The following is a 230,686-nucleotide window of genomic DNA, read 5'->3' as shown; positions in this document are numbered from 1 at the left end:
CGAACAGTGAAGAAGGTAAAAATGCACAAGTTATTCTGACTGAACAAATTCCTTTTTTAGAAAAAATGGAGTTTAATACAGTGGAGACCAATAATTGGAAAATTCTATATACAGTAGGTAAAAAGGAAGATAATGATACAAAAGCTTTGGAAGAAAAAATAAAGAAGTTTATTAAAGAAAATAAATTTCAGGAGCTATCGCACTCTTATGATTTTTATAATGAGAAAGAAAGTTTTATTACCATTCATGGTTTAAATTCAGCAGCTTTTGCAAATAATATTGTTGCAAAGATTCAAGCTGATAAGTCTCTTGAAAGTAATCAGACCTCAATTGTGGTTTCTAATCAAAACTATAAAGTAATTCAGATCAAGAAAAGCCTTGACGCATATATAGCACTAAAAAGATAATAATTATGTTTGACAAAAAACAAAAATCCTACACTGATCTTTTGGGAAAAACCAATCGAATCGTGGAAGGAACTACCATAAAAGGCGATATCATTTCGCAAGCTGATTTTAGATTGGACGGAAATTTAATAGGTAACTTTCAGTCGGCCGGGAAAATTGTCATTGGTCCAGCGGGAAGTGTCACTGGTGATATTGTCTGTAAAAATGCGGATATCGAAGGAAAATTTGACGGAAAAATTCAAGTTGAGGAGCTTTTAAGCATTAAAGCAACAGCACATATTAATGGTGAAGTATCCGTAGGAAAATTATCAGTGGAACCAGGTGCTGATTTCACCGCTTCTTGTACAATGAAAACCAGTAACAAAATTCAGAACTTGAATGATGGACAGCAAAACACCAAATAAAAACAATTCGAATAAATGGTTGGTATTTTTGGGAATTCCGTTTCAAATGGGAGTTGTCATTTTCGCATTCACTTATTTTGGGATGTGGCTGGATGAAAAATATTCAGATGAATCGTCATCCTTTTACACTATTATATTGTCATTATTATCTGTTTTTATTGCACTCTATAACGTAATTCGCCAAGTCAAAAATATTAATAAAAACAACGAATGATCAATTTTTTCTCGTTTCTGAAGTATTTAGTGCCCTTCACACTACTCTTATTTTTTGCTCAATATTATGGTTCATCGGCCTTCGGTCAAGATCATGATTTCTTTTACGCTACTTGGAGTATCTATCTTTTCCTGTTTGTAACCACACTTTTAATATATGTATTGTTGCTTTTTGTAAATGCTAATTTTCCGGATTTCACCGGTTTTGCGTTTCTGGGCACCACTTTCGTAAAAATGATGGCGGCTGTTGTTTTTTTGATTCCATTGATTCAATCAGAAGGGCGAGAAACTAATTTGGATATAGCGGCTTTTTTCATCCCTTATTTCCTATTTTTGCTTTTTGAAACCGTTTTTGCAGTACGATTAATAAATAAAAGATAAGTTGCTTGAAAATAATGCAATATGATTGTAAAATTCATTTTTTAAAATCATCATTATAATTTTCAATTTTGAATTAAATATGTACCTTTGCAAAAAATTTTAAAAACGTAAAATCAGATACACAATTAATAATGGTAATTTCTAAAAAATCACTTCAATTCCTGTTAGTTACTTTTCTAGCGTGTATGCCGTTGGTCACTTTCGCAAATCCAACAGCGGATAGTCTTCAAAATCACACTGAAAACGCTGCTCCTACCGCAGAAGCACACGGAGAAACAGGTCATTCTGCTGAAAAAGAATTCAATGCTACGGAACTGATTAATGATCACATTGGAGATTCTCATGAATTTCACATTGCGGATTATGATGGTCATCCTATTACGTTTTACCTTCCTGTAATATTGTGGACAAACAACGGATTGGAAATTTTCTCTTCTGAACAATTTCACCATGATAATGAAGGTCACCATGTTGTTGATGTGAATGGTCAAAAATTAGTTCGTTTCAACGAAGTTATTTTTTACGAAGACAAATTTGAAACCCTAACGGAAGATGAAAGAAAAAACGGTGCTTTTGCGTTTGACGCCAGACCACTTGATTTTTCAATCACTAAGAATGTTTTCTCGATGTTGATGTCAGCTCTTGTATTGTTCTTTTTGTTTCTTGCAGTAGCTCGTTCTTATAACAAAAACAAATTAGCGCCAAAAGGAATCGCTGGATTTCTAGAGCCATTAGTGATTTTCGTTAGAGATGAAATCGCGATACCTAATATTGGAACCAAAAAATACGCGAAATATATGCCGTATTTATTGACTATATTTTTCTTTATTTGGATTAACAACCTTATTGGATTGATTCCTTTTTTCCCTTTCAGTTCAAACCTTACCGGAAATATCTTCTTTACATTTGTATTAGCATTGATTACTTTTATTGTAACTTCTTTCAGTGCCAACAAAGAGTATTGGAAACATATTTTTATGCCTCCAGTTCCTAAAGCATTATATCCTATTATGATTCCTGTAGAAATTATCGGAATGTTGACAAAACCTTTTGCATTAATGATTCGTTTATTCGCAAACATTACTGCAGGACATATTATCATCTTGAGTTTAGTCTCATTGATTTTTATATTCAAAACAGTAGCCGTTGCGCCTATTTCTGGAGCTTTCGTATTGTTCATGAGTGTACTTGAAATGTTGGTTGCGGCGTTGCAGGCTTATGTCTTCACGTTGTTGACAGCGTTGTTTATTGGTCAGGCCGTAGCAGAGCATGATCATCATTAAAATGTGTTTTATTAATTATTAACTATATTAAATTTAGTATTATGGTATTAGCTGGAATCGGAGCTGGATTAGCTGTTATTGGTGCAGGTCTAGGTATTGGAAAAATTGGTGGTTCTGCAATGGACGCTATTGCTCGTCAACCTGAGGCTGCTGGAAAAATCCAGACTGCTATGATTATTGCTGCTGCACTTATTGAAGGTGTTGCACTTTTCGCAGTAGTTGTTGCGTTGATCGCACAATAATTAAAATCTAAAACTTCCTGATACGGTTGGTATCAGGGAGTTTTTATTTCTAAAACAAACTTTTTAAATATAAAAATATGAATTTAACAGCACCAGAGAGTTTAATTTTTTGGACCTCGATCATCTTTATAGTTTTCTTTATCCTTTTAAGAAAATTTGCTTGGAAACCAATTCTTGGCGCAGTAAAAGGTAGAGAAGATTCAATCAATGACGCTTTATCTTCAGCAGAAACTGCTCGCAGAGAAATGCAAAATCTTACTGCAGAAAACGAACGTATTCTTCAGGAAGCAAGATTAGAGCGTGACTCTTTATTGAAAGAAGCGCGTGAAATGAGAGAAAAAATGATCGCTGATTCTAAAGCTGATGCACAAGCAGAAGGCGCAAGAATGATCGAACAAGCTAAAACAGCTATCTTAGCAGAAAAAAATGCGGCTATGGCTGAATTGAAATCACAAGTTTCATCATTGTCATTGAGTATTGCTGAAAAAGTATTAAAAGATGAATTATCTAACAAAGAAGCTCAAACAAAATTGATTGAGAATATGTTAGGTGACGTTAAATTGAACTAATTATGGCAAGTACAAGAGCAGCAATTCGTTATGCAAAAGCAATTTTGGACTTAGCAAACTCAAAAAATGTTGCCGAAGCAGTAAGCAGCGATATGAATACTATTGCTACCACTATTAATGGGAATTTAGAATTGAGCACTTTTATTCAAAACCCTACTATTAAAGTTGCGGTGAAAGAAAATGCATTGTTAGAGGTTTTTGCAGGTATCAATGGTGTGACTCAAGGGTTGTTTCATTTGTTATTTGAAAACAAAAGATTCGAAATATTAGGAGCTATTGCTACTGAATATGGTAAGTTATCTGACTTAGAAAATGGTATTGAGCTTGCACAAGTGACTACTGCTATTCCTATGGATGCAGCTTTAGAAGCACAAGTTTTAGCGAAAGTGGCAACACTTTCAGATAAGAAAATAACAATTGAAAACATAGTAGATCCTGCAATTATTGGAGGTTTTATTTTGAGAATAGGTGATAAGCAATACAACGCTTCAGTTGCCAACAGATTACAAGTATTAAAAAGAGAGTTAAGTAATTAGTTTTATTGCACATTTAAGTGTTTAAATTATAAATTAAGATGGCGGAAATCAAACCTGCTGAAATTTCAGCAATATTAAGAAAGCAAGTAGAAGGTTTTGAATCTGGTGCTACACTAGAAGAAGTAGGAACCGTACTTCAGGTTGGAGATGGTATTGCTCGTATTTACGGGCTTTCTAATGTTCAATATGGAGAATTAGTTGAATTTGACAATGGATTAGAAGCTATTGTTTTGAATCTTGAAGAAGACAATGTAGGTGTGGTACTTTTAGGACCATCTACAGGAATCAAAGAAGGTTCAACTGCAAAAAGAACACAACGTATTGCTTCTCTTAAAGTAGGAGAACAAATGGTAGGTCGTGTAGTAAACACTCTTGGTTTTCCAATCGATGGAAAAGGACCAATCGGTGGAGATTTATACGAGATGCCTTTAGAAAGAAAAGCTCCTGGAGTTATCTTCCGTCAGCCCGTTACTGAACCATTACAAACAGGTATCAAAGCAGTAGATGCAATGATTCCAGTAGGTCGTGGACAACGTGAGCTAGTTATTGGTGACCGTCAAACAGGTAAATCAACTGTTTGTATCGATACTATCTTAAACCAAAAAGAATTTTACGATGCAGGAAAACCTGTATTTTGTATCTATGTAGCTATTGGACAAAAGGCTTCTACTGTAGCAGGAATTGCTAAAATGTTAGAAGAAAAAGGTGCAATGGCGTATACTGTAATCGTTGCTGCAAACGCATCTGATCCAGCTCCTATGCAAGTATATGCTCCTTTCGCAGGTGCTGCAATTGGAGAATATTTTAGAGATTCAGGTCGTCCAGCTTTAATTGTTTATGATGATTTATCTAAACAAGCTGTTGCATACCGTGAGGTTTCTCTTTTATTAAGAAGGCCACCGGGACGTGAAGCATATCCTGGAGATGTTTTTTACTTACACAGTCGTTTATTAGAACGTGCTTGTAAAGTTATTGCAGATGATGGAATTGCTAGAAATATGAACGATTTACCAGATTCATTGAAATCAATTGTAAAAGGTGGTGGTTCATTGACTGCTTTGCCAATTATTGAAACTCAAGCTGGTGACGTTTCTGCTTACATCCCAACAAACGTAATTTCGATTACAGATGGTCAAATTTTCTTGGATGGAGATTTGTTTAACTCTGGGGTTCGTCCTGCAATTAACGTAGGTATCTCGGTATCTCGTGTTGGAGGAAATGCACAAATTAAATCAATGAAAAAAGTTGCAGGTACATTAAAACTAGATCAAGCACAATTCCGTGAATTGGAAGCGTTTGCTAAATTTGGTTCTGATTTAGATGCAGTTACTTTAAACGTAATTGAAAAAGGAAAAAGAAATGTTGAAATCTTGAAACAAGGTTTGAATGATCCATATACTGTTGAAGACCAAGTAGCAATTATCTATGCTGGTTCTAAAAACTTATTGAGAAATGTTCCTGTGAACAAAGTAAGAGAATTTGAGAAAGATTTCTTGGAATTCTTGAACAACAAACACAGAGCAACTCTTGATGCGTTGAAAGCAGGAAAATTAACAGACGAAATTACAGATGTAATCGAAACTGTAGCAAAAGAATTATCAGCAAAATATAACTAATATAAGTGAATAGTGAATAGTGATTAGTGAAGAGCTAATTACTATTTACTTATTACTAATTACTAGAAAACAATGGCAAATTTAAAGGAAATCCGTAATAGAATTACTTCCGTTTCATCTACGATGCAAATTACATCAGCAATGAAAATGGTTTCTGCAGCAAAGCTAAAGAAAGCACAAGATGCAATCACAGCGATGCGCCCTTATGCCGAAAAATTAACGGAATTATTGCAAAATCTTTCTGCCACACTTGAAGGTGATGCTGGTGGAGCGTTTACAACGCAGCGCGAAATCAAGAAAGTATTACTTGTTGTAGTAACCTCTAACAGAGGTTTGGCAGGTGCTTTTAACACAAATGCAATCAAAGCGGCTAAAAGCCGTGCTGAATTTTATGCAGGTAAACAAGTTGATGTTTTTGCCATTGGTAAAAAAGGAAATGATGTTTTAAGCAAAACATTATCGGTTGTAGACAATCAAAGTACTGTTTTTGATGATTTGACTTTTGATAACGTGGCTAAAATTGCAGATTCACTAATGGAGAAATTCGTTGCCGGTGAGTACGATAAAATTGAGTTGATTTACAATCAATTTAAAAATGCAGCTACACAAATCGTTCAAACCGAACAATTTTTGCCTTTAGCACCTATAAAATCTGATCTTACAGTAACACCTGGTGATTATATTTTTGAGCCATCTAAAGAAGAAATCGTGTTAACATTGATTCCAAAATCTTTGAAAACACAGTTGTATAAAGGGATTCGTGATTCATTCGCTTCAGAGCACGGAGCGCGTATGACTGCTATGCACAAAGCAACTGATAATGCTACAGAATTGAGAAATCAATTGAAATTGACTTATAACAAAGCGCGTCAGGCTTCTATTACTAACGAAATCCTAGAGATTGTTGGTGGTGCTGAAGCATTGAATGGGTAATGTAGTATTGATTCAAAATATATTCTAAGAGCCAACAGCTGTTGGCTCTTTTTTTGTTTTAAATAAATTGTTCTTAAGGGATTTTTTTTAACTACTGTAATCCTTGTTTACCCCATAAATCAGAATATTTTCCTTTTTGTTCTAATAGTGCATTATGATTTCCGGACTCTACAATATTTCCATTTTCCATTACCAAAATAGTATCTGCGTTAGCTATAGTACTCAATCGATGGGCAATGACAATAACTGTTTTCCCCTGAGATTTAAAATTATCAATCACTTCTTTTACAATGCGCTCCGAATTAGTGTCTAATGAAGAAGTGGCTTCATCCATTAATAATACTTCTGGGTTTTTATACAAGGCTCTTGCTATAGCAATACGTTGTTTTTGTCCTCCAGAGAGCATGGCTCCATTTTCCCCAATTTGGGTTTCAAAACCATTGGGTAATTTCTCCACAAACTCTGTAATTCCCAATTGTTTGGATAAATCTAAAATACGTTGAATATTAGGAAAAGAATCTCCTAAAGCTATGTTTTCGATAATATTTCCCGAAAATAGATTGAGCTGTTGCGGAATGACACCAATACAATTGCGTAGACTCTGATAATGAATAAATTGAGAGTCGTACTCTCCAATATAAATTTTTCCTTCTTTTATGGGATATAAGTTTTGCAATAGTGAAATCAGTGTCGTTTTACCACTTCCGCTTTCGCCAACGATAGCCGTGGTTTCATTTTTCTTGAAAACAGCATTAAAATTTTTGAAAACTTCTGTTCGAGAGCCATAACGAAATGTTACATTTTCGAATTTTATATCTCCCATGTTTTCTCTTTGTAATTCGACTTTATTTTCTGTTTCTTCTCGTTCTAAATCCATTATCTCAAAAAGTCTGTCGGCTGCTATCAGTGCATTTTGCGCCGTTTTATTCATCCCAATCAAGGAAGCAACAGGCGAAGTGAAGTACCCGATCAAAGCGTAAAATGAAAATAATTCTCCTGGAGTAATGGCTCTGTCAATAACATAACCCGAACCAATCCACATAAGAATAACGGTAAAAATAGAAGCCAAAAACTGTGTAGAAGTCCCCGCGAAAACACTGTTTAAACCTGATTTATAGGTGGTAAATAACAGTTTTACAAACTTGTTTTCTGTTTTTAGATTAGAAAATTCTTCTATTCCAAATTCTTTTACCGTTCTGATATGCGTGACACTTTCAACCAATTGCGTTTGCAATTCGGCAGCATTCTCCATGATAATGCGTTCCACTTTTTTATTAAACTTATTTTAAATAAAATAAATAGCTCCATAAAAAGGAATCACCAACAAAATTACCAGCGCTAATTTCCAATAATACGTAAACATCAGCGTGAAGGAAAAAATTACAATGAAGATATTGACAATCATATCAATTGCCACTTCATTGATGAAGGATCTAATTTTTACAGCATCGCCAATCCGGGATGTGATTTCTCCCACTTGCATCGTGTCAAAAAAACGTTGTGGCAGATGAAGCAAATGTTTATAGTATCCCAAAATTAATTTAGCATCAATTAATTGCCCCGTTTTCATAACAAAAACACTCTTTTTAGAACCGATGTAGGCTTGCAGTATAATAATACCAATCATAGAAACACTCAGCAGATTCAGTAAATTTCTGTTGCCTTCCATCAAAACATAATCGGTAATTTTTTGGATATAAATGGACATGGCTAATCCTAAAACGGTAAAAAGTATGGCACCTACCAAAGCCTGAATTAAAATGGTTTTATGTGGCTGTACCAAATCCCAAAAGCGTTTTAATGGAGTAACTTTTTCGTTGTATTCCTTGAAATCATCATTCGGTGCAAAAAGAATTAATACACCAGTCCAGATTTTTTGAAATTCTTCATACGTATAGGTTTCCATTTTGCCATAGGCAGGATCCATTGCTTCAATTTTGGTCTTGTTAACGGAATAGATAACAATGTAATGATGCAATTGTTCTTTTACTATAACGTGAGCAATAGCAGGCAGCGGAATTTTATCAATAGCATCTATGCCTCCTTTTACACCCTTGGTAGAAAAACCCATTTTTTCGGCAGCTTCAATTATCCCCAGCACATTGGTACCTCGTTTATCTGTATTGGCAAATTGACGAATTCGGGCTATGGGCAGATTAACTTTGTAATGATTGCCAATAGAAGCGAGACAAGCAGCACCACAATCTTTGATATCATGTTGTTTTATTTTTATTGAGGCCATTATTTAATTAGAAATTAGTAGTTAGAAATTAGTAATTTTGATTTTCTATAAATTAATTTCTTTATGAAAAACGATAATCTTATTCATGTAAAGTCAAAAAAATTTGCAATTAGAATCATCAATACTTTTAAGTATTTACAAACAGAGAAAAAAGAATTTGTTTTGTCTAAACAAATGCTTCGAAGCGGAACAGCAATTGGTGCTTTAATTAAAGAAAGTGAATTTGCCCAAAGCAGAAAAGATTTTCTGAACAAATTGTACATCGCTTTAAAGGAAGCAAACGAAACCCACTATTGGATTGAACTATTGTTTGAAACGGAATACATTACAAAAATAGAATTTGATTCATTGTCTAATGATTGTCTTGAAATAATAAAACTATTGGTGGCCATAACTAAAAAATTGAAAGAAAGTTTAGGTAATTAAAAATTAGCAAGTAGAAATTAGCAATTTTCGCCAATTACTAATTTCTAACTCCTAATTTCTAATTGTTTTGGGTTGAGCCAATCATCTACTTTGTCAAACAATAAATCAAATAAACTTCTTCTCGTAATGATGTACCGCGTAGTGAGTGTCATTCCTTTTGTAATTTGGGTTTTGTAACCGGATTGCAATTGCATTGCGGTAGTTTTCAGCCCACAGCGCACTTTAAAAAAAGCTTGTTCTCCTTGAATAGTAATGTTACGGTCAATATCGATCACTTTTCCTTCAAGCAGTCCCCATTGATTGTAATTGAAAGCATCTAATTGGAATTTTACTTTTTGGTTTTTCTGTATCAATCCAATATCGTTAGGTGAAACGGTACTTTCTACAATCAATTGATCTACTGCCGAAATAGCGGCAATGGGTTGCGAGGCATTCAGGAAAGAACCGGTTTGAATCCCTGAGAAATTTTCTATAGTGCCCGATAGAGGGGCAGTAATAACATAATTCTTGGATTCAACGGTTATTTTTTGGAGTGTTCCATTTAGGTTTTTGAGTTGCTCTTCGAGTTCTCTTTTTTTGTTTTGCCACACACTGCGTTGGTTTTTCTCGAATCCAGAAAGTGCTTGTTGGGCATACGTATAATCGAAACTGTATTTTTCGAATTCCGCTCTGGCAATCACGCCTTTGTCATACAATTGCTTGTTGCGATCATAGCCTATTTTGGCTTGTCCAATTTTACTTTGCAATTCACTTTGTTTGCCCGCATAGCTGTACCATTCTTGTTGTATTGCAGGTGTTTTCAGCGTATTGCTTTTGCTTAAAATGACAAGCGATAAATCATCAACCTGATCTTGAACAGTTGAAGAAACTTCCTGATTGGTGGCTTTCTCCGTATCAAGGTTTTCTTGTGTTAGTTGTAGCAGCGTATCGCCTTTTTGCACGATACTATTGTTTTTGAGATTGACAAATGTCACTTTACCATTCACCAAGCTGGTTACCGGAACATTATCTGTAGTACTACGTACTATGCCACGGCTTTGGCTACTGATATCGATTTTGATAACAGGCAATAGTGCCAGAAAAATAAGTATAGCCAGGACCAACACCAAGTATATGGAAATACTCTTGGTTTTGTTTTTGGCAATAAGATTTTCTAGGGTGTTTATGGGGTCTTGACTGAAGTTCATCAGGATTTTTTTATAAATAATGAAAATTATTTTAACGATTATACAGAAAAGAGGTTTAGAATATGGACTGTGAAATTCAGCCCAAGTGTGCACAAATTAGGAAACATTAGCTAGACATATTTTCTTATTATAGGTATATATAAAAGTAAATTAAATCTCTAAAAGTAGACTATTTAGAGATTAAGACATAAAATAAACTGTCCAAATATATTTTGAAAGATTTAATTTATTCTTCTTCTGAAAAAGATAAAATACTTAAAACATTATTTTTTAGGTTTTAATAATTTTAGTTTCAAAGTAATTGCAATAATTATTAGCAAAAAAAATAAAGGATAAAAAAAAGGAAAATCTAAATGAAAAAAAAATCTTAGAAGTGCAATTATGATAATGGAACTGTAAATAAATATTTGAGCTGTTTTCATATTGAAAAAAAATATATAATTAAAATTTAGTTGGCCAATAAAAAAAGATTAATAAAATTGAAAAAATAGCGTTTTTTTAGTTGACTGTTTGCAGGTTGTATGAGATTAAATTATAAGTTTTACTCTAAAAAGGATTCTTTAATAAAAATGAAATAGAAATTTTTTAAAAAACCGATTTGTATACTTGAGTAAAATTTAGGTACACAAATCGGAATTTAACACTCTAATTTTTTTTATTCTTTATGCCCACAGACCACCTGGGCCAGCCTCTCGTCCATAACCTATCCCTCTACATTTATAACAATCCTGCTCATGAATCATCAGTGCAGCAGTTGCTAAAATTGCTAAGCCCTCTAGCACTGGAACAATCCAGCCACCATCAACTTCTTTAACTTCTTGAGCATTAAGCTCTAATAACTTAAAATTATCTAAATTCATTTTTTTACGTTTTTAAAATTACACTTTTATTATTAATAAAAAGTTTCTCGAGAACTTTTACGCTTGATTTTTTTGGAGACCATAGCTTTATCTTACTCCTTGCTCTGTTTTTTATAGGGTTACACAACAGCTGTATTATTCCCTTATACTTTGTTTTTTTGAGTAACAAATAGCTTTACCTAAAACCTCATGCTTTGTTTTTTATAGGGTTACAAAACAGCTGTATTATTCCCTTACAATCGGCCCGATTATAATTTAGAAAATGATTCGGTTTTTACAGTAACGTCTTACTAAGAAACTTTGTCATTTTTCTGAAGCCAAAACTAGAATATGAAGAAGTTCTACGCAAACAGTTGTTGTCGGAATTCCGTGAATTCCGATATTGTTTTTCCTGAATTTAGTGCTTTTAAACTTGAAATTTAATGATTACAATCATCGTAAAAGAACTCTGAAAAATAGCATTATGTATTTGATTAATATTGTCCGCCATTTTCAGCGTAATGCTTTTGGCTTAAACTACAAGCGACAAATCATGAACTTGATCTTGAACAGTTGATGAAACCTCCTGATTGGTGGCTTTCTCCGTATCCAGATTTTCTTGTGTAAGTTGTACCAGTGTATCGCCTTTTTGCACGATACCATTGTTCCTGAGATTGACAAATGTCACTTTTCCATTCACCAAGCTGGTTACCGGAACATTATCTGTGGTAGAGCGCACTATGCCACGACTCTGGCTGCTGATATCAATTTTAATAACAGGCAATAGTGCCAGAAAAATAAGTATAGCCAGAATCAATACCAAGTAAATAGAAATACTCTTGGTTTTGTTTTTGGCGATAAGATTTTCGAGAGTGTTGATGGGGTCTTGACTGAAGTTCATTAGGCATTTTATTGGGGTTGCTTAGAGCAGTTGACTATTTATTAATTAACATTTATTGTTGCGAAGTTAGGAGACTTCGTACAGCTGACTAAGCCAATTAGCGGAACATTATATGTGGTAGAGCGATATTTATGGGGTCTTGACTAAATGTGATCTGCTATTACTGTGTATTAGAAAATTAATTTTACTATAAGAAATAAAACAAATACTATGTTATTTAAAATACTTTTGTGCAACAGAAAATATTTATTCGCATAAGTTACTTAAAACTATAAAAAAGTCTTTTAATTTTTATAAATTATTCGCTTAAAAATAGTCATTCGTATGAAGCAAAAGTTATGAAATGGTTTTTAAAATAAAAACTATTAGATTATATAGAGAATGTGTAACAGCGACCAAAATAAAACCATAATTTCTTTTTTTGCCAATTACATATAGATAAGCAAAAATCAAACCTACAAATAAAGTCAAAACAAAATAGAATAAATTATACATATGTTGGAGCGCAAAGATTAAAGAAGATATTACACAAGCATAAAAAGATTTTGTTTTATTTAAAAAAAAATTAATTATTAAATACTGAAAAATTAATGTTTCTAAAATAGGAGCTACAATAACTACTAAGATAAATTCTTCTTTACAATTTAAAAATCCTTTCACTCCATTATTTAACGGATTACCCGTCAGTAAATTAGAAGTAAAAGAAGCTATAGAAGAAAATAGCAAATTGCAAAATACAGTAACAATCATTAAATTAAAAAAATTTAATTTATTCAAAACATCATCTATTTTTTTAATCATGGATATGAAATTAGTTTATAAAAATTCCAGAATCAATATTGTTTCAAATTGATTCTGGAGTATTATTAATTCTATTTATAAATCATTGCATTACCATGTCTAGAATCACTTTTTAGTAATTGTGCGATTTCGTATGCGCTGTGTAAAGTGTAAGCTATTCCATAAGCTAAATCACCCCAAAAACCTTCTCCTCCGCTAATATTTAATAATTCATTCTCGTTAAGTTCTTTCAAATTTTTCATAAAATTAAGTTTTAATTGTTTATTTATTTCCACCATCGGCCCATCCTTCTCTCCAACCAGCTTTTATTTCTTCCCAGTCATCAATAATTTCGCTTACGAAATAAGCTAAACCGATTTTTTTGATAGGACCACCACCATCAACTAGACTTGACTCTTGATAATTAAGTTCTACTAAATTCAAATTTTGTAAATTCATATTTTTATTTTTTAAAATTAATGATTTAAAATAAATGTTAATTGGTTATCTAATAAGTTTAAAGCAACAAATTGTATCGTCTAAGGTTTTGGAAATTTAATATAAAGGTCCGGGATGCATCCTTGACCTGACCCATCATCATAATAGCTACCATTTCCCCCAGTTACTAAAATAGGGTCATCCCCACCTGTAATAACAAACAACTCTTCTGTGGTTAAATTTTCTAAATTCATTTTTTTAAGTTTTAAAATTGTTAATTAATGATTTCTAACAAAAGAGTTTCTCGAGAACTTTCTTTTTTATTTACATTCTTTATTCCGGCAGCTGTACATTCCGTTTGCTTTGTTTTTTTTAGGATAACAAATTAGCTTTAACAAAATCCAATGCTTAGTTTTTTATAGGGTTACTTAACAGCTGTATTATTCCCTCACAATCGGCCTGATTATAATTTAGAAAATGATTCCGTTTTATAGTAACGTCTTACTAAGAAACTTTGTCAATTTTCTGAAGTCAAAACTAGAGTAAGAAGGAGCTCTAAGCAAACTGTTGTTATCGGAATTCCATGAATTTCGATATTTTTTTGCTGAATTCCTTGCTTTTTAAACAATAAAACACTTATAATCAATAGATTGTGATTTGTGTTAAAAACTCAGAAAAACCAGTAATGTGTTTGATTCTCGATGTTTCCCGTAGTTTTGTAAAAAACAAAAAACAATGCGTTACTTTCTTTGGAATAAAAATCTATTTTTATTTCTATTACCGATTATTTTATTGGCACAAGTAAAAAAAACAGATCTAACAAAACTTCCTTACGATCAGTTGAAAGAGTTATTTATAAAAAGCGCTAAAAATCAAAAGAAACAATTAGAATATGCAAATGCATTTTTAATAAAAGCTAAAATTGACAATAGTCCTATAAATAAGGCAAGAGCTTTTTATTTATTATCATTGTTACACAAAGGCGATAAGGCTATTTATTATTTGGATAATGCAATTAGTTTCTCAAAAAACACAAATGATTTAAAATTCCCTGCTTATGCTTATTCAAGAAAGGCCTATGAGCTAAAAGAGCAATCGCGGTTCAGAGAGACTATAGATAATTTTATTTTGGCTGAAAATAGTGCTCGATTAAACAATACTGATTTTTATTTTGATGCCAAATTCTCAATAGCCTTATTAAGATCCGAAGAATTGGGTGAGGTGGAAGAAGCACTAGTTTTATATAAGGAATGCTTTAACTATTACAAAGACAAAGAGGTAAGGTCTCCAAAATATTCATTTGCTTATCAGGATGTTATTTTTGCACTAGCAGATGCACACAAGGCACTGGAACAAGCAGATTCAACTACCTATTACAATAAATTAGGGTATAAAGAGGCAACAATTACCAAGAATGAAAATTACAAATACTTATTTATTCTTAATGAAGGTGCTAACCACGTTTTAAAGAAAAATTACCGCGTGGCTTTAGACAGTATTTACAAAGCTTTACCTAAAATGATTGTCTTTAAAAATCAAGGGAACACGTTAGCATCATATTTTTATTTAGGCAAAGCATACGAAGGTTTAGGCAATCCAGAAGCAGCGGTTCAAAATTTCAGAAAAGTAGACTCAATCTATACTATTTCTAAAAAAATCATTCCTGAGTTTATGGGTGGTTATTCGTTTTTGATTAATCATTATAAGGTAAGAGGTGATAAAGAAAACCAATTGAAATACATAAATATTTATATGACTATTGATAGTACTTTACAAAAAAAATATAAATTACTGACAAAAAAATTGAATAAAGAATATGACACACCATATTTACTAAAAGAAAAGGCAACACTAATTGAATCTTTACAAAAAGAAAAAATAGTTTCGTACACGGGAATCCTCATATTATTAGTTTTGGTAGCAGCAATTGGTGGCTTTGCCTTGTATCAATACCAACTCAAAAAACAATACCGTTTTCGATTTGAAAAAATCATGCAGCAAACTACAGTTGTTGTTAAGCCTGAAATACTACATTCTCAACTTATTGAAGGTAGTATAAGCAATAATAGATACCAATCGATTGGTATCGCTGAAGAAGTAGTACAGCAAATTCTGGAAAAACTACAAGTTTTTGAAAGTGAAAGTGGATTTATGGATTCTACGATTACGATTCAAAAAGTAGCTACAGTTTTAAATACAAATAGTAAATATTTGTCTAAAATTATAAATGAGTTCAAAGGCAAATCTTTTGTTCAATATAGTAATGATTTACGAATAGAGTATTCCATAATCCAGTTGAAGAAGGATCCTAAATTGCGAAATTATACCATACAAGCCTTGGCTATTGAGTTTGGTTTTAATAATGCTGAATCGTTTTCAACTGCTTTTTTTAAAAACACGGGGATAAAACCTACTTATTTCATAAAGGAGTTAGTTCTTATTGAAGACTATTAAACAACTCATATTCATTATTTTATACAATTAATCAATATCGGAATTCACGGAATTTCGATAAGCAAATGAAACTTTGATTAGTATAAAATGGGAAAGTTGTATACATTCGAAAATATAAACCATAAAAAAATAAAAATGAAAACAAAAAAAACAAAACAGCTAAATAACAAGTTTGATTTAGAAAAAATGAAAGTAGCAAAATTAAAAAATATTCATTCAATCAATGGTGGTTATAATATATTAGGATTTGATGGTGATATAGGAACAGTAACTCAAAGTGGACAAAATAAGACCAAGGAAACTATTAGTTATTAAATTTACTATTGTATTTAAAAACTCCTAATTAACAATTCATGAAGTCATTTTGTATTTTTATTTTCTTGTTTATTTTTATTATAAGTTGTAATTCTATCAAGGAAGCTAAAATTAGTTCTACCATTTCATCTGATGAGATTAACGCTTCAAAGTTGGCTTTACAAAATTGGTTTCAGAAAGATTATCAGCAAGATGCTGTACCCGGAATTTCCTTGGATAAATACTATACACAAAATAAAAAAAAGCCAAAAAGTAAAAGTGTAATAGTAGCTGTCATCGACACTCAAATCGATATTCACCATGAAGAACTACAAGGTCAATTATGGATTAACACTAAAGAAATTCCTAATAATGGTATCGATGATGACCATAATGGATATGTCGATGATGTCAATGGTTGGAATTTTTTGGGTACTCCAAGTGGAGGTTATGTAGTTTGGGCTAATTTTGAGTATACCCGATTAGTAAGAGATTGGGCTCCTCTTTTTAAGGATAAAACGGAATCACAAATTCCAGTTCAAGAGCTCTCCAACTTAAAGGAGTACCATAGGGCTTTAACGAAACTTGAAGAAGAAGCGATCTATTACAAGAACTGGCTTAAATCTTTAAATTATAGTGTAGTTACTTATCCTGCAGCCAAAGACAGTTTAAAGCATTACTTTCCAAAAGAAGAATACACCTATCAGCAATTAGACAGTATGTATCAAAAATACAAAATTAATGATAAAACATTTCGAAAAAGACGCGAAGATGGTGATATGGATATTGGGACTATGATTGGTTTTATGAAAGCAAGATTCGATTTCAATGAAAAATCTTTGGAGGATGTCAAAGAAAATGAAACTCAAATAGATTCTATTGTAAATAAAAATCTAAACCTTAATTTTAATGAAAGAACAGCAATAGGTGATGATCCTAGTGTTTTAGAGAAAGGTTATGGCAACAATAATATTAGTAATATTAAAGTTGGATATAGACCTATTCAGGATCATGCCACAAAAGTATCGGGTATTATTGTTGCCAATAGAACAAATAGTATTGGAATTAAAGGTATTGCCGAAAACGTGAAAATTATGCCTTTGAATATCTCTGCTTCTGGAGATGAACACGATAAAGATATTGCCATGGCAATACGTTATGCAGTTGATAACGGGGCAAAAGTAATCAATATGTCGTTTGGAAAAGAATTCTCTTTGAAAAAAGAATGGGTTTTTAATGCTTTTAAATATGCCGAAAAACATAATGTCTTGCTCGTACATTGTTCAGGAAATAACAGTTTTAATGTTGATGAAAACCCTTATTACCCTAGTGATATTGCCTATGACGGCTCAAAAGAAGTATGTGGAAACTTCATCAATGTAGGCTCCATATCCTCTAAACTAGACAGTAGCTTTGTATCCTCTTTTTCCAACTATGGTAAGCAAAACGTAGATTTATTTGCTCCTGGCGAAGAAATCTACACGACAACTTACCCCAACACCTACGCTACAGATTCTGGCACTTCCCTTGCTGGACCAATGGTATCAGGAACAGCCGCTTTGATTTGGTCGTATTATCCTAAACTTTCAGTTCAGGAGATAAAACAAATTATTTTAGAATCAGGAACGGCTTACGATATGGAGGTTTTGATCCCTGGTGGTGAGGGTAAAAAAGCTAAATTTTCTGAACTCTCTAAATCAGGGAAAGTTTTGAATGTCTATGATGCGATGGAACTCGCTAAAAAAGTGAGTAAAAAGAAACGATAATGCACCACTACCAAGTTCGTCCTTTCTCACACTATGTTCTAAGAACCCCTTTATTACCAATTTCTTTTTACAGGAATGTATTGGAAAATTATTCAGAAGAGGCCTTATTGCTGCAGTTTGATAACCCTTATATTAGAGAAGCTATTCGAATGGCTTCGCCAGGACTGCTAACGGCTTTAGACAAATGGAAAGCTGAGCCTTTCAGTTTATCCCATAAAAAAAGGGATAGTTTGCAGCTCAGCCTACTGAAATATAGTGCTCGAATATCAGCTCGTTGTACTCCTTTCGGGCTATTTGCTGGTTGTACAGTGGGAAAAATAGCTTCTGAAACGAACATTACACTCCATTCACCTGAAAATTTCAGCCGTTTTACACAATTTGACATGCAATTTTGGGTGGCACTATTACAAGATTTTGCTAAACGAGAAGAAGTTACATCCCATCTTAAATATTATCCAAATAATTCCATCTATGCTCTTGGGGATTTTTACCGATACGTAGAATACAAGTATGTAAAAACAAAAAGAGAGCATAGCATTTCAGCATTGCGAAAAACAACACTTTTAAATGATTTAGTGCTCCAAGCAACATCAGGGTTGACGCTCGATGAAATGATGCTGCTTCTTGCAGATAATGCATCTGAAACCGTAGAAGCTTTGAAATTTATAGATCAACTTATCAATTTTCAGTTTCTTATAAGTGAATTGGATGCAACTGTAACGGGTAGTGATGAATGGGGACGCGTTTTTTCAATCATCGATAAAATTCCGAATTTAAAAGAAGAGACTAGACTTTTACAAAGGATAAAAAAGCAACTTGTAGTATTAGACCAAACGCTTGTTCCTTATGAAAAAAACTATAAAGCTATAAAGGATTTAATTCAGAAAACAGGTGTGGATTATGATGAAAAATATCTTTTTCAAACTGATTTAAATACGGCTGCTTCCGTAAATACTTTGAGTAGTAGTTCTCAAAAAAAAGTCTTCCAAGCGATTCGTTTTTTAAACGGAATTCAAAAGCAAAAAAAGTCTGAAAACCATACGAGTTTTATAAAAGCATTCACTCAAAGGTATGAATCAAGAGAAATGCCTTTGGCAAATGTTTTGGATACTGAAACGGGAATTGGATATCTTCAAAATTCTGAAATGAATGATACGCATGAGATTTTGGAGCAGTTTTCTTTTAAAAGTAAAGCTCAAGAATCAGTCATTGAGTCGTGGTCCTCTAATGATTTTATACTGGAGAAAAAACTACGGGAATGTATCCTGAAAAACGAAAAAGCCGTATCGCTTTCTGAAAAGGATTTTCCGGATTTTGATCCTAGTTGGAATAATGCACCGGCTACTTTCTCGGTAATGATTGAAATTGCATTGCACGAAGAAAAAGAAATCATATCAATTGAATCTTCGGGGGATGTTAGTGCCGCCAAACTATTAGGGCGTTTTTGTAATGGAAATGATGCTATTTTCAATTTAACCAATGAAGTTGTAGCAAAAGAAGCTGCTTATCATTCTGATAAAATCTTAGCAGAAATCGTTCATATTCCAGAATCAAGAACCGGTAATATATTGAGAAGACCTGTTTTAAGAGCATTTGAAATTGCTTATTTGGCTAATTCGACAGTAACTCAAGACTACACGATTGATTTAAATGATTTAATGATTTCGATACGCAACAACAAAATTATTTTGCGATCCAAAAAACATAATAAAGAAGTTGTTCCTTGTTTGTCAAATGCCCATAATTATTCTACTAAATCGCTGCCTATTTATCATTTTTTATGTGATTTACAATCTCAGGATATAAAGCCTATTCATAGTTTCAGTTGGGGTATTTTAGAAACGCATTACGATTTTTTTCCAAGGGTTGATTATAACGGAGTACTACTTTCGAAATCAAAATGGATGGTACTTAAAACTGAAATTACCCCTTTTTATAAAATGGAAGGCATTCCATTATTTGAAGCTTTTTCGAGTTGGAGAAAAGAACGAAACATTCCTCGTTTTGTAAATTGGGCGTATTTTGACAACACATTATTAATTGATTTTGAACAAGAAATTGGGATTCAATTATTTTTAAAATCAGTTGTAAATCATGCTAAAATCACTTTAGAAGAATTTCTATTTACAGAAGAATCTGTTGTGAAAAATACGAATGGTGAAAATTTTGCCAATCAGTTCATATTGTCATTTTATAAAGACCAATTGTAAAGTATGAAAAGGGATTTTTGCATAGGAAGTGAATGGTTGTATTATAAAATATACACTGGAGTAAAAACAGCAGATCTTGTGTTGCTTGAAAAATTATATCCGGTTATTTTAGATTTAATAGAGAAAAGAATAATTGACAAATGGTTTTTTATTAGGTATAAAGATCCTGAAGAACACCTGAGAATTCGTTTTTATTGTAAAACCCCAGAAAAAACCTCAACTGTAATCGCCAGAATGTATCCGGTTTTAACTAATTTGCTGGAAGAAAATAGCCTTTGGAAAGTACAAACGGATACCTATCAAAGAGAAATCGAACGATATGGTGAAAAAACGATGATTGATTCAGAAACATTGTTTTGTTATGATAGCGAAATGATCCTGCATTATTTAACTTTAAGGTCTTCTTTTGAACACAATGAAACACCCCTGTTATTTAGCTGCACTGCAATTGACACCTTTCTAAATTCATTTGGACTAAGTAATTCCGATAAATTATCTTTAATGGATAAATTACAATTGGCTTTTAAAAAGGAATTTGATGCAGATAAAAGTTTGAAAAAAGAATTAGATAAACATTATAGAGAATTGTTTCAAGAAATGCAGCAGTTTTTACTAGGAAAAGCAGCTGAAGATCAGACGGAAATTTTCAATATTATAAAAGCCAAGGATGACAAAAGTAAAGACCTGATTGATTCCATTAAAGGGAAATTACAAATTCCCTTATCCGATTTCTTAATGAGCCATATTCATATGATGATAAACCGACAATACACTTCAAAACAAAGAATGTATGAGTTGATCATCTACGATCATTTATATCGCTATTATAAAACTCAGGAATTAAAAATGATTAAGCGGCTTTATGTTTGATAGGAGTTTTTATTTAAAATCGGAGTTCCATTTTTAACAAAACGTATCTTGGCATTAATCGGTATTCGGTTTGTGATATGTTTATGTCCGAAATACTATAATTTTTAAATTTTTCTGTGTTAAAAAGATTATTTCCTGATAAGAAAAATGTTATCTTGTTTTCTTTAACTACATAACGAGCTTCTAAATCCAAGAAATAATATTTGTTGTTGTTTTTATCTAAATTACCGAAAAAATAACGTTCTGATTGAACTTGTATGTTAAATTTATCACTAAACATAAATGACAAATCTAAAAAACTCATATTGTCTGTGAAACTATTTTTAATAGTTGTTTGAACTTCGTTGTAATTCCATTTTGAGCCAATATGATAATTAAAAACTCCTCTAAAACCCGAACGCATTTCAAAGCCATAATCCGCATTGAAATTTTTAACTTCTCTTAAATTTGAATTGTTTACAATGTTTTTGAAATTGATTTTTGTTGCTCCTAAATTGATTTTTAAGTTCGATTTTATGGGTTTAAAGTACCTATCAATACTTGATGAAATAGATAAAAACTCACGGTCTTTGATAATGATTTTTTCAGATTGTGAAAAGTTTTGAGCAATAATGGAATTAGTGCTAAAAAAATCATTGTTTCTGGAATACATGATAAAAGTATTGGCAAAAAACTTGTCGCCCCAGCTTCCATAAGTATAATTTAAAATGGCACTTGATGAATTGAGTTGATTAAATTCTTCTAATCCTTTTGAAAACGAACGAAATCCTGTTTGCACAAAACCCGAATAAACATCTAAAACGCCTGCGTTTGTTGTACTATATGAATATGAAGTAAGGAGTTTATTTTTCTCGTTAATTTTCCAATCTAAACCAATTTTTGGCATTATAAAAAACGGATTTTGATTAGATTTTACATCGAAATTTTCTAATTGATTGAATAATTGATGTGCGTCTGCTTGGGTTAACAACGTAACATTCTTAAATTTAAAACGATATTTTGCGGATAAATATAAATCGTTTGTAGTATAAGTTAGTTGGTTTTGATAACCATTTGGAAAAGAAAGATTGTTGTCGTTTTGTAACAACTCAAAACGAGTATTTAAATCATCTATTCGTAATTGATTACCCATTTTTATTTCAAACAAATCGCCGTTTTTCTTTTTGTCTAATAAGTGTGCTTCAATACCTGTAAATTGCATTTTGTTTTCACTGAATTGTTTGGTATTATTAGCGTTTTCTGCAAACAAATCGCTAAAAATAAACTGATTTACAGAATAATTTTGTGGTGTTTTTTCATTGATGTAACGACTTGAAAATAAAAAAACTTTGTTGTCTTTGAATTTGTTTGTGTAAACTAATTTTTGATCAAAAAGTTGATTGTTTGCATTTAATCGTTCGTTTAGTAAATCGTTATTGAATAACAAATCACTTCTGTTTTTTTCGTTTGTTTTATTAAACTTTCCTGTATATTCAAAAGTTTTAGTTTTTGAAATGTCGTAGGTTAAATCTATTTTTCCAAAACCAGTTAATTGCGTTTTTCTACCTACAAAATTTTCGGTATTTGTAAATGTTGTATTGCCAACGGAAAATTGTTGTAAACTATTTCTAAAAAAATCTATTTCATCTGTATTTAAAAAGCCGAGTGTTTTTAGTTTTACTTTTTCAGATAAAGTGAAAATACTGTTTAAAGATAGCATTTCGGCATTATTGAGATTTACCCTTCGTTTTTTTAGATTAGGTAATTCATAGTTTAGTGTTAATAATGAATTTGCAGTCTGATTATCACCTAAACTTGCAGGTTCATCATAGCGAAATGGTCTTATTAGGTGGTTTATATCACCAACTGCATCAATCCCAGTGTTATTAAGATTGGTTAAGAAATAATGTTTACTTTTTTTTCCAAAGTTCATTAAGTTGGCTCTAAATTCATACCTATTTTCAGAAACTATACCATAACCACCAAAAGCATTCCCAAACCATATTCGTTTGGCATCTTCTTTAAGCGTAAGATTTAAAGCCACTTTTTCGCTATTTTCAATACCTTTTAAATGTTTGTTATTAGAATAATTTTGATAAACTTCTACTTTGTCAATTGGGTTCACAGGCATATTTTTAGTAACAATTTTATAGCCTTTTTCAAAAAAATCATCCCCATCAATCATCACTTTTTCCACTTCTTGATTGCCAATTTTTATTGTACCATCGGTTAAAACATTTAAACCAGGGATTTTTTTTAACAAATCTTCAACCACTTGTTCGTTGCCTTGTAAAAAGGATTTTGCATCAAAAATAATAGTATCTTTTTTTACTGTTATTGGTCGTTTCGATTGCACCATAACTTCCTTAAGTTCTGTTGTTTTTGATGTTAGAATAAAGTTTTCTTTAATTTTTGCACTATTTATTATTTCAATTTTTTTAGATTTAGCTTCATAAGATAATGAAGACACATTCAAATTAAAAACACCTTTTATTGCTGTTTTTAATTCAAAATATCCTTCAATTTTTGTATTCGTATAAGTTATAATTTTGCCGTTTTCATCTTTTAATACAACACTTGCAAAAACTCCTTTTGAAGTTGCTGCATCAGTTACATAACCCTCAATTATTGTTTGAGCATAGCAAATTGTATGTACACTAAGGAAAATACAGAAAAAGGTAAATAATTTTATTTTTCCCATTCAAAAATCTTTTCAACTTTATAAGTTGTTTTCGTGTCTTTTTTACTTGTCATTTTTGTTAAACTAGAAGCCATTTCCCTTGGTAATTTAGATTTTAATTTTTCTAAAAGTAAATCTTCATAATTATCCATGGCATAAACGTATTCTTTTAACGTTTTTGTTTCTTTTTCGATAGGCTTTTTTAATTCAAAAAGTTCACTAGTTGGGTATTCAATACTTCTAAAATTGACCGTGAACATTTTTTCTGTATCTTCGGCTTGAAGAATTAGTCCTGGCAAACCATACAATTTCCAAGGCCCATAAGGCAATGGTATTTCTTCTGTGAACCAAACTATAAAAGTTCTACCTCGAAAGGTACCAATTGCTTTTTTACAGTTAAAAATACCAATTTTCATTTTATCTTCTTGAATTTTCCAATCAATTTTTAACCAAGTATCTTCTACTGTAAATTCATTAAACGCGGTGGCATTTGGAAATCTTAAAACGATACTTTCAGATTTAAAGTTACGGTAGATTATTTCTCCTTTTTCGTCTCCATATTTAAAATTTACTCTTACTCCTTCACCGTCTTGCTCTATGCCTTCTTTTGTCTTCTTATAAAATTTTGTAGAAAAAGCAGTAGATATACTTAATGTATCATTAGAATACATCCTAGTTTCAACCCAATTACTATTTTTATTTTCATTAGGGTATTTAATATCATAGGTTATTTAACCCGATTTGTTTTGAGAAAAACAAAAGGTGTAAATAATTAAAGTGTTAAATAATAAAATTATTCTTCCCATTCAAATATTTTTTCATCACGATATTTCCTGCCAAATGTTGGTTTTGGTCCTTGTTGCATAGAGTTTGCCAAATGTCGAGGAAGTCTTGATTGCATTTTTTTAAAAACATAATCATTATAGTTATCCCTAAATTCTACATATTCTTTTAATGTTTTGGTCTCAACTGCTGATGGTTTTTCTAAATCACTATTTTCACATTCTATTGGATAATTAACACTTTTAAAAGTAGCTTTAAACATTTTTTCAGTATCTTCTGCTTGAAGAATAAGACCAGGTAAACCATACAACTTCCAAGGGCCATAGGGTAAAGGTATTTCTTCTGTAAACCATGCAATGTAAGTTCGCCCTCTAAAAGTACCAATTGCTTTTTTACAATTAAAATTTCCAATTTTCATTGTGTCTTCTTGTATTTTCCAATCTATTTTTATCCAAGTATCTTCATATATATAGGATTCAAATAACTTTTCTGTTTTGGATTTTCTTATTACTATTTTTTCGGAGTTAAAATTTCTATATACATTTGAACCTTGAGCATCAGTTGAACTAAAACTTAAACTAATAGAAGTACCATCCGATTCAACCTTTGACTCTGAATTTTGTTTATTATCAATTTTATCATAGACAAACTTTGATATAGAATCATTAAAAAAAAGCGTCGACTCTTTTATGATTATGCTTTCGGCTGGCAGAGTATACTCGTAATTCACATTACCACATTTTTTTTGGGAATAAGAGTATAAAGTGAATAAAGTAAATATAAATAATAGAATATTTTTCATTTTATTAAGAGTTAAGTTGAAATACCCCAAGCGTTAGCTTGGGGTAAAATAGAATTAGAAAAATAATGCAAGCAATACACTTAAAATATCACCCATTGTTGCTCCTCCGCTACAATCAAAGTAAAAACTACCATTTCCCTCAGCAGTAAAAAAACTAACAGGAAAACCGCAAACGGCATCATTATTTAATGCGTTTTCAGGAATTGAAATTGATAATTTACCCATAATTGGATTATCAATTTCATAAGTAACTAGTTTTTCAGAAACAACATCAATTGTTTCTGCTTTTGGAGTTACAACTGCATTTGTTTTTGCAAAAGCAAACGAACTAGGATAAAAGTCAAACTAAAAAATAAATTTTTCATAATAAATAAATATTTTGCTTGAATCGTTGCAAGAGCTTCTGGCTCCCTTTTAGGCAGTTAAAGATTTTCCGCTGTTGTTTTCCCTTATGGGTTGCTGCCTGTTAACTTAGGTTTGTTGAAAAACTCCAAAATAGTTGTTATTGGTTTTTGGTCAGCATCAAGTACTCTGGTTTTCAAATTTTCATTATTAAAAAGTTTCTCGAGAACTTAGGCTTGGTTTTTTGGAGACCATAGCTTTATTTTACTCCTTGCTTTGTTTTTTATAGGGTTACAGTACAGCTGAAGCAATCCCTCATAGTAGCTACTATAGTTTTTGAAAAGCAACGAGCTTTGTGTAACGTCTTACAACAAAACTGTTTAACTTTCCTGAAGTAAAACTAGGGGACTAATTGTTGTTGTGCAAACAGTTGTTGTCGTAATTCCGTGAATTCCGAGAATATTTTTTTAAATACCGGAACATCAATAATTTGAAAACATGATTTTTTCTATGAATTTAAGCTATAAGCTCTAATTATAGGTGTTGCGCGATAAATGACACTTATTAAACTTCAAAATTTTCAATTAGATTTCTCAAAAATTCACCCCATCATAACTTTCAATCTTATTCCTTTTTCTCTAATTTTACAGCGTAAAATAACAATAATGAATTTAGAAATTAGAGAGCTGACCACAATACAGGAAATGCTGGCTCAATATGAAGTTATGCTACATTTATACACCAATTTCACTTTAGAAAAATACGATTCCTATCTTACAGAAATGATTCCTCATAATTACAAACAAGTAGCCGTTTTTGAAGGGGATGTTTGTGTAGGACTTTCAGGTTTGTGGTCTGGAACCAAGCTTTGGTCAGGCAAGTACCTCGAAATTGATAATTTTATCGTTCACCCTGATCACCGCAAAAAAGGGATTGGCAAAATGATGACAGATTATGTCGATGCTAAAGCAAAAGAACTAGGTTGTACGATGATAGTGTTAGATGCTTTTACCGGAAATTATACTGCGCATCGCTTTTATTACAATCAAGGGTATATCCCAAAAGGATTTCATTTTCTTAAGATTTTAAACGAAGAAGGATTAAGCTAAATAGAAAATTATGAAAGGATATAAAATAATTTTTTTCTCTGTGATTACCGCTATCAGTCTTACTTTTTGTGCTATGAAACAAGAATTTCAAACGGAATTTCCTCAAGAAATACAATCAGTATTCTACCAAAAAGTCAAAAAAGGTACGGAGAGCAGCGGAATCAATTTTTATATCGAATTCAAAAATCCGTTGCCAGATAATATAAAACTGGAGAAAATCTACTTTCACAATCAAGAATCTGTGATAAAAGAAATCACTAAAAATACTTTTGTAGCACGTTTTTCTCAAGACAATACAAAAGAAGATTTGATTATGGATAGTAATCCTACCAAGGAATACGGCAATAAAGCGCCGGTCATTCAAAAATCTAAATTCGATTTAAAGCCCAATGAAGCAATTTTGGAATATACGAAAGAGAGTAAAACCCTTTTTTATAAAATATCGAATGTTCCAGAAAAGCCAATACGATAATTGCGCATTAGAAAAGTTTTTGTAATTGATATTTCTCTTTCAAAACAAACAGTCACATCAGCAGATTACACCAAAGAATTAGTTATTTTTGCTTCCTTAATTTTAATAAAGACACCATTTTGGGATTATATAAAAATCTTTTTAAACAGACTGCCATTTACGGATTAGCAACGGTTTTGCCGAGAATAATAAGTTTTTTATTAAATCCACTGTTTGTTATTTATTTGCCAAACAAAAGTGAAATGGGAGAAATTTCTGTAATTTTCTCGTATTTAGTTTTTTTTAATGTCATTTTATCATATGGAATGGAAACCGCTTTTTTTAGGTTTTTTAATTCCGAAGAAAACAAGAAAAATGTAATATCTACTTCTACTGTTACACTTTTTTGGTCTTCTATAGGGTTTTTAGTTATCTCATTGTTGTATAGAAAAACGCTTTCTGACTGGGCAAATATCAATGTAGAATACATTACTTATACTATTTGGATTTTGGCTCTTGATGCGTTAGCAATTATTCCCTTTTCAAAATTAAGAGCAGAAAAAAAACCTTTAAAATATGCAGCAATAAAGATTGGGAATGTTTCCGTAAATTTTTTGTTGACATTATTTTTTCTTGCCTTTTTACCAAAACTAGTTCATCAAAATCCTGACGGATTTTTAAAAACCATTTATATTGAAAACTTCCAGATAGGTTATATATTCATTTCAAGTCTTGCTGCCAGTTTACTTACGTTTATTGTTTTAATTCCCAACTACTTAAATATTTCGTGGAAATTCGATTACTCATTATGGAAAAAAATGATGAAGTATGGTTTTCCAATTTTAATAGCAGGAATTGCATTTGCAATTAATGAACATTTTGATAAAATACTTTTGGATTGGCTTCATGTTTCCAAATCTGATATTGGTGCCTATTCAGCTTGTTATAAAATAGGAATGTTTATGGTGTTATTTAGAACGGCTTTTACTTTAGGAATCGAACCATTTTTTTTCAGTCATGCCAATAATGAAAATGCACAACAGACCTATGCAACCATCACCAAATATTTTGTGATTTTTGGCTCTTTTATTTGTCTTTTTGTTATTGCTTTCATCGATTTGCTAAAACTACCACTTGTACCAAATCCAGAATATTGGGATGCAATAAAAGTGGTTCCATTAATTGTGTTAGCCAATTTTTTTCTGGGCATTTACACCAACCTTTCGGTTTGGTATAAAATTATAGATAAGACTAAAATTGGTGCATATATTTCTATTGTTGGGGCACTTATAACTTTGCTTTTAAATTATATATTAATTCCTACAATGAGTTATTATGGTTCAGCAATTGCAACTATTGCTGCTTATGGAAGTATGATGATTATCTCCTATAAAATGGGACAAAAAAGTTATCCTATTCCGTATGAAATAAATAAAATTTTCAGCTATTTAGCAATTACAATATTATTTTCAGCTATTTCATTTTATATTCCGGAGTTAAGAGAAAATTATTTTTTAAAAATAGGACTACTATTGTTATTTTTATATTTCATATATTATAATGAAAAAGAGACACTTACGAAAATATTAAAAATAAAAACAAAACAATGACAATAAACATAATCAATAAATCACAGCATGCGTTGCCCAACTATGAAACCATAGCCTCGGCAGGAATGGACTTACGTGCCAACTTATCGGAATCCATAACACTAAAACCACTGGAAAGAGCCATCGTCAAAACAGGTCTTTTTATCGAATTACCTATAGGTTACGAAGCGCAAGTGCGTCCAAGAAGCGGTCTCGCTGCCAAAAATGGAATTACGGTTCTCAATGCTCCCGGAACAGTTGATGCTGATTATCGTGGGGAAATTGGAGTTATTTTAGTAAATTTATCCAATGAAGATTTCGTTATCCAGAACGGTGAACGCATCGCCCAGCTAATCATCGCTAAACACGAACGCGCGGAGTGGATTCAAGTTCAAGAACTGACAGAAACCTCCAGAGGTGAAGGCGGTTTTGGAAGTACCGGAGTAAAATAAATTAATTTAATAATTCAAAGATTAAATAATTGAAAGATTTGTGATAATTTTTAAATTTTTCAATCGTTTAATCTTTCAATAAAACAAAACATGAAAATAATTGTCCCAATGGCCGGCCGTGGATCACGCCTTCGCCCGCATACGTTAACTATTCCTAAACCGTTAATTCCTGTTGCAGGAAAACCAATCGTTCACCGTTTGGTTGAAGATATTGCAGGAGTACTGAATCAAGATATCGAAGAAGTAGCCTTTATCATTCATGAAAGTTTTGGTAAAAAAGTAGAAGAAGAACTACTTGCTATTGCACAAAAATTAGGTGCCAAAGGAACTATTTATTACCAAAACGAAGCTTTAGGAACCGGTCACGCCATTATGTGTGCCAAAGATTCTTTGAGCGGACCAGCAGTTATCGCTTATGCAGATACGTTAATTCGTGCTGATTTCGATTTAGATAAAAATGCAGATAGCGTAATTTGGGTAAAACAAGTAGACGAACCAGAAGCTTTTGGTGTTGTAAAACTGAATGAAGCGAATGAAATAGTAGAATTAGTAGAGAAACCAGCAACTTTTGTATCCGATCTTGCCGTAATTGGAATCTACTATTTTAAAGATGTTGCGGTTCTAAAAGACGAATTACAATTAGTATTAGACAACAACATTATCCACGGTGGCGAATATCAAATAAATGACGGTATCAAACAAATGATGGCCAAAGGAATGACTTTCGTTCCCGGTAAAGTGGACGAATGGATGGATTGTGGCAACAAGAATGTAACTGTGGAAACCAATTCTAGAATGTTAGGATTCTTGCATAATGATGGGGAACATTTAGTGGATTTTGATGTCAAATTAGAGAATTCGACTATAATTCCGCCTTGTTATATCGGTAAAGATGTGGTGTTAATTAACGCAACTGTTGGTCCTAATGTATCTTTAGGAGATGGCTGTCATGTCCTAGATAGTACGATACAAAACAGTTTGGTGCAAACCCACTCTCACATTAAAAATGCGAATTTAGACAATGCAATGATCGGAAATCACGCGAGTTTCGATGGGAATTTCACCAGCATAAGTATCGGAGATTATTCGGTATTGGAGTAAAAGGATTCAATTAATCCACTAAGCAATAAGAATAAAACAATGTTGCATTTTTTACCATATAAGTCATGTAAGTTTAAGTTTCAATTGTGTTAGCCTTATGTAACTTAAACAATCATAAGGTCATTTAAGGTTTAATTCTTATATGACTTATATATTAAATAGTATTTCACTCATTTGTTAGTATGACATTAAATAGGTCCAACTACTTCAATGCTATAATCAAAAATAAAAGTATTTAATTTTAAACATACGAGTCTTGTAAGGCTATGTGGCTTCGCTTAAATGAACTATTGGTTTTAACTGAATTAATTCAAAACTTATATGACTCATATGTTTAAACAAGTATGCGACGAAATGTTATTATTTGTAATGTTAAGTGGTATTATATGATAAAGATTCAGGATTAAAAATACAGCATGAAAAAAAGCGATTTCATAATTTTATTTCTCGTTTTGCAATGCAATTCGGCTTTGCTGTGGGCACAAACGGAACCAGAGGAAATCAAGCTTGACACGGATCAGTTTCAGGAACTTTTTTATGAATCGTTGCTTCAAAAAGGGATTGAAAACTATGATAAGGCGATAGTAGCTTTGGATAAAGCCAATAAATTAAAACCCAATGATGCAGCCGTTTATTATGAATTAGGGAAGAATTATTTAGCATTAAAAGAGTATAAAAATGCCTATAATTACTTTGAAAACGCGACCAAGATTGATCCTAAAAACAAATGGTTTTGGATAGGAATGTATGATGTGAGTTATGAAACTAAAAATTTCACACAAGGAATTACCGTCATCAATAAGTTGATTGAATTTGATCCAAAATACAAAGAAGATTTGACCTCATTGTATATGGGGACCAATCAGTATGAAAAGGCTTTAGCGCTTATTCAGGAACTTAACGAAACCTATGGAAAAACAGACCGTAGAGAATTATACAAAAGTCAGATTTTATCTGTCGGGAAATTTCAAAATATGGAAATTACCAATTTGGAAGAACTGATTGCTAAAAATCCACAGGATGAGTTCAATTATATCAGTTTAATCTTTTTGTATTCTAAAAATAATGAAGAAACAAAAGCTTTTGAAACGGTTCAAAAACTAGAAAAAGCAATCCCGGATTCAGAGTGGGCGCAAGTGAGTTTATTCAAGAATTATTTGGATGCGAATGACGTAGCAAAAGCGATAAAAGCAATGAATATTGTATTGGCTAGTGCCAAAATAGATTCAAAAATTAAACATCGGATTCTAAATGAGTTTCTGATTTTTACCGATAAAAATCCGCAATATTCGCCTGATTTAGAGAAAGCTGTTGGTTATTTCGAAAATGACAAATCTGTTGATGTTGCGAAAGAAATTGGAAAATTTTATCAAGTAAAGAAACAATGGGAAAAAGCCATTATGTATTATGAAAAATCCGTTAGTAATGGAGTTGGTGATGTTGTAGAAACGCATTTACTTTTGCTTCAAGCGTATACGGAGATGAAGCAATTTGATGCAGTAGCCAAGAAAGCTATGGAGCTGGTAGAGACTTTTCCAACGCAGCCTCAGTTTTATTATTATGCCGGTTTGGCTAACAATCAGCTGCAGCAATTTAAAAAAGCTAAGGATTTATTAGAAATGGGCATGGATTATGTAGTGGAGAATAAGGAATTGGAAATAAATTTCAATATCCAGCTTGGAGAAGCCTACAATGGTTTAGGAGATTTCAAGAAAAAAGACTTATTTTTTGCTAAAGCCAATCAATTATTAAAAGAAAAAAAATGATCAAAAAAATTTCAATAGTAGTACTACTTACTATTTTTATGGTTTCTTGTAAATCGAAAGCCATTGGTATTGCAGCCGGTAATGAGCCAGTTGCAGCGGCAGAAAAAATGTCGGCCAAAAAAATAATAGAAAATCATTACAACAATAAAAACGAATTTTCTACATTATATATTAAGTCAAGTGCCCGTTATGCCGATGATAAGCTAACTCAAAATGTTACCGCTGAAATAAAAATCAAAAAGGACGAACAGATTTTGGTAAGCATTCGTTTTCTAGGAATAACAATGGCAAAAGCATTAATTACTCCTAATACTGTGAGCTATTATGAAAAGATAAATGGGAAGTATTTTGAAGGTGATTTCAGTAGCTTAAGCCAATGGTTAGGAACAGATTTGGATTATAATAAAATTCAAAATATGTTATTAGGACAGGCAATTGATGACTTGACAAAAGGGAAATATTTAGAAACGTTATTGGAACAAACGTATCGATTGGATGACACATCGAATAAAAATACAAAAAAATCATTCTTTTTAGATGCTGATAAATTCTTGGTTCAAAAACAAGAAATTACGCAAACAGCCGAAGAACGAATGATCAAAGTAGCTTATACAGATAACAAAGTATATAACGAGGCAGTATTGCCTACGAGCGTTTTAATCAATACGTTTCAGAAGAAAGGAAACACCGAAATTAATCTGGAATACAACTCGGTAACTTTCAATGAAGAACTTTCTTTTCCTTATAGTGTTCCAAATGGGTACAAAAGAATTATAATTAAGTAAATTAGCAAAAATATTTTTTCGATATGCCAAAATTTCTCCTAAGCCTAATTTTTATCTGTATGACTTCATTACTGTGGAGTCAGGAATCACAACAAGAAAAATTAGAAGAACGTAAAGCTCAAATTCAAAAAGAAATTAGAGAAAATGAAAAGTTATTACAATCTGTAAAGAAAAAAGAAAAATCGGTTGTTAACGTAATTGTCATTCAAAGCACTAAAATTAAGCTGAAAGAAAAATTAATAAATACTACTGAAAAGCAAACCAAATTACTAAATAATGACATGTATATTAATCAGGTTCAGATTAATAAATTAAAAAAAGAATTAGCTGAACTTAAGGAAGATTATGCGGAGATGATTGTGAAATCTTATAAAAGTCGTTCATCGGAAAGCAGAGCGATGTTTTTGTTATCATCTGAAAACTTTTTGCAGGCATACAAAAGAGCGCAGTATATGAAACAATATACCAGCTACCGAAAAATGCAGGGAGAAGAAATAAAAACGAAGTCTAATAAGCTTACTGATTTCAATCAAAAACTGAATGTACAAAAAACAGCAAAACAAAAACTGATTGCTGAAAATGAAAAAGAGCGCTTATCACTCGAAAAAGAGAAAAAGGAGCAATTGAAATTAGTAAACGTTATCCAAAAAGACAAAAAGAAGATTGCCCAAGAAATTAAGAAAAAACAACAGGAATATAGAACAATTGACAGACAAATCAATAAACTGATTCGTGAAGCTATTGCTGCAGCCAATAGGAAAGCGGCTTTAGAAAAAGCGAAAGCTAATCCAAGTGCTCCAGTTTCAAAAGCTGCAGTTTCATCATCCAAAATTGAGTTGACGCCTGAAGCCAAAATTATTGCAGATAATTTCAGAGCCAACAGAGGAAGATTGCCTTATCCGGTTGAAAAAGGATATGTGTCATTAGGATACGGAAATCAAACGCATCCATTGTTTAATACGATAACCGTGCACAATAGCGGTGTAGAAATCACTACTGACAAAGGCGCAAGTGCGAGAGCCGTATTTGGCGGAGAAGTAACCAGCGTTATTGTATTGTCACCAGTAAACAAAGCGGTAATGATACAACACGGGGATTATTTCACAGTGTATCAAAATTTAAGTTCTGTAAATGTTAGCAAAGGTGATAAAGTAAGTATCAAGCAAAGTTTGGGGAAAGTAAGAACCAATGGGGAAACGGGTAAAACAATCATTAAATTCTTAATCCTCCAGAATACGACTTATAACAATCCTGAGGGTTGGTTGTCTCCGAGATAACGAAAGTTACATTATAAATAAAAAAACACTATTATATTCCTTGGAATACGATAGTGCTTTTTTTATGGCTGTAATTTGTGGTTAACAAACTCATTAGAACTAAAATAATCGAAGGTTTCATAAAAACCTTTTCATCGGTTGTATCGCTAATTAGTAGTTCGTTCAATTGATTTTATTGGATAAAATAATCAAAATTAGAAGCTGTTTTAATGTGCTATTCGGTTTTAGTGAAAGAAGAATTTATCGATTTCATCATCCCTTCAGTAGACCAAGTTCCCGAAACAATAATACGCCTAATGGTATATAATGGATCTACAGGATCTCTTTTGGTCGCTAAAATATAAGCCATTTCATAACCACTTTTCTTAATTTCAGGAATTGCGGCTGTATTCCATAAACCAAATGGATAGGCAAAATCGGTTACTGGTTTTCCTATGATTTCTTCCAATTTTGCTTTTGGTTTTACCAATTGGGTATTCCAGTCATCTCCGGTATATTTTGTGACCATATGATGATCCCAAGTATGTGCGCCTACAACATGTCCGTCGTCAGATAAGCTTTTGATTTGCTCTTTGCTCATATATCCGGGACGGTTAATAGAAACTGTCATTATAAAAAACACTCCTTTAAAACCGTATTTTTTCATCTCGGCAGCGCCAATGCTGAATTGTTCTTCCCGCGTATCATCAAAGGTAATCATTACTGGATTTGGGGGTAACGGAACATCATATACGAGATAGTCGTTCAATTGATTAGGTAAAATACTATGGTAACCGGCATCAGATAAGGCCTTCATTTGCTGTGCAAAATTTGCTGGTGAAACTGTATATGTTTTTGTCATTTCACCATCTCCCGCCTTCAATTCTTTAATATTATGATAACATAAAATAGGAACTTCTTTTTTCGAAAGAATGGTCGCGGCATCAGCAGCTACTTTTTTTGGAGCTACAACTTTTGCGGGAGCAACTACAAGCGGAACTTCAGGAACTATTTTACGGGGTTCTGATTGGCAGCTCACCAATAAAAAAAGTCCAACGAAAACGGAATAAAAAATATTTTTCATGAATTCAATGGTAAATTATTGGTACTGAATGTAAATTGGTTTCGGAGTAAACTTCACTAATTCTTCTGGGCTATACATTTTCCAGTCGTTTTTATTGTCATTTTTATAAAACAATTTAAAACCAGTAAACTGAACGGGTTCTCTATATATGTAAGCCTTATAAGAATCTTTTTTTAGTACTTTACTTCCAAAACCATCCATATCCATTACGATTTGCACCTCAGGAACTTTTTTGATTTCTTTATAGTTTTTTACCATTCCTTGCGTAAAACGGTGTATTACTAACACTTTTGGAGTCAGTTTATTTTTGCGTACAATATCTGCCAAAATGGTAATCGCGTCGTTAATATCCGCTGCCGTAAAATGCCCGATTTTAGAACCTGGACGTTCTCCGTTTTTCATCGAAAATTCAGGGTCAATTCCAAGATGTACATTTGGCATAGAAAGGTATTTTTCTAATTCCGCCACTTCAGCTTTCACCGTACTGTGACCAACTTGAATATCTAAAAACACTAAGGCGTTGATGGGTTTTGCCCAACTTATTATAGTGTCAATTTGTTTAAAAGGCATGCGTAGGCGGTGCATATTATTTTTTCCCGGAGCGCCTTGAGCCGTAACAGCAATGTAGTGCAAAGCAGGAATTGTTTTTACTGTAGAATCCGCAGCCTGCCATTTTGCTACTTCACCTTGTAGTTTTGCTATCATTTCTTTTCTAGGGATTTCACCTAAAATTCCCATTCTTGTGGAATATAAATTTCCGTAATACGCAATAATTCTATTGTATGGTAATAACGCTCCCGGCAAAGGGTAGGGCGCTTTTACAGGCCATCTTCCCGTGGTATCATTATTGCTTAATGCGATCATTCTTTTGTTAAAATCAACAGTGTCAATTGTCAGAGTTGGCGTTTTTTCTTTCGTATCCGTTTTTACAGTATCTGATTTTTCTGTAGCGGTTACACCATCTGCCGCTTTTCCTTTTTCACAGGAAATGGTCATAAGCAGTAATGGAAGTGCAAGTAATGCAATAGCTGATTTTTTCATATATTAATTCTAATTTTTTTAATGTAAAGATAAAGTATTTTAGAAGCGAGAAATCATTTAGAATTGTGTTTCAACCCCTATTTATTACATAATTTACGGGTTGTAGTTTCAAATTTCTTCTAATTCAATATTCAAACGAAATCTATTTCAGATAATTGTAAGGTCGTGATTATAATTAAAAAAAAGTGTGCTTTGGTCACAATTTCAGAATAACTTTTGGAAATAAAAAGAAAAGGCTAACTTTATAAACGTTTTAACTCATTCAAATACGCAAACAATTGTTCAAAATTTCCCTTACTTTTCTTTTTTTTATAGGTTGTGCGACTGCCGTTTTTGGACAAATAAAAAAAGACACTATTGCTCTTTCAGAAGTCACGTTGAAAGGTTCACCAATCAAAAATGCACTTCAAAATGTTGCGGCATCCGTTTCAGTGATTACTACTGCCGATATTAATAAAAGTGACGGAATTATTCTGACTCCAGTTTTAAACAAAATCCCCGGCGTGACCATGCAACAAGGTGCTTTGAACACCAACAGGATTACAATTCGTGGCATTGGCGCGCGATCTCAATATGGAACCAATAAGATAAAAGCCTATTTTGACGGGATTCCTCTAACTTCTGGTGAAGGCGAAACTACGATTGACGACATTGATTTGGCAGCAATTGAAAAAATAGAAATCATAAAAGGACCAAATTCCACTAGTTTTGGATCCGGTTTGGGCGGAGTGATTCAGCTGTTTTCAAGAGAAACTCCAGTATTGGAATCGTTTGGGAAATCAACAGTCACTTTCGGGAGTTTTGGGTTGTTGCAGCAACGACTTTCGGCAGGATACAGCGATTCCAAAACGAATGTATTTACCAGTTATACGGATTTACAAAGTGACGGATTTAGAGCCAATAGTTCTTACAATAGAAAATCATTTAACCTGCACGGCAAACAAAAAATGAATTCCAAAGGCAGTTTGTCATTTTTGGGGACGTTCACTCGATTGAAAGCTTATATCCCAAGTTCTATCAATGAGACGGATTTAAAAAATAATCCGGATAAGGCAGCCGCTACTTGGGCAGCCGCACAAGGTTTTGAGTCGTATGATAAATTCATGCTGGGTTTAGGATACGATCATCAATTTTCTGAAAAATGGTCTATACAAAGCAGTGTTTTTTCTAATTTTAAAGACGCTTACGAACCCAGACCGTTTGATATTTTGGATGAAAATATAAGTTCAGCGGGTTTACGTTCCAATGTAAATTATAAAGACCGATTGTTTTCTTTGCCCTTTGAATTGAGTTTTGGTACCGAATTATTAACGGAAAAATACGATTATACTTTGTATCGAAATTTATACCAATCACAACCGGGTCAAGGAAGTATTCAAGGTGACGAATTCAGCGCCATCAAACAAAACCGAAAGTACAGCAACTACTTTTTACAAATGGAACTTTGGATTTCAGAAAAGCTGCATCTGGAAACTGGTCTGGCATTAAACACAACCAAATATTCGTTAGAAGATGTTTTCGAAAATAATTCTGACGGCCAAAAAATGCCATTCACTTTTGGAAATGTTTGGTCGCCAAGAGTTGGTTTGTCCTATAAAGTAAGGAATGGAAAAAATATATTTGCATCAGTTAGCAAAGGATTTTCGGTTCCATCAGTCGCGGAAACATTGACTCCCGAAGGTCAAATAAACACAGATCTAAAACCAGAAGTGGGTTGGAATTATGAATTGGGTTTCAAAGGAAATTGGCTTAAAAATAAAGTCTATACCGAAGTAACTTTTTACACCACACAAATTAAAAATTTATTGGTAGCAAGACGTACCGCTGAGGATCAATTTGTTGGGATTAATGCCGGAAGTAGTTCGCATTCGGGTGTTGAATTCTTGGTTAATTACAAACTTTTGGAACTAACCCAATTTCAAATTACACCCTATTTTTCAGGAGCGGTGAATAACTTTAAATTCAAAGAATTCTTGGATGGTGATGCTGATTATTCGGGAAACCAATTGACTGGCGTTCCCGAAAAGCAATTCAATTTTGGAGTAGATTTAACCACAAAAAACGGATTTAGTGTCAACACTTCTTTCCGAACGATGGGTAAAATCCCATTAAACGATTCCAATGCAAAATACAGTGCACGGTATTCGTTGCTAGATATTAAAACGACCTATGTTTTTACCATTCTTAAAATCCTAAAAACAGAGTTGAATGCCGGAATTAATAACGTTTTGGACACTAAATATGCAGCTAACATTTTACCTAACGCTGTTGGTTTTGGCACAGCAGCTCCACGCTATTTTTATCCCGGAAATCCCATCAATTATTACGGAGGCTTTTCGGTAGCGTATGTTTTTTAGATAGAAATCCTAAGTCCACATTTTATTTCTTAATAGCAGCGACTTCTTTCTCGGTTACAACTTTCGTTTGTTTATTGCTCCAGGAAGTCATAATGTAATTCATCACATCAGCCACTTCCCGATCTGTGAGTCCCATGGCAGGCATGCTGCTATTGTACTTTATTTTATTGACAACTATTTCGCCACTTTGTCCAAATTTTACCGCAGCAATACTTTCCTTTCTCTTGTTTTTCAACCAGTCAGAACCATCAAGAGGAGGGAAGTTCTTAGTGTCTCCTTTACCAGTTGCACCATGACATTGCATGCAAAAATCAGTATATATTTCTTTTCCTGGTGACTGAAGTTTTGAAACAACTGCGGCTTCAGTATTCAAGTCAATATAGTTGTTTGCGGAAAATGGGTTTTCGAAAGAGAAGCTTCCCAATACAAACACTCCAAATCCTAAAAATATTTTCGTTGTCAACATTGCTTAATTCGGTATAATTTTTACGATTCCTTTTCCTTCAACGCCCATATAAATATAGCCATCCGGGCCTTGCACAACATTACGTACGCGACCAATATCAGTAGCAATTTTTTGTCTGCCAATAACTTCATTGCCTTTCAACTTTAGTAATTCAAGGTATTGGAATTTTAAAGAACCTACCAGTAAATGTCCTTTCCAGTCTGGATATTTATCGCTGGTTACAAAAGTCATTCCGCTTGGAGCGATAGAAGGCAGCCAGTAATAAATAGGTTTTTCAATGCCCGGTTTTTCGTTTTGTTTACTGATGGTTGTTCCGTCGTAATCGATACCATAAGTAACAACAGGCCATCCATAATTTGCTCCTTTTTTTATGATATTGATTTCATCTCCACCTTGAGGACCGTGTTCATGTGCCCAAATTTCCCCTGTTGCAGGGTTTTTAGCCATTCCTTGCGGATTGCGATTCCCGTAGGTATAAATCGCTTCTTTTGCTCCGTTTTGACCTACGAAAGGGTTGTCTTTAGGAATTGTTCCATCATCATTTAATCGGTATATTTTCCCGCCGTCGCGTTTAGTATCTTGTGGATTTACAAAATGTTCCCCGCGTTCACCAACAGAAAAATACAAATAGCCGTCGTTGTCAAATACTATTCGGGAACCAAAATGCTGTCCTTTCGTAGTGTTCGGAGTCGCTTTGTAAAGTGATTCAATTTGTATGAGACTTCCGTCCAATAATTTTGCTCTAATGAGTTTAGTGTTGCCACCAGTTCCTTCGCCTTCATCGGAAGCATACGTCATATAAATCCAGCCATTTTTAGCATAATTAGGATGTAAAACGATATCTAACAATCCACCTTGTCCTCGAGAATATACTTTGGGGACGTTTTTGATTTCGGTTTTTGCTCCGTTTTTGACATGATATAAAACACCGCTTTTTTCGGTAACTAACATGCTGCCGTCTGGCAACCAAGTCATACCCCATGGAATAGCAATATCTGAAGCTACGGTTTCGAGCGTATAGTTTTTTACTTCATCTTTAATAGGAATGTCATTGGATTTTACCTGCGCCTCACAACTGAAAGAAAGAAAGGATATAATTGAAAGAGAAACTAATGCGATTTTTTTCATGAGTATGATTTTTTAGTCTTTGTAAGATATAAATCTTTTTAAAGGTAGTAAAAGAGGTTTTATAAATTCATTTTAGTATGCAATTTTGCTTAGAATTAACAAAATGAAAGGATGGAATCCTTCTTTTTAGAATCGTATTTTAAATTATAATTTTATAATTAGACATAAAAAAACCCCCAAATAGTGTCTAACTTTTTGGGGGCAGTCTATTTCAAGGTGGTTTAATTGTAATTTAGTTATTTCTTAACGCTGTACTTTGTAGTTCTGGCGTCTTTGATAACCCCTTTCCAATTTAATCCAAAACCAAAATCATACACATTTCCATCAGCATCCTTATACGGAATCATGTCATGAGGAATATCTTCTAATTGTTTTTCAACAGTGGTCATGTTCAATGGCATTTGTAAAGGCAACAATCCGGAAGGTTCTGTTTTTCCAGAAACAATATCCAATAAAGCTTCTAATTGAACGCCAAATTCTCCCACGATGGCATCAACCTCTTTTTCAAATTCACCGAAAACCATTGGATTAGAAATATTCACAGATACTAGTACTGGTTTTCCATTCATTGCTTTCTTCGTTTCCAGAATGGTGTTTAAATCTGGATAAGAATTTGATTTTGAAGTTTTATTCAAATACGAACGGTTGGTAATCGACGGGTCAATTACAGGGTCTCCAGCTGCAATACTTTGCGCTCTGGCATCGACTGCGGTATAATCTTTTAATTGCAAACTGATTGGCACATATCCGTTTCCGCCGGCTTCTCTGTCGGCTCTGCTGTATCCGCCACTTATCGGGCTTTTGATAAATACAATCGCAAAATCCGCTTTATCAGGATCTTCCGTTACGGTATAATATTTTTTAATTAACTCTAAATTAACCGGATATTCAATTTTTTCAGGAGATGGCTGACCAAAAAAGTTGATTCCTGCCGGAGTAACTCTCTTTGGAATATAAACCGTCTTTCCTTTTGCAATTGGCAACGTTTTATTTTGGTTTTTAATCATTACAACCGACTTCAACTGCGCATCGTATCCAGCTTTCATAAACTCTGGTTTTCCTACAATAGCTTTGGTCTCATTAGGATCTAAATAGGAATTTTCGAATAAACCCACTCGGAATATATTTAAAAGCAAACGAACTGCTGATTGCTCAAAACGCTTGCGCATAAATGGTTCACCGTGTTCTTTTATTCCCATTTGGTACGCTTCAAGGACTGGATTAATGTCGTTATTCCCACCAAATTGATCGACTCCTGCCATCAGAACTTTATAATGTCTTTCGGCTACACTTAATTTTTCAACACCCCAAGGTTTTCCCGAAAAAACATCCGGTTTAGCTCCTTCATCTGCAGTAATCAACCAATCGGTACAAATTACTCCATCATACTCGTATTGGTCTCTTAATAAATCCGTAATAATGTATTTACTGAATCCGTTACCCACATTCTCTCCGTATTTTTTATCCTGACCATATGAAATTGTATAATACGGCATCACCGCAGACGCTTTTTTAGTAGCGCCTTTTAATTGAAAAGCGCCTTCAGTAAAGGGTTTCAGATGGGTTTCGAAATTATTTCCAGGATACACAGCAAATTTACCATACGCAAAATGTCCATCACGACCTCCTTCTTCCGGACCACCACTTGGCCAGTGTTTAATCATTGCATTGACACTTTGATTTCCCCATCCTTCATACGCATTAATCGATTTTAGAGATGTTTGAAACCCGTCTACATAAGCTCTTGCCATATCAGTGGCGAGTTTTGGGTCTTCGCCAAAAGTACCCACAAAACGATTCCATCTTGGTTCTGTCGCCAAATCAATTTGTGGCGATAGCGCTGTCGTGATTCCCATCGCTCTATATTCTTTGGCAGCAATTGCGCCAAATTGTTCCGTGATAGCAGCATCAAAAGTAGCGGCTAGTCCTAATTCTTCCGGCCATTGTGAGATAGCGCCACCGGAACCGGCATTGTATTCAGCATCTTTATTGGCACCGTTTCGTGGATCAGAACTGTTGTTAGACGGAATTCCCATTCCAATACCTTCGACTAAAGCTTGTATATTGTTGTTCCAAGTTGCTGCAACCATTGGACTTTCAACAGAAGTCATCAACACATGACGTAAATTATCTTTGGTTAAAAATGCAATTTGCTGGTCAGACAAATCAGATGACTTTACACCACTTTTTGAAAATGGTTTTCCGTTGTAAGTTCCCGTAAACATTCCTGCTTCTTGAGCGGGAATAGCTTGATGCCTGCTGTACAACATTAAACCAGCAATTTGCTCGACTGTCATTTTAGCGGCAAGATCTTTGGCACGTTCCGCTACTGGTTTTCTCCAATCTTCATAAATATCTAACTTGCCGTTTTTGTTTAAATCTTTAAAAGCCAAACCGTCTACTTGGATGATTTTAATTCCTGATTTTGGCGAGTAGCCTAAAGTTTGACCTCCATTATTTTGGATAATAGTGTGAGAGTCTTTAGTGGTTTCAGTCCATTTTGATTGTGCCTTCAATGATACAGCTAGTAACAATAAAGACGGTAGGATAAAGATTTTTGATTTCATGATGGTTTATTTATCAGTGTAATAGCATTTTATAGTTTCCAAATGTAAAAAATAAATGTGTTATTTCGACACATTGAAAAATTATTTTTTGGTTGTTCCAATATGATGCAAAAATTAAATTAATTATTGTTTTCTGAGAGTCGAATTGTGTTGAGTATTTATGTTTTTTTGTTTAACTTTGCGTAAAAATATTTAAACAAAATATTCGTTTTTTAAAATTTGTAAACCGGCTTTTGCTTAGAGCAAAATTTGGTAACCAAAGAATACTTTTGAACAGATAAATATTTTGAATTCGTTTTGAAAAAATCATAGATAAAACAAATAGGTATTAATTACTAGTGGTTAATTATATCTTGAAATAAAAGAAAAAGTAAATGGAAGATAAAAAACCAGATAATGTTGTATACACAGTCGAAGCAGGATATAACGCTAATGTTTTGCCTTACGCAACTGGAGTTGGAGCACCCGTAATTAGAGTTGACGATGTAGTTTCTTGGAAAAGTAGAGGAATTGACAATGTAAATAAAGAGCTAGGGAATAAATTTAATGAACTCAAGCTTCAATATGAAAAGTTGATGCAAGAATACGAATGGAACGAATTAGTATACAGTGCTAAATTTTCATTTGAACCCGTTATTGGCGAAATTTATCATTTGTACAGAGATGCTGAAGGCGTAAACTTTCTTTCGTTGATAGGTCCGAACGAATGGAATAAAGAACATATTGGTACTTTTAAACTCAACAGTGATAAAAAATGGATTCTCCTGAATGTAGTTGATTCGCATTTTTATTAAGTTGAGAACGATTTAAAATTAAGAGAAATTTATTGTTGGATAAGGAAGTAGATTAAATCAAAAAAAGGGATTCCCAAATTATATTTTGGAATCCCTTTTTTTCATGCAACTCTGAATAGTAGAAATAACAAAATCTACAGTTTTTAGCAAAACATCAGGAAGTATTTAATACCAAAAACTTTAGATTCTTTAATTTTTTCAATGTCAAATTGTTGTATCATTTGATCTTTGCAATCAGTGCCAATATTTTTTTTCTCTAAGTCTGAGATATAGTTCTCTTTAACATCTTCAATGGAAATACCCATGTTATTCGCCATCCTCATCATGCTTTCATTTTTTTCTTGTAGATTAGTTTTTCTTTGTTTTTTTTCTTGCTCTTTATTTAACGTATCAAAATGGTTTTTAAAAGAATCGCTTTTAATATACTTTTCCTGCTTTTTTTTATCCCAATTATAGATGCAAATTCCTATTACTGTTATAATTATTAATGTAATTATCATATTTTTTTATTTTAAAAAGGCATTATGCCTAAACAGATTAGATTGTTGTTTTCTTTAACTACGATTGAAAGGAGGGGATATTTATGGGTATTGTCATAAAAGTTATAATTAACTACTTGTTTATCTGAGTCCAAAGTTGGCTGTTCTATTTTTAAAGTCAGTTCTCCTTCCGAACTCTCATGAGCTTGATTTAGCATTCCTTTAAAAAACTGATAGAAATCCTCCTTGTTAGGTGCTTCTGTTTCTACCTCCGCTGACATTAGAAAAGGTAAAAATGATTCGGGGTTATTATTGGCACATGATAAAATCAATTCAGCCTTAATTTTTTCTATTGATGTTTGTTGCCAAATCACTTTTACCTTTATTTAAGTTATTCTTTAATTTAAAATTAATTTGTGTAAACGTATGTGTATTTATAAGTTTTACTATTGGTGTAATCATACGCAACTACAGACATAGGCTGATTCTCATCGTTGTATTGATAAATAAAACTGTAACGTAAAACCCCGTTTTTATAAACTTCTTTGATGTTGTTTGGAGATAAAAAATGATAAATGTGATTTTGACCTAATAACGGGCAAATGTAATCGTCTAGTAACCCGAATTTTGTATACAGAACATTGAAGGGATTTATTTTATCATCATAAGTAAATGTATATTCGTATGGGGGATTGTCGAATTGTTTTTGTTTTGTAATCTGAGTAGTATTGTATACAAATTCGACGCTTAATTCGTTGTTTTCTACAATACTAGTAATTTGTTTTTGATTGTTTAAATTGTAGGTATAATCTCTGTAAATTGATTTGTAAAAAATACTGCTAGTCATGTACGATATTGTTTCTACAGGATAACTACTTAAATTGTAGTTGTATGAAAAATCTTCCGGATGTACTGCATCGCCTGTAGCATAGTCTTTATCGTGTGCAATTTTAATTAGTCTGTTGTTTTCATAACCTAGTTGTTGAACTTGCATGTAATTGTTCAATTCTCCATAATTAACTTTAGTGAGAATATTGTTCTCATAATGGTAGGAACTAAAACTTCCGTATGTTTCCCCTGTTTCTGTTACTGATTTTAATAATTTGACATTTGAATTACTAGGTTGATTGTCTTCGGGTTTTGAACAAGAAAACAAAAATGCGAATGATAAAATAAAAATTAGATTCTTCATAATTTATTTAAAATATTGCCTACTCTATACAGTTTTCAGCATCCCTGTTGTTGTTTTATGTTTCAAATATAGGCAAATATGCCTACTGAATAATAACTTAATTCCTCGAATTTTATTTCGTGGATAATCAAGAAAAAATAAGGATATTAATTAGGTTTGGTGGAAAAGTTCGAGAACTTCGTTTAGAAAAAGGCTTCACTCAAGAACAGCTTGCAAATGAACTAGGTGTCGAGATTTCCCAAATTAGCAGAATTGAACGAGGTATAATCAATACTTCTGTTACGACCTTATATGCAATTGCCAAAACCTTAAAAATTGATATTTCTCAATTATTCCTTTTTGACGCTCTTTAAATTTTAAAACCAAAACAAACCTAAACTAGTTTAACGAGATTATTTTACGGTTTGCCGTAAACACAAGTTTTTATTGTTATAAATCTTTATTGTGTGACTTAAAAGAAGTGATCCTTTACTCACAAAGAAACATCTATTACTTTCCTCTTGCAATACCCACTTTTAGTGATATCTACTGGATTGTTAAGATTTTTGGATTTCGTCAATTCTCAATTTTAATGTTTTCATTGCCTCACTCACTTTCTTCTGTACTACCTTCCCGTAACTTTCCTGTGTAATAACCATGTTAGAATGACCCAGTAGTTCAGATACAATTTCCATTGGGACATCATTGTACAATAGGACAGTTGAGGCAAATGTTTTTCTTGCAATGTGGTGCGTTAATCTTTTTTCAATTCCTGCTATAGCTGAAATTTCCTTGAGATAAGAATTGAATTTTTGATTGCTTATTGGAGGGAAGATGCGATTACTATCGGTTGAGTATTTCTCGATAATTTCTTGTGCTTTTGGCAGAATTGGAATTGAGATTTGACGCTGTGTTTTCTCTCTCTTCATCTGAATCCAGTTAATGTTATCAAACCCTATTTGGATGTTCTGCTTCTCAAGATTTGCCATTTCATTATAGGCTAGTCCTGTGTAGCAACAAAAAATAAATAAGTCTTGAATGGTGCTTAATCTCTTTTGTTGTAAAACTGCTTCTTCAAGGGTTTTGAGTTCCTCAGTAGTAAGGAAGATAACGGTTTTACGGACTGTTTTAGACTTGTGAAGTATAAATGGATCTCTATCCAAATAGCCTTCTGAAATGGCCTGTTTTATTGGTGTTCTTAGCCTTTGAATGGTTTTGTTGATAGTAATTTGTCCTTGCTTCTTTTCTGTTTTTAAATAGTAGTCAAAATCACTTAGAAACTGTAGACTTAATTCTTTTAGGGGGTAATCTGTTTTTTTATATTTCCATTTTAGGAAAGCTTCTAAATGGTTGCCTACATAAATGAACTTGTTATAGGTATTGTCTTTGATTTCTAGTCCTACTAGTTTTTCGATTTTGGAGAGATACTGTTTGTAATAGGATAGAATAAATTCACTTTTCTTTAGTTCTTTGCCTAAGTATTTATCGTGAATGTCCTCAACAGAAAAAGGGCTTTCCTGTAATCTTAAAATCATGTAGATGCTATTGACCTTTGATTTTATCTTGTCCAATTGAGAGTTGTATAAAATTGCAGATTTGTGGGATTTTAGAATTACTTGGTTTTTGGTATCCCAATGCTCGGACTCAATATTAATGCCTGTGCTAAGCTGTTTTCTATTCCCATTTAGGGTTAGTCGGCAAAATAATGGAGATTGATTCTTCTTGTTTTTTCTATTCTTTCCTTCAATAAATAGAATTTTGAAATTGTCTGTTGTCATAACTTTTTGTTTTAGTCAGACATGCAAATGGTTACGATAAAAAAAGTGATGCCTTTTAGAAAAAGAGATGATGCCTAATATGTTGCCTTTTTTTGCAAAATAAGTTGGCAAGTTGGCAGAAGTCAAAAAATATCTCTTCGCTACTGAATCGCCGTGAAGTCCCGCTTTCAGTACCGCCTTAAAACAAAAAAGACCTTACATTGCTGTAAAGTCTTTTTAAAAAGCTCCCTCTCTTGGGCTCGAACCAAGGACCCTCTGATTAACAGTCAGATGCTCTAACCAACTGAGCTAAGAAGGAAACTGTATATTTTTATTCTGGTGTGAATGAACGTTTTTAATTGCTTTATTGTGATGTTCGTTTCAGTTGTAAAGCGGTGCAAAGATAGGCTATCATTTGGTTTGTGCAAGCAAAAATTAAATTTTTTTTAATTTTTTTTACTTCCCTACAATTGCCTTGTAAATATCATTTCCGTTAGCAAATAGTAACAGTGTTATAAGTAATACGAAACCAACCATTTGCGCATTCTCTAGGAATTTATCACTTGGTTTTTTACCACTGATAATTTCATATAATAAAAACATTACGTGTCCACCATCAAGTGCCGGAATAGGTAATAAGTTCATTACACCAAGCATTATCGATAATAATGCGGTGATGTTCCAGAAAACTTGCCAACTCCAAGTATTAGGAAAAATGTCGAATATGGCCTTAAAACCACCCACTGATTTATATGCACCCGTACTTGGACTGAAAATCATTTTCAATTGTTTTCCGTATCCTACTAACTGATCTTTTCCTCTTGTAATCCCAACCGGAATAGATTCTAAGAAACCAAATTCCTGTTTGCTTACTTTGTAATAGCCCAGTTTTTCTAATGAAGCCATGCTCAAACCTCCTCGATTTATATTTAGTTTTCCATCATTACCAACCATAATGGGGACTTTTATTTCTTTCTCGTCTCTTAAAATAGTTGCCTCAATCGTTTTGTTTTTGTTGCTTTCCAGAACCGCTTTAGCTTGGTCAAAATATTTTGTTGGTTGCCCGTTAAGTGCAAGGATAATGTCTTTTGGTTGCAACGCAGTGTTTTTAGATTCAGGGGCAACAGCTCCCACTACAAATGGCATTCTGATATCTAACAACACACTTTTTTTATGTTTTGATAATTGATCCACAAAATCATTTGGCATTTTGATAGCTTGTTCTTTTCCATTTCTTACAATAAGCACTTCTTTTGCCATGATAACTTTCATCGTAAGATCATTATCAAATTTGACGATTTTTTCACCATCAACGGAAACTATATGGTCTCCAGTTTGGAAACCCACTTTTTGCATCGCCTTGTTTTCTACTAATAAACCGTCTTTCAAATCAGCATTAGCAATATAAGTATCGCCGTATGCAAATGCCATTCCGATATATATAATGAAAGCCAAAATAAAATTCACGGTAACACCACCTAACATAATAATTAAACGTTGCCAAGCCGGTTTTGAACGGAATTCCCATGGTTGAGGTGGTAACGCCATTTGCTCCTTGTCCATACTTTCGTCAATCATTCCGGAAATTTTCACATAACCACCCAAAGGCAACCAACCGATACCATATTCAGTTTCGCCAATTTTCTTTTTGATAAGGGAATATTTAACATCAAAAAATAAGTAGAATTTTTCGACTCTGGTTTTAAACAATTTTGCAGGAATGAAATGTCCTAATTCGTGAAGTATAATCAGTAATGATAAGCTCAATAAAAATTGAGAAAGCTTGATAAATATATCCATTTTTTAATTTTAGTTCTTTTACAACTGACAAAAGTAAGGTTTTCTATTTGTTTATTTTACAATAATTGTTCCATACCATTTTAAAAGTTTGTTAATTAATAGAAATTCAATTTTTACTTTGGTCTGTGAATCTTAACTTTACTTTTTTGAAATGAGTATTTCTTGTTTCTTTCACTTTTAAAATTAAAATATGTCTTCAAAATTATTTTCTCCTCTTCCAATAAAAAGTATCACGTTAAAAAACAGAATTGCTATTTCACCAATGTGCCAGTATTCGGCTCAAGATGGCTTTGCCAATGATTGGCATCTCGTACATCTTGGCAGTCGTGCCAGTGGTGGTGCGGGATTAATCATTCAGGAAGCGACTTCAGTTTCTCCCGAAGGCCGAATTTCTCCAGGTGATTTGGGACTTTGGAAAGACGAGCAAATTGAAAAAATGCAGCAGATTAATCAATTTATTATTGGTCAGAAATCGGTTCCCGGAATCCAATTGGCTCATGCCGGAAGAAAAGCAAGTGCTGCATCACCGTGGAACGGAGGCCGAAAACTAGACGCAACACAAGGCGGCTGGGATACCGTGGCGCCAAGTGCAGTTGCGTATCATCATACTGAAAACGCTCCTGTTGCATTAGATGATGCGGGAATTCAAAAAGTAGTTTCCGACTTTAAATCAGCTACAAAAAGAGCCTTTCAATCAGGTTTTCAGGTAATGGAAATTCATGCGGCGCACGGGTATTTGTTGCATCAGTTTCTTTCTCCTTTGTCTAATTTCAGATCAGATGCATACGGAGGAAGTTTCGAAAACCGAATCCGTTTAACACTCGAAGTAGTGGATGCAGTTCAATCAGAATGGCCGGAAAACCTGCCTTTATTTGTTAGAATTTCGGCTACAGACTGGGCAGAAGGAGGTTGGAATGCTGAAGAATCTGTACAGCTTTCGAAAATATTAAAAGAAAAAGGCGTGGATTTAATCGATGTTTCTTCAGGGGGATTAGTGTCTCACCAACAAATTCCGTTGGGACCAAATTATCAAGTTCCTTTTGCGGACCAAATTAAAAGAGAAACTGGAATCCTGACTGGAGCAGTTGGTTTAATTACCGAAGCTGCTCAAGCCGAGGAAATAGTAGCTTCAGGAAAAGCGGATTTAGTACTTTTTGCCAGAGAATCCCTTAGGAATCCGAATCTGGGATTGACATTTGCCCATGATTTAAATGCGGAAATCGAATGGCCTAGACAATATGAAAGAGCTAAAAAGTAAATAATAAACGTATTATTTTTGTCATTCCGACGAAGGAGGAATCTCATCAAGTAACTCACATAACGTAGATTCCTCCTTCGTCGGAATGACAATTTTCAGAATAAATCGTATAAAATATACAACCATGCAAAAAATAAAAACTGCTTTACTTTCCTACGGCATGTCTGGGAAAGTATTTCATGCTCCTTTTTTAAATTTTCACCCGGGATTTGAACTTCTTGGTGCTTGGGAACGAACTAAAAAATTAATCCACCAGGATTTTCCTGCTGTAAAAAGTTATGCCACGCTAGAAGAGTTGTTGGAAGATGATGTAGATTTAGTCATCGTAAATACTCCGGTGGAAACGCATTATGAATATGCAAAACAAGTGCTTCTTGCCGGAAAACACGCTATTGTCGAAAAAGCTTTTACTACAACCGTTGCCCAAGCGCAGGAATTAGCGGCTATCGCCAAAGAAAAAGGATTGAAACTGGCCGTTTTCCAAAACAGAAGATGGGACAGCGATTTTAAAACCGTCCAGAAAATTATTTCAGAGAAAGTATTAGGTGATATCGTGGAAGCCGAATTCCACTTTGATCGCTACAATCCTATTTTAAGTCCGAAACAACACAAAGAAACCGTTAATTCTGGTGCAGGAATTCTAAAGGATTTGGGACCGCATTTAATCGATCAGGCGTTGTGTTTATTTGGATTGCCACAATCCGTTTTCGCGGATATTCGCATCACACGAGAACATTCTTTGGTAGATGATTACATTGATATTTTAATGTATTATTCTAATTTCCGTGTCCGACTCAAAGCTGGATTTTTTGTTCGGGAAGCAATTCCGTCTTTTGTGGTTCATGGTAAGAAAGGGTCTTTCCTAAAACCGCGTGGTGATGTACAGGAAGACGAATTAAAATTAGGAAATAAACCAAATTTAGACACTTGGGGAACAGAATCCATCGAAAAAAGAGGACTATTGCACACTGAAATTAATGGTGAAATTGTTCAAGAAATTATCCCCACACTTCAAGGGAATTACTACGACTTTTTTGACGGAGTTTATCATTCGATTATAAATGACGTTATAGAACCGGTGACGGCTCAAGAAGGTGTTCAGGTCATGCAAATTATTGAAGCGGCAATCCAAAGCAGCGCGCAGAAAAAAGCAATTGACCTATAGAATCTACCGCGAATTAGCTTATTTCTATACTTTTTAAAAATTAGCAAATTAGCGGCAATCACTTTTTATAAACAATAACGTTGTATTTTTCCTCAAATATGTTGTTTTGACACAATCAATCACTGCTTTTTGTAATTTTGAGCCATTAAATGCTAAATTAATCACTTTGATAGATTTAAACTTTTTAGGAAGGTTAAAAACGAAAGCCAAACTCAAGAAAACATACACACAAGCTAAGGTTTCTTATTTAAACCGAATCCGTTGGGCTGTTTCGATGTTCTACTTTGGGATGGGCTTGTGTTTCGCCACTTGGGCCAGCCGAATCCCGGATATTAAAACCGCTTTGCACCTCAGCGAAGGCGATTTAGGAAGTATTCTATTCGCTTTGCCGTTAGGACAATTAGTGATAATGCCTTTTTCCGGAAAATTAGTCACTCGTTTTGGAAGCCACAGAATCTTGATATTCGCCCTTTCACTATATGTTTTTAGCATGACAAATTTAGGATTGGCCAATCAGGCTTGGCAATTGTCATTGGGATTATTCGTGTTTGGAATCTTTGGAAATCTATCTAATATCGCCGTAAACACACAAGGCGTTTACACCGAAGTATTGTTCAAAAAAACCATCATGTCCTCTTTTCACGGGATGTGGAGTTTTGCCGGATTCATGGGAGCATTAGTAGGATTAGGAATGCTAGCTTTTGAATTATCACCTTACATTCATTTTCTGATTGTGGCCGGAATCGTATTTTTGATGATGGCTTTCAATTATAAATTTTTAATAAAAGCCAAAGAAACCATTCGAACCGAGAAGAAAAAAATGTTCTCAAAACCGGATAGCGCCCTGATTTGGCTGGGAATAATCGGGTTTTGTTGCATGGCTAGCGAAGGCGTAATGTTCGATTGGAGCGGCGTTTTTTTCAAAGAAGTCATCAAAGCTCCCGGACCATTAGTCATTCTGGGGTACACTTCCTTTATGATTATGATGGCCGGCGGACGTTTCTTAGGAGACGGTCTAATCCGTAAATTTGGGAGAAAAACCGTCTTGCAAATCAGCGGAATCATGATATCAGCAGGGCTTTTTACAGCCGTAATCTTCCCTTTCGTCATCCCCGCAACCATCGCATTTATGTTCGTTGGTTTGGGAGTTTCCACCATAGTTCCTACAGTTTACAGTGTGGCGGGAAAAACCCCAAATGTATCGCCCAGCGTAGCCTTAACAACCGTTTCCAGCGTCAGTTTTCTGGGTTTTCTTATGGGTCCGCCAATCATCGGCTACATAGCGGAGTTGTCAAGTCTTAGATTTTCATTCGCATTTATCGGCGTATTTGGGATTCTTATCGCCATAATGGTTTCCCGAATCAAAGCAATAGAATAATTATAAATTTTTAGTAGCACAACATTTCGTTTCCATAAAACAAACTCTCCCGCTGTTCGCAGTATCCACGCCCAAAAGCATGGGATACTTGCTGCCATCGGGGCTACTGAATTCGTTTTAATTATCTAAGAACTTTCCCCGAAAACAGATTTGATAAAAATATTTTCATTGAAAATCAATATGTTAGTATTTTTTTTATACATTTAACATTATAATTCTTTCATAGATTATTTTCGTTTGATACTGCATGCAAAATACCACTTAGTCAGCAGTATCGTATTTAAAGTTTATAGCACCTTTTCCAAAATTCACTTTTAATTATTTAACGTTATCCCATTTCGGATGACGTTTTCAATTTTTGTAGTTCAACCGTTGCAATTCATTGTAGCGGTTGAACTTATTATTGCAATTCCCGCTTTTATACTGTAACCTCATCATCTGAATTTATGAATAAATTTTACTTTGCGTTCTTTTTTATGGTTCATATTGGATGTAGTATTGCACAAAACAGTACGGGTTTTTTTGGAAAAATCGTAGACTCAAAAACCCAAAATCCACTAGGATTTGTCGTCGTCACTGTTCAAAATACGACTTTAATGCAACTCACTAAAGAGGATGGTAATTTTAGTTTTGATTCCGTTCCCACAGGAAACATACTGCTTCTGGTGCACAGTCAGGGTTTCAAAGACGGCCTGTATCCGGTTGAAATTACCGAAGGACAAATGCTGGATTTAGGAACCATAACTTTAGAAGAAGATCAATCCGCAGAACAACAAAACAGTATAATAACACTTATCGAAAGTGATTTTGGTGAAGACAGCAGCAGTTCCGAAAGTACTTCCGGACTCCTTCAATCCTCCCGAGATGCTTTTTTGCAAGCCGCTGCTTTCAATTGGGGGCAAGCCCGTTTTAGAGTTCGCGGATTAGACAGTGAACATTCCACGATGATGATTAATGGCGTTTCCATGAATAAAATTTATGATGGAAGACCGCAATGGGGCGAATGGGGCGGACTGAATGATGCGCTCCGCAATCAGGAATTTACACTGGGAACTGCTCCGTCGGATTATACGTTTGGTGGGATTTTAGGAACGCAGGAAATCAATACGCGGGCTTCTATATACAGACCCGGTTCCCGAATCACATTTTCATCAACGAATACCAATTACAGTTGGCGCACGATGGCAACGCATGCTTCCGGCATGAATTCCTCTGGCTGGGCTTTTGTCGTATCGGCAGGAAAACGCTGGGCACAAGAAGGCTATTTTGAAGGGACAAGTTATGATGCGAATTCCTTTTTTATAAGTCTCGAAAAAAAGTTAAGTGAGAAACATTCGTTAAATCTGACGGCCCTGTACACGCCCAATTCCAGAGCAAAAAATTCTCCAAACACATCCGAGGTTACGCAGCTGACAAACGTAAAATACAATTCGTATTGGGGTTTTCAAGACGGTAAAAAGAGAAATGCCCGTATTAAAACCATTGAAGAACCCACGATTATGCTGAATCACTATTTTAAAATCAACGATAAAATCAACTTGAATTCGAGTGTGATGTATCAATTTGGAACAATTGCCAATAGCAACATCGATTATCAAAATGCCAATAGTCCGGACCCAACGTATTATAGAAAAATGCCCAGTTATTACAGCTCGCTTTATGCACCGGATAACGGAGAATTTTCGGGAGCATTTACTCCAGATTATGAAAATGCCGAGAAAAGCAAAGCGGAATTTTTAGCGAATCCTCAAATTGATTGGACGGCATTATACCAAGCCAATCAAAATCCAGTTTTGGATGCTAATGGAACAATTTCGGGCTACGAACCTACAAAAAGCAAGTATGTTTTGTATGAAGATCAAGTGGAAGATGAAACGGCGGTGGCTACAACAAATTTGACTGCGCAACTGTCAGAAAATATTTTTCTAAATGCCGGAGCATCGTTCAAAAAACTAAAATCGCATAATTCACAAAAATTATTGGACTTGCTTGGCGGTTCTTATTTTGACGATATCGATGCTTTTTACAGCGGAAATCAATCACAATCTGATTTGAATAATCCATACCGTCAAGTAGTTGTTGGCGATATGTACGGCTACAACTATAATTATTTTGCCAATGCGTTAGAAGCGTTTACCCAATTTAAATTTACCTATAATAAAGTAGATTTTTATCTGGCGCAAAATTTTTCCAGAGCTGATTATCAACGGGAAGGTTTGTACAAAAACGGAATCTATGAAACTAATTCCTTCGGGAAAAGCGAGAAAGTGGTGTTTGAAAATTTTGGCTTTAAAGCCGGATTCAATTTGAAAATCTCCGGAAAGCAGTTGGTGACTTTCAATGCGGCGCATTTGACCAAAGCACCTTCTTTGAAAAATACTTTTGCAAATTCACGATTGAATAATGCAATTGTAAACGGAATAGAAAGTGAGAACATCAGCAGTTTGGATGCGAGTTATGTGTATCGGTCTCCAAAACTCAAAGCCCGACTGACAGCTTATTACTCCCTAATTAAAAATGCGACTCAAATTTCCTTCTTTTATGCCGAAGGGATTTTTGATGATGGCGCGGGCTATTTAAATACCGATGCTTTTGTGAGCCAAACTTTGACAAAATTGAACAAGAAGAATATGGGTGCCGAATTTAGTTTGGAATATCAATTGACACAAACATTTAAAACCACTTTTTCGGCAGCTTTTGGAGAATTTACCTATGACAGTAATCCAAAAGTGACTTTGACAAATGATGCCGAAGCAGCTCCAGAGAACACCAGTCCGGTTTTTGATTTTGGAATCGCCTCCCTCAAAAATTACAAGCAAGCGGGTATGCCACAGCGCGCCTATTCCGTGGGAATTGAATACAGAGATCCAAAATATTGGTGGATTAGCGCCAATGTAAATTACCTCACCAACAGTTATATTGATATTTCACCCATTTCCAGAACCGAAATTTTTTACAAAAATCCAGCCAGCGGTTTCAATTTTCCAGAAGCAACCGAAGAACGAGCAGCCATTCTAATCAAACAAGAAAAATTGGATCCAACCATGTTGCTCAACCTCGTTGGTGGAAAATCATGGAGAATTTATGGAAAGAATGTTGGGTTTTTTGCCAGCATTAATAACGTGCTTAATGTAACTTATAAAACAGGTGGTTACGAACAAGCCCGAAATGCTAATTTCAGACAAATTAATCAGGATGTTTCCAGCGGTACGCCTTCTTTTGGACCAAAATATTTCTACGGATACGGCAGAACGTATTTCGTGAACCTTTTTATCAATCTATAAATTAAAGTATATGAAATCAACATTTTACAAATCGGTTCTATTGTTGTTATTGACAATCACACTCACAAGTTGCGTAACAGATGAAGTTATGGCTCCAAAACTCATTTGTACACAGCCGGATTTAGTCACAAACAAATCAGTTAGCGAGATTCATGCTGCTGCAAATGCTATTGTAACGCAATACAAATACGATGATATCATCGAGGCGTATGTAGTTTCCAGCGATGAATCGGGGAATTTTTTCAAGTCGATTTCTTTTCAGACTTTGGCAACAGCCACAAAGCCAGCCACAGGATTTAGTGTTCCTGTAGACGCTACTAACTTGTATATTGACTATAGATTGGGCAATAAAGTATACATAAAATTGAAAGACCAATACACGGATATTTCGTTCGGAGGCATGCGTATCGGGAGTATTTTCGTGAATTCCTATAATGAAGGCGGAGTAGGGCGACTTTCGCAAAATGAGTACAAAAAGGTGTTGAATGCGTCTTGTACGAATGTCAAAGAGGATGTTTTGGTACGGTCTTTAACCATGTCGGAACTGCTGAATGATTCTAATTTGAATACATTGGTCGAACTGTCTGATGTTCAGTTTTCAGCTGCTGCAGTAGGACGCAATTATTTTGAAGAAACCAATAATGTGGGCGGTGCGACGAATTGGGGTTTGATGGATAAATTAGGGAATCAAATCTATTTTAGAACGAGTAGTTTTTCTGATTTTGCAACTAAATTAGTTCCCAATGGAAGCGGAAAAGTAAGGGGGATTTTGACGAAATACGGAAGTGATTACCAATTATTACCTCGTTCTGAAAAAGATGTGTTGATGACCGGACCGAGAGCGATTCCATTTTTCGCAGAAGATTTTGAAAAAGTAGTCGATAGGTCGAAATTGAGTCTTCCGGGATGGGCAAATATGGTTCAAAAAGGATCACTTTTCTGGAAAGGCACAGTGTATTCAGGAAACGGGTATGCAGAGTTTGCTATTAGTGGAACCAAAGTCGTTTCGAATATTGCTTGGTTGATTTCGCCAAAAATTGACATGGATGTTCATACGAAAGAAGTCCTGACTTTTAGAAGCGCTCAGCATCATTTAGATGTCGATTCACCATTAAATTCTCTTGAAGTTTATGTTTCCAGTAATTTTGATGGGTTGAATTTTGCTACAGCAAATTGGACTCCATTGGTTGTTAATTTGCCTAAACAAGCAACGCCTTGGTATCAATTTGTGGGAAGTGGCGCAGTGGATTTATCATCGTACAAAGGTAAAATCAATATTGCTTTTAAATATACCGGTTCCGGGAAAAACCTGGCTTTGGATGGTGCTTTTCAAGTGGATGATGTTCAGGTTTATGGTGATAAATGATTTTTATAAAAGGTTTTGCTTGAATTGCTATATTTGCAGTCTTAACCTTTAAATTAAATTATGAAATCTACTTTATTAGCATTAGTTTCTTTATTATTAGTTTCTTGTTTATCAGATAACGAAACCTCTAAACCTGTTGATTACACAGTTCAAAACGAAAAAGAAATCGTGGATTACATTGCCAAAAATAAATTGACGGCCACAAAAACCGATTCAGGTTTGCATTACGTTATTAATGAAGCGGGAACTGGCGCACAACCCACAGCTTCATCTAATGTAACAGTTGCGTACAAAGGGTATTTTACTAATGGAAATATTTTTGATGAAAGTAAAGCAGAAGGAATTTCTTTTGGGTTGAACCAAGTAATAAAAGGCTGGACTGAAGGGATTCCTTATTTTAAAGAAGGCGGAAGCGGAGTTCTTTTGATTCCTTCTCATTTAGGGTATGGAAGCAATGGTAGCGGGCCGATTCCAGGAGGATCTGTACTTATTTTCGATGTCAAACTGATTAAAGTAAATTAAGATTTATTGCGCAGTTATCATTAAAAATTTTAAAGTCTGTCCTATCAGAAACAGGAGTTATCTATTTTTTTAGATTGCTCCTGTTTTTTTGATAATAAATACACCTAAACGGATTGTATTCAAATTGAAGAATATATATTTGGAATAAAAATTTTATACTTTGATTGGTTTTTGTATTTTGGCAATTCCAAAAAGATATAGATACCGAATGAAAACCTACTTTATTGCCCTATTTATTATCACCTTTCCGTTTTTGACACAAAGCCAAATTCCAGAAAAATCAGTCAAGTTAAAGCAAATTAATATTGTAAAGACAAATTTTCGTAATTTAAAAAGTGGTGAGATTATAAATAAAACCATCTTATTTACGGACGGAAAATTACAGTCCATTAAAACGTCTGACGTTATTCAAAGTTTTTTTTATAATCCAAAAGAATTATTGGATATGACTGTTAAAGAAAGACAAGGAAGTAACTGGAAAGAGGTTGTGAATTACACTTATAATAAAGAGGACCAATTGGTAAAGTTTGCCAAAAAACACGAGGAAGGTGGAGAACTGGTCACTAAAACAGTTACGATAACTTATGAAGGATCAAGAGTAAAAGCAGTAACTAAAAAAAGTAACAGTCATCAAACCCTGATTGAAGATATTGAATATGTTGTTGAAAATGGACTTGTAGCCAGACGTTCTTCCAGAGATCGAAATCAACAAATAGTTAATAAAATCGAGTATGTGTATTTCAAAGACAATATTATAAGACATAAAGGATTGATTGGTGATAAATCAATAAAGAACTATACTTTTGATGATAAAAACTCTGCTGATTTATTAATAGTGAAAAACATTTTTGGTCAAAATTATAAAACGATTGTGCCACTAGTTTCTTTTCATGAAGATGAATTTGATTTTGAATCAATATCTAATAATAATGAATTAAGTTTTGTCTCTACTGCAGTAAATGCTATTGGTAAAAGCAGAAAATACAAATACAATAATTTAAACTATCCAGTATCCTGTTCCCTTGTAGAAGAAAATGGGATAGTAAAAACAGAGTTTAATTATTTATACGAATAATAGAAAGTCAATGTAAAATCCTGTTTTTCTTTAAGTATTTTTTTATGATATAATGTAATTTTTGATTTTTAAGAAAATAAAATGGCTGTCTATTTAGACAGCCATTTATAGTTAGTTACTTTTTGATTTCAACGATGCTTATCGCGTAACCTCCACCCGGAGCACTAAGTTGTGCCAGTTTTGATTTGTTAGTTATCGTCATTTTACGAATTGTGTACGCTTGTGGATTGGTTTTATAATGAGCATCTTTTGCATCAGCATAAATCGTAGCCACATATTTTTTTCCTTTTTCTAAGAAATCAAATTTGATCGTTGAGGTACGAGAAGTATCGCCATTTACATTACCGATAAACCAATTGTTAGTCACTTTTGCTTTACGTGCAACGGTAACATATTGACCCGGTTCTGCTTCAAGGTATTTACTGTCTGACCAATCTATCGCGACATCTTTGATAAACTGGAAAGCATCCGGAAAGCGGTCATAATTTTCTGGAGTATCAGCTGCCATTTGCAACGGGCTGTACATGGTTACGTACAATGCCAATTGATTCGCAATTGTACTGTTTACATGGGAGTTATTGTCCTTATTCATTTTACTCAAATCCATTTCAAAAATTCCAGGAGTATAATCCATCGGTCCGCCCACTAAACGTGTAAAAGGCAACACCGTCACATGATTTGGTTTAGAACCGCCAAAAGACTGATATTCGGTTCCGCGTGCCGCTTCATTACCTATTAAGTTAGGATACGTTCTTGCAATTCCTGTTGGGCGAACTGCCTCGTGCGCGTTCACCATAATTTTATAATCTGCTGCTTTTTCTATCGCGTATTGATAGTGGTTAATCATGAATTGGTTATAATGATTTCCACCGTTTTCAATGATAGAACCAACATAACCACTTTTGACAGAATTGTATCCATTGTCGTTCATAAATTGATACGCTTTATCCATGTGACGCTCGTAGTTACGTACTGATCCCGAAGTTTCATGATGCATCATCATTTTAACTCCTTTTGATTTGGCATATTCATGTAAACCTTTGACATCAAAATCCGGGTAAGGAGTCAGAAAATCAAAAACATAATCTTTAGAATGACCAAACCAATCTTCCCATCCTTCATTCCAGCCTTCGACTAAGACAGCATCAAAACCGTGTTTAGCTGCAAAATCAATGTATTTTTTCACATTGGCGTTATTGGCGCCGTGTTTTCCATTTGGTTTTGCTTTTGAAAAATCAGTTACGCCAAGTTGAACCGTAGGAAATTCATCCGTATACGCCCAAGAACTTTTTCCGGTAATCATTTCCCACCAAACACCTACGTATTTAACCGGTTTTATCCATGATGTATCTTCAATTTTGTTAGGGTCATTTAAGTTTAAGGTCATTTTTGAAGCTAGAATTTCTCTTGCGTCATCACTGACAATTATGGTACGCCAAGGCGAATGATTAGGTGCCTGCATATTTCCTTTATCTCCTTTGGCATCAGGTGTTAACCAAGATTCGAAAACCATGGTTGCATCGTCCAGATTCAAATGCATGCAAGAATAGTCAATTAATGCCGCTTCGTGCAAATTGATATACAATCCGTCCGCTGTTTTTAGCATTAGCGAAGTTTGAACTCCTGTTGTAGAAAAGGAAGTTTGCGATACATTTGCCGTTTTTGCTTTTTCAGATAATCCTCTGATTTCAGATAATTTTGAGGTAGTGTAATCATATTCTTGCGTGTCGTAATCACCCGGAATCCAAAACGCGGTATGATCGCCTGTCATGGCAAACTGGGTTCTTTCTTCTTTGATTACAAAATAAGTAAGGTTTTTTTGCGAAGGGAATTCATAACGAAATCCTAGACCATCGTCAAACAAACGGAAACGAATCACAATTTGTCGGTCGGTTTCTTTTTGATTTAAGGTAACTGCCAATTCGTTATAATGATTGCGAATGGAAGCTACTTCTCCCCAAACTGGTTTCCAGTTTTCGTCAAAAGCTGCTGTTTTCGTGTCAATAACAGTGAAATCATTTAACAACGATTTTTTGTCATTTTTCAATTCAAGACCCAATTTACTTGGTTTTACAACAGCTTTGTTTTTGTAATTTAAACTGTAACTTGGAGTTCCGTCAGTTTGTAAGGAGAATTCCATTACAAATTTTCCATTTGGGGATTTTAACTGCTGTGATTTTGCAGAGCTAAAAAAAGCGAGCGAAAGTAAGGCTGTAAAAAGAAATTGCTTCATTTTTTAAATAGAATTTGATAAATTAATTTTTCAGGTTTGGTAATAGATTCTGATTTTCACGAAATCGATTTATAGAAAAACCCAAAGTTTTCCATATTTCGAAAAGGTAAAAGTAAACGCTTTACACACTACATATTTTTGTCATCATAAAAAAGTAGATTGCGTTTCTCTTTTTTAAATGCAAGATACTGAATAACTGTTTATTATGTAAATTTAGTGTTTAAAAAAAGTGGTGGATTTATACTAAAAAAGAGGTCGTCAAGATTGTTTTAATCCCAAAGACCTTCTTGAAAAACAGCATTTTTCTATTTTAGATTGGTTCCAATCCGCATTACTTTAGCTTCAAAATCTTCTCGTGGACCTGCTGCTTTGTTTTTGAGTTGCGAACGATAATTGTAAATTGTGGATACCGAATACCTTAGGAAAGTAGAAATTTTTGCACTGTCTTTGATACCCAAACGAATCAGTGCAAAAATCCGTAGTTCCGTATTCAGCAGTTCGCCTTCCTTCAATTGTATCGCTTCATCATCAACCAATAAAGCGCTGAATTCCGGTATGAAATTAGGAAAGAGTTGTAGGAATGTCTTGTCGAAATTTGTGAGAAATGCAGCCAGTTCATTTTCGACAAATTGTTTCGATTTTACGGCACTAATCAGGTCATTCATTTTTCCTGTTGTAGCCATGACATTCAATTTTCGGCGGTATTCGTCAAATTTTCCTATATAGTCTGAACATTGGTCCATGTAACGGCCAATGTATATTTCTTTCAAAAGATTGGCTTCGGTCAGCGTATAATTGGAATCATTCAGTTTTTCATTGAAAATATTTAATTCGGCATTCAACTCCGAAAGTTGGTTGTATGCTACACTTAAATCTTGCTTTGCTCTAGACAATTTTTTCATTTGCTTAAAAAGTAAAAAAAGCACCGCCAAAAGGAATACAGATAATATACTCACACTTATTAAAAATAGTACCAATTGAAATCGATTGGTTTCATTTTGTTTTTGATACGCCTCGTTGATAATGGGTAACATCTTTGATATTTCATAAGTTCGTAAGCGCGCATTGCAAAAAAGAGCATCTTCAAGTGAGCGTTTTATGTATGTATAAGCGCGGTCAATATCCCCGTTTTCATACATTAGAAAAGCCAAGGAACGCAACGAAATGTATTCTTTCTTCGCCAATTGCAAATCGGAAATAGCCGAAATAGTCAGCCATTTTTTCTCCTGATCAGCCTCTTTTTTTTGGTGATACGCCTGCGAAATAATGTAAGCAATAACCGCTCGATCATCATTGTTATGAGCAATATTCGGGAAATAATTCATCAATAAAGCCAGTGTTTCCTTGTGTTTTCCAGCATCAAGAAGTGTACTGGACTTCGCCATAATATAAGCACTAGATTGTGGTTTGTAATACTTTAAAGAAGAATCACGATACTTTTTTGTTAAAAGAATATACTTCTTCTTTTCCTGAAGTGAAGCTGCATAATCAGACATATAACCATAAACCACGCTATTTACGGTAAAATAATAACTTTTTAATTCGGGTGAAGTATTGATGTTGATTTTATTAAGAATATCTGTTGCTTCCTTATATACTCCTAATGTTCCCATGATGGAAGCTAGATTTAATCGGGCATGATTTAACTTTTGAATGTCATTTAGTTTTTCGGCTATTTGAAAACTCTTTCGAGCGTAAATCAACGCTGAATCCGATTGATACGATTTATATTCCGCATACAATTTTCCGTAAACATCATATTTTTGAATATCGGAAGAAGTATAAAGCAGCAGTTTTTTGAGTTTGTTAATTTGAATCTCTTTTTTATTGGAATAAAGAGCATAATCACCTACCGTTTGATCCAATTCCTGCAATAATTGTTCAGAATTATTTTGGGCAAAAAGAAAAATAGGAGACAAAAATGCAAGAAGTACTGTCAAAAAGCGATTCATTCAAATGGTATTAAATTGCTGTAAAAATAATTAAAAATCCAATGGAACTTCAAAAGTAAGGTTTGCAAAAGCAAGAGTTTTTAAAATAACCGCAAATTCGCTAATTTCTTTTCGATAAACTTTTTAGCTACTAATTATCCGAACATTGACTAATTTTTTTAAAAGTAAAGATTAAATCGTGGAAAAATCTTTCTTTGGTCTAATATCTCGTTCGACCAAAATACTATCATTATTCACACGTTATGATTTTTTTATAAACCCAGAACTCAATAAGTCCCTTACAAATCATTAAATTTGTAACTTATTCAAAAATATGTTAGAAAAAGAAGTAATAAATTTCGAAAAAACGGCTATTGTTGGTATTGTAACTCAAAACCAAAGTGAAGAGAAACTACGCGAATATCTTGACGAATTGGAGTTTTTGACTTTTACCGCAGGCGGCCAGGTGGTGAAACGTTTTTCGCAAAAAATGGAACGTCCAAATCCTAAGACCTTTGTTGGTACCGGAAAAATTGAAGAGATTCATCATTTTGTAAAAGAAAATGATATCTCAACTTTGGTATTTGATGATGAATTATCGCCTTCACAGCAAAAAAATATATCTAAAATCATTACGGAATGTAAAATCCTGGATAGAACGCACCTTATCCTTGATATTTTTGCACAGCGTGCAGAAACTTCGTATGCGAGAACGCAAGTAGAATTGGCGCAATGTATCTATATGTTACCTCGATTATCGGGACTGTGGACACACCTTGAGCGTCAAAAAGGGGGAATTGGAATGCGTGGACCTGGAGAGACAGAGATTGAAACAGACAGACGTATTGTTCGTGACCGAATCGCTTTATTGAAAGATAAAATCAAAGCAATCGACAAACAAATGGGAACGCAAAGAGGCAATCGTGGTTCCATGGTACGCGTGGCTTTGGTTGGGTATACTAATGTTGGGAAATCAACCTTGATGAATGCTGTTGGGAAAAGTGACGTTTTTGTAGAAAACAAACTTTTTGCGACATTGGATACAACTGTTCGTAAAGTAGTTATTAAAAATCTGCCTTTCCTGCTTTCTGATACCGTAGGATTTATCAGGAAATTGCCAACACAACTGGTTGATTCTTTCAAAAGTACGCTGGATGAGGTTCGCGAAGCGGATTTGTTATTGCACGTTGTTGATATTTCGCATCCTGAATTTGAAGATCATATTGCATCCGTAAACCAAACGTTATTGGACATCAAGGCAAATGACAAACCCGTTATTATGGTTTTCAACAAAATCGATGCGTATAAGCATTTGACTATTGATGAAGATGATTTAATGACCGAAAAAACGCCAAGACATTACACGCTGGAAGAATGGAAATCGACTTGGATGAGTCGAGTAGGCGAGCAAAATGCGTTGTTTATTTCGGCTACTAACAAAGAAAATTTCGAGGAATTCAGAGAACGCGTGTACGAAGCCGTAAGACATATTCATATCACCCGTTTTCCTTACAACAAGTTTTTATATCCGGATTATAAAGACGCTGTGGAGAAAGAAGACAAAGACGTAGAAGAAAGCGAATAATTATCAATTTATAGTTTACACAGCTGTCAGTTCGAGCGCAGTCGAGGACAGCTCTAGTGGAGCAACAGAATCCCTTTTGATATTTTCAAGAGGGATTTTTTTGGGCATGTCCCAGCCTCCTCTGCGGTACAGCTGTGTCAGGATCCCGAGACTTCGGGACGCTATAATCTCCCGAAGAAAAATCGGGAGGATTTCCGCTGCCATCCTTCATGCGGAGTAACGATAACGATAATTTACAAATAAAAAGTCCATATGATAATTTGTAAGATAATTATTAAAGTGTATATTTGAAAGGGATACGCTATGTAGTAGTGCCTATCCACCCAAAATAAGAAGTACATGCGCTACTTTGTAGCGCCGATATATAAGTTGTGCCTCATGCAGTAAACAACGGAATAAATAAAATCAAATGGTGATAGAATCAAAATTTAGAAAATTGTTTTACATCAGAATAGGAGTTGGACTTTTCCTGTTTTTATTAATTTTATCTTTTTGCGTAAATGGATTGAGAAATCCTGACGAAACCATAAAGCAATCTTTAATTCTAGCATTTGTTGTGTTGTTGTTTATAACATATCTTTCAATAGATTTATTTAAAGATTTTACTTTGAAAATTATGGAAAATGGTATTGAAAAAACTTCTTTAATATTCCGAACAAAACAATTTATTGCTTTCGATTCTATTTCAAGCATAGCCAGACAAAAAACAAGATTAAGAAGTACACGCGGAATCAATATATCTGATGGATATCATTATAATATTTTGCAACTTAAAAATGGTAATACTTTAATTATTTCTCCAGATAATTTTGAAAATTATACTGAAATTATAGAAGTTATAAAAAGTAGGATCGAATAGATGCACGTTGCATAACAGCTAATACAACGGATTTGGGCAATCGGCTTAATAGAAAGTTGGTTTTGTATTTGGGTTGATTTAGCAAATCCCAAGAATGGGCTTAATTTAGTCCCAAACGCGCTGTAGTAAAGGGACGTTATCAAATATTTGACAAATAAACTATGAAAGAAACTTTATTGATAATCTCATTATTTTTAATTTTTGGTTGTTCAACATCTCAAAAAATAGTTGATAAAGCTATATGTTCACAATACTTCGAGAATAAGTATACAGAAATATTAGATAAAAAATATGAAACTATTTATAACAAAGATACAATCACATTTAATGAAGTAAGATTTGAATGTGTTTATTCCCAACTAGCGCTCGTTTGTCACCATTCTCTGGTGCTCGTTTGCAACGAGTACCTACTTAAATTAAGAAACAAATTATAGCGTTTGCAACGCGGATCGCTAAAACCGGAGTTTCTTTAAAGAAGTATACTACTGTTTTATAGTAGCGTTTTTTAAAATCAATATTTGAAAAAAATGTCTGATAATTACAAAGTTATCGATAGTATAGTACCTACTTTTATTACGATAACAGTGGTAGAATAAATAGGAAACAAAGATTTTGAACATTAATATTTCGTAAAAAAAATAATTTTTAAAATACAATATGAATAATCGTAAAACTGCTTTAATAATTTTATTCGCCCTGATTACTATCCTTTTCATAACAAATCCTAGTGAAGATAAACATATTCAAGAAGTAAAAACAAAATTAAAAAGTGCTTTCAAGAAAGAAATGTCTAAAAACTTAATGAACGAAACAAGTTCTGATAAATCCTTTGGAAGTGGACTTGGTTTACTTTTCGGAGATATATTTATAGATAAACTTACTGATGGTTTCGTTTCAAGGGATAATTTTTTCTTATTTTCCTTGACAAAAGCAGAATATAAAGGCGAAACAAAAACTATTGGATTTGGTGTTTTAGGAAATGTTTTTGTGACAGATAAAATTAGAGATATTTTCAATCAGAATAAAGAAACTGAAAACACAGAAAAAACGGAAAGTCAAAATAATTACCAATCGGAAACAGAAATCATAAATAATGAAGTTGAAATAGAGAAATCTAAAGTAAGAACAATTAGCGGTATAATAAAAACTGAATTACATTATGGTGCACCAAATTTTGGCGAGGATACAATTAATGACAAAAAAGTTTATCCATATATTTTGTTTTTAGATAAACAAATTTCTGTTTTTGCAGAAGACGGATTTGAGAGCACCTATAATCACATTGAAAAAATACAATTAACATCTACACATAATATTAAATTTGAAGCCTTGAAAGGTAGGAAGGTAGTATTAACAGGTGAATTATTTGAAAGTGACAATGGAAATCATTTTACCGACATTTTACTGGACATTACGGAAGTAAAAACGGAATAAAAAGAAAAAACCACAGCCAACCGCGCTGATATGTAGTAATCGTTAGCACATTTTTACAAACTGTGTCCACAGCAGTGAACAAATAATAAAATAACACAAAAGTCCTATTGGTACTCTTTTGCCTCTCGCCTTCTTAAATTGAAACATAAATTATAGCGTTTGCATCGCCAATCTTCTCTAAGATAGATTTATTTCAAGTCACTACAGCGCGTAAAAAAAACAGCCTTTTGGAAATTTCCAAAAGGCTGTTTTTATGTAGCGGGTTTAATTACAATCCGTAGTTTACTCCTAAACCAAATAATTGTCCCACTTGCATGCCTCTTATAGCATTGTCGTCATAAATGGCTTGTACTGCAATATTTGCAGATAAGTACTTGTTGATTTTCATTACAACATTTAATTGGTAATCAAAATCAACATTTTGTGGATCATCAAGATAATTTGAATATAGATTCAAACGGTTTTCAATAGATACATTGGTCATGATGTTTACTTTGTAATAAGCAGAAATACTAGCTCCAAGCTCAAAACGTGAATTATCTCCTTGAAGTACACCAAATGAAGGTCCAAATTCTGTAAAATGATCGTGTACAAATATGGCTTTTGCTGCAGCTGGTGCAAAATTTACGCTTAAATTTTCGTTCTTTTTCCAGAGCATACCTGGACCTATCTGGAAATAAGCCGGAGAAAAGAAATGCGATATTCTGAGGCCATTTTTGTTATCTAAACCAGTGTCCATTTGGGTTTTAAAATTAAAGAAAGCCGAATAGAACCAGTTTCCAGAAGCTTTTTTACCCCATAAAGAGTTAATTTCTAAACGGTCATCTGTTTTAGCGGTACGCTCGTTACCTTTTATTTTACTTAATCCGTATGCCAATATGAATTTGTTATCCCAAACGATATCGTTTTTTTTATAATTGAAATCGTAGTTCAAACCAAAATTTCCAGCAATGTTTGAGGTTCCTCCACCCAGCCATTCTTTATTGTATGAAGATTGACTAAAAAGTAAAGAAACATTCCCTTTTTTAGTCCAAGCTTTAGTGGAATCTTTAGGAGTTTCTTGAGCGTTTACAACGGATAACGCAAAAATAAATACAAGTGTAAGTAGTGTTTTTTTCATATTATTTAGTTTATATTCACAAATATATATATAAAAAATAATACCACTATTATACTTAAATCCCTGGAAACAAGTTTGGTGTGTTGTGATTAGATTGTAAAAAATGCTGATGTATTAAGAATAAATAAGATTAGAATAATGATTGTTAATATTTAGTTATCATTAAGTAATTTACTGTAATTCAAAATGTTACATCGTATAAATAGATTTCTTTATCTTTAAACTTGAAGTTAAAATAGTAATTTATGTCCCAAAAAAGGGTAGTAAATTTTAACCAAAAAAGTACATTTTATTTTTTAGATAAAATACTCATATTTCCGATAAGGAACATAAAAACTCTTTTTTAAACGTACAGAAAGGAGTAAATTATTTTGGCAAAAAAGGTTTTGTATTGTTAAAATAGATTTATTTTTTACTGGTTTTATACAAAGGCACGGCAGAACATGCTTCGCCATACATTATACTTCGGGCAAAAGGTTGCAAGTAATGCGCTGCTAATACATAAGCCCGCATCGGAACCGGTTTTCTGGAGCATCCTTTTATAATAACAGGCTTATTTTCATAAACCGAAAAGTCAATTTTAGGCAATAATTCTTCATAGAGTGAAGCGTCTAAATCTTCTAAAGTTCCATTGATGATTTTCTTGGCAAATGGCGCTAATTGAATCGCAACCAAAATGGAAGCCCAAGCCGGAACAATAGCATCGGTACTGCAATGAATCGCTACATATTGATCTTGGTATTGGGACCAATCTTGATTTTTCAACTCCTCTCTAAAGTCTTTTTCTTTCAATAAAAAACCTTCCAACAGCCATTGCGAAATATCAATTTGTGTGCGAATCCCCTTTGGATAATAATCTTCGAGATCGAAAACTTCCAAAACACTATTCGCAACTTTATTTATAATTTCATCTTCCATACCATTTTTTTATAGATAGCCTTCAGCCTGCAGTGTGAACAGTTGGGCATATAATTTTTTATTTTCCATTAACTCATTATGCGTTCCTGATTCTAAGATCTTACCTTCTTGTAAGACTAAAATACGGTCTGCCTGTCTCACAGTGCTAAATCTATGAGAGATTATTACACTGGTTTTATCTTTTATTAACCCTATAAATCGTTCAAAAACTTCGCTTTCAGCTTTGGCATCCAGGGCCGATGTGGGCTCGTCTAGAATCATAACTTCAGCGTTTTTCATGTAAGCCCGCGCCAATGCAATTTTTTGCCATTGTCCTCCGGATAGTTCCTGACCTTTGGCAAATCGTTTTCCTAGTTGTTGATCGTAGCCATACTTTAATTCAGAGACAACTTCGTTGGCCAAACTCAATTCAGCCGCTTTTTGTATTCGTTCGTAATCATTAATTTCATCAATTTTGCCGATGGCGATATTTTCTTTCACTGAAAATTCATACTTGAAAAAATCCTGAAAAAGGACTCCAAAATATTCCTGGTAATTGGCCTTATTATATCGATTTATATTGATGCCGTCAAGCAAAATTTCACCCGATGTTGGCTCGTAAAACCGAAGCAGTAATTTAGTAAGTGTTGTTTTTCCAGCACCATTCTGCCCAACGAATGCTATTTTTTCTCCAGCTTTTATAACAAAACTAATGTCTTTTACTATTTGATTATCAGATTCCGGATAAGCAAAATAGACGTTTTTAAATTCAAATCCGATTTTGATTTTTTCTGGCAACGGAACCTCCTTTTCATTTTTATATTCGGACGGAATGTCAAGAAAATCAAAATAATCTTTCAGATATAAAGAGCTTTCGGATATGCGAGTAAATTTGGAAAAAAAATCTCGCAGACTAGTCATTAAACGATTGAAACTCCCGGATAAAAAAGTTAATTCACCAAGTGTAATTCCGCCCGAAAGAACTCTGTAAATTATAAAAACATATGCTGCATAATAACTAATTGATCCTAAAACATTAAATAAAAACCCATAACTGGAACGTTTTACAACGAGCGATTTATTTAATTTAAAATAGCGCGTTGCAAGGGTTTCAAATCTTTCGACCAGAAAGCTAGTTAATCCAAAAAGCTTAATTTCCTTTGCCGTTTTATCATTGGCGCCAATAAATCTAAGGTAATCCAATTCCCTTCTTTCGGAAGTCCAGCTTCTAGCCAGCGAATATTGTTGTTGACTGAAACGTACTTCGTTAATAAAAGACGGAAAAATGCTTAAAACTAATAAGACAATTAAATAAGGTTCAAAATAAATCAATCCTATTACAAGCGAAAAGATAGAAATAGTAGTTTGCGCTTGACCTAAAACATTCGACATTAAATCGACACGACCTGCCGTTTGCGTTCTTGCTCGGTCAAGCTTGTCGTAAAATTCAGAATTTTCCAGCAGACTAATATCGATTTCATTAGTCTTTTTGATAATTTTAATCGAACTATTGATATTGTACTGATCTCCAAGAATTCCATCGGTAAGTGAAATTGCCCGACCTACCAAATCAGATAACACGACGAGTATAAACTCTATTGCTACAAAATGCCATAGCGCAGAATAATCCTTTTCGCCGTGTGTTGTAATTTGGATGATGGCATCAAAAATGAGTTTTCCAACCCATAAAATTGCAACGGGCAACAAAGCCGCAACGATTCTGCAAAAAGCTGATGTCAAGAATAACGTTTTGTTAGTACGCCAAATTTCTTTGAAAAAGCGGGGTATAAAAAAAAGCGAATCAAAAGAAGATTTTAGTCCGATTTTTTGATCGTTTAAAGATTTGGGTTGAGTCCGCGCCATTTTAAAGCATTCCCAATTCTAATTTTGCTTCCTCGCTCATTAAATCTTTGCTCCAAGGCGGATCAAAAGTGATTTCTACTTCAGCATCTTTTACATTCTCTAATGATTTTACTTTTTCTTCCACTTCTCTTGGTAAGCTTTCTGCAACTGGACAGTTTGGAGAGGTAAGTGTCATCAAGATTTTTACTTCATAATCGGTATTGACCATTACGTCATAAATCAATCCTAATTCGTAAATATCTACAGGAATCTCTGGATCGTAAATAGTCTTTAATATTTTTACGATTGATTCTCCTAACTCGGTGGTATCTATTTCTTGTTCCATTGTTTGAGTGTTTTAACCATATAAGACATTGAAGGTCATTTAAGGTTTTTGTTTTGAATATTATATTTGTACTTTTTTTTATTATTTAGCTTGATTAAATCTTATTTAAAGTCTGCTATTTTTGTTTTTATTCATCCAGATATCTATATCTTTCGTTGACATATGTTTTTTGTCCTTCTTTAAAAATATGTGTTACATTGAAATTTATTATTAATCCTATAGGAATTTCTAAAAGGTTCATATAGGTTAAAATTTGGGCTTCATGTATTGGTAAAACTTTTTCTATTGCTTTCAGTTCAACAACCAAACTTTTTTCAACCAATAAGTCACATCTTAATCCTGTTTCAAGTTCTAAACCTTTATAATAAACAGGAATTGTAAGTTCAGTTTGGAATTCCAAACCTCTTATTGTCAATTCTTTTTTTAAACATGTATGATAAACACTTTCTAAAAGACCGGGACCAAGATGTTTATGTACTTCTATAGCACAACCATTAACCTGATAAATTAAATCTTTTAAATATGTTTTGGTCATAAATTTTCCGTTTTTTATTCTGACTTATATGACCTTAAATGTCTTATATGGTTAAACGAATTAGTTTGAAATCAATTCTGTGCATTGAACGCTAAAGCATACATTTTTATATTTTTTATCATCGATACCAATCCGTTGGCGCGTGTGGGTGATAAATGTTCTTTCAAACCTATTTCGTCAATAAAATTCATGTCGGCTTCCAGGATATCAGATGCTTTTTGGTTGGAAAAAGTCCGAATTAATATCGCAATAATTCCTTTTGTCAAAATAGCATCGCTATCGGCAGTGAAAACAATTTTGTCATCCGTTTGCTCTCCTTGCAACCACACTTTTGACTGGCAGCCTTTGATCAGATTGTTTTCTGTTTTGAATTCTTCTTTTATCAAAGGAAGTTTTTTTCCCAATTCGATGATGTATTCATAACGCTCCATCCAGTCGTCAAACATGGAGAACTCATCAACAATTTCCTCTTGTATCTCTTTAATTTTCATACTATGCTGAATTTATTTCAGTTTTATTCTTTAGCTAATGACGTTATCCTATTCACTAATTTCTTAATTTCTTTTGGTGGAAAACCATGATCAAAACTATCCGTTTCATAGGTTTTATCTTTGAAGGTGATTTTCAAATTGGCAATAGCCGCACCATCATAAAAACGTTTTTCGCTAGGAGCTTGTAATGTGGATAAACTATGTAATTCCACCTTTTTAAAACAATCCACTAATTCTTTCCAGTCCGCATCCGAAATTTTTGTTGGTACCGGTTTATCGTTTCCGTCTCTGTCTTTTGAAACCGTCAGCATCTGATTTTTCACTGTTATTTTTTGATAAAAACCCCTTGTGTTGGCCGTGTATTCAATAACAGCGATTTCAATATCTTGCGCTTTGGCGCTATCGCAACCATTGCCCAGAAAAATAGTCAGAAATAATAAGGATAGGAATTTCATGTGTAGATATTTTAATTTTATTTAAGACAACATGAGTTGCGCTTTTTTAATAGCTTCAACCATGACATCAATTTCTTCTTTGGTATTATAAAAAGCAAATGATGCTCGTATAGTTCCCGGAATATTAAAGAAATTCATAATCGGTTGTGCGCAATGATGGCCTGTTCGTACTGCTATTCCTAATTTGTCAATTATGGTGCCAATATCGTAGGGATGAATTCCTTCAATGTTAAACGAAATTACGGAAGTTTTTTCTTTGGCGGTGCCAAAAATCTTTAAACCTTCAATTTCAAGTAATCTTTTAGTCCCGTATTCTAATAATTCCTTTTCTTGCTGTTGAATGTTGTCAAAGCCAACTTCATTCATATAATCCACAGCAGTTCCCAAAACAATTCCACCAGCAATATTTGGTGTTCCGGCTTCAAATTTATGGGGTAATTCCGCATAAGTAGTTTTCTCGAAAGTCACTTCTTTGATCATTTCACCTCCACCTTGATACGGAGGTAATTTATTCAACCACGCTTCTTTTCCGTATAAAATTCCGGTTCCTGTTGGCCCACATATTTTATGTCCTGAAAAAACATAAAAATCACAGTCTAATTCTTGAACATCTGGTTTCAAGTGTGGAACAGCTTGCGCTCCGTCAATCAAAATCGCCGCTCCAACTTCATGTGCTTTGTCAATCATGTATTTTATTGGATTGACCGTTCCTAGAGCATTCGAAATGTGATTTACGGTTACAATCTTCGTTTTATCCGAAAGTAATTTGTCATACTCTGACATAATCAGTTCGCCATCAAGATTCATTGGAATCACGCGCAAAATCGCTCCGGTTTTCTCGCATAACATCTGCCAAGGCACAATATTACTGTGGTGTTCCAATGCCGAAACTAAAACTTCATCGCCTGGTTTCAAAATCGAAGCAAATCCATTAGTAACTAAATTGATTCCATGTGTTGTTCCCGAAGTAAAAAGTACCTCATGAGCAAATTTTGCATTGATATGATTTTGAAGTTTACTGCGTGAAATCTCATACGCATCAGTTGCTAATTGACTTAACGTGTGAACACCTCGATGAATATTAGCATTGATCTCCTGATAGTATTTTGAAATCGCATCAATTACAATTTGTGGTTTTTGCGAAGTGGCTCCGTTGTCAAAATAAACCAATGGTTTTCCGTTTACTTTTTGAGAAAGGATAGGGAAGTCGGCTCTAATTTTATTTATGTCTAACATTTTGTCGGCTTGTTTTTTTAATGTTTTTATTGGTCCGAAATAAAGCCAACAGTCAACATTTTTTTAGAGAAACTAATTTGAAATTAGCCTTGCATTATTTAGAATTTTTCTAAATACAAAAGTAGTGAAATTGGAATTAAATTTTGGCAAACACTTGTTAATAAAACTTGATTTTCTCAATTCGGTATCGGTTCAAAAATGTGGTTCTTTTTTATTAAATTGCTTGAAATTAGTTTTCTATGAAAAAATTCTTCAAGCTCGTTGGTTTTGCTTCTTTTATCGGAATCTTTTATGTTGGGTTCACTACTTATCCAAAACTGGATTTAATTTCTGGCTTTTCAGCCAAAAGTATCGCCTCGGGACATTTTATTGATAATCGTTCCCAGCAAATGATTGAGAAGGGCGACAATGATATCGACATGATTGATTTGGCCAAAAATAATATTGAAGATGCCGGAAAGTTTGCCGTTGCTTCGGTTTATGGTTTGAAAGAACGAAAAGCGATTTACCGGGAAGGGTTAGGTGCTACTTTAATCAACGATGATTTTGATGTTTCAAAACCATATTTAGTTCCCAAAAGAACAAAATTGAATAACAATTTACCTTTTCCGTATGGAAATAAGGAACCTAAAGATACCGTTTTTGGTACCGTTGATTATACTAAATTGAATGTGGCTGTCGCCAATGCTTTTGATGCAAAAGGAGAATTGAAAAAGAGAACGCGTTCCCTTTTAGTAATTTATAAAGACAAAATCATTGCCGAAAAATACGATACTGGTTTTGATAAAAACAGTAGAATATTAGGCTGGTCCATGACCAAAAGCATTACCAGTGCTATGTTTGGAATTTTGGAGAAACAAAGAAAATTTGACATTGATGCTCCTGCTCCAATTCCGGAATGGGCAAACGACGAACGAAAATTAATAACCACAAGTGATTTGCTCCACATGAATTCTGGTTTACAGTGGGTGGAGAATTACAGCAGAATCTGCGATGCTACAAAAATGCTTTTTCAAGCCGAGGATATGACGCGTTCCCAACTTGAGAAACCAGCGGAGCATAAACCCAACACGAGATGGAATTACTCCTCAGGAACGACGAATTTACTTTCTGGAATTTTGCGAAAGCAGTTCAAAACACATCAAGAATATTTAGATTTTTGGTACACAGATTTAATAGATAAAATAGGAATGAACTCGATGGTTATCGAAACGGATATGGCAGGGAATTACGTAGGTTCTTCCTACGGGTGGGCTACAACGAGAGATTGGTCAAAATTTGGGTTGTTGTATTTGCACAAAGGCAATTGGAATGGAGAACAAATTTTCAACGAAAGTTGGGCAAAATATACCGCAACTCCTACGAATAGATCTGAGGGAAGATATGGCGGACATTTTTGGCTTAATGCCGGCGGATCATTCCGTGATGTCCCAAGAGATATGTATTATTGCAGCGGTTTTCAGGGGCAAATGGTGGCTATTATTCCGTCACTTGATTTAGTAATTGTAAGAATGGGGTTGAAAGAAGATCCTGAATTCGACTTTAATGGAATGTTGAAAGGGATTATTGGGAGTTTAAAGTATTAGATTGACTTATTTGTCATATATTAGCTATATAAATTAATAGATTATGATAACTGAATGTACTTCAATGAAGGAATTTGCTCAAGGAGGTCAAAAGAGAGTTTATCTAGCTGAACATCCAACACTAGGGAAAGTAGTAATTAAAAAGGGGATTATAAAAAGTTTTACTTCTTTAGAAAGAATTAAACGAGAAGTTAAATTACTTGATGAATTAGTTTCAGAATATTATCCTAAGCAATATCACTTCAACATAGATTTTAAAACTAATGAGTTTGAAATAGTTGAAGAGTACATTGAGGGATTAACTTTGAGAGAAAATTTTCATCAATTCATAAATCCTGAAAGTATTTTCGTTCTATTAGATTCTTTGATAGATGGATTATCTATAATTTGGGATAAAAATATTGTCCATAGAGATTTAAAACCTGAAAATATTATTATTAGAAGAAACGGAAAACCTTGTATAATTGATCTTGGAATTGCTCGTTTTTTAGATTTAGATGCTTTAACTAAAACTATTTCTCCTATTGGACCATGTACTCCTATTTATGCTTCACCTGAACAATTAAATAATAGTAAAAACTCAATAGATTCAAGGACAGATTTTTTTGCTTTAGGAATAATAGCTTTGGAACTATATTTAGGTAAACATCCTTTCGATCAGCCAAAAGAAAAATACTCAATTGTTGAAAATATTTTAAAAAATAATTATATTGTAGAAACAGAAACTAGATGTGAGAACAAACAAATTTCTGATTTAGCCAGTAAAGTATTACATAATCAGCCTTATTTGAGGTTAAGAAATTATAAATTATTCAAAGAATTTTTAAAAAAATATCAATAAATGAAAGTATTTCATCAAACGGGGTTTAGGTATAATTGGAATATAGAAAGCTTTGAAAAAGGAATAGGAGATGGCTTAATATACTCGCCAATAAACATAGATTCTGATAAGCTTATTTCTTTTAAAGAAAACATTAGAAGGACAGGTTTTTTAGACCCTCAATTATATTTATTAAATGAAGCAAAAAGTACTTTAGATACTTATCCTTACTTTCCAGGGAACTTAAAAGCAGACTATAGTACTCCCGATTTAGACAATACACATAATGATTTAGCTAAATTGTGTTTAGATTTCCAAATAGAAAATAATTTTGAGTATCTTGTAATTCCTACTCGATATTACTCTGACAATCCGACTAATTATTTTCTTGATTCAACAGATTTTTTTGTGGAGCCTTTTTGTGAATATATTGAAGAAAAAAGAGTCCAAAAAAAATTTTACTTTCAGTAATTGTTAAAACAATAATGTTAACGGATGAAGATAGGAGAAATGAAGTTCTTAATTGGATTACAAGCCATCAAAAAATAGATGGTGTTTATATAATTTTTGAAAATAATTTTACTTCAAAACAAATTAAAGATTTTGATTATTTACTTAATGTTTTAAAATTTATAAATATTTTAAAGATAAATCAATTGGAAGTACATATTGGTTATTGTAATACTGAAGCTTTATTGTACTCAATAGCAATGCCAGATTCGATAACTATTGGCTCATATGAAAATTTACGTTCTTTTGGAATCAAAAGATTTCAAAATTTGGAAAATGGACCTATGAGAGGTCCAAACGCAAGATTATATAGTAGCCAGCTTTTACAATGGATAGATTATGTATATATTCAGGCTATGGAAAGACTCATTGCCAATTATGATGAGTTTTTTGATGAATCTGAATTCAAACCTCTTATGTTTAATCCTAGTTTCAAGTGGCATTTTGCAAAAGCTGAACCTTATAAACATTATTTTTATGTGTTTAATAATCAGATGAAACAATTACCTGAACTACAAAATGATAGGATTCAGTATGTAAAAGAAAATATAAAAAGCGCAATAAATTTATTTAATGTAATAGAAAACGATGTACTTTTGGACAATGATAGCAATGGTTCACATTTGTCTACTTGGTTTAATGTTATAAATTCTTTTGAAAAAGAAATCTAAATATTATGTTTGAAAGCGAACAAGATATGTCTGTAATTTTCGAAAAATTTTTGAAAAAAAATTTTGGAAATACTTATGTTAAGGAATATCAAGGTTTATTTGGTGTTCCTGATTTTGTTTATTATAATAAGCATGAGGAGAAAATAGAGCTGATTGCTTTTGAACTAAAATTAAAGAATTGGAAACAGGCAATTAAACAGGCTTTTAGATATAAAAGTTTTTCTAATATTTCTTACGTTGTAATTCCTTCTGTAAGTATTAATGTTGCTTTTAAGAATATAGAAATATTTAAAAAATATAATATTGGTCTTGCTGGTTTTAATTCTTCAAAAGAATTTGAGATTTTATTTAAACCGACGAGCGAAATCCCTTATTCATGCAATTTAAATAATAAAATACTTGATTCCCTTAAGTCATGTAAAAAAAAATCAAGGAATGTAGAATTATTGGTTTCGTACTAAAAAACATTAAAGAAAATGAATTTGAAATATTTGTTATATAAAAAATGCTTTCTGTATTGGAAAGCATTTTTTATATGACAGAAATTACTACAAATCAAATCCCAATTTCACCCCTAATTTTGTGGCGATAATTTTGGTAATGCGTTGTTTTAATTCTGGTATTTTTATATTTTGTATAACAGCATTCGAGAATGCATACATCAATAGTGCTTTTGCTTCTTTTTTAGGAATTCCGCGTTGTTGCATGTAGAACATTGCCGTTTCGTCTAATTGTCCAACAGTACAACCGTGAGAACATTTTACGTCATCGGCAAAAATCTCCAATTGCGGTTTAGCATTTATTGTCGCTTTGTCGCTCAATAAAATATTGTTGCTTTTTTGGAACGCATTCGTTTTTTGAGCGTCTTTTTCTACATAGACTTTTCCGTTGAAAACTCCCGTAGAACGATCAGCATAGATTCCTTTATAATCCTGGAAACTTTCGCAATTGGGAGCCGAATGTTTCACTAAAGTATAATGGTCTACGTGTTGTTTTTCACCAATAATTGTGATTCCGTTTAACGTACTTGTCAATCGTTCGCCAAAGTGATAGAAATTCAAATTGTTTCTCGTTAAGTTTCCTCCAAAAGAGAAGGTATGAACCGAAACGTGACTTTCTTTTTGTTGAGAAACAAACGTATTATCTATTAAATTTGCTTCAAGCGTATCGTTTTGAATTTTGTAATAATCAACGATAGCGCGTTTTTGAGCAAAAATCTCGGTAACAGAATTCGTTAGTACAGGGTTTTCGTTTAAACTTTGATGGCGCTCGATAATTTGAACATGTGAATTTTCACCTACAATAACCAAGTTTCTTGGCTGAACCAAAAGTGCCGCTTCATTTCCTGTAGAGAAATACATGATTTCAATAGGTTTATCGGCCACTTTACTTTTTGGAATGTTGATATACGCTCCTTCAAAAGCAAAAGCTGTATTCAAGGAAGTCAGACTTTCTTCTTTGTTGGCAATTTGGTTAAAATAAGTATCAATAACCATTTTGTATTTTGGTTTGGTCAATGCTGATGACATCAAGCAAACATCAATTCCTTCGTGTGTGGTTGACGATAAATGCGAACTGAAAACGCCATCAATAAACACCACTTTATAGGTGTCTATTTCGTGTAAAAAGTATTTTTTTACGTGGTTGAATTCAACTGCATTTTCTTGTTTTGGAAAAACGGTAAAGTCATTTTTTAAGATGGCATTTAGCGAAGTATATTTCCAAGCTTCGTCTTTTTTGGTTGGGAAACCTTTATGTTCAAAGTTTTTTATGGCGGAAGTTCTCACGTCATGTAGTTCAGAGTGAACATCGACGCGCTCTTCGAAAGCCATAAAAGACGATAGTAATTTTTCTTTTAATTCCATTTTAATTTAGTTTCAGGTTTAAAGTTTAAAGTTTCAGGTTTTGCCTATTGGAACTTATTTCCTTTAAAGTCTTTCTTGTTAAGATAAGTAATAAAATTTTTAATTTTACCACTGAGGTTTTCATAATCTTTTTTTAGCAATTCAAATTTTGGTTCATTAATATAACCAAAATCGAAAATTCTATAGAGTTGAGATCTTGTTTCGCCAGAAGAACCTTTTGCAATTGATAGAAATTGTCGAAATTCTAAATTTCCATCTCTTTCAAATCCTTCGGCTATATTATCCATTACCGAACCTGAAGAAGATTTAATTTGTTCTTTAAATCTAAAATCTGATTTCAAGTCAGTTTCGATAGCAATTAGATGAATTTCTTTAGCTAAGCGTCTTGCTTCTTGCCAGATTTCTAAATCTTCAAATCGATTTATGGTAGCCATAGATTTTGTTTATTTGTTTCCCGTTTTTGTTTGTTTCAGGTTTCGTAACTTGAAACTAAAAAAACTTTAAACTTGAAACAATTTTTTTAGTTTTCAGCTTTAATCCAGTCGTATCCTTTTTCTTCCAGTTCGTGCGCTAGTTCTTTTCCACCGGATTTTACAATTTTTCCGTTGTATAACACGTGAACGAAATCAGGAACGATATAATCTAATAAACGTTGGTAATGCGTAATTACTACGATGGCGTTTTTGTCACTTTTTAGTTTGTTAACCCCATTGGCAACAATACGCAAGGCATCAATATCAAGTCCAGAATCAGTTTCATCAAGAATGGCCAATTTTGGTTCCAACATTGCCATTTGGAAAATTTCGTTACGTTTTTTCTCTCCACCAGAAAAACCTTCGTTTAGAGAACGAGACAAAAATTTTCTGTCAATTTCTAGTAGTTCTGACTTTTCACGAATCACTTTTAGCATTACGTTTGCAGGCATTTCTTCCTGACCGTTTGCTTTACGCGTTTCGTTAATAGCAGTTCTCATGAAGTTGGTAACTGAAACTCCCGGAATTTCAACCGGATATTGGAACGAAAGAAAAACACCTTTGTGTGCTCTTTCTTCTGGTGCCAATTCCGAAAGGTCTTCTCCGTCTAAAGATATTTCACCATCGGTTACTTCGTAGTTTTCGTTCCCTGCAATGATGGACGCCAATGTACTTTTTCCAGCACCATTTGGTCCCATTATCGCGTGAATTTCTCCCGCTTTTACTTCAAGGTTGATTCCTTTTAATATTTCTTTATCCCCAATTGAGGCGTGTAAATTTTTTATTGATAACATGTTTCTATTTTTAAACCATTAAGGTATTAAGATTCATTAAGTTTTGTTTTGTAATCAGAGATTACCCTACACTTCCTTCTAGCGAAATTTCCAATAATTTTTGTGCTTCTACAGCAAATTCCATTGGTAATTTATTTAAGACATCTTTGCTGAAACCGTTTACGATTAAGGCAATGGCTTTTTCAGTTGGAATTCCACGTTGGTTGCAATAGAAGACTTGGTCTTCGCCAATTTTACTTGTCGTAGCCTCATGTTCTATTTTTGCCGATGGATTTTTGCTTTCGATGTAGGGGAAAGTATGTGCGCCACAATTGTTTCCCATTAATAACGAGTCACATTGCGAAAAGTTTCTGGCATTGTCTGCGTTTGGAGAAATTCGGACCAAACCTCGGTAACTGTTTTGTGATCTTCCAGCAGAAATTCCTTTAGAAATAATAGTCGATTTAGTGTTTTTACCTAAATGGACCATTTTAGTTCCTGTATCGGCTTGTTGGAAATTATTGGTAACAGCAATCGAATAAAATTCTCCTGTTGAATTGTCTCCTTTTAATATAACAGAAGGATATTTCCAAGTTATCGCAGAACCTGTTTCCACTTGTGTCCATGAAATTTTTGCGTTTTTCTCGCAAATTCCTCTTTTAGTAACAAAGTTGAAAACGCCACCTTTTCCTTCTTTGTTTCCAGGATACCAGTTTTGTACGGTTGAATATTTGATTTCGGCATCGTCCAAAGCAATTAGTTCCACAACAGCAGCGTGCAATTGATTTTCATCACGACTTGGAGCGGTACATCCTTCTAAATAAGACACATAACTACCTTCGTCAGCAACTAATAATGTTCTTTCAAACTGTCCGGTTCCTGCTTGATTGATTCTGAAATAAGTCGAAAGTTCCATTGGGCAACGAACGCCTTTTGGAATATAACAGAAAGATCCGTCAGAGAAAACTGCGGAGTTTAGCGCCGCGTAAAAGTTGTCTTTTTGCGGTACAACTGTTCCTAAATATTTACGAACTAATTCTGGATGCTCTTTGATAGCTTCAGAAATACTCATGAAAATTATTCCTTTTTCGCCTAAAGTTTTCTTGAAAGTAGTCGCTACTGAAACAGAATCAACTACGATATCCATTGCTACATTATTCATCATCTTTTGCTCATCGACAGAGATGCCTAACTTTTTGTACATTTCTAAAAGTTCCGGATCTACATCGTCTAATGTTTTATTCGGATCTACGGCCTTTGGAGCTGAATAATAGGAAATAGCCTGAAAATCAGGTTTAGTGTAATGCACATTTGCCCATTCTGGCTCTATCATTTGCTCCCAAGCACGAAAAGCCTCCAGACGCCAATCGGTCATCCATTGAGGTTCTCCTTTTTTGTGCGAAATAGCGCGAACGATATCTTCATTTAAACCAATAGGAAACGTTTCTGATTCCAACTCGGTGTAAAATCCGTATTCGTATTCTTTAGTTTCGAGTTCGATTTTTAAATCGTCTTCTGTATATTTGCTCATTCTGATTTAAAGATTTAAAGATTTAAAGATTCAAAAATTGAATATTAAACTTTATTATTTATATCTAAATATTAAAGAGAGAAACTTTCCCCGCAACCACATGTTCTATTGGCATTAGGATTATTGAAAACAAACCCTTTACCATTAATTCCTCCTGAGAATTCTAATATTGTTCCGGCTAAGTACAGAAAAGATTTTTTTTCAACAGCGATAGTGATATCGTTGTCTACAAAAATTTTATCATCGTCGCTTTTCGTTTTATCAAATTTTAAATCATAAGACAATCCAGAACATCCGCCGCTTTTTACACCCACTCTTACGTAGTCGATTGCAGCGTCAAAACCATCATCTTGCATTAAATCGATGATTTTTTTTCTTGCTGTGTCAGAAACTTTTATCATAGCTTATATTGATTTTGTCTAAATTAAGCACAAAGATAGTGTATAAAATGCTTTTTCCATAATTGATAACATTTTTATAACGGATGTAAAAATAGAAAAAAGCTATTTGAAACCTTAAAAAGCATTTGAATTCCCTAACTTTGACATCTCTCAAAAAACAAAAAAACATGAAATTATACCCCATAGAAACCGGAAATTTTAAATTGGATGGTGGCGCAATGTTTGGCGTGGTGCCAAAAACCATTTGGAATAAAACCAATCCTGCCGATGAAAACAATTTGATAGATATTGCGGCACGCTGTTTATTGATTGAAGACGGCAACCGATTGATCTTGATTGATACCGGGATGGGAAACAAGCAGTCCGAGAAATTTTTTGGCTATTATTCGCTTTGGGGAACACATTCCATGGACAAATCGTTGGCAAAATACGGTTTTCATCGTGATGATATCACTGATGTTTTTATGACGCATCTGCATTTTGACCATTGCGGTGGAAGCGTACAATGGAACGCTGACAAAACAGGATACGAACCGGCTTTTAAAAATGCTACATTCTGGTCTAATGAAAATCACTGGGAATGGGCAACAAAACCAAATCCAAGAGAAAAAGCATCGTTCTTATCTGAAAACATTTTGCCGATGCAGGAAAGCGGGCAGCTGAATTTCATACAAAGACCCGAAGGAGATTTTTTAGAAAAATCGGAACTGGGTTTTGGCATCTTCTTTGCTGATGGACATACTGAAAAGCAAATGATTCCGCACATACAGTATAAGGACAAGACCATCGTTTTTTGCGCTGATTTATTGGCAACAGCCGGACACATTCCTATTCCGTATGTGATGGGATATGATACCCGACCTTTATTGACAATGCCAGAAAAAGAAAAATTCATGAATGCGGCCGCGGATAATAATTATTATTTGTTTTTGGAACACGACGCACATAACGAAATCATAACCGTACAAAAAACCGAGAAAGGGGTTCGCTTGGCAGAAGTATTTACTTGCGAACAAATCTTAACATAGTGTTAATCATAACGCCTTTTTTAACAAAAAAAATTATTTTAGACAAATATTTCAAAAACTAGATAAAAAATTCGAAATGAATACCATTAAACCTATTTACATTTCTGCTTTTGCACTATTAGCATTAGTAGGATGTGGCGCTTCACAACAAGTTTTAAATACTTCAAATTCTGAACTGGTTGCCATAAGCGCCCCTTTGAACATCACTAAAAAATCGGCTATTACTGAAAACGACTTAAAACGTTGGAGTCATTTAGATATTGTAACCGATACCATTCCTGGAATGAGTGTTGATAAGGCATACGCCGAATTATTAAAAGGAAAAACGGGAGTTCCTGTTATTGTTGGGATTATAGATTCTGGGGTAGATATCGAACACGAGGATTTGAAATCGGTGCTTTGGACCAATACAAAAGAGATCGCTGGAAATGGAATTGACGATGACAATAACGGATATATCGATGATATTCACGGATGGAATTTTCTTGGAGACAGTACCAAGGAAAATTTGGAATACGAAAGAATTATTAAAGATAAAAGCTTAGTTGATGACGCAACTTATCAAGCTGCAAAAGCATTAAATGATAAAAAGGTTGCTGAAGCTGCTGCAGGGAAAACTCGTTCAGAGCAAATGCTAGAGACTATTGCTGCTGGTGATGCTGTTTTAGTAAAACATTTTGGCAAACCAATTTATACAATTGAAGAGGTAAATGCAATTGTTTCGCAAGAACCAGCAACACAAAAAAGTAAAGCGGCTATGCAACAAATGTTATCATATGGATTGCCGGTAGCGGAGCTTAAAATTGCTGTTCAAAAACAATTAGAAGATCAGGCTGCCCTTATAAACGGAGACAATCTGAAAACAGATTACCGCAAAGTAGTAGGAGATAATCCAAATGATATTACCGATACTAAATATGGAAACAATAATGTGATGGGACCAGACAAGAACGAAATTCTTCATGGAACACACGTTGCAGGTATTGTTGCGCAAAGCAGAAACAACGTTTTAGGTGGTGATGGTGTTGCTAATAATGTTCAAATTCTTACCGTTCGTGCAGTGCCAGATGGTGATGAATATGATAAAGATATTGCACTTGGAATTCGTTATGCGGTTGATAATGGTGCGAAAGTAATCAATGGAAGTTTTGGAAAAAATTTTTCTCCACACAAGCAATGGGTTTATGATGCTATAAAATATGCTGAGAAAAAAGATGTATTAATCGTTCACGCAGCCGGTAATGATGCAAAAGATATTGACTATGCAGAGAATTTTCCTAACGATTCTGAAGATAAAGTAACTGAGTTTGCTGATAATTTAATTACAATTGGTGCTTTGAATTTTGAATACGGAAATAAAGTCGTGGCTCGTTTTTCTAATATCGGAAAAATAAATGTTGACGTTTTTGCTCCTGGAGTGAAAATCTACGCTACAACGCCAAACAATACGTATAAATATTTGCAAGGAACTTCGATGGCTGCACCTAATGTTGCCGGAGTTGCTGCATTAATTCGTTCGTACTATCCAAAATTATCTGCTAAACAAGTGAAGCATATTTTGATGGATTCAGGAATTGCCATTTCAACAGATGTTATTGTAGGTGGAAAAGCAAATGATACGCGTTCTTTTACTACTCTCTCTAAATCAGGGAAAATAGTAAATGCTTACAACGCTTTATTGATGGCTGAAAAAATGTCTAAATAATATTTAAACAATTCATTATATGGAAGGACAATTTGTCCTTCCATTTTTATTTTAATCAAATATGAAAAAACTACTTTTATTCTCTTTTGTCACTTTGAGTTTCGGAACTGTTTTTGCCCAAAACACTTCATATTGGCAACAGCATGTCGATTACAAAATGGATGTTTCCATGGATGTAAAAACATACCAATACAAAGGAAAACAGGAATTGGTTTACACCAATAATTCTCCTGATACTTTAAGAAAAGTATATTACCACCTTTATAATAATGCATTTCAGCCTGGAAGTGAAATGGATGCAAGAATCCAAAGCATCAAAGATCCAGATGGCAGAATGGTCACCAAAGTAAAAGTTGGTGATAAAGAAGTCAAAGAAAGTCGCATTAAAAATTTGAAACCAAATGAAATTGGTTATTTGCGAATTTCTAATTTCAAACAAGACGGAGCAGTTGCTAATGCAAAAGAGATTGGGACTATTCTTGAAGTAACTTTGGCTAAGCCAATATTACCCAATTCCAAAACTATATTCACATTAGATTTTGATGGCCAGGTTCCAATACAAATTCGTCGTTCTGGAAGAAATAATGCTGAAGGAGTTGAATTATCAATGGCGCAATGGTATCCAAAAATAGCCGAATTTGATTTTGAAGGATGGCACGCAGATCCATATATCGCCAGAGAATTTCATGGTGTTTGGGGAAATTTTGATGTGAATATTACCATAGATGCAGCATACGTTTTAGGTGGTACGGGTTATTTGCAAAACAAAAACGAAATAGGTCACGGCTACCAAGACCAAGGTGTTGTTGTGTCTGTTCCAAAGAAAACTAAAACGTTGACTTGGCATTTTAATGCACCAATGGTTCATGATTTTACTTGGGCTGCTGATAAGAATTACATTCATGATATTGCCAAAGGCCCAAATGGGGTTGATATTCACTTTTTATACAAAAACAATCCAAAATTTGTACAAAACTGGAAAGATCTACAGCCAAAAACAGTGCGGTTAATGGCGTTTTACAATAAAACCGTTGGAGATTATCCGTACAAACAATATTCTGTAATTCAAGGTGGCGATGGCGGAATGGAATATGCGATGTGTACTTTAATTTTAGGACAAGGAAGTTTTGAAGGGTTACTAGGTGTAACCGCACACGAAATGGCGCATTCTTGGTTTCAGCATGTATTGGCCTCTAATGAATCAAAACACGGTTGGATGGACGAAGGTTTTACTTCATTCCTGGAAGATTTAGGAATGAATGAAATTGCCGATAAAAAAGTAGAAAACCCATTTACCGGAGCGTATGCTGGATATTTTTCAATGGTGAATTCAGGCAAGGAATTGCCACAAACTACACATGCAGATCGTTTTGACGAAAACAGAGTTTACAGTATTACTTCGTATAGCAAAGGAGAACTTTTCCTGACACAATTAATGTATTTGATAGGGAAAGAAAATCTGATGAAAACTTTAAAAAAGTATTACAGCGATTTTAAATTCAAGCATCCAACGCCAAATGATATTAAAAGATCTGCCGAAAGAATTACGGGAGCAAATCTGGATTGGTACTTAACGGATTGGACACAAACCACCAACACCATTGATTATGCAATCAATGATGTAAAAGAAAATGCAGATAAAACAACGGTTACTTTAGGAAGAATAGGCAGAATGCCTATGCCAATTGATTTATTAGTGGAGTACACAGACGGAACAATGGAAAGTTTTTACATCCCGTTGCGAATGATGAGTTTTGAAAAAGAAAACCCAAATCCTGCTGTAAAAAGAACAGTTTTGAATGATTGGGCTTGGGCGTATCCAACGTTTGAATTCAACATTGCTAAATCAAAAGCTTCCATCAAGAAAATAACTATTGATCCAAGTGGATTAATGGCTGATATCAAGAAGGAAAACAATACCTACGAGTTAAAGTAATTTTTTAAAGCCCTGAAAAGGGCTTTTTTTATGCTGTTTAACGAAATATTGGCGTTAGGAAATTATCTTCTGAATTTAAAATATTCTTCTAAAGTATGTTTTTTGTTTTTCAACATTTCAGAGACGAGTTCCATTCCAATAACTGAAAATGTAATACCGTTTCCGCCAAAGCCCAATACGAAATAAGCGCTTGGAAAATTGGGATGTTTGCCAATGTAAGGCAAGCCATCTTTGGTCTCGCCAAAAGTACCCGCCCAAACAAAATCCATTCTGAAATCATAATCGGGTAAAATTTTCTTCAGATATTTAGTCAATTTATCGGACTTATCGTTGAGTAAGGAATCTCTTTTTGCAGCGTCTACAAAATCTTCATCTTCGCCGCCGATAAGTAATCGGTTATCATCCGTCGTTCTCATATACATGTAGGGTTCCGCCGTATTCCAAAATAGAGTGTCATTAAGATGCGATTGGTCGTCTTCAAAACGTTCGCCCACAATTGCATAAGTAGAAAGTAATTTTACAAATTTGTCTCTAATTATTTCGGTACTTTCAAAACCGTTACAGTAAATTATTTTTTTAGCGGTAATGGTAGTGCCATGTTCTGTCAGAACAGTGACGCCATTTTGTTTGTAAGTAACTTTTTTGATATCTGTTTTATCGAAAATCTGCAATCCTTTTTCGTGATTGTAGGCTAGAATATCATGTGCTAACTGGAAAGCATCTATGCTACCGCCTTGTTCTGACAAGATTCCGCCATGCGAATGTTTGATGTGAAATTTTTTATCAATTTCATCGGCTTCCAGCCATTTTACAGGCATTCCGATTTTTTTTCTAGCCTCAAATTCTTTTTTTAACCAAACAACATCTTTCTTTAATGTGGCAAAATAGAGCGATTCCTTTTTCTCAAATCCACAATCCGATTTTACTTGTAGCACTATTTTCTTCAAATCATCAATCGATTTGTAACATGCCCAATAACTGTCAACGGCGGCTTTTTCGCCAATCAAATCTATGAGTTGGTGCAAAGGAACGTCAATCTCATATTGCAACATGGATGTCGTAGCCGATGTGCTTCCGTGACCAATTTCCCTGCGATCGATCAGTACGGTTTTATAACCATCTGCCATACATTGATGCGCTATAAGACTGCCAGTTATTCCGCCTCCTACAATTAGAATTTCTGTATCCAAATTTTCTCTTAATGACGGATAGGAGTTAATGATTCCGTTTTTTACCAACCAAAAAGGTTCACTTGATTTTAGTTTCATGGCGCTGAGGTTTTTATCAAATGTAGTAAAAATATTTTTTTATATGATGCTAAAGAAAAAACACAAAACACAATTAAAAAAAATCGGGTTTCAAAAACTAGATTTTCACCCTAATTTTTTAAAATCCGAATACTATATAAATAAAAGTATTATGCTTTTTAGGCACTCAAATTTTTCAACATATCTACGGTCATCGTTTCCAAATCAAAATCATGTTTCCATCACCAATCTTTTCTTGCTTCAGCATCGTCAATACTTGCTGGCCAACTGTCAGCTATTTTTTTTAGAATATCACTAAAAGTGGGTATTTGATTTACAGTAAATTAGCCGTAAGTTTGAAAATGATGTTTTTTACACGAAAAAACACTAATTTTAAATCATATTATGAAAGTAAAATTATTTACCCCCCCCCCCCCCCCCCCCCCCCGTTACTTAGGAATTTTCTTAATTATTTTGTTTTGTTCTTGTACTAATGATGACTCAAAAGAAATTGAACTAATAGAAAGGCAACAACTGCAAAACAAATTTTCTTTAGCCAATTTTGATGATGATTTTATTAAAAATAATCTTGTTGTTGATTGGAATGATTTTGTTTTAAATATAGATAAGGATACAATTTCTGACACTAAAGTTTATGAATTCAACACCTCTTTTATAGTAAACACCTCACTTGATAATGGAAAATTCAAATTAGCTGTTAAATATAAACTCTTAGCATCTAGAAACGGTACTGAGCCTTGGAAATTTGAAATAATAAAATTCCTTTCCAGCGAATCAGATCCAATCGATCTCATAAGTCATTCCTCTCCTTATTCATTTTCAGGAACCCTTTATCACTATAATCTTAATGGAGAAAACACCAAAATGATTGCATATAAAAAAGGGAAGGTAATAAGTAAATTTGTGAATAAGGTAAAGTTAGCGAGTAGCATAACAGCTAAGGAACCTTCCATTGGAGGTGATACTGGTGGCTTTTGGATGTTCACCAGAACACAGCATTATACCGACTGGTATCAGACAAGTAATTATAGTCAAGGAGTCTATACTTATACTCACTCGACTTATAATTATACTTCATCTGAATACGTATGGGTAAGCACAGGAGGCAGCAGCAATGCAAATTATCATAACCATTATGACTATCCACATGGTACTTCTATAGGCACAAATAATCATCCCAAAGAGATAATCATTGATCCTTCTTTCACAAATAATCCTTGTTTAAAAGGCGTATATGATAAACTAGAAGCTTCTTCAACTTTTAAAAATCAATTAAACAAATTTGATGTTGATTTTAAAGGTGCTAATTTGAGACTAAGCGTTGGGGTTGACCCTGCTTACCCTCCTTCAACAACTGCAATAACTTATGAACCTGTGGATTATTTAATTAATATTATGTTTAATCCAGATCAATTGAAAAGACCAGAGTTAGATATTGCGAGAACGTTTTTCCACGAATTACTACATGCTGAAATGTATAGAAAATTATTATCTCTTGCTAAACAGGGCAACATTCCTTGGTCTGCTGCTTTTATAACTAGTATAAAAAATGATTATCCCGGACTTACTGATTATTATACAAGATATGAATATAATGTCGCTCCGGGACAACAACCCACAAATACGCAACACGAGTTGATGGCACAACATTCTAGAGACGTAATAGTTAAAGTTTTGCAACAATATGATAATAATCAGCATTCAATAGAGTTTTATGATGCGTTAGCTTGGAGTGGATTAATGGGAAAGGGGGGCAATTTTGATAGTGTTACTTTGTTACCACCATCTCCAACCGTTGCTTGGAAAAATTTGACTCAAACTCAGCGCAAAAAAATTGTGGATATAATTATTAATTTTCAAAATTCAAATCCGCCATGTCAACAATAACAAAAAAAAGAATAACAATTCTTTGTTTGGGGTGCTTTTATTTCTTGTTTTCACAAGAAATGAAGAAACAAGAATATACAACAGTTTTGATTGATTTTAAAGATATTTCTTTAGCACATTACTGTATTAATAAATCAATGACAAAAGCTGAATTTAGTTTTTACCTTAAGGGATATGAAACTAAGCATGCGAGAGAGGAAGGAATTAGAAAGTCTAAAAATGGTCTTGCAACTAGTCTAGGTATTCCTACATTTATTTTCACTCTTTATAGTTCTACTATTTTTTCTCCTAAACCAGAAAAACCTGAGAAATTAAAAACTTTAGAAGGAATAAACTATATAGCACTAAAAGAATTTCAAAGTAATAATTATCAATGTACTAGTAGTGTTTATATAATTCATAAATTAAAAGACGGCACTTATTTAAAATGGAAAACATACTATTTATCTGAAGAATAAAAATAGTGGTTATATAAAGACTCTACTGTAAGTTCTGCTCTCCGTAGTGTTCCTTTATAGCGCAGATACTACGCAAATGTCTCTTAAATCATGTGCTCGTAAATCAAGGTGATAAAATTTATTTCAAACAAAAAAAGTCTAGTTTTTCAAGCTAGACTTTTTTTAAATTTTTATTTTTCCGGACTATTTCAAATGTTCCAACATATCTGTAGTCATCGTTTCTAAATCAAACTCATGTTTCCATCCCCAATCTTTTCTGGCTTCAGCATCATCAATACTTGCAGGCCAACTGTCAGCTATTTTTTTTAAAATATCACTAAAAGTGGGTATTTGATTTACAGTAAATTAGCCGTAAGTTTGAAAATGATGTTTTTTACACGAAAAAACACTAATTTTAAATCATATTATGAAAGTAAAATTATTTACCCCCCCCGTTACTTAGGAATTTTCTTAATTATTTTGTTTTGTTCTTGTACTAATGATGACTCAAAAGAAATTGAACTAATAGAAAGGCAACAACTGCAAAACAAATTTTCTTTAGCCAATTTTGATGATGATTTTATTAAAAATAATCTTGTTGTTGATTGGAATGATTTTGTTTTAAATATAGATAAGGATACAATTTCTGACACTAAAGTTTATGAATTCAACACCTCTTTTATCGTAAACACCTCACTTGATAATGGAAAATTCAAATTAGCTGTTAAATATAAACTCTTAGCATCTAGAAACGGTACTGAGCCTTGGAAATTTGAAATAATAAAATTCCTTTCCAGCGAATCAGATCCAATCGATCTCATAAGTCATTCCTCTCCTTATTCATTTTCAGGAACCCTTTATCACTATAATCTTAATGGAGAAAACACCAAAATGATTGCATATAAAAAAGGGAAGGTAATAAGTAAATTTGTGAATAAGGTAAAGTTAGCGAGTAGCATAACAGCTAAGGAACCTTCCATTGGAGGTGATACTGGTGGCTTTTGGATGTTCACCAGAACACAGCATTATACCGACTGGTATCAGACAAGTAATTATAGTCAAGGAGTCTATACTTATACTCACTCGACTTATAATTATACTTCATCTGAATACGTATGGGTAAGCACAGGAGGCAGCAGCAATGCGGATTATCATAAACATTATGACTATCCGCATGGTACTTCTATAGGTACTAATAATCATCCCAAAGAGATAATCATTGACCCTTCCTTTTTAAATACAAAAGCTGAATGTATATACAACAAACTAATGGGGTCTAGTACTGGATTCAAAAATGCGATTCAAAAATTTGATGGAGAGTTTCCTGTGTCTCACTTAAAATTGACTATCAATGATAATTTAGAACCCAATGTTTACGGTATAACCCTCCCCCCTGTCAATTATATAACAGAAGTTCAAATAAGTAATAATGCATTACAAAGTTTGTCAGATTTAGGTAAAGCTACAGTATTTGCACATGAAATAATTCATGCTGAAATATTTAGAAAAATGCTATCAGCTGCTCAATTGGGAAACTTAGATCCCAACAACATGAATGCACAACAACAAACCAACTATGTTAACTCATTGAAAGATAATTTCCCAGGATTATATGATTATTATTTAGTTAGGTTTAAATCTACTTGGAACCATGAAATGATGGCAAATCATTACAGAACAACAATTGCTGATATCATTCAAAAATTTGACAACAATAGGTTACCTCGTTCTACTTATGAAGCCGTTTCTTGGGTTGGTTTAGGGGTATTAGATAGCGATAAGGGACTTACAACAATTGCTTGGGACAACTTAACTCCTGAACAAAAAATAGTTATAAATAATTTAATTAGGGATAATTTTTATAATGGACCTTCAAATTGCAACTAATCATGAAAAAAATATTTTGGATTTTAATATTATGTATTTCATTTTCCATATTTGGGCAAACCAAAGAAAGTGATTTTTTTAACTTTTATAAAGGTGGGAATAAGTATAAGAAACCTGTCAAATATGTGCTTTTTGATATGTCCGCAGGAGATATTAAAAAAGAAGTTGACAACAAAACTTATTTTTATATGGGAGGAGAATCGTTTATTTTTGATGCTAAAATCAATAAAAAGGATACTTGCTTAGTTGACAAGTTTAAATTCACCTTCGATAAATCAGAAGATTTACAACAAAAAGCGTATCAGTTTTACAAGGAAAAAAAGCAAATAGAGGAAAGAAAAATGAAGTTAAAAAATCCAATACCGTATCCGGTAACTGATTTTAGTCCATACTTTAAAATTTATGTATTAGAAAAAACTCATAAAAATACGTTGTTAAAATACGAAGTTTATTGGATATATTCTACTTTTTGAAACTAAATATTGTCAAGAATTTAAATGTCACATTAAAGAGGTGTGATTGCTATTTTATACCATTAAAACCAAGAAAAGTCTAATTTTACATTAGACTTTTTTTATGGTTTTATTTTTAAGGAAACTATTTCAAATGCTCCAGCATATCCACTGTCATTGATTCCAAATCAAACTCATGTTTCCATCCCCAATCTTTTCTGGCTTCAGCATCATCAATACTTGCGGGCCAACTGTCAGCTATTTTTTGACGGAAATCCGGCTCATAAGTGATGGTAAATTCAGGAATGTGTTTCTTGATTTCGACAGCAATCTCTGTTGGCGTAAAGCTCATGGCAGCTAAGTTGTACGAAGAGTGAATTTTTATTTGGTCAGCCGGCGCTTGCATAATTTGAATGGTCGCAGCAATGGCATCGTCCATATACATCATCGGCATTTTAGTTTCTGAGGATAAAAAACATTCGTATGTTTTATCCGAAAGTGCTTTGTGAAAAATATCGACCGCATAATCCGTAGTTCCGCCACCAGGAGGCGATGACCAACTGATTAAGCCAGGATAACGGATGCTTCTTACATCTACACCAAAAATAGTATGGTAGTATTCGCACCATCTTTCGCCCGCTTGTTTACTGATTCCGTACACCGTTGAAGGCTCCATTATCGTGTATTGTGGCGTATTTTCTTTAGGAGTTGTTGGTCCAAAAACCGCAATACTCGAAGGCCAGAATATTTTTTTTATTTTTCCGGCTTTCGCCAAATTCAAAACGTGAAACAATGAATTCATGTTCAAATCCCAAGCAAAGGCAGGATTTTTTTCCGCTGTAGCCGATAACAATGCGGCCATCAAATATACTTCGTCAATTTGGTGTACTTCGACCAAATGTTCAATTTGATTGAAATCTAAAGCGTTTACCACTTCAAATGGACCAGAATTTACCACGTCAATATTTAACTTTCGGATATCAGAAGCGATTACATTTTCGGTTCCATATATTTTTCGCAACTTTTGTGTAAGCTCTGTACCTATTTGGCCACAAGCGCCAATAATCAATATTTTTGTACTCATTTTTGTCTGTTTTGAAAAACAAAGATAACGTTTTCGTAAATAACAATATTTTGATCAAAATGATTATAAAAATCTTAAAATAGTATTTAAAAACACGTTGAATTTCTTAAATTTTCATATTTTTAAACCTAAAAATCAGTGAAGCAATATTAGATTGTTATTCCAATGCTGGAATTCATTATTGTAAATTTACTTTGTAACTTTGTACCTAAATTAATGGAAATTTTTAAAGGGTCATAATTGCTTCTTTTTTAAAAAATTACAACTGTATTTGAATTACTTTCATCCATTAAAAAATGATAAATTTACGCACATGAAATATAAAATAGCCGTTTTCTTCTCTCTGGTTTTTGTTTTGTTCTCTTGTAAAAATGACAATGAAAAACGCATTGTGGAAAACAAAAAAGAGATTCAAAAAAGAGAAATCATTTTCGCAAACATACAGAAAGGTTGGGTGTTATACGATGAACCAGTAACCGAAGCGGGTGAAAAAAGCATCGTATCTTGGAATGAATGGCGTATGTTTTTGGCTGAATTATCACAAAAACCTAAAAAAACCATTGGAGCTTTTCAGCAAAAATCAAAAGCGCTTTCGAAAAAAGCAATGGCTCTAAACGATAATATTCCTTACGAATACAACAAACCTCAAATAAAAAGTAGGATTTCGACTTTGATTACTAAAGTACGATTGTTGGATTTATTCATTCATTTAGATAATATTCCAGATAAAAAAGTGACGTTGTTAGTGTCGGAAATCAACTTGGAATTGGTTTCACTTCAAAGACAAATGGACAAAATTGTCGAGAAAAGTAAAATCCCGCTTGAGGAAGGAGAATCTGATTTGTTGAAAATGATGGATACTTCAAGAGCCATTCCTAATACACCGATCATAGATCCAAATATACCACGCGTTGAGTAAAAAAATCTTATACAATACCTACGATAATTCGCCAAAAACCCAGCAAATAGTTGCGCGGTTATTAGAAAATAATCAAGCAAAAATGCAGTTGTCAGGACTTTTGGGTTCTGCAGTTTCGTTTGTCATTCGTTCTGTTTTTAAACAATCGGAGCTTCCTTTTTTATTTATTCTCAATAATAAAGAAGAAGCGGCTTACTACCTGAACGATTTAGAACAGATGATTGGGGAGCAAGATGTGCTCTTTTATCCGGGTTCATTCCGTCGGCCTTACGAAATCGAAGATACAGATAACGCGAATGTTTTGCTTCGGGCTGAAGTGTTAAACCGAATTAATTCCCGAAAGAAACCCGCCGTTATTGTCACGTATCCCGAAGCGCTTTTCGAGAAAGTAGTGACTAGAAAAGAATTGGACAAAAACACGTTGAAAGTTGCTGTTGGAGATAAGATTTCCATCGACTTTATCAATGAAGTTTTGTTCGAATACGAATTCAAAAGAGTTGATTTTATTATAGAACCAGGAGAATTTTCGGTTCGTGGAGGAATCGTGGATGTATTTTCATTTTCGAATGATAATCCGTACCGAATTGAGTTTTTTGGAGACGAAGTAGAGAGCATCCGTTCGTTTGATGTTGCCACGCAATTGTCTATTGAAACGCAAAAAAAGATTACAATAATCCCAAATGTGGAAAACAAAGTTTTTCAGGAAAACCGAGAAAGTTTCTTAGATTATATTTCGGAGAAGACAGTGATTTTCATTCAAAATACCGAATATTTTTTAGCACAATTGGACAAACAATTTGGCAAAGCCGAAGAAGCTTTCGCAAAATTGTCGCAGGAAATAAAACGATCTTCTCCGGAACAATTGTTTTTGAATCAAGAAGAATTTATAAAAAGAGCGTTGGATTTTTCGATTGTTGAATTGAGTTCAAAAGCTATTTTTAGAACCACCAAAAAATTCGAATTTCACATTCAGCCACAACCGTCGTTCAACAAACAGTTTGATTTGTTGTTGAATAATCTGAACGAAAATCATTTTAACGGTTACAAGAATTATTTATTTTGTTCGAATGAAGCTCAGGCGAAACGATTTCATGATATTTTTGAAACATTAGACGAAGCGAATTCAGAAAATATACGCAAGCAATACAACACTATTGTTTTGCCTTTATATCAAGGATTTATTGACGAAGAAAATCAAATAACCTGTTATACTGACCACCAGATTTTTGAACGCTATCATAAATTCAGTATCAAAAATGGCTATTCGAAAAAACAAAATATTACTTTAAAAGAACTCACGACACTTTCGGTTGGGGATTATGTGACGCATATCGACCACGGAATTGGACGTTTTGGAGGATTACAAAAAATACAAGTCGAAGGCAAAACACAAGAAGCCATTAAACTTGTTTATGCAGATAATGATATTGTGTATGTGAGTATTCACTCGTTGCACAAAATTTCTAAATACAACGGAAAAGACGGAACGCCACCCAAAATTTACAAATTGGGTTCGAATGCCTGGAAGATATTAAAACAAAAAACCAAGGCTAGAGTCAAACATATTGCATTCAACCTGATTCAGTTGTATGCCAAAAGAAGACTCGAAAAAGGATTCCAGTTTGCGCCTGACAGTTATTTGCAAAATGAACTGGAAAGCTCGTTTATATACGAAGATACACCGGACCAAACCAAATCTACGGCAGAAGTAAAAGCAGATATGGAAAGCGACCGACCAATGGATCGCTTGGTTTGTGGAGATGTTGGTTTTGGTAAAACCGAAGTTGCCATTCGTGCGGCTTTCAAAGCAGTCGATAATAGCAAACAAGTTGCGATTTTAGTTCCTACAACCATTTTGGCATACCAACATTACAGAACGTTTACAGAACGATTGAAAGATATGCCGGTTTCTGTGGGTTATTTAAACCGTTTTAGAACCGCCAAACAAAAAGCGGAAACACTAAAACAATTGGCCGAAGGAAAACTCGATATTGTGATTGGAACCCATCAATTAGTCAACAAAAATGTGGTTTTCAAAGATCTTGGATTGCTGATTGTGGATGAGGAACAAAAATTTGGCGTGAACGTAAAAGACAAACTTAAAACCATTGCGGCGAATGTCGATACATTGACATTGACAGCAACGCCAATTCCGAGAACCTTACAATTTTCGTTGATGGCAGCACGTGATTTATCCGTGATTACAACGCCTCCACCAAATAGATATCCTATAGAAACGAATGTAGTAGGTTTTAGTGAAGAGATGATTCGGGATGCGATTTCGTATGAAATTCAGCGTAACGGACAAGTTTTCTTCATCAATAACCGAATAGAAAATATCAAGGAAGTGGCCGGAATGATCCAGCGTTTGGTGCCAAATGCCAGAGTTGGAATTGGTCACGGCCAGATGGATGGAAAAAAACTCGAGGAATTAATGTTAGCTTTTATGAACGGAGAATTTGACGTTTTAGTCGCAACCACCATCATTGAAAGCGGTTTAGACGTACCTAATGCGAATACGATTTTCATCAATAATGCAAATAATTTTGGGTTATCAGATTTGCATCAAATGCGTGGTCGAGTAGGGCGTAGCAACAAGAAAGCATTTTGTTATTTTATTTGTCCGCCATATTCTGCCATGACCGATGATGCCAGAAAACGAATTCAGGCTTTGGAACAGTTCAGTGACTTGGGAAGTGGATTCAATATTGCGATGAAAGATTTAGAGATTCGCGGTGCCGGAGATTTATTGGGAGGTGAGCAAAGTGGTTTCATCAATGAAATTGGTTTTGATACCTATCAAAAAATCATGAACGAAGCCATTGATGAATTGAAAGAAAACGAATTCAAGGATCTGTATCCAGAGGAAAATAATTTGGAAACCAAAGAATACGTCAAAGACCTACAAATCGATACTGATTTTGAGTTATTATTTTCGGATGAATACATCAATAATGTTTCGGAACGATTGAGTTTGTATAATGAACTAGGTGCTGTAAAAAATGAAGAAGAATTGATCATTTTCCAAAATAAATTGATTGACCGTTTTGGGCCAATGCCGCCACGTGCGAAAGCGTTGATGAATAGTATTCGAATCAAATGGATTGCGACTCGCATTGGAATCGAAAAATTAGTGATGAAACAAGGCAAGATGATTGGATATTTTATTTCAGATCAACAATCAGATTATTATCAATCGAATCGTTTTCATAAAGTACTGCAGTTTGTGCAAAAACATCCTAATTTATGTAAAATGAAAGAAAAGCAAACGCCGGCTGGATTACGACTTTTGTTGACTTTTGATAATGTAAAAAATACCAGGACAGCTTTGGAATTGATGGAGCTGTTGGGAGGAGAATAAATAAGAAAGCTTCCAACCTTTTGAAGGCTGGTAGCTTTCTTTAAAACTTACTCCATAATCAATGCTTTAATTTCATCCAAATTTGGATTACTAGAATGATAATATTTAAAATTTTCTAAATCATGAAAATATTCTATTACCTTTTCTCTTTGTAATTTTGTCTTCTTGTTTGAGATAACTGTTCCATAAGAAGTCCAAGGGTATTCTATGATGTGTTCTGCAAACTTATGATGAACCGGATTATTGTGGATATAAAAAACAAGTTTTTGAAAGTAAGTTTCTGAATTAACTACTTTTCGCCTAAAGTTTTTTTCAAATAAACTACCTGTCCTTTTATATCGTTTATTCATCCCTAAAGTATAAGCATTGAATAAATTTGAAAACTGTTTTGAAGCACTAACTATTTTTGGTTTAACAGTTGAAGAGTATTCTAATTTTGTACTATCAATTTCTTCAGTTTCTTTGATGTAAACCAGAATGTGAAAATGATTTTTCATCAAACACCAAGCATAAGTTTCTGCTACGGGGTCAATATATTTCTCGTATAATCTCAAAAAATGTTTATAGTTCTCAATTTCATAAAACAGATCGATTCCATTATTGCCTCTATTATAAATATGATAGTATTTACCGTTTTCAAGAGGAATTGGATTCATAATGTTTTTTAGTTTAAAAGCTTCCAGCCTTTTGAAGGCTGGAAGCTTTGTTGATAACGGAATTTTCTAATTCTTCAAATCTTTAATCACCTTAAAAGCAACATCTACTTGTTCTTCGCTCACTAAAATGGTGAACTCATTAGAAGTTGAAATTACTTCATTGATAATAATTCCTTCCCAAGCCAAACGTTGAAAAATAAAATAGTAAATCCCAGGAACGACAATGTTTTCTTTTGGTAATTTTACTGTGATAGAAGCTAGATTATCTAATTTCTGAATCAGTTTTTCAGTAGCAAAATGTTTGTCCACTAAGTGATTGATACTGTTGCTAACCACAATGTTGGTTTCATTTACACCTCTGGAAGAAGTGTAAAAAATATCTGGTAGTGAATTGATATCGGTAATTAAATCGGCTTGTTTGTTTAAAACCGTGTCAGAAGCAGCAAAAGTATAATCGGTCAAAGCCGAACGAACGGTGATTTCCCCGATATTCTTAATGACTTTATTAATCTTATGATTTAACCTGAAATCCAGTTCCTCTGTTAGTCTTTTTAAAGCCATAACAACCGCTCCTTGTTTTACTTCCTTGCCAAATTCACTTTCTAATTCGGTCATTATGTTTCGGGATAATGAGGTCAGATTTATGATGCCTAATGATAATGCATTCAGCAAAAAAGGCTTTGTTTTGATGTAGTTTTCTACAATGGAAGAAACAGTTTTCATGATGTGATTTTTTTAGTTGGTTGTTGTTTTACGCGTAGTCAGTGTGTAAATAGGACGCAAATATAAATAAAAAACAATTTGTTACAAATATAACATCAAGAAAAAACTATTAAAAGTGATAAAAAGCATCGATAAGATGCTCAATTACAAAAGATTTACCTTCTTTATGGATCGCAATAATGTCAAAACGTACTTCAATATCCAAATTTCTTTCGTTGACAAAAGCATCCACGGCTTTTACAAGAAGTTGGATTTTTTTTGGTTTTACAAAATCCTGAGGCAACCCAAATTCTAACGAAGAACGGGTTTTGACTTCAACTATAGCAAGTGTATTTCCTTTTTGGGCGAGAATGTCTATTTCTGCTTTTTGGAAAGTCCAGTTGGTTTGCAAAATAGTGTAGCCGTCTTTCCGCAAAAATTCGACTGCCATTTCTTCTCCAAGTTTTCCGAGTTCGTTGTGTTCTGCCATTGAAAAAATTTGTTTTAAGTTTAGGTTGTAAAGTTTTTAAACTTCTGCAATCTTAAATCGAATTGTCTTTATTCAAAAACCAGCGTACTGCATTTTTCATTGACATTAATCGTCACAGTATTCCCTAAAATCAATGCTCTATTGTCTTGAATATGTCCGGCAGGAAAATTATACAAGACGGGAATATTGTATTTTTTTGTAACATCTTCAATGATTTCGATGGCGTTTTTCCCCCACGGAATGTCATTGTCTTTCATTTTTGTCATGGAACCCACAACAATTCCTTTGATACTTTCTAGGCAACCATTTCGTTTTAAATTCATCATCATGCGGTCAATATGGTATAAATATTCGTCTAAATCCTCTATAAACAAGATTTTGTCAGCACAATCAATCGCGGATGGAGAACCGAACAAACTGTATAGAATCGATAAATTTCCACCTACTAATTCTCCGGTAGCTTTTCCGGGTCTGTTCATCAGGAATGGATCTATTTCGTACGACAGCTTTTCACCAAACAACGCAATTCGCAATGTTTCTATGGCTTGTGGTGTTGCTCTTGGAGCGGTTATCGGCATGATTCCGTGAATAGATTTGTAACCCATTGTGTTCAAATGATTGTGTAAAACTGTCACATCGCTGAAACCTACAATCCATTTCGGATTTTTCTTAAACGCAGTAAAATCCAGTAAATCAATCATTCGCACGGTTCCGTATCCACCTTTTACACACCAGATGGCTTTGATGTTTGGATTATCCAGTTGTTGCTGAAAATCGGCGGCACGTTGTTCGTCAGTTCCGGCTAATTGGTCGTTGTCTAAACCTATTGTATTTCCAATGACTACTTCTAAACCCCAACTTTTTAATAAAGCAATAGCGGGTTTCAAGTTGTCATCTGTGTTTTTTCTGGCTGTTGCCAAAATCGCTACGGTATCTCCTTTTTGTAAACTTGGCGGTGTAATCATGTTGTATTGGGCTTGGCTGTTGAAAGATTGTAGAACAAAAATAAGCAATAGAAATTGATATAATATAGGACGGTGTGGTGTAAAAGTTAATCGGTATTTGTTCATGCTTGAATGCTTTTCAGAAAAAATTCTGGTGGTAAGGTCTTTAAATGATAGAAACAAAGATAGACAATTAGAAAATAATTCTAAGTTCACCTCAAATCACTATTTTTACAATAAGCTGATTTTAAAAACAAAATCTAATTAACAACTGGAAATAAATAATACTTTATGAGAATTACCCACTGGATTCCTGTTCTTTTTTTATTTTTTCCAATAATAAAATCTACTGCGCAACAGAAAAAATACGTTATTCATACGGTGGCGTTTTATAATTTCGAAAACCTTTTTGATACGATAAACGATCCTGATACTTTTGATGAAGAATGGACGCCAACAGGTTTGCAGCGGTGGACTTATGACAAATATGAAAAAAAACTAAGTAACTTAGCCCGCATATTATTCGAAATTGGTTCAGCTGAAAATACCGATTCGCCTACATTTATTGGAGGGTGCGAAATAGAAAACCGAGGTGTTTTGGAAGATTTAGTCAAACAACCCAAACTAATCGATAAAGACTTCGGAATCATCCATTTTGATTCTCCTGACAAAAGAGGAATTGATGTAGCACTGTTGTATCAAAAAAAGAAATTTCAGCCCACAAGTTACAGCAATATTCCATTATACATTTATAAACAAGGAGCTATTATAAATGAAAATTCCAAAGCCAGTTTTGAAGAAAAAACAGATGACGAATTGCAAATAAGCACCAAAAATTATCGGGTTTATACTCGAGATCAACTTTTGGTAACAGGATTTCTCGATGGTGATGAAATCAATATCATCGTCAATCACTGGCCGTCACGTTCTGGCGGTGAGAAAAAATCAAGTCCGTTTCGCGAAGCCGCCGGCGCATTAAACCGAAAAATAATTGACTCTTTACAACGTATAAATCCGGCAGCAAAAGTGATTACTTTGGGCGATTTGAATGATGGACCGTATAATAAAAGCGTTAGATTTGGACTTGGCGCCAAAGCAAAAAAGGCAGATGTGCTTCCGTTTGGAATTTACAATCCATTCGAAGAAATGGCTAAAAAGGGATTTGGAACCATTGCATATCGGGACGCTTGGGATGTTTTTGACCAAATAATGGTTTCCGAAACCTTACTGCAAACGGATTATTCGAGTTTTCGATATTGGAAGGCAGGAATTTACAACAAAGCGTTCTTGATACAAACCAGCGGACAGTACAAAGGCTATCCGTTACGTCATTCCACCACCGAAATAGGATTTAGCGACCATTTTCCCGTCTATATTTATTTGATTAAGGAAAAAAAATAACGTTTTAATATTTCATAACTTTACAATTAAAATAAAAATCATGGCAATAGCAAAACCTTTCAACCTTAATAAATGGATTGACGAAAACCGTCATCTGCTTAAACCTCCCGTAGGAAATAGAAATTTGTACAGAGAATCCGGAGATTATATCGTTATGGTTGTTGCGGGTCCAAATGCCCGAAAAGACTATCATTACAACGAAACAGAAGAATTGTTTTACCAACTGGAAGGCTCAATAAAAGTGATTATTCAAGAAGACGGTGAGCGCCGAGAAATGGAATTACATCCCGGCGATATGTATCTTAATCCAGCTAAAATTCCACATTCTCCAGTGCGTTCCGAAGGTTCTATAGGACTTGTCATCGAACGAAAAAGAGCTGGACAAGGATTTACGGACGGCTTGCTTTGGTTTTGCGACACTTGTAATCATAAGCTCCATGAAGTCTATTTTGAACTGCATAATATCGAGAAAGATTTCTTGCCTCATTTCGAACATTTCTACAATTCGGAACGCTTGAGAACCTGCGAAAAATGCGGAACTATAATGGAAACGGACCCTCGATTTGTTGCCAAAAAATAATTTTCAGGAGCTCATCCTGCTATACGCTATATCTTTATAGGTCTCGTAAAAAACGAGACCTATAAAGGATGCCGCTTCTATCAGGGCTAAAAAATGAAAATATAAGTAGTAACGTTTACTATTTAACCTTAAATCAATATATTTGTAAAAAAATATAACAATTTTTAATAAAAAAGTTACAATGATAACAATAGCAGATCAATTCGGAATGAAGGAAGCATTGGCGCAATTGGGTGTAAAAGCCATAAATGAAGGAACATCAACCGGGATAAACCATTTTTCAAACGGGGAAATTCTTGAAAGTTATTCACCAGTTGACGGTCAGCTAATAGGTACTGTAAAAACAACTACAGCTGCTGATTATGAAAAAGTAATGCAAGCCGCTACCGAAGCTTTTAAAACTTTTAAAGTGATGCCAGCGCCACAACGTGGTGAAATCGTGCGTCAGTTTGGTGAGAAGTTACGCAAAAACAAAGAAGCTTTAGGCAAATTAGTTTCCTATGAAATGGGGAAATCATTGCAAGAAGGATATGGCGAAGTTCAGGAAATGATAGACATCTGTGATTTTGCAGTAGGATTGTCGCGTCAATTACATGGATTAACAATGCACTCCGAACGTCCGGGTCACAGAATGTATGAGCAATACCACCCAATGGGAGTTGTAGGAATCATTTCGGCTTTCAATTTTCCAGTTGCCGTTTGGGCTTGGAACACGGCTTTAGCCTGGATTTGTGGCGATGTTTGTGTTTGGAAACCATCTGAAAAAACCCCACTTTGTGGAATTGCCTGCCAAAATATCATTGCCGAAGTAATAAAAGAAAACAACCTTCCGGAAGGAATTTCCTGTTTGATAAATGGAGATTACAAAGTGGGTGAAATGATGACTAACGATAAGCGTGTGCCATTGATTTCTGCAACGGGTTCTACTCGTATGGGGAAAATTGTTGCGCAAACAGTTGCAGGTCGTCTTGGAAAATCATTATTAGAATTAGGCGGAAACAACGCCATCATTGTAACTCCGGATGCTGATATCAAAATGACGGTTATTGGTTCTGTTTTTGGCGCGGTAGGAACGGCAGGACAACGTTGTACATCAACACGTCGTTTAATTATTCACGAAAGTATTTACGATAAAGTGAAAGATGCAATTGTATCGGCTTACAAACAATTACGTATTGGAAATCCTTTGGATGAAAATAACCATGTAGGTCCTGTAATTGATAAGCATGCTGTGGAAATGTACAATAAAGCATTAGAAAAAGTTGTTGCCGAAGGTGGGAAAATCCTCGTGGAAGGTGGCGTGCTTTCTGGTGAAGGATTTGAAAGTGGTTGCTACGTAAAGCCAGCAATTGCAGAAGCAGAGAATTCTTTCGAAATCGTACAACATGAAACTTTTGCGCCTGTTTTATATTTATTGAAATATTCAGGAACCGTGGAGAATGCTATCGCAATTCAAAACGGAGTGGCGCAAGGACTATCATCCGCTATTATGACAAACAATTTGCGTGAAGCAGAACTTTTCTTATCCGTAGTAGGTTCTGATTGTGGAATTGCGAACGTAAACATAGGAACTTCCGGTGCAGAAATTGGAGGCGCTTTTGGTGGTGAAAAAGAAACTGGTGGAGGAAGAGAATCGGGTTCTGACGCTTGGAAAGTATATATGAGAAGACAAACGAATACCATTAATTACACTACAAGTTTGCCATTGGCACAAGGAATCAAATTTGATTTGTAGGATTAAAATAGAATAAACTAAAAAAGGCAATTTGAATAGTTCAAATTGCCTTTTTTTATTTCAAATTGCCTCGAGAATTGTTGTGAAAAGTATTTTACAAGTTGAAAGAAGCACCAATATTGAACGTGAATTGATTATTCAATTTATCAAAACCTATCGGATCTGTTTTGTAACTTGCAATTGGAATTCCAGCTTCGGTGAAAACACCAAAACCTTCCGTAAAGAAATAACGGAAACCTAAATGCGCACCAAAATTTCTTAGTCCTAAATCCAATCCTGGGTAAATATCCATTTTTGGATCTAATTCAAAAACATTTCCCAAGTTTGCATTGAAACGTGCTTTAACATCTACTCTATCGCCAAAATCAGGCTTGTTTCCTAAATCATCTTTAGAAACAGACAACAAATAAGAGGTAACAAATCCGAAAGACATGTTTTCTCCAAGACCAAAATCAGAAGAAACACGAATTCCAGAACCTCCGTTTTGAAAGTTGGCTCCAACATCAAATTTAACATCTCCTTTTCCTTTGAAAGCCTGTGCATTGACCAAACCAATAGTCAATAGCAATACTAATGTGGTAATCTTTTTCATATGAAGATAATATTTGTTTTTTTAATGGAATATGGAATTCGCATAGCTTCATTGGTGTTTGCGACCAATTTTCGGTTATGCTCATTTCATACTCTTTTTTTTTTAGTGGTGCAAAAGTAGTTCAATAATATCTAATTTCTTCCTTTCTCATCAAAATACAACTGGCTCAAAGGTTCGCTTTGCCAAAATTCTTTTGTAGCAACGTCCATAATGGTTAATGGTCCTTTGAAAGCCGCTCCGGTATCTACGTTCCAAACATTTGCCTTTTGTATAGGCGTAGTTTTACCTATTCGGGTTACGGGCGTGTGACCAATATAAATTTCATGGTATAAAGTAAAGCGTTTTGGATAAAACGGGTGATCGACTTTCATTGTTGTGTCTAATGCCAGTGCGGTTTCCCATAAGGTTCTGTCCCAATAGAAAAGCCCTGGAAAATATTCGAAATCTACACCATTCATATTGGTAAAACCAGCATGAACATACAAACGTCGCTGTTCGTCCAGATGATAATTGTCTAAAGATTTTAGGAATTCAATGTGTTTTTGCTTGGTTTCTGTACTTACAGATTCGTAGGCTAAAACCGTAGCTTCCCCGCCATGTTTGTACCATAAAAGATTGTCCTTGCTTTCATCGAGCCATTCCAGCAATAAATCATCGTGATTTCCTCGAATGCAAATGCAATTCTGTTTCGTTTTTAAATCAATTATAAAGTCAAGTACCTGAGGAGATTGGCTCCAGCCATCAACGTAATCTCCCAGAAAAACAAGGGTGTCTTTTTTAGTAACTTTGGCTCTTTCCATAATTTGGTGCAGCGCTCGCAAACCACCGTGGATGTCGCCTATAACAAGTGTTCTCATGGACTTTTTTTCTTTTATTAACGCAAAAATAGCAGAAAATGGATACTATTTTTCAGGTCATAAAATTAGGTAAAAGTGCGATGAACCAAGCTTTTTTAGTTTTTTTTTTTAAAAATTAAAGAATTTGTGTTATAACGTGAAATTGAAATATCACTGTTTTAGGTGATTGTTTTATTTAATTTTTCGGATTAGTTTTACAAAAAAACTTAAACTTTTTTCAAATGAGTACACTTATTACGTTATCATTGCTGTTAGCTAAAATGATTTGTCAATTTCTAAAAGAATTGATGGCTTTTATTTAATAAAAAAGCTACTAAATTTGTTTCAAAATTACTTTTTAATCAGATGAATGCTTAAAATTTACTTACAAATACTGGTTTTTTTCCTTTTATTAAGTTGTGCGACTAATAAAAACGTAACTATTGAAAAAGTCAATAACCAAGAATTTGAAATCAAGTCAGATAGCGCTAATTGGCTGGATTCTTCCAGAAACAGATTAATTCCGGTAGCGTTTTATTTACCAATTGTAAATGATAAAATTTCAAATCAACAATTGGTAATAATCAGTCATGGATATGGAGAAAATAAGCCTTTCGCAAATAAATCATATTCATACTTAACGGAAAAGTTAGCATCCAAAGGCTATTATGTAGTCAGTATTCAGCATGAATTACCAACGGATGATTTGTTGCCTTTGACGGGAATCCCCCAAATTGTGCGACGATCAAATTGGGAAAGAGGAGTAGAGAATATCCTGTTTGTTCTAAATGAATTGAAAAAAATAAAACCAGAATTGGATTTCAATCATGTAAACCTAATTGGACATTCCAATGGAGGTGATATGACGGTTTTGTTTGCTCATAAATATCCAAAATTAGTTGATAAAATAATTTCGTTAGACAACCGTAGAATGGAATTGCCCAGAACTTCTACGCCTAAAATTTACTCGCTTCGCTCCAGTGACCAACCTGCTGATGAAGGAGTTTTACCTACTGTTGCAGAGCAGGAAAAGTTTGGGATAAAAATTATTAAACTCCCAAACACCATTCATAATGACATGAATGACAGAGGAAATAAAAGACAAAAAAGAGAAATTAATGCTTATGTATTGGGCTCTCTAACCGAGTAAAATTTATAAAATAATTGTACTTACTGCACATCATATTTCATTTTCCTCAAAATACGCAACGCTTCTTTAAACGATAAATATACTTGGTTAAAAGGTTTTAAAAGTGTTTTTGCATCAATCAGTTTTTGCTTGGCTTCTTCAAAACCGTTGAGGTAACAAATCATGAATGTTGAGGGTAAATTCTCTAAATCTTTATGTTCTCTTTCAGTTAACGAAAGTCCTTTATATAGTTTTTTTAGTAAAGCAATATTTGCATTATAAATGTGAAATAACATTTTCTTATTGAATTCCGGTGGCTGAAAAAGTATTTCTCTATCAATTTTATAATAGCCATTATCATGAAAATGAATCGTTTGTTTTTCCAAAGGATAATAGCTCGTTTTGTCATTCAAACCTAAAGGAACGTACTCAATAATAGTAAAAGTGTCATCGTCGAAAGTGATTTCGACCACATCCTGAGCCGAATAAAATAGCTTGATTTGTTCGTTGATCAATTCAATATCAACACGTGATAAATAGGTTTTATCCCGCGATTTTTTGGCTACACCTGCCCAGCAAATCACAAATAATTCTTTGAAAACTTTATATTTTGGCGCCATATCTTTATGGCGGAAATTCATGAAATCTATTACGCCATCAAGTGTGTTTTCGATGCTGTTTCTGGAGTTATTTTCGATTCCAATTACGGTTTCAGTATTCTGGTAATTCTTTTCAATTTCACCTTTGACCGGCATTGTGTTGCTGCCTCGCCGGATAAAAATACTGTTGGCAGGAATCGTATGAATTCCTTTTTTGAAATAGGAAGTCTTGCTTTTTGGCTTGACCGTTACCAGTCCGATAACTTTATCTTTTGGCAAATTTGGGAATGGCACATTTTCGTACTGAATTTTCGGAGGATTCTCCAGATAAGCATTCACTAAATTCTGAATCCGACTGTCATCAAAAAAGTCATCGCCCACAATAAGATTGTCATGATCTTCAACACCCACGACGATATAGGAATTGTTCGTGGGATTTGAATTGGACAGCGCGCAAATGTGTTTGAGAAACTTTGCTTTTCCTTCCCGTGTATGCAAGTTCAACTGACGCTTTTTATCATAAAAACTACTCTCATCATTGTGAGCAAGTAGGTTTTTGATAAGAATTCGTTTGTTGATCATACAATTAAATTTTTATTGTCATTCAGGAAGTAATCATATTTCGATTCTTTTTTAAAAATAAATTACCGCGGATTCGCAGATTTAAAATTAATTAAAAATCTGCGAATCTGCGGTTAATTTTTGATCCATTAAAATTCCTTATTATTTTCATTTTAAAAACAAATTCTAATTCGCCATATTCAAAGGTTTTAGAAATAAAAGAACAACAACAATTAATCTCTTTTTAAAATAGTCGCCGAGGCTTGCGCTGTGGGCAATACCATCAAATCGGCAATGTTTACATGGTATGGTCTGGAAACTACAAAGTGAATAATATCAGCAATATCTTCTGGAAGTAACGGATCAAAACCTTTGTAAACATTGGCGGCTCTGTCTGCATCACCTTTAAAACGCACTTCGCTAAATTCCGTTTCTACGGCACCGGGATGAATGGCGCCAACGCGAATTCCGTAAGGATTTAAGTCCATTTTCATGGCTTGGCTTAAGGCGTCAACGGCATGTTTGGAAGCGCAATACACGTTGCCGTTTGGATAAACTTCTTTTCCGGCTATGGAACCAATGTTGATAATGTGACCTGATTTTCGTTCGATCATTTGCGGAATAATAGCTTTAGAAACATATAAAAGCCCTTTGACATTGATGTCGATCATGGCATCCCAATCGTCTAAATCCCCGTTTTGAATGGGATCCAAACCATGCGCATTTCCTGCATTATTGATTAAAACATCAATTGTGGAAAAAGCTTTCGGTATGGAATTGATACTCTCAAAAACCGCTTTTTTGTCCCGAACATCAAAGGACAAAGTATGCACTTCAGTAAATTCCGAAAGCTCTTTTTCCAGATCATCTAATCGGTCTTCCCTACGTCCGCAAAGAATAATTTTATAGTTGTTTTTAGCTAATATTTGTGCTGTTGCTTTACCAATTCCGCTGGTTGCTCCAGTCACTAAGGCTGTTTTAGTCATGATTTTTTTCCTGTTTTTGATTCTAAAGTTGCTGAACTGAACACTATTTTAGGCAACATCGTCGCCCATGCTTGCGGTCCAAATGGCAAACCAGTCTTCATTGTCTAACTCTAATTCAACGGCTTTCATCAGTGATTGAATTCGGGCCACATTTACCGTTCCTGCAATAGGAATTACCTGCGCCGGATGTTTTAAAATCCATGAAAGTAAAATGGAGTCTGAACCCAAATGGTATTTTGAAACCAATTTGGCCAGTAATTTTTTCAATCGTCTGGTTTGTGGAATATCTTCTCTAAAAACGGATCCCAGCGGATTCCAAGACATGGGGCGAATTTTGTTGGCTTGCATATAATCAAAACTTCCGTCCACCATTGGTTCAAAACTTGTTGCCGAAAATTGCACCTGATTGTATAAAACTTCTGTTTTTTGACTAATTAATTCTGTTTGTGAAGATGTGAAATTAGAAAGTCCAAAATCGATGATTTTCCCGTCTGATTTTAGTTTTAAAACCGCCTCGGCAATTTCATCTGCCTGCATCAAGGGACTTGGTCTGTGGAGCAAAAGAACGTCTAAATAATCCGTCTGTAATTTTTTTAACGAATTCTCAACAGACCAGATAATGTAATCTTTGGAATACTCGTAATGTTTAATCGTATTGTCTCGGTTTCCGGTTACCATTTGGATACCACACTTCGAAATCAATTGTAATTTTTCTCGTGCAATGTTACTGGAAGCGAACGCTTTTCCAAAGTCGGATTCGGTGGTATAATCACCGTATATATCGGCATGATCGAAAGTAGTAATTTTGTTCTCTAAACACACGTTAATCATGTTTTCCATTTCTTTGGTATTGAGATTTTTATCCCAAATTCCCCAATTCATGACACCCGCTACAATTGGGGATAATTTTGTTTTATTCATGGTTTTTATTTTTTAATGAAATTCATAATTATGCTATTTCAAAGTATATTTTTCAAAGTTCTTAAAAATATAAAAATTGTATCATAATTCGTCCTTAAATTTAGGGCTTTTGCCGAAGTTTTAACCATTTATTAACATCTTACTTCTAAAAAAAAATTCAATTTGCACCTTCAAAACGAAGGCATTAAACTCAAGGTTTTAAAAACAATAAAATGGAAGAAAATACATCGACTTTAGATATCAGAGCAATTAATGAAAAAATTGAAAGAGAGAGTGCTTTTATAGATCTTCTCACAATGGAAATGAACAAGGTTATCGTAGGTCAAAAGCACATGGTGGAGCGTTTGTTGATTGGACTTTTGGGTCAGGGACATATTTTGTTAGAAGGAGTTCCCGGATTAGCAAAAACTCTAGCGATTAATACACTTTCGCAAGCTGTTCAGGGATCTTTCAGCAGAATTCAATTTACACCAGATTTATTGCCTGCCGATGTTGTGGGAACTATGATTTATAATATTAAAGCCAATGAATTTTCGATAAAAAAAGGACCAATTTTTGCTAATTTCGTCCTTGCCGATGAGATTAACCGTGCGCCGGCCAAAGTGCAATCAGCATTACTGGAAGCCATGCAGGAAAAGCAAGTGACTATTGGAGATACTACTTTCAAACTGGACAGACCATTTCTGGTTTTAGCAACTCAAAATCCAATTGAACAAGAAGGAACGTATCAATTGCCTGAAGCTCAGGTCGATCGTTTCATGTTGAAAACGGTTATTGATTATCCAAAAATGGAAGACGAGCGTTTAGTAATTCGTCAAAACTTAAAAGGAAGTTACGAAAAAGTAAATGCTGTAGTTTCTGTGGAACAAATTTTACGTGCTCAGGAAGCAGTTCGTGAGGTTTACATGGATGAAAAAATAGAAAAATACATACTTGATATCATTTTTGCCACGCGTTATCCAGAGAAATATAAATTGGCCGATTTGAAACCATTAATCAGTTTTGGAGCATCACCACGTGGAAGTATCAATTTGGCGACTGCCGCAAAATGCTACGCTTTTATCAAACGTCGTGGTTATGTAATTCCAGAGGATGTTCGCGCTGTAGTTCATGATGTATTGCGTCACAGAATTGGAGTTACCTATGAAGCGGAAGCTGAAAATATTACTTCAGTAGATATCATCAACAAAATCGTAAACGAAGTAGAAGTACCCTAAAGTTTGTTTAAGGTTTAAGCTTTCAAGTAGTTGGATTACGAACTTGGAACGTTAAACTTTTAAACTTTAAACAAATTAAAAATGGATACAAAAGACCTCTTAAAAAAAGTACGAAAAATAGAAATCAAAACCCGAAGATTGAGCGATCACATCTTTTCGGGAGAGTATCATACGTCTTTCAAAGGGCGCGGAATGACGTTCAGCGAAGTGCGTCAATACCAGTACGGAGATGATATTCGTGCGATTGATTGGAATGTAACTGCGCGCTACAACGAGGCGCACGTTAAGGTTTTTGAGGAAGAGCGCGAATTGACCATGATGTTAATGGTTGATATTTCGGGTTCAGAAAGTTTTGGTTCAAAAAACCAATTCAAGAAAGATATTGTTACGGAAATTGCTGCAACGATGGCTTTTTCGGCAACTCAAAACAACGATAAAATAGGTTTGATTTTGTTTTCCGATGAAATCGAATTGTATATTCCTCCAAAAAAAGGAAGATCACACGTACTTCGAATCATTCGGGAATTGATAGAATTTCAGCCTAAAAGCCGTAAAACTGATATTGCTCAAGCCTTAAAATTTTTATCGGGAACTCAAAAAAAGAAAGCGATTGTGTTTGTAATTTCTGACTTCATGTCGGAAGATTATGAACAAACATTAAAAATTGCTGCAAAAAAACACGACATAACTGGGATTCGCGTGTACGATATTCGAGAAGAAAAAATGCCGGATTTAGGTATGGTTTCTATGCTTGATGCCGAAACCGGAGCAGTAGAATTGATAAATACCGGCTCGAAAGCAGTGCGAATGAATTATGAAAAACAGTACCGCGACAAAGTCAATTATTTTAAAGAAACATTCAGTAAATCAGGTTCCGGTGTTGTAAATACAAGAGTTGACGAAAGTTATGTGACGAAATTATTAAGTTACTTTAAATCGAGATAATGATTTCAGATTTTTGATTAACGATTTTTGATTTCAGATTTTGTAGAAGTGGAAAATGGATTTTAGATTGGTAAAATAAAAATATAAACTTAATAAGTGAATAAGCAAGAATTAGAAAATAGATTGATAGATTTTGCAGCAACAATAATAATCGTTGCAAGCAAATTTGAAAAAAACTATGCTGGAAATCATCTTGCTGGACAAATAATTAGATCTGGAACTTCTCCTGCTTTAAATTATGGAGAGGCACAAAGTGCAGAAAGCAGTAAAGATTTTATTCATAAAATGGGCATTTGTTTAAAAGAGTTAAGAGAAAGCTTTGTTTGTTTAAAAATTATTGAAAAATCAAGTTTAACGTCCGATTTAACAAATCTAACTATTACAAAAACTGAGGCTAATGAGCTAATTTCTATTTTCGTATCAAGTATTAAAACAGCTAAAACAAATCTGAAATAAATTTAGATTTTTGATGAAAAGCGAATCGAAGTTTCTTGGTCAAATCTGAAATCAAAAATCGTTAATCTTCAATCAAAAATCGAAAGAGGTTCAATAATAAAAGATGAAAAAACAATTATACCTACTACTATTGCTGCTTTCGACTGCGGTTTTTGCACAACAAAAGCAAGTAGTCACAAGTATTGACACGACTAAAAATAAAATTGGTGCGGAATTTAAACTGTCTATAAAAACTACTGTTGATACTTCTTCTAAAGTGATTTTCCCGAAATTAAAAAACTTTGGAGCTTTAGAGGTGATTCAGTCGTATCCTATTGATACTGTTAAAATGGACGGCCGTTATGAATTAATCAAAAAATACGGTTTAACCCAATTTGATTCTGGTAGATATGTGGTTCCAAGTATCAAGATTTTTATCAACAGCAAGCCTTTTTTGACAGATTCGCTTTTGGTTGAAGTGGCAAATGTTCAAGTGGATACTTTGAAACAAAAAATGTTCGACATCAAGGACATTGCTCCAGCGGATAACCCGATTGGAAACTGGTGGAAATACCTGTTGATTATTGCTTTGATTGTAGGTATTGGTGCTTTTATTTATTGGTTTATTAAAAAACGCCAAGAAAAGAAACTACAGGAAGAAATTTATAAAACTCCAATCGAGAAAGCGACTACTTTGCTGGATACTTTAGAGAAAAAGGAACTTTGGCAAAAAGGAGAAGTCAAAGCCTATTATAGTGAATTGACGGATATCGCAAGGAATTATATCGAAGAAGCAATTGAAATTCCGGCAATGGAAAGTACAACTTCGGAATTGATTCAGGGTCTTAGAGCAGCTTCTGTAAAAAAGAAAATGACGCTTTCGCAAGAAATTATTGAAAATTTGGAACGCGTTTTGAAACAAGCCGATTTAGTAAAATTCGCCAAGTCAAAACCATTGGATTTTGAAATCACAGAAGACCGAAATAAGATTCAAAAAGCAATACTGACATTAGACAATTCAATTCCTGTGGAAATTCCGGTAGAGGAAGACATGTTGTTGAATGAAGCGCAAAGACAAAAACAAATCCAAATTCAATTGCGTAAACAAAGGAACAAACGCATCGTAACTGCGGTGGCTTCGGTTGTTTTTTTATTGGCAGCGACCACCACTTTTTTCATTGTTACCAAAGGGTTTGATTATGTGAAAGACAATATTATTGGTCATCCTACAAAAGAATTATTGGAAGTTGAATGGGTAAAAAGTGAGTACGGAAATCCTGGAATCATCATAGAAACACCAAAAGTGCTTAAGAGAGTAGATTTGACAAAAACACTCCCTAAAAACGGAATGGCTTTGATCAAAGAAATGCAGTCTTTTGCTTATGGAAGTGTTTTGGACCGTTTTTATGTGATGGTTTCTACGCTAAAATTCAAAGCAGAAACGCAAATTGATTTGGCAAAATCTATGGATGGCGCGCTGCAATCACTTGAAGCGCAAGGAGCTCAAAACATGATTGTAAAACAAGAAGATTTTGAAACCAATGAAGGAGTCAAAGGATTGAAAGCATACGGAACGTTCTCCCAAATTGATAGCGACAATAAGACTACTGCAAAAATGTATTATGAAGCAATATTGTTCAGTCAAGAAGGTGGATTGCAACAGATTTTAATTTTTCATGAAGAAGGAGATAAGTATGGCAACGAAATATCGGAACGCGTTTTGAATGCTGTCGAATTAAAACAAGCAAGTAAATAATGGACAAAATAACATTTTTAAACCCAGAATTTTTTTGGTTGTTTCTGCTGATTCCAGTTGTAATTGTCTGGTTCATGCGAAAAAAGAACCATCAATCAGCCACGTTAAAAATAAGCTCGTTAGAAGGATTTAAAGGAACAGGATCGTATTTGACCAAGTTAAAACCGATGTTGAATGTGCTTCGGGTTTTGGCTTTATGCTCTTTGATTGTAGCCATGGCAAGACCAAGAACGGTCGATGTGAGTAATAAAACTAAAACGACGAAAGGAATTGATATCGTCATGGCGATAGACGTTTCCGGAAGTATGCTGGCCAAAGATTTGAAACCAAACAGAATGGAAGCCCTTAAACGAGTGGCCGCTGATTTTGTTGAAGAACGACCAAATGACAGGATTGGACTTGTGGTTTATGCCTCTGAAGCGTACACAAAAACGCCGGTAACCAGTGATAAAGCCGTAATTCTGGATGCTATCAACAGCATTAAATATGATAATGTTTTACAGGACGGAACCGGAATAGGAATGGGATTAGCGACTGCTGTGAATAGATTGAAAGACAGTCAGGCAAAAAGTAAGGTAATTATTCTTTTGACAGATGGAGTAAATAATGCTGGATTTATCGAGCCCGAAACAGCATCGGATATTGCTAAACAATACGGAATCAAGGTGTATACTGTTGGAATTGGGACTAATGGAATGGCCATGTTTCCTTATGCTATCGCGCCAAATGGTAAGTTTTTGTTCCAAATGATGAAAGTAGAAATTGACGAGCAGTTGATGAAAAATATTGCAAGAAAAACAGACGGAAAATATTTTAGAGCTACTAGCAATAGCAAATTAGCGGAGATTTATGCTTCCATCAATAAACTGGAAACAACTGAAATCGAAGAATTAAAATTCTATGATTACGATGAAAAATTCAGACCTTTTATTTGGTTCGCCGGTTTTTTATTATTGCTGGAAGTAGGATTAAGGAATACGGCTTTTAAAAGCTTTATATAAAATCCCCACCCCAGTCCTCCCCGAAGGGAAGGGAGCACGAACTGGAATATTCGAGTAAAATGACCAAGTTTAGAATTTTGATTTAGAGTAAAAATCTAAGATTAAAGTTCATAAATCTAAAAATAGAAATGGAATTAGACGAAAAAAAATATTTATATCTTCTCTTTATACTGCCATTGGTGGTGTTGGTTTTTCTGTTCAATTTATATTGGAAAAGAAAAAAACAACGCGAGTTTGGCGATTTAGAAATGGTGAAAAAACTGAGTCCGGAAAGTTCAGTTTTTAAACCCGTTTTGAAAGTAACAGTATTGATTTTGGCTTTACTTGGACTGATTCTTGGTTTGGTAAATCCAAAGATTGGAACCAAAATGGAAACTGTGAAACGAGAAGGAATCGACATTGTTTTTGCTATTGATGTCTCCAAAAGTATGCTGGCCGAAGACGTAGCGCCAAACCGATTGGATAAAAGCAAGCAAATTGTTTCGCAAATTATCAACCAGTTAGGTAGTGACAGAATAGGAATTGTGGCTTATGCAGGAAGTGCTTTCCCAGTATTACCCATCACTACGGATTATAGCGTTGCCAAAATGTTTTTGCAAAGCATGAATACTGATATGGTTTCATCCGTAGGAACATCATTCAATGAGGCAATCAAGTTGTCTTCAACGTATTTTGATGATAAAAAAACGAGTAAGCTATTGATTATGATTTCTGATGGTGAGGATCATAACGAAGGTGCTGATGAAGCCGCCGAAGAAGCGAATAAACTTGGAATTAAAATCATTACAATTGGTGTTGGAACTGAAAAAGGAGGTACGATTCCATTAAAAAGAAATGGAGTTGTCGAAGGTTTCAAGAAAGACAATAACAACGAAGTAGTGATAACAAAATTGGTTCCGGAAAGTCTGACAGCTATTGCAAAAGCCACAAAAGGAGGCTATGTAAATGGCAATAACACCAAAGAAGTTTTGGAATATGTTAAGAATGCCTTGAATAATATTCAAAAAACAGAATTTGAAGCGACCGAAATGGCAGATTTTCAATCGCAATTTCAATGGTTCTTGGGTTTTGCTTTTTTGCTGTTATTTGTAGATGTATTTCTATTGGAAAGAAAAACAAGTTGGGTTAAAAAGTTGGATTTATTTAACGAGAATAAATAATTATTTCTAAAAGGTTTCCAAACCTTCTGGATTTATAGATACAATAAATGAAAAGATTTAAAATTATCATAATGGCCTTTTTAATCGTTGCTTTCTCCGGGAAAGCTGGGTTGCATGCGCAACAGAAAGATCGAATTTTGCCGAAAGGAAACCAAGATTATGCGGACAATAAATTTGTGGATGCGGAGGCTAATTACCGAATTTCAGATTCAAAATTTCCTAATAAAGCAGCTGCGCCTTTTAATCTTGGAAACAGTATCTACAAGCAAAAACAATCTTCTGAAGCCAAGTTTGCTTACGCAAAAGCGTTAAAAAATTCGAAAACAAGACCTCAGAAACACCGTGCTTTTCATAATCTTGGGAATGTATTCATGAATGAAAAAGATTATACGCAGGCGGTAGAAGCGTATAAAAATGCCCTGAGAAATGATCCGACTGATGAGGAAACGCGTTACAATTATGCTTTGGCCAAAAAAATGCTGAAAGACAATCCGCCAAAGGACGATAAAAAGAAAGACGAGAAAAAAGATCAGGAAAAGAAAGACGATAAAAAGGACGACAAGAAAGACGGCGACAAAGACAAAAAGGACGAAAAAGACAAAGACAAAAAAGACGATAAAGGCGATCAGGACAAACAAAACAAAGATCCGAAACCCAACGATAAGGGAGAACCAAAACCTGCTCCAGGAGGAATTTCTAAGGAACGATTAGAAAATCTTTTGGATGCCGTGAATAAAGAAGAAAAGAAAATTCAGGATAAAGTGAATGCCCAAAAAGTAAAAGGAAAACCAGTTAAAACGGAGAAGGATTGGTAATTCAAATAGAGAGTTTGAAAATGAAAAAATATATAGCGGCGATTATTTTATTGGTTTGTGGCACACTTAGCGCTCAGGTTCAGTTTGAGGCCAGAGTGAGTAAAACTACGCTGGGCTTAAATGAAAGACTGCGTATTGATTTTATGATGAATGTAGATGGCGATAATTTTGTACAGCCGTCTTTTGACGGTTTCCGAATTATAGCCGGACCAAGCCAGCAGGTAAGTCAGTCTTGGGTAAACGGAAGAAGCTCTTTTGAAAAAGCGTATTCTTATTTTCTGACACCCAATCAAAAAGGGACATTTATAATTAAGCCGGCGGCTATTGAGTACAACGGTCAAATTTATAAAACGGCACCTGTAAAAATTATTGTGACTGCCGCCACGGAACAGCCAAGAGACCCAAACGATACTCAAATGTCTGGGGATGAAAACCTGTATCTGGTTGCTGAGGTTTCTAAAACAAATCCATACATCAACGAACCCATTACTGTAGTTTATAAATTGTATTTTGGTAACATTGGAATTTCGAACGTTGGAGAATCAAATAAGCCTAAATACAATGATTTTTGGAGTCAAAATATTGAAATAAAACAACCTGTGGCCGAGGAAGGGATTTTCAAAGGCCAGAATTTCAGGTTTATAGTGCTGAAAAAAGTAGTGCTGTATCCGCAAAAATCGGGCAGACTTAAAATTGAGCCGTTGTCATTATCGGTAGATGTGGAATTACCAACAAACCGTAGGGATATGTTTGGTCGTATGATGCTCACGCAAACTACTAAACGTGTTTCGGCTGGAGCCAAAACCATCAACGTTAAGCCATTACCTGAGGCAGGAAAACCAGATGATTTTAGCGGTGCAGTTGGAGATTTTGATTTTAAAGTTACACCATCAAAGACTAATTTGAAACATGGAGAAAGCCTGGATTTGGTTGTAAGTGTAACCGGAAAAGGAAATTTAAAACTATTCAGTTTGCCAAAACCAGTAGTGCCAAATGCACTGGAGATGTATGATGCAGTTCACAGCGAAGATATTAGTACACCACTTTCTGGAATGGCTGGAAAATCGTCGGATAGTTATGCAATAATTCCACAATACAGAGGGAATTATCCGGTCAAACCAATGCAGTTTTCTTATTTTGATTTGAGCTCCGGAACCTATAAAACGCTGCGTTCTCCGCAGATTATGATTAATGTTTTGGATGGTCCTACACCGGCTGATTCTACTGCAACAGGTGGTAATAAGAATAAAATTGCAGCGGTAGAGGAATTTAAGAATATCAAGTCAAAAACCAATCTTGTTACCATTGACAAAGAGGATTTCTTTGGGTCGAATTTGTTTATCGGATTGTTATTGCTTCCTTTTTTACTAGTACCAATAATTGTTTTATTCAAAAAGAAGAAAGAAGCTATGGATGGTGACATTTCCGGAAACAGAATCCGAATGAATAACAAATTGGCCAAGAAATATTTATCAGAAGCTAAGAAACAAATCAACAACAAAGAACTGTTTTACATTGCGCTGGAAAAAGCGATGCATAATTTCCTGAAAGCAAAATTACACATTGAAACTTCAGAAATGAGCAAGGATAATATTCAGGAATTATTGCTGTCTCGAAATGCAAAACCAGAAGCTGTAAATGATTTTATTGCGCTTACTGAAAATTGTGAAGTAGCGCGTTATGCACCTTCGTCAAGTGTTACGATACAACAGGATTTTGATAAAGCGGTATTTATAATCTCTGAATTGGAAAAACAAATTGCTTAATAAATTGCCTAGCCACAAAGTGCGTAGCGTTTACTCAAGTATAATGTATTTGAGATTGTCGGATTGCAGATTAGGATTACTAATTAATTTTAATGTAAAATTGCTAAAAGAAGGTGTAAGACGAGTTATAAATGGAGCACTTTAAATAGTGATCTTTGCGACTTCCTTGTGACCTTTGTGTTTAAATTTTTATGAAAAACATACTATACATACTATTACTTTCAACCCAGGTTTTCTTTGCCCAAAACGGCTTTGAAAATGGGAATGCCTACTATGCAAAAGGAAAGTACACCGAAGCTGTGGCAGCTTATGAAAGTGTTTTAAAAGACAATAAGCAGTCCTCGGAATTGTATTTTAATTTAGGAAATGCGTATTATAAATTGAATGAGGTAGCGCCTTCGATTTACTATTATGAAAAAGCATTGGTGCTAAATCCAAACGATAAGGAAAGTATAAACAACCTGAAATTCGCTCAAAAAAGGACTATTGATGAAATTAAATTAATTCCAAAAGTAGGTTTTGGAAAATTACTTCGGGATTTTACCGGAATTTATCATTTCAATACTTGGGGGTGGATTTCTGTAGGACTGGCGACATTTTTTTTATTGTTTTTTATCGGGTACTATTTTTCACAAAAAACGCTTTCTAAACGTATTTTCTTCTTTGGAATGTTTGCAGTATTTATTTTGATGGTCATTACTTTATCTGCTGCAATTATTGAGAAAAGTCATTTTGATACAGAAAAACCAGCCATAATTTTTGCCGAAAGAACGAATATGAAGTCGGAACCCAGAGATGGTGGTAAGCCATTATTAATATTGCATGAAGGAACAAAAGTGTTTGTTTTTGAAACTATTGGAAAATGGAAAAAAATACAACTGACTGATGGAACCGAAGGCTGGATTGAAACTGGTGCGATTAAGGAAGTAAAGGATTAATTTATATTCTTAATTCTATGTCAAATCCTTAACAGTTTTTCGATTTGATGGTTACTTTTTAACAAAACAATTTTTCTGCTCATTAGTATATCACCTAACTACATTTTTTTTTGAGGTAGATTATTTCAATTTATTACTACAAGATATTTTAAGTTAATTTGTCATTTCTAAGTCTCCAAAAATATAATGGTAAAACTACTATATAGATAATTAAGATAAATGTTTGGTTCATCAAAAAATCAGGCAATAAGATTTTTTCATTCGCAGTAGTAACAGTCAAAGTAGAATATGAACCTAAAAAATTTATCAATGCATGGATTGCTATAATAATTATCAAATTATTAGTTTTAATGAAAATTAATTGAAGAATTAATCCAATTATAAATGCAAGTTCTATTTGGTTTATAACAGAATAAATACTTGAACCTGAAAGTAAGTTTGATAAGTGGAATAAAGCAAATATCAGCGAAGTCAAAATAATCGATTTTTTGTAATTATATCCTTTACTTAAAAAGTTATTGAAAATCATATACCTGCACAATAATTCCTCAAAAAGTCCTACAATTATGCATTCGACTAAAAGCAAATAATACGGATACATAAATTCCCTTGCAATGTCTTTTGTAGCTAGTATAAAGCAAATGCAAACTATTGCCACACTAGCAAAACTCCAATGAGTATATCTGAAATATTTAAATTCAATCTTATTTTTTTCTATTCGTAGCCAATAGATCAAAATAAATGTAATCAATAAAAAACGAGAAAAAATAAAATAAAGACTATTTTCTAAAGTAGGAATTCTTTCGGTTACTACTTTAAAAATTAAATTTAGCGCAAAAATCCATAAGAGTAATTTTGACATTTTTTTAAAAATATAAAAATAAATTCCTCAATTTGAGGAATTTATTTTTTCGATTACCAAGTAAATTTAAAGCTACAATCATATAATTCAAAGCAACCAATGTTTGCGGCACATGAAAAACCTAGCAGTGTCTTTCCTTTTCTCACATGTCTAATACTACAACCAAATTCTCCGCCATTAGTTTTTAAATTAGTTTGATCTGCAAAACTAAATTGTTTAGACTTAAATGAAATTTCTTGTTTTTTATCAAAAACCACATTTGAATCTTGAGTTACAACTGATGTATATATGCCATCATTTGCTTTTCGATCGTTGTTTAATCCATTATCCATAAATTCTTCTCCATTCAAGGCATAACTTTCTAATGCTTCATAATTTGAATCATACATTTTTAATTTGAAAATTTTTGAATATGTTCCGTCGATGTTAGTAATTCTTCCCTGAGGAATTATCTTTACACTTTTCAGGAATAGATTGATGTTCTCGTCAAACGACGTTTGTGATTTTGGTAATTCTTCTTTGTTGTTTTCACAAGCTGTTAAAGAACAGATAACTAAAGCTAGCATTAAAATTTTTTTCATAAAAGTAATAATTAATTGGTTAAAAATATTTAAATCAAATTTATTTTAATTTTGAACGAATCATTATGTGATAACAGGGTTTTATTACCCCGTATTTACATGTTTAAAATTATTTTCTTACATTTGTGTATAAAATCTAATAGATGAATGTCTCAATAGGTAATAAACTTAAACAATTGCGTAAAAGCAAAAGTATGTCTCAGGAACAAGTAGCAGATTATTTACATCTATCACAATCTGCCTATGCTAGAATGGAAAGTGGCGAAAGTCATTCCTGGGCAAGTCATATTGATAAAATATGTGAAGTTTTTGATATAACTCCAGAGGAATTGGTGAAAAGTGAAAAGGTTATTATTGGAAATATTGGTACAAACAATGGAGTTGGTTATGCAGAAGTGGTTAACCAACTTTCTGAAAAGCTAATTGAACAATACGAAGAAAGGATAAAAGAACTAAAACAAGTCATTGTTGATTTAAATAGTAAATAAAATAGATTTCCCTCTTATAACAGCATTGTAGTTTGAGAGTGCAAACTGCAACTGAACTCTGCAACCTACTTACTTTTTTTTCAAACTACTGTACCATTCCTTTAGTGACGGATACATAAATCCCGCTGTTTTTTGGATTGGATTGTAAAAAAGAGAATTGTCAAGGGTCTCTTTTTTGGCTAAATAGTGGTTATAATTTATTTTTTCGAAAACTGCAAAGACAATACTGATAATCAAAATTGTTTTGAGCACTCGGAAAAAACCGCCTCCTAATTTATTCAACCATCCTAAAAAAGCAAAATCAGCTATTCCAGTCAGGAACTTTCCTAAAATTGTGACAACCACAACCACAGCGATAAAAGTTAGAATAAAGGCAACAACTTGAATTGTATTGGGATTCCACTTCACATATCCTACTAAAATATCTCGCATAAAAGAAGAAAATTTGACAGCAAAATAAATTCCCGCCAATAGCGAAACCAACGACGCTAGTTCGACAAAAAGTCCATTTTTCAATCCTTTGTAAAAAGCGAAAGCGAGTAGTACACCCAAAATAATATCTAAAAATCCCATGATAATTCATTAAAAAATAGAAACGCAAATATAAATGAATTGTTCTTTACCATTGCCAATTTTCAAGTTCTTATCTTTGCACGATATATTTGTAAAGGTTATGAATTAATAGTTCATAACTCATAATTCATAATTCAAAAAAATGTCAAGAGACACGCAACTTAAAGAACGCTGGGAACAGCTTGTAAACATACTTTCCAATCAATTTTCGCAAGGGGAAGATTTGGATTTAGACGCCATTATTTATTTAATCGGGGTGCAGGAACTTGGGAAAGTACATAAAGAATTTAAAAAAGACGAGAAGTTAAACTTGATGCACATCGCAATTTGCCGTTTATTAGAACCGTATGGCTTTTATGAATTCGAATTTTTTGATGAAGAAGGCTGGCCGCATTACAAAGTAAAAGAGGAATTACCACCATTAAAAGCTGGAGAACAATCGGTTTTGATGAAAGAAGCCATCGTGAATTATTTCCTAGAACGGGAAGTAATAGAATAGCTTATTTAAACAACATAGTTAGTTTTAAAGGTAATGCAACAAACTTGAAACTTTAAACGTGAAACTTGGAACAAATTTCTTAAATTTGCACTCTCAATTACGGTAGGAAAATGATAGATAAGATAAAAGAATATATTGGCGAAGCACAAGCCTTTTCAACACAAAATACAGCGGAATTAGAGACTTTCCGAATCAAATTTTTAGGAAGCAAAGGACTTTTGAAAGAGCTTTTCGCTGAATTCAAAAACGTTCCAAACGACCAAAAAAAGGAATTCGGACAGGTAATCAACCTGCTTAAAACTTCTGCCGAAGAAAAAGTAAAATCCATTCAGGAAGCTTTGGAAAGCAAAGAAGAAAGTAAAGGGTTTTACGGTGATTTGACTCGTTCAGCTGAACCAGTTATCATTGGCTCCCGTCACCCTATTTCTTTGGTTAAAAACCAAATTATAGACATCTTTTCTACCATAGGTTTCAACGTTTCCGAAGGTCCGGAAATTGAGGACGACTGGCATAATTTCACCGCATTGAACTTACCGGAATACCATCCCGCACGTGACATGCAAGACACCTTTTTTATTCAGACCAATCCTGATATTTTGTTGCGTACGCACACTTCATCGGTGCAAGTGCGTTATATGGAAAATAATAAACCACCCATTCGCACCATTTCCCCAGGAAGGGTTTTTCGAAATGAGGCTGTTTCATCCCGTTCACACTGTATTTTCCACCAAGTAGAAGGATTATACATTGACAAAGACGTTTCTTTTGCGGACTTAAAACAAACACTTTTGTATTTTACCAAAGAGATGTTCGGAAAATCAAAAATCCGTTTGCGTCCGTCTTATTTTCCGTTTACAGAGCCAAGTGCTGAAATCGATATTTATTGGGGTTTGAAAACCGAAACCGATTATAGAATTACTAAAGGAACCGGTTGGTTAGAAATTGGTGGTTGCGGTATGGTAGATCCTAATGTATTAAAAAACTGCAACATCAGTCCGGAAGAATACACTGGTTTTGCGTTTGGAATGGGAATCGAAAGAATTGCCATGTTGCTGTATCAAATCGGAGACATTCGTATGTTTTACGAAAATGACGTTCGTTTCTTAGAGCAATTCAAATCATCAATTTAGTCAAAAGTTATAAAGTCATAAAGTCGAAAGAAATACCTGTTTTAGATTTTCCTCGACTTTATGATGTTAGACATTAAGAATAACTTATGAAAAAAGACATCATTATCCCCGAAGTAGAAAACGTTTTTTTTGCGGCAGTCCAAGAATGGAGTGACGATTTCATGGAAAAAGTATGGTACGCTTATTTAGTCAATGACAGCGATTTCTTAATCGAAAGTGTTATGGTTGTTTCTAAAGCTTTTGGAACTATAGACGGTGAAATGAAAAAAACATCACTTTTGCGTCATGCATTTGTTGCCGTTCCTGCAGTTTCTGTGGTCAAAGTTGAAATGATTGAAAAAAGTGTTTTGGCGCTAAACAATGAGTTTATGCTGACGTTTTTCATGGATGGAAAATTATACGATAAAAAGTTCATTTTCAAAGCAAATTCCATCAACGAAACAGAAGTCGAAGAAGTGCCTATTTTATTTGTTGACGGGGTTATCGTGAGATAAGCTAGTATTGCTTTCTCTTTTTATTTTCTTCTTCCAAGAAAAATAACTGACTACAAATATCCCTGCAGCAACAAATAATAACATTCGGGATAGATTCTTTTTGGACAAAAACGCATCTTCAAAAGACATTTCGAAAAGGTCAAATCGAGCAGTGATGAAAGAAGCCATAAATCCCCAAATCGACCTGCATTTAAGTTGAAATTTCCCTTTTGCTTATAAAAGGATTTATTTGTTCTGTTGTTTAACTTTTGATTTCCAAGTAAAATAGCCTAAAACAAATATGCCGACCAAGATATAAGCGGCTGCGCGAATATAAAAATTTGGCGTAGCAACCTGTTCCGAAAAAGGGATTTCTTTGATATCAAACAATACATTGAAAACCGTCATAAATACACCCCAAATTCCGCCAGTTTTAATCTGATATTTCCATCTTTCGCTCATGAAGTGATTGTGTTTGGTTGTTATTTGAAGTTGAATTAATCCAGTTTATCAGTTAGTTTTTTGAATACGGATTTGGCATCCTGACCTTCGTATAAAATACTGTAAACGGCGTCAATAATTGGCGTTTTAGCACCATACGCCTGATTGAGTTTGTAAGCGCTTTTTGCGGCATAATATCCTTCGGCAACCATACTCATTTCCATCATCGCTGATTTCACCGTGTAGCCTTTGCCAATCATATTCCCAAACATTCTGTTTCTGGAGAATATAGAATAACCGGTAACCAATAAATCGCCTAAGTATGCAGAATCATTGATATTACGTTTCATTTTGTGGACTTTTTTGATAAATTTTTTCATCTCACGAATCCCATTACTCATTAATACTGATTGGAAATTATCACCATAACCTAAACCATGTGCCATTCCGGCTGCAATAGCGTAAATGTTCTTTAGCATCGCTGCATATTCAGTTCCTATAATATCGTCTGTAATTTTGGTTTTGATGTAATTTCCAGATAAATTTTTAGCTACGGTTTTAGCTTTGTCTGGATCGCCACACGCAATGGTAAGGTAAGAGAGACGCTCCATGGCTACTTCTTCAGCGTGGCAAGGGCCAGTAATCACACCAATATTGTAATAAGGAATATCATATTTCACGTGGAAATGTTCCCCTACAATTAAGCTTGTTTCCGGAACAATTCCTTTAATTGCCGAGAAAATGATTTTATCTTTTAGAGAAACGGTTAGTTTTTCTAACTCACCATCTAAAAAAGCAGATGGAATAGCAAAAATTATGTAATCTGCATACGCAACAGCTTCATTGATGTCGCTAGTAAGTTTCAGTTTATTGATGTCGAATTCTACAGAACTCAAATAGTTTGGATTGTGCTTGTAAGTTTTAATGTGCTCTATAGCAGCTTCATTTCGCATGTACCACGAAATTTCGGTAAGATTTACACATAACATTTTTGCTATCGCTGTCGCCCAACTTCCACCGCCTATTACTGCGAATTTTATATTTTCAGCCATTTTTTTATTGTATTTAATCAAAAGTACTTAAAAAACCATTAATTAAGCAAATTAAATTATATCCAGAAACATACTGTTTGTCTGGGTTTATGGAGTTGTTATCTTAATTTTTTATAATTAAAACATGTATTTTTGATTTTACACACAATATAATTATATTGTTTTCGTTATTAATGTTTATTGTGTATAAAATTAACAAAAAATGTGGATTGAATTAGTTAGTTATATTTTAGAATTTTAAAAGGCGTTCCCAAAACTGAGAACGCCTTTTTATTTAGACCACGGTAATCGGTATTTAATTATTTGAATTAATAACTCATTTCGACAATAGTTTTTACTTTTTCTAAAGTGATATTTTGTTTTTCTCCTAATCCTAACCAACCTCTTTCTTTAAAACGATCAACTATAAAACCAGCCGTTTTTTCAAAGTCTTTGGTGTAATCAGATAATTTAGTTTCCATTCCCATCGTGTGGAAAAACTCAACGGTTTTGGTAATGGCCTCGTTTGCGATTTCATCCTCAGTTCCTGTCAAGTTGAAAATACGTTTTCCGTATTGTGCCAATTTTCCTTTTTTGGTTTCAAACATTACTCGGTATAAATTTGGACCTACTACCGCCAATGTTCTGGCATGATCAATTCCATATAAAGCAGTCAATTCGTGACCAATCATATGCGTTGCCCAATCCGACGGAACTCCTTTTTGGATCAATCCATTCAGCGCCATCGTACAACTCCACATAAAGTTAGAAGCCAAAGCATAATCTTTAGGATTTTCAACAACTTCTGGACCCACTTGAATCAAAGTTTGTAAAATACTTTCGGCAATTCTATCTTGTAGATATCCTTCATGCGGATATGTTAAATACTGTTCTAAAACATGCGTATAAGCATCAACAACTCCGTTTTGCAATTGTCTTTTTGGCAAAGACTCAATTACCGTTGGATCACAGATAGAAAACTTTGGAAACAATGCGCTTCCACCAAAAGATAATTTTTCTTGCGTAGATTGAATAGTGACAACTCCGCCAGAATTCATTTCACTTCCTGTTGCCGGTAATGTCAATATAGTTCCAAAAGGAATAATTTTAGATACATCTTTAGTTAATACTCGTTTTTGAAGAATATCAATAGGGTTTCCGTCAAAGTTTACAGCTGCAGAAATGAATTTTACTCCATCGATTACAGAACCTCCACCAGCGGCAAGGATAAAATCTATGTTTTGTTCCTTGATAATCGCAACTGCTTTCATTAATGTTTCAAAATGCGGATTTGGTTCAATTCCTGCAAATTCTACGATTTCAAAACCTTTTAGATTGTTGATAACCTGCTCATGAATTCCATTTTTGAAAATACTTCCACCGCCATACGCCAAAAGTATTTTTGCTCCTTGAGGTACTAGCGTGGATAATTTTTCAATCTGTCCTTTTCCAAATACTAAATTGGTAGGATTGTATAATTCGAAATTTAACATCTTTTTATTTTTTTGAATTCAATTGATTTAATAATTTTTCAGCTACTAATTTAGACGAAGCTGGGTTCTGACCTGTAATCAGTAAACCATCTTCTACTGCATATGGCTGCCAATCTCCTATTTTTGAATACGTAGCACCGTTAGCTTTCAAGGCATCTTCTAATAAAAATGGAACAACATTGGTTAATCCAACCGCTTCTTCTTCGGTATTAGAAAATCCAGTTACTTTTTTACCTTTAACTAAAAATTCCCCATTTACTTTTACGTTTTTCAATACTGCTGGTGAATGACATACAAAAGCAACAGGTTTGTTATTCGTGTAAAAAGCTTCAATTAAAGCACTTGAAGATGCATCAGTTGCTAAATCCCACAAAGGACCATGACCTCCAGGATAAAATACAGCATCATAATCAGCTTGTTTAACATCAGCTAGTTTATGTGTTTTACTTAGTTTAGCTTGTAGCTCAGTATCTTTATCAAATCTTTTGGTGTCCTCAGTAGCCGCAGATGGATCAGAACTTTTTGGATCAATTGGTGGCTGTCCTCCCAAGGGCGATGCAATATCAATTATCACTCCTTTATCTGCTAACTCATAATAGGGAGCAGCAAATTCTTCAATCCAAAATCCTGTTTTTTCTCCTGTGTTCCCTAATTCACTATGACTAGTTAGAACAAATAATACTTTTTTCATACCTTTTTTATTTTGTGCAGTTGCTGTAACACAACTTACGGTTAATGCTATAATGGCAAATAATACAATTTTCTTCATTTTTAATTTTATTTGTACAAATTTAAGGCGAATATGCTATTAGTAAAAATAATTTAAATTATGTTTGTGATAAATATATTTATATCATGGTTAATCTGGAATGGTATCGAACGTTTAAATCTGTTTATAAAAACGGTAAATTTTCATTGGCTGCCAAAGAATTATTCATTAGTCAGCCCGCAGTTAGTCAGCAAATATCCATGTTGGAAGCACATGTAGGTTATAAACTTTTCAATCGAAAGTCTAAAGGCGTCGAACCAACCGAATATGCTAAGTTACTCAATAATTTAATCATCGAGGCGTTAGACCGCTTGGAAAATGTGGAAAATGGTTTTCGTGCCAAAGCATTCAATTCCAATCGATTAATTTCCATTGGGATTTCAAAGCATCTGATGCGAAGTTTGGGAAGCGTTTTGGTTTCCAAATTTGATTTTATCGATTTCAGCTTTCATGAAAAAGATGCGCTTTTTGAATTGGTAAATTCTAAAAAACTAGATTTTGCGGTTGTAACCAAACAATATGACACTTTTGACACCATTCAGAAAAAGGTTGGCGAAATTAAACAAGTGATTGTAGGTTCTAACAGTATCGATGCTTCCGAGCTGAAATCTAGTATTAAAACAAAGGATTTCACGGCAATTGAACAATGGTTAAACGACCAAAAATGGTTCAGTCACAATGCGCAAATTCCACACATCAAGTTATTCTGGTTGCATGTTTTCAACAAAAAAAGACCTTCGATGATACCCAATTACATCATTCCATCCGAATATGAAATGCTCGAAATCATTTCAAAAAACACTGGAATAGCTGTTGTATGGGATTGTAATGCGAAAAGTTTAATCGAAGAAAATAAAATTCAATTGTTGTGGAACAGCAAGCAAATGCCAAGTACGGAAGTGTTTGTCTTATCCGGTAAAAACGATAATCTGAGTACGATTTTTGAAAATATTCAAGTAGAATTGAAAAGGGTTTTGGGATAATTACTTCTTGTAAAAATTATTATGATCAATGTATTCCCAAACTTTAGCGGGCAATAAAGGCTGAACATTTTTTCCTTTCTTGATATTATCCCGAATAAATGTAGACGATATTTCGACAACCGGAGCGTCAATCATGTGGATTTTTGTATGGTCTTTAAACAGTATATTCTCAGTTTCAATTGAAATTCTAGGATATACATAAATATCATGGTTTTCGAGAATCACTTCGTAGTTTTTCCATTTATGCAAAGATTTTAAATTGTCTTCGCCCATGATTAATGAGAACTCATAATTAGGATATTTCTCTTCTAAATGAACCAAAGTATTTACCGTATAATTAGGTTGCGATAATTTAAACTCAATATCCGAAGGTTTTATTTTTGGAAAATCCTCGGTGGCAAGATGTACCATTTGCAGTCTATGGTAATCATCGAGCAACGTGCTTTTTTTCTTCAAAGGATTGTGCGGCGTAACTACCATCCAAATTTGGTCTAAATCAGAATGCTCCGCCATGTGATTGGCAATGATGAGATGCCCAACATGAATGGGATTAAATGTTCCGAAATAAAGTCCTATTTTCATTGACTTAGTGACTAGTGATTAGTAAAAAGTAATTAGTTTTTGAGGGTTTTTGAGAAAGCATTAATCATTTTGGATTCTTCCTCAATTTGACTTAAGATTTCTGTATACAAAGTCTTACTTGTTATAAAACCAAGTTCATTAGCAATTAGTAACTGAGTTTCAATTTCAAATAATGAGCCTCTTGAAATATCTAAAAAATGGCTGAATGATTTATCCGTATTTCTTCCATAGCCTTCAGCAATATTCGAAGGAATAGATACTGAAGCTCTTTTTATCTGACTTGATAGAGCATATAATTCTTCTTGAGGAAATGATTTTACTAATTGATAAACTAAACAGACTATTTTAATCCCTTTTTGCCAAATCAATAAATCTTTGTATGATTTTATCTCACCCATTTTTAAGCTAATTACTAGTAACTTTTTACTAATTACTATTTTTTTACAAAATCCTTTACCAATTGATATGCTTCTTCAAGAGCTATAGGCAAATCGTAGTTTTTTATAATAACATCAAATTGTGGTGCTGTAGCAAGTTCTACAGAAGCTTTAGCGATACGCATGTTGATTTTGTCATCACTTTCGGTAGAGCGTTCCTTTAATCGTCTTTTTAATTCATCCACGCTTGGAGGTTTCACGAAAACGGCTAAAGTTTCTTCAGGAAATTTATGTTTGATGCGCAATCCTCCAGCGACATCAATATCAAAAATCACGTTTTTTCCTTTCGCCCAGATGCGTTCTACTTCACTTTTTAGGGTTCCGTAGAAATTATCGCGATAGACTTCTTCCCATTCCAAGAAATCTTCGTTTTTGATGTGTTTTTTAAATTCTTCGGTAGACATGAAATAGTAATCTTTTCCACTTTCTTCTTCGCCTCTTGGTGCGCGGGAAGCTGCCGAAATAGAAAATTCAAGATTCAAATCTTCTTTGCTTAATAAATGTCTAACGATAGTAGTTTTTCCCGATCCTGATGGTGCCGAAAAAACGATTAATTTTCCTCCTGTGCTCATTTTATGCTGAATTTATTTCAGTATCTGTTTATGTTTTCCTGCAAGGTTTCATAAACCTTGTAGGTATCTTGTAAAATTAATTAACCTGCAAGGTTATATAACTTTGCAGGTTAATAATTACAATACGTTTAATACTTGTTCTTTAATTTTTTCCAATTCGTCTTTCATCTGAACGACTAATTTTTGCATTTGTGCGTGATTGGATTTAGAACCCATCGTATTGATTTCGCGACCCATTTCTTGGGTAATAAAACCTAATTTTCTACCGTTAGCTTCGGTTCCGTTGATGGTTTCCAGGAAATAATCCAAGTGATTCGTCAAACGCACTTTTTCTTCGGTGATGTCTAATTTCTCTAAGTAATAAATTAATTCCTGCTCGAAACGATTTTCATCTACATTCACTTTAAGTTCTGAAATTGCAGTTTGCAAACGGTCTTTTATTGCCTGAACGCGTTCTGGATCAAGTGCTAAAGCTTCGGTCATGTATTGACGAATATTGCCAATTCGCAATTGAAATTCTTTTTCAAGAGACATTCCTTCATCTTTTCTAAAGTTCAAGATGTTTTGCAACGCTTCTTCGATAACAGTTTGGATTTGTACCCAGTCGTTTTCATCGATTTCGTCGCGTTCTATTTTCATGGTGTCCGGCATGCGAACCGCCATTTTCATTAGTTCGGTTTCATCAGCATCAGCATAAACTTCTCGTAATTGGTTGATGTATGCTTTAACAATCGGTACGTTCACTTTCGTAGAAGTTTGTTCCGCAGTACTTTCGATAAAAATAGAAAAATCCACTTTTCCTCTTTCCAGTTTAAGTGCAATTTGGTTGCGTAAACCCAATTCCATTTCGCGGTACAGCGAAGGCATTCTCACATTCAAATCCAAACCTTTACTGTTTAAAGATTTTACTTCTACTGTGATTTTTTTGGTTGGTAATTGCAAAGTCGCTTTACCAAAACCCGTCATTGATTGTATCATATAATTGTATAAAAGAGGTCAAAGATAATAAAAAAGTGGTCAGTGGTCAGTTTTTAAGCTTTTCACAAGAATTTAAAAAAAATTATTCTTTAAATCTTACATATTTTGTAACAACTCCACTTGAATATTTTATGAACATTATATCATTTTTAAAGCTAACTTTCCCAGTAAATGTATAGTCAGAATAGTAGATTTTTATAACATTATTATTAAAAGTGTATTTGTAAGTTGCAAAATCATCAACATAATAAATTGTTTTGTCTTTTATTTCAAATGTTGCATTTTCAGTTGATTTATCAGTCCAAATACCTATTATAGGATTTTTGTCTTTTTGTTGAAAAGATAAAAGAAATAAAACTGAAATTAATAGTAATGTTACTCTAATTTTCATCCTTGTTCTTTTTCTGTGTTACCAAATAAACGCCGACAAATATCAAAACTGCCGAACCAATTTTCACCAAACTCAATTCGTCTTTGCCCAGGCTTATTGCGAAAATAGTCGCGAATAGCGGTTGTAAATAAATAAAAACAGCAACCGTAGTTGGTTTTAATTCTTTCATCGAAAGCAAATTCAATAAATACGTCAGGAAAGTCGAAAAAACCACGACAAACCCTATTTTCCAGCAGATATCCATTGGAACCAAAGCCCAGTTCACAGTTTGAAATTGGCTCCAGCCAAAAGGCAAAACCATAATAAAACCGAATAGATAAATCCATTTTACAAACGTAAACGCATTGTATTTATCCATTAATTTCTTGACGATAATCAGGTAAAATCCATAAGAAATGGCGTTGACCAAAACCAGAAAATTTCCCAATCCGGCATTCGTGGCGCTGCCAATCGATTTACCGTACAGAATAAGAAAAGCAGTTCCTATTAAACCAAGGATAATCCCAAAAACCATTCTTTTTTGCATGCGTTCCTTCATAATCAAGGCTGAAAGCGTCAAAACAATCATAGGTGTCGAAACCATGATTACCGCAGCACTAATGGGAGAAGTAAGGCTTAATCCTTTGAAAAACGTAAGCATATTAAACGCCACGCCAAAGAACGCCGCCGCAACAATTCTAGGAAAATCAGTGAGAGCAATTTTCTCTTTTGGCATAAAAAGCCAAACCAACCAAAATAATAACACTGAACCGCCTACGCGTAACAAGATGAAACCATAGGCATCAATATACAACGGCATGACATCTTTGGCAATTGTAAACGTGACGCCGTAAATTATAGAGACAATTGTGGCGCCAATTAGTGCAAGATTTCTTTTGGACATTATACCAAAGCTTTCATTACCTGCAACATATTTTGTTGGGTATTGCCAATGTAAATTTTGTCTTTGATGATAAAAACAGGACGACTCAAGAACGTGTAATGTTCTAAAATGTATTTTTTGTAATCGTCTTCGGTCAACGATTTGTTCTTCAAATCCATTGATTTGTACAACTGTGCTTTTTTGCTGAAAAGCGCTTCATAACTTCCGGAAAGTTCGCGCATTTTTTCTAATTCGGCGATAGTAATTGGGTCTTGTTTGATATCGTGAAATTTAAAATCATGTTCTTTCGGTAATGATTTTATAATTTTTCTGCAGGTGTCGCAAGAAGCGAGATAGTATATTATGTCCATGTAAATAGCGATTTCTTTGTGCAAAGAAAATTCATTTGACATGGAAAATGATTATTTTTATCAAAAAAATAAAAAATGAATCAATTATTCGACGTCAGCGCTACAAGCAGAAATATGGTTTCAAAATTTCTGTCGGGATACACTCTTGACCAACTCAACACAATTCCGGAAGGATTCAACAATAATTTGATTTGGAACATCGGCCATATTATTGTGTCCCAACAACTATTGGTTTACAAGCTTTCTGGTTTGCCACTTTTGGTTTCTGATGAATTAGTTGAGAAATATAAAAAGGGAACTAAGCCGGAACACATTGTTACGCAAGCCGAAGTGGACGAAATCAAATCGTTATTGTTTGAAACTATTCAGCAAACTAAAGTGGATTATGACAATCAAATTTTCAAAAACTACATGGAATATACCACTTCAACAGGAGATCATGTCTTGAAAAATGCCGAAGATGCCATGGCTTTCAGTAACTTCCATGAAGGGCTTCATATTGGTGTTATGATGAGTATCAGAAAATTTATTTAGGATTTATTCCTATAAATATCAGGAGCTTAATCCCGCTATTCGCTTATATCTTTTCCTTTTTAAAGAAAAATGGAAAAGGATATCCGCTTCTATCGGGGCTAGCGAATCGTTTAAAAACACTATTTGGTCTTTAAAAAACATTTCATTTTTTAAAGACCATTTTTTATTTAACCGCCAAATAATCATTCACTTCAGTGTACGATAATAGTAATTCCTTTGATCCATCTGCATACGATGCGGCTTCATAGGAATTGTAATAAAGCAGCAATCCTTTATCGGTATAAAAAATATTTTGGGGCAACTGGAATTTTTCTTTCTCAAACATCAATCCGGTCGCATTGATGGATTTGTTTGCAGGGATTTTATACTTAGCCCTGAATTTTTTTTCGGCGAAAGCCTTGAAAGCTGCTTTGTCATTGAATAATTCATCATTTGAGATTGACTTTCCGGTATTTGGGTCAAAAATCAGGGAGCGTAAACCTTGGTATCCGTGAGCGCCACCAGTATAGGTGTAATGCTTGATTTCAATATTTAGTATAGCATCTGATTGGTATTTTACATTTCCTTCAATGTCAGCTTCCCAACCAAATTTATCATTGGGGAATTCTTTTTGAAGTTTCTCGTAAGAATCAATAAATGAAGCCAATAAACTATCATAATTGGTTGCTGTGTATGGCTTTTCACCAAAATAAATAATCTCTTTCATTACTGAAAACACTTTTTTATTGATGCTATCCGCTACAATCGGTACGGCATTTGCAACAGGTACTTTTACACTAATTGACGGACAATTTTCTTTGCAGGGCATTGTTGTTTTTTTCTGGAAAGATTCCTCTTCAAAAACCAATTCATTTGAACATTGCGCAGCTGAAAAAAGCAGTAAAGTGTAAATAATAAAGTGTTTCATCTCAAAATTGTTAATTAAATACAAAGGTATCAAGTTGTGGCTTGGTTAAAATAAATTAAAGGGTAAATTTGTGAAACAATTTTGCATTAAAAATTCAACTTATGAAATTCAATACTAAAGTCATTCACGGTGGACAGCACCATGACCCAAGCACAGGAGCAGTTATGCCTCCGGTATATCAAACGTCAACTTTTGTACAAACCAGTCCTGGGCAACCTATAAATCCAGATTATGAGTATAGTAGAGCTGCAAATCCTACCCGAAGCGCACTTGAAAACGCCTTGGCAAGTATTGAAAATGGAACAAGAGGATTGGCTTTTTCGTCAGGATTAGCGGCTACGGATTGTGTTTTGCGTTCTTTTAAATCTGGGGATGAAATCATTGCGATGGACGATTTATACGGCGGAACCTACAGAATGTTTACGCGTATTTACAAAGATTCTGGAATAAAATTTCATTTTGTAGATATGAATGACATCGAAAAATTCAAGTCATTAATCAATGAAAATACAAAACTGGTTTGGGTAGAAACACCAACAAACCCTTTGATGAAACTAGCCGATATTCAAGAAATCGCAAAAATCACTAAAGAAAAGAAAATTCTTTTTGCGGTTGATAATACTTTTGCAACGCCTTATTTGCAAAAACCATTGGATTTAGGCGCTGATATTGTAATGCATTCGGCGACTAAATATTTGGGAGGCCATTCTGATGTTATTGCCGGAGCTTTAATTGTAAAAGACGAAGCGTTGGGAGAGCAACTGCATTTTCAACAATTTGCGACAGGAGCAACATTAGGACCAATGGATAGTTTCTTAGTGCTTAGAGGAATTAAAACCTTGCATTTGCGCGTGGAAAGACATTGTGAAAATGGAGGAAAAGTAGTGGAGTTTCTAAACAATCATCCAAAAGTCAAAACTGTTTATTATCCGGGATTACCGAGCCATCCGTATCACGAAATTGCCAAAAAACAAATGAGTGGTTTTGGTGGAATGGTTTCGTTTACTTTTGTTTCCGGTAAGAAAGAAGACGCAATTAATTTTCTGGAAAAATTAAAAGTTTTCACACTGGCAGAATCTTTAGGCGGAGTAGAGTCATTAGCAAATCATCCTGCTTTGATGACGCATGCTTCCATTCCGGAAGACAAGCGTAAGGAAGTTGGAATTACAGATGATTTGGTCCGATTAAGTGTAGGTATTGAAGATGCAGAGGATTTAATCGAAGATTTGAAACAAGCATTATTATAACTGAATATCTTAAATAAAAAAGCTCCAATGCTAATCCCGACACTTCGGGATTAGCATTGGAGCTTTTGCTTTTTATATCAATTGTTTAAATACTATTATAAGTAATAAATATAGCCCACATTAAACCATACTAACCAGTCATTAGCTCTATTTTCTTTGTAAAGTTCCGGATTAGGATTTAAACCATCTACCCAGTTCGAAAAGAAATATTGAAATCGTAAATCAACCATTAAATCCGATAAAGGCGCTAATTTATAGCGAGTTCCTACGCTGGAAACAACGGACCAAACGGTACCGCTCTCTGCTGAAAATCCATAAGGACGACCGTCTGTTGGAGTTAGATATTTTGGAAACGTTGTCAAAGGAGTTCCTAACGGACCAAGCGTGGAGGATGCTCCGGCATTGTAATAACTAAATTGCCCACCAAGGCTGATAAATGGACCTAAGCTACCTGTTCTTGCTGTGAAATCACGAATGCTCCACGGGGAAAATTCCAGTTGCATGCCAAGATTCGTTACTGCTGTACTCCCAGTCATTGCTTTTAGTTGCTCTTTTCCTAGAGAAGGTTTTCCTTCAACATATTTTCCAAAATGCTCTAATTTGGTTTTGTTATAGGATAGTTCAGATCGAAGTTTGAAGTGGTCATTAAAATAAGTCCTCGAAGTATAATTATAATCGGAATCATAAGTAAAATTTAGGTAATGAATAAGACCAATCCCAATTCCAGTGTTTCCGGCATTTGTAGAAAAATCATATCGTTCACCATAATCCGACTGAAAAGCTATTGGCCCGGCAATGATTCCAACCTCATGCGAAAACCCGTCGAATTGTGCATTTGAACTGTTAGAAAACCCAATAAAAAATAGTAAAAGTGGTATTATTTGTTTGATCATTAGGGGGTAAAATTTTCAAATCCCGACAAATATATAAAAACATCATTCATTTTTTTTAATAAACTAAAATTAAAAATAAGCAGACAAATTCTTATTTACTTACGAAAGTGGTAGTCTTTAGGTTTAAAAGGGTCTATCTTAAACACAATTGTTTGAAAATGGGTTATAAAAAGATAATTCTATTGATAAATTTAAAAAACAGAGTCCGAATATTTTTATAAAATGTATCTTTGTAAATTATAACGAAATCGTTTTCTTAATTAATTATTTATAATCTATGTTACTAAAAATAAATGATTTTATGGCTCAAGTTGAAGCCAAGAATCCAAATGAACCTGAATTTATTCAAGCTGTTAGGGAATTTGCAGAAACTGTAATTCCATTTATTGCAGAGCAAAAAAAATACGACGGAAAAAATTTGCTCCTTAGAATAGCTGAACCTGAACGTTCGATTATATTTAGGGTTCCGTGGGTAGATGATTTAGGAGAAATTCAGGTAAATAGAGGTTTCAGAATTCAAATGAATTCAGCGATTGGTCCATACAAAGGTGGAATTCGTTTTCATCATACCGTGAATTTATCAGTACTTAAGTTTTTAGCATTTGAACAAGTATTCAAAAATAGTTTAACCACTTTACCAATGGGCGGTGGAAAAGGAGGATCTGATTTTGATCCACAAGGAAAATCGGATGGTGAAGTAATGCGTTTTTGCCAGTCTTTCATGACAGAATTATGTAGACATATAGGGCCGCAATTAGACGTTCCTGCAGGAGATATTGGTGTTGGAGCCAGAGAAATTGGGTATTTGTTTGGTCAATACAAAAGAATCAAAAACGAATTTACAGGAGTATTAACTGGTAAAGGATTGGCTTACGGAGGATCATTGATTAGGCCAGAAGCTACGGGTTACGGAGTAGTTTATTTTGCGGAACAAATGTTGAAAACTATTGGGCAAAGCATTAATGGTAAAACAGTTTCTATTTCTGGATTTGGTAATGTTGCTTGGGGAGTTGCTTTAAAAGTAAATGATCTTGGTGGAAAAGTAGTTACTATTTCAGGCCCTGATGGTTATATTTATGACGAAGAAGGAATTTCTGGTGATAAAATTGATTTCATGCTTGAAATGAGAGCAAGAGGTGACAATAGAGCCGAAGCGTATTTAGAGAAATATCCAAAAGCAGTTTTCCACAAAGGAAAAAGTGTTTGGGAAGTAAAAGTTGATGTAGCGATTCCTTGTGCCACTCAAAATGAGTTAAACGAAGAAGATGCTAAAAACTTGATTGCAAACGGTGTTATTTGTGTAACAGAAGCAGCAAATATGCCATGTACATTAGAGGCAATCAAACAATTCTTGAAAGCTAAAGTGCTTTTTGCACCAGGAAAAGCAGCAAATGCTGGTGGTGTAGCTGCTTCAGGATTAGAGATGACTCAAAACTCTATCCGTTTGAACTGGACTAGTGAAGAAGTAGATACAAGACTTAAGGAGATTATGGTTGGAATTCATAATCAATGTAAAAAATATGGTACAGACAGCGAAGGTTATGTAAACTACGTAAAAGGAGCAAACATTGCCGGATTTGTTAAAGTTGCTGATGCAATGCTGGCTCAAGGAGTGGTATAAATCAGGTTTAATTATAATTTAAAATGCCTTCTTCCATGTTATTGGTCGAAGGTATTTTTTTTGTGTAACAAAATGCTAAGACTTCCGTTTGTTCTATATTTGTAAACCAATAGTCATACAAATAATGAAAAAGAGCGTTTTATATTTTTTGCTTCTGCTTTTTGTACAAATGGGTTTTGCCCAAAGCGATTTGTCATGGCAGGGTTATTTCTCTTACAACGAAATTAAAGATGTCTCTGAAGCTGCAACTGCTGTTTTTGCCGCATCAGAAAATGCATTATTTTCGAAAAACGTAACAACAAACCTAATCAAAACCACCAATACTATTGACGGACTTTCAGGGCAAACTATTTCATCTTTATACCACAGCACAACATTCAACAAAACAATTTTAGGATACGAAAACGGGCTGATATTGGTAATTAATCAGGCAGATGGAACCATTTTGAATGTGGTTGATATTATCAATAAGCAGCTTCCGGCAAACCTAAAAAAAATCAATCACTTCATGGAATTTGAAGGTTTTGCTTATGTTTCCTGTGATTTTGGAATCGTTCAATTTAATTTGACTACCATGCTTTTTGGGGATACCTATTTTATTGGTGACAATGGAGCTGAAATCATTGTGAATCAAACTGCAGTTCTTAATGGGTTTATTTATGCCGCTACCAATAATGGAATTAGAAGGGCTGCAATTGCTAATGGAAATCGTATCGATTTTAATCAATGGACAACGGTTGCTGCTGGAAACTGGTCTGGAATAACCGCTTTCGGGACTGATTTGTATGCTGTGGATAGTTTTGGTAATGTTCAAAAGCTTTCTACCACATCAAATTCTTTTACAGCATTTACTCAGCTTCCCCAGCGTGCATTAGATATGCGAGCAACAACAGATTATTTGATACTGACAACTATGAACAGTATTTATATTTACAACAATCAAATGCTTTTGGTACGCCAAATAAATACCAATCAGATTCCGGAAACTAATTTGGGTTTTAGCTGCGCTACTATAATAGGAGATGCAGTTTTCATTGGAACAAAAGAAAACGGATTAATTACGACTTCACTCGCTTTGGCTGTAACCTTTGAAAATAGTACCCCTATTGGTCCGGCACGAAACAATATATTTTCGTTGCAGGTTACGCCAAATGTTCTTTGGGCGGTTTATGGAGATTATACCGCTGATTATAATCCATATCCGCTAGACAGTTACGGTATCAGTAAATTTAACGAGAAAGGATGGCTGAATATTCCGTACGAGAAAGTTTTAGGAGCACAATCGATGACCAGAATTACGGTTAATCCCAGTAATGAAAATGAGGTTTACGCAAGTTCTTTTTTTTCGGGATTATTAAAAATAGAAAATGACGTTCCTAAAATATTGTACAATCAAACCAACAGCGGTTTAGAATCTTTGACTTTTGTGGGTCCTGATTATGTAGATATAAGAGTTAACGGAGCGGCATTTGACAAATCTGGAAATCTTTGGGTTACAACCAGCCGAATAAAAAACGGACTAAAAGTATTTAAATCTGATGGTCAATGGCAAAGTTATGCTATGGATAATATCTTAGATTCTGCTATTGACAATAACTTTGGAACAATAGCCATCGATAAAAATGGAACCAAATGGCTTTCTACCAGTGAAGATGGAGTGATTGGGTTTAATGAAACTAATAATGAATTCAAAAAAATAACAACAGGACCTGATACAGGTAATTTACCAATTTCAAATGTGAGAGTGGTTGCCGTAGATACTAGAAATCAATTGTGGATAGGAACGACAAAAGGTTTACGGGTTTTGCCCAATGTCAGCAGTTTTCAATCAGAGGAGCAGATGACGGCTAATCCGATAATTATTTTAGAGGATAACTTAGCGCAGGAATTATTGTTTGAACAATTTATCACGGATATTGCTGTGGATGGTGCCAATAATAAATGGATTGGCACCGCGGATTCCGGTTTATTTTTAGTTTCGCCAAACGGTCAGGAAACCAAATATCATTTTACCATAAATAATTCACCGCTGCCCAGCAATGTTATAAATGACGTCGATATCAATAGCGCTACGGGCGAAGTTTTTATTGCTACGGCCAAAGGATTGGTTTCTTTCAAAGGGGTTTCGACTGTTGCCAATGATGATTTAAGTAATGCATACGTGTATCCAAATCCAGTGCGGCCGGAATACCAAGGAACCGTTAAAATTGCCGGATTATTGGATAGAGCGAATGTTAAAATTACTGATATCGGTGGTAATTTAGTTTATGAAACCACTTCTGAAGGCGGAACAATAGAATGGGATACTACGGCTTTTGGAAAATATAAAGTGGCTTCAGGAGTGTATATGATTTTTATTTCGGCGCAAGACGGAGTAGAAACCAAAGTTAAAAAAGTAATGATAATAAGGTAATTTGTTTTTGGTTTTGAGTTTGGTTTGTCATCACAATCTAAAACTTTAAACTTTAAACTTTAAACAAAAAAATTGTGCAAGTCAAAACCAAAGCCATCGTTCTTTCATCTTTGAAATTCCAAGAAAAAAGCTTGATTGTCAAGTGCTTCACGTTGTCGCATGGTTTGAAATCGTACTTTGTTCGAGATGCTTTTTCGAGCCGAAAAGCGAATCAGAAAATCGCTTATTTTCAGCCTTTAACGATACTCGAAATTGAAGCCGTTCATAAAAATAAGGGCACTTTAGAAAATTTCAAAGAAATAAAAATCGCGACGCCTTTTCATTCGATTCATTCGGATATTTATAAGAGTACGATAGTGATGTTTATTTCGGAAATGCTGCATCATTCCATTCATGAGGAAGAAACGAATGAGCATCTGTTTACCTTTCTGGAAACGGCTTTACATTGGTTGGACAATAACGATGAAATTGCTAATTTTCATTTGATTTTATTATTGGAAACTACAAAATATTTAGGTTTTTATCCAGATACTTCGGACATGGATATGCCTTTTTTCGAAATGAACGAAGGTATTTTTACGCCTTTTCATGCTGTCAGTTCACTTACGGAGCATGAAAGTAATTTGTTTAAAAAATTGATTGACTTGAAATTCGATAACAATCAGAAAATATTCCATGTCATAGAAAGGCAAATCATTTTGAAGATACTGATAGATTATTACAGTTTTCACTTGGACGGCTTTAAAAAACCAAAATCGCTGGACGTTTTGAAAGAAGTTTTTTCATAGAAGGAAAAAAAATATTGATAATTTGATTTTCTATTAAAAAGTAAAGTATATTTGTCTTTTAATCTAGTTTACTGTTCTTTATGGAAAGCAAGCTTTAACTACTTAACTTTATGGAACCAAAAGCAAAACAAGAAGGAGATATTGAAAAAATTGATAAGTTTACAGGTTACCAGTTGCCTAATAAATTTAAAATTGTTGGACTAATATTGTTTGTTATATCATTCATTTCAGTTCCACTGATCTCAATTTATTTAGAAAATAATAAATACCAAGATTTATTTCAAAGGATAGGCTCGACTCTAGCTATTTTAAGTTTGCTCATGATTGCAATTTCTAAGGAAAAAGTAGAAGATGAGTTAATAGCAAAGATTAGGATGCAATCCTACCATTACGCAGTTATTGGAACGGTATTAGGCTATTTATCACTGCCATTTGTTAATTATATAATTTCCTTTAGTTTTTCTGATACCCCAAAAATGGAAGGTGTTAAGGATATTCCAATATTTGGGGTTTTATTGTTCATGCAAATTCTTACTTTCCGTAAGTTAAAAAAAGCGTACAATGAAGAATAGACTAAAAATAGAACGCGCTATTTTAAATTTAACTCAAGAGGAACTCGCTGAGAAAATAGGCGTTTCTAGGCAAACCATAAATTCAATTGAAACCAATCGCTTTGTGCCATCAACAGTTCTGGCGTTAAAATTATCAAGGTTGTTTGGAAAATCAGTTAATGATTTCTTCGAGCTGGATGAGGATGACAAATAAGGGTTAGGTACTTTAAATTCTTAAGAAATTCTATTGAAACAAAGTATTTAAAAACAATTATACTTTATAAGATTCAGTAGGAATTAAAATTCAAAAAGCCAAAATTGCTAAACGTTTTAAAAGAAGTTTTTGCTCAAAATGGAATGTTGTCGGACTTATTGTGAATTTTATCGAATTCTCTAATCAAATTTGTCTATTTTCTCTCATCTTTTCTTTCTTTTATTCAAAATTCCTTACTTTCGCACCTCGATTTAGAAAAGGATAAAATGAGCACAAAATTTACTGAATACAAAGGACTTGACTTACCAACTGTGGCGTCAGAAGTTCTGGATTTTTGGAAGAAAGAAAATATATTCGAGAAAAGCGTAACCACTCGTGAAGGAAACCCACCATTCGTATTTTTTGAAGGGCCGCCTTCGGCAAATGGACTGCCGGGGATTCACCACGTAATGGCGCGTGCCATTAAAGATATTTTTTGCAGATATAAAACTCAAAAAGGGTTCCAAGTAAAGCGTAAAGCGGGCTGGGATACCCATGGTTTGCCTGTGGAACTAGGTACCGAAAAAGAATTGGGAATCACTAAAGAAGATATTGGAAAAACCATTTCCATCGAAGAATATAACGAAGCGTGTAAAAAAACCGTGATGCGTTATACGGATGTATGGAATGATTTGACCGAAAAAATGGGCTATTGGGTTGATATGGAAGATCCGTATGTTACCTACAAATCCAAATACATGGAAACGGTTTGGTGGATTTTGAAACAGATCTATAATAAGGATTTGATGTACAAAGGCTACACCATTCAGCCGTACTCGCCAAAAGCAGGAACAGGATTATCGTCGCACGAAGTGAATCAACCGGGAAGTTACCGAGATGTTACGGATACGACTGTTGTGGCACAATTCAAAGTGATTGACGCGCACAAAGAGTTGTTGTTCTCAAAGTTTTACGATTACATCAGTTCGAATAATTTACTTCATTATAAGTTAGAAGCGTTGGATTTAGACGAAATCTTTATCTTAGCTTGGACGACAACGCCTTGGACATTGCCAAGTAATACAGCTTTGACTGTAGGTCCAAAAATTGAATATGCTTTAGTAAAAACATTCAATCAATATACGTTTCGTCCGGCAACATTGATTTTGGCTAAGAATTTAGTTGGCAAACAATTCGGAAAAGGGTTCTTCGAAAGTGCTGAACCAGCTGATTTTGAAAATTTCAAGGAAGGTGATAAAAAAATCCCATATCAGGTTTTGGCGGAATGCAAAGGAGCTGATTTGGTTGACATTCGTTATGAACAATTAATGCCTTTAGTACTTCCGTATCAAAATGCTGAAAATGCTTTCAGAGTAATTTCAGGAGATTTTGTAACTACTGAGGACGGAACAGGAATTGTTCATACATCGCCTACTTTTGGTGCTGATGATGCAAAAGTAGCCAAAGAAGCTACACCGGAAATTCCGCCGATGTTAGTTCTTGACGAAAATGGAACGCCGGTTCCGTTAGTAGATTTACAAGGAAAATTCACTTCACATGTGGGGGAATATGCCGGTAAATATGTAAAAAACGAATATTATAACGAAGGTGAAGCACCGGAACGTTCAGTAGATGTTGAAATCGCCATCCGATTAAAAGAAGAAAACAGAGCGTTTAAAGTAGAGAAATATGTCCATAGTTATCCACATTGCTGGAGAACAGACAAGCCTATTTTATATTATCCTTTGGATTCTTGGTTTATAAAAATTTCTAAAGTTAAAGATAGAATGTTTGACTTGAACGAAACCATCAACTGGAAGCCAAAAGCGACTGGAGAAGGACGTTTTGGAAATTGGTTGAAAAATGCCAATGATTGGAATTTATCGCGTTCAAGATTCTGGGGAATTCCATTGCCAATTTGGAGAACCGAAGACAAACAAGAAGAAATTTTAATTGGTTCTGTTGAAGAATTATACAACGAAATTGAAAAATCTATCGCTGCAGGTTTCCAAAAAGAAAATCCTTTCAAAGGTTTTGAAATTGGAAATATGGCCGAATCAAATTATGATTTAGTTGATTTACATAAAAATGTAGTCGATGAAATCACGTTGGTTTCTACCTCTGGCAAGCCAATGACTCGTGAAGCGGACTTGATTGACGTTTGGTTCGATTCGGGTTCTATGCCTTATGCGCAATGGCATTATCCTTTTGAAAACAAAGATAAAATTGACGAAAACAAAGATTTCCCTGCTGATTTTATTGCAGAAGGAGTGGATCAAACACGTGGTTGGTTTTATACGTTGCACGCCATTGGAACATTAGTTTTCGATAAAGTGGCCTATAAAAATGTAGTTTCAAACGGATTGGTTTTAGACAAAAACGGGCAAAAAATGTCCAAACGTTTAGGGAATGCCGCAGATCCATTTGAAACCTTAAAAGAATACGGTCCAGATGCGACGCGTTGGTACATGATATCGAATGCGAATCCTTGGGACAACCTTAAATTTGATTTAGAGGGAATTGCTGAGGTGCGAAGAAAATTCTTTGGAACTTTATACAATACGTATTCGTTTTTTAGTTTGTATGCCAATATTGATGGTTTCAAATTTGAAGAAGCGGAGATTCCGTTGAACGAAAGACCGGAAATTGACCAATGGATCATGTCAGAATTGAATACTTTGATCAAAGAAGTAGATGGTTTCTATGCGGATTATGAACCAACGAAAGCAGCTCGTGCAATCTCTGAATTTGTTCAGGAAAACTTGAGTAACTGGTACGTTCGTTTGTGCAGAAGACGTTTTTGGAAAGGGGAATATGCGCAGGACAAGATCGCGGCGTATCAAACTTTATATACCTGTTTGTTGACCATAAGTAAACTGGGAGCGCCAATCGCTCCGTTTTTTATGGATAAACTTTACAGAGACTTAACATCAACAACACGGTCAGAAAAGTATGACAGTGTACATTTGGCGGAGTTTCCAATTTCGGTTGACAACTATGTTAATAAAATGTTAGAGAGCAAAATGCAGAAAGCACAAACCATTTCATCATTGGTTTTATCACTCCGAAAAAAGGAAATGATAAAGGTGCGTCAACCCTTGCAGAAGGTAATGATTCCAGTACTTGACGACAATCAAAGGGCTGAAATTGAAGCTGTTTCCGACCTTATAAAAGCAGAGGTAAACGTGAAAGAAATCGTACTTTTGGATGATGCTTCCGGTGTTTTGGTGAAACAAATTAAGCCTAATTTTAAGGCGCTTGGACCCCGTTTCGGAAAGGGTATGGACTTGATTTCTAAGGAAATACAAGGGTTTTCAAAAGAGCAAATCAGCCAATTGGACAAGGAAGGAAGTCTGAATATTGTTATTGCAGGAAATAACGTAATTTTAACTTTAGAAGATGTAGAAATTACATCACAGGATATTGAAGGTTGGTTAGTAGCCAATTCAAACGGAATAACGGTTGCGCTGGATATTACGATTTCACCAGCATTAAAACAAGAAGGAATTGCCAGAGAATTAGTAAACAGAATCCAGAATATCCGTAAAGATTCCGGATTTGAAGTTACTGATAAAATTAAAGTTCAATTGAAACGAAATGGAATTTTAGAAGAGGCGATACTTGAAAATGAAGCGTATATAAAATCAGAAACATTAACCAGCGATTTGGTTTTTGTGAATGAATTGGAAAACGGTACAGAAATTGAATTTGATGATATAAAAACAATGATATTAATTTCAAAATAACACAAAATGGTAGATGAAGCAACAAGGTACTCTGACGCTGATTTAGCAGAATTCAAAGAGATAATCCTGAATAAAATTCAAAAAGCACAAGCTGATTTAGATCTGATAAAAAGTGCATACATGAATGATTTAAATAACGGAACTGACGATACTTCGCCTACCTTCAAAGCCTTTGAAGAGGGAAGCGAAACAATGTCTAAAGAAGCGAATTCTCAACTGGCAATACGTCAGGAGAAGTTTATTCGTGATTTGAAAAATGCACTTTTCCGTGTAGAAAATAAAACGTACGGTGTATGTAAAGTTACAGGCAAACTAATTGGGAAAGAAAGATTGAAAATCGTTCCTCATGCAACAATGAGTATTGAAGCAAAGAATTTGCAAAGATAAACTACTTGTTGTGTAATATTTAACGCTCCTAATGGAGCGTTTTTTTTGATTTAATTGTTATTTTTGCGCCATTAAAATTTATAAAATGTCATTACGAAAAGCGTATCTCCTTATTTTTATCTTATTGCTTGTTGATCAAGTTTCCAAAATATACATTAAAACTAATTTTATATTAGGCGAAGAAGTTGAAGTATTCAAATGGTTCAAAATTCTTTTTATTGAAAATGAAGGAATGGCTTGGGGAACTGAAATTCCGGGTACATACGGAAAATTATTCCTGACACTTTTTAGATTAGTTGCTGTTGCTGGAATAGGGTATTGGTTGTGGGATTCTGTAGAAAGAAAACACAGTTCTAATTATTTGATTGTTGCTATTTCACTGATTTTGGCCGGAGCTTTCGGAAATATTATCGATTCTGTTTTTTACGGTGTTATTTTTGACGACAGCCAGCAACAATTAGCTACTTTGTTCTCTGACCAACCCTATGGAACTTGGTTTCACGGAAAAGTAGTAGATATGTTTTACTTTCCTTTTTGGCATGGAAATTTACCAAGTTGGTTGCCTATTTGGGGCGGAAAAGAATTTACTTTTTTTAACGCAATTTTCAACATTGCCGATATGGCGATTTCTACCGGAGTTGGAATCCTGATTTTCTTTAATAAAAAAGCATTTCATCACGATTAGATTCAGCGTTTTTACCCTATACAAAAAGACCTGTTCATGATTTGAACAGGTCTTTTTTTTATTAATTTTTGTTGTGTCCCGGTGCATATCGTTTTGCACTTTTTCCACCATATATTTTTTTAGCGTGTCCTGGAGGAAGTTTTTTTGCTTTATAACTTGATCTGCTGGTTCCGGTTTGAATGCTGCAATTTGAAAATGAAACAGCGAATAAAATAACCATAACGCTTACGGCAAATCTTGAATTTTTGAATGTTCTCATAAATTATTTTGGATTGTATTTGCTGCGAAAGTAGTCATTCCAAATTAAAACGAGTGAATTGAATTTGGCGTCACGCAATAATCCAGTTGTATATCGCCTTCAAAAACATCTTCAATAATTTCTTCAGGTTCGAAGAAACACAGTCCAATTTTGATTACATCCGGTTTGCATTCCGATAAAAATTTATCGTAAAACCCTTTGCCGTAACCCACGCGATGCCCTTTTTTGTCGAAAGCCAAAAGCGGAACAAAAACCACATCAATTTTATTTGCGGGAACTATTATTCCATCCACAGGTTCTGGAATGTTGTATTCATTTTTCTTGATTTTAGTGTTGTCCGTCAATAGGAAATGAGTCATGCTTCGGGTTGCAAAATCAGCTTTGGAAACAATAATCTCTTTGTCTTTTCCAGATAATAAGTGTAAGATATATTCTGTATTAACCTCTTTTTGTTCAGATATGGGAAGGAAAATATGAAAATAGTTTTGTTCCCAAAGTGGAAGCGCTAGTATTTTATTGGCTACTGCCAAACTCATTTCTTCCACTTCATTTTCAGAAAGTGAATTTCGTAGGGCTTTGTATTTTTGTCGTAACTCTCTTTTGTTCATTTTAAATATTTTATTCTCCTTCTTCTCCAAGAGCATTGGATAAATGATAAATGGCATCGCCTTCATACACAATAGGGGAATGATTCGCATTAATGATATACCCGTCGTTTGGCGCTTTTACTTTCCGTTCAAACTTTCCGTACGGATCCGTTATGGTGGCAAGAATAGTTCCTTTTTTTACAAACTTTCCTATCGTATTAAAATCGTGCAATAATCCGGAACATTTGGCGCGTATCCAACCAGATTTTTCAATATAAATGGTGTTGGATTTTTGTTGTATCACAGTATGTTTTAAATCTAACATATCAAGGTGTTTCAGCAGGCGCTTAGCTCCATTTATACCTTCATCAGCAATTTCATTGTTGATATCTAATGATTTTCCGCCTTCAAAAAGTAACATTTTGACATCCATTCTTTCACTGGAACTCCTAAACGATCCCATAATGTTTCTGGAATATAAGGTGAAAGGTGCATTAAATACATCGGCAAGAATTTTTAATTCCTGATTACTATGTGCTATTCTAATTTGTGGTGCGTTGAAACGGCTCGCTCCACCAGCATGAAAATCGACGGCATATTCTACCAATGGCATGATTTCGGCTAAAATATGAAATGCGAATCTACTGGCTAAAGAACCTGTTTTACTTCCGGGAAAAACGCGGTTTAAATCTCGACCGTCTGGGAATTCTCGTGATTTGTTGACAAATCCGTATACATTTATTATTGGAATACAAATGATTGTACCTCTTTTTGGCTTGTTGATTTTTTTGTAAATGAGCTGGCGGACGATTTCGACTCCATTGATTTCGTCACCATGAATCCCTGCCGAGAAAAGAACAACGGGACCTTCAAACTTGGAGCGTCGCACTATAATAGGGATGTTCAGTTTTGTAGTGGTGTGCAGTCTGGCAATTTCGACATTGATAGTTTTGCTTTCGTCCGGATTTATGCTTTCGCCAAAAAGAACAATAGGTGTGGTATTAATTTTCATCATAGGTTCTTGAAAGCATAAAAATAAGGATAATAACGAATTAGAAACTAAAATTCCGATAAAATTTTCCTTAGTAAGATTTCAAGAACATTGATTTGTATTTGGGGATTTTACAGATTAACTTATTTATGGGATTTCAGCATGTTTAGCCTTGCAAATTCAAAGTAAATGCAAATTTTCTTAACCTACGCTGACTTTCATTTACATAATAGAACTTAAAAACTGCGCAAAGATTAAGAGTCATTTTCGCAGTTTTTCAGGGTTTACTTTGTGAAACCAGTATTTATTTACCAGGTAGAATTAGGGTCATAATAATACGAACCTAATTCCCATTTTCCTTCTTTATTTTTCTTCATTAAGGCAGTAAATCTTTCCATTGTTTTCCACCCAAGATTAGCATTAAAAGTTATATTCATTTATGACTTGAATCCTGCATTTATAGATTGCTGTTAGTTAAAAAAACATTCTTAAAATAGTTTCTAATTTTTTTTGATCGCCAAAGCCAATTTCAACTTATCCAATTAGGCACCCCTATATGGGTTTGAACCCATTTTCCGTTTATCTTTTTATATATTATAATTCTTGTAGAAATTTCATAAGTTGGAAATACTTTTCCATGGGAAAAAGTAAAAATAAGGTATTCCTTGTTTTGATAATATATAGGTTCCGAAATATCAAAGTCTTCAAACTCATACCCATACTCATTTAAACCAAAAAAGTACTTTTTTTCATAAGCTGGTGTGCCAAAATCTGATTCTTCAAAAATAAAATTTTTATAATTAAAATTCTCCGTAACCCAGCAACATTCTCCTCCTCTAAAAGTAGCATTTTCTATTTCTGCTACTGAGTTTTTACTGTATTTTTTTCTAGCTATTTCCCAGTCTACTTCTTTATAGAATGTTTTATCTTCATAATTTTTTTTGCTGTCTATTGAATCCAAAGCGTAAATCTCATTTAGTCTAAGAATTTTCAAAGTCATATTAGTATTGATTTTCTTGCTATGAATCATAATTTTTTTAGAACGATCTTTAATTTTTGTTTCTAGAAAATCATTGACTACAGCATATTTTTCTCTGAGTGTGTCATTAATCTTATTGATTGGATTGTTAACTACCGTTATGCTATTGTCGTATTTAGGAGCACAACTTATCATAAGAATTGAGGCAATGATTATAAAATGTAGACGTTTCATTTGATTTGTATTTATTTGTTATATGGTCGAAAATGAGTATAATATCTCGACGTCTTCTAGTTTTATTTAATTACACGGTTATCCAACAGCATATTGTCCTTAATAGTAAACTCTATCTCAACTTATCCAATTAGGCACCCCTATATGCGTTTGAACCCATTTGCCGTTTTTCTTTTTATATATTATAATATATGAACTACCACTCAAACCATCAATATAGCCTTCAGAAAAAGTAAAAATCAGACATTCTCTATTTTGATAATAGATGGGTTCCGAAAAAACATAAAAATCATAATTAAGCGTATTGAAAAAATTTGCTTCAATATCTGTTACTTTCGAAGACATATATTTTTCAATAAAAGCTGTTGAGCCAGGCAGTGATTCTTCAAAAATCACATTTTTATAGGTAAAATTCTCTGCAATCCAGCAACAATCTCCGTCTCGATAAGTAGCATTCTCAATTTCTGTTACAGAGTTTTTGCTGTATTTTTTTCTTGCTATTTCCCAGTCTGCCTCTTTGTAGAATGTTTTATCTTCATGACATTTTTCTCTGTCTATTGTATCCAAAACACAAATATCATTTAGCCTAAGAATCTTTAAGGTCATATTCTTATTGATTTTTTTACTAAGAATCATAATTTTTTTAGAACGATCTTTAATTTTTGTGTCTAAAAAATCATTAATTACTGCATATTTTTCTCTAAGTGTGTCATTAATCTGATTGATAGGATTAGTGGGTGCACCTATGCTTTTGTCAGATCTAGATGCACAACCTACCATCAGGATTACAACAATGATTATAAAATTCAACTGTTTCATTTGATTTGTATTTATTTGTTATATGGTCGAAATGAGTATAATATCTCTAAGTATTCCAGTTTTATTTAATTACACGGTTTCCCAACAGCATATTGTCCTTGATAGTAAACACTGTTATTTTCATCTCCATGAATTCCAGCAGAAAAAATTACGACAGGACCATCAATTTTAGATCGTCTTACAATAACGGGGATGTTCAGTTTTGTAGTGGTGTGCAGTCTGGCAATTTCGACATTGATAGTTTTGCTTTCGTCCGGATTTATGCTTTCGCCAAAAAGAACAATAGGTGTGGTATTAATTTTCATCATAGGTTCTTGAAAGCATAAAAATAAGGATAATAACGAATTAGAAACTAAAATTCCGATAAAATTTTCCTTAGTAAGATTTCAAGAACATTGATTTGTATTTGGGGATTTTTGAGATTAACTTTGTTACATGAATCCAACAACTTTAGCCCTACAAATCCAAACCTTACCTGATAATCCCGGCGTATACCAATATTACGACAAAGAAGGGAAAATTTTGTATGTGGGCAAAGCTAAAAATCTTAAAAAGCGAGTTTCTTCTTATTTCAATAAAATTCATGATACGGCCAAAACCAATGTGCTCGTAAAGAAAATTGTTACGATAAAACATATTGTGGTTCCTACAGAAACAGATGCGCTTTTATTAGAAAATAATCTGATAAAAACCTTGCAGCCGCGTTACAATGTGTTATTGCGGGATGATAAAAGTTATCCGTGGTTGTGTATCAAGAAAGAACCTTTCTCGCGCATTTTTGCCACTCGAAGAATGGTCAAAGATGGGTCAGAATATTTTGGTCCCTATACCAGTTTCAAAACTGTAAGCACTATTTTAGAACTGATTAAAGAGTTGTATCCGCTACGAACTTGCAACTATGATTTGAGTAAAAGCAATATCGAAAGCGGGAAATTCAAGGTTTGTCTCGAATATCATATTGGGAATTGTATGGGACCTTGTGAAGGTCATGAAACTTTAGAAAATTACCAGAAACAAGTGGATGCGATTCGCGAAATCCTGAAAGGGAATTTCAAGGAAAGTATGAAAGATTTCAAGCGCGTCATGACCAGTTTAGCCGCTGATATGCATTTTGAAGAAGCACAGAAAATAAAAGAAAAAATTGAAATTTTAGAGAATTATCAATCGCGTTCTACGATTGTAAATCCAAAAATCACCAACATCGATGTGTTTTCGATTGTTTCAGATGAAAGTGCGGCGTATGTAAATTTTCTGCAAATTTCACATGGTTCGATTATTCGTTCTCATACGATGGAAATCAAAAAGAAACTCGATGAGCCAGATGAAGAGTTATTAGAATTGGCAATTATTGAATTGCGAGATCGTTTTCATTTATTATCCAGAGAAGTTATTGTTCCGTTTCATGTGGATTTAGGTGAGAATATAAAAATTACGGTTCCACAATTGGGAGACAAAAAGCAAATTTTGGATTTATCGATTCGAAATGCTAAGTTTTACCGAATTGAACAACTCAAACAATTGCAAATTGTAGATCCAGATCGCCATACGAAACGAATTATGGCGCAAATGCAAAAAGATTTGCGATTGCCGGTCGAGCCAAGACACATCGAATGTTTTGACAACTCGAATATTCAAGGAACAAATCCTGTGGCGGCTTGTGTAGTTTTTAAAGATGGGAAACCCAGCAAAAAAGATTACCGTCATTTTAATATAAAAACTGTCGAAGGACCGGACGATTTTGCTTCGATGACTGAAGTCGTTTATAGAAGATACAAAAGATTGCTGGACGAAAATCAGCCGCTGCCGAATTTAATAATTATTGATGGTGGAAAAGGACAATTATCATCGGCATTAAAGAGTATTGATGAATTAGGGCTTCGAGGAAAAATAGCAATAATTGGTATTGCCAAAAGATTGGAAGAGTTGTTTTATCCGGGCGATTCTATTCCGTTGTATTTAGATAAAAAATCAGAAACACTCAAAATAATTCAGCAGTTGCGAAACGAAGCACACCGTTTTGGGATCACGCATCACCGGGACAAAAGGAGTAAAGCAGCGCTGAATTCTTCGATAGAATCCATTCCCGGTATTGGAGAAAAAACCATGTTGACTCTGATTCAGCATTTTAAAAGTGTTAAAAGATTGAAATTAGCAACAGAAAAAGAAATTTCGGACGTTATAGGTATGTCAAAAGCCAAAAAAATTACCGAATTTTACAAGGCTGCAAATGAAAATTAATATTCCCTAATTCTAATATGGGATAAATGGCTGCTTATGAAGAAAATCGCACTATTAGTCATCGCTTTTATCAGTCTTACGGTATTTTCCCAAGATCAAAAAAGACCTAAAATAGGTTTGGTTTTGAGTGGTGGTGGTGCAAAAGGATTTGCTCATATTGGAGTTTTAAAAGTATTGGAAGAAGCCGGAGTCAAGATCGATTACATTGGCGGAACCAGTATGGGTGCGGTTATTGGCGGCCTTTATGCTTCTGGATACAATGCAACTCAAATTGATTCTATTTTTCATGCAACAGATTTCAATGAATTAATCAACGATTTTATTCCCAGATCATCTAAAAATTTTTACGAAAGAAGAAATGACGAGTTATATGCGCTGGTTTTACCATTTAATAAAATGAAAATTGGAATTCCCGAAGCCTTGTCTAAAGGAATGTACAATTTTAATTTATTGACTAGGATTACTAGAAACGTAAGGCATATCAAAGATTTTAATCAACTTCCAATTCCTTTTTTATGTATTGGTACCAATATTGAAACCGGAGAAGAAGTGCTGTTGAATAAAGGAAATTTGGCCCAAGCCATGATTGCAAGTTCTGCATTTCCCTCTCTGTTTTCCCCTGTGGAAATTGATGGAAAAATTTTGGTAGATGGCGGCGTTGTAAATAACTACCCAATTGAAGAGGTTCGGAAATTAGGTGCTGATATCATAATAGGTGTTGATGTTCAGGATGGATTATTGGATCGAACACAACTTAAAGATGCAACCAAAATTTTAGTCCAAATAACTAGTCTTCAGTCTATCGAAAGAATGAAGAAGAATATATCAAACACTGATATTTATATAAAACCAGACATTTCTCAATACGGCGTGGTTTCTTTTGATAAGGGAAATGAAATTATAAGAAAAGGAGAAGAAGCAACATTTGCCGTTTATGAACAATTAAAAAACATTGTGGATGTGTCTAATCCATATCATAAACCAAAGATGGAGTTAAGGTCAGACAGCCTGCAAATCCGAGCGATAAACAGCAATGAATTAGAAAATTATACTAAAGAGTATGTTGTTGGGAAATTAAAATTCAAACCTGGAGCAAAAACATGTTATGATGATTTGTTAAAGGGAATTAATAATATTAATGCAACTAAAAATTTCAGTTCCATTTCGTATTCATTGGAAGCAAACAAGCAAGATGTTGATTTGAATATTAATCTGAGAGAGAATCCGACAAAAACATATTTGAAATTTGGATTGCACTATGATAATTTGTTCAAAAGTGGTGTTTTGGTGAATTTGACGCGTAAAAAAGCAATTTTTAAAAACGATGTAGCTTCATTTGATATTGTTTTAGGCGACAATATCAGGTATAATCTTGATTACTATATTGAAAACGGATTCAATTTGAGTTTTGGTTTCAAATCACACTATAACCAATTCAATAGAAACGTAGCCAAAGGAATAAGCAGTACAACGCTCAATAATCCGGATATAAATTCTCTGAATGTGGACTTTACGGACATAACAAATCAGGCGTATTTCCAGTCTTTATTTGTTCAGAAATTCTTGATAGGCGGCGGTGTAGAACTTAAATATTTAAAGATAAAATCAGAAACACTTGCTACTGTTGACCCAATAATTGACAACAGTAATTATTTTAGTCTTTTTGGGTACATGAAATACGATTCATTTGATAATAAATATTTCCCTAAAAAAGGATGGTATTTCACAGGTGATGTTCAATCGTATTTATTGTCGTCCAATTATACAGGTGATTTCAAACCGTATTCCATTGCCAAAGGAGATTTTGGAGTTGCAGCAACGTTGTTTAAAAACGCCACTGTAAAATTTCAAACCGATGCCGGGTTTTCTTTTGGTCAGGAAAGCGTTGCTTTTTTTAATTTTATTTTAGGAGGTTACGGTTATAATCCATTGAATAATTTCAAATATTTATATGGGTACGATTATTTGAGCGTGGCAGCCAATAGTTATATAAAATCAACGGGAACGGTAGATTATGAATTTTACAAAAAAAATCACATCAATTTCTCGGCAAATTTTGCTAATATAGGAGATCGGATTTTTGAATCTGTGGATTGGATTTCCATCCCAAAATATTCTGGTTATGCCGTTGGATATGGTTTAGAAACAGTCATTGGGCCTGTAGAAATAAAATATTCGTGGTCTCCCGAACAGCCCAAAGGATTTACATGGTTTAGCATTGGGTTTTTGTTTTAATTGTAAATTATTTCAATAATAATTCCGATATTTGTTATAATGAAAACAAAATGGCTAGGTTTATTAGAGTATCTTCAATTCCTTATCAAGAGAAATCCTGAGTAAGTATCTTTTTTTTTGATTTATCATAGCACATCATAAAGTAATCTCAACTTTAATTTGTTACACTTTTAAACAAAGAAATCATGCCTTTATATCACAAATTGGGGAGTTTCCCTCAAAAAAGACACACACAATTCGAAAAGCCAACGGGTGGTTTGTATTACGAACAACTATTTGGAACAGAAGGTTTTCACGGTCATTCATCTTTATTGTATCATTTTCACAGACCTACACAAGTCAAGGAAATTCTAAAATCTTACTCCGTTGAACCTAAAATTGCTATTGGAAAAAACATCAAATCATTATTACTGAAAGGCTTTGAGCTAAAACCCGAAGACGATTTTCTGGATAGTCGTAAACCCATGTTAGTCAATAAAGATTGTACAATAGGATTAGCCGCACCAAGACAATCATTACGCAACTATTTCTATAAAAATGCCGATGCCGATGAAATGATTTTCATCCACAAAGGAAAAGGAAAATTGCGCACCATGATGGGGAATATTCCTTTCGAATATGGCGATTACTTGATTATTCCTCGCGGAATGATTTACCAAATTGATTTTGAAACATCAGAAAACAGACTTTTTTATGTAGAATCTTTTGCGCCTTTTTATACACCAAAACGTTATAAAAACGAATCAGGTCAACATTTAGAACATTCGCCATTTTGCGAGCGTGACTTTATTTTGCCAAACGAGTTAGAAACGCACGATGAAAAAGGCGATTTTCTAATCAAAATCAAAAAAGAAGGAATGATGCATGAAGTTGTTTATGCCACGCATCCCTTTGATGTAGTAGGTTGGGACGGATATAATTTCCCGTACGGATTCAGTATTCATAATTTCGAACCTATAACGGGTCGCGTACATCAGCCGCCACCGGTACATCAAACCTTCGAGACGGCGACATTTGTTGTTTGTTCTTTCTGTCCGAGACTGTACGATTACCACCCTAAAGCTATTCCAGCGCCTTACAATCACAGTAATATTGATAGTGATGAGGTTTTGTATTATGTAGATGGCGATTTCATGAGCCGCAACAATATTGAGCAAGGTCATATTACCTTGCACCCAAAAGGAATTCCGCACGGACCCGCACCAGGAGCTATGGAGCGCAGTATAGGTCATACTGAAACTCACGAATTAGCGGTTATGGTCGATACATTTCGCCCGCTTATGGTCACCGAAGAAGCGATGGGATTAGATGATGGTCAGTACTATAAATCTTGGGTGGAGTAATAAGGAGGTATTTCCTGCTGTACGCTTTATCTTTTCCTAGTTTTGTTAAAAAAACGAGACCAGAAAAAGGTAATTGCGAAAGCAATTCGACCATCAAGGCTAGGGCTTAAGAATAAACAACAACATAATTTTAAATTAATAAATCCGTGTCCATCAGTTTTATCCGCGTCGTCCGCGTTCCAAAACTAGAAGTGCCGAATCAAATAATAAATGCCATGTCAAAAGAACTTAAATCAGTAGAATACGGACTAGAAAAAATATTTGAAGGAGCGCAAGATTTCCTTCCGTTGCTAGGAACCGATTACGTAGAATTTTACGTAGGAAATGCAAAACAATCTGCACATTATTATAAGACTGCTTTTGGTTACCAGTCATTGGCGTATGCCGGACTAGAAACCGGAGTACGAGACAGAACATCGTATGTGCTGAAGCAAGATAAAATTCGCATAGTATTGACAACTCCATTAACACAGGATTCTCCAATTCATGAACATTTGAGAAAACACGGTGACGGTGTAAAAGTAGCTGCTCTTTGGGTTGAAGATGCAACTAGTGCGTACGAGGAAACTATGAAACGTGGTGCTCGTTCTTTTATGGAGCCAACAGTAGAAAAAGATGAGTTTGGAGAAGTTGTCCGTTCTGGAATTTATACTTACGGAGAAACAGTTCATATTTTTGTGGAACGCAAAAATTATAATGGTGTATTCTTGCCTGGTTACAAGGAATGGAAATCGGATTACAATCCCGAGCCAACAGGATTAAAATACATTGATCACATGGTGGGGAATGTAGGTTGGAACGAAATGAATACTTGGGTTAAGTTCTATGAAGACGTGATGGGATTTGTAAATTTCCTTTCTTTTGATGACAAACAAATCAACACGGAATATTCAGCGTTGATGAGTAAAGTAATGTCAAACGGAAACGGAAGAATCAAATTTCCAATTAACGAACCTGCCGAAGGAAAGAAAAAATCGCAAATCGAAGAGTATTTAGACTTTTATGGCGGACCTGGAATCCAGCATATCGCAATTGCAACGGATGATATTATCAAAACGGTGTCGCAACTGAAAGCTAGAGGAATCGAATTTTTATCTGCTCCTCCGCATACGTATTATGAGGCTATTCCAGAACGATTGGGTGATCACATGAAAATGATGAAAGAAGATTTAAATGAAATCGAGCAATTAGCCATCATGGTCGATGCCGATGAAGAGGGGTATTTATTGCAAATTTTCACAAAACCAGTACAAGACAGACCAACCTTGTTTTTTGAAATTATTCAAAGAATGGGAGCAAAAGGGTTTGGTGCGGGTAACTTTAAAGCGCTATTTGAATCAATTGAGCGAGAACAGCAATTGCGAGGAACGTTGTAAAAATTCGTTATTTTTACATATTGTGAAAAAATTACCGATGAACAACATGTTATTTTGTAAATGTTGTGTTAAACTTTGTTTTTAACAAACATAACTGAATTTGTTAACTACCTTTGCACTCGCAAAAAGGGAAGGGGTGGTTTCCTTCCTGATTTCATATAAATTTCATAGTTTATAGTTTTTTGGTTAGTTAATAGCATAAAAACTCAGTCATTATTTGACTGAGTTTTTTTGTTTTGATATATTTGGAATAAATTTTGCTAATACTGTCAATAAATTGACAAAAGAAGTAATGAAAAAACTAATCTTATTCTTCATATTAATCGTAACAGTAAGCTTTGATTCTCCTCAGGAAGATGCTTATGGCGTGGGAGAATTTTTTAAATTCAGGATACATTATGGGATAGTGAATGCAGGATATGCCACATTAGAAGTAAAAGATGCTACGCTCAACAATAAAAAAACTTTTCATGTCGTTGGTAGAGGATACACCACAGGAATGTCTCGATTTTTCTTCAAAGTAGATGATTTATACGAAAGTTATATTGATAAAGAAACGAGAAATCCATATCGCTTTGTTCGAAAAATTGACGAAGGAGGCTACACTAAAAATCAAGAAGGTTTTTTCAATCAGTCTGTCAATAAAGTTATTGTAAAAGATTACAAACATAAAACGGAAAAAACACTTTATGTCCCAAAAAACACACAAGATATACTCTCTACATTTTATTACTTAAGGAATCATCCTAATATTGATAAGTTAAAAATTGGTGAATCAGTCGCAATTGACATGTTTTTTGATGACGAAACTACTAAATTCAAGCTAAAATTTATTGGACGTGAAGATATTACCACTAAATTTGGAGTCGTTCCAGCAATGATTTTTAGACCTTTGGTACAATCAGGACGTGTATTTAAAGAGCAGGAGAGTCTAACAGTTTGGATTTCGGATGATGATAATAAAGTACCACTTAGAATAAAAGCCAGTTTGGCAGTAGGTTCAATTAAAGCAGATATAGATGCGTATAAAGGTTTGAAAAAACCTTTTAAAACAAAATAATAATGGGCAATAACCACAATTCAGAAGCTATTTTAAAAGAAATTGAGCTTAAATATGAAGCAATAAATCAAAAAACGGAGACTCAGCTTGAAGGTTTATTGTGGTCAAAACCAATCACATATTGGGACTACATTCAAACAGATGCTTTATTAAATCTTCAAATTCAAAGAACGACGCTTCCGGATGAGATGGTTTTTATTATGTATCATCAGGTTAATGAATTGATATTTAAAATGATACTGTGGGAAATGAAACAAATTTCCTATTGTGAGAACATTAATACAGTTTTTTTCACGGAGCGATTAATGCGAATCAGTCGATATTTTGATATGTTAACCACGTCTTTCAGTATTATGGGAGATGGAATGGAAGTGGAACAGTATATGAAATTTAGAAATACACTCACACCTGCGAGTGGTTTTCAGAGTGCGCAATACCGCCTAATAGAATTTTCTTCTACTGATCTAATAAACCTGATTGATCACCGTTATAGAGATACAATAGACAGAAATACACCGTATGAATTTGCATTGGAACATCTGTATTGGCAAGCAGCGGGGAAAGATTATCATACCGGAAAAAAATCATTTTTATTAGAAGAGTTTGAAAAAAAATACAAGAAGGAATTCCTAACGCACATGGAGGAATACAACACCATAAACATTTGGCAAAAATTCAAACAATTGCCGGAGTCAGATCAAAAAAATCCCGAATTAGTTCAAGCAATGCGTCATTATGACCATACGGTAAACATTACCTGGGTAATGCAACATTTGAATACAGCAAAAAAATACATTGATCAAAGTGGAAAAGGCGATGGCGAAGCTACTGGTGGAAGTGATTGGAAAAAATACATGCATCCAAAATACCAGAGAAGAATTTTCTTCCCGGAATTGTGGAGTAGCCATGAGTTAGAAAATTGGGGAGTAGAAATGTAGGTTGAATTAAAATACACGGTTTGAAACAAATATTTTTAGTTATAATACTAATATTTTCTTTAGTATCATGTAAAAAAACGGAGGAAATAGTTCCCGAAAGAGTAGTAAAACTTGTTCCTAAAAAAAGTGAATTTGGGTTTGTTCTTGCGGATTTTAACATAGTTAATGACACTGTAAAAAGGGGAGATACTTTTGGGACCTTGTTAGAAGAACAAAATATAGGAGATCGCCAAGTATATGATATTATTGCAAAAGTAAGAGATAGCTTTAATGTGAGAAGTATCAGGATAAATAAGCCTTTTACAATGCTTCGGTCCAAAAATAAGAAGCATGAATTACAGGTTTTTATCTATCAACCGGATAATTTAAGTTATTACGTAGTTGATTTCCGAGATACAGCAATTGTTGTTTATAAAAAAATAAAACCTATTACCATTAAGCGACGTACTATTGGTGGCGTTTTGAAAGAATCTTTATCAGAGACTTTAGGCAACGCCAAGATTGAAGGTGCTTTGGCTAGCAAAATAGCTAAAATTTACGCCTATTCTATTGACTTTATGAAACTCAAAAAAGGAGATCGCTTTGCAATAACGTTTACTGAGCGTTTTATAAATGACTCAGTATATGATGGAGTGGAGGAACTCGAAGCTTCTTTTTTTGAGTACCGAGGGAAAATTATATACGCATTTCCTTTTGCTCAAAATCCCAATTCAGATAAAATAGAATACTATGATGAGCAAGGAAAAACACTTAAAAATTTCTTTTTAAAATCGCCTATAAAATTCAGCAGAATATCTTCTCGGTTTTCGTCAAGTCGTTTTCATCCGGTTCAACACCGATGGAAAGCGCATAAGGGAACGGATTATGCAGCTCCACGCGGAACTCCAATAACTGTTACGGCAGGAGGCGTTGTAGAGCAAAGTGGTTTTACGGCCGGAAACGGAAATTTTGTAAAAGTTAAACACAACGGAACTTATTCTACACAATACCTGCACATGTCAAAAATATTAGTGAGACGTGGGCAACGTGTGAATCAAGGCCAAGTTATTGGTTTGGTAGGAAGTACAGGTCTCGCAACAGGACCACATGTGTGTTATCGTTTTTGGAAAAACGGAAAGCAAGTGGATGCGCTACGGCTAAAATTACCTACTGGCGAGCCTATGACCGGAAACAATAAAAGCCGTTTTCTTGCACAAATAACTCCGTTGAAGTTTGAATTAGACAGTATTGCTAATTTGTAACCTGACAATTTTTTAAAGTATTGTTACGCTGATAAAAAGGAATTACCTAATGGTATTTCACAACAGCACAATTCAATGGTTTTAAGGCTAAATTGTTATATAAATCAAAACCCATTTTCCATTAAAACAAATTTGAGTATTTTTGTCCCAATTTTAACAATACTACAAATCCTTTATAATGGCTATAAATACTATAAACCCAACAGAAACAAATGCTTGGAAGAAACTTGAATTGCATTACAACGAAATGCAAAAAGTTTCGATGCAGGAATTATTTCAATTGGATCCTTCAAGAGCGAACACGTTTAATTTACAGTGGAATGATTTTTTAATAGATTATTCTAAAAACATTATCAATACGGATACGATTCAGTTGTTGTTAGAATTGGCTGATGAAGTTGGGCTTAAAAGCGCCATTGCTGATTATTTTGAAGGAGCAATAATTAATCAAACAGAAAATAGAGCGGTACTTCATACTGCCTTACGTGCCAGTCGGTCTGCAGTTGTTAAAGTGGAAGGAATTGATGTGATTCCTGAAATTTATGAAGTAAAAAATAAAATAAAAGCATTTACGAACGAAGTTACTTCTGGGGAAAGAACAGGTTTTACCGGCAAAGCATTTACGGATGTAGTTAATATTGGTATTGGAGGGTCAGATTTAGGTCCTGCTATGGCAGTTGAAGCGTTACAATTTTACAAAAATCAACTCAATGTTCATTTTGTTTCTAATGTTGATGGTGATCATGTAAGTGAGATTATAAAAAAACTAAATCCGGAAACTACTTTATTTGTAATTGTTTCCAAGACATTCACCACACAAGAAACGTTGACTAATTCTGAAACAATCAGAAAATGGTTTTTGTCAAAAGACTTTGGTACAACACAAGAAGATATTGCGAATCATTTTGTCGCAGTTTCGACTAATATTCAAAAAGTAGTTGAGTTTGGAATAAACCCGGACAATGTTTTCCCAATGTGGGACTGGGTTGGCGGAAGGTTTTCTCTGTGGAGTGCCGTTGGACTTACGATAAGTTTAGCTGTTGGATACGACAATTTTGATCAATTGTTGCAAGGAGCTAATGAAATGGATGAGCATTTCAAAACGGAAGATTTTGATAAAAACATGCCTGTTATCTTAGCATTATTGAGCATCTGGTACAATAATTTTTTTGGTGCCGAAAGTGAAGCCTTGATTCCGTACACGCAATACTTGCAAAAATTAGCACCTTACTTGCAACAAGGAACTATGGAAAGCAATGGTAAAAGTGTAGGACGTGATGGAAAGCCAGTAAATTATCAAACGGGAACTATTATTTGGGGAGAACCGGGAACGAATGCGCAACACGCTTTTTTTCAGTTAATTCATCAGGGAACAAAATTGATTCCTGCAGATTTTATTGGTTTTATAACTCCTTTATACGGAGATAATGACCATCATGATAAATTGATGTCTAACTTTTTTGCACAAACGGAAGCATTATTGCATGGGAAATCAGAAGCGCAAGTTCAAGCAGAATTTGATAAACAGGGAGTTTCAGAGGAAAAAGCTAAATTTCTTTTGCCGTTTAAAGTTTTCTCAGGCAATAAGCCTACAAACACTATTTTAATTCAAAAGTTGTCGCCAAAAACTTTAGGTTCATTGATAGCGATGTATGAGCACAAGATTTTTGTACAAGGAATTATCTGGAATATTTTTAGTTTTGATCAATGGGGTGTTGAGTTGGGTAAACAATTGGCAAATTCTATTTTAGAGGAAATTAATACGAAAACGGTTAATAGCCATGACAGTTCCACAACTTTTTTACTAAATCATTTTTTGCAAAATAAGTAGTATTAATTTTTGAAATTAATACTTAAAATTTTATGAATTTTTCATAAGATTTCGATTTTACTCCTCTTTTTAATAGTTTAAAAGTCTCAAAAACCTTGATTTAACCTAAATCAAGGTTTTTTTGTGGGTAACTGACTCTGTTATAGTAGTTTTTTTAAATATATATTAATTTTTTTAATGTTGATTATTGAAAATTATATGCGAATAATTCAATAAAAATCATTTATATCTATTGAAAACTATATTATTCACTTAAAATACGACAAAAAATGTTTTAAGTGAAATGTCCAGCTAATAATTAACGCCATTCTTAACGTTGTGTTAACTTTTTACAATAAAAATGTTATATTTTTGCTGAAAATTAATAAACTAAACAAAAAACAAAAATGAAAAGAATTATTTTTATTTTGATTATTTTTTTATCAGTTGTTGGTCATTCGCAGGTTACTAGTTCTGCTATGTCTGGTACTGTTAAATCAAATGCTGGAGAGACCCTTCCGGGAGCTTCGGTTGAGGTTGGACACAATCCAACTGGGACTAAATATTATTCAACTACAGATTATAATGGAGGTTATGCTGTTCAAGGAATTAGACCAGGTGGTCCCTACACTGTTAAAGTAACTTATGTTGGTTATAAAACAACAGAAATTACAGAAATTAATGCTCCTTTAGGAAATAATTTAACGATTAATATTGTTGTGGAAGAAGAATCAAATGCTTTGAATGAAGTAATTGTTTCTACAAAATCAAAAGGAACCTTTAATAAAGGAAGAACTGGAGCTTCTCAACAATTTTCTAACAGAGAAATTACAGCTGTACCAGTTACTGGAGCACGTTCAATCAACTCAATTACAAAGTACAACGCCAATGCTGGTAGTAATGGTACTTTTGGAGGACAAGATTCAAGATTAAACAACTTTACAATTGATGGATCGGTATTCAATAATGGTTTTGGTTTAGGAAGTGACTCACAAGCAGGTGGAAGAACGGGTTCTACAGCAATCTCTTTAGATGCAATTGAACAATTGCAAGTAAGTATTGCTCCTTATGATGTACGTCAGTCAGGATTTTTAGGATCTGGAATAAATGCTGTTACTAAAAGTGGAACAAATGAAGTTGAGGGATCAGTTTATAATTCATTCCGTAGTAATAAAAAAGATTTTATTGGAACTAAAGCTGGAGATAGAGTAGTTGTTCCAGGTAAATTTGATGAAAAAATTTGGGGAGCTAGAATAGGAGCGCCAATCATTAAGGATAAATTATTTTTCTTTGGAAATTTTGAAACTATAGAAAATACAAGTCCAGCTACAACGTGGACATCTAAGGATTCTCCGCAAGCAAGTGGTCAGGTTTCCGCACCAACTTTTGCTGAAATGCAAACGCTTTCTACTTTTTTACAAGATAAGTTTAATTACACTACCGGACCTTGGGAGAATTATGATTCTGAAAGAATTTCCAAAAAATTCCTTGCAAGACTTGACTGGAATATTAACGACAACCATCAATTGACAGCTCGATATGTATTTCATGATTCAAGTTCTGACGAATTAACATCTAATTCTTTTTCATTAGGTAATGGTAATAGAAGAACAAGTCCGCTTGCTATGTCTTTTAAAAATAGCGGATATGTTATTCAGGATAATACCAGATCAGCAGTGCTAGAATTGAACAGTAAATTAAGTAATTCTTGGTATAATAATTTTATAGCTGGTTACGACAAACAAATTGAAGACAGAGCATTACAAGGTGGTGGTTTGTTTCCAACAATTGACATATTGAATGGTTCAAATACCTATATTTCAGCAGGTTTAGATCCATTTACACAAGGTAATAAACTTTCTTATTCCACGTTACACTTCACTAACAATTTGACTAAAACTATTGGTAAGCATTCATTATTGTTTGGAGCTAACTTTGAGTATTTTAAATCGAGTAACTTGTTCTTCTCAGGCTCAAATGGTGTTTACATCTTTAATTCATTGACAGATTTTTATGCTGCGGCTAACCAGTCTGCTAATACAGGTGGAATTCCGTCAACAACTGCGCTTCCTGCACGTTTTCAATTTAGATATTCTGCTTTACCGGGAGCTGAAGAGCCATTGCAAATTTTTAAGTCTAATAAATTAGATTTGTACACTCAAGATGAAATGAAATTGAGTGACAGGTTTAAATTAACAGTAGGACTTCGTGCAACAGCAGTTTGGTTTGCTGATACAGCTCTTGAAAATCCTGCAGTTACAGCTTTAACTTTTGGACAAGGGCAAAAATTTAATACAGGTGACATGCCTGACACTCAGTATTTATTTGAACCAAGAGTTGGTTTCAACTTAGACTTAAATGGTGATGCAAGCACATTACTTCGTGGAGGTAGTGGTGTTTTTACAGGTAGAGCACCTTCAGTTTTTTTATCTAACGCTATTGGAAACAATGGTGTACTTACAGGTTTTGTAGATGTAAGTGGAGCACCATTAGCTGCAGGTGGATATGGTTTTACTCCAAATCCTAATGATTATTTCATTCCTGAAACTCCAACACTTCCTACTACATTTGAATTAGCATTTACAGATAAAAAATTCAAATTCCCACAAGTTTGGAAAACTAATATAGCAGTTGATCAAAAACTTCCATTTGGTTTTGTAGGTACTGTAGAAGGAATCTTTCAAAGGAATATCAATGCAATACATTATTACAATGCTAATTTTGATGCACCGGTTGGAACTTTTAGTGGTCCTGATAACAGACCAAGATACGCTCGTAACGATGCAGGTGTTCGTGTAAATGATAATGTTTCTAGTGCAGTTGTTTTAACAAATACTGACAGAGGAACTTTTTACTCTACAACTTTTAAATTAGAGTATCCATACAAAAAAGGTCTATGGGGATCTTTCGCATATACACATTCAAGTGCAAATGATTTATTATCTCCTGGTTCTATCGCTTCTGGTTCATGGACAGGTGCTAGATCTGTAAATGGTAATAACAATTTACCATTAGCATTGTCTAACAATAACACGCCACACAGATTAGTTGGTATTATTGGATACAAAATTGAATACGGTAAAAATGTAGGAGCTGCAACGTCAATCAACTTAGGATATATTGGTGAGCAAGCGGGACCATTTTCTTATGCTTACGGAGGTGATATGAATGGGGACAGAGTAAATAATAATGATTTAATTTATGTTCCTAACAGTGGAAACGAAATTCGTTTTCAACCATTGGCAGTTACAAATAGGGTGAACAATGTTAATGTAGTAACTACTTATTCTGAAGCACAACAACAGGCTGCTTACGATTTATACATTAATCAAGATAAATACCTTTCAACAAGAAGAGGGCAGTATGTTGAAAGAAATGGTGGGGTTTTACCTATGTTGCATAGATTAGACTTATCAGCTACCCAAGATTTTTATATTACTATAGCTGGGAAAAAGAATAACTTCCAATTTAGAGCTGATATCTTAAACTTTACTAATTTCATTAATAAAGACTGGGGTGTTACACAAAGAGTTACAAATGCTAATGTTCTAAATTACAGAACAACAACGACTGCAAATGTACCTTTTTATCAATTAGCAACTCAAGTAGAGGCTGATGGAAGTAGAGTTTTAATTAAAGATACTTTCCAGAAAAATGCTTCTACATTTGATGTTTGGCAGGCACAATTTACACTTAGATATATTTTTGGTAAATAAGAGTATTTTGAGTATTTCGATATTTAAAACCACGTTGAAAAACGTGGTTTTTTTATGCCATTTTTTCTTATATTTGTTAAAATAAAAACAATATATATGTACGATTTCATTCAAAAATTTCATTCGGGTTGGGCTTATTTAGCACTTTTAGTATTACTGGTTGCGGTGATTAATTCCTTTGTTGGAATGTTTTCTAAAAAAGATTTTACTTCAAAAGATCGAAAAATTGCATTGTTCGCCTTAATTGCAATTCACATCCAATTATTAGTTGGTATTATTTTATACTTTATCTCTCCATTAGGTTTAGCTTCATTTGGAAAAATGGCTGACAAAGCATTGCGGTTGACATCTTTAGAGCATCCATTAATCAATATTATTGCAATTGTCCTTATAACAATTGGTTGGTCCAAGCATAAAAAATTATTAACCAGTGAATCAAAATTTAAAACTTTTTCTATTTTTTACGGTTTGGGTTTAGTACTTATTTTGAGCAGAATTCCATGGAACATGTGGTTGTAAAACCCAAAATAGCTCTAGAAATAGAGCTATTTTTTTCTAGGTATGGTTTTTGTAAAATAGAGTTAACTAAAACAAAATAGATATGAAAAAATCAATTACTTTACTTCTTTTAATTATTTTTATCAATTCGGTCAACAGTCAAAGTGCAGTTTCTGATAAGCAGAAACCTTTGGTTCAAAAAGCGGTTGTCCAAAAAGACTCCATTAAAAAAAATAAAAGTTCTGTTTTAAACCAAGAAAAGAAACTAGATTCTTTAGTCAGCGTTTTAGGCGTTTTCAAACCTTTCAAAAAAGAGGCGCATGCATCCTATTATGCTGATAAATTTAATGGAAGAAAAACTACCAGTGGTAGAAAATTTGACAATAATAAATATACTGCTGCACACAAAAAACTCCCTTTTGGAACTAAAGTAAGAGTTACTAATGAAAAGAACGGAAAATGGGTAATTGTAGAAATTACAGATAGAGGTCCTTTTGTAAAGTCAAGAGAAATTGATCTTTCCAAGCGAGCTTTTATGGATATTACTTCAAATAAAGGAAGTGGAGGAATGCTGGTAACTATAGAATTAATGGACAAGTAAATCACCAATTTTTGAATGGTTTTTTGCTTAAATAGGCATTGTAATATCGGATATCACCCGTTACTTCTTTTCCCAGCCAATCTGGTTTTTCAAAGATATCGTTTTCAGAATCTAGTTCAATTTCTGCAATAATCAAACCTTCATTATCGCTGTAAAACTCGTCTACTTCAAATACATGATTGCCTTGTTTTATTTCAAAGCGGGTTTTATCGATAACACCTTTCTCGCATAAAAGCAATAGTGATTCAGCTTCGGAGACTGGGATTTCTGTTTCCCATTCAAATCTGGACAATCCGCTGTCATTCGAGGCTCCTTTTATCGTCAAAAAACCTTTTTCGCCTTTTATACGAACCCGAACAGTGCGCTCTGGAGCAGAACTTAAATACCCTTGCGCAATGTGATTTCTTGCGAAAGCTTCGTTCTTAAAGGAATTGTTTTTAACCAAAAATTTTCTTTCTATTTCAACCATTTTTTATAAATAAGTGCAGGAATTTACTTTTTCAATTCGTTTATGAGATTTCGTTTGCTTCTTTTCATTCCGGCATAAAAATTTTATGTTTTAAAGAAGAAGCTTTTAAGTGACTCTTTTTAAAATAAAACACTGTTTTCAGTTTATGATTTCTGGTTTAATTTGAAGTCTCTTAAAATTCAAAGGTATCAAAATTTTTACTTTATTAGATTTTGATTACTGATTCTGTTTTACATGCCGTAATTTTATCAATAAGTTACAGTAGTTTGTTTTCCGATTTGTATTTTTACAAAAATTGAATGTAACTAATGAAGGTATTTTTCAAAGGAACACCAAAGCCAACCATTGCGGGACTTTTAACTGAGTTTTTTGGTGAAGCACAATCATGGCGTGAAACAAATGATACTCTAGAGCCTCTTGTTGAATTAATTCGTTTAGTGCGACCTTTGAAAATAAAAAATGTACAAAGGGTAGATTTACAAGAAATCATTACTTTTTTGAAGGAGAATTATTCGTGTCGAAAACAGTTTTCTATCTACCTCAAAGAGATTTTAAAAGATAGGAAGTTTAATAAAATTCTTGCTGATGCAGCTATTCTTCAGGATGTGGATTTTATTTTTGAAGTCAAAAAAAGAATTTTTGCTAAGTTTTTGCCGTATCAGCCACAAATTGATACTTTGGAATTTGTACTGAATCAGGTTTTTTATTTGGCGAACGACGGGATTTGGGTCAATAAAATCCCATTGAGTCAGTTGGGAGAATTATATGATCTTTTGAGGTTTAAATCCATTTACGACAGTACGGAGCCTAACTCTGTTTTATCTGAATTATTAATAGCCATGCATTTAATCACACAACGGATTAGTGGTCGTGCGATGGAAACGGATGTGATCAAAATGGTACCGGAATTTGATGATCTTGAGAGTCCGTTTTCAGCTTTTGAGAAGGAATTATTCCTAATTGAAGAACGGATTAGAAGCTCGGACAGACATTATATTGAATCGGGCGATTTATCGTATGCGCAGTTGTTGGTTTTGCATAAGCAGTGCCAAGGTTTTGTCGAGAAAGCATTTCATAACAGTTCAAAATACGGAATTTCACTTCGTGTAAATCAGAATTTACTTAAAATTAGACAGCAATTAGAACGGCTAAAATTTCTAATTTCGTTGCTGATTGTTGACAAAGAAAAAGACAAAAAATATAATGGAATTATATTGGCGTTACGGTTGATAAAATTCAATTGTTATAAAAATAATGTTCGAAAATTTGTTAGTGAAAGCACTCAATTGATTTCGTATGAAATCACACAACACACAGCAAAAACAGGAGAACAATATATCACAGATAGCCGTAATGAGTATTTTAAAATGTTCAAAACCGCATTAGGTGGTGGTTTCATTGTGGGGATATTGTGTATTATTAAGGTTTTGCTCTCTAAGGCTGACACCAGTTTTTTTGGACATGCATTTCTTTATAGTATGAACTACGCAATTGGTTTTATAGCTATTTATCTCTTGGGATTTACTTTGGCAACAAAACAGCCTGCGATGACGGCTTCTGCATTGATTAAAGCGTTAGAGGAAGGAGTCCTGAAAAAAGGAAAAGATGCTGAAAAATATAAAGCCTTTGCCATTCTTTTTGCTCGCGTTTTCCGCTCACAGTTTATCGCATTTGTTGGGAACGTAATCATGGCTTTTCCGGTTTCATTACTCGGAATCTGGTTAATTGATCATTTCTTACATTACAATATTGCCGCAACTAAATGGGAATCTTTATTAATTGATTTAAGTCCGATACACTCGTTGGCGATTTTTCACGCGGCTATTGCCGGAGTTTTTCTGTTTTTATCCGGAATTATTTCAGGTAGTGTGGCGAACAGAGACAAACACAATCAGGTTTATTTTAGGATTACAGAACATCCTTTCCTCAAAAGAAATTTCGGAAAAACTAGAACTGTAAAACTGGCTAAATTGTATGAAAAAAGATGGGCAGGTATTATTTCAAATTTTTGGTTCGGAATATTTATGGGAAGCACAGCTTCAGTGGGATTGTTTCTGGGATTAAATCTCGACATTCGACACATCACTTTTGGTAGTGGAAACTTGGCTCTAGCATTATATGGAGCAAATTATGAAGTGAGTGATTCCATGTTATTCTGGGGTATTTTTGGAATTGGAATCATAGGTTTAGTGAATTTTATGGTAAGTTTCAGTCTTTCATTAGGTCTTGCATTCCGTTCGCGGGCTATTTCGTTGTTTGAGTTGCGATTTGTTACGGTTTCCATTTGGAATCATTTTAAATCGAGACCCATTAGTTTCTTTTTTCCCACAGAAAAGAAAAGTAAATCAGTTGTGGTTGAAAATTATTTACAATCGGACGAACCAAAAAAGTCTTAGTGTGTAGAAGAAATGAAATAAGAACGGTGTGCCAATTCGTTTAAGATGCAGGAATTAATTCCAAATAGAAAAATTATACACGTAGATATGGATGCTTTCTATGCATCTGTAGAGCAAATGGACAATCCATTGCTGCGAGGGAAACCTATTGCGGTAGGTGGATCGGAAAATCGCGGTGTGGTGGCAGCGGCAAGTTATGAGGCGAGGAAATTTGGTGTCAGAAGCGCTATAAGTGGAGTTATGGCTAAGAAAAATTGTCCGGAACTTATTTTCGTCAAGCCACGTTTTGATCGTTACAAGGAAATTTCAAGTAAAATTCAAAAGATATTTTACGAGTATACGGATTTGGTGGAGCCTTTATCGCTTGATGAAGCTTATTTAGATGTTACTACTAATAAAAAAGGAAATCCAAGTGCTACAATATTGGCACAAGAAATAAGAAAGCGCATTTTTGACGAAGTAGGATTAACCGCTTCTGCAGGGATATCAGTCAATAAGTTTGTGGCAAAAATTGCCAGCGATTACAACAAACCTAATGGGCAAAAAACGGTAAATCCTGATGAAGTAATCTCGTTTTTGGAAGTATTGCCTATTCGGAAGTTTCATGGTGTGGGAAAAGTGACCACTGAAAAAATGTACCAGCTAGGTATTTTTACTGGTTTGGAATTAAAAAGTAAATCGTTGGAGTTTTTGGAGAAACATTTTGGTAAATCAGGAGCTTTTTATTATCATGTGGTACGAGGGATTCATAACAGCGCTGTGAAATCAGATCGAATCACAAAATCAGTTGCTGCAGAACATACTTTTGATGTCAATCTTTCGTCTGAAATTTTCATGATAGAGAAATTGGATGTCATTGCGGCTGCCTTGGAGAAAAGGTTAAAAAGGTACAATTTGGCTGGAAAAACAGTTACGTTAAAAATAAAATACAGTGATTTTTCACAGCAAACCCGCAGTAAAACATTGCCTTATTTTATTTCAGATCAGGTATTGATTTTAGAAATTGTAAAGGAATTATTGTATCAGGAACGAATGAAAGATTCCGTCCGGTTGCTTGGAATTTCATTGAGTAATTTGAATAGTGAGGAAAAAAAGTTTGTGGTGGTGCAATTAAAATTCGACTTTTAATTATTTTTTGATCGTTCAACAATGGTTAAAGTTGGAAAATTGCTTTTTTATCATTATGAATAAATTTACTTTTGGTTTTTTAAATCGATATATCATGAATGAATTAAGACAATATGAAGATGCTATTACGATGTATCACAATGGTTTAAGTGTTAGAACAACTCCGGTTTCCTGTTGGGATTTTCACCATGAATTTTTGACTGAAGTAAAGCGCTTTTTTTTGGATTTAAATAAACTAAATTCAATTGCTTCCCAAAACAAATGGACTCAGAATAACTGGGATATAGAAAATAGTCTCAAAGATGAAGTGATAATTGTTACTGATGCTAAATTGAAGATTGTTTTTGCATCTCACAACATCGCAAAAATGAACGGGTATGTAGAAGAAGAGATTTTAGGGAAAAGTCCAAAAATGTTTCAAGGCGAAGCGACAAATCAAATTACTTCAAACGAAATTCGACTTGCGATACTAGATCATAAATCTTTTGAGAAAGTTGTAATGAACTATAAAAAGAACGGAGACGTTTATGCTTGTTTGATCAAAGGATATCCCGTTTTTAATATAAAAGGCGAACTTAGTCATTATATCGCTTTTGAGAAAGCTGCATAAAAGAAAAAACCTTTCAAGTTCTGAAAGGTTTTTTTTTATGCTAATTTATGGAATTAGTTTTTGCTGTTTAATTTAGAAAGCAATCTCAAAAATTCTATATACAACCAAACCAATGTAATCATTAATCCCATGGCGCCATACCATTCCATATATTTTGGCATTTTTTGTTCCGCTCCTTTTTCAATGCGGTCAAAATCTAAGAACAGATTTAAGGCAGCAATCACAATAACAAAAATGCTGATTCCAATGCTCATCAAGGAGTTTCCATAATGCACTGGAACAAAACTTGTAAACATAGAAAACACCCAAGAGATAAGGTAATATGTTGCAATTGCCAAAGTTGCAGCCACTACCACTGATTTGAATTGTTCGGTTACTTTTACAATTTTATATTTATACAATCCCAGACAAACCATAAAAGTCACAAATGTTGCACCTACAGCTTGAATTACTATTCCAGGATACATTGCTTCAAATATTGCTGAAATTCCGCCAATAAATAGTCCTTCGAATAATGCATATCCGGGTGCCAAATAGGGAGAATATTGTGGTTTAAAAGCAGCAATAAGAACTAAAACTAATCCGACTACAGCACCGCCAATAGCAGGAACCAAAGGATTTATTCCGTTAAATGCAAGCCACCATATTACAGTTGCAGAGGCGGTAAGAAGCAAAAATAAGATTAAACTTTTATTGATTGTTCCTGATAAAGTCATCTCTTGATTGTAATCAATGACGGTAGCTTGATGCGCTTGCTCATTTTTTGAAACGGCAGTGGAAAAAGTTTTGTTATTTAAAAATGGATTTTTAGAATTAAAACTCATGATTATTGTTTTTTTTGTTCTACCAAATATAAATTTTATTTGACAGAAGACTATATAATTATTCCTAATTTTTTTGATGAATCTTAAAATGTCTTTAAAAACAAAAAATCTGTCTCATTTATCAAACGAGACAGATTTGTAAAATATTTTATACTAGCACCTGCTATTCAATTTCTGATACTCTTAGGGTATTTACCATTCCTTTATCTTTTATAGGCATTGCTGCTAAATTGATAAGAAAATCTCCTTTTTGAACAAAACCTTTCTGTTTTACAATTTCATTAATATCCGTTACGGTATCATCTGTACTTACATCTTTAGTGTACATGAAAGATTTTACTCCCCATAATAAATTCAATTGGGTAAGGATTCTTTTGTTAGATGTAAAAACTAAAATGTGTGCATTAGGTCTCCAAGCTGAAATTTGGAAAGCAGTGTAACCACTATTTGTCAACGTGCAAATTGCTTTCGCTTTGATAACGTTTGCCATTGTCGCAGCGTGATGACAAATTGTTTTAGTGATAAAACGTTTTGTTTTTATTTGAGGTGTGTTTTGTGGAACGTGAATCAGTGGAGAATCTTCAACTGCTTCAATGATTTGAGTCATTTTTTGAATTACCTGAACTGGATAGTTACCAGTTGCTGTTTCTCCAGAAAGCATTACTGCATCTGCACCATCCATAACTGAGTTTGCAACATCATTCACCTCTGCACGGGTTGGCGTAAGGGAAGTAATCATTGTTTCCATCATTTGTGTAGCAACAATAACTGGAATACGAGCTGTTTTAGCTCTGCGAATTAATTCTTTTTGAACTAAAGGTACTTCATGAGCAGGAAGTTCAACTCCTAAATCTCCACGAGCGACCATTAAAGCATCACAATACGCAACAATTTTGTCGATATTCTCTAATGCTTCCGGCATTTCTATTTTGGCAATAATTGGTATTTTATATTCAGAGTGTTCTGCAATTAATTCCTGCAGATCTTGTAAATCTCTTGGTGTTTTTACAAATGATAATGCAATCCAATCCACATTTTGTCCAATCGCAAAAATAGCATCAGCAATATCTTTTTCGGTCATTGCCGGAAGTGATATTTTTGTGTTTGGTAAGTTAACTCCTTTTTTAGATTTCAATTCACCACCTTGAATTACTCTTGCAATAACTTCTGATTTTTTATCAGTTTCAACAATTTCGAAAATAAGTTTACCATCATCAAGCAAAATTCTTTCTCCTGGATTTACATCATTTGGAAAGTTTTGGTATTTCATGAATACTTTCTTGGCTGTTCCAAGGATATCTTCGGCAGTTGTGAAAGTAATTAAGTCACCGTCCTGTACTACAACACCTTCTTCCATAACTCCTACACGAAGTTTTGGACCTTGTAAATCGCCAAGAATTGCTGTGGTATATCCAAATTCTTCGTTTAATCCCCGTATCAGGTTTATTTTTTCTTTTACATCTTCGTAATCAGCATGCGAAAAATTTACTCGGAACACATTTACGCCTGCGTCAATCATATCTTTGATGATTTCTCTTGTACTACATGCAGGCCCAAGTGTGGCTACAATTTTAGTTTTTTTGTTTGTAAGCATTGGTATTAAAAAATTAAATTGTTTTTAGATTTGATTTTATTTGTATCTACTATATAAACAGTTGTTATGCTGTCTATGGTATTTAATAGGAGTTGTATATTGGATACATTCATGGTATCGTTATTGTTTTCTATTTTTAAAAAATAGTCTACTTTTTTAAACTCAGGAATAAAAAAGACTTTTGTTGCCACTTCCATTGTTACATCTGAAAATAGATTTGGAGTGTTTCCTTTTTTATATTGGATAACCTCGTTTTTATTTTGAATCAAATTCCAGATAATGGTACTTTCTTTGTCAATGTAATAAAATCTGGAGAAATTAGTCTCTCCTTCTTTTATGTTGATTTGAATTTCGTTCTCACTTTTACTTAGGTTTATAGGAAGCTTTTGATTAATAAAAAATGCCAATCTATAGTCTTCTAAGGAAGTATGGATTGCAATAAGATAGTAATCTATTTCGTCAAATTCGCCAAGATCCATTTTATGAATAGCCATTTCATGAAAAAATAAGATGTAAATATAGTATTTCTAACGAAGTATAAGTGCCTCAAAACCGGATGTTTTTGTTAATTTATGAACGAAAACGATATAGTTTTATGAATATTCAGATTATTTTCTATCCATTTTTTCTTGAAATGCAAAATAAGCGCGTTGGGATGCTTTTTCTTCTGCTTTCTTTTTAGAGGTTGCTCTTGCTTTTGCAATTACCTTATTATCGATGCTAAGTTTAACACCAAACAGCCTTTGTCCATCAATGGCATTGTCCTCAAAAATATCATAATGGAATATTTTTTTCTCTTTTTGACACCATTCGATAACCAGACTTTTATAGCTGATTACTTTTCCTTCGAGTCTTGCAATGTCTACGTAAGGAATAACAACTCTCTTTTGAATGAATTTTTCGCAATAGACATAGCCTCGGTCTAAATAAATGGCTCCGACTAATGATTCAAAAATATTACCATGAATGTTTTCGCCAAAATGCTGCAGCGGCACTTTGCTTTCTATATATTGGACTAAATTCAGGTCTTTTCCTAATTCGTTCAAGTGTTCTCTGCTTACAATTTTGGAACGCATTTTGGTTAAATAACCCTCGTCGCCTGCGGGTGCTTTGCTGAATAAATGGGCAGCAATAACAGAGCTTAACATGGCATCACCCAGAAATTCTAATCGTTCGTAATTGATTGGATTTCCTAAAACATCCAACCGATTAGAGGAGCGATGGGTAAATGCTTTTTTATAAAAATCAAGATTTAGTGGGGCAAATCCTAAAATTTTCTGGATAGAATCAAAAAAAATCCCGTCTTCTGGAGAACGGGATTTTGAAAATATTTTTCTGATTATACGCATATATAATTAGATTTCTAATTTTTTTACTAATACACATGCATTGTGACCTCCAAAACCGAAAGTATTACTCATAACAACATTCATTTCTCTTTTCTGCGCTTTATTAAACGTAAAATTCAGTTTAGAATCAATGTTTTCATCATCTGTAAAATGATTGATTGTAGGTGGTACTATTCCATGTTTCAAGGAAAGAATCGAAGATATTGTTTCAACTGCTCCGGCTGCCCCAAGTAAATGGCCTGTCATGGATTTAGTAGAATTTAAATTCATTGTGTAAGCATGTTCTCCAAACACATGTAAAATAGCCTTTGATTCCGCCATATCACCAAGTGGTGTTGAAGTTCCGTGCATATTTACACCATCAACATCAGTTGCCTGTAAACCAGCATCTCTTAAGCAGTTTAACATTACATTTTTAGCGCCTAATCCTTCAGGATGTGGTGCGGTAATGTGATATGCATCAGCTGACATTCCGCCACCACCTATTTCGCAATATATTTTTGCTCCACGGGCTATAGCATGTTCGTACTCTTCTAGTACTAATGCACCAGCTCCTTCGCCTAAGATAAAACCATCTCGGTCCTTATCCATTGGTCTTGAAGCAGTTTTAGGATCATCGTTTCTAGTTGATAAAGCATGCATGGCATTAAAACCTCCCATTCCGGCTATAGTTACAGCAGCTTCAGAGCCACCAGTTACCATGGCATCTGCATGACCTAATCGAATGTAGTTGAATGCATCAATAATAGCATTTGTAGAGGATGCGCAAGCTGAAACAGTTGTAAAGTTTGGACCTCTGAATCCGTATTTTATAGAAATATGACCACCGGCAATATCGGAAATCATTTTTGGAATAAAGAAAGGATTGAATTTTGGTGTGCCATCTCCGGCCGCAAAGTTCAACATTTCAATTTGAAACGTTTCCAAGCCACCAATACCTGAACCCCAAATAACTCCAACTCGGTCTTTGTCTAATTTCTCAAAATTAAAACCGGCATCGAGTACTGCCTCGTCAGATGAAACCATAGCATATTGTGCATAGCGGTCCATTTTCCGGGCTTCTTTTCTATCTAAAAAATCTTCAGCATTAAAATTTTTCAATTCGCAGGCAAATTTTGTCTTAAATTTTGAAGCATCAAAATAGGTAATTGGAGCAGCACCACTAACGCCGTTAATAAGTCCGTTCCAATAGTCTTCAATGTTATTTCCAATAGGTGTAAGAGCGCCTAAACCTGTTACAACAACTCGTCTTAATACCATAAATTCTTTATTTTTGTTATCTTTAAACAAATAAAACCCATGCTTTCTTTACTGTATTACTATTACAAAAGAGCCATGGGTATTACAATAAATATATTTTTGATTGAAATTCAATCTCGAATTTAATTTTAAAAAAAAAATAATAACACCCGCTTACAAAAATGCAAACGGGTGTGTCCTTTATTATTTTTTAGCTTCCTCGATGTAAGAGATTGCTTGACCTACAGTAGCGATGTTTTCTGCTTGATCGTCTGGAATTTGGATATCAAATTCTTTTTCGAATTCCATAATAAGCTCAACAGTGTCTAATGAGTCAGCTCCTAAATCATTAGTGAAGCTTGCTTCTGTTACAACTTCGTTTTCGTCAACGCCTAATTTGTCTACGATAATCGCTTTTACTCTTGATGCAATGTCTGACATAATCTTTAATTTTAGAATTTAATTTGTTGGCAAAAATAAAAAACTTTATTTTAAAACAACTATTTAGTTAATAAATGTGTCATCTAATTTATGAAATTTATTTTGACAAACCGAAGACAATGTTATTTAATTTCAATTTTTATGCCTTTTTTTGTACAATTAAAACATGCTAGGTTATGAAAAAAATTGTGCTTTTTGCTTCTGGATCGGGTACTAATGCTGAGAACATCATAAAGTATTTTGTACAATCTAAACTGGGAACCGTGGTAGCGGTATTCACAAACAACCCGAATGCCAAGGTAATTGAAAGAGCAAAAAAGTATGGGGTTCCAACACAGATTTTCTCAAAAGAACAGCTTTTTGAAAGCAAAGTACTACAAAAAATAAACGTAATTCAACCTGATTTGATTGTTTTAGCTGGTTTTTTGTTGAAATTCCCTGAAAATATCATAGCAGCCTATCCGGATAAGATTGTAAATATTCATCCTGCTCTATTGCCAAAATATGGTGGAAAAGGAATGTATGGGATGAACATTCACAATGCAATTGTTGCCAATAGAGAAAAGGAAACGGGAATTACCATTCATTTTGTAAATGAAAATTATGACGAAGGAAATATTATTTTTCAACAAAATGTTGTTTTAGCGGGTGATGAAACACCGGAAGAAGTAGCTGCAAAAATACATGAATTAGAACAAAAATATTTCCCAACAGTAATTGCGGGAATCCTAAATCTAAAATCCTAATTCAAAAATGGAACACGACGTACACATTTACACAGATGGCGCTGCCAAAGGTAATCCCGGAAATGGCGGTTATGGTGTAGTCATGGAATGGGTAGGAAAACCATATAAAAAAGAATTTTATGAAGGTTTTCGCCGAACTACCAATAATAGAATGGAATTATTGGCGGTTATTGTGGGTCTTGAAAAGTTAAAAAATCCGAATACCAGAGTTTTAGTGGTTTCTGATTCTAAATATGTAGTTGATTCAGTTGAGAAAAAATGGCTATTAGGTTGGGAAAAAAAAGGATTTGTGGATAGGAAAAATTCTGATTTATGGAAACGATTTCTGGTTGTTTATAGAAAACACAAAGTCGATTTCAAATGGATCAAAGGGCATAACAATCATGTTCAAAACGAAAGGTGCGATGAATTAGCCGTTATGGCATCGATGCAAAAACAACTTTCTGTAGATGCTTTTTACGAAAGAGAAGAGGCAAAGTTGTTATGATTTAAGAGTGTAAATTGGCAAAACTTTACGCTTTACACTCATTGCAACTTTACAACTTATAAACTATCTTTGCGCCTTAATTCGAAACGTATATAATGAATAAATTATTGATTGTTGGAACAGTAGCTTTCGACGCAATTGAAACTCCATTTGGAAAAACGGACAAAATTTTAGGTGGTGCAGCAACTTATATTGGTCTATCAGCTTCTTTTTTTAATGTACAATCAGCTATAGTTTCTGTAGTTGGTGATGATTTTCCACAAGAATATTTAGATTTATTGACTTCAAGAAACATTGATATTTCTGGTCTTGAAGTAGTTAAAGGAGGGAAAACTTTCTTCTGGAGTGGTCGTTATCACAATGACCTGAATTCAAGAGATACGCTGGATACTCAATTAAACGTTTTGGCTGATTTTCAACCAAAAGTTCCTCAAGACTATAAAAATTCCGACATAGTAATGTTAGGAAACTTGCATCCATTAGTTCAAAGCAGTGTTTTGGACCAAATGGAAACACAACCTAAATTGACAGTATTAGATACTATGAATTTTTGGATGGATTGTGCGTTGCCGGAATTGATGGATGTAATAAAACGTGTAGATGTAATAACCATCAATGATGAGGAAGCAAGACAGCTTTCGGGAGAATATTCTTTAGTGAAAGCGGCTGCAAAAATTCACACGATGGGACCTAAATACGTAGTGATTAAAAAAGGGGAACACGGAGCACTCATCTTTCATAATAAAGAAGTTTTCTTCGCGCCGGCTTTACCACTTGAAGAAGTTTTTGATCCAACGGGAGCAGGAGATACTTTTGCGGGAGGATTTGCAGGATATTTAACGCAGAGCGAAAATATTTCTTTCGAAAACATGAAAAATGCAATTATTCAGGGATCAAATTTGGCTTCCTTTTGTGTGGAGAAATTTGGAACCGAAAGAATGGTTGATTTAGATAAAACCGAAGTAGTGTCAAGATTGCAACAATTCAAATCACTGACACAATTTGAAATAGAATTATAATATATGGAAACCTCGGAAACGGGGTTTTTTTGTTAAATAAAATTAGCAGGGAAATTCATCTGATTTATCTTTTTTAATCAGTGTAATTTATTTTTAGAATAACACAACAACACAAACAACCTTACAATGAGCGATGCTTTAAAACACGAGTGTGGTATAGCCTTAATTAGATTACTAAAACCGCTTGAATTTTACAAAGAAAAATACGGAACGGCATTCTACGGAATCCAAAAAATGTATCTTTTGATGGAAAAACAACACAATCGCGGTCAAGATGGTGCTGGTTTTGCAAGTATTAAATTAGACGTGGAACCTGGAGAACGTTACATAAGTCGTGTTCGTTCGAATCACGCCCAACCTATTCAAGATGTTTTTGCTCAAATTAACGACAGAATAAATGAGGAAATGGCGGCTCATCCAGAATACGCAGATGACGTCGCACTTCAAAAACATAAAATTCCTTATTTAGGTGAATTGTTTTTGGGGCACGTCCGTTACGGAACTTTTGGGAAAAACAGCATCGAAAGTGTTCATCCTTTTTTACGTCAGAATAACTGGATGCACAGAAACTTGATTTTGGCAGGAAACTTTAACATGACGAATGTTAAGGAGCTTTTTCAAAGTTTAGTGGAACTGGGTCAGCATCCAAAAGAAATGGCAGATACGGTAACAGTGATGGAAAAAATTGGTCATTTTCTGGATGATGCAGTAACTGATTTGTACCAAGAGTGTAAAAATGAAGGATTGACTAAGAGAGAGGCTTCACCCGTTATTGCAGAGCGATTGGATGTAGCTAAAATTTTGACCCGAGCTTCTAAAAATTTAGATGGTGGTTATGCCATGGCAGGACTATTAGGTCACGGGGATTCATTCGTATTTAGGGATCCGGCAGGAATTCGTCCCGCTTATTTTTATCAAGATGATGAAATAGTGGTAGTGGCCTCAGAAAGACCGGTAATTCAAACGGTTTTCAATGTTCCTTTTGAAAAAGTTCAGGAAATTGAACCAGGAAATGCATTAATCATCAAGAAAAACGGAACGGTTTCTATGCAGGAAATTCTTCCGCCGACGGTTAAGAAAGCCTGTTCTTTTGAACGAATTTATTTCTCCAGAGGGAGTGACGCCGAAATATATCAAGAAAGAAAAACACTGGGAAGACTTATTCTTCCTGCGGTTTTGAAATCAATTGATCAAGATACAGACAATACAGTTTTCTCTTATATTCCAAATACGGCTGAAACTTCTTTCTACGGATTGGTTGAAGCAGCACAGGATTTCTTGAATCAAAGAAAGAACAACTACATTCTTCAAAACAGAAATACATTAACGAAGGAATCGTTGCAAGAATTACTTGCGGTCAAAATTCGTACCGAAAAGGTAGCGATTAAAGATGCTAAACTTAGAACTTTTATTACGGAAGATAGCAGTCGTGACGATTTAGTTGCTCACGTATATGATGTTACATATGGTGTTATAAAACCAACGGATAATTTGGTAATAATAGATGATAGTATTGTTCGAGGAACGACCTTGAAAATGAGTATTATCAAAATGATGGATCGTTTGAATCCAAAGCGAATTGTTGTCGTTTCATCAGCACCACAAATTCGCTATCCAGATTGCTACGGAATTGACATGGCTAAACTGGAAGGTTTAGTGGCTTTCAAAGCAGCATTAGAATTACTTAAAGAAAGAAACTTGTATCATATTGTTGATGAAGTGTATGCGAAATGTAAAGCGCAGGAAAATTTCAAGGACAGTGAGGTGGTAAATTATGTTACGGCAATTTATGCGCCTTTTGAAGCACAAGAGGTCTCAGATAAAATTGCGCAAATGTTGAGTTCACCAGAAATCAAAGCCGAAGTGAAAATTATTTTCCAAACCGTAGAAGATCTGCATACTGCTTGTCCTAAAAATTTAGGAGATTGGTATTTTACCGGAGACTATCCTACACCTGGAGGAAACCGCGTAGTAAACCGAGCATTCATGAACTTTTATGAAGGAAAAGACGCAAGGGCATATTAATATTTGGCCTGATGGGGTTTTAATCGGTTTTCTAAGTTATTCATCTAATTTATTTGGTAGCAACGTAGAACTACTATAATTTTGAGTCACCATAATATTAGTAGGTTAAGTTTATGGTAGATTTGGGGCAAAAAGGGTGGAAGAAATTCCACCTTTTTTATTGGAATAAAGTGAGGTAAAAAAAAAGAAAATAGAAAAAAGAAAATAGAAGAAAGAGAATAGAAAAAAGACGAATAAGCCAAGAGTTTATTCGTCTTTTTTGATATAAAATGTAGGCAAACACTATCAGGCATAAAAAAATAGACAAATTAACTTTTAAGTTATTTTGTCTATTCTCTATATTCGAATCTCTTAAAAGACTATTTCTCTAGAGCGAATCTTCTCGCTACTTCCGTCCAGTTAATTACATTGAAGAAAGCTTCAATATAATCCGGTCTTCTGTTTTGATAATGCAAATAGTAAGCATGTTCCCAAACATCCATTGCTAAAATTGGAGTTCCGCCACAACCTACACCAGGCATCAATGGATTGTCTTGGTTTGGAGTACCGCAAACGTCTAATTTGCCACCTTTATGAACGCAAAGCCAAGCCCATCCAGAACCAAATTGTGTTGCTCCAGCTTTGCTGAATCTTGCTTTAAATTCTTCAAAAGTTCCAAAAGACGCTTCAATCGCAGCCAATAAATCTCCAGTTGGAAGTCCGCCACCGTCTGGTGTCATAACCGTCCAAAACAAATTATGATTATAAAAACCACCACCGTTGTTACGAACTGGCATGTTTTTCATATCAAGATTAATCAAAATATTTTCGATAGTCTTACCTTCCATATCCGTCCCTGCAATTGCAGCATTCACGTTGGTAATGTAAGCGTTGTGATGTTTCGTGTGATGAATTTCCATCGTGCGCGCATCAATATAAGGTTCTAATGCGTCATACGCATAAGGTAATTGTGGTAATTCGAAAGCCATAATATGATTGTTTAATGATTTATAAAAATTTATTCAAATTTAAACATTAAACTTTGGAAACGGAAATTCTATTTCGTTATAATTTCATTAAATTAATTGATAGTGTGCTCTTTGGAGTTGTAACAGACTTATTTTCAGGAGTTATTTACTTCGTCAGTTCGCTCTGCTCGTGTCCTGCTTTCCGCTGCAATCTTTTTATTCGTCGAAAAGGCTCATAAAAAGGATTTTCACTTCAAGCGAAGTTCACTGAACTCCTATGAGAATAAAAGTTAAGTGAAGTAATCAGGGCTAAAAAACGGTTGTGCTTTAAATTGTCATTTTGTTTAATTACCAGTTTTGTAGCCGAAATTTCCAAATTATGATTGCGCCATTGCCATACAAACAATACTGATTTTTGCACCGGGAATTTTTAGTAAAGCTCTGGAACAAGCTTCCAGTGTTGATCCTGTTGTGATAACGTCATCTATTAAAAGAAAATGTTTATTGTGGTCTTTTTCAGTAAAGGAAACATCAAAAGTGCTTTCGATTCCTTCGGTCCTTCCTAATAAATTTTTCTTAGATTGTGTTTTCGAGTACACATTTCGAACCAAAATAGAACCATTATAATCGATATTTAAACCTGATGAAAGTGCTTTTCCAAAAGCAGTAACTTGATTGTATCCTCTTTCTTTTAGTTTTCTTCGGTGCAATGGAACCGGAATAATTTCATCAACAGATTGTAATAAATCGATCGTTTTTAAATCTTCAGCGTACCATTCGCCAAGAATTGCCCCTATCTCTTCATGTCCTTTGTATTTTAAATTATGAATGAGCTCCTGTACAATTCCCTTTTTATGAAAATAAAATAAGGCCGAAGTATGCATTACAGGAATTCGTCCATAAAACTTTTTGAAAGCATCATTTTCTGGATTCATGTGATGATTCGTCAGCGGAATTTCGTGTCGGCAAACCGTGCAAATCACATTTTCATTGGTCAATAAAAAAGAGCTGCAACCGGAACAGACTTTTGGAAAAAAGAGATTAATAAGGCTTTTAAACATGTAATCAGGGATTTATTTATAAAAATAGACAAATCAACGCTTCAATCTTTAACAATTTTCTTTTTTTTAAGTTCACTTTTTATATTTTTGCATCATTATGGCAAAACAAGAAGATTTATTTAAGAATGTAGTTTCGCACGCAAAAGAGTACGGATTTATTTTTCCGTCAAGCGAAATATACGATGGTTTAAGTGCAGTCTATGATTATGCACAAAACGGAGTAGAATTAAAAAAGAACATACGCGAATATTGGTGGAAAGCAATGGTTCAAATGAACGATAACATTGTAGGTCTTGACGCTTCAATTTTGATGCATCCAACCACTTGGAAAGCATCTGGCCACGTTGATGCTTTTAATGATCCATTGATTGACAACAAAGATTCGAAAAGAAGATATAGAGCTGATGTTTTGATTGAAGATTATGCTGAAAAGCTAAATCAAAAAGCAATCAAAGAAATCGAAAAAGCAAGAGCTCGTTTTGGTGACGCTTTCAATGAGCAAGAATTTGTTACGACAAATACTCGTGTAATGGAGTACAAAGCCAAAGAAAGAGAAATTCTGGAAAGAATGGCGCGTTCTTTAGGAAACGAAGACTTGGAAGATGTAAAAGCATTAATCGAAGAATTAGAAATTGCTTGTCCGGAATCAGGTTCAAGAAATTGGACCGAAGTGCGTCAATTTAACTTGATGTTTGGAACAAAACTTGGAGCTTCAGCTGACTCGGCAATGGATTTATATTTACGTCCGGAAACGGCTCAAGGTATTTTTGTGAACTTCTTGAATGTACAAAAATCAGGACGAATGAAAGTTCCTTTTGGAATTGCGCAAACAGGTAAAGCATTCAGAAACGAAATCGTTGCAAGACAATTTATTTTCCGTATGCGGGAGTTTGAACAAATGGAAATGCAATTTTTTGTACGTCCAGGCGAAGAAATGAAGCATTATGAATTCTGGAAAGAAGCTCGTTTAAAATGGCATTTATCACTTGGTTTAGGAAGAGAAAATTATCGTTTCCACGATCACGAAAAATTAGCGCATTATGCGAATGCTGCGGCTGATATTGAGTTTAATTTTCCTTTTGGATTCAAAGAATTGGAAGGAATTCACTCGCGTACTGATTTCGATTTGAAAGCGCACGAACAATTCTCCGGTAGAAAATTACAGTATTTTGATGCTGAATTAAATCAGAATTATGTTCCTTATGTTGTGGAAACTTCAGTAGGATTAGACAGAATGTTTTTGGCAGTTTTCGCCACTTCATTAAAAGAAGAAACATTAGAAGATGGTTCTACAAGAACAGTGTTGAAATTACCTTCGGTTTTGGCTCCAACAAAAGCAGCCATTTTACCATTAGTTAAAAAAGACGGATTACCAGAAATAGCACACAAAATAATTGACGATTTGCGTTGGGATTTCAATGTTTCTTATGATGAAAAAGATGCTGTAGGAAGACGTTATAGAAGACAAGATGCATTGGGAACTCCGTTTTGTATTACTGTTGATCATCAAACTATCGAGGATCAAACTGTAACAATTCGTCATAGAGACACCATGAAACAAGATCGTGTGGCTATTGCAGACTTGAAATCCATTATCGAGAATGAGGTTTCAATGAAAAACTGGTTGATGAAAATGTAATTATTTTTGATTTATATAAAAAAAAGCTTCTCGATTGAGAAGCTTTTTTATTTTTTTAAAATCGGTAACCTAAAGTTATTCCGCCTCGACCAACTACTTCTGGACTATTATCGCTAAATAAATTGCGTCCTATTCCAGCATTGATTTCAAAGACAAATCCTTTTCTATGAATCCATTTGGATCCAAGACCAAAACCAAGAGCAAAATCAGTATAACGCTCTTCGTCGATATTGGTTAAATTTCCATTATTATCATAATAATACGTTTTATTATTGACACCAGCATTTATCATACTAAAACCTTCTACAAAAAATCCAGCTGCTGGTTTTTTTCCAAAATAAGCTCTGTAATATGGCGTAAGGCTAAAGTTAGTGTTTATGTCATCTTCATTTATGAAAAAGAGGGAAGCTCCAACACCGGCATCCTCATTAATTAGACGTTCATACGTTACTTCTACTGCGCCTAGTACTAAAAAAAGAGCATTTCCTTTTAATTCATTTCTTTTGAAATTTGTGGTTTCTTTTTCTTGGGTAAAACCCAAAAAAGAGGAAGTTAAGCATAGTAAGGCAAAAAGGTTTTTCATAGGGTTGGTTTTTTTGGATAAAAGTAAGATAAATTTGTAAAAAAAGCATTCTTAGTACATCAATTATTTTAGGTATTCATTGATTATTAGAAATGTGGCTAGCATAATAATTTGACATTTCGTTAGGACTAATAAAGTAATCACTCAGCCAATTATTAAAAGTGGTTCTACAGTTTAGAGTGATAATAAATACTTTAGTCAAAAAACAAATCAAATATTTTTAATGTGTAGCAAAAAAGATAACCTTATGCCTTTTAGCAAACAGTTAGTAATAATATAGCTTTATAGCATGCGATTGTATTGCCTTCTTACTATTTATTTATGGAATTGTAATGCTAACAGTTCTCATAACAGTATTAAAAATTTGGTTTAAAGTAGTAATCTATTTTTATTACTTGTTATTTCATACTTTTGTTGATACAATTTCCTTAATGAAAACTAATTACATTTGAGTCTATTGTATATTTCATTTTAATGTAGGCTATAATCTATTCCAGAAAAAACGCCGATGAATTATTCGTACGTTATTATTGACGATGATCAAGAAAGTATTTTGAAAACTAAAGCAATTGCAGATGGTTTTTCAGAACTTTCCTTTATTGGCTCTGTACAAAATGCTGTGGATGGTTTAAATCTTATTTTAGAAAAAAAACCAGAAATAATTTTTCTTGAAATTGATCCAGTGCATGTGGACTCTAATTTATCACTTGGTTTTATTGATACTTTACACAAATATTTAACGATACTTCCTAAGATTATTGTGACTACGCAAGAAAAGAATTTAGCTTTTGATTCTTTTCAATACGAAGTGAAAGAGTACTTATTGAAGCCGGTAACTCAATCGGATATTATAAAATTGATGTTGAGGTTAAATAAATCAAAAAGGGAGGAAGAAATAGGGATTGTCGAACGAGCAAAACATACTGACAATTCTCCATTTTCATCGGAACAAAAAATGCCAAATGAATTACATCCTTTACGATTGTGTATAAAATCCTATGGAGATCACAGGTATATTGATGCTAAAGACATTTGTTTCTTCCAAGCAGATAATAATTCTACAGACATTCATTTGAATAACGGTGAAATGATAACGGCTTTCAAAACACTAAAATATTTTGAAGCGGTATTATCCTATCCTTTTATCAGGATTCATAAAAGTTATATTGTAAATCGAAACTATATTTCTCGAATCCACAATGGAAACTCAGTTTGTTATATAAAAAACACCAATTCAAGATTGCCTTTTTCTAAATTGTACAAAGGTAATGTTGATCAAGTTATTTCTGATTTTGCTAATGGAAATTACCTAGAAATTTAAAATAATGCAGTTTACCCTAATTTGATACCTGTACACTACCAATTGAATATGTTCTACCACTAACCCTTTTTTAGGTGTTGTTTTTTGGGATATGCGAAGTAGTTTTACATCATGATACAGTGATAATCACCGTCATAACAAATGTAAAAACAACAAAAAACATAAAATTCCCAAATTATGAAAAAAGCAATAGTAACAATCGGATTATTCTCTTTAGTGATGGTATTAACTTCTTTTAATTCAAATGAAGAAATCACTACAACAATAAAAAAAGACAATAAAGCAGAGGTCTTTAAAATTGAAAATGTAAAATTAGGGATTAGTGGAGCAGGAGCTACAGGGGGGAACAAGAAAATGGATTAATAAATTCCTCATAAAAATATACAAGGCTGCCAAAGAGATTTGACAGCCTTTTTTTATGGGACTAATTTTATTTTGTTATTTTTGACAGAACTATATTCTCTCTATTGAAATTTATCTCATCTATATTACTTGTTGTTGTACTCTTTCTTCTTGGTTGCAACCAAAAGAAAAAAGTATTTGCTTTTGATCAGGGTTTAAAAGACAGTCTCTCTTCTTATTTTTCTTTGGCAAATGATTTCGATTTGCCTCCTCAGTTGAGAGAAAGATATATAAAAAAAGCATCAAAAATTGTTGCAGGTCAAGAAAATGACTCGTTGCATCGAGTAAATTTATTCAAAATCGCTAATCGATATTACAACTTAGACAAATATGAAGAGTATAAAAAAACAGTGTTTGTGGTGCTGAAAAAATCTGAAGAAAAAAAGGATTTTTTTAGCCTTGCGAAGGGTTTTACTTATCTAGGGGATTATTATGATTCTCAAGCAGTATCCGATAGTTCTTTTTCATATTACGACAAAGCCGAAAAAATGTTTATCGAGTTAGAGGACAAAATTAATCAAGCAAGATCAATTTTAAACAAAGCCAACTTGCAGTATAAAGAGAGTGATTTTTTGGGATCTGAAAAAGCGGTTTTTAAAGTTTTAAAAATTATAAAGAATGTAGATGACAGCGAACTTCAATATGACGCTTATAATTTGTTAGGATTGATCTATAACGAATTAGATGATTTTAATAATGCAATGATATACCACAACAAAGCCTTGGCAAGTATCGATGAGGAGTTGACCGCTTCTTTTTATCAACCAAAAGCGACTTCTTACAATAATATTGGATATGCATATCTTAAAAACGGTAAATACGAGCAGGCAAAAAAGTATTTTCAAAAGGGATTAGAACAAAAAAATATTTTCAGAGACAAACCATTTGTTTATGCGATGTTGTTAGATAATTTAGCTCTTTCTAAATTTAAGCTGAATGAAAAGGAATTTATTCTTGATCACTTTTATAAATCATTGAAAATTAGAGATAGTTTGCAACTTACAACGGGTATTATTACCAGTAAATTGAACTTGTCAGAGTATTTTATTTCTGTAAAAAACATTTCAAAAGCAAGTCAGAATGCAAAGGAAGCATTGGCATTATCAAGGAGCTCTAATTCATATCGTGATATTTTAATCTCATTAAAACAATTGTCCATCATTGAGCCTCAAAATGCTGCGATTTATTCTAAAGAATACATTAGTGTCAATGAAAAACTTCAAAAATCAGAGCGAAAAATAGGGAATAAATTTTCCCGTATCGAATTTGAAACAGAAGAGGTAAAAGAAAAAAACTCCAATTTGACGACTAAAAACAGGAATCTGTTGTATGGGTTAATTTCTTTTGCAGTGTTTGGATTATTACTGTATGTCGTAAAGACACAAAAAAATAAGAATAAAGTCCTTATTTACAAACAAAGGCAACAAAAAGCCAATGAAGATATCTATAATTTAATGATTTCCCAGCAAAGTACTATTGAGACCGGAAGAGTTAAAGAGAAAAAAAGAGTTGCCCAGGAATTGCATGACGGTGTTTTAGGTAGGATGTTTGGTTTGCGGATTAATTTGGATAGTCTAAATAAATTTGATGATACCATCGCCGTTGAAAAAAGAAATAATTACCTGCTGGAATTAAAGAATATTGAACAGGATATACGTGAGATTTCCCATGATTTGAGTAGGGAAAAATCAGAATTAATTAATAACTTTGTAGCCATTCTAAACAACTTATTTGAGGACCAAAAGAAAACCTTTGAATCTAAGTTGAATCTAAGTATTGATCCCACTATTAAATGGGATTTGATGAGTAACTCCACTAAAATTAATTTATATCGAATTATCCAGGAGTGTTTGCAAAATATTAATAAATATGCGAATGCGGATACCATTAACATAAAATTTAAGAAAGAGGAAAGTAATCTTGTTCTGGAAATTATGGATGATGGAATAGGTTTTAATGTGAACAGAACAAAAAAAGGAATAGGTTTGCAAAACATCCGTTCTAGAGCCCATGAATGTAACGGTACGGTTGAAATAAATTCAAAAATGGGAGAAGGCACAGTTATTGCGGTCAAAATTTCGTTAGAATAAATATAAACACTTACAAATAAATGATAATTGATTCAACTGCAGACATCTTAATCAAAAATAACATATTGATTGTTGATGACCATCCTTTTATAATTGAAGGATATAAAAATGCAATAACACGGTACCATCCAGAGCAATATCATTTTTGTATTGATCAGGCTAAAGATTGTCAATCCGCATATGACATTATTACTAATCCGGATACTCCTCTATTTGACATCGCTTTTTTGGATATTAGCATGCCACCGTATGCAGAAAAAAACATTTATTCTGGGGAAGATTTAGCAAAATTATTATCGCAATATATGCCGAATTGCAAAATTATTTTGTTAACCATGTTTACGGAGCTATTAAATATAAAAACCATTATAAAGACTATAAATCCGAGTGGGCTGGTTATAAAAAATGATTTAACTTTTGATGAATTACTTTTTGCATTCGATAAAGTTTTAAAAAATAACAAATATTACAGTGAGTCGGTTCTGAAAATGCTGAATCAATCTGAAGAAAATACGATACAAATTGATCAATTTGATAAACAAATTTTATTTCATTTATCAAAAGGTACTAAGTTAAACGAAATTACGCAATACATCCCGATTTCATTAGTCGCAATTGAAAGAAGAAAACTTAACCTAAAAGAGTTATTAAAGATAGAAGGCGGTAGCGATATCGACTTAGTCCGTGAGGCAAAAAATAAAGGATTGCTTTTCTAAATTTTCTTAAACAAAAACGACACCTAGTAAGTGTCGTTTTTTGTTTTGTTTAATGAAGTTTTATTGCGTCAAAGCATCCCAACCACGTGCTTTTAAAGCAATTTTGGTATTGGCACGAGTTACTAAATGAATCCCTTCACTTTCTTGTGTCATGTGACCAATAATAGTGAAATTTGGATTTGCTTTGATTTTTTCAAAATCGTCCATGGCAATGGTGAAAAGCAATTCGTAATCTTCACCGCCGTTTATGGCAACTGTTGTACTGTCGATATTGAATTCTTCGCAAACATTAATAAACTGAGGATCAATTGGTAATTTGTCCTCATATAAATTACAACCCACCTTAGACTGCTTGCACAAATGCATAATTTCAGATGATAATCCATCCGAGATATCAATCATGGAAGTAGGCTTAATTTCTAAAGCGTGCAATAAAGTACGAACATCTTTACGTGCTTCCGGCTTCAATTGACGTTCGATTAAATACGTATACGCATCTAAATCCGGTTGTGAATTTGGGTTCACCTGAAAAACTTGCTTTTCTCTTTCTAAAACTTGCAATCCCATGTAAGCAGCTCCAATATCTCCGGTAACCACTAATAAATCAGTTTGTTTCGCGCCGTTTCTGTACACAATTTCTTCTTCATCTGCTTCGCCAATAGCGGTAATGCTGATAATTAATCCTTTTTGGGAGGAAGTCGTATCACCACCTATAACATCGACATTATATTCGCGGGCTGCATGCGTAATTCCTTCAAATAATTCATCCAATGCTTCCAGTGGAAAACGATTGGATACCGCAACAGAAACTGTTATTTGTGTTGGCTTAGCATTCATCGCGCAAATGTCAGAAACATTGACCACGACCGCTTTGTAACCCAAATGTTTTAACGGCATGTAAGCCAAATCAAAATGCACACCTTCAATCAGTAAATCAGTAGAAACAACGACCTTTTTATCTTTGAAATCCAAAACGGCGGCATCATCCCCAATTCCTTTTAAAGTTGAAGGCTGGTTGATTTCAAAGTTTTTTGTCAAATGGTCTATCAATCCAAATTCTCCTAATTGGGCAATACTTGTACGTTGTGGGTTTTTATCTTCAATCATTATTTTAATTGTTTTGAGGTTGCAAATATACAAAGAAATATTCGCCTTGATTTGTATCAATTTTTGCCATTTTTTTGCATCTTTAAGTAATTAAAATCATCAACAATGGAATCATTTGATATCGTTACTATAACAGTTAACTCGGCTTTGGATAAAAGTACCCATTTTAAAGGCTTGGTTCCTGAACAGAAAATTAGATGTGAGGAACCGAGGTTTGATGCTGGTGGAGGCGGAATCAACGTGTCTAAGGCAATTTCCCGTTTGGGCGGAACTTCATTGGCAGTTTTTACATCTGGCGGGCCTACAGGTAAAATGCTGGAAGAATTGGTTGCTAAAGAAGGAATTGCTTTTGAAGCTGTTGCCGTTCAAAGTTGGACAAGAGAAAGTTTTGTCGCCGTGGATGATAATACTAATTCTCAATACCGTTTTGGATTTACCGGCGGAAAAATTTCCGAGGAAGAAAGCGAAAGAATTTTAGAAACCATAGTAGCTTTAAAACCAAAATTCCTAGTAGCCAGTGGCAGTTTGAATGAAGGTTTGTCAGCAGATTTTTATTCAAAAATCGCAGAAATTGCAAAAAAAACAAATGCTAAATTAATTATCGATACCTCAGGCGAAGCATTAAAAAAGGCGTTGGAAGTTGGTGTTTATATGATTAAACCCAATGTTGGGGAGCTTGCAAAATTAATAGGTGTAGAGCGATTGGAATTGGAGGAAGTAAACGATGCCGCAAAACAAATAATAGCTAAAGGTGGCGCCGAAATCGTAGTTGTTTCTCTCGGTCCGCAAGGTGCGGTGTTGGTTACTAAAGATGTTTACGAATTTGTTCCAGCTCCTAATGTCGCCAAAAAAAGTACTGTAGGTGCCGGTGATAGTATGGTGGGAGGAATGGTTTGTGCGCTTTCGCAAAATAAAAGTCTGAAAGAAGTCATTCGTTGGGGAGTTGCTTGTGGATCAGCAGCGACCATGAATGAAGGAACCCAATTGTTTAAATTCGAAGATGCTAAACGATTGTTTGAATGGTTGAAGAATAAATAAAAACAAAAAACCTGACAATTTTGAATCGTCAGGTTTCTAATATATTTATTCCTAATTCCCCCTTCGGGGGTTAGGGGGCTTTAATCATTCAACTTCAAAACAGCCATAAACGCTTCTTGTGGAATTTCAACATTTCCCACCAATCTCATACGTTTTTTACCTTTTTTCTGTTTTTCCAATAATTTACGTTTACGGGAAATATCACCACCATAACATTTGGCGGTAACGTCTTTACGTAATGCTTTTATCGTTTCACGCGAAATCACTTTTACCCCGATTGCGGCTTGAACAGGAATGTCAAATTGCTGACGTGGTATTAATTCTTTCAACTTCTCACACATTTTTTTTCCAATAGAATACGCATTGTCGGCGTGCATCAAAGAAGATAAAGCATCAACTATCGTAGCGTTCAATAAGATATCTACTTTAACCAAGTTAGAAGTTCTCAACCCAATTGGTGTATAATCAAAAGAAGCATATCCTTTAGAAACGGTTTTCAAACGGTCGTAAAAGTCAAATACAATCTCTGCCAATGGCATATCAAAAGTCAATTCAACTCGTTCTGTAGTCAAATACGTTTGATTGGTAATCAATCCACGTTTTTCGATACACAAACTCATTACATTTCCAACATAATCGGATTTGGTAATGATGGTTGCCTTAATAAAAGGTTCTTCAACATGGTCTAAACGAGAAGGCTCAGGCAAGTCAGAAGGATTATTTACTATAAGTGGTGTTGTAGGGTCTTTTTTGGTGTAAGCCAAATACGAAACGTTGGGAACGGTAGTAATAACAGTCATGTTAAACTCTCTCTCTAAACGTTCCTGGATAATTTCCATGTGCAACATTCCTAAGAATCCGCAACGGAAACCAAATCCCAAGGCTGCTGAACTTTCCGGTAAAAACACCAGCGAAGCATCATTCAACTGCAGTTTTTCCATTGAGTTTCTCAACTCTTCATAATCTTCGGTATCTACAGGATAAATCCCCGCAAAAACCATTGGTTTCACATCTTCAAAACCTTTAATTATATTTGTAGTCGGGTTTTTCGCATCCGTCAACGTATCACCCACTTTTACTTCTTTAGCCTCTTTAATCCCAGAAATTAAATATCCAACATCTCCTGCTGAAATGACTTGTTTGGGAACTTGGTTTAATTTTAAAGTCCCAATTTCATCTGCAAAATATTCGTTTCCGGTCGCCATGAACTTAATCTTCTGGCCTTTTTTAATCTGTCCGTTTTTTACACGGAAAATAACTTCAATTCCTCGAAAAGGATTATAATGCGAGTCAAAAATTAAAGCTTGTAACGGCTCATCCACATTTCCTGATGGAGGCGGAATTTTTTCGATAATTGCTGCCAAAATATTTTCGACACCAAAACCAGTTTTACCCGAAGCGTGAATAATATCTTCCAATTTACAACCTAGTAAATCAATTATGTCATCGCTTACTTCTTCTGGATTGGCACTTGGTAAATCTACTTTATTCAAAACCGGAATAATTTCCAAGTCATTTTCTAAAGCTAAATATAAATTCGAAATCGTTTGTGCCTGGATACTTTGTGCTGCATCTACAATCAAAAGTGCGCCTTCACAAGCTGCAATAGATCGTGAAACTTCATACGAGAAATCGACATGTCCCGGAGTGTCAATCAAATTCAAGATGTATTCTTGCCCTTTGTAAGTGTATTCCATCTGAATCGCGTGACTTTTTATGGTAATCCCACGTTCGCGTTCCAAGTCCATGTTGTCAAGCAATTGCGCTTTTTCTTCACGGGCAGTAACGGTTTGCGTGGCTCCCAGTAAACGGTCAGCAAGCGTACTTTTTCCGTGATCAATATGTGCAATAATGCAAAAATTCCTTATGTGTTTCATTTTCTGTATCTGTCAATTTTACTGATGCTCTCGCATTTAATTTGCAAATATAAGGTAAAAGTTTGACAGTTGAATTCGATTTAATTATGTGGTGTTTGAAAAATTAAGAATTAAGGATTTGTATGCTTATAATTGAATTTTGCTTTGTAAAAAGTAGTGTCTGTTGTGGAGAAATTAACTCTTCGGTTGTCTTGGTTTTCAAATTCTAAACTGTCATTTACCATAAATTTTATTTCAGTAAACGTATAACCAGTTTCAAAAGTAATGGTTAACTGGTATAGACTGTCTTTTTTAATGGCCTTCATTTCACTGTTTTTGCTCCATGATAGGGGTTTGTCATTCCCTTTTATACCCGCAGTTTTGATGTTTTTTATTTCGGATGCATCCAATGTAAAAACAACTGTTTTTTGATACGTTTTTTGAACGCAACCGGTCAAAATTAAAGAAAGTAGTAGTGCTATTATTGCTAGTTTAGTTTTCATATTACGCGTATTTTTTAGATAATAAATAATCAATTCCAAATCTTCCTGAACCAAGGATTAAATAGAACATTGTTACCCAAAGAAATCCCATTGCGGCAAGACAATTCCATAATCCGTTGTTGATTTGTTGCATGAAAATAGCAACCAGCATCGTGCAGATAATAAGGAATGATGTTACTCTTGTTTGCAGTCCCAGTTGTAAAAATATACCGCCAACTGCTTCTGCAAAGGCACCCATTCAAGCAAAGAACGCTGGAGCAATAGCAAAAATTCCTCCATAACTCGCTACATCATTAGGGAACCAAAAAGCGACTTCAAATAATCCTAAATTATTGTCAATTGGTGACCAAGGCATTCCAAATTTTGCTGCTCCAAAATCGAAGGCGAGTAAATATCCACATACAATTCGCGGAATTGTTAAAAATAAATCTTGTGACCAAGTTGGTAATAGTATAGGTTTTGTAATTCTAGTGAGTAGTTTCATATTTTTTAGATTTGAATTTGTTAGAGTTTAAGAATTAAATCACCATTGCCTGATTTTTTTGAGCCCGAATCAAAATTTGCTTTGCCTGTATTTATGATATCGCCATTTCCGGTTAATCTAGCTGAAAGCGTTTCAGAAACATTTACAGTTAAATCTCCGTTTCCACTGCTTTTTAATTCCGCTTTTTTAACGTTAAGATTTGAAGCGTCAACATCGCCATTTCCAATTTTAATAATGTCCAAAACATCTATTGTACCGCTAACATTGCTATCGCCATTTCCAGTATTTTCTAGTTTAAAGTAACGGCCTGAAATATTCTGAACATTCAAATTACTGTTTCCGGAATTTTTAATGACACTCGCTTCTGGCATTGTAATTTTGATTTTTAAATTGGTATTTTCAACATACATTTGATTGTCTTTGTTTCCTTTGAATTGAATTTTTAATTCATTCTCTGAAACATTTTCCGATAGATGTAAAAGACTTTCTACGTTGTCATCAATTGTAATTAAAATACTCCAAGGTTTACCAATTTCGACTTCGATTTTTCCATCTAAATCTTCAAAATAGACTTTGTCAAAGTTTTTGTAATCGAAGGTTTTTGTAACTATTTTTCCGGAACCCTTTAGTTGCGCATTTGCAAACGACGTAATTATTAGTACGATTGCGAAGAAGATTTTTTTCATAATTTATGCTTTAGGTTTTGATGCTGTTAGTAATTAGCAACAGGGCAAAGTTGGAGCATAAAAAACTGTTGAGCGCTTCAAATTATAATTTGATACTCATTTTTAAAGTGTGTAAATCGTTAAATAAGTGTATTTTATAGAAAATCGAGATATTCTTTGGGTATTTTTCCGGTATTTTTTTTGAATGCGCGGTTAAAAGTTGCTTTGGAGTTAAATCCACAATCGAAAGCAATTCCTAGTAAGGTCGATTTTTTATGTTCGCCATTTGCAAAACTATTTTTTACAGCTTCAATTCGGTAAGTGTTGATGCAATCGTTAAAGTTCATTTGAAAACCTTGATTGATGGTTTTAGAAATTATTGAAGCGTTGGTTTCTAATTTTTTTGCTAAATCCGTAAGTGTTAATTCAGGATTTTGATATAGTTTTTGTTCTTGAATTAGCGTTTCAATTTTAGATTTCCAATGCTCGATTTCGGGCGAAATCGTTTCTTTAAAAGTTTCATGTTGAATATCAATAATCGTTTCTGTTTCGTTGGGTTGATTTTTACCCAATAAAAGAACGGGGTTTTTATCAAATAATGACATTTTATACGGAATGGACGACAGCACAGGATTAGAATATCCCATGACAGCAATGTAATACATGACAATCGAAAAGAACAAATAAAACCACCAGCTACCTTTGTAAGATTTCATTTCTGGATAAATATATTCAATGATGTCAAAAATAATTGGCAAAACGAGCATTACCAAAAAGGCAATCAAGTACGTTTTTATCCATTTAAACAAAATGGAATCAGCGTAACTTACCACCTGAAACATTAGTTTTTTGTATACATTATAGTATCGAATACTTAAAATAAAATAAACAATCATCGAGGCTAAACCTAGTTTTTGATACAATGCATCAAAATCCTTGTCCAATCCGTCTTTATAAAAGTAATAATCACCATAGATGAATTTATCGTAAATAAAAATAGAGATGATATAAATAAAATAGATACATCCAGGAAGCAAATGACCAATGTCTTTTTTTGAAAATTTAAAAGAAGGATTCAACAAACTTTGCGTGTAAAAAAAGATTACGGGTCCAATAAAAAAGAGATGCTGTAATGGTGTGTAAAACAAAATATCCCGGTACGGTTGTTTGTCATACCAACCACCAAAACCAAGAAGCCAAGGTGCAATGTAGAGACTACATAAAAAAATAAAAAGACTCAGCCAATAATTCGATTTGTTTTCGGTTTTAATAGCTTTAGCAAGTAATAGACAACTGTAAATAATGCCTTGGGTAAAAGAAATAAGTAAAACGGAACTATAAAATCCAAAGTCAAAGTGCATCTGTGTGTTTTTGTAAAAATAGTATTAATTTATAATCGATTGTTATACTTAGTATTACTTTTTTTCGAGTGTTAATTAACTCAAAATAAAACTATAACAAGTGTTTTTATAATTAACTTTGCCTTCCTTTAAAATTAAAATATACTTCATTTGAACTTCGATAAAATCAAAGAAAAATTAGAAATTCTAGCCGACGCAGCTAAATATGATGTGTCATGTTCCTCTAGTGGCGGCAATCGTAAAAACACTAATAAAGGACTTGGCGATTCATCCAGTTCGGGGATTTGTCATACGTACACGGAGGATGGACGTTGTGTTTCGTTATTAAAAATTTTATTGACAAATTTTTGTATTTACGATTGTGCCTATTGCGTTACTCGAAAAAGTAATGACATTCAGCGGGCCGCTTTTACCGTAGAAGAAGTAGTTGATTTGACTATTAATTTTTACCGAAGAAATTATATCGAAGGGCTTTTTTTAAGTTCTGGAATTTTTAAAAATGCCGATTATACCATGGAACGTTTGGTTCGTGTGGCCAAAAAATTACGGTTAGAGCATAATTTTAACGGATATATTCACTTGAAAAGTATTCCTGGAGCGAGTGATGAATTGATGCGCGAAGCCGGATTATATGCCGATAGGTTGAGTATGAATCTAGAAATCCCTACTGAATCTGGACTAAAATTATTGGCTCCAGATAAAAATCATCAAGACATGATTAAGCCGATGCGTTTTGTAAAAAACGAATTGATTCAATATAAAGAAGAAAAGAAAAAATTTAAAAGCACACCCAAATTTGCTCCAGCTGGTCAAAGTACCCAAGTAATTGTTGGTGCAACACAGGAAAATGATTTTCAAATCATTCAGGTTGCGGATCACTTTTATAATAATTTTAATCTGAAACGAGTGTATTATTCGGGTTATGTTCCGGTTTCTAACGATGCTAGATTGCCGGCAATTGGCGCTCAAGTTCCTTTGGTTCGCGAAAACAGACTTTACCAAGCCGATTGGCTGATGCGTTTTTATGGCTTTAAAGCCAATGAAATTCTCGAAAAAAACAATCCGTTTCTCGATTTAGAAGTCGACCCAAAAATGGGCTGGGCGTTGCGAAACATTATCCAATTTCCGGTAATTATCCAGAATGCGCCTCTAGAAATGATTTTGCGTGTTCCAGGAATCGGAGTTAAATCGGCACATAAAATTGTATATGCAAGACGATTCCAAAACTTGACAATGGAACATCTAAAAAAAATTGGTGTTTCGGTCAACAGAGCTAAATATTTTATATCGGTAAGCAATGAAAATACCCATTTAAAATTCTTGAACGCCCTGAATTTAAAGGAAATTATTTTGGGTGACATTAAATCCAAGTTTGAGAAACCGTTTGATAATCAATTATCATTACTCAATGACACAACTTTCTTACGATAATACTTTTGAAGGCTTATTGACTGCGGTTTTCGAAATTTATGAATACAAATATCCAGAACCAAGAATCAGTAAAAAAGACGATCTTCAGCAGAATTTATTCGCCGAAAAAATAGAAATCACTACTGATGTTTCTAAATCGGACAGGGTGATTAAAAAACTCAATGCACAAATTGGAAGTGATGGTGTTCGTTGTATTATTTGGGCTTTTCTCTCCGAAAAACCAGCTGTCGAAGATGTGATTTTCGATGTAATTAATTACGCGGTTCAAAATCCTACTATTAATATCATGAAGGATTTTTCGAATGAAAGTGTCTTGCAAATTTCTCAAATTACTAAAAATGTTGGTCGTGAGAAGCATCGAATGGAAGCTTTTATTCGGTTCGAACAATTGAAAGACGGCATTTATTTTGCCAAAATTGATCCTGATTTTGATGTTTTAACGTTGATAATTAGACATTTTAAAAATCGGTACCAAGATCAAAAATGGATTATTTATGACTTACGACGAAAATATGGTGTGTATTATGATTTGAATGATGCCGAAATTGTGATGATGGACTTAGACATCAAATCATTGGAAGATAAAAACAATCAAGTCTTCTCGGATACTGAAATCAATTATCAAAAACTATGGTGGGAATATTTTGATCATACCAATATAAAAGAACGAAAAAACACCAAGCTGCACGTTCAACATGTTCCCAAACGCTACTGGAAATACCTAACCGAAAAGAAAATGTTTTAGACTTGCTAACATTTCCGTATTTTTGCAAAAAAAATTACCTTGATTAAAATAGGCGACATAGAATTACCAGATTTCCCTTTACTTCTTGCACCTATGGAAGATGTGAGCGATCCTCCTTTTCGTAGATTGTGCAAAATGCACGGTGCTGATATGATGTATTCTGAATTTATATCTTCAGAAGGTTTAATTCGTGACGCCATCAAAAGCCGAATGAAATTAGACATTTTTGATTATGAACGTCCAGTTGGAATCCAAATTTTTGGCGGAGACGAAGAAGCTATGGCGTTGTCTTCAAAAATTGTTTCCACGGTAAACCCAGATATAATCGATATTAATTTTGGATGTCCTGTCAAAAAAGTGGTTTGCAAAGGTGCTGGAGCTGGAGTTCTCAAAGACGTTGATTTAATGATTCGCTTAACACAAGCTGTTATTGATAGTACACATTTACCGGTAACCGTAAAAACCCGTTTGGGTTGGGATGACAATTCTATTAATATTGATGAGGTTGCGGAGCGTTTGCAAGACATTGGTGTAGCCGCATTAAGTATACACGCCAGAACTCGTGCCCAAATGTATAAAGGTCATTCTGACTGGTCGCATATCGCCCGTGTGAAAAATAATCCTAGAATTACGATGCCAATTTTCGGCAACGGTGATATCGATTCTCCCGAAAAAGCATTACAATACAAAAATGAATACGGCATCGACGGAATCATGATTGGTCGCGCCGCGATTGGTTATCCTTGGATTTTTGACGAAATAAAGCATTACTTCAAAACGGGAGAACATTTGGCAAAACCAACTGTTATCGATAGAGTAGAAGCAGTGAGAAATCACTTGACTTGGGCCATGGAATGGAAAGGCGAACGATTAGGAATTGTGGAAACGCGTCCTCATTATACGAATTATTTCAAAGGAATTCATTCTTTTAAACCCTTCAAACAACAATTGGTAACCTTAGATCGCCCTGAAGAATTATTTGCTGCTTTAGATGAAATCGAAGAAGCTTATGCAGGATACGAAGTAGTGTAGTCATTAAATATTAATCCTCTTTTACCGCAAATTTGCGAATTTATAGTTCGTTATAGTTCAAAACCAACTGTAAATTTTAATATATATATTAAAAAAAATTGCGAATTAGCGGTAAAAAATTACTCCAACAACTTCTTGCTCACGCGGCTACTTGCAATTAAGGAAGCAACAAAGCCAAGCGTAACAATAGTCCCCATAACAATAAGTACATTTTCGAGAGAGAAAATTACGGGATACGCTAGTGTAGGAGTTATCATAACCAACTGAAAATATTCTTGTAACAATACGATTATAATTCCTAGAGCCAAGCCAATAATTCCACCTAAAACACTCAGTAAAGTGCCTTGGAGCATAAATATTTTTCGTAAATCCTTGATTTCAGTTCCCAGATTAAAAAGGGTTTTTAGGTTTCCTTTTTTGTCTAAAATCATCATGATCAATGCACCAATCAAGTTAAAAAGCGCCACAACAATCACTAAAGTAAATATTAAATATACCGCAATATTCTCTGTATTCAACATTTTATACAGCGATTCGTTGAGTTGTGCCCTGTTTTTTACGGAGATTTTATTGTTGAAAATGGTTTGAAGTTGCTCTGTAATGGCACTTTCGTCAGCATCGGCATTCGTCTTGATCTCAATCCCGGAAACCTGATTGGGTTTGTATTCTAGTAATTCTTGGCGAAACCTAGATCTGCAAAAACATATTTCGAATCAAGGTCGTCGCTAATGGCATAAATCCCAACAGGAATTAGATCTGTTTTGTTAAAAGCTTCTTCCGGATTTTCGATAGCGCCTTTTCCTGGTTTTGGTACTAAAACCTCTAATTGATTATTAAAATCAAGCAATCCCATGGAGAATTTTTGGGAAATTCCATAACCTACCACTACTTGATATGTATCCGGTTTCAGCCACTGCCCGTTGAAAAGTTTTTTCTCGATAGCATTAACTTTGCTGAAATTAGAATCAACACCTTTCAGGTAAGTAACTTCTTGCTTACCGTCAAAAGTAAATAAAACACGTTCCTCAATAATTTTAGAATACGAAACTAATCCGTCAATTTTCTTGATTTGGCTTTCCTGATTTGGAGAAATTAAAAAAGATTTTCCCAGAGTGCTGCTTATTTTTAAATCTGGATCAATGTCATTTGTAAACGAAAGACTGAAAACTTTTAATCCGCTAAAAACAGATAAAACCACAAACAAAGCCATCGCGCCAACAATAACTCCCATGCTGGCAATGCGATTGATGATGTTTATAGCATTATTTTTACTATTGCTAAGAATGTAGCGTTTGGCTATGTAAAGGGGAAAATTCAAATTTTATTGAAATCTGCGTTTGTCCAAAAGATCTCTGTTTTCAATAGGATTATCTCTATTGGCTAGCGCATTGTCAATTTTTTCAATGTAATCTAAAGAGTCGTCAATAAAGAAAACCAAATTGGGAACTTTTCTTAATTGCAAACGAACACGTTGTGATAAATCATGCTTAATATTTTTAGCATTGGACTTAACCGCCTCTAAAATCTCTTTTGCTTTTTCCTGAGGAAAAACACTTAAATGTACCGTCGCTACTGATAAATCTGTAGTCACAGTAACCTTGGATACCGAAATGATTAAATTAGCCAATCCGTTTTTTCTCACTTCACCTTGCAGAATATCAACCAAATCTTTTTGGATAACCCCACCTATTTTTTTCTGTCTATTTGTTTCCATGCTGCAAAAATACTACTTTTAAGTTTTATCCCGAAGTTTCGGGGCAAATTTTAAAAGTAACCTATTAATACTTCTGTTTTTAGAAGCTATTTCCTGCTGTACGCTATATCTTTCCCGCCATCCCGAAGCTTCGGGACGGCAGGAAAGGATACCGCTACCATCAGGGCTAGGGATTTGGGAAATTAGAACGCTAATTCTAAATCAGAAATCTAAAATCGTTAATCAGAAATCTAAAAACGTAATGCAAAGACCTTCATTCTCCATATACGACGCATCGGCCGGCTCCGGAAAAACCTATGCGCTTGTCAAAGAATACCTCAAAATTATTCTTGTCGCGCCAAAAAATGATGCCTACCGCAATATTCTCGCCATTACGTTTACCAATAAAGCGGTTCACGAAATGAAAAGCCGAATCGTAGGGAGTCTTTCTGAATTTGCGAAAGATGAGCCTAGCGAGAAAGCTCAGGATTTAATGCAGGATTTAGTGAACGGAAAACGAAATGAAAATAATCCTGAAGAATGGAGCGAAGAACCAATAGGACTTTCGATTTTCCAAATCAAAACTAAATCACAGCAAATCATCAAGCACATTATTCACAATTATGCTGCTTTTGATATTTCGACCATTGATAAATTTACGCATAAAGTGATTCGAGCTTTTGCGCACGATTTAAATTTACCTATGACTTTTGAAGTCACTTTAGATACTGAAAATTTATTGATTGAAGCCGTCGATGCTATCATTGCTCAAGCAGGAGAAGATCAAACATTAACTAAGCTCCTCATTGATTTCACGATGGAAAAAACTGATGATGATAAATCTTGGGATATTTCACGTGAAATTCTTGAAACAGGTCGTTTGGTTCTCAACGAAAACAATAGAAACGAAATCACGCATTTTCAAGATAAATCTATCGCTGAGTTTGTCGAAATCAAAACCAAACTTTCTGAAGCGTGCAAAGACTTAGAAAAGCAAACAATTGTTTTTGCAGAAGAAGCATTGACCTTAATAGATAAAAATGGAATTGACACCAAATCTTTTTCCAGAGGCACTTTTCCAAATCATATTAATAGCATTCAGCAAGGAAAATTCAATCCTAAGAATAAAATGTTTCATGAGTTTGATGATATTGCAATCAATAAAACGGCAAAAGATCGAGCAATTATTGAGAATTTGATTCCTGAATTTTTGCAAATTTTGACTAAAGTGTACACTGCTTTCGAAAAGATAAATTTCTATAAAGCGTTCCTAAAAAACATTACGCCTTTGTCATTGCTGAATACGGTTAGTAATGAATTAGCCAAAATTCAGGAAGAACAAAATGTACTTTCTATATCGGAATTTAATGCCATTATACACCGGGAAATCCAAAATCAGCCAGCACCTTTTATATATGAACGATTAGGCGAGCGCTACCGTCATTTTTTTATTGACGAATTTCAGGATACTTCTGAAATGCAATGGCAGAACCTGATTCCGCTGATTGATAATGCGCTTTCGGGTCAGGATGATTTTGGAGTAAAAGGAACTTTGATGATTGTGGGCGACCCAAAACAATCTATTTACAGATGGCGTGGCGGAAAAGCGGAACAATTTATTGAATTAAGTAAAGACCAAAATCCGTTTAGCAATCCCGATAAAAGATTGGAACATTTAGATAAAAATTATCGGTCTTATTCGCAGATAATCGAATTTAACAATGAATTTTTCAAATTGTTATCAAATGAATTTGAGCATCCAGATTATAAAGATTTGTATGAAAATCACAGCCATCAAAAAACGAATGATAAAACAGGTGGCTACGTAAATATTTCTTTCATTCCAAAAGTAGAAACTTCGGAAGATCCCGAGACTTCGGGAGAAGAAACTTTGGATAAAACCGATTTGTATGTTTTAGCCACTTTAAACACGATTCAAAAAACGTTACAACAAGGCTTTCAATACAAAGACATTGTTATTCTGACCAGAAAACGTAGCCAGGGAATTGCGATTGCGAATTATTTGACAGAACAAGGAATTCCGCTTTTGTCATCCGAAACCTTGATGATTCAAAATGCCACCGAAGTTCGATTAATTATTCATTTACTGAAATACTTGAAAAACAGTTCTGATTTGGAATCCAAAGCAAATTTTCTTCAATATTTAGCACAAAACAGGCAGGATAAATTACCGATTCACGATTTTATTGCTCAAGGAATGGCGTTATTTCAAGAAGCTGATTTCGAAAATTGGTTAATGAGTTTTGATGTTTCGCTTTCCTTTCAAAACATTCGAAAAAAATCATTGTATGAAGCGGTGGAAACTATAATAGCAAAGTTCCTCCCCCCAGCCCCCTCCGAAGGAGGGGGTGACGAAGTGGTTAATCGTGTGGATAAAAATGGTGTAACTGATTCAAATAAATTAGGATACATGACAGGCGGAAATTATTCTCATCTTTCAATTGAAAAAGCAAAAGAAATGAAAAAAGAGCCAACGCCTGCTGAGAAAGTTCTTTGGATGGAGCTTAAATCTAAATCACTAGAAGATCATAAATTCAGGCAACAACATTTGATAGATAATTTTATTGTTGACTTTGTTTGCTTGTCAAAAAAACTGGTTGTTGAAGTAGACGGTGAATACCATTTTACTGAAGAACAAATTCAATTAGACAAAGGCAGAACAGAGATTCTAACTAAATTAGGCTATAAAGTAATGCGATTTACAAATGAGCAAGTATTAAAGAGTATTTCAGAAGTTTTAAAAGAAATTAAAAAGGAGTTAGCAATTCAAGAAGTTTTTCTAGATTCTATTGCTCCAGTTTCGTCTCCCTCCCCTTCGGGGAGGGTTGGGGAGGGGAATGCGTACGTTCAATACTTCCTAGACATTGTTCTCGAGCGCGATATTCGCAACCAAGCAGGAATTTCAGACTTCCTGAATTTCTGGGATAAAAACGCGGAGAAATTCAGTATTCCATCTCCAGAAGGAACTAATGCCGTTCGGATTATGACGATTCATAAATCGAAAGGGCTAGAGTTTCCGGTTGTGATTTTTCCTTTTGCCGAAGAAGATTATACCAGAAAACCAAAAGATAAATTATGGCTGAATGCGGAAGAACAGGATTTTGGTTTGCCAAAGGTTTTGATCGATAACAGCAGTGCGGTTGAAGGATTTGGAGAAGAAGCCGCTGAGGTTTACAATCAAAAAAAGCAGGAAGAATTATTGGATAACATCAATGTTTTATATGTTGCTTTAACGCGTGCCGAAGAACAATTGTATGTGATTTCAAATATGAATTTATCGAGTAAAGGCGAAATTCCGAAAAATAATATGTGTTCATTTTTTATTAATTATTTAGATAATAAAGTTGGGTTTGATGAAAATAAATTGGAATATGAATTTGGTAATTCGATGAAATTGTCTGCTGGAAAAGAGCATGTCGATACTTCAAAAACGATTCCTTTGGTAACGGAAATTCTGAATCCAAAGAATATAAAAATTGCGCAGCGAGAAGCATTAATGTGGGGAACGCATCAGCAGGAGGCTATTGAATATGGAAATGTGATTCATGAAATTTTATCTTTTGTAAAAACTAAAAACGATGTTGACTTGGCAATTAGAAAGTCTATTGAAGACGGATTGATAACTTTTGCTCAAAAAGAAATAGTGTTTAATACAATTCAGGAAATTGTCAATCACAGTGAACTAGAAATTTGTTTTGCCGAAGGGAATGAGGTTTTGAATGAGCAAACTATTATTCAAAAAGAGGGCAGAACCATAAAGCCGGACCGAATGGTTTTGACAAAAAATAAAGAAGTTTTGTTGCTGGATTATAAAACAGGAACACATAATGTGAAATACCAACAGCAATTAGAAAATTATCAAACAGCAATTGAATTAATGGGTTATAAAGTGACAAAAAAAGCACTTATTTACATCGGAAAAGAAATCGATGTAGTAAATTTGTAACCTTAAAAATGAATTATTCGCAAAATTAAACTTTAAAAATATAAAAATGTACGGAAAAATAAAAGAACATCTTCAAGCAGAATTACAAACTATTGAAGATAACGGAATTTTCAAAAAAGAGAGAATTATAACTTCACCTCAAGGAGCAGAAATCACTATTTCTACAGGAGAAAGTGTTTTGAATTTTTGTTCTAATAATTATCTTGGATTATCATCACATCCGGAAGTGATTCAGGCTGCTAAAGATGCTTTGGATACGCATGGTTTCGGAATGTCATCAGTTCGTTTTATATGCGGAACTCAAGACATTCACAAAACATTGGAACGAAAAATTTCTGAATTTTACGGAACAGAAGATACTATTCTTTATGCTGCCGCTTTTGATGCTAATGGAGGAGTTTTCGAACCTCTATTAGGAGAAAACGATGCGATAATTTCAGATAGCCTGAATCACGCTTCTATTATAGACGGTGTTCGCTTGTGTAAGGCGGCTCGTTATCGTTATGAAAATAGCAATATGGAAGATTTGGAACAGCAATTAATCAAGGCTACTGAAGCAGGAAGTCGTTTCAAATTGATTGTTACCGATGGAGTTTTCTCTATGGATGGTGTGGTAGCTCCGTTGGATAAAATTTGTGATTTAGCCGATAAATATGACGCAATGGTTATGGTAGATGAATGTCATGCTGCTGGATTTTTAGGAGCAACAGGAAAAGGAACGCTCGAGGCAAAAGGTGTAATGGGAAGAGTAGATATCATTACTGGGACTTTAGGGAAAGCACTTGGTGGAGCTATGGGTGGTTATACTACAGCTAAAAAAGAAATTATCGAAATATTACGTCAGCGCTCCAGACCTTATTTATTCTCAAATTCTCTTGCTCCAGCAATCGTTGGCGCTTCCATCAAAGTTTTTGAATTATTAGAAAAGGATACGACTCTACGTGATAAATTGGAATGGAATACTAATTACTTTAAAGAAGGGATGAAAAAAGCCGGTTTTGATATCATAGATGGCGATTCAGCTATCGTTCCTGTTATGCTTTACGATGCAAAATTATCCCAAACAATGGCTGATGAACTTTTAAAGAAAGGAATTTATGTTATTGGATTCTTTTTTCCAGTAGTCCCAAAGGATAAAGCAAGAATTAGAGTACAACTTTCTGCTGCCCATACAATAGAGCATTTAGACAAGGCAATTAAAGCCTTTACTGAAGTTGGAAAAACGCTGAATGTTGTATAATTCCCACTTTTAATAATGTTTGTAAGTTTTTTTTAACATTTCATTTTGTAGTTTAAAATTTACGTACTACTTTTGCATATAATTAACTAAATTGTAATTAAAAAAATTAAGTATGAAACATCTTAACAAAATTTTAGTTGCTGTGATGATGGTGATGGGTTTAAGCTCTCACGCACAAGACAGTAACAATCCTTGGGCTATCTCTTTTGGAGTTAATGCCGTTGACACTAGAACTAGTGCTGGTGGAGGACATAATTGGCTAGATCGCCATTTTTCTCAACCATTTGCTGTTAAAGACAATTGGAATATCCTTCCTTCAGTATCTTACCTTAGTGTATCTAAATACATAGGAGATAATTTCTCATTTGGACTTTCTGGTTCTGTGAACAAAATTGATAAATATGTGAAATTTGCTCCAACTGCTGTTGGTCATGATTCACGTGGATACGTTGTATCTAACCCAGGAGACTTAATGTATTATGGTATTGATGCAACTATCAGATACAGCATGATGAACTTGATCAATTCTAAAGTGATTGACCCGTCTTTATCTGTTGGTGGAGGTTATACATTTTTTGGTGATAGCAGTTACGGAACTTTAAATCCAGGTGCTGGATTAACTTTTTGGTTCACTGAAAATGTTGGTTTAGAACTTGCTACAAAATATAAAAAATCTTTTGGTGATAGAGAAGATGCAGCTGGTGTTCCAGATGCTCCATCACATTTTCAACATTCGGCTGGTCTTATCTTCAAATTTGGAGGAAAAGATACAGATGGAGATGGAATTTATGACAAAGATGATGCTTGTCCAGAAGTTGCTGGTTTGAAAGAATTCAACGGATGTCCTGACACTGACGGTGACGGTATTCAAGATAGTGCTGATGCATGTCCTGAGGTTGCTGGTTTAGCTGCATTGAATGGTTGTCCTGATACTGACGGAGATGGAATTGCTGATAAAGATGATGCTTGTCCAGAAGTTGCTGGTTTAGCTGCATTAAACGGTTGTCCAGATGCTGACGGTGATGGAATTGCTGACAAAGATGACAAATGTCCTACTGTTGCAGGTCCTAAAGAAAATGGTGGATGTCCATGGCCAGATACTGACGGAGACGGAGTGTTAGACAAAGATGACAAATGTCCTGAAGTTAAAGGTACTGTTGCAAACCAAGGTTGTCCAGAAATTACTGAAGAAGCAATTAAACAATTAAACAATTATGGTAAAACTATCTTGTTTAACTCTGGTAAATCTACTTTTCAAGCACAAACTTTCCCAGTTTTACAATCAATGGTTTCTATTTTGAAAGAATATCCATATTCTAAATTCATGGTTGAAGGTCACACGGATAGCGATGGAAGTAATGAACTTAACCAAACTTTATCTGAAAACAGAGCTGCAGCGGTTAAAAATTACTTAATTGAAAATGGTATTGCTACTGATAGATTAAGATCTACTGGTTTTGGTGAAACTAAACCAATTGATTCTAACAAAACTGCTAAAGGAAAAGCTAACAACAGAAGAGTTGAAGTTTCTTTAATTAAAGAATAATTTTTCCAAAATTTTTCTAGAAAACGCCTCGATTTATCGGGGCGTTTTTTTTATTTTTATAAAATGACAAATATTTCCTTTCTTGATAAAATAGCTTCAGTTTTAATTGATAATTATTTAGACAATCTTTCCAGTACGATTGTAGTTTTACCAAACAAACGAGCTAAAATATTCCTGATTGAAGCGTTAAAAAACCAGGTAACAACAAATATACTTGCTCCCGAAATTATAAGTATCGAGGATTTTGTTCAAAACATTGCCGGTATACGGACTATAGATCCTATTGAATTATTATTTGAATTCTACGAAGTCTACTTGTCTATTACCGATAAAGCAAACCAACAATCCTTTGAGTTATTTGCGAATTGGGCTAAAACACTGCTGCAGGACTTCAATGAAATTGACCGGTATTTATTAGAGCCGTCCCATGTTCTTTCGTATTTGAAAGATATTGAAGACATCAAAAAATGGGGAATTGAGGTTGAAAATAAAACGGCATTATTAGAGAAATATATTGATTTTTGGAAATTACTTCCCAATTATTATAAATCCCTTTATATACATTTGTTAAACAAAGGAATCGGATATCAAGGTTTGATTTATCGTGAAGCAGTTAATAACCTAAATCATTTTTCGAATTCGATACAAGGGAAACAATTCCTATTTGCTGGTTTTAACGCATTAAATGCAGCCGAAGAAAAAATAATCCAGCACCTTATCGCCTCTGATCAGGCCAAAATATATTGGGACATAGACCAAACCTTTCTAAATGATCCGTATCATGATGCAGGACTCTTTGTAAGACGTTTTAAAGAAAATTGGAAACATTATAAGCAACATCCGTTTGAATGGATTGTCAATGATTTTTCGCAGACAAAAAACATTCACGTTATTGGTACACCAAAAACAATTGGCCAAGCCAAAATCGCAGGAAGCATTATCGAGAATGTCATCAATGAATCCCGAAGCCTTGGGACTGAAGGCAAGTTGGATAAAGTGGCTGTGGTTCTAGGTGAGGAAAATCTGTTGGTTCCACTTTTATATTCTTTACCCTCTAGCGATGGTGCCTTGAATATTACGATGGGATATTCGAGTAAGAATAATCCAGCACAGATTTTAATTGCCAAATTATTTAAAATGCATACAAATGCATTATCTAGAAATGCCAAAAGTTATGTGTTGTATTACAAAGATGTATTGGATATTTTGACGCATCCTCTGGTGGAACCGTATGCAAAAACCAGCGCGCTGGTCCATACCATCAATCAAAATAATTATACTTTTATTACGCATCATAAATTGATGGAATTGAATGCAATTCCGAGCGAATTGTTTCTTCTATTATTCCAAAAATGGGAAAATGGTTCTATTCCGGTATTGCAGACTATTTCTAAATTATTGCAAACTATAAAAGAAAATTTAAGCAACGATAACGAAGAAGAGAAAATTACCAAAGCTTTTGTCTTTGCCATTTTCAAAGTCATCAATAAACTGATAAATTACTATTCGAAGCACGACCATATCGATAAAATAGAAACGCTTTATGCTATTTACAAACAAGTAATTGATTTGGCCGAAGTTTCTTTTGAAGGAGAACCGTTGAACGGTTTGCAGATTATGGGTGTTTTAGAAAGTCGTGTTTTGGATTTTGATACCGTTATTGTCACTTCGATGAATGAAGGGAAATTTCCGGCGGGAAAATCGCAAAATTCCTTTATTCCGTATGATGTGAAACGCGAACTGGGTTTGCCAACGTTCAAAGAAAAAGATGCGATTTATACTTATCATTTTTATCATTTGTTGCAACGCGCCAAAAACATTTATTTGCTTTATAATACGGAAAGTGAAGGTCTGGATGCGGGTGAAAAAAGCCGATTCATAACTCAACTTGAAGTCGAAAAGCAAAGAAATCATACCCTTACGCACGAAATTTATAACGCAGTTTTACCCGAAACAGCGTATCAACCGATGGTAATTCCAAAATCGGAAAGTGTGATGTTGCGATTGAAAGAAATTGCTGAAAAAGGTTTTTCTCCATCGGCATTGACGAGTTATATTCGGAATCCGATGCAGTTCTATTTCCAAAAGATTTTACGCATCAGTGAAGTCGAAGAAGTGGAGGAGAATATTGCATTGAATACGTTGGGAACCATTATCCATGAAACGTTGAAGGTTTTGTACGAACCATTCATCGGTAAATTTATTTCGGAAAGTGATATTCTAAACTGTTTTAAACAAATAGACGCTGAGGTTTTGAAACAGTTTAAATTGGTTTACAAAGAAGGCGAAATCAAAAAAGGACGAAATTTGCTGGCGTTTGAAGTTGCCAAACGTAATGTTTCGAATTTCCTAAAAGTAGAATTAGAAAGTATTAAAAATGGTGATGCGATAAAAATTATAGCTTTAGAACAAACTTTTGGAAGAACTTTAAATCATCCTAATTTGCCTTTTCCCGTATTGATAAAAGGAAATGTAGATAGAATTGAAGAGCGCAACGGAGTCATTCGAATTATCGATTACAAAACCGGAAAAGTTGAAAAAGCGAGTGTCACTCTGAAATCCTGGAACAGATTAACCGAAGATATTAAAAGCGATAAAATCATTCAGGTGCTGGCGTACGCTTTCATGTATGAACACGAAGCAAAAGGAAAGCCAATTGAAGCCGGAATTATCTCTTTCAAGAATTTAAAAGCTGGTTTTCTTCCGTTTAATTTTAAAGAAGACAAAGAAGTAAATTCGATTATAAATGAAGAAATTTTGAGTAATTATCTAGAACAAATGGTTCTTTTATTAAGCGAAATTTTAGATCAAAATATTCCTTTTGAAGAGAAAATAATTTAAACAAAACTCCCAATCAGAAAATTAGCCAACATCTTTGAGTTTTACAAAAGTACTTTGACGATTAACGTATCAATAAGTGCTTTAGCATGGGTTTTTGGAGGGTTTGAAACCTTCAAATACGTACTTATTATTTTTGGTTTCTGTATCAGTATTTTGATAAAAGAAGTGAATGCTAAAAATGAATATCTGTTTTATTACAATAACGGAATTTCAAAAATGCAATTGTTTGTGTATAGTTTTCTGATGAATTTTATTTTTTCAATGCTGCTGATTTTAGCTATTAATATAGTACTGAATCTTGTATGACAAAGAGTGTTTTAGAAGTAGACAGTGTTCAAAAACAGTATGATGGGAAAATCATATTTTCCGATGTGTATTTGAAATGCAAAACCACCGACATTATTGGTGTTTTAGGAAGAAATGGCTCCGGAAAATCTACTTTGTTGAAAATCATTTTTGGAATTGTAGCTGCCGACTTTAAATTTGTTCGTGTCGATGGCGTCGTGAAATCAAAGACCAGCGAGTTGCTAAATGAAATTAGTTATTTGCCCCAAGATAATTTTATTCCAAATTCATTCTCGATAAAAAAGACTATTCAATTGTCCATTAAAAAAGAGAAATTAAAGGATTTTTATGCCGATGGAATGATTCAATCGATGATAGATAAAAAAATAAAGCATTTGTCCGGCGGAGAATTACGGTATTTAGAAATTAAATTAATCCTGAATAATGCGTCAAAATTTGTTCTGTTAGATGAGCCTTATAATGGTTTATCGCCCATAATGATTGAAAAAATAAATGAATTAATCACTGCAATGTCCAGTGTAAAAGGCATCATTATCACGGATCATAACTATGAGAATGTGATTAAGGTTTCCACAAAACTAGCGTTAATGAAAGAAGGAAAAATGCACCACTTGAAAGACAAAAACGAATTGGTGGAAAAAGGCTATTTAAAATCAGGAATGATTTAGATGCTTTTGAAAAAAGCTAACAATACAATCAATAACTGGTCTTGGTTTTCAATATGACTCATGTGTCCGTCGGGAAAAGTTACTAATTTTACTGTTGTGTTTTCAATTTGTTCTTTGGTTTCTTCGTAATTCAGAACAGGATCTTTTTCGCCCAGAATCAATAATTTTGGATAAGGTGTAAGATGCAATAAGACTTCCCGATCTTGTCGTATTTTCATTCCTTCCAGTGACGCAACGATTCCTTGCAGCGGTGTTTTTAAAGCTTCTTTTTTTACTTTTTCAATTTCTGATAAAAGTCGTTCTCTATTGGATTCGCTGAATAAATTAGCGATAGAAAGTGAAACAAAATTCATAAAAGATTGTTTTACCGCTTTGATGGCGCGATCCCGATTTATTTTTCGTTCCTCGCTGTCGGCTCTTGCAGTCGAGTTTAGCAGTACCAATCCTTTTATCGTGTCTGGATACAGTTCGGCGAAAGCCAAAGCGACATAACCACCCATAGAATGCCCGACAAATATTGCTTTTCGGATGCGTAATTCCGATAAAACTGCGTGAACTGCATCGGCATTATCTTCCATTGTTTGCACATAACTCAAACATTCCGTTTCTCCATGTCCCAATAAATCTATAGTGATGACGCGGTTTTTTTTAGCAAATTCCGGAATATAAAAATCCCACATGCCTTTGTTTTCCAAGAAACCATGAAGTAAGACAATAGCGGTTCCTTTCCCGGTATCGGAATAGGAGATGTTGGTATTTTTAAAGAGAATTTGTTTCACTTTTAGTTTTTAGAGTCTGCAAAATTAGGGCTTTAATTTTTTTAAACCATATAAGGCATATAAGTTTTAAAATTGTTATGGTGAATTAGACCAAAAAGTACAAAGTGAAATTGAAAAAATATTTAAACAAAAACTGTTTTTTAACCATATAAGGAATTTAAGTTCATTTAAGCATTACCTCTATTTGTTTACATGACTTATATGGTTGAAAAACGGCTCCCATTCCTGAAAGCCGTTAATAAAACTTAAAATCGTCGATCTCCATTAAGCAAACTTCCTAATCCGCCTAATAAACTTCCTTCGTCACGACTGTTTCCGCCAGCTCTTGGTGCAGATGCGATAATTCTGTCCGCAAGTCGGCTGAAAGGCAAGGATTGTACATAAACAGTTCCCGGACCGCGAAGTGTGGCGTAAAATAATCCTTCACCACCAAATATGGAGTTCTTTATTCCGCCAATAAACTCAATATCATAAACAATATCTTTGGTAAAACCTACGATGCAACCGGTGTCGACTTTTAGTATTTCGCCTGCGGCTAATTCTTTTTTGGCTAATGTTCCACCAGTATGTACAAATGCCAGACCGTCGCCTTCTATTTTTTGCATGATGAAACCTTCGCCGCCAAACAACCCGCGACCCAGTTTTTTAGAGAATTCAATTCCCACAGAAACACCTTTGGCAGCGCAAAGGAAAGAATCTTTCTGGCAAATGAATTTTCCACCGAATTGTGTCAAGTCAATTGGGATTATTTTCCCGGGATAAGGCGATGCGAATGAAACTTTGCTTTTGGTATTGTTTTGATTGATGAACGCAGTCATAAAAAGACTTTCGCCTGTTAAAACTCTTTTTCCAGCGCTTAAAAGTTTACCGAATAATCCGTTTTCCTGTCCGGAACCGTCCCCAAAAATAGTTTCCATTTGGATATTATTGTCCATCATCATAAAACTTCCCGCTTCGGCAATTACAATTTCCTGTGGGTCCAGTTCTATTTCCACATATTGCATTTCCTCGCCGTAAATGTGGTAATCTATTTCGTGTGCTTGCATGATTTCTGTGTTTTAAGTTTTTTAAATAAGTCGGAAGCGTGATTATAAAGTTACAGCTTTAATATGAATTTTGGAATTGTAAATTTTCTCGTTGAAGCGCGCAAGGGATAGCAGCGGAAAGCCCACAGTCTCGTCTTTTTGGACGAGACGAGGACTTGTAGCGAATAGCCCGACGCAGCTGGAGTTTACGGAGGCTGGGTTGCGCCCAAAAAAAAACCGGTTCACATTGCTGTAAACCGATTTGGTTGTGTGTATTTAAGGAATTAACTGTTCATTAATTCTTCGATTTCGTCCACTTCTATTGGGATATTGCGCATCATGTTGAACGGTTCGCCGCTTTCCTGAACGATGATGTTATCCTCCAGACGGATTCCAAAACCTTCGGCAGGAATGTAAATTCCAGGCTCAACGGTGAAGACCATATTGGCTTGCATCGGTTCGGTCAGGATTCCGTAATCGTGCGTGTCTAATCCCATGTGGTGCGATGTTCCGTGCATGAAATATTTTTTGTAAGCTGGCCATTCCGGATTTTCGTTTTGCACATCGGCTGTGTCAATAAGACCTAAACCTAGCAGTTCCGAAGTCATTAATTTCCCTACTTCGATATGGTATTGTTTCCAAAGTGTACCTTTTGTCAGCATTTTGGTCGCTTCGTTTTTTACATTTAAAACAGCATTGTATACTTCTTTTTGTCTTTTGGTATACTGTCCTGAAACTGGAATCGTACGCGTCATATCACTGGAATAATTGGCATATTCAGCTGCAACATCCAGTAAAATTAAATCACCGGCTTTGCATTGTTGGTTGTTTTCGATGTAGTGCAACACATTGGCATTGTTTCCGGAAGCGATAATTGGCGTGTAAGCAAAGCCTCTGGAACGGTTGCGAATGAATTCGTGAATCAACTCGGCTTCGATTTCGTATTCGGTAACGTTTGGTTTCACGAAAGGCAATAATCTTCTAAAACCGAGTTCCGTAATATTACAGGCTTTTTGGATTAAATCCAATTCTTCGATTTCTTTTACAGAACGAAGACGTTGAAGTATCGGATTGCTTTTTGCAACAGCATGTGCCGGATATTTTTCTTTCCACCATTTTACAAAACGGGCTTCACGCGTTTCGGTTTCTACAGTGGCGCGATAATGCTCATTTGTATTGATGTAGATCGTGTCTGCATGAGTCATCATTTCGAATAATACTTTCTCAAATTCCTGCAACCAATACACGGTTCTGATTCCTGTTACTTCAAAAGCACGCTCTTTAGTCAGTTTTTCGCCTTCCCAAATTGCAATATGTTCGCTGGTTTCTTTCAAAAATACCATTTCTCTTTGGTGCTCGTATGGCGCATCCGGGAAAAGCAATAAAATGCTTTCTTCCTGATCAACTCCGCTTAAATAAAAGATGTCGCGGTGTTGAGCAAATGGCAACGTACTATCTGCAGAAACGGGGTAAATATCATTAGAGTTGAAAACAGCAACGCTTTTTGGCTTCATCTGAGCCATGAACTTTGCTCTGTTTTTTATAAATAAATCTCGGTCAATTTGGTGGTATTTCATTTGTTGATTTTTATTGTTTTATTGCAGCAAAATGCAATCTTAATGGGTGTTTTTATGGATAAATACAAATAACATTATTCAATCCTTGTTTTTTATATTGATTATTCAAAAATACTAACTTTGAGAGAAACGGATGTTAATTACACTATAAAATTTTCAGATAACTATTTTTATGTTTAATTTTCAAGCTCAAATTAGTTTTTATGAAAAAAATAGTGCTCTTTTCTGCCCTTATCGTACAAAGTGTCTCTTGGGGACAAGTTTCTGCCGAAGCAATTCAGCAATCATTGGAATCCAAAAAACAAATGGAAAATCAATCGATTTTTCAGCAGGTTACTTTCGAAAATGTGGGTCCAACGGTAATGAGCGGCAGAGTGGTAGATGTGGATGTAAATCCGGAAAATCCAACTGAGTTTTATGTAGGATATGCTTCAGGCGGACTTTGGTACACGAATAATAACGGAATGAGTTTTTCAGCGGTTATGGATGCGGCGCCTACGCAAAATGTGGGTGATATTGCGATAGACTGGAAACGAGGAACGATTTGGGTAGGAACTGGCGAAGTAAATTCGTCCCGATCGTCCTATGCCGGAATTGGAATTTTGAAATCCGAAGACAAAGGAAAGACTTGGCAAAATATGGGATTGCATGACAGCCATCACATCAGTAGAATCCTGATAAATCCAGCAAATCCAGATGAAGTTGTTGTGGGCGCAGTAGGTCATTTATATTCTAAAAATGAAGAAAGAGGAATTTACAAAACAACAAATGGCGGAAAAACGTGGAGTAAAACTCTTTATATCGACGATGAAACCGGGATTATTGATGTGGCTGTTTCGCCAAAAAATTTCAAGGTTCAATTTGCGGCTTCTTGGAGCAAAGACAGAAAAGCGTGGGATTTTATAGGAAGTGGCGCTACTTCGGGAATTTATAAAAGTGAAGACGCGGGAATGACATGGAAACTTTTCACGAATGCTGAAAGTGGATTTCCTGTTGGCGAAGGCGTTGGAAGAATTGGTTTAGCAGTATATGACGATGAAAACGTTTATGCCATTTTGGACAACCAATTCAAAAGACCGTTGCAATCCAAAAAAAGCAATTCGTTGCCGATTGCATTTTCTATGCCGGGAGACGAATTCTTAAAATTGCCCAATAAAAGTTTAAATTCTATTTTAAAGAATTATGGTTTAACCGAAAAATATAGAGCCGAAAACATCAAACACTGGGTTCAAAACGGGTATTTGCAACCTAACGAAGCGGCAAAAGTGGTTTTAGATGCGATAAGTAGTTTAGCCGAAACAGAAGTTATCGGAGCCGAAGTTTACAAATCAAGTAACGGAGGAAAAAGCTGGACGAAGACCCACAAGGATTTCATTGATGATTTCTTTTATTCGTACGGCTATTATTTCAGTGTCATTTCTGTTGATCCAAACGATGTGAATAAAATTTATTTGTCAGGCGTACCCATTATAAAATCAAATGATGGCGGAAAAACATTTATCTCCATAAGTGAAGAAAATGTTCATGCGGATCATCACGTAGTTTGGGTGAACCCCAATAAATCTGGGCATTTAATTAATGGAAATGATGGTGGTTTGAATATTTCATATGACGATGGAGCGCATTGGGTGAAAGGGAATTCCCATAGCGTCAGTCAGTTTTATGCAGTGAATGTGGATGAGCAGGAACCGTATAATATTTATGGCGGAATGCAGGATAATGGTGTTTGGGTTGGGCCAAGTAATTACAAATATTCCTCAGAATGGTACCAAACCGGAAAATATCCGTACGAAAATTTGATGGGAGGTGACGGAATGCAAACTCAAATTGACAAACGAAATCCAAATATTGTTTTTACTGGTTTCCAATTTGGAAATTATTACCGAATTGATCGTGCTAGTAACAAGCGGGAGTATATTTCGCCAAAGCCAAAAAAGGACGAAAAACCATTCCGATTCAATTGGCAGACACCTATTTTATTGTCTTCGCATAACCAGGATATTTTATACATGGGATCCAATTTCTTGCATCGCTCTATGAATCAAGGGCAAACTTGGACTGCGATTTCACCAGATTTGACGCAAGGAGCTAAAGAAGGAAATGTAGCTTTTGGAACAATCGCTGCCATCAGCGAAAGTACATTGCAGTTTGGTTTGCTTTACACAGGAAGTGATGATGGATTGATTCATGTTTCGAAAGACGGAGGTGCTACTTGGAACAAAATTTCGGGAAATTTGCCTCAAGATCGTTGGGTTTCCAGAGTCGTGGCATCGGCACATAAGAAAGAAAGGGTGTATGCGACTTTAAACGGATATCGTAATGATGATTTTACCAGTTATGTGTATATGTCAGATGATTTTGGTCAAACCTGGAAAAATATTGCCAATAATTTACCTGCAAGTCCCGTGAATGTAATCGTGGAGGATAATGTCAACGAGAATGTTTTGTATCTGGGAACGGATAACGGATTGTATGTTTCCTTAAATAAAGGAACAACTTGGGATGATTTTTCGAACGGAATTCCAAACGTTGCGGTTCACGATTTAGTGATTCAAAGGATAGCAAAAGATTTAGTGGTGGGAACTCACGGCCGTTCTATTTATAAAGTCAATTTGGATCAGGTGCAACAATTGAATGATAAAGTGGTAGCTGAAAATCTTCATGTTTTCGAATTAAAAAAGATAAAAAAATCAAGAGAATGGGGAAACAGCTGGAGTTCTTGGGCTAAAGCTTCAGAGCCAAAAACAGAGATTTGGTTTTATGTGAATGGGGATTCAGAAGTGCTTTTACAAATTGAAAATAGTTTAAAAGAAGTCGTTTATTCTCAGAAAGTGAAAGCGTCAAAAGGATTAAACAAGCATGTTTACGATCTTTCCATAACGAAAGCAACTGCTGATAATTGGAAAAATAAAGACAAAAAACTAAAACTTGAAGCAGCTAAAAACGGCAAATATTACCTTCCGGTTTCAATAAATAAAATCAGTATTCAAAAAGGAAAAGAGAAAGTGGTTACTGATCTTGAAATTATAGAATCGAAGTAGAAAGTCTTTTTATTTTAAAAACAAAAAACACGATTCCATCTGAAATCGTGTTTTTTTATGCTTGCTACTTTGTTTAAAATTGCGCTACTTCAGTAGAGTCTTTCATCGCGGTTGTAGAAGATTTTCCTATTGTTACAGTATTTTGTACTGCATCAAAATAAGAAGTTCCTACGAAACCTTGGTGTTTTACTGCTTTGAAACCGTGTTTTTGCAAAGCAAATTCTCTTTCCTGTAATTCAGAATAGCCTGCCATTCCTCTTTCTTTGTAGGCTTTAGACAATTCGAACATACTCGTATTCAGTGCGTGAAATCCGGCCAAAGTGATGAATTGGAATTTATATCCCATTGCCGCAAGATCTTCTCTGAATGTTTCCATTTCAGCAACGGATAATTTTGCAGCCCAGTTGAAAGAGGGTGAACAATTGTAAGCTAACATTTTCCCTGGGAATTTTGCGTGAATTCCTTCGGCAAATTTTCTTGCGTAATCCAGATCCGGATTACTTGTTTCCATCCAAATTAAATCAGCATAAGGCGCATAACTCAATCCTCTGTCAATTCCTTGCTCGACTCCACAATTTACATAGAAAAAACCTTCTCCCGTTTTTTCTCCAGTGATGAATTTAGCATCTCTAGGATCAATGTCGCTAGTTAATAAGTTGGCTGCATCAGCATCAGTACGGGCAACGACAATAGTTGGAGTTTCCATTACGTCAGCCGCTAATCGAGCTGCAATCAATTTGTTGATGGCTTCTTGAGTAGGAACTAATACTTTTCCACCCAAGTGACCACATTTTTTGGCAGAACTCAATTGATCTTCAAAGTGAACTCCTGCGGCTCCCGCTTCAATCATCGCTTTCATTAATTCGAAAGCATTAAGGTTTCCTCCAAAACCAGCTTCGGCGTCAGCCACAATAGGAACCAAATATTCTTTTTTGTCTGCAGTTCCGTTAACCACTTGTATTTGGTCTGCTCTCAAAAGCGCATTATTGATTCGTTTTACCACTAACGGTACACTGTTCGCAGGATATAAAGATTGATCAGGATACATTTCGCCGGCCACATTTGCATCAGCGGCAACTTGCCAACCGCTCAAATAAATAGCATCTAATCCTGCTTCCACCTCTTGAATGGCTTGGTTTCCGGTAAGTGCGCCAAGTCCGGCTACAAAATCCTGAGAATTTAATTTGTTCCATAGAGTATTTGCTCCAATTCTGGCTACACTGTGCTCTATTTGATACGAACCTTGCAATTTCACCACTTCTTCAGCAGTATATGGTCGCTCAATACCATTCCATCTTGGGTTCGTAATCCAGTCGGTAACTAATTCTTGAATTCTTGTTTCTGTAGTTTTCATTTTTCTTTTTTTTGGTTGTTTGTTAATAGGGATTGTAATTGACTTTATAAATGTATTTGTATCCAGGAATGGTCAAAAATTCGATAAAATTGTCGTTGACCACTAGAATGTCTAGTAATTGTTCAGCCAGTCCATATTTTTGTTTTTCGTGATTTTCATCCCCAACAAGCTTTCTGATTTTTTCAAATTCCTCCATCGCTATACGATGATAATAATTTGTATTCAATGTTTTTTTATTGTCCAAAACGACCTCGTTTTGTAACCATTGCCACAATTGTGATCTCGAAATCTCAGCAGTAGCAGCATCTTCCATCAAATTGTGCAACGCTGCGGCGCCTTGTCCGTTGAGCCATGAAGCGATATATAAAACTGAAATACTAATGTTTTTTCGAACACCTTCCTCGGTAATGGTTCCTTTTGGAGTTTCGAGCAAATCATTTTCGGTAACGTGTACATCTTCTCTTTTTACCTCAATTTGGTTTTTGTTTGGCATGTATTTATCGAAAACTGTCATGGCAAGTGAAACCAAATCCGGATGTGCGACCCAAGTTCCGTCATGACCATTTTTTACTTCCCGTTCTTTGTCGGCTATTACTTTGTCGAAAGCAATTTTATTGGCTTCTTCGTTGTTTTTTATTGGAATTTGTGCCGCCATTCCACCAATTGCATGAATATTTCGTTTGTGGCATCTTTGAATAACTAATTGGGAATACGCACTCATAAATGGAGAAGTCATCGTCACCTGATCTCTATTTGGAACAATGAAAGCTGGGTTTTTTCTTAATTTTTTGATGTATGAAAAAATGTAATCCCATCGCCCGCAATTAAGACCTACAATATGCTCTTTCAGTTCAAAAATGATTTCGTCTAATTGAAAACTGGCAGTTATTGTTTCGATTAAAACTGTGGCTTTGAATGTTCCGTTTTTTACGCCTAAATATTCCTGTGTAAATTCGAAAACTTCATTCCACCATCTTGCTTCCAGATAATGTTCCAGTTTTGGAATGTAAAAATATGGTGCCGTTCCATCTTCAATAAGTTGCTTATGATTGTGAAAAGCATATAATCCGAAGTCAATTAGTGATCCAGAAGTTTGTTCTCCGTTAATCAAAATATTTTTTTCCGGTAAGTGCAATCCTCTTGGACGAACAAGCAGTACTGCAGTTTTTTCGTTCAGACTGTATTTTTTATTCTTTATAGTGTCTTCAAGAGCAATGGTTTTATTCACCGCATCTTTTAAGTTTTGCTGTCCCGTCATTAAGTTGCTCCAAGTAGGAGAAGTGCTGTCTTCAAAATCAGCCATGAATGTTTTTGCACCTGAATTTAATGCATTAATGACCATTTTTCTGTCGACTGGACCTGTTATTTCGACTCTTCGATCTAATAAATCGTCTGGCGTTTGCGCCGCTTTCCAATAACTTTCTCTGATGCTTTTAGTCTCAGCAGGAAAAATTGGTAAGGTTCCCGCATCAAATAAATCCTGTTGTTTTCTTCTTTCGTCTAATAACAAAAGTCTTTTGGCATTGAATCGCTCGTGAAGTTCTGTAATAAAATTAATTGCCTGGTCCGTCAAAATTTCTGGATAATGCTCTTTCGTTTCATTGGAAAACTGTAACGATTTTTCGGTTGTTTCGGTATTTGCTTTCATGGTTAATATGTTTTACATGACAATGTTACGAAAAGTTTTTTACAAAACAAGCGAACGTACGCTAAAAATGAAAAATATTTTTTTTGGCGTAAATATTTTTTAGCTTATCTTTGAGATATGAACATAGAAAAGGATTATATCAAGTTGATTTTTGGGTTAAAACTCAAGCAGGCTCGCACCAATAAGAATCTGTCACTATTTGGTTTGGCAAAAATCACGGACCTTTCAAAATCGTATTTGAACGAAATTGAAAAAGGGAAAAAGTATCCAAAAACGGATAAAATTATTCTGTTAGCCGAAAAACTCGATATTTCCTATGATAATATGGTTTCGTTGAAACTGGATAATAATCTGGCGCCCATTGGAGAAATCCTAAAATCGGGTATTCTAAAAGAGATACCTCTGGAGATTTTTGGGATTCAGGAAAACGATCTCATCGATATTATTGCCAATGCTCCTGCAAAAGTCAATGCGTTTATCAGTACGATTATTGAGATCGCACAGCATTATAATTTGACAAGAGAGAGTTTCTTTTTGGCGTCGTTGCGTTCGTACCAAGAAGCACATACGAACTATTTTGAAGATTTAGAGCAGAAAGTGTTGCAGTTTTCCAAAGCGTTTCACGTGAATATTGAGACCAAGATTTCGATTGAAGAACTTACGGCGATATTAATTGAAGAATATGGTTATACGATAAATGAACTCGTTTTTTCTGAACAAGAACAATTGGGAGATTTGAGATCTATTTTTGTTCCAAAAAGCAAGACATTGTTACTTTCATTAGACATTGACGAGCCCCAAAGGGCGTTTATTTTAGCAAAAGAAATTGCATATAATTATCTTGAAATCACCGAAAGATTGTATACGTTCAGCTGGATTAAGTTTGATAACTTCGATCAGGTTTTGAACAACTTTTATGCTTCATATTTTGCGGGAGCATTGCTTATTCCAAGGCAAAAATTAATTGACGAACTGAATTTATTTTTGTCCAAAACAGATCCAAAACCGCAGGAAATGATTGCTGTGATGAGCGGGTTTAATGTTTCCCCGGAATCGTTTTATCAAAGGTTGACTAATATTTTACCAAAAGACTTTCAATTGAAGAATCTTTTCTTTCTGAGATTGTCGCATCAAATAGGAACGGATACGTATCAGATAAAAAAGGAATTGCATATCACGAACCAGCAGGAGCCGCACGCAAATGAAATGAATGAGCATTACTGCCGAAGATGGGTTTCAATACGCACGATTGAGGAGTCTTTGAAGCAAAAGAAGAATCATTTTTTTGATGCGCAAATCTCAAGTTATGAAAACAGCAAAAATGAATACCTTGTTTTTTCATCCGCAACACCGGATCCGTTTAAGGTTGATTGTATCCGTAGTATATCGGTGGGGATATTGATTACGGCGGGAATGAAGAAAAAATTTAAGTTTATCGAGAATGACTCGCTTAAGAAACAGATTGTTGGGGTTACCTGTGAAACCTGTGCCGTAAAAAATTGTTTGGAGCGCGCTTCGCCACCAATTCAGTTAGAGCAAAAAATGCGCAATGAGAATACGGATTTAATTGTTCAACAATACATGGCAAAATTCAGTTAGCGGAATGTGGTCTATTAAATCAAAAAGCACCGAAAGTTCAAGTATGAATTGTCGGTGCTTTTTTTAGAAATAAAAAATTAATCCACCCATTTGTAATAACGAGCACCAATTAAATTAGTAATTTCATTTTCAATTTGGTCTAAAATCCATTCATTTTTTGGAGTTCGAATGCTGATTTTTTGTTCCTTTTTGTGCAGTTTGTTGTAAGTTTCAAAGTCAATTTCGAAACTTTTTTCTATTGTTTCAAAAAGATTCACGTCAGCCATTGCTAATTTCCAGTCTTGTTGAATGGTTCCTTCGAAAACCTTTGATTTTGAGCCGCTTCCGTAAGCAAGAAAGCCAAATTTACTGCCGCTTATTTCTTTTTCAGTATCGTAAAAATGAGCCAAAGTTGAAAGTAACCCCATGAAAATAGAACCTGTGTATAGATTTCCAATTAGAGAAGAAGCGATTTCGGCAGGCATTAATTTTTCATTTACAAATTCTTTATAGGCTTCTGATTTGCTGATTTCTTTCAATTTATTTTGGTATTCAGAAGCATCTTCGTCGCCAGAGATAATTGTATTGGATGCATCCAAAGCATAAATTTCAGACAACATTCGACGTCCCTGAAAAGCATAAGGCAAGTGCATGACAATACTTTTCCAGGAATCGTAAACAGTTTCGGTGGTATTTTTTAATTTTTTGAATGAAAAATAAGCGTCTCTCGTTCGATCCATATAGCATTGATTCGAATATTGACCGTCAAAAACCGGCTGGTCTTTGTGGATTTCAACTTCACTTTCTAAATTTTCAAACCAGGGTTCATTAGTTGTATTTCCTGTAATTGCTGTTTTCGAAATCGTTCGGAACGGTTTAAAAAAGTCAAAAACTCCTTTTGTGCTGGTTGCCCAATTGTTTTCGAAAGCAATAATTCTTGGGTTTGAAGTTATCAACATTGCTAAAGCGCCAGCGCCTTGTGTGTATTCTCCGGTAGAGTTTAAATCGTATTTTGCAAAATCAGTAGTGACAACAATTGCTTTTTTTGTTGGATTCAATGTTACAAAATCAATGCAGTTTTGTATGGCATCAACTCCGCCAATACAAGCAAAAGTAAAATCAACCACATCACATTCTGATAACGTGTTTTCTCCAAATTTTTGTTCCATCAATGCAATTAAGAACGAACTTATTGGCTTTGAGCTGTCAATGGCGCTTTCGGTTCCTACATAAATTCGGGCAATTTCATTGAGGTTTATGTTGTTGTCTGAAATTAATTTGGTCAATGCATTGGCACCAAAAACTACCGTGTCTTGATGTATGTCTGGCAATGTCATTTTGATTAAGCCCAGTCCTTTTTCTAGTTTTTCGGGTTCGATATTTCTGGCTTTTGCCAAAGTGTTTATGGGTAAATGTATTTTTGCAACATCAAAAGAGATAGCGTCAATTCCTGTTTTCATTATAATTTTTTTTCTTATAAAAGTAAAATTTAGGAGTTTAATGACAGTTTTTTTAGGGTTCTAAAAATAGTGTTTATTAAACTTTTAGGAATTTAAAAAAATTACCTAATCAAAATTATTGATATGATAAATTAAATCCCTATTTATGAGGATTATAGTAAATATCAGCTGCAGTAAAATTGTGCGATTATTTGCTTTTGTTTAACTAAATAACAGGCTTTTAGCGTCTTAAGTGCTGGTTGATAGCAAATTATTGGGATTTAGGTATTAACACTTTAAAATGATTATAAATTATAGCGAAAAGGTTGTAGTTCATCACTAATTGCTCTATTTTTGTATCATTTTTAAATTAATTCATACAAAACCTTATGGCAAAATCTGCATTATTAAAGTCATCGATTGCAAAAAAAGTCGCAATGGCGCTTTCTGGACTTTTCTTAATTTTATTTTTAGCACAACATTTTTTTATAAACAGTACTTCAGTTTTTAGCCCTGACGCTTTCAACGCTATTTCTCATTTTATGGGTAATAATCCATTGGTGCAGTTTGTAATTCAGCCAATTCTTATAATAGGTGTTGTTTTTCACTTTATAATGGGTATCGTTTTAGAATTCAAAAATAACAGTGCTAGACCAATAAATTATGTAAAGAACAATGGAGCGGCTAACTCTTCTTGGGCTTCAAGAAATATGATTATTTCCGGGTTAGTTGTTTTAGCTTTTATGCTACTACATTTTTATGATTTTTGGGTTCCCGAAATGATCTATAAATACGTAGATGTTAATCCGCTCAACGAAACCAGATATTTTGAGGAGTTAACACATAAATTCGTTAGTCCAGTACGCACCGGTATTTATTGCGCTTCGTTTATTTTATTGTCACTTCACCTTTGGCATGGTTTCAATTCATCGTTTCAATCGGTGGGTTTTAACAATAAATATTCAAGATCATTACACAAATTAGGATATGCTTTTGCAATTGTAGTTCCTTTTGGTTTCATTTTCATTGCATTATTTCATCATTTTAATCATTAATATTAAATTATAAATGGCATTAGATTCAAAAATTCCAAATGGTCCAATATCGGACAAATGGACAAATTATAAAGATCATATTAATTTAGTAAACCCGGCTAACAAACGTAATATTGATATTATTGTTGTTGGAACGGGACTTGCAGGAAGTTCTGCTGCTGCAACATTAGCTGAATTAGGATATAACGTAAAAACATTTTGTTTTCAGGATTCACCAAGACGTGCGCATTCAATTGCGGCGCAAGGTGGGATTAATGCGGCAAAAAATTATCAAGGAGATGGAGATTCAACTTTCCGTTTGTTTTATGATACTGTAAAAGGTGGTGATTACCGTTCAAGAGAAGCTAACGTGCACAGATTAGCGGAAGTTTCAGTAAATATTATTGACCAGTGTGTAATGCAAGGTGTGCCATTGGCACGAGAATATGGTGGACTTTTAGACAACCGTTCTTTTGGAGGAACTTTAGTCGCAAGAACATTTTACGCTAAAGGACAAACAGGTCAACAATTGTTACTAGGTGCTTATTCTGCTATGAACCGCCAAATCGGCCGTGGAAAGATTAAATCTTACACACGTCACGAAATGCAAGATTTAGTAATAGTGGATGGTAAAGCAAGAGGAATCATTGCACGCGATTTAGTTACCGGAGAAATAGAAAGACACTCAGCGCATGCAGTAGTTATTGCCTCTGGAGGTTACGGAAATGTATTTTTCCTATCCACTTACGCTATGGGAAGTAACGCAACTGCTGCTTGGAAAATACATAAAAAAGGAGCGTTTTTTGCTAATCCTTGTTATACACAAATTCACCCTACTTGTATCCCAGTTTCAGGAGATCACCAATCTAAATTGACATTGATGTCAGAATCGTTGCGTAATGACGGACGAATTTGGGTTCCAGCAAAATTAGAGGATGCGAAATCTATCCGTGAAGGAAAATTGAAACCAACACAAATTGCTGAAGCAGACAGAGATTATTACTTAGAGCGTCGTTATCCAGCTTTTGGAAATTTAGTACCTAGAGATATTGCTTCTCGAGCTGCTAAAGAAAGATGTGATGCTGGTTTTGGAGTTAACAAAACTGGTGAAGCAGTGTATTTAGATTTTGCTGCAGCGATCGAACGCTACGGTAAAGAACAAGCCTACGTAAAAGGATTAGATGCTAATGATGCCGCATTAATTACAAAATTAGGCGCTGCACTTGTAGCTAATAAATACGGGAATTTATTCCAAATGTATGAGAAAATCGTTGATGAGAATCCGTACACAACACCAATGATGATTTATCCTGCGGTACATTATACCATGGGTGGTACTTGGGTTGATTATAACTTACAGACCACTATTCCAGGTTGCTTCTCTATTGGAGAATCAAATTTCTCTGATCATGGAGCAAATAGGTTAGGAGCTTCTGCATTAATGCAAGGTTTAGCAGATGGTTACTTTGTATTGCCTTACACAATAGGAGATTATTTAGCTCCAGATATCAAGACAGGAAAAATTTCTACTGATTTACCTGAATTTATTGAAGCTGAAAATAATGTAAAAGCACGAATTGATCAGTTTATCAATAATAATGGAACTCATTCTGTTGATTATTTCCATAAGAAACTTGGAAAAATCATGTGGAACAAAGTTGGAATGGCACGAAATGCGAAAGGATTAAATGAAGCAATCGTAGAAATTGCAGCGTTAAGAGAAGAGTTCTATAAAGATGTAAAAGTGCCTGGTGACGCTAACAGTTTTAATCAAGAGTTAGATAAAGCGGGTCGTGTGGCCGACTTCTTGGAGTTGGGTGAATTATTTGCTAAAGATGCCTTACACCGAAATGAATCTTGTGGAGGTCATTTCCGTGAAGAGTATCAATCAGAAGACGGAGAAGCACAACGTGATGATGAAAATTTTGCATATGTTGCCGCATGGGAATACATGGGTAAACCAAGCGAGGCTGTACTTCATAAAGAACCATTAGTATATGACAATGTTAAATTAGTAACTCGTAGTTATAAATAGGAATTAGTTCAGTATCGAAAGTCGTATGGAAACGACTTTTTATAGTGCGACTTTCAAACTAAAGAAAATATGAAACTTACATTAAAAATATGGCGTCAAAAAAACGCTAAAGCAAAAGGTGAAATCGTTGAATATCCATTAGATGGAATTGAAGAGGATATGTCTTTTCTTGAGATGTTAGACGTTCTAAACGAAGGTTTAATAATGAAGGGCGATTTGCCAGTATCTTTTGATCATGATTGTCGCGAAGGAATTTGCGGTTCATGTTCTTTATACATTAACGGTGAAGCACACGGTCCAGATAGAGGGGTTCCTACTTGTCAATTGCACATGAGAATGTTTAAAGATGGTGATACAATCTACATTGAGCCCTTTAGAGCAAAGGCTTTTCCAGTAATTAAGGATTTAGTTGTTGACAGAAGCGCTTTTGATAGAATCCAGCACGCGGGTGGATTTGTATCCATCAATACTTCAGGGAAGCCTACTGATGCTAACGCAATTCCTATTCCTAAACATGATGCTGATAGAGCGTTTGATGCTGCAACTTGTATTGGCTGTGGTGCTTGTGTAGCATCTTGTAAAAACTCTTCTGCAATGCTTTTTGTGTCTGCAAAGGTCTCACAATACGCTTTATTGCCGCAAGGGAAAGTAGAAGCTACTGATCGTGTTCTTAACATGGTTGCACAGATGGATGCTGAAG

Annotated in this window: 211 protein-coding genes, 1 tRNA gene and 2 pseudogenes (2 of these 214 only partly in view); 118 read left to right on the top strand and 96 right to left on the bottom strand. The window is 34.3% G+C overall.

The window, feature by feature from the left end:
* The 10 genes from porW to atpG form a co-directional block, all read left to right on the top strand.
* Positions 1-407, top strand: the 3' end of a protein-coding gene (gene porW / locus AC0J6S_RS04415) for a type IX secretion system periplasmic lipoprotein PorW/SprE (RefSeq protein ID WP_474955611.1). The gene continues 2,218 nt to the left of window position 1, outside the view; the window shows 407 of its 2,625 coding nt (coding positions 2,219-2,625); its start codon lies beyond the left edge, outside the window; it ends in the stop codon at positions 405-407.
* 5 nt (positions 408-412) lie between these two features.
* Complete coding sequence (locus AC0J6S_RS04410; RefSeq protein WP_474955610.1) at positions 413-811, top strand: bactofilin family protein; 399 nt, start codon at positions 413-415, stop codon at positions 809-811.
* A complete protein-coding gene (locus AC0J6S_RS04405) occupies positions 786-1,025 on the top strand; it encodes an AtpZ/AtpI family protein (RefSeq protein ID WP_474955609.1) in 240 nt (79 codons plus the stop codon). The genes AC0J6S_RS04410 and AC0J6S_RS04405 overlap by 26 nt, the downstream gene beginning before the upstream one ends.
* The gene (locus AC0J6S_RS04400) at positions 1,022-1,405 is read left to right on the top strand and encodes a hypothetical protein (RefSeq protein ID WP_474955608.1); all 384 of its coding nucleotides are present in this window, start codon (positions 1,022-1,024) and stop codon (positions 1,403-1,405) included. Before AC0J6S_RS04405 ends, AC0J6S_RS04400 begins: the two co-directional genes overlap by 4 nt.
* A gap of 131 nt (positions 1,406-1,536) precedes the next feature.
* A complete protein-coding gene (atpB, locus tag AC0J6S_RS04395; protein ID WP_474955607.1) occupies positions 1,537-2,688 on the top strand; it encodes a F0F1 ATP synthase subunit A in 1,152 nt (383 codons plus the stop codon).
* Between the two features lie 41 nt (positions 2,689-2,729).
* Positions 2,730-2,930 (top strand): ATP synthase F0 subunit C, encoded by a 201-nt coding sequence (gene atpE / locus AC0J6S_RS04390; protein ID WP_026708812.1) that lies wholly within the window; start codon positions 2,730-2,732, stop codon positions 2,928-2,930.
* A gap of 77 nt (positions 2,931-3,007) precedes the next feature.
* Positions 3,008-3,499 carry a F0F1 ATP synthase subunit B gene (locus AC0J6S_RS04385; protein WP_131908001.1) on the top strand — a complete coding sequence of 164 codons (492 nt, stop codon included), beginning with the start codon at positions 3,008-3,010 and terminating at the stop codon, positions 3,497-3,499.
* A gap of 2 nt (positions 3,500-3,501) precedes the next feature.
* Positions 3,502-4,035 carry an ATP synthase F1 subunit delta gene (atpH, locus tag AC0J6S_RS04380; RefSeq protein WP_131908002.1) on the top strand — a complete coding sequence of 178 codons (534 nt, stop codon included), beginning with the start codon at positions 3,502-3,504 and terminating at the stop codon, positions 4,033-4,035.
* 38 nt (positions 4,036-4,073) lie between these two features.
* Positions 4,074-5,651 carry a F0F1 ATP synthase subunit alpha gene (atpA, locus tag AC0J6S_RS04375; RefSeq protein ID WP_113664748.1) on the top strand — a complete coding sequence of 526 codons (1,578 nt, stop codon included), beginning with the start codon at positions 4,074-4,076 and terminating at the stop codon, positions 5,649-5,651.
* A gap of 72 nt (positions 5,652-5,723) precedes the next feature.
* On the top strand, positions 5,724-6,584 hold the full coding sequence (gene atpG, locus AC0J6S_RS04370) for an ATP synthase F1 subunit gamma (RefSeq protein ID WP_474955606.1): 861 nt from the start codon (positions 5,724-5,726) through the stop codon (positions 6,582-6,584).
* 91 nt (positions 6,585-6,675) lie between these two features.
* On the opposite strand, the pseudogene AC0J6S_RS04365 reads toward atpG, so the two are convergent.
* Positions 6,676-8,826, bottom strand: a pseudogene (locus AC0J6S_RS04365) (peptidase domain-containing ABC transporter).
* 63 nt (positions 8,827-8,889) lie between these two features.
* Here AC0J6S_RS04365 and AC0J6S_RS04360 point away from each other — a divergent pair.
* Complete coding sequence (locus AC0J6S_RS04360; RefSeq protein ID WP_474955605.1) at positions 8,890-9,252, top strand: four helix bundle protein; 363 nt, start codon at positions 8,890-8,892, stop codon at positions 9,250-9,252.
* Between the two features lie 44 nt (positions 9,253-9,296).
* Here AC0J6S_RS04360 and AC0J6S_RS04355 read toward each other — a convergent pair whose 3' ends face one another.
* The 7 genes from AC0J6S_RS04355 to AC0J6S_RS04325 form a co-directional block, all read right to left on the bottom strand.
* Positions 9,297-10,439 (bottom strand): HlyD family secretion protein, encoded by a 1,143-nt coding sequence (locus AC0J6S_RS04355; protein ID WP_474955604.1) that lies wholly within the window; start codon positions 10,437-10,439, stop codon positions 9,297-9,299.
* Positions 10,440-11,101: 662 nt separating this feature from the next.
* Complete coding sequence (locus tag AC0J6S_RS04350) at positions 11,102-11,299, bottom strand: hypothetical protein (RefSeq protein WP_474955603.1); 198 nt, start codon at positions 11,297-11,299, stop codon at positions 11,102-11,104.
* A 511-nt stretch (positions 11,300-11,810) separates the two neighbouring features.
* Positions 11,811-12,179 (bottom strand): hypothetical protein, encoded by a 369-nt coding sequence (locus AC0J6S_RS04345; RefSeq protein WP_474955602.1) that lies wholly within the window; start codon positions 12,177-12,179, stop codon positions 11,811-11,813.
* Between the two features lie 336 nt (positions 12,180-12,515).
* Positions 12,516-12,980, bottom strand: coding sequence for a lysostaphin resistance A-like protein (locus tag AC0J6S_RS04340; protein WP_474955601.1), 465 nt, complete (start codon positions 12,978-12,980; stop codon positions 12,516-12,518).
* A 71-nt stretch (positions 12,981-13,051) separates the two neighbouring features.
* The gene (locus tag AC0J6S_RS04335) at positions 13,052-13,222 is read right to left on the bottom strand and encodes a bacteriocin (RefSeq protein WP_474955600.1); all 171 of its coding nucleotides are present in this window, start codon (positions 13,220-13,222) and stop codon (positions 13,052-13,054) included.
* Positions 13,223-13,241: 19 nt separating this feature from the next.
* The gene (locus AC0J6S_RS04330; protein WP_474955599.1) at positions 13,242-13,418 is read right to left on the bottom strand and encodes a hypothetical protein; all 177 of its coding nucleotides are present in this window, start codon (positions 13,416-13,418) and stop codon (positions 13,242-13,244) included.
* Positions 13,419-13,498: 80 nt separating this feature from the next.
* Positions 13,499-13,651 carry a hypothetical protein gene (locus AC0J6S_RS04325; RefSeq protein WP_474955598.1) on the bottom strand — a complete coding sequence of 51 codons (153 nt, stop codon included), beginning with the start codon at positions 13,649-13,651 and terminating at the stop codon, positions 13,499-13,501.
* A 481-nt stretch (positions 13,652-14,132) separates the two neighbouring features.
* Here AC0J6S_RS04325 and AC0J6S_RS04320 point away from each other — a divergent pair, with 481 nt between their 5' ends.
* The 5 genes from AC0J6S_RS04320 to AC0J6S_RS04300 all read left to right on the top strand — a co-directional run bounded on the left by AC0J6S_RS04320 (position 14,133) and on the right by AC0J6S_RS04300 (position 20,991).
* Positions 14,133-15,851 carry a helix-turn-helix domain-containing protein gene (locus tag AC0J6S_RS04320; RefSeq protein ID WP_474955597.1) on the top strand — a complete coding sequence of 573 codons (1,719 nt, stop codon included), beginning with the start codon at positions 14,133-14,135 and terminating at the stop codon, positions 15,849-15,851.
* 135 nt (positions 15,852-15,986) lie between these two features.
* Entirely contained in the window at positions 15,987-16,166 is a 180-nt protein-coding gene (locus tag AC0J6S_RS04315) for a hypothetical protein (RefSeq protein ID WP_474955596.1), read from the top strand.
* 38 nt (positions 16,167-16,204) lie between these two features.
* On the top strand, positions 16,205-17,911 hold the full coding sequence (locus AC0J6S_RS04310) for a S8 family peptidase (protein ID WP_474955595.1): 1,707 nt from the start codon (positions 16,205-16,207) through the stop codon (positions 17,909-17,911).
* The gene (locus AC0J6S_RS04305) at positions 17,911-20,121 is read left to right on the top strand and encodes a lantibiotic dehydratase family protein (RefSeq protein WP_474955594.1); all 2,211 of its coding nucleotides are present in this window, start codon (positions 17,911-17,913) and stop codon (positions 20,119-20,121) included. The genes AC0J6S_RS04310 and AC0J6S_RS04305 overlap by 1 nt, the downstream gene beginning before the upstream one ends.
* Positions 20,122-20,124: 3 nt before the next feature.
* On the top strand, positions 20,125-20,991 hold the full coding sequence (locus AC0J6S_RS04300) for a thiopeptide-type bacteriocin biosynthesis protein (RefSeq protein ID WP_474955593.1): 867 nt from the start codon (positions 20,125-20,127) through the stop codon (positions 20,989-20,991).
* Between the two features lie 13 nt (positions 20,992-21,004).
* Here AC0J6S_RS04300 and AC0J6S_RS04295 read toward each other — a convergent pair whose 3' ends face one another.
* The 4 genes from AC0J6S_RS04295 to AC0J6S_RS04280 form a co-directional block, all read right to left on the bottom strand.
* On the bottom strand, positions 21,005-23,671 hold the full coding sequence (locus tag AC0J6S_RS04295; protein WP_474955592.1) for a carboxypeptidase-like regulatory domain-containing protein: 2,667 nt from the start codon (positions 23,669-23,671) through the stop codon (positions 21,005-21,007).
* Entirely contained in the window at positions 23,659-24,369 is a 711-nt protein-coding gene (locus tag AC0J6S_RS04290; protein ID WP_474956322.1) for a GLPGLI family protein, read from the bottom strand. The genes AC0J6S_RS04295 and AC0J6S_RS04290 overlap by 13 nt, the downstream gene beginning before the upstream one ends.
* A 74-nt stretch (positions 24,370-24,443) precedes the next feature.
* Positions 24,444-25,235: a GLPGLI family protein gene (locus tag AC0J6S_RS04285; RefSeq protein ID WP_474955591.1), complete on the bottom strand. Its 792-nt coding sequence runs from the start codon at positions 25,233-25,235 to the stop codon at positions 24,444-24,446.
* 54 nt (positions 25,236-25,289) lie between these two features.
* Positions 25,290-25,460 (bottom strand): hypothetical protein, encoded by a 171-nt coding sequence (locus AC0J6S_RS04280; RefSeq protein WP_474955590.1) that lies wholly within the window; start codon positions 25,458-25,460, stop codon positions 25,290-25,292.
* A 782-nt stretch (positions 25,461-26,242) separates the two neighbouring features.
* On the opposite strand from AC0J6S_RS04280, the gene AC0J6S_RS04275 reads away from it, so the two are divergent.
* The 8 genes from AC0J6S_RS04275 (at position 26,243) to AC0J6S_RS04240 (ending at position 34,107) form a co-directional block, all read left to right on the top strand.
* A complete protein-coding gene (locus AC0J6S_RS04275; RefSeq protein WP_474955589.1) occupies positions 26,243-26,686 on the top strand; it encodes a GNAT family N-acetyltransferase in 444 nt (147 codons plus the stop codon).
* A 10-nt stretch (positions 26,687-26,696) separates the two neighbouring features.
* Complete coding sequence (locus AC0J6S_RS04270; protein WP_474955588.1) at positions 26,697-27,158, top strand: hypothetical protein; 462 nt, start codon at positions 26,697-26,699, stop codon at positions 27,156-27,158.
* Between the two features lie 119 nt (positions 27,159-27,277).
* The gene (locus tag AC0J6S_RS04265; RefSeq protein ID WP_474955587.1) at positions 27,278-28,747 is read left to right on the top strand and encodes a lipopolysaccharide biosynthesis protein; all 1,470 of its coding nucleotides are present in this window, start codon (positions 27,278-27,280) and stop codon (positions 28,745-28,747) included.
* A complete protein-coding gene (gene dut / locus AC0J6S_RS04260; protein WP_126515260.1) occupies positions 28,744-29,178 on the top strand; it encodes a dUTP diphosphatase in 435 nt (144 codons plus the stop codon). Before AC0J6S_RS04265 ends, dut begins: the two co-directional genes overlap by 4 nt.
* 90 nt (positions 29,179-29,268) lie before the next feature.
* Positions 29,269-30,279 (top strand): sugar phosphate nucleotidyltransferase, encoded by a 1,011-nt coding sequence (locus tag AC0J6S_RS04255; RefSeq protein WP_474955586.1) that lies wholly within the window; start codon positions 29,269-29,271, stop codon positions 30,277-30,279.
* A 416-nt stretch (positions 30,280-30,695) separates the two neighbouring features.
* Positions 30,696-32,045, top strand: a complete 1,350-nt coding sequence (locus AC0J6S_RS04250; protein WP_474955585.1) for a tetratricopeptide repeat protein — start codon at positions 30,696-30,698, stop codon at positions 32,043-32,045.
* Positions 32,045-32,830 (top strand): lipoprotein insertase outer membrane protein LolB1, encoded by a 786-nt coding sequence (gene lolB1 / locus AC0J6S_RS04245; RefSeq protein ID WP_474956321.1) that lies wholly within the window; start codon positions 32,045-32,047, stop codon positions 32,828-32,830. Before AC0J6S_RS04250 ends, lolB1 begins: the two co-directional genes overlap by 1 nt.
* A gap of 59 nt (positions 32,831-32,889) precedes the next feature.
* Complete coding sequence (locus AC0J6S_RS04240) at positions 32,890-34,107, top strand: murein hydrolase activator EnvC family protein (RefSeq protein ID WP_474955584.1); 1,218 nt, start codon at positions 32,890-32,892, stop codon at positions 34,105-34,107.
* Positions 34,108-34,321: 214 nt separating this feature from the next.
* Here AC0J6S_RS04240 and AC0J6S_RS04235 read toward each other — a convergent pair whose 3' ends face one another.
* A complete protein-coding gene (locus tag AC0J6S_RS04235) occupies positions 34,322-35,170 on the bottom strand; it encodes a polysaccharide deacetylase family protein (protein ID WP_474955583.1) in 849 nt (282 codons plus the stop codon).
* Between the two features lie 15 nt (positions 35,171-35,185).
* Positions 35,186-36,211 (bottom strand): hypothetical protein, encoded by a 1,026-nt coding sequence (locus AC0J6S_RS04230; RefSeq protein WP_474955582.1) that lies wholly within the window; start codon positions 36,209-36,211, stop codon positions 35,186-35,188.
* Between the two features lie 278 nt (positions 36,212-36,489).
* Between AC0J6S_RS04230 and AC0J6S_RS04225 the strand changes: the two genes are divergently transcribed.
* Positions 36,490-38,568, top strand: a complete 2,079-nt coding sequence (locus tag AC0J6S_RS04225) for a TonB-dependent receptor family protein (protein WP_474955581.1) — start codon at positions 36,490-36,492, stop codon at positions 38,566-38,568.
* A 22-nt stretch (positions 38,569-38,590) separates the two neighbouring features.
* Here the strand turns inward: AC0J6S_RS04225 and AC0J6S_RS04220 are convergent, their stop codons facing one another.
* The 3 genes from AC0J6S_RS04220 to AC0J6S_RS04210 all read right to left on the bottom strand — a co-directional run bounded on the left by AC0J6S_RS04220 (position 38,591) and on the right by AC0J6S_RS04210 (position 42,729).
* The gene (locus AC0J6S_RS04220; RefSeq protein WP_474955580.1) at positions 38,591-39,034 is read right to left on the bottom strand and encodes a c-type cytochrome; all 444 of its coding nucleotides are present in this window, start codon (positions 39,032-39,034) and stop codon (positions 38,591-38,593) included.
* Between the two features lie 3 nt (positions 39,035-39,037).
* Positions 39,038-40,162, bottom strand: coding sequence for a PQQ-dependent sugar dehydrogenase (locus AC0J6S_RS04215; RefSeq protein WP_474955579.1), 1,125 nt, complete (start codon positions 40,160-40,162; stop codon positions 39,038-39,040).
* A gap of 236 nt (positions 40,163-40,398) precedes the next feature.
* A complete protein-coding gene (locus tag AC0J6S_RS04210; RefSeq protein WP_474955578.1) occupies positions 40,399-42,729 on the bottom strand; it encodes a glycoside hydrolase family 3 protein in 2,331 nt (776 codons plus the stop codon).
* 374 nt (positions 42,730-43,103) lie between these two features.
* On the opposite strand from AC0J6S_RS04210, the gene AC0J6S_RS04205 reads away from it, so the two are divergent.
* Positions 43,104-43,523 (top strand): DUF2452 domain-containing protein, encoded by a 420-nt coding sequence (locus AC0J6S_RS04205; protein ID WP_474955577.1) that lies wholly within the window; start codon positions 43,104-43,106, stop codon positions 43,521-43,523.
* A gap of 143 nt (positions 43,524-43,666) precedes the next feature.
* Here AC0J6S_RS04205 and AC0J6S_RS04200 read toward each other — a convergent pair whose 3' ends face one another.
* Genes AC0J6S_RS04200 through AC0J6S_RS04190 form a run of 3 tightly spaced genes read right to left on the bottom strand, consistent with a single transcriptional unit; the run spans position 43,667 to position 45,194 of the window.
* Positions 43,667-44,023, bottom strand: coding sequence for a hypothetical protein (locus AC0J6S_RS04200; protein ID WP_474955576.1), 357 nt, complete (start codon positions 44,021-44,023; stop codon positions 43,667-43,669).
* Between the two features lie 11 nt (positions 44,024-44,034).
* The gene (locus AC0J6S_RS04195; RefSeq protein WP_474955575.1) at positions 44,035-44,376 is read right to left on the bottom strand and encodes a hypothetical protein; all 342 of its coding nucleotides are present in this window, start codon (positions 44,374-44,376) and stop codon (positions 44,035-44,037) included.
* Positions 44,377-44,411: 35 nt separating this feature from the next.
* Positions 44,412-45,194 (bottom strand): hypothetical protein, encoded by a 783-nt coding sequence (locus AC0J6S_RS04190; RefSeq protein ID WP_474955574.1) that lies wholly within the window; start codon positions 45,192-45,194, stop codon positions 44,412-44,414.
* A gap of 119 nt (positions 45,195-45,313) precedes the next feature.
* Between AC0J6S_RS04190 and AC0J6S_RS04185 the strand changes: the two genes are divergently transcribed.
* Entirely contained in the window at positions 45,314-45,547 is a 234-nt protein-coding gene (locus tag AC0J6S_RS04185) for a helix-turn-helix domain-containing protein (RefSeq protein WP_474955573.1), read from the top strand.
* A gap of 183 nt (positions 45,548-45,730) precedes the next feature.
* Here AC0J6S_RS04185 and AC0J6S_RS04180 read toward each other — a convergent pair whose 3' ends face one another.
* From AC0J6S_RS04180 to rseP, 3 genes are all read right to left on the bottom strand, one after another.
* Positions 45,731-46,951, bottom strand: coding sequence for a tyrosine-type recombinase/integrase (locus tag AC0J6S_RS04180; RefSeq protein ID WP_474955572.1), 1,221 nt, complete (start codon positions 46,949-46,951; stop codon positions 45,731-45,733).
* A gap of 224 nt (positions 46,952-47,175) precedes the next feature.
* A tRNA-Asn gene (locus AC0J6S_RS04175) sits at positions 47,176-47,249 on the bottom strand.
* A 137-nt stretch (positions 47,250-47,386) separates the two neighbouring features.
* Positions 47,387-48,730, bottom strand: coding sequence for an RIP metalloprotease RseP (gene rseP / locus AC0J6S_RS04170; protein WP_474955571.1), 1,344 nt, complete (start codon positions 48,728-48,730; stop codon positions 47,387-47,389).
* Positions 48,731-48,920: 190 nt separating this feature from the next.
* Between rseP and AC0J6S_RS04165 the strand changes: the two genes are divergently transcribed.
* From AC0J6S_RS04165 to AC0J6S_RS04135, 7 genes are all read left to right on the top strand, one after another.
* Positions 48,921-49,988, top strand: a complete 1,068-nt coding sequence (locus AC0J6S_RS04165) for an NADH:flavin oxidoreductase/NADH oxidase (RefSeq protein ID WP_474955570.1) — start codon at positions 48,921-48,923, stop codon at positions 49,986-49,988.
* Between the two features lie 124 nt (positions 49,989-50,112).
* Positions 50,113-51,153, top strand: coding sequence for a Gfo/Idh/MocA family oxidoreductase (locus AC0J6S_RS04160; RefSeq protein ID WP_474955569.1), 1,041 nt, complete (start codon positions 50,113-50,115; stop codon positions 51,151-51,153).
* A gap of 106 nt (positions 51,154-51,259) precedes the next feature.
* Complete coding sequence (locus AC0J6S_RS04155; protein ID WP_474955568.1) at positions 51,260-52,531, top strand: MFS transporter; 1,272 nt, start codon at positions 51,260-51,262, stop codon at positions 52,529-52,531.
* A 446-nt stretch (positions 52,532-52,977) separates the two neighbouring features.
* Positions 52,978-55,815: a carboxypeptidase-like regulatory domain-containing protein gene (locus tag AC0J6S_RS04150; RefSeq protein ID WP_474955567.1), complete on the top strand. Its 2,838-nt coding sequence runs from the start codon at positions 52,978-52,980 to the stop codon at positions 55,813-55,815.
* A gap of 10 nt (positions 55,816-55,825) precedes the next feature.
* A complete protein-coding gene (locus AC0J6S_RS04145; RefSeq protein WP_474955566.1) occupies positions 55,826-57,181 on the top strand; it encodes a DUF5689 domain-containing protein in 1,356 nt (451 codons plus the stop codon).
* Positions 57,182-57,241: 60 nt separating this feature from the next.
* Positions 57,242-57,703, top strand: a complete 462-nt coding sequence (locus tag AC0J6S_RS04140) for an FKBP-type peptidyl-prolyl cis-trans isomerase (protein ID WP_474955565.1) — start codon at positions 57,242-57,244, stop codon at positions 57,701-57,703.
* Positions 57,704-57,911: 208 nt separating this feature from the next.
* Entirely contained in the window at positions 57,912-58,778 is an 867-nt protein-coding gene (locus AC0J6S_RS04135) for a hypothetical protein (RefSeq protein WP_474955564.1), read from the top strand.
* Between the two features lie 115 nt (positions 58,779-58,893).
* On the opposite strand, the gene AC0J6S_RS04130 is transcribed toward AC0J6S_RS04135, so the two are convergent.
* Both AC0J6S_RS04130 and AC0J6S_RS04125 read right to left on the bottom strand, forming a co-directional pair.
* Complete coding sequence (locus AC0J6S_RS04130) at positions 58,894-61,011, bottom strand: glycoside hydrolase family 97 protein (RefSeq protein WP_474955563.1); 2,118 nt, start codon at positions 61,009-61,011, stop codon at positions 58,894-58,896.
* Positions 61,012-61,316: 305 nt separating this feature from the next.
* Positions 61,317-62,963 carry a DUF6377 domain-containing protein gene (locus tag AC0J6S_RS04125; protein ID WP_474955562.1) on the bottom strand — a complete coding sequence of 549 codons (1,647 nt, stop codon included), beginning with the start codon at positions 62,961-62,963 and terminating at the stop codon, positions 61,317-61,319.
* A 313-nt stretch (positions 62,964-63,276) separates the two neighbouring features.
* On the opposite strand from AC0J6S_RS04125, the gene hflX reads away from it, so the two are divergent.
* The 3 genes from hflX (at position 63,277) to AC0J6S_RS04110 (ending at position 66,820) form a co-directional block, all read left to right on the top strand.
* Positions 63,277-64,527, top strand: a complete 1,251-nt coding sequence (gene hflX, locus AC0J6S_RS04120; RefSeq protein ID WP_474955561.1) for a GTPase HflX — start codon at positions 63,277-63,279, stop codon at positions 64,525-64,527.
* Between the two features lie 409 nt (positions 64,528-64,936).
* Positions 64,937-65,386: a DUF6585 family protein gene (locus tag AC0J6S_RS04115; RefSeq protein ID WP_474955560.1), complete on the top strand. Its 450-nt coding sequence runs from the start codon at positions 64,937-64,939 to the stop codon at positions 65,384-65,386.
* Between the two features lie 657 nt (positions 65,387-66,043).
* Entirely contained in the window at positions 66,044-66,820 is a 777-nt protein-coding gene (locus tag AC0J6S_RS04110; RefSeq protein ID WP_474955559.1) for a DUF4431 domain-containing protein, read from the top strand.
* A gap of 268 nt (positions 66,821-67,088) precedes the next feature.
* Here the strand turns inward: AC0J6S_RS04110 and AC0J6S_RS04105 are convergent, their stop codons facing one another.
* From AC0J6S_RS04105 to AC0J6S_RS04070, 8 genes are all read right to left on the bottom strand, one after another.
* Positions 67,089-67,940, bottom strand: a complete 852-nt coding sequence (locus tag AC0J6S_RS04105; RefSeq protein ID WP_474955558.1) for a DUF3078 domain-containing protein — start codon at positions 67,938-67,940, stop codon at positions 67,089-67,091.
* A 405-nt stretch (positions 67,941-68,345) separates the two neighbouring features.
* Positions 68,346-68,858, bottom strand: a complete 513-nt coding sequence (locus tag AC0J6S_RS04100; RefSeq protein ID WP_474955557.1) for a DUF2480 family protein — start codon at positions 68,856-68,858, stop codon at positions 68,346-68,348.
* Positions 68,859-68,867: 9 nt separating this feature from the next.
* Complete coding sequence (locus AC0J6S_RS04095) at positions 68,868-70,700, bottom strand: ABC transporter ATP-binding protein (RefSeq protein WP_474955556.1); 1,833 nt, start codon at positions 70,698-70,700, stop codon at positions 68,868-68,870.
* A 1-nt stretch (position 70,701) separates the two neighbouring features.
* Positions 70,702-71,025 carry an SUF system Fe-S cluster assembly protein gene (locus AC0J6S_RS04090; protein WP_091166396.1) on the bottom strand — a complete coding sequence of 108 codons (324 nt, stop codon included), beginning with the start codon at positions 71,023-71,025 and terminating at the stop codon, positions 70,702-70,704.
* Between the two features lie 127 nt (positions 71,026-71,152).
* Positions 71,153-71,560, bottom strand: coding sequence for a GxxExxY protein (locus tag AC0J6S_RS04085; protein WP_474955555.1), 408 nt, complete (start codon positions 71,558-71,560; stop codon positions 71,153-71,155).
* A 71-nt stretch (positions 71,561-71,631) separates the two neighbouring features.
* On the bottom strand, positions 71,632-72,051 hold the full coding sequence (locus AC0J6S_RS04080; RefSeq protein ID WP_113664801.1) for a SufE family protein: 420 nt from the start codon (positions 72,049-72,051) through the stop codon (positions 71,632-71,634).
* 23 nt (positions 72,052-72,074) lie between these two features.
* Positions 72,075-72,506, bottom strand: coding sequence for a hypothetical protein (locus AC0J6S_RS04075; protein WP_474955554.1), 432 nt, complete (start codon positions 72,504-72,506; stop codon positions 72,075-72,077).
* Between the two features lie 21 nt (positions 72,507-72,527).
* Positions 72,528-73,742, bottom strand: coding sequence for an aminotransferase class V-fold PLP-dependent enzyme (locus AC0J6S_RS04070; RefSeq protein WP_474955553.1), 1,215 nt, complete (start codon positions 73,740-73,742; stop codon positions 72,528-72,530).
* 239 nt (positions 73,743-73,981) lie between these two features.
* Between AC0J6S_RS04070 and AC0J6S_RS04065 the strand changes: the two genes are divergently transcribed.
* The 5 genes from AC0J6S_RS04065 to AC0J6S_RS04045 all read left to right on the top strand — a co-directional run bounded on the left by AC0J6S_RS04065 (position 73,982) and on the right by AC0J6S_RS04045 (position 77,790).
* Entirely contained in the window at positions 73,982-75,328 is a 1,347-nt protein-coding gene (locus AC0J6S_RS04065; protein ID WP_474955552.1) for a serine hydrolase domain-containing protein, read from the top strand.
* A 64-nt stretch (positions 75,329-75,392) separates the two neighbouring features.
* On the top strand, positions 75,393-76,169 hold the full coding sequence (locus AC0J6S_RS04060) for a serine/threonine-protein kinase (RefSeq protein WP_474955551.1): 777 nt from the start codon (positions 75,393-75,395) through the stop codon (positions 76,167-76,169).
* Positions 76,170-76,619, top strand: a complete 450-nt coding sequence (locus AC0J6S_RS04055; protein WP_474955550.1) for a hypothetical protein — start codon at positions 76,170-76,172, stop codon at positions 76,617-76,619.
* A 14-nt stretch (positions 76,620-76,633) separates the two neighbouring features.
* A complete protein-coding gene (locus AC0J6S_RS04050) occupies positions 76,634-77,329 on the top strand; it encodes a hypothetical protein (RefSeq protein WP_474955549.1) in 696 nt (231 codons plus the stop codon).
* A gap of 5 nt (positions 77,330-77,334) precedes the next feature.
* Entirely contained in the window at positions 77,335-77,790 is a 456-nt protein-coding gene (locus AC0J6S_RS04045) for a hypothetical protein (RefSeq protein ID WP_474955548.1), read from the top strand.
* A gap of 87 nt (positions 77,791-77,877) precedes the next feature.
* Here AC0J6S_RS04045 and sufD read toward each other — a convergent pair whose 3' ends face one another.
* The 5 genes from sufD to AC0J6S_RS04020 all read right to left on the bottom strand — a co-directional run bounded on the left by sufD (position 77,878) and on the right by AC0J6S_RS04020 (position 82,372).
* Complete coding sequence (gene sufD, locus AC0J6S_RS04040) at positions 77,878-79,194, bottom strand: Fe-S cluster assembly protein SufD (protein ID WP_474955547.1); 1,317 nt, start codon at positions 79,192-79,194, stop codon at positions 77,878-77,880.
* A gap of 44 nt (positions 79,195-79,238) precedes the next feature.
* Positions 79,239-79,628, bottom strand: coding sequence for a four helix bundle protein (locus AC0J6S_RS04035; RefSeq protein WP_417990701.1), 390 nt, complete (start codon positions 79,626-79,628; stop codon positions 79,239-79,241).
* Positions 79,629-79,714: 86 nt separating this feature from the next.
* Complete coding sequence (gene sufC, locus AC0J6S_RS04030) at positions 79,715-80,461, bottom strand: Fe-S cluster assembly ATPase SufC (protein ID WP_474955546.1); 747 nt, start codon at positions 80,459-80,461, stop codon at positions 79,715-79,717.
* A 61-nt stretch (positions 80,462-80,522) separates the two neighbouring features.
* Complete coding sequence (gene sufB, locus AC0J6S_RS04025; protein WP_474955545.1) at positions 80,523-81,971, bottom strand: Fe-S cluster assembly protein SufB; 1,449 nt, start codon at positions 81,969-81,971, stop codon at positions 80,523-80,525.
* A 71-nt stretch (positions 81,972-82,042) separates the two neighbouring features.
* Positions 82,043-82,372, bottom strand: a complete 330-nt coding sequence (locus AC0J6S_RS04020; protein ID WP_113636269.1) for a HesB/IscA family protein — start codon at positions 82,370-82,372, stop codon at positions 82,043-82,045.
* Between the two features lie 167 nt (positions 82,373-82,539).
* On the opposite strand from AC0J6S_RS04020, the gene AC0J6S_RS04015 reads away from it, so the two are divergent.
* The 3 genes from AC0J6S_RS04015 to AC0J6S_RS04005 all read left to right on the top strand — a co-directional run bounded on the left by AC0J6S_RS04015 (position 82,540) and on the right by AC0J6S_RS04005 (position 87,041).
* On the top strand, positions 82,540-83,400 hold the full coding sequence (locus AC0J6S_RS04015) for an MBL fold metallo-hydrolase (protein WP_474955544.1): 861 nt from the start codon (positions 82,540-82,542) through the stop codon (positions 83,398-83,400).
* Positions 83,401-83,476: 76 nt separating this feature from the next.
* Positions 83,477-85,105 (top strand): S8 family peptidase, encoded by a 1,629-nt coding sequence (locus AC0J6S_RS04010; protein ID WP_474955543.1) that lies wholly within the window; start codon positions 83,477-83,479, stop codon positions 85,103-85,105.
* 61 nt (positions 85,106-85,166) lie between these two features.
* A complete protein-coding gene (locus tag AC0J6S_RS04005; protein WP_474955542.1) occupies positions 85,167-87,041 on the top strand; it encodes a M1 family metallopeptidase in 1,875 nt (624 codons plus the stop codon).
* Between the two features lie 62 nt (positions 87,042-87,103).
* On the opposite strand, the gene AC0J6S_RS04000 is transcribed toward AC0J6S_RS04005, so the two are convergent.
* Entirely contained in the window at positions 87,104-88,309 is a 1,206-nt protein-coding gene (locus AC0J6S_RS04000; RefSeq protein ID WP_474955541.1) for an NAD(P)/FAD-dependent oxidoreductase, read from the bottom strand.
* Positions 88,310-88,693: 384 nt separating this feature from the next.
* Between AC0J6S_RS04000 and AC0J6S_RS03995 the strand changes: the two genes are divergently transcribed.
* The 4 genes from AC0J6S_RS03995 to AC0J6S_RS03980 all read left to right on the top strand — a co-directional run bounded on the left by AC0J6S_RS03995 (position 88,694) and on the right by AC0J6S_RS03980 (position 92,993).
* A complete protein-coding gene (locus tag AC0J6S_RS03995) occupies positions 88,694-90,196 on the top strand; it encodes a hypothetical protein (protein ID WP_474955540.1) in 1,503 nt (500 codons plus the stop codon).
* Entirely contained in the window at positions 90,184-90,654 is a 471-nt protein-coding gene (locus tag AC0J6S_RS03990) for a hypothetical protein (RefSeq protein WP_474955539.1), read from the top strand. The genes AC0J6S_RS03995 and AC0J6S_RS03990 overlap by 13 nt, the downstream gene beginning before the upstream one ends.
* Positions 90,655-90,984: 330 nt before the next feature.
* Complete coding sequence (locus AC0J6S_RS03985; protein ID WP_474955538.1) at positions 90,985-92,520, top strand: hypothetical protein; 1,536 nt, start codon at positions 90,985-90,987, stop codon at positions 92,518-92,520.
* A gap of 2 nt (positions 92,521-92,522) precedes the next feature.
* A complete protein-coding gene (locus AC0J6S_RS03980) occupies positions 92,523-92,993 on the top strand; it encodes a hypothetical protein (RefSeq protein WP_474955537.1) in 471 nt (156 codons plus the stop codon).
* 124 nt (positions 92,994-93,117) lie between these two features.
* Here AC0J6S_RS03980 and AC0J6S_RS03975 read toward each other — a convergent pair whose 3' ends face one another.
* A complete protein-coding gene (locus AC0J6S_RS03975) occupies positions 93,118-94,056 on the bottom strand; it encodes an L-threonine 3-dehydrogenase (protein WP_474955536.1) in 939 nt (312 codons plus the stop codon).
* Positions 94,057-94,369: 313 nt separating this feature from the next.
* On the opposite strand from AC0J6S_RS03975, the gene AC0J6S_RS03970 reads away from it, so the two are divergent.
* Together AC0J6S_RS03970 and mfd are read left to right on the top strand one after the other, a co-directional pair.
* Complete coding sequence (locus AC0J6S_RS03970) at positions 94,370-94,975, top strand: hypothetical protein (RefSeq protein ID WP_474955535.1); 606 nt, start codon at positions 94,370-94,372, stop codon at positions 94,973-94,975.
* Entirely contained in the window at positions 94,968-98,336 is a 3,369-nt protein-coding gene (mfd, locus tag AC0J6S_RS03965; protein ID WP_474955534.1) for a transcription-repair coupling factor, read from the top strand. The genes AC0J6S_RS03970 and mfd overlap by 8 nt, the downstream gene beginning before the upstream one ends.
* Before the next feature lie 47 nt (positions 98,337-98,383).
* Here the strand turns inward: mfd and AC0J6S_RS03960 are convergent, their stop codons facing one another.
* The 4 genes from AC0J6S_RS03960 to AC0J6S_RS03945 form a co-directional block, all read right to left on the bottom strand.
* Positions 98,384-98,992, bottom strand: a complete 609-nt coding sequence (locus AC0J6S_RS03960) for a transposase (RefSeq protein ID WP_474955533.1) — start codon at positions 98,990-98,992, stop codon at positions 98,384-98,386.
* A gap of 66 nt (positions 98,993-99,058) precedes the next feature.
* Positions 99,059-99,715, bottom strand: coding sequence for an aspartate kinase (locus tag AC0J6S_RS03955; RefSeq protein WP_066075622.1), 657 nt, complete (start codon positions 99,713-99,715; stop codon positions 99,059-99,061).
* Between the two features lie 109 nt (positions 99,716-99,824).
* A complete protein-coding gene (locus tag AC0J6S_RS03950) occupies positions 99,825-100,184 on the bottom strand; it encodes a YraN family protein (protein ID WP_474955532.1) in 360 nt (119 codons plus the stop codon).
* A 68-nt stretch (positions 100,185-100,252) separates the two neighbouring features.
* A complete protein-coding gene (locus AC0J6S_RS03945; protein WP_474956320.1) occupies positions 100,253-101,149 on the bottom strand; it encodes a S66 peptidase family protein in 897 nt (298 codons plus the stop codon).
* Positions 101,150-101,419: 270 nt separating this feature from the next.
* On the opposite strand from AC0J6S_RS03945, the gene AC0J6S_RS03940 reads away from it, so the two are divergent.
* The 3 genes from AC0J6S_RS03940 (at position 101,420) to amaB (ending at position 104,844) form a co-directional block, all read left to right on the top strand.
* A complete protein-coding gene (locus AC0J6S_RS03940; RefSeq protein ID WP_474955531.1) occupies positions 101,420-102,529 on the top strand; it encodes an endonuclease/exonuclease/phosphatase family protein in 1,110 nt (369 codons plus the stop codon).
* 40 nt (positions 102,530-102,569) lie between these two features.
* Positions 102,570-103,109, top strand: coding sequence for a 3-hydroxyanthranilate 3,4-dioxygenase (locus AC0J6S_RS03935; protein ID WP_474955530.1), 540 nt, complete (start codon positions 102,570-102,572; stop codon positions 103,107-103,109).
* A gap of 181 nt (positions 103,110-103,290) precedes the next feature.
* Complete coding sequence (gene amaB / locus AC0J6S_RS03930; RefSeq protein ID WP_474955529.1) at positions 103,291-104,844, top strand: L-piperidine-6-carboxylate dehydrogenase; 1,554 nt, start codon at positions 103,291-103,293, stop codon at positions 104,842-104,844.
* Between the two features lie 94 nt (positions 104,845-104,938).
* On the opposite strand, the gene AC0J6S_RS03925 is transcribed toward amaB, so the two are convergent.
* Positions 104,939-105,436, bottom strand: a complete 498-nt coding sequence (locus AC0J6S_RS03925) for a DUF6646 family protein (RefSeq protein ID WP_474955528.1) — start codon at positions 105,434-105,436, stop codon at positions 104,939-104,941.
* 131 nt (positions 105,437-105,567) lie between these two features.
* Complete coding sequence (locus AC0J6S_RS03920; RefSeq protein ID WP_474955527.1) at positions 105,568-106,293, bottom strand: metallophosphoesterase family protein; 726 nt, start codon at positions 106,291-106,293, stop codon at positions 105,568-105,570.
* Between the two features lie 349 nt (positions 106,294-106,642).
* Between AC0J6S_RS03920 and AC0J6S_RS03915 the strand changes: the two genes are divergently transcribed.
* The gene (locus AC0J6S_RS03915; RefSeq protein ID WP_474955526.1) at positions 106,643-107,422 is read left to right on the top strand and encodes an alpha/beta hydrolase family protein; all 780 of its coding nucleotides are present in this window, start codon (positions 106,643-106,645) and stop codon (positions 107,420-107,422) included.
* 20 nt (positions 107,423-107,442) lie between these two features.
* Here AC0J6S_RS03915 and AC0J6S_RS03910 read toward each other — a convergent pair whose 3' ends face one another.
* The 3 genes from AC0J6S_RS03910 to AC0J6S_RS03900 all read right to left on the bottom strand — a co-directional run bounded on the left by AC0J6S_RS03910 (position 107,443) and on the right by AC0J6S_RS03900 (position 110,468).
* Positions 107,443-108,582 carry a DUF5929 domain-containing protein gene (locus tag AC0J6S_RS03910; RefSeq protein ID WP_474955525.1) on the bottom strand — a complete coding sequence of 380 codons (1,140 nt, stop codon included), beginning with the start codon at positions 108,580-108,582 and terminating at the stop codon, positions 107,443-107,445.
* A gap of 212 nt (positions 108,583-108,794) precedes the next feature.
* Complete coding sequence (locus AC0J6S_RS03905; protein ID WP_474955524.1) at positions 108,795-109,547, bottom strand: SDR family NAD(P)-dependent oxidoreductase; 753 nt, start codon at positions 109,545-109,547, stop codon at positions 108,795-108,797.
* Between the two features lie 48 nt (positions 109,548-109,595).
* Positions 109,596-110,468, bottom strand: a complete 873-nt coding sequence (locus AC0J6S_RS03900; protein ID WP_474955523.1) for an aldo/keto reductase — start codon at positions 110,466-110,468, stop codon at positions 109,596-109,598.
* A gap of 212 nt (positions 110,469-110,680) precedes the next feature.
* Here AC0J6S_RS03900 and AC0J6S_RS03895 point away from each other — a divergent pair, with 212 nt between their 5' ends.
* The 10 genes from AC0J6S_RS03895 (at position 110,681) to AC0J6S_RS03850 (ending at position 120,501) form a co-directional block, all read left to right on the top strand.
* A complete protein-coding gene (locus tag AC0J6S_RS03895; RefSeq protein ID WP_131908066.1) occupies positions 110,681-111,685 on the top strand; it encodes an AAA family ATPase in 1,005 nt (334 codons plus the stop codon).
* 81 nt (positions 111,686-111,766) lie between these two features.
* Complete coding sequence (locus AC0J6S_RS03890; RefSeq protein WP_131908067.1) at positions 111,767-112,630, top strand: DUF58 domain-containing protein; 864 nt, start codon at positions 111,767-111,769, stop codon at positions 112,628-112,630.
* Positions 112,631-112,726: 96 nt separating this feature from the next.
* Positions 112,727-113,086 carry a four helix bundle protein gene (locus AC0J6S_RS03885; RefSeq protein ID WP_474955522.1) on the top strand — a complete coding sequence of 120 codons (360 nt, stop codon included), beginning with the start codon at positions 112,727-112,729 and terminating at the stop codon, positions 113,084-113,086.
* A gap of 103 nt (positions 113,087-113,189) precedes the next feature.
* Positions 113,190-114,821: a hypothetical protein gene (locus AC0J6S_RS03880; protein ID WP_474955521.1), complete on the top strand. Its 1,632-nt coding sequence runs from the start codon at positions 113,190-113,192 to the stop codon at positions 114,819-114,821.
* Positions 114,821-115,822, top strand: a complete 1,002-nt coding sequence (locus AC0J6S_RS03875; RefSeq protein ID WP_474955520.1) for a vWA domain-containing protein — start codon at positions 114,821-114,823, stop codon at positions 115,820-115,822. The genes AC0J6S_RS03880 and AC0J6S_RS03875 overlap by 1 nt, the downstream gene beginning before the upstream one ends.
* 128 nt (positions 115,823-115,950) lie before the next feature.
* Positions 115,951-116,982 carry a VWA domain-containing protein gene (locus AC0J6S_RS03870; protein WP_131908069.1) on the top strand — a complete coding sequence of 344 codons (1,032 nt, stop codon included), beginning with the start codon at positions 115,951-115,953 and terminating at the stop codon, positions 116,980-116,982.
* 71 nt (positions 116,983-117,053) lie between these two features.
* Positions 117,054-117,797 (top strand): tetratricopeptide repeat protein, encoded by a 744-nt coding sequence (locus tag AC0J6S_RS03865; protein WP_474955519.1) that lies wholly within the window; start codon positions 117,054-117,056, stop codon positions 117,795-117,797.
* Between the two features lie 20 nt (positions 117,798-117,817).
* On the top strand, positions 117,818-119,563 hold the full coding sequence (locus tag AC0J6S_RS03860; RefSeq protein WP_474955518.1) for a BatD family protein: 1,746 nt from the start codon (positions 117,818-117,820) through the stop codon (positions 119,561-119,563).
* A gap of 43 nt (positions 119,564-119,606) precedes the next feature.
* A complete protein-coding gene (locus AC0J6S_RS03855) occupies positions 119,607-119,708 on the top strand; it encodes a GxxExxY protein (RefSeq protein WP_474955517.1) in 102 nt (33 codons plus the stop codon).
* Positions 119,709-119,754: 46 nt separating this feature from the next.
* Entirely contained in the window at positions 119,755-120,501 is a 747-nt protein-coding gene (locus tag AC0J6S_RS03850; protein ID WP_474955516.1) for a tetratricopeptide repeat protein, read from the top strand.
* 148 nt (positions 120,502-120,649) lie between these two features.
* Here AC0J6S_RS03850 and AC0J6S_RS03845 read toward each other — a convergent pair whose 3' ends face one another.
* Together AC0J6S_RS03845 and AC0J6S_RS03840 are read right to left on the bottom strand one after the other, a co-directional pair.
* Positions 120,650-121,363, bottom strand: coding sequence for a CPBP family glutamic-type intramembrane protease (locus AC0J6S_RS03845; RefSeq protein WP_474955515.1), 714 nt, complete (start codon positions 121,361-121,363; stop codon positions 120,650-120,652).
* A gap of 53 nt (positions 121,364-121,416) precedes the next feature.
* Complete coding sequence (locus AC0J6S_RS03840) at positions 121,417-121,944, bottom strand: choice-of-anchor X domain-containing protein (protein ID WP_474955514.1); 528 nt, start codon at positions 121,942-121,944, stop codon at positions 121,417-121,419.
* A gap of 143 nt (positions 121,945-122,087) precedes the next feature.
* Between AC0J6S_RS03840 and AC0J6S_RS03835 the strand changes: the two genes are divergently transcribed.
* Positions 122,088-122,432, top strand: a complete 345-nt coding sequence (locus tag AC0J6S_RS03835) for a helix-turn-helix domain-containing protein (RefSeq protein ID WP_474955513.1) — start codon at positions 122,088-122,090, stop codon at positions 122,430-122,432.
* A 69-nt stretch (positions 122,433-122,501) separates the two neighbouring features.
* Here the strand turns inward: AC0J6S_RS03835 and AC0J6S_RS03830 are convergent, their stop codons facing one another.
* Entirely contained in the window at positions 122,502-123,005 is a 504-nt protein-coding gene (locus tag AC0J6S_RS03830; RefSeq protein ID WP_474955512.1) for a CvpA family protein, read from the bottom strand.
* A gap of 142 nt (positions 123,006-123,147) precedes the next feature.
* On the opposite strand from AC0J6S_RS03830, the gene AC0J6S_RS03825 reads away from it, so the two are divergent.
* From AC0J6S_RS03825 to AC0J6S_RS03815, 3 genes are all read left to right on the top strand, one after another.
* Complete coding sequence (locus AC0J6S_RS03825) at positions 123,148-123,504, top strand: hypothetical protein (protein WP_131908074.1); 357 nt, start codon at positions 123,148-123,150, stop codon at positions 123,502-123,504.
* A 110-nt stretch (positions 123,505-123,614) separates the two neighbouring features.
* Positions 123,615-124,634: a phenylalanine--tRNA ligase subunit alpha gene (gene pheS / locus AC0J6S_RS03820; protein ID WP_474955511.1), complete on the top strand. Its 1,020-nt coding sequence runs from the start codon at positions 123,615-123,617 to the stop codon at positions 124,632-124,634.
* An 86-nt stretch (positions 124,635-124,720) separates the two neighbouring features.
* Positions 124,721-125,128 carry a hypothetical protein gene (locus AC0J6S_RS03815; RefSeq protein ID WP_113664830.1) on the top strand — a complete coding sequence of 136 codons (408 nt, stop codon included), beginning with the start codon at positions 124,721-124,723 and terminating at the stop codon, positions 125,126-125,128.
* A gap of 225 nt (positions 125,129-125,353) precedes the next feature.
* Here the strand turns inward: AC0J6S_RS03815 and AC0J6S_RS03810 are convergent, their stop codons facing one another.
* From AC0J6S_RS03810 to AC0J6S_RS03795, 4 genes are all read right to left on the bottom strand, one after another.
* Complete coding sequence (locus AC0J6S_RS03810; protein WP_474955510.1) at positions 125,354-125,569, bottom strand: hypothetical protein; 216 nt, start codon at positions 125,567-125,569, stop codon at positions 125,354-125,356.
* Positions 125,570-125,604: 35 nt separating this feature from the next.
* A complete protein-coding gene (locus tag AC0J6S_RS03805; RefSeq protein WP_474955509.1) occupies positions 125,605-126,600 on the bottom strand; it encodes an NAD(P)H-dependent glycerol-3-phosphate dehydrogenase in 996 nt (331 codons plus the stop codon).
* A gap of 308 nt (positions 126,601-126,908) precedes the next feature.
* A complete protein-coding gene (locus tag AC0J6S_RS03800; protein WP_474955508.1) occupies positions 126,909-128,072 on the bottom strand; it encodes an iron-containing alcohol dehydrogenase in 1,164 nt (387 codons plus the stop codon).
* Between the two features lie 4 nt (positions 128,073-128,076).
* On the bottom strand, positions 128,077-128,841 hold the full coding sequence (locus tag AC0J6S_RS03795; protein ID WP_474955507.1) for a type 1 glutamine amidotransferase domain-containing protein: 765 nt from the start codon (positions 128,839-128,841) through the stop codon (positions 128,077-128,079).
* Positions 128,842-128,927: 86 nt separating this feature from the next.
* On the opposite strand from AC0J6S_RS03795, the gene AC0J6S_RS03790 reads away from it, so the two are divergent.
* Positions 128,928-129,824, top strand: a complete 897-nt coding sequence (locus AC0J6S_RS03790; RefSeq protein ID WP_474955506.1) for a LysR family transcriptional regulator — start codon at positions 128,928-128,930, stop codon at positions 129,822-129,824.
* Here AC0J6S_RS03790 and nadD read toward each other — a convergent pair whose 3' ends face one another.
* The 7 genes from nadD to AC0J6S_RS03755 form a co-directional block, all read right to left on the bottom strand.
* Positions 129,825-130,406, bottom strand: coding sequence for a nicotinate (nicotinamide) nucleotide adenylyltransferase (gene nadD, locus AC0J6S_RS03785; RefSeq protein WP_474955505.1), 582 nt, complete (start codon positions 130,404-130,406; stop codon positions 129,825-129,827).
* A gap of 32 nt (positions 130,407-130,438) precedes the next feature.
* Positions 130,439-130,804 (bottom strand): four helix bundle protein, encoded by a 366-nt coding sequence (locus AC0J6S_RS03780; RefSeq protein ID WP_113664836.1) that lies wholly within the window; start codon positions 130,802-130,804, stop codon positions 130,439-130,441.
* A 35-nt stretch (positions 130,805-130,839) separates the two neighbouring features.
* Entirely contained in the window at positions 130,840-131,415 is a 576-nt protein-coding gene (gene gmk, locus AC0J6S_RS03775) for a guanylate kinase (protein WP_474955504.1), read from the bottom strand.
* A 117-nt stretch (positions 131,416-131,532) separates the two neighbouring features.
* The gene (locus AC0J6S_RS03770; RefSeq protein WP_132066362.1) at positions 131,533-132,393 is read right to left on the bottom strand and encodes a YicC/YloC family endoribonuclease; all 861 of its coding nucleotides are present in this window, start codon (positions 132,391-132,393) and stop codon (positions 131,533-131,535) included.
* 82 nt (positions 132,394-132,475) lie between these two features.
* Entirely contained in the window at positions 132,476-132,784 is a 309-nt protein-coding gene (locus tag AC0J6S_RS03765) for a hypothetical protein (protein WP_113664839.1), read from the bottom strand.
* Positions 132,774-133,667, bottom strand: a complete 894-nt coding sequence (locus AC0J6S_RS03760; protein ID WP_474955503.1) for a DMT family transporter — start codon at positions 133,665-133,667, stop codon at positions 132,774-132,776. The genes AC0J6S_RS03765 and AC0J6S_RS03760 overlap by 11 nt, the downstream gene beginning before the upstream one ends.
* Positions 133,667-134,017 carry an arsenate reductase family protein gene (locus AC0J6S_RS03755; protein WP_474956319.1) on the bottom strand — a complete coding sequence of 117 codons (351 nt, stop codon included), beginning with the start codon at positions 134,015-134,017 and terminating at the stop codon, positions 133,667-133,669. The genes AC0J6S_RS03760 and AC0J6S_RS03755 overlap by 1 nt, the downstream gene beginning before the upstream one ends.
* A gap of 75 nt (positions 134,018-134,092) precedes the next feature.
* Between AC0J6S_RS03755 and AC0J6S_RS03750 the strand changes: the two genes are divergently transcribed.
* Positions 134,093-134,551, top strand: a complete 459-nt coding sequence (locus tag AC0J6S_RS03750) for a DinB family protein (RefSeq protein WP_474955502.1) — start codon at positions 134,093-134,095, stop codon at positions 134,549-134,551.
* 163 nt (positions 134,552-134,714) lie between these two features.
* Here the strand turns inward: AC0J6S_RS03750 and AC0J6S_RS03745 are convergent, their stop codons facing one another.
* Positions 134,715-135,458, bottom strand: coding sequence for a DUF3298 and DUF4163 domain-containing protein (locus AC0J6S_RS03745; RefSeq protein WP_474955501.1), 744 nt, complete (start codon positions 135,456-135,458; stop codon positions 134,715-134,717).
* Between the two features lie 101 nt (positions 135,459-135,559).
* On the opposite strand from AC0J6S_RS03745, the gene AC0J6S_RS03740 reads away from it, so the two are divergent.
* The gene (locus AC0J6S_RS03740) at positions 135,560-136,705 is read left to right on the top strand and encodes a cystathionine gamma-synthase (RefSeq protein ID WP_474955500.1); all 1,146 of its coding nucleotides are present in this window, start codon (positions 135,560-135,562) and stop codon (positions 136,703-136,705) included.
* A 95-nt stretch (positions 136,706-136,800) separates the two neighbouring features.
* Here the strand turns inward: AC0J6S_RS03740 and AC0J6S_RS03735 are convergent, their stop codons facing one another.
* Positions 136,801-137,598 carry a THC0290_0291 family protein gene (locus tag AC0J6S_RS03735; protein ID WP_474955499.1) on the bottom strand — a complete coding sequence of 266 codons (798 nt, stop codon included), beginning with the start codon at positions 137,596-137,598 and terminating at the stop codon, positions 136,801-136,803.
* Between the two features lie 277 nt (positions 137,599-137,875).
* Between AC0J6S_RS03735 and gdhA the strand changes: the two genes are divergently transcribed.
* The 8 genes from gdhA (at position 137,876) to AC0J6S_RS03695 (ending at position 147,982) form a co-directional block, all read left to right on the top strand.
* Entirely contained in the window at positions 137,876-139,219 is a 1,344-nt protein-coding gene (gene gdhA / locus AC0J6S_RS03730; RefSeq protein ID WP_474955498.1) for an NADP-specific glutamate dehydrogenase, read from the top strand.
* Between the two features lie 124 nt (positions 139,220-139,343).
* Entirely contained in the window at positions 139,344-141,632 is a 2,289-nt protein-coding gene (porZ, locus tag AC0J6S_RS03725; protein WP_474955497.1) for a type IX secretion system anionic LPS delivery protein PorZ, read from the top strand.
* A 74-nt stretch (positions 141,633-141,706) separates the two neighbouring features.
* Entirely contained in the window at positions 141,707-142,420 is a 714-nt protein-coding gene (gene recO, locus AC0J6S_RS03720; RefSeq protein WP_474955496.1) for a DNA repair protein RecO, read from the top strand.
* Positions 142,421-142,530: 110 nt separating this feature from the next.
* Complete coding sequence (locus tag AC0J6S_RS03715) at positions 142,531-142,992, top strand: hypothetical protein (protein ID WP_474955495.1); 462 nt, start codon at positions 142,531-142,533, stop codon at positions 142,990-142,992.
* Complete coding sequence (locus AC0J6S_RS03710) at positions 142,982-143,185, top strand: helix-turn-helix transcriptional regulator (RefSeq protein ID WP_474955494.1); 204 nt, start codon at positions 142,982-142,984, stop codon at positions 143,183-143,185. Before AC0J6S_RS03715 ends, AC0J6S_RS03710 begins: the two co-directional genes overlap by 11 nt.
* Before the next feature lie 266 nt (positions 143,186-143,451).
* On the top strand, positions 143,452-146,910 hold the full coding sequence (gene ileS / locus AC0J6S_RS03705; protein ID WP_474955493.1) for an isoleucine--tRNA ligase: 3,459 nt from the start codon (positions 143,452-143,454) through the stop codon (positions 146,908-146,910).
* Positions 146,911-146,916: 6 nt separating this feature from the next.
* Entirely contained in the window at positions 146,917-147,297 is a 381-nt protein-coding gene (locus AC0J6S_RS03700) for a TraR/DksA family transcriptional regulator (RefSeq protein ID WP_073209154.1), read from the top strand.
* An 85-nt stretch (positions 147,298-147,382) separates the two neighbouring features.
* Positions 147,383-147,982 (top strand): lipoprotein signal peptidase, encoded by a 600-nt coding sequence (locus AC0J6S_RS03695; RefSeq protein ID WP_091203469.1) that lies wholly within the window; start codon positions 147,383-147,385, stop codon positions 147,980-147,982.
* A 61-nt stretch (positions 147,983-148,043) separates the two neighbouring features.
* Here AC0J6S_RS03695 and AC0J6S_RS03690 read toward each other — a convergent pair whose 3' ends face one another.
* The 6 genes from AC0J6S_RS03690 to AC0J6S_RS03665 all read right to left on the bottom strand — a co-directional run bounded on the left by AC0J6S_RS03690 (position 148,044) and on the right by AC0J6S_RS03665 (position 152,159).
* On the bottom strand, positions 148,044-148,241 hold the full coding sequence (locus tag AC0J6S_RS03690) for a hypothetical protein (RefSeq protein ID WP_474955492.1): 198 nt from the start codon (positions 148,239-148,241) through the stop codon (positions 148,044-148,046).
* A 44-nt stretch (positions 148,242-148,285) separates the two neighbouring features.
* Entirely contained in the window at positions 148,286-148,849 is a 564-nt protein-coding gene (locus AC0J6S_RS03685) for a 5-formyltetrahydrofolate cyclo-ligase (RefSeq protein WP_474955491.1), read from the bottom strand.
* Positions 148,850-148,859: 10 nt separating this feature from the next.
* Complete coding sequence (locus tag AC0J6S_RS03680; protein ID WP_474956318.1) at positions 148,860-149,840, bottom strand: succinylglutamate desuccinylase/aspartoacylase family protein; 981 nt, start codon at positions 149,838-149,840, stop codon at positions 148,860-148,862.
* A 508-nt stretch (positions 149,841-150,348) separates the two neighbouring features.
* Positions 150,349-151,032 (bottom strand): hypothetical protein, encoded by a 684-nt coding sequence (locus tag AC0J6S_RS03675; RefSeq protein WP_474955490.1) that lies wholly within the window; start codon positions 151,030-151,032, stop codon positions 150,349-150,351.
* Positions 151,033-151,149: 117 nt separating this feature from the next.
* Positions 151,150-151,851 carry a hypothetical protein gene (locus AC0J6S_RS03670; RefSeq protein WP_474955489.1) on the bottom strand — a complete coding sequence of 234 codons (702 nt, stop codon included), beginning with the start codon at positions 151,849-151,851 and terminating at the stop codon, positions 151,150-151,152.
* Positions 151,852-151,916: 65 nt separating this feature from the next.
* Positions 151,917-152,159 carry a hypothetical protein gene (locus AC0J6S_RS03665; RefSeq protein WP_474955488.1) on the bottom strand — a complete coding sequence of 81 codons (243 nt, stop codon included), beginning with the start codon at positions 152,157-152,159 and terminating at the stop codon, positions 151,917-151,919.
* A gap of 127 nt (positions 152,160-152,286) precedes the next feature.
* On the opposite strand from AC0J6S_RS03665, the gene uvrC reads away from it, so the two are divergent.
* The 11 genes from uvrC (at position 152,287) to AC0J6S_RS03610 (ending at position 168,907) form a co-directional block, all read left to right on the top strand.
* Entirely contained in the window at positions 152,287-154,089 is a 1,803-nt protein-coding gene (uvrC, locus tag AC0J6S_RS03660) for an excinuclease ABC subunit UvrC (protein WP_474955487.1), read from the top strand.
* A 36-nt stretch (positions 154,090-154,125) separates the two neighbouring features.
* Positions 154,126-156,324 carry a patatin-like phospholipase family protein gene (locus AC0J6S_RS03655; RefSeq protein WP_474955486.1) on the top strand — a complete coding sequence of 733 codons (2,199 nt, stop codon included), beginning with the start codon at positions 154,126-154,128 and terminating at the stop codon, positions 156,322-156,324.
* 185 nt (positions 156,325-156,509) lie between these two features.
* Positions 156,510-157,667, top strand: coding sequence for a homogentisate 1,2-dioxygenase (locus AC0J6S_RS03650; protein ID WP_474955485.1), 1,158 nt, complete (start codon positions 156,510-156,512; stop codon positions 157,665-157,667).
* A gap of 215 nt (positions 157,668-157,882) precedes the next feature.
* The gene (gene hppD, locus AC0J6S_RS03645; RefSeq protein WP_474955484.1) at positions 157,883-159,043 is read left to right on the top strand and encodes a 4-hydroxyphenylpyruvate dioxygenase; all 1,161 of its coding nucleotides are present in this window, start codon (positions 157,883-157,885) and stop codon (positions 159,041-159,043) included.
* A gap of 292 nt (positions 159,044-159,335) precedes the next feature.
* A complete protein-coding gene (locus AC0J6S_RS03640) occupies positions 159,336-160,103 on the top strand; it encodes a DUF3108 domain-containing protein (RefSeq protein ID WP_474955483.1) in 768 nt (255 codons plus the stop codon).
* Positions 160,104-160,105: 2 nt separating this feature from the next.
* Positions 160,106-161,041 carry a tryptophan 2,3-dioxygenase family protein gene (locus tag AC0J6S_RS03635; RefSeq protein WP_474955482.1) on the top strand — a complete coding sequence of 312 codons (936 nt, stop codon included), beginning with the start codon at positions 160,106-160,108 and terminating at the stop codon, positions 161,039-161,041.
* Between the two features lie 20 nt (positions 161,042-161,061).
* Positions 161,062-162,282 (top strand): peptidoglycan DD-metalloendopeptidase family protein, encoded by a 1,221-nt coding sequence (locus AC0J6S_RS03630; protein WP_474955481.1) that lies wholly within the window; start codon positions 161,062-161,064, stop codon positions 162,280-162,282.
* Positions 162,283-162,460: 178 nt separating this feature from the next.
* A complete protein-coding gene (gene pgi, locus AC0J6S_RS03625; protein ID WP_474955480.1) occupies positions 162,461-164,113 on the top strand; it encodes a glucose-6-phosphate isomerase in 1,653 nt (550 codons plus the stop codon).
* Between the two features lie 386 nt (positions 164,114-164,499).
* The gene (locus AC0J6S_RS03620; protein WP_474955479.1) at positions 164,500-167,808 is read left to right on the top strand and encodes an outer membrane beta-barrel protein; all 3,309 of its coding nucleotides are present in this window, start codon (positions 164,500-164,502) and stop codon (positions 167,806-167,808) included.
* A 96-nt stretch (positions 167,809-167,904) separates the two neighbouring features.
* A complete protein-coding gene (locus AC0J6S_RS03615; RefSeq protein WP_474955478.1) occupies positions 167,905-168,327 on the top strand; it encodes a hypothetical protein in 423 nt (140 codons plus the stop codon).
* 82 nt (positions 168,328-168,409) lie between these two features.
* Positions 168,410-168,907, top strand: a complete 498-nt coding sequence (locus tag AC0J6S_RS03610) for a septal ring lytic transglycosylase RlpA family protein (RefSeq protein WP_474955477.1) — start codon at positions 168,410-168,412, stop codon at positions 168,905-168,907.
* Between the two features lies 1 nt (position 168,908).
* On the opposite strand, the gene AC0J6S_RS03605 is transcribed toward AC0J6S_RS03610, so the two are convergent.
* Positions 168,909-169,376, bottom strand: coding sequence for a CYTH domain-containing protein (locus tag AC0J6S_RS03605; RefSeq protein WP_474955476.1), 468 nt, complete (start codon positions 169,374-169,376; stop codon positions 168,909-168,911).
* Positions 169,377-169,684: 308 nt separating this feature from the next.
* Between AC0J6S_RS03605 and AC0J6S_RS03600 the strand changes: the two genes are divergently transcribed.
* From AC0J6S_RS03600 to AC0J6S_RS03590, 3 genes are all read left to right on the top strand, one after another.
* Positions 169,685-171,772: a recombinase gene (locus AC0J6S_RS03600; RefSeq protein ID WP_474955475.1), complete on the top strand. Its 2,088-nt coding sequence runs from the start codon at positions 169,685-169,687 to the stop codon at positions 171,770-171,772.
* A 45-nt stretch (positions 171,773-171,817) separates the two neighbouring features.
* Complete coding sequence (dinB, locus tag AC0J6S_RS03595) at positions 171,818-172,900, top strand: DNA polymerase IV (protein WP_474955474.1); 1,083 nt, start codon at positions 171,818-171,820, stop codon at positions 172,898-172,900.
* A 94-nt stretch (positions 172,901-172,994) separates the two neighbouring features.
* Positions 172,995-173,510, top strand: a complete 516-nt coding sequence (locus AC0J6S_RS03590) for a PAS domain-containing protein (RefSeq protein ID WP_474955473.1) — start codon at positions 172,995-172,997, stop codon at positions 173,508-173,510.
* Between the two features lie 53 nt (positions 173,511-173,563).
* Here AC0J6S_RS03590 and AC0J6S_RS03585 read toward each other — a convergent pair whose 3' ends face one another.
* The 6 genes from AC0J6S_RS03585 to AC0J6S_RS03560 all read right to left on the bottom strand — a co-directional run bounded on the left by AC0J6S_RS03585 (position 173,564) and on the right by AC0J6S_RS03560 (position 178,957).
* Positions 173,564-174,334: a Bax inhibitor-1/YccA family protein gene (locus AC0J6S_RS03585; protein ID WP_474955472.1), complete on the bottom strand. Its 771-nt coding sequence runs from the start codon at positions 174,332-174,334 to the stop codon at positions 173,564-173,566.
* 163 nt (positions 174,335-174,497) lie between these two features.
* Positions 174,498-175,928 (bottom strand): pyruvate kinase, encoded by a 1,431-nt coding sequence (pyk, locus tag AC0J6S_RS03580; protein WP_474955471.1) that lies wholly within the window; start codon positions 175,926-175,928, stop codon positions 174,498-174,500.
* A 5-nt stretch (positions 175,929-175,933) separates the two neighbouring features.
* Positions 175,934-176,422, bottom strand: a complete 489-nt coding sequence (locus tag AC0J6S_RS03575; protein ID WP_474955470.1) for an IPExxxVDY family protein — start codon at positions 176,420-176,422, stop codon at positions 175,934-175,936.
* 114 nt (positions 176,423-176,536) lie between these two features.
* Positions 176,537-177,277 carry a ribonuclease III family protein gene (locus AC0J6S_RS03570; RefSeq protein WP_474955469.1) on the bottom strand — a complete coding sequence of 247 codons (741 nt, stop codon included), beginning with the start codon at positions 177,275-177,277 and terminating at the stop codon, positions 176,537-176,539.
* A 6-nt stretch (positions 177,278-177,283) separates the two neighbouring features.
* Positions 177,284-178,537 carry a beta-ketoacyl-ACP synthase II gene (fabF, locus tag AC0J6S_RS03565; protein ID WP_474955468.1) on the bottom strand — a complete coding sequence of 418 codons (1,254 nt, stop codon included), beginning with the start codon at positions 178,535-178,537 and terminating at the stop codon, positions 177,284-177,286.
* A 183-nt stretch (positions 178,538-178,720) separates the two neighbouring features.
* Positions 178,721-178,957, bottom strand: coding sequence for an acyl carrier protein (locus tag AC0J6S_RS03560; protein WP_007137004.1), 237 nt, complete (start codon positions 178,955-178,957; stop codon positions 178,721-178,723).
* Positions 178,958-179,133: 176 nt separating this feature from the next.
* On the opposite strand from AC0J6S_RS03560, the gene purN reads away from it, so the two are divergent.
* The 4 genes from purN (at position 179,134) to AC0J6S_RS03540 (ending at position 183,234) form a co-directional block, all read left to right on the top strand.
* Positions 179,134-179,703 carry a phosphoribosylglycinamide formyltransferase gene (gene purN, locus AC0J6S_RS03555; protein ID WP_474955467.1) on the top strand — a complete coding sequence of 190 codons (570 nt, stop codon included), beginning with the start codon at positions 179,134-179,136 and terminating at the stop codon, positions 179,701-179,703.
* 7 nt (positions 179,704-179,710) lie between these two features.
* Positions 179,711-180,190 carry a ribonuclease HI gene (gene rnhA, locus AC0J6S_RS03550; RefSeq protein ID WP_474955466.1) on the top strand — a complete coding sequence of 160 codons (480 nt, stop codon included), beginning with the start codon at positions 179,711-179,713 and terminating at the stop codon, positions 180,188-180,190.
* Between the two features lie 95 nt (positions 180,191-180,285).
* Entirely contained in the window at positions 180,286-181,209 is a 924-nt protein-coding gene (locus AC0J6S_RS03545) for a PfkB family carbohydrate kinase (RefSeq protein WP_474955465.1), read from the top strand.
* 126 nt (positions 181,210-181,335) lie between these two features.
* A complete protein-coding gene (locus AC0J6S_RS03540; RefSeq protein WP_474955464.1) occupies positions 181,336-183,234 on the top strand; it encodes an amidophosphoribosyltransferase in 1,899 nt (632 codons plus the stop codon).
* A gap of 359 nt (positions 183,235-183,593) precedes the next feature.
* Here the strand turns inward: AC0J6S_RS03540 and AC0J6S_RS03535 are convergent, their stop codons facing one another.
* The gene (locus AC0J6S_RS03535; protein ID WP_474955463.1) at positions 183,594-184,202 is read right to left on the bottom strand and encodes a superoxide dismutase; all 609 of its coding nucleotides are present in this window, start codon (positions 184,200-184,202) and stop codon (positions 183,594-183,596) included.
* Positions 184,203-184,558: 356 nt separating this feature from the next.
* Positions 184,559-185,242, bottom strand: a complete 684-nt coding sequence (locus AC0J6S_RS03530; protein ID WP_474955462.1) for a ComF family protein — start codon at positions 185,240-185,242, stop codon at positions 184,559-184,561.
* A gap of 97 nt (positions 185,243-185,339) precedes the next feature.
* Between AC0J6S_RS03530 and AC0J6S_RS03525 the strand changes: the two genes are divergently transcribed.
* Positions 185,340-186,881, top strand: a complete 1,542-nt coding sequence (locus AC0J6S_RS03525) for a glycine--tRNA ligase (RefSeq protein WP_474955461.1) — start codon at positions 185,340-185,342, stop codon at positions 186,879-186,881.
* 55 nt (positions 186,882-186,936) lie between these two features.
* Here the strand turns inward: AC0J6S_RS03525 and AC0J6S_RS03520 are convergent, their stop codons facing one another.
* Positions 186,937-187,464 carry a DUF3575 domain-containing protein gene (locus AC0J6S_RS03520; protein ID WP_474955460.1) on the bottom strand — a complete coding sequence of 176 codons (528 nt, stop codon included), beginning with the start codon at positions 187,462-187,464 and terminating at the stop codon, positions 186,937-186,939.
* 508 nt (positions 187,465-187,972) lie between these two features.
* On the opposite strand from AC0J6S_RS03520, the gene AC0J6S_RS03515 reads away from it, so the two are divergent.
* From AC0J6S_RS03515 to AC0J6S_RS03500, 4 genes are all read left to right on the top strand, one after another.
* Complete coding sequence (locus tag AC0J6S_RS03515; protein WP_474955459.1) at positions 187,973-188,785, top strand: LytR/AlgR family response regulator transcription factor; 813 nt, start codon at positions 187,973-187,975, stop codon at positions 188,783-188,785.
* Positions 188,786-188,962: 177 nt separating this feature from the next.
* Positions 188,963-189,148: a hypothetical protein gene (locus tag AC0J6S_RS03510; protein WP_474955458.1), complete on the top strand. Its 186-nt coding sequence runs from the start codon at positions 188,963-188,965 to the stop codon at positions 189,146-189,148.
* Between the two features lie 104 nt (positions 189,149-189,252).
* Entirely contained in the window at positions 189,253-191,277 is a 2,025-nt protein-coding gene (locus AC0J6S_RS03505; protein ID WP_474955457.1) for a tetratricopeptide repeat-containing sensor histidine kinase, read from the top strand.
* A gap of 20 nt (positions 191,278-191,297) precedes the next feature.
* Entirely contained in the window at positions 191,298-191,993 is a 696-nt protein-coding gene (locus tag AC0J6S_RS03500; protein WP_474955456.1) for a response regulator, read from the top strand.
* A 60-nt stretch (positions 191,994-192,053) separates the two neighbouring features.
* On the opposite strand, the gene thiL is transcribed toward AC0J6S_RS03500, so the two are convergent.
* Positions 192,054-193,100 (bottom strand): thiamine-phosphate kinase, encoded by a 1,047-nt coding sequence (thiL, locus tag AC0J6S_RS03495; protein WP_474955455.1) that lies wholly within the window; start codon positions 193,098-193,100, stop codon positions 192,054-192,056.
* 105 nt (positions 193,101-193,205) lie between these two features.
* Here thiL and AC0J6S_RS03490 point away from each other — a divergent pair, with 105 nt between their 5' ends.
* Positions 193,206-194,138: a 1-phosphofructokinase family hexose kinase gene (locus AC0J6S_RS03490; protein WP_474955454.1), complete on the top strand. Its 933-nt coding sequence runs from the start codon at positions 193,206-193,208 to the stop codon at positions 194,136-194,138.
* An 80-nt stretch (positions 194,139-194,218) separates the two neighbouring features.
* On the opposite strand, the gene lepA is transcribed toward AC0J6S_RS03490, so the two are convergent.
* From lepA to AC0J6S_RS03460, 6 genes are all read right to left on the bottom strand, one after another.
* Positions 194,219-196,015 carry a translation elongation factor 4 gene (gene lepA / locus AC0J6S_RS03485; RefSeq protein ID WP_474955453.1) on the bottom strand — a complete coding sequence of 599 codons (1,797 nt, stop codon included), beginning with the start codon at positions 196,013-196,015 and terminating at the stop codon, positions 194,219-194,221.
* A gap of 110 nt (positions 196,016-196,125) precedes the next feature.
* Entirely contained in the window at positions 196,126-196,497 is a 372-nt protein-coding gene (locus AC0J6S_RS03480; RefSeq protein WP_474955452.1) for a hypothetical protein, read from the bottom strand.
* A gap of 1 nt (position 196,498) precedes the next feature.
* Positions 196,499-196,735, bottom strand: a complete 237-nt coding sequence (locus tag AC0J6S_RS03475; protein ID WP_474955451.1) for a DoxX family protein — start codon at positions 196,733-196,735, stop codon at positions 196,499-196,501.
* A complete protein-coding gene (locus tag AC0J6S_RS03470) occupies positions 196,736-196,981 on the bottom strand; it encodes a hypothetical protein (RefSeq protein WP_474955450.1) in 246 nt (81 codons plus the stop codon). It lies immediately after the preceding gene.
* Positions 196,982-197,001: 20 nt separating this feature from the next.
* A complete protein-coding gene (locus AC0J6S_RS03465; protein ID WP_474955449.1) occupies positions 197,002-197,667 on the bottom strand; it encodes a GIN domain-containing protein in 666 nt (221 codons plus the stop codon).
* A gap of 134 nt (positions 197,668-197,801) precedes the next feature.
* Positions 197,802-199,007 carry a helix-turn-helix domain-containing protein gene (locus AC0J6S_RS03460; RefSeq protein WP_474955448.1) on the bottom strand — a complete coding sequence of 402 codons (1,206 nt, stop codon included), beginning with the start codon at positions 199,005-199,007 and terminating at the stop codon, positions 197,802-197,804.
* 150 nt (positions 199,008-199,157) lie between these two features.
* Here AC0J6S_RS03460 and AC0J6S_RS03455 point away from each other — a divergent pair, with 150 nt between their 5' ends.
* The 3 genes from AC0J6S_RS03455 to dusB are packed head-to-tail and all read left to right on the top strand — an operon-like array spanning position 199,158 to position 202,215.
* Positions 199,158-200,438 carry a putative DNA modification/repair radical SAM protein gene (locus AC0J6S_RS03455; protein ID WP_474955447.1) on the top strand — a complete coding sequence of 427 codons (1,281 nt, stop codon included), beginning with the start codon at positions 199,158-199,160 and terminating at the stop codon, positions 200,436-200,438.
* The gene (locus AC0J6S_RS03450) at positions 200,416-201,183 is read left to right on the top strand and encodes a TIGR03915 family putative DNA repair protein (protein WP_474955446.1); all 768 of its coding nucleotides are present in this window, start codon (positions 200,416-200,418) and stop codon (positions 201,181-201,183) included. The genes AC0J6S_RS03455 and AC0J6S_RS03450 overlap by 23 nt, the downstream gene beginning before the upstream one ends.
* A gap of 39 nt (positions 201,184-201,222) precedes the next feature.
* The gene (gene dusB, locus AC0J6S_RS03445; RefSeq protein ID WP_474955445.1) at positions 201,223-202,215 is read left to right on the top strand and encodes a tRNA dihydrouridine synthase DusB; all 993 of its coding nucleotides are present in this window, start codon (positions 201,223-201,225) and stop codon (positions 202,213-202,215) included.
* A 119-nt stretch (positions 202,216-202,334) separates the two neighbouring features.
* Here dusB and AC0J6S_RS03440 read toward each other — a convergent pair.
* A pseudogene (locus tag AC0J6S_RS03440) lies at positions 202,335-203,533 on the bottom strand (ABC transporter permease).
* 3 nt (positions 203,534-203,536) lie between these two features.
* Positions 203,537-203,929, bottom strand: a complete 393-nt coding sequence (rbfA, locus tag AC0J6S_RS03435; protein ID WP_091166278.1) for a 30S ribosome-binding factor RbfA — start codon at positions 203,927-203,929, stop codon at positions 203,537-203,539.
* Between the two features lie 241 nt (positions 203,930-204,170).
* Here rbfA and AC0J6S_RS03430 point away from each other — a divergent pair, with 241 nt between their 5' ends.
* The 6 genes from AC0J6S_RS03430 (at position 204,171) to AC0J6S_RS03405 (ending at position 214,476) form a co-directional block, all read left to right on the top strand.
* A complete protein-coding gene (locus tag AC0J6S_RS03430) occupies positions 204,171-207,875 on the top strand; it encodes a UvrD-helicase domain-containing protein (protein WP_474955444.1) in 3,705 nt (1,234 codons plus the stop codon).
* Between the two features lie 46 nt (positions 207,876-207,921).
* Positions 207,922-209,115 carry a glycine C-acetyltransferase gene (gene kbl, locus AC0J6S_RS03425; protein WP_474955443.1) on the top strand — a complete coding sequence of 398 codons (1,194 nt, stop codon included), beginning with the start codon at positions 207,922-207,924 and terminating at the stop codon, positions 209,113-209,115.
* A gap of 112 nt (positions 209,116-209,227) precedes the next feature.
* Positions 209,228-210,661, top strand: coding sequence for an OmpA family protein (locus AC0J6S_RS03420; protein ID WP_474955442.1), 1,434 nt, complete (start codon positions 209,228-209,230; stop codon positions 210,659-210,661).
* Positions 210,662-210,724: 63 nt separating this feature from the next.
* Positions 210,725-213,502, top strand: coding sequence for a PD-(D/E)XK nuclease family protein (locus AC0J6S_RS03415; RefSeq protein ID WP_474955441.1), 2,778 nt, complete (start codon positions 210,725-210,727; stop codon positions 213,500-213,502).
* 54 nt (positions 213,503-213,556) lie between these two features.
* Positions 213,557-213,808, top strand: a complete 252-nt coding sequence (locus AC0J6S_RS03410) for a hypothetical protein (protein WP_474955440.1) — start codon at positions 213,557-213,559, stop codon at positions 213,806-213,808.
* The gene (locus AC0J6S_RS03405) at positions 213,805-214,476 is read left to right on the top strand and encodes an ATP-binding cassette domain-containing protein (protein WP_474955439.1); all 672 of its coding nucleotides are present in this window, start codon (positions 213,805-213,807) and stop codon (positions 214,474-214,476) included. Before AC0J6S_RS03410 ends, AC0J6S_RS03405 begins: the two co-directional genes overlap by 4 nt.
* Here AC0J6S_RS03405 and AC0J6S_RS03400 read toward each other — a convergent pair.
* The 3 genes from AC0J6S_RS03400 to AC0J6S_RS03390 form a co-directional block, all read right to left on the bottom strand.
* Positions 214,473-215,255, bottom strand: coding sequence for an alpha/beta fold hydrolase (locus AC0J6S_RS03400; RefSeq protein WP_474955438.1), 783 nt, complete (start codon positions 215,253-215,255; stop codon positions 214,473-214,475). The genes AC0J6S_RS03405 and AC0J6S_RS03400 overlap by 4 nt on opposite strands.
* Before the next feature lie 245 nt (positions 215,256-215,500).
* Positions 215,501-216,301 carry a TIGR00266 family protein gene (locus AC0J6S_RS03395; protein ID WP_474955437.1) on the bottom strand — a complete coding sequence of 267 codons (801 nt, stop codon included), beginning with the start codon at positions 216,299-216,301 and terminating at the stop codon, positions 215,501-215,503.
* Between the two features lie 263 nt (positions 216,302-216,564).
* Positions 216,565-217,857: an aminopeptidase P family protein gene (locus AC0J6S_RS03390; protein ID WP_474955436.1), complete on the bottom strand. Its 1,293-nt coding sequence runs from the start codon at positions 217,855-217,857 to the stop codon at positions 216,565-216,567.
* Between the two features lie 203 nt (positions 217,858-218,060).
* Here AC0J6S_RS03390 and AC0J6S_RS03385 point away from each other — a divergent pair, with 203 nt between their 5' ends.
* Complete coding sequence (locus AC0J6S_RS03385) at positions 218,061-220,898, top strand: WD40/YVTN/BNR-like repeat-containing protein (protein ID WP_474955435.1); 2,838 nt, start codon at positions 218,061-218,063, stop codon at positions 220,896-220,898.
* 73 nt (positions 220,899-220,971) lie between these two features.
* Here the strand turns inward: AC0J6S_RS03385 and aceA are convergent, their stop codons facing one another.
* Positions 220,972-222,252: an isocitrate lyase gene (gene aceA / locus AC0J6S_RS03380; protein ID WP_474955434.1), complete on the bottom strand. Its 1,281-nt coding sequence runs from the start codon at positions 222,250-222,252 to the stop codon at positions 220,972-220,974.
* 22 nt (positions 222,253-222,274) lie between these two features.
* Entirely contained in the window at positions 222,275-223,900 is a 1,626-nt protein-coding gene (gene aceB, locus AC0J6S_RS03375; RefSeq protein WP_474955433.1) for a malate synthase A, read from the bottom strand.
* A 117-nt stretch (positions 223,901-224,017) separates the two neighbouring features.
* Between aceB and AC0J6S_RS03370 the strand changes: the two genes are divergently transcribed.
* Positions 224,018-225,499, top strand: coding sequence for a helix-turn-helix domain-containing protein (locus AC0J6S_RS03370; RefSeq protein WP_474955432.1), 1,482 nt, complete (start codon positions 224,018-224,020; stop codon positions 225,497-225,499).
* A gap of 77 nt (positions 225,500-225,576) precedes the next feature.
* On the opposite strand, the gene AC0J6S_RS03365 is transcribed toward AC0J6S_RS03370, so the two are convergent.
* Positions 225,577-226,938 (bottom strand): hydroxymethylglutaryl-CoA synthase family protein, encoded by a 1,362-nt coding sequence (locus AC0J6S_RS03365; protein WP_474955431.1) that lies wholly within the window; start codon positions 226,936-226,938, stop codon positions 225,577-225,579.
* 368 nt (positions 226,939-227,306) lie between these two features.
* Here AC0J6S_RS03365 and AC0J6S_RS03360 point away from each other — a divergent pair, with 368 nt between their 5' ends.
* The 3 genes from AC0J6S_RS03360 to AC0J6S_RS03350 all read left to right on the top strand — a co-directional run.
* Positions 227,307-227,972, top strand: a complete 666-nt coding sequence (locus AC0J6S_RS03360) for a succinate dehydrogenase cytochrome b subunit (RefSeq protein WP_474955430.1) — start codon at positions 227,307-227,309, stop codon at positions 227,970-227,972.
* 13 nt (positions 227,973-227,985) lie between these two features.
* Positions 227,986-229,986 carry a fumarate reductase/succinate dehydrogenase flavoprotein subunit gene (locus tag AC0J6S_RS03355; protein ID WP_474955429.1) on the top strand — a complete coding sequence of 667 codons (2,001 nt, stop codon included), beginning with the start codon at positions 227,986-227,988 and terminating at the stop codon, positions 229,984-229,986.
* Positions 229,987-230,055: 69 nt separating this feature from the next.
* Positions 230,056-230,686, top strand: partial view of a succinate dehydrogenase/fumarate reductase iron-sulfur subunit gene (locus AC0J6S_RS03350; protein ID WP_474955428.1) — the 5' portion only. The gene runs 116 nt beyond the window's last position; only the first 631 of its 747 coding nucleotides appear in the window; the start codon lies at positions 230,056-230,058; its stop codon lies beyond the right edge, outside the window.

The organism is Flavobacterium sp. TS_SC_5 (assembly GCF_056156265.1).
This window is presented reverse-complemented; position numbering and strand designations above follow the sequence as displayed.

Bases quoted from the DNA above. Each gene is read 5' to 3' on its own strand.
- AC0J6S_RS03600 (WP_474955475.1), top strand. From the start codon at position 169,685: ATGAAGGTATTTTTCAAAGGAACACCAAAGCCAACCATTGCGGGACTT.
- AC0J6S_RS03535 (WP_474955463.1), bottom strand. From the start codon at position 184,202: ATGGCTTTCGAATTACCACAATTACCTTATGCGTATGACGCATTAGAA.
- AC0J6S_RS03900 (WP_474955523.1), bottom strand. From the start codon at position 110,468: ATGAATAAAACAAAATTATCCCCAATTGTAGCGGGTGTCATGAATTGG.
- lepA (WP_474955453.1), bottom strand. From the start codon at position 196,015: ATGAAACACATAAGGAATTTTTGCATTATTGCACATATTGATCACGGA.
- AC0J6S_RS04050 (WP_474955549.1), top strand. From the start codon at position 76,634: ATGTTAACGGATGAAGATAGGAGAAATGAAGTTCTTAATTGGATTACA.
- pgi (WP_474955480.1), top strand. From the start codon at position 162,461: ATGGCTATAAATACTATAAACCCAACAGAAACAAATGCTTGGAAGAAA.
- amaB (WP_474955529.1), top strand. From the start codon at position 103,291: ATGATAACAATAGCAGATCAATTCGGAATGAAGGAAGCATTGGCGCAA.
- AC0J6S_RS04045 (WP_474955548.1), top strand. From the start codon at position 77,335: ATGTTTGAAAGCGAACAAGATATGTCTGTAATTTTCGAAAAATTTTTG.
- AC0J6S_RS04150 (WP_474955567.1), top strand. From the start codon at position 52,978: ATGAATAAATTTTACTTTGCGTTCTTTTTTATGGTTCATATTGGATGT.
- AC0J6S_RS04215 (WP_474955579.1), bottom strand. From the start codon at position 40,162: ATGAAAAAAATCGCATTAGTTTCTCTTTCAATTATATCCTTTCTTTCT.
- AC0J6S_RS04135 (WP_474955564.1), top strand. From the start codon at position 57,912: ATGAAAACCTACTTTATTGCCCTATTTATTATCACCTTTCCGTTTTTG.
- AC0J6S_RS03745 (WP_474955501.1), bottom strand. From the start codon at position 135,458: ATGAAACACTTTATTATTTACACTTTACTGCTTTTTTCAGCTGCGCAA.
- AC0J6S_RS03770 (WP_132066362.1), bottom strand. From the start codon at position 132,393: ATGATACAATCAATGACGGGTTTTGGTAAAGCGACTTTGCAATTACCA.
- AC0J6S_RS04080 (WP_113664801.1), bottom strand. From the start codon at position 72,051: ATGAAAATTAAAGAGATACAAGAGGAAATTGTTGATGAGTTCTCCATG.
- AC0J6S_RS03475 (WP_474955451.1), bottom strand. From the start codon at position 196,735: ATGGGTGCCTTTGCAGAAGCAGTTGGCGGTATATTTTTACAACTGGGA.
- AC0J6S_RS03860 (WP_474955518.1), top strand. From the start codon at position 117,818: ATGAAAAAATATATAGCGGCGATTATTTTATTGGTTTGTGGCACACTT.
- AC0J6S_RS03585 (WP_474955472.1), bottom strand. From the start codon at position 174,334: ATGAGTTTTAATTCTAAAAATCCATTTTTAAATAACAAAACTTTTTCC.
- AC0J6S_RS04160 (WP_474955569.1), top strand. From the start codon at position 50,113: ATGCAAAAAATAAAAACTGCTTTACTTTCCTACGGCATGTCTGGGAAA.
- AC0J6S_RS04320 (WP_474955597.1), top strand. From the start codon at position 14,133: ATGCGTTACTTTCTTTGGAATAAAAATCTATTTTTATTTCTATTACCG.
- AC0J6S_RS03715 (WP_474955495.1), top strand. From the start codon at position 142,531: ATGGAACCAAAAGCAAAACAAGAAGGAGATATTGAAAAAATTGATAAG.
- AC0J6S_RS03755 (WP_474956319.1), bottom strand. From the start codon at position 134,017: ATGGACATAATATACTATCTCGCTTCTTGCGACACCTGCAGAAAAATT.
- AC0J6S_RS03675 (WP_474955490.1), bottom strand. From the start codon at position 151,032: ATGAAACGTCTACATTTTATAATCATTGCCTCAATTCTTATGATAAGT.
- dinB (WP_474955474.1), top strand. From the start codon at position 171,818: ATGCAGGAATTAATTCCAAATAGAAAAATTATACACGTAGATATGGAT.
- AC0J6S_RS03970 (WP_474955535.1), top strand. From the start codon at position 94,370: ATGAAATATAAAATAGCCGTTTTCTTCTCTCTGGTTTTTGTTTTGTTC.
- AC0J6S_RS03470 (WP_474955450.1), bottom strand. From the start codon at position 196,981: ATGAAACTACTCACTAGAATTACAAAACCTATACTATTACCAACTTGG.
- AC0J6S_RS03855 (WP_474955517.1), top strand. From the start codon at position 119,607: ATGTATTTGAGATTGTCGGATTGCAGATTAGGATTACTAATTAATTTT.
- AC0J6S_RS03980 (WP_474955537.1), top strand. From the start codon at position 92,523: ATGAAAAAAATATTTTGGATTTTAATATTATGTATTTCATTTTCCATA.
- dut (WP_126515260.1), top strand. From the start codon at position 28,744: ATGACAATAAACATAATCAATAAATCACAGCATGCGTTGCCCAACTAT.
- AC0J6S_RS03540 (WP_474955464.1), top strand. From the start codon at position 181,336: ATGAGCGATGCTTTAAAACACGAGTGTGGTATAGCCTTAATTAGATTA.
- AC0J6S_RS04035 (WP_417990701.1), bottom strand. From the start codon at position 79,628: ATGGCTACCATAAATCGATTTGAAGATTTAGAAATCTGGCAAGAAGCA.
- AC0J6S_RS03640 (WP_474955483.1), top strand. From the start codon at position 159,336: ATGAAAAAACTAATCTTATTCTTCATATTAATCGTAACAGTAAGCTTT.
- AC0J6S_RS04020 (WP_113636269.1), bottom strand. From the start codon at position 82,372: ATGATAAAAGTTTCTGACACAGCAAGAAAAAAAATCATCGATTTAATG.
- AC0J6S_RS03905 (WP_474955524.1), bottom strand. From the start codon at position 109,547: ATGACTAAAACAGCCTTAGTGACTGGAGCAACCAGCGGAATTGGTAAA.
- AC0J6S_RS03650 (WP_474955485.1), top strand. From the start codon at position 156,510: ATGCCTTTATATCACAAATTGGGGAGTTTCCCTCAAAAAAGACACACA.
- AC0J6S_RS04010 (WP_474955543.1), top strand. From the start codon at position 83,477: ATGAATACCATTAAACCTATTTACATTTCTGCTTTTGCACTATTAGCA.
- AC0J6S_RS04315 (WP_474955596.1), top strand. From the start codon at position 15,987: ATGAAAACAAAAAAAACAAAACAGCTAAATAACAAGTTTGATTTAGAA.
- atpA (WP_113664748.1), top strand. From the start codon at position 4,074: ATGGCGGAAATCAAACCTGCTGAAATTTCAGCAATATTAAGAAAGCAA.
- AC0J6S_RS03695 (WP_091203469.1), top strand. From the start codon at position 147,383: ATGTCATTACGAAAAGCGTATCTCCTTATTTTTATCTTATTGCTTGTT.
- AC0J6S_RS04360 (WP_474955605.1), top strand. From the start codon at position 8,890: ATGAAAAACGATAATCTTATTCATGTAAAGTCAAAAAAATTTGCAATT.
- AC0J6S_RS03810 (WP_474955510.1), bottom strand. From the start codon at position 125,569: ATGAGCGAAAGATGGAAATATCAGATTAAAACTGGCGGAATTTGGGGT.
- AC0J6S_RS04350 (WP_474955603.1), bottom strand. From the start codon at position 11,299: ATGAATTTAGATAATTTTAAGTTATTAGAGCTTAATGCTCAAGAAGTT.
- AC0J6S_RS04180 (WP_474955572.1), bottom strand. From the start codon at position 46,951: ATGACAACAGACAATTTCAAAATTCTATTTATTGAAGGAAAGAATAGA.
- AC0J6S_RS03735 (WP_474955499.1), bottom strand. From the start codon at position 137,598: ATGATCAAACAAATAATACCACTTTTACTATTTTTTATTGGGTTTTCT.
- AC0J6S_RS03530 (WP_474955462.1), bottom strand. From the start codon at position 185,242: ATGTTTAAAAGCCTTATTAATCTCTTTTTTCCAAAAGTCTGTTCCGGT.
- AC0J6S_RS03690 (WP_474955492.1), bottom strand. From the start codon at position 148,241: ATGAGAACATTCAAAAATTCAAGATTTGCCGTAAGCGTTATGGTTATT.
- rnhA (WP_474955466.1), top strand. From the start codon at position 179,711: ATGGAACACGACGTACACATTTACACAGATGGCGCTGCCAAAGGTAAT.
- pyk (WP_474955471.1), bottom strand. From the start codon at position 175,928: ATGCTTACAAACAAAAAAACTAAAATTGTAGCCACACTTGGGCCTGCA.
- AC0J6S_RS04190 (WP_474955574.1), bottom strand. From the start codon at position 45,194: ATGAAGAATCTAATTTTTATTTTATCATTCGCATTTTTGTTTTCTTGT.
- AC0J6S_RS03465 (WP_474955449.1), bottom strand. From the start codon at position 197,667: ATGAAAAAAATCTTCTTCGCAATCGTACTAATAATTACGTCGTTTGCA.
- AC0J6S_RS04335 (WP_474955600.1), bottom strand. From the start codon at position 13,222: ATGAAAAATTTGAAAGAACTTAACGAGAATGAATTATTAAATATTAGC.
- AC0J6S_RS03620 (WP_474955479.1), top strand. From the start codon at position 164,500: ATGAAAAGAATTATTTTTATTTTGATTATTTTTTTATCAGTTGTTGGT.
- AC0J6S_RS03870 (WP_131908069.1), top strand. From the start codon at position 115,951: ATGGAATTAGACGAAAAAAAATATTTATATCTTCTCTTTATACTGCCA.
- AC0J6S_RS04355 (WP_474955604.1), bottom strand. From the start codon at position 10,439: ATGAACTTCAGTCAAGACCCCATAAACACCCTAGAAAATCTTATTGCC.
- AC0J6S_RS03370 (WP_474955432.1), top strand. From the start codon at position 224,018: ATGAACATAGAAAAGGATTATATCAAGTTGATTTTTGGGTTAAAACTC.
- AC0J6S_RS03840 (WP_474955514.1), bottom strand. From the start codon at position 121,944: ATGAAAAAAATTTTAATGCTAGCTTTAGTTATCTGTTCTTTAACAGCT.
- AC0J6S_RS04060 (WP_474955551.1), top strand. From the start codon at position 75,393: ATGAAGGAATTTGCTCAAGGAGGTCAAAAGAGAGTTTATCTAGCTGAA.
- sufB (WP_474955545.1), bottom strand. From the start codon at position 81,971: ATGAGCAAATATACAGAAGACGATTTAAAAATCGAACTCGAAACTAAA.
- AC0J6S_RS04405 (WP_474955609.1), top strand. From the start codon at position 786: ATGATGGACAGCAAAACACCAAATAAAAACAATTCGAATAAATGGTTG.
- AC0J6S_RS03990 (WP_474955539.1), top strand. From the start codon at position 90,184: ATGTCAACAATAACAAAAAAAAGAATAACAATTCTTTGTTTGGGGTGC.
- AC0J6S_RS04085 (WP_474955555.1), bottom strand. From the start codon at position 71,560: ATGACCAAAACATATTTAAAAGATTTAATTTATCAGGTTAATGGTTGT.
- purN (WP_474955467.1), top strand. From the start codon at position 179,134: ATGAAAAAAATTGTGCTTTTTGCTTCTGGATCGGGTACTAATGCTGAG.
- AC0J6S_RS04340 (WP_474955601.1), bottom strand. From the start codon at position 12,980: ATGATTAAAAAAATAGATGATGTTTTGAATAAATTAAATTTTTTTAAT.
- AC0J6S_RS03960 (WP_474955533.1), bottom strand. From the start codon at position 98,992: ATGAATCCAATTCCTCTTGAAAACGGTAAATACTATCATATTTATAAT.
- AC0J6S_RS03360 (WP_474955430.1), top strand. From the start codon at position 227,307: ATGGCAAAATCTGCATTATTAAAGTCATCGATTGCAAAAAAAGTCGCA.
- sufD (WP_474955547.1), bottom strand. From the start codon at position 79,194: ATGGAATTAAAAGAAAAATTACTATCGTCTTTTATGGCTTTCGAAGAG.
- AC0J6S_RS03480 (WP_474955452.1), bottom strand. From the start codon at position 196,497: ATGAAAACTAAACTAGCAATAATAGCACTACTACTTTCTTTAATTTTG.
- AC0J6S_RS03765 (WP_113664839.1), bottom strand. From the start codon at position 132,784: ATGAAAATTAGAGTAACATTACTATTAATTTCAGTTTTATTTCTTTTA.
- AC0J6S_RS03850 (WP_474955516.1), top strand. From the start codon at position 119,755: ATGAAAAACATACTATACATACTATTACTTTCAACCCAGGTTTTCTTT.
- thiL (WP_474955455.1), bottom strand. From the start codon at position 193,100: ATGATTGAAGATAAAAACCCACAACGTACAAGTATTGCCCAATTAGGA.
- ileS (WP_474955493.1), top strand. From the start codon at position 143,452: ATGAGCACAAAATTTACTGAATACAAAGGACTTGACTTACCAACTGTG.
- AC0J6S_RS04295 (WP_474955592.1), bottom strand. From the start codon at position 23,671: ATGGGAAAAATAAAATTATTTACCTTTTTCTGTATTTTCCTTAGTGTA.
- atpB (WP_474955607.1), top strand. From the start codon at position 1,537: ATGGTAATTTCTAAAAAATCACTTCAATTCCTGTTAGTTACTTTTCTA.
- AC0J6S_RS03995 (WP_474955540.1), top strand. From the start codon at position 88,694: ATGAAAGTAAAATTATTTACCCCCCCCCCCCCCCCCCCCCCCCGTTAC.
- AC0J6S_RS03385 (WP_474955435.1), top strand. From the start codon at position 218,061: ATGAAAAAAATAGTGCTCTTTTCTGCCCTTATCGTACAAAGTGTCTCT.
- AC0J6S_RS03525 (WP_474955461.1), top strand. From the start codon at position 185,340: ATGGCAAAACAAGAAGATTTATTTAAGAATGTAGTTTCGCACGCAAAA.
- hppD (WP_474955484.1), top strand. From the start codon at position 157,883: ATGTCAAAAGAACTTAAATCAGTAGAATACGGACTAGAAAAAATATTT.
- hflX (WP_474955561.1), top strand. From the start codon at position 63,277: ATGTTAGAAAAAGAAGTAATAAATTTCGAAAAAACGGCTATTGTTGGT.
- rseP (WP_474955571.1), bottom strand. From the start codon at position 48,730: ATGGATATATTTATCAAGCTTTCTCAATTTTTATTGAGCTTATCATTA.
- aceA (WP_474955434.1), bottom strand. From the start codon at position 222,252: ATGAAAACTACAGAAACAAGAATTCAAGAATTAGTTACCGACTGGATT.
- AC0J6S_RS03950 (WP_474955532.1), bottom strand. From the start codon at position 100,184: ATGGCAGAACACAACGAACTCGGAAAACTTGGAGAAGAAATGGCAGTC.
- AC0J6S_RS04235 (WP_474955583.1), bottom strand. From the start codon at position 35,170: ATGAAAAATATTTTTTATTCCGTTTTCGTTGGACTTTTTTTATTGGTG.
- AC0J6S_RS03875 (WP_474955520.1), top strand. From the start codon at position 114,821: ATGGACAAAATAACATTTTTAAACCCAGAATTTTTTTGGTTGTTTCTG.
- AC0J6S_RS04070 (WP_474955553.1), bottom strand. From the start codon at position 73,742: ATGTTAGACATAAATAAAATTAGAGCCGACTTCCCTATCCTTTCTCAA.
- AC0J6S_RS03795 (WP_474955507.1), bottom strand. From the start codon at position 128,841: ATGAAGAAAATTGTATTATTTGCCATTATAGCATTAACCGTAAGTTGT.
- AC0J6S_RS03880 (WP_474955521.1), top strand. From the start codon at position 113,190: ATGAAAAAACAATTATACCTACTACTATTGCTGCTTTCGACTGCGGTT.
- AC0J6S_RS04140 (WP_474955565.1), top strand. From the start codon at position 57,242: ATGAAATCTACTTTATTAGCATTAGTTTCTTTATTATTAGTTTCTTGT.
- AC0J6S_RS03780 (WP_113664836.1), bottom strand. From the start codon at position 130,804: ATGGGTGAGATAAAATCATACAAAGATTTATTGATTTGGCAAAAAGGG.
- AC0J6S_RS03815 (WP_113664830.1), top strand. From the start codon at position 124,721: ATGAAAAAAGACATCATTATCCCCGAAGTAGAAAACGTTTTTTTTGCG.
- fabF (WP_474955468.1), bottom strand. From the start codon at position 178,537: ATGGTATTAAGACGAGTTGTTGTAACAGGTTTAGGCGCTCTTACACCT.
- AC0J6S_RS03750 (WP_474955502.1), top strand. From the start codon at position 134,093: ATGAATCAATTATTCGACGTCAGCGCTACAAGCAGAAATATGGTTTCA.
- AC0J6S_RS04250 (WP_474955585.1), top strand. From the start codon at position 30,696: ATGAAAAAAAGCGATTTCATAATTTTATTTCTCGTTTTGCAATGCAAT.
- atpE (WP_026708812.1), top strand. From the start codon at position 2,730: ATGGTATTAGCTGGAATCGGAGCTGGATTAGCTGTTATTGGTGCAGGT.
- AC0J6S_RS03605 (WP_474955476.1), bottom strand. From the start codon at position 169,376: ATGGTTGAAATAGAAAGAAAATTTTTGGTTAAAAACAATTCCTTTAAG.
- AC0J6S_RS03945 (WP_474956320.1), bottom strand. From the start codon at position 101,149: ATGATTACACCGCCAAGTTTACAAAAAGGAGATACCGTAGCGATTTTG.
- AC0J6S_RS03940 (WP_474955531.1), top strand. From the start codon at position 101,420: ATGAGAATTACCCACTGGATTCCTGTTCTTTTTTTATTTTTTCCAATA.
- AC0J6S_RS03355 (WP_474955429.1), top strand. From the start codon at position 227,986: ATGGCATTAGATTCAAAAATTCCAAATGGTCCAATATCGGACAAATGG.
- AC0J6S_RS04090 (WP_091166396.1), bottom strand. From the start codon at position 71,025: ATGGAACAAGAAATAGATACCACCGAGTTAGGAGAATCAATCGTAAAA.
- AC0J6S_RS03575 (WP_474955470.1), bottom strand. From the start codon at position 176,422: ATGGCTATTCATAAAATGGATCTTGGCGAATTTGACGAAATAGATTAC.
- AC0J6S_RS03610 (WP_474955477.1), top strand. From the start codon at position 168,410: ATGAAAAAATCAATTACTTTACTTCTTTTAATTATTTTTATCAATTCG.
- AC0J6S_RS03760 (WP_474955503.1), bottom strand. From the start codon at position 133,667: ATGTCCAAAAGAAATCTTGCACTAATTGGCGCCACAATTGTCTCTATA.
- AC0J6S_RS04255 (WP_474955586.1), top strand. From the start codon at position 29,269: ATGAAAATAATTGTCCCAATGGCCGGCCGTGGATCACGCCTTCGCCCG.
- AC0J6S_RS03420 (WP_474955442.1), top strand. From the start codon at position 209,228: ATGAAACATCTTAACAAAATTTTAGTTGCTGTGATGATGGTGATGGGT.
- AC0J6S_RS03800 (WP_474955508.1), bottom strand. From the start codon at position 128,072: ATGTTAAATTTCGAATTATACAATCCTACCAATTTAGTATTTGGAAAA.
- AC0J6S_RS04015 (WP_474955544.1), top strand. From the start codon at position 82,540: ATGAAATTATACCCCATAGAAACCGGAAATTTTAAATTGGATGGTGGC.
- AC0J6S_RS04145 (WP_474955566.1), top strand. From the start codon at position 55,826: ATGAAATCAACATTTTACAAATCGGTTCTATTGTTGTTATTGACAATC.
- AC0J6S_RS04100 (WP_474955557.1), bottom strand. From the start codon at position 68,858: ATGGAAGATGAAATTATAAATAAAGTTGCGAATAGTGTTTTGGAAGTT.
- AC0J6S_RS03460 (WP_474955448.1), bottom strand. From the start codon at position 199,007: ATGCACTTTGACTTTGGATTTTATAGTTCCGTTTTACTTATTTCTTTT.
- AC0J6S_RS04410 (WP_474955610.1), top strand. From the start codon at position 413: ATGTTTGACAAAAAACAAAAATCCTACACTGATCTTTTGGGAAAAACC.
- AC0J6S_RS03365 (WP_474955431.1), bottom strand. From the start codon at position 226,938: ATGAAAACAGGAATTGACGCTATCTCTTTTGATGTTGCAAAAATACAT.
- AC0J6S_RS04115 (WP_474955560.1), top strand. From the start codon at position 64,937: ATGGTGATAGAATCAAAATTTAGAAAATTGTTTTACATCAGAATAGGA.
- AC0J6S_RS04220 (WP_474955580.1), bottom strand. From the start codon at position 39,034: ATGTTGACAACGAAAATATTTTTAGGATTTGGAGTGTTTGTATTGGGA.
- sufC (WP_474955546.1), bottom strand. From the start codon at position 80,461: ATGTTATCAATAAAAAATTTACACGCCTCAATTGGGGATAAAGAAATA.
- AC0J6S_RS04385 (WP_131908001.1), top strand. From the start codon at position 3,008: ATGAATTTAACAGCACCAGAGAGTTTAATTTTTTGGACCTCGATCATC.
- AC0J6S_RS03955 (WP_066075622.1), bottom strand. From the start codon at position 99,715: ATGAAAACTGTTTCTTCCATTGTAGAAAACTACATCAAAACAAAGCCT.
- AC0J6S_RS03390 (WP_474955436.1), bottom strand. From the start codon at position 217,857: ATGAAATACCACCAAATTGACCGAGATTTATTTATAAAAAACAGAGCA.
- AC0J6S_RS03915 (WP_474955526.1), top strand. From the start codon at position 106,643: ATGCTTAAAATTTACTTACAAATACTGGTTTTTTTCCTTTTATTAAGT.
- AC0J6S_RS04130 (WP_474955563.1), bottom strand. From the start codon at position 61,011: ATGAAGCAATTTCTTTTTACAGCCTTACTTTCGCTCGCTTTTTTTAGC.
- AC0J6S_RS04205 (WP_474955577.1), top strand. From the start codon at position 43,104: ATGGAAGATAAAAAACCAGATAATGTTGTATACACAGTCGAAGCAGGA.
- AC0J6S_RS03865 (WP_474955519.1), top strand. From the start codon at position 117,054: ATGGCCTTTTTAATCGTTGCTTTCTCCGGGAAAGCTGGGTTGCATGCG.
- AC0J6S_RS03845 (WP_474955515.1), bottom strand. From the start codon at position 121,363: ATGTCAAAATTACTCTTATGGATTTTTGCGCTAAATTTAATTTTTAAA.
- AC0J6S_RS03665 (WP_474955488.1), bottom strand. From the start codon at position 152,159: ATGATGAAAATTAATACCACACCTATTGTTCTTTTTGGCGAAAGCATA.
- aceB (WP_474955433.1), bottom strand. From the start codon at position 223,900: ATGAAAGCAAATACCGAAACAACCGAAAAATCGTTACAGTTTTCCAAT.
- AC0J6S_RS03935 (WP_474955530.1), top strand. From the start codon at position 102,570: ATGGCAATAGCAAAACCTTTCAACCTTAATAAATGGATTGACGAAAAC.
- AC0J6S_RS04300 (WP_474955593.1), top strand. From the start codon at position 20,125: ATGAAAAGGGATTTTTGCATAGGAAGTGAATGGTTGTATTATAAAATA.
- AC0J6S_RS04200 (WP_474955576.1), bottom strand. From the start codon at position 44,023: ATGATAATTACATTAATAATTATAACAGTAATAGGAATTTGCATCTAT.
- AC0J6S_RS03805 (WP_474955509.1), bottom strand. From the start codon at position 126,600: ATGGCTGAAAATATAAAATTCGCAGTAATAGGCGGTGGAAGTTGGGCG.
- AC0J6S_RS04280 (WP_474955590.1), bottom strand. From the start codon at position 25,460: ATGGGTAAATTATCAATTTCAATTCCTGAAAACGCATTAAATAATGAT.
- AC0J6S_RS03430 (WP_474955444.1), top strand. From the start codon at position 204,171: ATGCAAAGACCTTCATTCTCCATATACGACGCATCGGCCGGCTCCGGA.
- AC0J6S_RS03975 (WP_474955536.1), bottom strand. From the start codon at position 94,056: ATGAGTACAAAAATATTGATTATTGGCGCTTGTGGCCAAATAGGTACA.
- AC0J6S_RS04055 (WP_474955550.1), top strand. From the start codon at position 76,170: ATGAAAGTATTTCATCAAACGGGGTTTAGGTATAATTGGAATATAGAA.
- AC0J6S_RS03515 (WP_474955459.1), top strand. From the start codon at position 187,973: ATGAATTATTCGTACGTTATTATTGACGATGATCAAGAAAGTATTTTG.
- AC0J6S_RS03890 (WP_131908067.1), top strand. From the start codon at position 111,767: ATGGATACAAAAGACCTCTTAAAAAAAGTACGAAAAATAGAAATCAAA.
- AC0J6S_RS03510 (WP_474955458.1), top strand. From the start codon at position 188,963: ATGAAAAAAGCAATAGTAACAATCGGATTATTCTCTTTAGTGATGGTA.
- AC0J6S_RS04270 (WP_474955588.1), top strand. From the start codon at position 26,697: ATGAAAGGATATAAAATAATTTTTTTCTCTGTGATTACCGCTATCAGT.
- AC0J6S_RS04005 (WP_474955542.1), top strand. From the start codon at position 85,167: ATGAAAAAACTACTTTTATTCTCTTTTGTCACTTTGAGTTTCGGAACT.
- AC0J6S_RS04325 (WP_474955598.1), bottom strand. From the start codon at position 13,651: ATGAATTTAGAAAATTTAACCACAGAAGAGTTGTTTGTTATTACAGGT.
- AC0J6S_RS04110 (WP_474955559.1), top strand. From the start codon at position 66,044: ATGAATAATCGTAAAACTGCTTTAATAATTTTATTCGCCCTGATTACT.
- porZ (WP_474955497.1), top strand. From the start codon at position 139,344: ATGAAAAAGAGCGTTTTATATTTTTTGCTTCTGCTTTTTGTACAAATG.
- AC0J6S_RS04095 (WP_474955556.1), bottom strand. From the start codon at position 70,700: ATGGCGCGGACTCAACCCAAATCTTTAAACGATCAAAAAATCGGACTA.
- AC0J6S_RS03635 (WP_474955482.1), top strand. From the start codon at position 160,106: ATGGGCAATAACCACAATTCAGAAGCTATTTTAAAAGAAATTGAGCTT.
- AC0J6S_RS04210 (WP_474955578.1), bottom strand. From the start codon at position 42,729: ATGAAATCAAAAATCTTTATCCTACCGTCTTTATTGTTACTAGCTGTA.
- AC0J6S_RS03395 (WP_474955437.1), bottom strand. From the start codon at position 216,301: ATGCAAGCACACGAAATAGATTACCACATTTACGGCGAGGAAATGCAA.
- rbfA (WP_091166278.1), bottom strand. From the start codon at position 203,929: ATGGAAACAAATAGACAGAAAAAAATAGGTGGGGTTATCCAAAAAGAT.
- AC0J6S_RS04285 (WP_474955591.1), bottom strand. From the start codon at position 25,235: ATGAAAAATATTCTATTATTTATATTTACTTTATTCACTTTATACTCT.
- AC0J6S_RS03520 (WP_474955460.1), bottom strand. From the start codon at position 187,464: ATGAAAAACCTTTTTGCCTTACTATGCTTAACTTCCTCTTTTTTGGGT.
- AC0J6S_RS03790 (WP_474955506.1), top strand. From the start codon at position 128,928: ATGGTTAATCTGGAATGGTATCGAACGTTTAAATCTGTTTATAAAAAC.
- AC0J6S_RS03920 (WP_474955527.1), bottom strand. From the start codon at position 106,293: ATGAGAACACTTGTTATAGGCGACATCCACGGTGGTTTGCGAGCGCTG.
- AC0J6S_RS04275 (WP_474955589.1), top strand. From the start codon at position 26,243: ATGAATTTAGAAATTAGAGAGCTGACCACAATACAGGAAATGCTGGCT.
- AC0J6S_RS03830 (WP_474955512.1), bottom strand. From the start codon at position 123,005: ATGGGATTTTTAGATATTATTTTGGGTGTACTACTCGCTTTCGCTTTT.
- pheS (WP_474955511.1), top strand. From the start codon at position 123,615: ATGATAGATAAGATAAAAGAATATATTGGCGAAGCACAAGCCTTTTCA.
- AC0J6S_RS03570 (WP_474955469.1), bottom strand. From the start codon at position 177,277: ATGCGTATAATCAGAAAAATATTTTCAAAATCCCGTTCTCCAGAAGAC.
- AC0J6S_RS04065 (WP_474955552.1), top strand. From the start codon at position 73,982: ATGAAAAAATTCTTCAAGCTCGTTGGTTTTGCTTCTTTTATCGGAATC.
- kbl (WP_474955443.1), top strand. From the start codon at position 207,922: ATGTACGGAAAAATAAAAGAACATCTTCAAGCAGAATTACAAACTATT.
- AC0J6S_RS04105 (WP_474955558.1), bottom strand. From the start codon at position 67,940: ATGAAAAAAACACTACTTACACTTGTATTTATTTTTGCGTTATCCGTT.
- atpG (WP_474955606.1), top strand. From the start codon at position 5,724: ATGGCAAATTTAAAGGAAATCCGTAATAGAATTACTTCCGTTTCATCT.
- AC0J6S_RS04400 (WP_474955608.1), top strand. From the start codon at position 1,022: ATGATCAATTTTTTCTCGTTTCTGAAGTATTTAGTGCCCTTCACACTA.
- AC0J6S_RS04305 (WP_474955594.1), top strand. From the start codon at position 17,911: ATGCACCACTACCAAGTTCGTCCTTTCTCACACTATGTTCTAAGAACC.
- AC0J6S_RS03740 (WP_474955500.1), top strand. From the start codon at position 135,560: ATGAAATTCAATACTAAAGTCATTCACGGTGGACAGCACCATGACCCA.
- AC0J6S_RS03500 (WP_474955456.1), top strand. From the start codon at position 191,298: ATGATAATTGATTCAACTGCAGACATCTTAATCAAAAATAACATATTG.
- AC0J6S_RS03710 (WP_474955494.1), top strand. From the start codon at position 142,982: ATGAAGAATAGACTAAAAATAGAACGCGCTATTTTAAATTTAACTCAA.
- AC0J6S_RS04125 (WP_474955562.1), bottom strand. From the start codon at position 62,963: ATGAATCGCTTTTTGACAGTACTTCTTGCATTTTTGTCTCCTATTTTT.
- AC0J6S_RS03590 (WP_474955473.1), top strand. From the start codon at position 172,995: ATGAATGAATTAAGACAATATGAAGATGCTATTACGATGTATCACAAT.
- AC0J6S_RS03560 (WP_007137004.1), bottom strand. From the start codon at position 178,957: ATGTCAGACATTGCATCAAGAGTAAAAGCGATTATCGTAGACAAATTA.
- AC0J6S_RS03405 (WP_474955439.1), top strand. From the start codon at position 213,805: ATGACAAAGAGTGTTTTAGAAGTAGACAGTGTTCAAAAACAGTATGAT.
- atpH (WP_131908002.1), top strand. From the start codon at position 3,502: ATGGCAAGTACAAGAGCAGCAATTCGTTATGCAAAAGCAATTTTGGAC.
- AC0J6S_RS03910 (WP_474955525.1), bottom strand. From the start codon at position 108,582: ATGATCAACAAACGAATTCTTATCAAAAACCTACTTGCTCACAATGAT.
- AC0J6S_RS03835 (WP_474955513.1), top strand. From the start codon at position 122,088: ATGAATGTCTCAATAGGTAATAAACTTAAACAATTGCGTAAAAGCAAA.
- gmk (WP_474955504.1), bottom strand. From the start codon at position 131,415: ATGAGCACAGGAGGAAAATTAATCGTTTTTTCGGCACCATCAGGATCG.
- AC0J6S_RS04240 (WP_474955584.1), top strand. From the start codon at position 32,890: ATGACTTCATTACTGTGGAGTCAGGAATCACAACAAGAAAAATTAGAA.
- AC0J6S_RS03670 (WP_474955489.1), bottom strand. From the start codon at position 151,851: ATGAAACAGTTGAATTTTATAATCATTGTTGTAATCCTGATGGTAGGT.
- AC0J6S_RS03685 (WP_474955491.1), bottom strand. From the start codon at position 148,849: ATGAACAAAAGAGAGTTACGACAAAAATACAAAGCCCTACGAAATTCA.
- nadD (WP_474955505.1), bottom strand. From the start codon at position 130,406: ATGAAAATAGGACTTTATTTCGGAACATTTAATCCCATTCATGTTGGG.
- AC0J6S_RS04230 (WP_474955582.1), bottom strand. From the start codon at position 36,211: ATGAAAAAATCAGCTATTGCATTACTTGCACTTCCATTACTGCTTATG.
- AC0J6S_RS04165 (WP_474955570.1), top strand. From the start codon at position 48,921: ATGTCTTCAAAATTATTTTCTCCTCTTCCAATAAAAAGTATCACGTTA.
- uvrC (WP_474955487.1), top strand. From the start codon at position 152,287: ATGAATCCAACAACTTTAGCCCTACAAATCCAAACCTTACCTGATAAT.
- AC0J6S_RS04345 (WP_474955602.1), bottom strand. From the start codon at position 12,179: ATGAACTTCAGTCAAGACCCCATCAACACTCTCGAAAATCTTATCGCC.
- AC0J6S_RS03700 (WP_073209154.1), top strand. From the start codon at position 146,917: ATGGTAGATGAAGCAACAAGGTACTCTGACGCTGATTTAGCAGAATTC.
- AC0J6S_RS03655 (WP_474955486.1), top strand. From the start codon at position 154,126: ATGAAGAAAATCGCACTATTAGTCATCGCTTTTATCAGTCTTACGGTA.
- AC0J6S_RS04330 (WP_474955599.1), bottom strand. From the start codon at position 13,418: ATGAATTTACAAAATTTGAATTTAGTAGAACTTAATTATCAAGAGTCA.
- AC0J6S_RS04075 (WP_474955554.1), bottom strand. From the start codon at position 72,506: ATGAAATTCCTATCCTTATTATTTCTGACTATTTTTCTGGGCAATGGT.
- gdhA (WP_474955498.1), top strand. From the start codon at position 137,876: ATGTTACTAAAAATAAATGATTTTATGGCTCAAGTTGAAGCCAAGAAT.
- AC0J6S_RS03615 (WP_474955478.1), top strand. From the start codon at position 167,905: ATGTACGATTTCATTCAAAAATTTCATTCGGGTTGGGCTTATTTAGCA.
- AC0J6S_RS03895 (WP_131908066.1), top strand. From the start codon at position 110,681: ATGGAAGAAAATACATCGACTTTAGATATCAGAGCAATTAATGAAAAA.
- AC0J6S_RS04310 (WP_474955595.1), top strand. From the start codon at position 16,205: ATGAAGTCATTTTGTATTTTTATTTTCTTGTTTATTTTTATTATAAGT.
- AC0J6S_RS03925 (WP_474955528.1), bottom strand. From the start codon at position 105,436: ATGAAAAAGATTACCACATTAGTATTGCTATTGACTATTGGTTTGGTC.
- AC0J6S_RS03680 (WP_474956318.1), bottom strand. From the start codon at position 149,840: ATGAAAATTAATACCACACCTATTGTTCTTTTTGGCGAAAGCATAAAT.
- AC0J6S_RS03415 (WP_474955441.1), top strand. From the start codon at position 210,725: ATGACAAATATTTCCTTTCTTGATAAAATAGCTTCAGTTTTAATTGAT.
- AC0J6S_RS03490 (WP_474955454.1), top strand. From the start codon at position 193,206: ATGGAATCATTTGATATCGTTACTATAACAGTTAACTCGGCTTTGGAT.
- AC0J6S_RS03545 (WP_474955465.1), top strand. From the start codon at position 180,286: ATGAATAAATTATTGATTGTTGGAACAGTAGCTTTCGACGCAATTGAA.
- AC0J6S_RS03825 (WP_131908074.1), top strand. From the start codon at position 123,148: ATGTCAAGAGACACGCAACTTAAAGAACGCTGGGAACAGCTTGTAAAC.
- AC0J6S_RS03450 (WP_474955446.1), top strand. From the start codon at position 200,416: ATGACACAACTTTCTTACGATAATACTTTTGAAGGCTTATTGACTGCG.
- AC0J6S_RS04000 (WP_474955541.1), bottom strand. From the start codon at position 88,309: ATGAAACTAAAATCAAGTGAACCTTTTTGGTTGGTAAAAAACGGAATC.